The following is a 217,734-nucleotide window of genomic DNA, read 5'->3' as shown; positions in this document are numbered from 1 at the left end:
TGTAGAAGGTGCCCTGGCTAATACCATAGCGCCTGCACACGTCAGCAGTCCGCTCGCCTGCTTCCTGTTCCTTGATCATCTGGATGATCTGTTCGTCGGTGAATCTCGTCTTCATTTGTCCGTCCTTAAGTTGGGCGGACTCTACACAAAACTGGAGGAGATTCAGGGGCTCAGGTCACACCTATTAGACTGAGAGCGGTACTGCGATGTGCTTGTAGTGACATTTTCCTCTTCGACATGAACTCCCAAATTGTCAACTTTAACCCATTTCTCTCGTGTTTCAGTTTGAGTATTACTCGACCAGTTCTGGTACTCAATGTCGAAGCGTTGCCAACGGCCAAACTGATCCTTTACGCGAAGAAAGAATACACCGTCTTCCACAGGCATTTACTCGATCCACAGTTCTTCGCGTAGCTTTGGGATGTCTACATCGAGCCAACCTGGATTGGATCGCGTCGTCCTAACGACAATCACAGCAAACTCATCACCGAATTTTCCTTGAAAGCTACCGGGAGAGTCTTTTTGCGGAACGGTTCCCAATGCAACATTTTCAAAGAAGATCTCCGCTTCGGTCAGCGCAACGCCCTCGATGTAGAGAGCCACGCTAACTTCCTCGTCAAGACGGCGAGATAAATCAGATAGCTTAGGTATAAATGCCGCTTTTGGATTGCCAAGAGCATCCCATATGAAATCACGGAATCTGAGCGAGGCCAAGCGCCGCGATTGGTCGTACAAGGCGGTAGCTAGCTATTGGAACGGGAGGTAGGCTCAGCAAGCTCTCATCTACGCTGGCAAGATCGACTGTGGAGACAGCGTCTGGGCAGTCATTGGGTGTATTGTAGCAAGTTTCTGAGGCTTCTAGTATTATCGCTATATTGCCATCGACGGCTTCTGAGCAGCCTCATCTGACTGGTCCAAGTTGATTGTTAGTGCATCATCGGCCTGTGATCCATCGAGATGATGGTTTCGGGCGCTGGTGGGCGATAGCCCAGAGCACTGTGGGGGCGTTTAGTGTGGTAGTGTTTCCTCCACCAATCAAAAATCTACATTTTTGATTGGTTTCGGAATCTCACAGGCTTGCTAATCTCAAAAATAAACACTTCTTGAGATTTTTTCTTTTTTTATAACGATGTAACTTCTAAAATCTACAATTCAGAAGTTTGTTCCCTTCAGAACGGAATCTCGTCGTCGTCGATTCCGCCGGATGCAGGGGCAGGGGCGCTGGACGGACCGCCATAGGGATCGCCATAGCCACCGCCTGCCTGACCGCCGCCATAACCGCCCGCTTGGCCGCCACCATAACCGCCGCCGCCACCGCCTTCACCGCGGCTGTCCAGCAGAGTCAGTTCACCACGGTAGGGGCGCAGAACGACCTCGGTCGAATACCGGTCCTGACCCGATTGGTCCTGCCATTTGCGGGTTTCAAGCTGACCTTCGATGTAAACTTTGCTGCCCTTGCGGAGGTATTGTTCAGCAATCCGCGCCAATGGCTCTGAGAAAATCGCCACCGAGTGCCATTCCGTGCGCTCACGACGTTCACCGGTGTTACGATCTTTCCAGGTCTCGGATGTAGCGATGCGCAGATTGCAAACCTTGCCGCCGTTCTGGAACGACCGGACCTCGGGATCGCGGCCGAGATTTCCGACCAGAATGACCTTGTTGACTGAACCTGCCATGTAGTTCCCCGTTCTTGTCTAACTCGAGTACGCGCGAATCTGGCGCGTTGTATCTATGCGACCCTATACGGCCTGTGTCATGGTTAAAACACAGTTGATGTGTGCAACAGTCGGCAAGAAATCCCCCAGCCTCTGTTTACCAAGCTTTCATTATTGCCTGAAATATCTATACTGGATTGGTTCGAGGACGAGCGGGATTGGCATTAATGCGTTTTCTAATTGGTTGTTTTTCTGCTCTGAGCCTTGCGCTGGTTTCGGTCCCGGCTGCGGCTGACACACTGTCCACCAAAAGCCGCAAGGACATTTTCCTTAAGCAATCAAAGATTCTGGATTCACGTGCTGCGACCCAATATCGCGACTCCGAGCGTCTGAAGCCAAAGACCGCTCAGCCGAAGTTCAGCAAGCGGTATAACGGTAAGTATCGCGGTCAATATCTGACGCTGGCCCGGCAAGCCGCACGAAAGCACAGTGTCCCGGAGGAGCTGTTCCTGCGCTTGGTTCAACAGGAAAGTGGATGGAACCCCCACGCGGTTTCTCACAAGGGAGCATTGGGTCTGGCTCAGCTTATGCCGGGGACTGCGCGCCTATTGGGTGTGAATCCCCACGATCCCAAACAGAACCTTGAAGGCGGGGCGCGGTACTTGTCCTGGCAGTACCGCAAGTTCAAATCCTGGCGTCTGGCGCTGGCAGCCTATAACGCAGGACCGAAGGCCGTGGAAAAACACGGCGGCGTGCCGCCATACAAGGAAACCCAGAACTATGTGAAAGTGATCTGGGGCGGCTAACCGGCTTTCTGTTTTTCAGACGAACCAAACCGCGCTGGGATCTGCATTCTAGACGTCACCACCAATACGATCAAAGCAAGAACCATCGGTGCGCAGGCCGCAAGAATTGCGGTCTGAAAGCTGGCGAATTGGGCGATCACCCCAACCGACGGACCAGCAACCAACGCTCCGATGAACAAGCTGTTGACGTACAACGCATTGGCCCGCGCCATACGCCCATTCGCCAGGTTCTGAACAAAGGTCAGACTGACTCCGGCAAAAAGACCGTAATAAGTGCCTTCAAGTGCGGCGCCGACGATCATTCCAGCCAAGCCCGAGACCTGTGACAGCACAAGAAACGCGCTTAGCCCCAATCCACCAGACAGGATCAATCCGGTCAAAGGTGAAATGAAACGTAACAGAACCGGTGTCGTCAGAATGATTACGATTTCGGCGGCTGTCTTGATCGTAAATGACAGCCCCGGCGCAAAACCTGGCAGGCCGGCCTCACGAACGTAAAACAGGGGCAGGGCACTGCTGCAAAGCACATGCGCGGTTGAGAATAGCAAGCAGGCCGTAACCGCCAGCCACAGAATTCTGTTTGTATCTGATTCATCTTCGCCAGGTTTTGTAGCCACTTCAGACCTTGCGTCCGCGGGCATGGCTGTCCGCCACAATACTGCCCAGACCGATGCAGCGGCCAATGCCGCAACAAAGACCCGGTCAGGCCCCCATTGTCCGGCCACAAAAAACGCGAGCGCCGGGCCCATCATCCAACCGAGCGACGTCATCGCCCGCAGCCAGGCGTTAAAGGAAGGAATATCAAACCCATACCGTTCGGCGCTGATGCGGCCAAAGCTGTACATGGTGGACAGGGAACTGCTGCTGAGGCTGAATCCCAGCACGCATACCGTTATCAGTGTCCCATAAGACGGCCAGAGCAGAACGGATACGAGTGCGATGACATAACCCGCGATGGACAGACCAACCAACGGCGCAAACCGATGTCCGTTGTCCAGTCGCGCGGCGAAGCTCCGGTTGAACCCGACTGTCAGCAATATCCCCAAGGCGCTATATATGCTGATTTGCCAAGGCGGGTGGCCCAGTTCCTGCACGATGTAGAATGGGATAAACGGGGCGGTCATGCTTGCGCAGAACGTGCCAGAAAGGTGCAGACCCAGAATGGCCCGCGCACGACTGTCGCCGAGAGATGTCATCGAATACTCGCCCTTGAAATCAACGCCGTAAGAAACGGCCTTCCAGCGCTATCCGATGTGTTCTACAGAAATATGACACGGCGCCGACTTTGTGCCAACGCCGTGGAATTGTCTCGCGCGGTTATTCCGCCGCGATTTTGATGACAGGCTCCATTCGGGCCAGAATGTCGTCGGCGAGGTGGCATTTCACCTGATGTCCATCTGCCAGATGCTTGACCGGTGGCACGTCCTTCTCGCACAACCCGCCCGGCACCTCGGATTTCCAGCGGCACCGAGTCTGGAACGGGCAGCCCGGTGGCGGGCTCATGGCTGATGGGATATCGCCTTCCAGAACGATGTGTTGCTTTTCGACTGATGTATCCGCAATGGGCACAGCGCTTAGCAGAGCCTCGGTGTACGGATGATAGGGCGGCGAAAAGACTTGATCCGTTGTGCCCAGTTCGACCACATGCCCCAGATACATCACCATAACGCGATCGCTGAGGTATCGCACGATGGACAGATCGTGACTGATGAACAGAAGGGTCGTCTTATGTTCGCGCTGGATCTCCATCAGCAGGTCGGTCACAGCGGCCTGAACGGACACGTCCAACGCCGAGACCGGCTCGTCCGCGACAACGATCCGGGCATCACCGGCAAAGGCCCGGGCAATACCGACACGCTGTTTCTGGCCGCCCGATAGCTGCCGCGGCATCCGGTCGGCAAAGGCGCGGGGCAGTTTCACCAGATCCAACAGCTCCAGCATTCGTTTCTTGCGCTCAGCCTCGGAATTGCCAACGCCGAAGATTTCCAGTGCACGGATGATTTGACGACCAACGGTCATCGATGGGTTCAGCGTGTCGAATGGGTTCTGGAACACCATCTGAACTTCACCCACCGTCTTGGCGTCACGTTCTTCGATGGGCACGTCCTCGATATTGCGGTTGTCCAGCAGGATTTGCCCATCTGTGGCCGTCTCAAGCCCCATCAAAACCTTGGCAAAAGTGGACTTGCCGCATCCGGATTCACCCACGATGGCAAGCGTTTCGGATTCGTGCGCCTCAAAGCTGAGGGTTTCGTTGGCTTTCACAACCTTCTTCTCACCGCCACCGAACAGAGCGTTGGCAGCAACCTCATAATACTTCTTGAGGTTGTCCATCTTCAGAACCGTGCGGCCAATCTCGCCCTTTTCTTTCTGCTCGCCCACCGTGATCGGGGCATTCCAGTCGATTTCCTTGAATTTCAGGCAGCGGGTGTGATGGCGGTCGTTGCCCGGCACGGCCTCCATAAGGATGTTCTGCGCGTCGCATCGACCCTCTTCGAAATAGTCGCAGCGCGGGCCAAAGTTACAGCCTGGCGGACGCTCGTGCGGCAGCGGGAAGTTACCCGGAATTGCCACCAGCGGGCGCGCGTTCTTGTCCGCCCCGGGCAGGGGGATCGAGCGGAACAGCGCCTGCGTATAGGGGTGCTGCATCTCGTCGAATACATCGTGGATTGAACCGCGCTCTACAGCTTCGCCCGAATACATCACGCAAAGCCGGTCGCAGGTTTCCAGAACCAGACCCAGGTTGTGGCTGATGAACAGCATCGAGGTGCCGTATTTCTTGCCCAAATCCTTGACCAGTTCGACGACGGCGGCTTCAACGGTCACGTCCAGGGCGGTGGTGGGCTCATCCAGTATCAGCAACGACGGCTTGGACATCAGCGCCATCGCAATCACGATCCTCTGTTGCTGACCGCCCGACAACTGGTGCGGAAAGGAATTCAGCATCCGCTCGGGGTCGGGCAGACGCACATCCGTCACCACTTCCAACGCGCGGGCATAAGCTTCTTCCTTGCCCACGCCCTCGTGGATCATCGGCACTTCCATCAATTGCCGCCCGATTTTCATCGCCGGGTTCAAGCTGGCCATCGGCTCCTGATAGATCATTGCGATCTCGTTGCCGCGAATGTCGCGCAACTCGTCGGTACTCATCTCACTCAGATCGCGGCCTTTGAACTTAATCGTACCGCCAACAACCCGCCCGTTCTTACCAAGGTCCTGCATGACCCCAAGCGCGACGGTGGATTTGCCGCATCCGGATTCGCCAACCAGCCCCACAGCTTCACCGGGTTGCACGCTGACCGAGAAATCCATCACGGCGGGAATTTCCCGCAGGCGGGTGAAGAATGAAATCGACAGCTTGTCGATCTCCAGAATTGGCCCGTCATAATCCGCCAGTTTGTTCATTTGTGTTCTCCTCGCGAGAGTCAGGGGATCCCCTTCATCTGGCTAAAAATACCTCGGGGGTCCGGGGGCAGAGCCCCCGGCCTTGATCACATCAGTCCTTGAGACTTTCCTCACGAAGACCATCCGCCAGCAGGTTCAGACCCAGAACCAGTGACAACAGCGCCAGCGCAGGCGGCAGGGCAGGGTGCAGATAGATCGACAACAGCTTGCGCCCTTCGTTGATCGTTGAACCCCAATCCGGGCTTTCGGGTGGCAGACCCAGTCCAAAGAAACCCAGAGTTCCCAGCAGGATGGTGGTGTAGCCGATGCGCAGACAGAAATCGACGATCAGCGGCCCACGTGCGTTGGGCAGGATTTCCCACAACATGATGTACCACGGGCCCTCGCCACGGGTCTGCGCCGCCGCCACGTAGTCGCGCGTCTTGATGTCCATCGCAAGGCCCCGCACGATGCGGAACACGGTGGGCGAGTTCACAAAGACGACCGACACGAACACAACCAGAATGCCGCCCGGGATATCGAACAGATCCAGATAAGTTGGCAGACCCCAGATACGGTAATCATCTGTGTTGATGATGTAACCGCCGGTCGAAATCAGCGACAGGTACAGCCACAGCGCGATGCCCAGAACGCCGATCAATAGCGGCGTGCGGAATTTCGGGCGGGTGTAGTAGCGCGAGTTCAGCAAGACGCCGATGAACAGGATCGGGAACACGAACAACACGGCCGCCATATAGTTCGGCACGCCCGTTGCCACGATCTCTGGCGTGACCAGCAGGTAGAACAGCAGGATAACCGGGAAAGCCAGGATCAGATTGGCAAGGAACGACAGGAACGTGTCCAGACGCCCGCCGTAGTACCCTGCGGGCAGACCCAAAGTGATCCCGACCATGAACGCGAACATCGTCGCCAGCGGAGCGATCTGAACAACGATCCAAGCGCCCTTGACCATGCGGCTAAAGACGTCTCGGGCAAGGTTGTCGCCACCCAGCAGGTACCAGGCATACTCGCCTTCTTCCGGGCTTGGCAGAGGCGTTCCAGGCACCTTGTTCTTCATGCCCGACACTTGCACCAGCGGGTCGTGTGTTACGATCAGATCCAGTGCGCCAAAGATACCGGTGAAAACCCAGAACATGACCAGGCCAAAGCCGATCATGCCGATGGGGCTGTCAAACAGTTTGCCATAAAGACCAAGGCGCCGTTTGAAGGCGATCGACATCGCAAACAGGATGATCAGCGACAGCCACACAGGCAGAAACTGCTGCGAGATCGCACCGATAATCCCGGCACCGGTACCCATGAAAATACCAAGCAGAATGTAGGCAAGCGAAAGCGCGACACAGGCGAAAAAGCTGTATCTCAGGGCCGATTGAGTCAGTCCGCGCAGACCACTGCCCGAGCTGATGGTGCCGTCGGCATTCACGGTCATCGGTGCCTCCGGCAGAATGATGCTGCCGATAATCCAGATGACGATCGATACAATCAGCGCTGCCAATGCGATCAGAAGGATGGGGTTCAGAAAGGCGATAGAGCCGGTCCAGCTAAGAGGTTCCATGATCTATCCTCCCTTACGAAATACGGATGCGCGGGTTGAGGTAGACATAGCCGATATCGGATATCAGCTGCGTCACCAGCACCACAAAGACCGACACGACCGAAATCGCCAGCAGCAGCTGGATGTCGTTGTTGCCCGCCGCCTGAACCAGTGCCCAGCCGAAGCCCTTGTAGTTGAACAGGGTCTCAACGATCACCACGCCGTTCAACAGCCACGGGAACTGCAGCATGATGACGGTGAAGGGCGCGATCAGCGCGTTGCGCAGCGCGTGTTTCAGAACGATGTTGCCGAAGGACACACCCTTTAGCCTTGCGGTTCGGATGTACTGCGCGGTCATCACCTCGGTCATCGAGGCCCGGGTCATCCGAGCGATATAGCCCATGCCGTAAAGCGCGATGGTCAGAACCGGTAGGAAGAAGTTCTCGAATGTCGGGTTGTCCATCGCCTGCGTCGCGGTACCCTTGAACCACTTCAGACCCACGGTAGACGATGTGAAGATCGCTATGAAAATCACGCCTGACACATATTCCGGTGTCGCCGTAGTGATGATCGAGAATGTGGACAGGGACCGGTCCAGTGCAGACCCTTCGCGCATTCCGGCCAGCACGCCGACCAACAGCGCGGATGGCACCATCAGGACCAGAACCCAGAACATCAGATAGCCGGTATTGCCGAGGCGCTTGCTAACAATACTGCCGACTTCATCCTTGAAAACGGTTGAGTATCCCCAGTCGCCTTGAAGAACGCCACAGAATCTTGGGGTTGTTTCTTCGGTTGACCCCGGTCGTGTGCAGGTGCCTACGAAAGTGCCGTCTTCCAGCGTTTTGGTAAAGCCCGGCATGACTCCCAGCCACTGGCCGTATTTGACCAGCGTGGGTTGCAGGTAACCGCGGTTTTCAAGCCAGGTCTCGACCTGTTCGTCGGACATCCGCTGGTTGCCTTGCGTTTTCGCAAGCTTTTCCAGGTTCGGGTAAAGGTTGGTCAGAAAAAAGACCACGAAAGTCAGGCACAATGCCGTCAGCAGCATGACGCCGAACCGTCGAAGGATGAATAGTCCCATGATGGCCCCTGTTGTTCGGGTGTTCCGCAGATCATTGGACCATTTGCTGGCCTCGGACATCCGACCCCGTGTCGGCCTGTCTGCGGCTGGAAAGGGGCGCCCCGATCAGGCGCCCCCGTTTTATCGTCCGGCAGGTTTTAGGCTGCCCAGCCCCACTTGTAGTGGTGGTGCTCGAAGGAGACATGCATGTCGGTGCCGACAAGACCGTCCTTCATGTGGCGATACAGCGAACGCCAATAGGGCTGAATGGTCACGCCTTCTTCCTGGATCATCGCTTCGCCCTTGGCGACCACTTCACGGCGCTTGTCCGCATCCGCGATGGCCAGAGCTTCGGTCAGCAGGGCATCGAACTCGGCGTTCGCCCAGCCGAACTCGTTCCAGGCTTCGCCAGAACGATAGGCCAGCGCCCAGATCTGAACACCCAGTGGGCGGTGGTTCCAGTTGGTCGAGCTGTAGGGATACTTCGCCCAGTCGTTCCAGAAGGTGTTGCCCGGCAGAACGGTCCGCTTGACCTTGATGCCCGCGTCGCGCAGCTGCGCCGCAACCGCGTCGGTGGTGTTCCGGCGCCAGTCGTCGTCGATCGAAATCAGCTCGTGCTCGAAATCGATCATTCCGGCTTCTTCCATCAGTGCGCGAGCACCATCAGGATCGACCTTCTGCGGCGGCAGTTCGAAGTAATCCGGGTGGATCGGTCCAACGTGGTGGTTTTCCGCAGGCGCACCGCGACCGCCGTAACCCAGCTCCAGACAGATCGAGTTATCGACCGCCATCTGCAGCGCCTGACGGACGCGCTTGTCTTCGTACGGTTTCTTGCCGTCGATCTCGGCCAGCTGGTTTGGGCGGACGACGATGGTGTTCATCGTTACAACTTCGGACTTGATGTATCCGAGGCTGTCCATCACGTCGATGAATTCACCAACCGATTCATACAGCATGTCGACTTCGTCGGATTCCAGTGCCGCCAGCCATGCGGACGGGTCGGTGCCGTAGTCGATGTATTCGATGCTGTCCAAGGCCGGGCGGCCAAAGATGGCTTCACCCCACCAGGTGTGGTCCTCGTTGCGCACCAGAACGCCTTTGACGCCGACTTCGAGTTCGCTCATCAGATACGGGCCGGTGCCCACATTATTCAGCAGATCGGTTTCGCTGAACGAGCTGTGAACGATGGCCGCAGGATAATCCGCCATGCCCGCGATCAGCGAGATGTCAGAGGCGGGCAGGTTTAGTTTGACGGTGTTGGCGTCGACAACCTCGATACCACCTTCAATCGCCTGGCCGGACTCGGGATCAACCAGGGTTGCAAAACGACCCGCCATCGAGTTGGTTTCCGAGCTCTTGTCGCACCAGCGCGCGATGTTGCGTGCTACGTCATCGGCGGTGAAGTCATCACCGTTGTTCCATTTGACGCCCGGGCGAATTTTCAGAGTGTACTCGGTCGCGTCGTCGTTGACTTCCCAACCTTCCAGCAGCATCCCGCGGAACGTACCGTCCGAGTTGTACTCGACCAGATACTCAAGAGTACCACGGCTGTAGTTGCCGATCTGCGACCAGTCATAGGTGCGCGGATCTTTCAGGGCGCGAACTTCCATCTGGACACGCAGAGTACCGCCTTCTTTCTTGGCGTCTTCACCGGCCGCATGCACCGGCGCGGTCAGGCCGATCATGCCGTAGGCCGCTGCTGCGGTGACGCCAAGCCCGGTGGTGCGGGTCAGAAATTCGCGTCGGTTCATTTTACCGTCCCGATATTCCTGAGCATGCATTTCAGCCGCCCAGTGAATCGGTGCTCCGGTCGTTGTCTGGTTTTTCATTAACGTTACTCCCTGTGATACGGTAATTTTTTGGATGTAGCTTTGAACCGCTCAGGCCGGCATGCTCCGGGTGGCAGGTTCATGGTTTTTCTTATTTCGGATTCTGAACATCCCCATACCTGACATTCGGCACCAGAATTCGGGTTAGGTCAATGTTCGAAATCGTCATTCGGGGTACAAAAACGACATTGGTGGGCAGAGTTTACCGCGCTCAGCTCCGCCAATCTTAGGGAAACCCCTTTGTTCTACCTTTAGAGCAAAGCGGATTCGCCGCGTTGTTCCTGCGCGTTCGACTGTTATTTTTCCGCCTTAGTTTTTTGAGGTATCATTTTGATAAATCAATCCGATTCCAGGATTTCATACGCGCGCGGAACCAGGTGCGCTGCCGCTTTGCGAATTGCCGCGTTGAAATCGTTGCCCGATCGCGGGCCTCTTCCAGCGTCATTTCGCCATCAAGATAGGCCATAAGTTCGGGTACTCCGATGGCTTTGAATGCGGGCAGGGACGGATCGTACAGCTCTCGCATGCTTTCCACCTCCTGCAACGCACCGGTATCCAGCATCTGATCAAAGCGGCGCGTTATCCGTTCCAGAAGCCATTGTTTGTCCACGTCAAATACGGTGGGCACCGTGTTCTTCACATCCAGAATTGGCGGCGGAGTTTCCTCTTGCCAGTCGCTGAGACTACGACCCGAGGCCTGTTGCACTTCCCATGCGCGCTGAACCCGCGCGCGGTTTTGGGTGTCGATCCGGGCCAGCGTTCGGGCATCGACCCCTTCGATCAGGGTTTGCAGTGTCAGCGTGTCGGCCTCAGCCCGGATTTCCGGAGGCGTCGCGGGTATGTCGGCCATCCCTTCGGTCAGCGCGGAAAAATAGAGGCCCGTGCCGCCGACGATGATCGGGCGCGTACCACTCTGCAGTAGCGGTTTCACCTCGCGCAGCCAGTGGCCGGTGGAATAGGTCTGGTCATAGGCGATATGGCCGTACAGCAGATGCGGCGCGCGTGCTTCCTCTTCGGCTGACGGCCGGGCAGAAATCACGCGCCAGCAATCGTAGACCTGGCTTGCATCAGCATTCACGATCACCCCTCCAAACTGCTCGGCGATCAGCAGGGCCAGGGCCGACTTACCCGACGCAGTGGGCCCGGCAATCAGCACGGGTTTTTCGTCAGGAATTGGGGGCAGGCGGTCCAAAATCTGCGTTTCTGCGGGATCGGTCATTAAGGGCCGCCTCATTCCTTACCAACCGCATTGAACCTGCGGAGGTTTTGCTTCATTTTGCGCCGGAAAATAAACCCGTGCCAGCCCGGAGCGCAACATGACCCTTTCCCCGACCACCGATATCATCGAGAACACGAAGACAAAATACGATCGCGTGATGCTGAAAATTTCGGGCGAGGCGCTTATGGGCGATCAGGGGTTCGGCCTGCATCCGCCAACAGTTCAGCGTATCGCGCAAGAGGTCAAATCGGTGCACGATCTGGGCGTCGAGATCTGCATGGTGATCGGGGGCGGGAACATCTTCCGCGGCCTAAGCGGTTCGGCGCAGGGGATGGAGCGGACGACGGCCGACTACATGGGCATGTTGGCCACGGTGATGAACGCACTGGGGATGCAGTCCGCACTGGAAGAGATCGGCGTGTTCACCCGGGTTATCTCGGCCATCCGTATGGACGAAGTGTGTGAGCCCTATATCCGCCGCCGCGCTGTGCGCCACCTGGAAAAGAAACGGGTCTGCATCTTTGCTGCCGGTACCGGCAACCCGTATTTCACCACCGACACTGCCGCGACGTTGCGCGCCAACGAAATGGCCTGTCAGGCGATCTTCATGGGCAAGAACGGCGTGGACGGGGTCTATGACAAAGATCCCAAAGAGCACGCGGATGCGGTCCGCTATGACACGGTCACTTATGACGATGTGCTGGCCAAACGGCTGCGGGTCATGGATGCTTCGGCCATTGCGCTGGCGCGCGACAACAACCTGCCCCTGATCGTCTTCGGACTGGATGAGCCCGGCGGTTTCCGCGGAATTCTGGCGGGCGAGGGGACCTATACCAAGGTACAAGGCTAACGCCTGTCTCTTGATCCTGAAAAAGGCCGGGCCAAGCTGCCCGGCCTTTTTTCTTATGTGCCTTCAAAGAAGCCAACAGAGTTGCCATCTGGGTCTGTCGCATAAAAGAACCGACCGGCCGGAATTTGGATTGGCTCGGACACGACTTTCCCGCCTGCATCTTCGACCCGTTTCATGACGTCCTCCAACGCGCCTTCAGCGGCCAGATGCAATGTCGGTCCCTGTCCCTTCTCGGCGGGCTTGCCGGGGTGAAGATGCAAGGCAACGCCGGTTGCAGGATCGGTGGGATTGAATACAGCCATGGGGTTGGGCGCATCTTGCGCCAATTCCAGTGTCGCACCGGTTACTGTTGAGTAAAAGGCGATGGCCTGTTCCATATCCCGCACAGGCAATTCTCCCCACACAAGAAAATCCTTGGGTTTGTAGTTCATGTTGGTTCCTCACGGTCGTTTGTATGTGGGTACAGTGCCAAAACCTGATGACAGAATCCGGCATCAGCGGCAAAGCTTGACCGGGCTGCAATCGTCAGGTTATCTGAGCCGGTCGCAGGAGCAGGAGGATAACTGTACCTGTGGCTGCCGCCGGACCAAGGACTTGTGACTGGACTGCGGCTTGGCTGGAAGACCTGCCATGTTTTCGGAGCGGTCCGGGATCATGAGCGGACCGACAATCAAGACGTGGACAACGACCAAGGAGTGAGGCGGGATGACATCCCTTGATATTGATTTTGTTCGGGCGCAGTTCCCGGCATTTTCCGAGCCCAGCCTGCAGGGGCAAGCATTCTTCGAGAATGCAGGCGGGTCATACACTTGCAAGCCGGTGCTTGACCGCCTGACGCGGTATTACACACGGCGCAAGGTTCAGCCATATAGCCCCTACGATGCAAGCCGTCTGGCCGGTGAAGAAATGGACGAAGCCCGCGCCCGTATGGCTGCCATTCTGGGGGTCGACACCGACGAACTGAGTTTTGGGCCTTCAACCACGCAAAACACTTATGTTCTGGCACAGGCTTTTCGCCAATGGATGAAGCCGGGTGAGGCGATTATTGTCACCAATCAGGATCACGAGGCGAACTCCGGTCCGTGGCGGCGTCTGGCCGATGAAGGAATTGAAATCCGCGAGTGGCAGATTGATCCGGAGACGGGATCGCTCAATCCGATGGATCTGGAGAACATGCTGGACGAAAGCGTGCGTCTGGTGTGCTTTCCCCATTGCTCTAACGTGATCGGAGAGATCAACCCGGTCACCGAAATCACCGCGATCGCCCATGCCGCCGGGGCGTTCGTATGTGTGGACGGCGTATCTTACGCACCGCACGGGTTCCCGAATGTGGGCGATCTTGGGCCGGATATCTACCTGTTCTCGGCCTACAAGACATATGGTCCGCATCAGGGCTGCATGGTGATCCGCCGTACGTTAGGTGAAATGCTGCCGAACCAGGCGCACTACTTCAACGGGGACGTTTTGTATAAGCGGTTCACCCCGGCCGGACCCGACCACGCCCAGATCGCAGCTAGCGCCGGCATGGCGGATTATGTCGACCTGCTGAGCGATCATCACAACGGGCCCGAGGCCGGAGCTACCGAACGCGGCACCTTCGTGCACGACTTGATGCGCGCGCAGGAGGTCGCTCTGCTGCAGCCGGTTTTGGATGCCGTAAAAGATCGCAATGCTGTGCGCCTTATCGGGACGTCCGATGCCAACCGCCGCGCGCCCACGGTAGCATTGGCGCTGAACCGCAACGCCGAAGCCGTTGCCGCCGATCTTGTCGGGCATGGCATCATGGCAGGTGGCGGCGATTTCTATGCCGTGCGCCCACTACAGGCAATGGGGGTCGATCTGGATCAGGGTGTTCTGCGGGTCAGTTTCACGCACTATACCTCTCAACAGGAAATTGATCAGCTATTGAATGCACTTGACGACGTTTTGTGATCCAGTTTCCGCTCTCCTTCGTAACCGAAGAAAACACCAGGGCGGACATGGAAAACGAGCGGTCACCGATCATTATGTGGTTCCGACGGGATTTGCGCCTGTCGGACCACCCGGCGCTATCTGCAGCTATTGAGACAGGTCGACCTGTCATTCCAGTATTTTTTCTGGATGAAACGGTAGAGGCGCTTGGGGCAGCTCCGAAATGGCGGCTGGGACTGGGCCTTGAAACCTTCGCCTGTTCGCTTGAGAAGGTTGGCAGCCGCCTGATCCTAAGGCGCGGGGATGCGCTGGCTGTTCTGCAAGAGCTGATTATCCAATCCGGGGCAAAACACGTTTTCTGGTCGCGCGCCTATGACCCTGACGCGATTGTGCGGGATACTAAGATTAAAACAGCACTGACCGAGCAAGGCGTTTCGGCCAAGTCTTTTGCTGGACACCTTTTGTTCGAACCTTGGTCTGTGGCGACAAAGTCGGCCCAACCTTTCCGCGTTTTCACACCGATGTGGAGGGCTGTGCAAAACCGGGACGTTCCCGCACCAACAATCGCACCAACCCATGTGCAACCGCCCGCACAATGGCCTGCGTCAGACGACCTGGTAGACTGGCATTTGGGCACGCAGATGAAACGTGGCGCATTGGTCGTCGCGCGTTATGTTCGCCCCGGTGAGCCGGCTGCGTTTGAGGCCCTGCACCAGTTCTTGGATCGCATCACCCCATATGCGGACAACCGGGATCGTCTGGATTTGGACGGAACTTCTAACCTGTCAGAATATCTGTCTCTGGGTGAAATCGGACCGCGCAGCGTTTGGCATGCGGTTCAGCGGGCGGGGATGACCGGCGTTCGCGGAGTTGAACCCTATTTGCGCCAACTGGTCTGGCGTGAGTTCGCCTATCACCTTTTGTTTCACAATCCTCGTCTGTTAAGCAGAAACTGGAAGCCGGAATGGGACACGTTTCCGTGGAATACGGATGCCAATCTTCCCGAGGTGACGGCATGGCGGCAGGCCAGAACCGGTGTGCTTGCGGTCGATGCCGGATTGCGCCAGATGTATGTGACCGGACGGATGCACAACAGGGCGCGGATGGTCGTGGCGAGTTACCTGACCAAGCATCTGATGACCCACTGGAAAATCGGGATGGATTGGTTCGCGGATTGTCTGACGGACTGGGACCCGGCGGCAAATGCTATGGGATGGCAATGGGTTGCAGGGTCCGGACCTGACGCATCGCCATTCTTTCGCATCTTCAATCCACAGACACAGCGAAAAAAGTTTGACCCGCAATCGGACTATGTCAGGCAGTGGATTGCCGAAGGTCAGCCCGATCCTCCGGCGACGGCACTGGCCTATTTCGATGCGGTTCCGAGATCATGGAACCTTAGCCCAACCGATCCGTACCCGCAGCCGGTCGTCGAAATGGCCACCGGTCGGCAGCGCGCTTTGGCGGCCTATGAAGGCCGAAAACCCCGGTAACGAATTGAAAACTTGCCAGAAACACAAACTCGGCCTAGCTTTATTGCGAGGCCGCACAGGGGAGAGCGGATGATTTTAACGACGACGGACGGGCAGACCGAGCTGCCCAGATACTTTGCACAAGTCTTCAAGATGCTGAACCGGATGGAGACCGGGCGGCTGGATATTGCGTTACCGGACGGTCGGGTGTTTCGATCAGAGGGCGCGAAACCGGGACCTGTTGCTCGCGTTGAAATTCATAACCCGGATGTCTTCTCGCGACTGATCCGGGAGGGCGAGCTGGGCTTTTCGGATGCTTATTTGGAAGGCGACTGGAGCACACCCGACCTGCGATCCTTCATGGATCTTGTGCACTTGGGCAGTGAAACCGTTTATGACGACTTTACCGGCAAGGTTCTGGTCCAGATGTATGAAAGGCTGCGGTTCTGGCTACACAACAACAACCGGACCCAAGCCAGAAAGAACATCTCGTACCACTATGATCTGGGGAATGAATTCTATGGATTGTGGCTGGACGACACGATGACCTACTCCAGCGCTCTGTTTGAGACGGGGCAGGAAAGTCTGGAAAAGGCGCAGACTGCAAAATACGCAAGTCTTGTTGACGAAATGGGTGCAAAACCAGGCGATCACATCCTGGAAATCGGCTGCGGTTGGGGTGGCTTTGCCGAATATGCTGCAAAAGAGCGTGGCCTTCGGGTCACAGGTTTGACGATCAGTCAGGAGCAGTTGAAGTTTGCCAGACAACGCATGGAAAAGGCTGGGCTTTCTGATATGGTTGAGCTCAAGTTGCAAGACTATCGGGATGAGCGCGGGTTATATGATGGTATTGCATCAATCGAGATGTTCGAAGCCGTTGGCCAGAAATATTGGCCAGTGTACTTCGAAACCGTACGCGAACGCCTAAAGCCCGGCGCAAAAGCGACTCTGCAGATCATCACTGTCGCGGATCACAGATGGGATGTGTACCGTAATGGTATTGATTTCATTCAGAAATATATCTTTCCGGGCGGGATGCTTCCGGCCCCGTCTATTCTAAAAGAACAGGTGGCAAGTGCCGGCCTGAAAGTCGTGAAATCCAAGGAATTCGGCAAAAGCTATGATCTGACACTGCGTCGCTGGTATGAAACCTTCAACGACAAGTGGGACGAAATTTCGGAAATGGGCTTTGATGAGCGTTTCCGCCGCATGTGGAATTATTATTTGACCGCCTGCGGCGCAGCCTTTGACACCGGTAATTGCGATGTGACACAGATCACTATAGCGAAACCGAGTTAAGGAACGGACCCACCTAATGCCCAGTGCCGCACGTTTAATTGCTGCTGTATGTCTTTTGATCGTGGCATTTCTGGTTTCGGGCATGGTCATCGAGAACGGAGAAGAGGGTAAGGCCTACGGGTCATTCACCTATGTCAACATGATCCTTGGCCTGGTCTGCGGGTGGTGGATCATGGGTAAGCGTGCCGGGCGGGGCTGGACCGCCGCAGTCAACAACGGGCTTACAGGCATCGCGGCGCTGGTGTTCTGGGGCCTGTTTGTTCAGGGCGTCTATGAGATGTTCCGACTGGCCATGCGGCATCGGTTTGACGGCCCGTTCGAGGCGCTTATCGCCATTTTTCAGATCGGGATCGAATACGGACAACAATTGCTGGCGCCCGAGATTCTGTGGACGTTGGCAATCGGTGCTCTGATTGCGGGCCTTGCCACCGAGGAAGCCAGCCGCCGCTGGCGTTGATTCAGTAAATCAAGAAAACGAAAGTCTCCAACTGTGTCCGATCTGTTTTTCTACGGCACGCTCCGGCATATGCCATTGCTCAAGCTTGTTCTGGGGCGCGCCTCGTCCCAGCTTGACATATCCCAGGCATCTTTGAGCGACCACGCGGTCTATGGCGTGCAGGACCAGGTGTTTCCGATGATCTTGCGAGAAGATGGCGGAGTCGCACGGGGGCTTTTGGTCAAGGGGTTAAGCGACGAAGACCGTAAGCGGTTGATTTATTACGAAGGCGGCTTTGATTACGACCTCAGCCCCCAGAGCGTGGATTTGCCCGATGGATCAAAGGCCCAAGCCAGCGTGTTTTACCCAGAACCGGGTCTTTGGACCCCGGATCAGCCGTGGTCTTTGCAGGAATGGGCGGACGAGTGGGGAGAGCTGACCGTTCTCGCTGCGCAAGAGGTCATGGCGTATTACGGCAGGGTCGATGCCGATAGGATTGAGCGCAGCTTTCCGTCGATCCGAACGCGCGCTTGGGCCAAGTTGGATGCGCGCAAGCGATCTACTGGTGATCCAAGGGATATAGCCAAAGATGTCATCGTCCACAGCCATACGCACGCCTATATTGACTACTTTGGAATGGAAGAGATCGCACTGCAGCATCGTCAGCACGATGGGTCGATGGGGAAAACCCTGAACCGAAGCGGCTTGATGCAAGGCAGCGCCGTGATTGTTCTGCCATACGACCCGCTGCGGGACACTGTGCTTTTGGTCGAGCAGTTCAGAGCGCCGATCTTTCTGGCCGACGATCCCGAACCCTGGATGTGGGAACCGGTCGCCGGAATGATCGACCCCGGAGAAACGCCGGAACAGGCTGCGCTGAGAGAGGCTGAGGAAGAAGCCCAGATCACATTGGATCGGCTGGAGAATGCCGGTGGAGCCTACTCCTCCAGCGGGTCGTCGACCGAGTATGTGTATCTCTTTGTCGGTTTGGCCGATCTGACCAAAACCATCGAAGATGGCGGGCTAGCGACCGAGGGTGAGGATATTCGAACGCAAATTCTGCCCTACCAGGACTTCATGGACCGGGTGGACAGTCACGGCTTCAAGGATTTGCCGCTTTTGGCGCTGGCCCATTGGCTTGCGCGCCATCGCGACCGTCTGCGTGGATGACTTTCGCCGCTTGTGGTTGCCGCACGGCAAAGGTAAATCTGCGTTGATCCGTAATGAAATGAGGGCGCCATGCGCATAGCACGAGACCTTGCCGACGCAGTCGGAAAAACCCCGCTGATCCGTCTGCGTCGCATCAGCGAAGAGACCGGGTGCGAGATTCTCGGCAAGGCCGAATTCATGAACCCCGGCCAATCGGTCAAGGATCGTGCAGCATTGTACATCATTCGCGATGCGATTGCGCGCGGCGACCTGAAGCCGGGCGGCACCATTGTCGAAGGTACAGCAGGAAACACGGGCATCGGTCTGGCGCTTGTCGGCGCGTCGATGGGGTTCAAGACTGTCATCGTCATTCCGGAAACGCAGTCTGAAGAGAAAAAGGACATGCTGCGGCTGGCTGGCGCTCAACTGGTTCAGGTTCCGGCCGCGCCTTATCGCAACCCCAACAACTTTGTGCATTATTCGCGCCGTCTGGCCGAGGAGCTTGCACAGACCGAGCCCAATGGCGCGATCTGGGCGAACCAGTTCGACAACGTTGCCAACCGCCAGGCGCATGTTGAAACGACCGGCCCCGAAATCTGGGAGCAGACCAATGGGAAGGTCGACGGCTTTGTCTGTGCCGTAGGTTCGGGTGGAACGCTGGCCGGTGTGGCCGATGCGTTGCAGCCCAAAGGCGTCAAGATTGGATTGGTCGATCCGATGGGGGCGGGGCTGTACTCGTACTACACCACCGGCGAGATCGCGATGGAGGGTGGCTCGATCGCGGAAGGTATTGGTCAGGTTCGCATCACCAAAAATCTGGAAGGCTTCAAACCGGATTTCGCCTACCAGATGACTGACAACGAGGCGCTTCCTTACATCTTCGACCTGCTGCGCGAAGAAGGTCTGGTCATGGGCGGTTCGACCGCAATCAACATGGCGGGCGCGGTGCGTCTGGCCAAGGATCTGGGGCCGGGCCACACCATTGTGACCATCCTGTGCGACTACGGCACCCGCTATCAGTCCAAGTTGTTCAACCCCGATTTCCTGCGCGAAAAAGAGCTGCCGGTTCCCGATTGGATGACCGAGTCCCCGCGTAGCATTCCCGGCGTGTTCGAGGACGTATGATGCTGCGGCAGGTTCGCCTGTTCGTAACTCTGATCGCAGTATGTTTCGCCATACTGGGCGGCCCCGTGGCCGCTCAGCTTACCGATCGACAAAGCGAATATTATCAGGGATGGGTCAAAACGGCGGACCGGGCCGAGATGGTTATCGAGGCCAATCGGGCCTCGAACGCGTCGCTGGAGAACTTACGGTCTGAAATCAACGATTACAGGGATGACTTCAATAAAGCGCGCGGCCTGAACACCGAGCGTATCCAGACGCTGGAAAACCAGCTCAAGGCGCTTGGACCCGAACCGGAAGGCGACGCGACCGAGCCCGAGGATATTGCGACTCTTCGCGAACACCTGGATGAGCAGCTCAACAGTCTGCGCGTGCCGAGAATCATATCGGAAGAAGCATTCAGCCGCGCCAATGGTCTGATCTTCGAAATCGACCAATTGCTCCGGGATCGCCAGACAAAAGAGCTGTTAGAGCGTGGGCCATCCCCATTGAACCCGATCCATTGGGCCCCGGCCTGGGTGGATGTGAACGACGCAGCGCGAGCTCTGTTCAACGAGGCGCGGCGAAATCTGAAAACCGACGTGGTGCACGAGCGGTTGCGCGACCGTGGTTTGGGCATTTTGTTCCTGGTCGTCGTCGCCGGCATTTTGCTGTTTTACGGTAAGCGTTGGTCGGAAGCCGCCGGAGAATACTTGCGCCGTTTGGGCGGGCAGGGAAGCGGTGTCTGGGCGTTCCTGACCTCGCTGCTTCGTATTCTGCTGCCATGGCTTGGCGTATGGCTGATTGTCGAGGCCATTGTTCTGACAGGTGTTCTGGGGCTGCGTGGTACGCTGCTCATGGAAAACGTTCCGTACTGGGCTGCGATTGCCCTCTATTACGACTGGATTGGTCGGCAGGTTTATGTGCTGCAAGAGGCGCAGGGATTCCAAAAGCTGTCCCGGCAAAAAGTCACGGAACTGCGTGTCTATCTCGACATGCTGGCGGCTTTCCTGATCCTGCACGAACTGGTGAACCTGTTCGAGCAGATCGAGAATATCTCGGATGCAACGCGGGCCGTCGTCGCCTTTCCGGTCATTATCGCCACCGCGTTGCTTTTGCTGCGTGTTCGCCGGGTCAGAAGTGTGGACATCCCGGTTGACACGGATGAACCATCCGCACCGGCGCGCGCCGCCGGGTTCAGTCAACTGGTCGAGTTCATTCGCCGGGCGCTATTCTTCCTTGGTATCGCCAGCCCGATTCTGGCGGTTCTTGGCTATACGAACGCAGCCGAAGCCATCGTTTTCCCGGCCGTAAGGTCGCTGGTCCTGATAGCAGCGCTGGTGATTGTCCAACGCTTCCTGACATCCGTTTACGGATGGCTGAGCGGGCAGGGCGACAAGGCAAAAGACTCGCTGTTTTCGGTGCTCATCGGTTTTGCCATGGCCATTCTGGCCATGCCGATCCTCGCCCTGTACTGGGGGGCGAGGGAAACCGATCTGCAAGAGGTCTGGTCGCGCCTGCTACAGGGCTTTGACATCGGCGGCGTGACCATTTCGCCTAGCAATTTCTTCACTTTCCTTGCCATTTTCGCTGTCGGTTACGGCCTGACGCGGATGTTGCAAAGCGGATTGCGAAACTCGCTGCTGCCGAAGACCAGTATCGATCCGGGCGGGCAGAACGCGATTGTGGCAGGCACCGGGTATGTCGGTGTTTTCATCGCTGCTTTGGTGGCAATCACGATTGCCGGTTTCAACTTGTCCTCTCTGGCGATCGTCGCCGGTGCCTTGTCGGTTGGTATCGGCTTTGGTCTGCAGACTATCGTGTCGAATTTCGTGTCCGGTATTATCCTCTTGGTCGAACGACCGATCTCGAAAGGCGACTGGATCGATGTCAACGGGATGATGGGCTACGTCCGTGATATCTCGGTCCGATCCACTCGGATCGAGACGTTTGATCGGACGGATGTGATCGTTCCCAATTCAGACCTGATCAGCGGTGTTGTCACCAACTACACGCGCGGCAATACGATTGGGCGTGTGATAGTCCCGGTGGGCGTCGCCTATGGCACCGACACCCGGCTGGTCGAAAAAATCCTAGGTGAAATAGCCAATGCACACCCGATGGTTTTGGCGAATCCGGCACCTAGTGTCGTGTTCCAAGGCTTTGGCGCAGATTCGCTGGACTTTGAAATCCGCGCCATCCTGCGTGACGTGAATTGGGTTCTGTCAGTGAAGTCCGACATGAACCACGAGATCAACCGCCGCTTTGTCGAAGAAGGGATCGAGATCCCGTTTGCGCAGCGCGATGTTTGGTTACGCAATCCCGAGACGTTGCAATCGAGCAAAACCCAACCCGACAAGGACATCAACAAAACGCCGTCTGCGAATCCATCATCAGAGCCGGTCGAGATGACTGAGGCTGATTTGGCTGATGGTGACGGAGACGAGGTTTGACCGCGTTTGCAAGGCTTTTGATTGCGGGTGAATTTTCACTCTAATCGGGCCTTGCAAATCCCTCGGCGATAGTCCAAATATCGCCGGCACGGAGAGGTGGCCGAGTGGTCGAAGGCGCACGCCTGGAAAGTGTGTAGGCGGGAAACCGTCTCCAGGGTTCGAATCCCTGTCTCTCCGCCACCCACACCAGATCTATCAAGATTTCTGCCTGCAGGTTTTGGCAGCAGGGCTGGTGCGCGAAGGGTCTTGAAGTGAACGGGCTACTCCCGCGACTTGGACCAGCGCAGAAGAATATTGGCCACGATCGGGGCGCCAATAATCACCAGTACGATCCGCGTCAGATGGTGGGTGATAACGAACCCCAGATCGGCACCTGACACGATGGCCAGCACCGTCATTTCAGCCTGACCGCCCGGTGCGAATGCCAGAAAAGCTTCGACCGGCCGCCCAAACCCAAGGGTGGTGACCACCGCTGTAAACCCAGCGGCCAGTACGGCCAAAACAACGACATAGGCTACGCCCGCCGCGACTACGCGCCTGAGTTCCGGCCACGTAACACCAACAAACTTGACGCCGATTTCGCATCCGATGAAGAACTGCGCCAACAGGATCGCTTCGCGCGGAGGGCGGGTATGAATAAAATCTCCGAGCGACAGCGCGGCCGTCAGGATCATCGGCCCGAGAATTGAGGCGCCAAAAAGCCCGATCTTTTCTCCGCCTTTCCACCCGACAATGGCAGCGACCACCATCAGCAGCAGCTCATGCGGGGGCAGGGCAGACGCAGGTTCGCCAACCGGGTTGGTCAATTCGGCGTCGTAGAACACCGTCAGGAACAGGGGTGCCAGAGTCACGATGATCAGAACACGCGTTCCATGGATCAGGGAAAGCGTTCGCGGATTGGCCCCGGCCTCGGTGCCAAAGATGATCATGTCCTGTAATCCGCCTGGCATGGCCGCATAAAAAGCCGTCTTGTCGTCAAACCCCCAGACTTTGCGAAAGAACGGCACGCCAACCAATGCAATCAGAATGATGAAGAAGGGGATCAGCATAATTGACGCCGCCATTTTGGGCAGCTCGGCAAAAAGACTTGGCGTGATCGAAGCGCCGACAGCGACCCCCAGAATGGTTCTGGCCGCGATTGAGATTTGTCCAAATCCCTGTAACGGCGCATGGGAAAGTGCCGCGATGAGACACGCAGACATCGGGCCGAACAGAAACGGCAGAGGCAGACTCAACGCCCAGAAAATGGCGGTTCCCAAAATGGCCATCGCGAATGTCAGCGACTTCCGCCTCAGGGCGGTTTGAATCGGGCTTTGGGATGACAAAGTCGGTTTCCATTTTCGTTGACTCGTTTGTGTATCCAAATGTATACAACGGGAAGAGATTTGCAATATAGAGAACGATGAAAACTCAGGATGAGACGACGCAGCCCGGTCCACAGGGTAATTCCGCCTACCACCGTTTGCTGGATGAGGTCCGCGAAGGCACTTTGATGCCGGGTGACAGGTTGCGGGAAATCGAACTTTCCGAACGGCTTGGCGTCAGCCGAACGCCAGTGCGCGAGGCGATCCGACAACTTGAGGCCGACGGGCTGGTCACCCATATTCCCAGGCTGGGCGCGACGGTGCGCAGCCTTGGCTATGCCGAAGTCATGGAGCTTTATGAGATGCGCGCAGTGCTTGAGGGCACTGCGGCAAGGCTGGCGGCGCGCGCGGCATCCGACGTCGAACTGGATGAGCTGAACGCGCTGAACGATCGTCTGGCCGAAGCGGGCACAGGCCCCGAGGCCGCGCGGATGAACCGGGTGTTTCACGCCACGCTGTTGGACGCGGCCAAGAACCGTTTTCTTTCCAAGTCCATACTGTCACTGCAAAAGGCGCTATTGATACTGGGGCCGTCTCAATTGTTGGACAACGACCGTGCTGAAGCAGCCGTGGGCGAACATCGCAACGTTATGGAAGCCCTGAAATCCCGGGACGGTGCTGCTGCAGAACTGGCTATGCGCGCCCATATTCACGCAGCCCAGCGTATGCGTATTCGCGCGTTGCAGGAACGTGACCGGGGTATTGACGAGACCTGATCAAAAGCACGGACTTTGCATTCCTATGTGGGTCCGCCAGCTTGAATTCGCTTACTCTGGCCATTCTGATAATTGGTTTGGCACTTCGGCCGTAAATTGCTGCAGACATAGGAGCACATGCGCCTATTGGATTGGTCCTGAGTTCATTTTTCGCCTCGGCAGGTTGTTTCCCGAACTGAAAAAAGTAAATAAGGTCTACCAATTTGAAGCACAACGCCGTTTCCGGGATAAGTGACTAACCACATGCAGCATATCGATATGATCGACCTCAGCGATTTCCAACCTTTGCGCGCAAGCCGCAACTACCGGATTTTCCAGCATCCGCTGATCGATTGTGCGTTGTTGAAAGTCAGGGTGGATGAGCCGGTCCGCCATCACGCCATTCCGCGCCTTGCAGAAAGGCGATACGGGAATTTACGCCAGTGGAACCGCGAGGCGAATGAGTATCTGGCCGCGCTGAGCCGCAACTGTCCCGAAATTGAGCGGCTGGCGCGTTTCATGGGGTTCTGCGCGACCTCGCTGGGTCCCGCCCTGGTCGTGGAAAAGCTGACCGGTCCGGATGGAGAATTGGCCCCGACCCTCGAATCCGAGCGGGCAGCGGCGCGCAACGATCCGGAAAAGAGCCGGCAGCTGCGCGATGAATTCCTGGAACTGATGGACGACCTTGAACGCGGGCGGATTATTGTCGGAGACCTGAGCTTTGAGAATATTGTCCGCGCGGAAGAGCGAAACGGCAAGCTTGTCGTCATAGACGGTGTTGGCGAAAGGGTTTTGATACCTCTAACCCTGATTTCCGATTGGGCTTTCCGTCAGTCGATCCAGCGCCGCCGGGCGCGAATGTCCGCTGGTTTCGCTTCGGGTTGAGGCGCACAACCCGCTAGGTTCAGCCGGTAGCCCTGAGGGGATTGGTGCTTTGGACTTCACGGCCAACTTCGCGGATCAACGCCATTGCGGCGGGGTTTCGGCGTTTGACATGCATGCGCGCGACATATGCGATGGTCGGAGGGTCGGGGAAGACTCCGTCGATCACCTCCATGTCCGGTGTGACGTGCAACCCGTTCAGCAATGCGACCCCCAAGCCGGACCGCACCGCGGATTGGATGCCAGCGGCGCTGGGGCATTCCAGAACGTTGTCGAACCTGTGCCCCTGTAAGCCAAAACCCCACATCCGATAGAAGCATTGGCTGTCGAAGGACAGGAATGGAACGGGCGCTGACAGATCCATCTGAAAATCCGGCGATTTGACCCAATGCAGCGTGTCCTCGAACAAGACCAGATCATCCGGCAGAACGTCGCGAAGAAAGATCTGCATCACAGCCACATCAAGTTCACCCGCCTTCAGCCACTCTTGCACATTCAGGCTTTGGCTGGTGCGCGTACGGACCTGAACGTCCGGATGCAACCGGGTGAAACGCCCCAAAATGCGAGCGATACCGCTTGTAGTGGTGTCCTCGGTCATACCCAAGCGTATGGCTCCGGCCAAGGGTTTTTTGCCGAGTCCGGAAAGCGCCTCATCGTGCAGTTCGCATATCCGGCGGGCGTAGTCGCACAGGCGCAGGCCCGCATCAGTAAACAACGGGGCGCCCGCTCGGCGTGCCAGCAGATCGCAGTCCAAAGCTTGTTCCAACCGCCTGATTTTGTGACTCACCGCCGATTGTGACAGCGCAAGATGTTCGGCAGCGCGGGTCACTCCGCCATGGGTTGCGATGGCCAAAAGGGCGCGCAACGCATCAATTTCCAATCGCTCGGCCATACATTCCTCCATGACAAAAATAGATCACAACATGTCAATCATTCATTTGTGTCACATCATAACGCCGGGCTACTGACTGGAAAAGACAAAACTGCGGAGCTTTGACATGGAACACCTCGTTAACGACCACGCCCTGATAAACGGCACGCGTATTGCCCATGGAACCCACGGTGACGGAGATCCCGTCGTTCTGATCCATGGTACGCCGTCGTCGTCCATCATCTGGCGTAACGTTGTGCCTGAACTGACGGCAGCGGGTTACAAGGTCCATGTTTTCGACTTGTTGGGCTACGGCCTATCCGAACGGCCCTGGGACCCGGAGGTCGATACGTCGGTGACGGGGCAGGTTCCGGTCCTTGAGGGGATGCTGGACCTGTGGGGGGTGGATGATCTGCACGTGATCGCTCATGACATCGGCGGTGGTGTGGCGCAGCGTTTCGCGCTTCAATCGCCGCAGCGTTTGCGGTCCCTGACCATGATCGATGTCGTCAGTTTTGACAGCTGGCCGTCCGAACGGACGCACCAGCAGATGCAGGCGGGACTTGAGTCGCTGATCAAAGCTCCGGACGCCGATCACCGAGCACATTTTCGGGACTGGCTGTATTCGACGGTTCAGAACAAGCAGCGGCTGGCGGATACGTCTTTAGAAACATACCTCGATTTCATCAGTGGCCCGATTGGGCAGGGCAGCCTGTTTCAGCATCAGGTTCGGCATTACGTCCCGGATCACACTAATGATGTTGCCCCGCGCTATGGCGAGCTTGGCGCGCTGCCGGTTCAAGTGATCTGGGGCGCTGACGATGCGTGGCAAGTGGTGGACTGGGCGCACAAGCTGCACGCGGCGATCCCCGGATCGGAACTGCACGTGCTGGAAGACTGCGGTCACTTCGCGATGGAGGACCAACCAGAGCTGATCTCAGCGTTGCTGGTCGATTTTCTAAAGCGAAAGGGCGAAGTATGACCTACCGGATTGAAACCCCGAACCGACGCGGCCTGACGACCGTGTTCGAGATTACCGGGTCGGTTTTAGCTATGGCCTATGCTTTGCTGATCGCCTCGAACATTGGGGCCGAGTTGTTGGGCTTTACCTTACTGCTGCTTTCCTCGGGGCTGTTCGCGGCTTGGGCGGTGATTGATCGCCGCTGGACGTTCCTCTTGCTGCAGGGGTTCTACGCGACCTCGGCGGTCATTGGGTTAGTCCGTTGGGCGTGAACTTCGCGTAGGGCTGGCGCGGAATTCCTGCTAGGACAGCCCTATGCGCAAGGAAAACAGAATCGAAATCGTCTTTTTGTTGTTTGACGGATTTCCCATGGCCTGCCTGACTTCGGTGATCGAACCCTTGCGGGCGGCCAATGAGATCGCGGGGCAGGAAGCCTTCTGCTGGTCATTGGTCTCCGAGCACGGGCAAAAGGTTCGATCCAGCGCCGGTGTCCGGTTCGAGGCCGAACGACCTCTTGCCGAATGCAGAAACGCGGACATTCTGTTCCTGCTCAGCAGCCCGACTTCGGGCTTCGATAAACCAAATGTCGGCAACGGTGCTTTGCGCAACCTGGGGCGGCACGGCACTGTATTGGGCGGGATCAGCGGCGGCGTATTTCCGTTGGTTCGCTCCGGGTTGATGAATGGCCACCCTGTTTCGGTGCATTGGTGTTACGAGGCTGCATTCCTTGCCGAATTCCCCGAGATCGATGCCCGCAGCGAGGTGATCGTCAAAGCGGCCACCCGATACACTGCGGCCGGCGCTGCCGCTGGCTTTGATCTGGCCCTGCATCTGATCGAAGAGCGTCTGGGCGGCGATATTGCCCACGAAGTCGCGTGCTGGTTCCAGCATCCGATGATGCGTGGGGCAGGGGTTCGTCAGCAAGTACCCGCCGCAACTATGCCTGACACAGGTGACAGCCTTCCACCGCTGGTCGCGCGTTGTGTCGAGCTGTTTGGCGGGCATATGAGCGAGCCGATCTCGATTGCGGATGTTGCGCTGCAGATCGGGGTGACGCCGCGACAGGTCGAGCGGGCGTTCAAACAGGCGACAGGTCAAAGCCCCAGCCACTACTACCGTGCCATGCGCATGAAGGCGGCGCGGCAGATGGTGGTTTATACCAAGGACCCGATCGCAGAGATTGCGGCTGCGATCGGTTATGGTTCCGTTGCACCTTTGGTGACGCATTACCGCTCGGCCTTTGGGTTGAGCCCCAGCGAAGATCGCCGTCGAATCAACCGTTTCCGGGTCGAAGATAATGCGCCGCTGCCGTCAGTCTGAGTGTTGACCTAAAGCGCCGACCGCATGGCCGTGATGATCGCATGATGCAGCGAACCGGCCGAGGATCGGGGGCCGTAGATGCTGAACAACTCAGGTGATCGGCAAAGAACAAAGCAGCCGATGTGGTGAATCGCACACCTTGATGCGCTGCCCGAGTCGATCTTGCGCAGATCAAGCATGCACATCAGTTCCAGCACGGCCGGAATGTGTTCACCCTTCAGATCAAACCGGGTCCACCCGTCCGTTTGCTCGGTCACGGATGCGGTGCCGCCCACAGCGGCCTTCACCTGATCCGCGATGTCTTCGTGCGTACCGAACGGTGCTTCGATCATCCATTGGTCTGGGCTTGCCCAAAAGGCTTTCACTGTTTCACCGGCAAGCTGACCAACATCCGGCGCAGGCGCTCCGATCAGATTGGACAAGGCCTTTCGGGCTGCGGCTTCCTGTCCCAGACGGGCCGCGACTGAGGCGATGGCGACGCCCGGATATTCCGTACAAGTGACACCGCCAACAGCGTCGACGCGTGGTTCAGCTCCGCTCAATGCGGTTATTGCAACTAGATCATGCACGCAGACGCTCTCCTTCAGGGTCAACGAAATGGGCCGATACGATTTCGACGTCGACAGTCAGATTGGTAAGGGGGGAGACAAGGCGCATCTTCTCGCCCATCCGGTCAGAGCCGTTCTTCAAAAGCCCCAGCCCGATATTGCTGTTCAGAATGGGCGAATAGACTGCCGAGGTGACATATCCCTGATCATGCGCGGCATCGACCGGTCCGTCGGTGTTCATCAGGTGGCCACCGGCAGTGATCTTCTCCTCCGGCGATACGGGTTTGATGCCGACCAGTTTCAGAACGTCCGGTTCGTTCAAAGCCTCCCGTTCGGACAGGGTCGAGCCGATGCTGTCTTTCTTTTTGGACACCATCTTACCCATGCCAAGGTTCAACGCCGTTGTGGTGCCATTCAGTTCACTGCCGGCCGCGTGCCCCTTTTCGATCCGCATGACGCCCAGCGCTTCGGTGCCATAGGGGGTAACGTCGAACTCTTCACCCTGGGCCATCAAATGCCGCATCATGGCGTCGCCATAGCGTGAGGGCACAGCGATTTCGAATGCCAGTTCGCCAGAGAACGAGATCCGGAACAACCGTGCGCGCAATCCACCGCAGACAGTGACGTTGCCGCAGGCCATGAACGGGAACGTCTCGTTCGAAATATCGAACTCTGGGTCCACGATCTTTTGCAGCAACTTGCGCGAGTTGGGACCCGCGACAGCGTATTGTGCCCAGGCCTCAGTGGTCGAAATCAGCTGAACGTCCATGTCCGGGAACAGACATTGGCGCACGAATTCCATGTGGCGATAGACACTTACGGCATTCGCCGTGGTAGTCGTGACGACAAAATGATCCTCTGCCAGACGCGCGGCGGTACCATCATCCATCACCATGCCGTCTTCACGCAGCATCAGCCCGTAGCGGGTTTTGCCCACGGCCAATTTTGCAAAACCGTTGGCATAGACCCGGTTCAGAAATGCTGCCGCATCCGTGCCCTGAACGTCGATTTTGCCCAGCGTCGTACAGTCGCAAACACCGACTGACGCTCGGGTCTGGCGTACCTCGCGATCAACGGACTCGCGCCAATGCGTTTCGCCGGGCAGGGGGAACCACTGCGCGCGCAACCAATTGCCGACCTCGACAAACACAGCTCCACGTTCCTTGGCCCAATAATGCGAAGGCGTCAAACGGGTCGGGTGGAACTCTTGTCCTTTCATTCGGCCAGCAAAGGTGGCGATCGGGACGGGCGTGTAGGGCGGGCGGAAAATGGTGGTCCCGGTTTCGGGGATCGACTTTCCGGCTACCTCGGCCATGATCGCCAGAGCTGAGATGTTCGAGGTTTTGCCCTGATCGGTCGCCATGCCCAACGTGGTATAGCGTTTCAAGTGTTCAACCGACCGGAACCCTTCCTGATAGCTGAGCTTGACGTCCTTGACAGTCACGTCGTTCTGCTGATCCAGCCACGCGCGCTTGCAGCCTTCGACATACCAGAATGGTTTTTGCGAGACAGGGGCGTCTTCGGCTGCGGGCAGTTCGGGCAGAGCGTTGGTCAGCTCCAGCGCTTCGGCAGCGCTGTTTGCACCGGACTGCAATGCACCATGGGTAGACATCACCCCATTTGCAGCACCCGCGACAGACAGACCCACCGGCAGATTTGAACCCGGCACAAATGCGTCCAGATCCTCATTCCAAACCGGTCGTCCACGTTGATGGCAGGTCAGGTGAACATTCGGGTTCCAGCCTCCCGAAACACCCAGTGCGCCGCAGTCCAGCGTTCGGGTCGAGCCGTCCGGCAGGGCGACTTCGACAAAGGTCAACCCAAGACGCCCCTTAGTATCAATGACTTGCGCTCCGCTCAGGACCTCGTAGTCATAGTTGGTCGGGGCATCCTCACGCACATCGATAACGGCGCTGATGTGAACACCCTTGGCATGCAGATCAGCGGCCGTGCGGTGACCGTCGTCGTTGTTGGTAAAGATCGCCACACGCTGAGAGGCCGTAACTGCAAACCGGTTTGCATAGGTCCGCAGCGCGCTAGCCATAATGATGCCTGGGCGGTCGTTGTTCTCGAACGCAATGGGCCGTTCGGTCGCGCCAGCGCAGAGCAACGCCTTCTTTGTATAAATGCGCCACAGGATCTGACGGGGTTTGCCAACGGGCAGGGTGGCCAGGTGGTCTCCGGTCCGTTCAACTGCGCCATAGATGCCGTGATCGAAGGCACCAATGACGGTCGTTCTGGTCATCAGACGAACGTTAGGCATGGCCGACAATTCTGCGACGGCCTGTGCGGCCCAGTCGCTGGCGTTTTGATCGCCTACCGAGAATGTCTCGCTGTTCAGGCGTCCACCGAGTTTGAAATCTTCGTCTGCCAGAATGACATCTGCACCAGCACGCCCGGCCGTTAGGGCTGCCATCAACCCCGATGGGCCGGCACCGATGATCAGCAGGTCGCAATGGCGGAACCCCTTGTCATACTCGTCGGGATCAGCCTCCATCGACAGAGAGCCGAGGCCCGCGGCGCGGCGGATGATCGGCTCGTAAACCTTTTCCCAAAAGGCAGCGGGCCACATGAAGGTCTTGTAGTAGAACCCGGCGGACAGGAAATTTGAGAACAGATCGTTCACGGCCAACGCATCGAATTTCAGGCTGGGCCAACGATTCTGCGAATTCGCTTCCAGCCCGTCGAACATCTCAATCGTCGTAGCGCGGGTGTTGGGCTCTTTACGGGCACCGGTGCGCAGTTCCACAATGCCATTGGGCTCTTCGGAGCCCGCAGTCAACAGCCCACGCGGGCGGTGGTATTTGAACGAGCGTCCGATCAGCCGCACGTCATTGGCCAGCAGGGCGGAAGCAAGTGTATCGCCGGGATGCGCGGTGTAGCTGCGGTTATCGAACCGGAAGTTCACAGTGGTATTGCGGTCGATCTGGCCGCCGCTCAGTCGGTTGTTTTGCGTCATTTGGATCGCCCCCGCGCGCGGGCCACATCGCGGGCCAGTTCTACCTTGAAAATCTCGTGTGTGGTGGTGTCACGGGTTACGACCAGCCAGGACCGGTCGCCCGCCTCGTGAAACCACAATTCCTGATGCTTGCCTGCGGGATTGTCGCGCAGATAGCCGTATTCATAGAACGCGTCAGCCGCGTTTTCGTCCTGCCAGTCCGGGCGGTCGATCAGCGACGCATCACCCAGATAGGTGAACTCCGAGGCGTCGCGCGGACCCAGAAGGGGATGGTTGATAATCATTCTCGTGCTCCCCTCAGTGCAAGTTGGGCTGATTGCCCACGCCTTTTTCGTCGATCATGCGGCCCGTGCGGAACCGGTCGAGACGGTAGGCGGTCGCGGTAGGATGCGGTTCATCTTTCGCCAGCAGGTGGGCGAAGCAATGGCCTGATGCCGGGGTCGCTTTGAACCCGCCATAGCACCAACCGCCGTTGAAATAGAGACCCTCGACCGAGGTGCGGTCGATGATGGGCGAGCCGTCCATCGACATGTCCATGACGCCGCCCCACATGCGCAACAGGCGTGCGCGGCCGATCATCGGCATCAGGGCAACGCCACCTTCGCAGACGTCTTCAACCACGGGCAGGTTGCCGCGTTGCGCGTAGGTGTTGTAGCCGTCGATATCGCCCCCAAAGACAAGACCGCCTTTGTCGGATTGGCTGACATAGAAATGGCCGGCGCCAAAGGTGATGACGCTGGGCAGGACGGGTTTCAAACCCTCGGATACAAACGCCTGCAGAACGTGGCTTTCAATGGGCAGGCGCATCCCCGCCATGCCCATCACCCGGCCAGAGTTGCCCGCAACTGCACAGCCTACTTTGTTCGCACCTATAAAGCCTTTCGACGTCTCAACGCCCAGACATTTGCCGTTTTCGATGCGCAGGCCAGTGACTTCGCAATTCTGGATGATGTCGACGCCGTGGCTGTCTGCCGAACGGGCGAACCCCCATGCGACAGCGTCATGGCGCGCAGTACCCGCGCGTCGCTGCACCAGCCCGCCTTTGATCGGGAAACGCGCGTCGTCAAAATTCAAATAGGGGTGTTCCTTACGAACCTGATCGGCATCCAGCAACTCGGCATCCGCCCCGTTCAGGATCATCGCGTTGCCGCGTCGGGTGTAGGCATCGCGCTGCCCGTCCGTGTGGAACAGATTGATGATCCCACGCTGACTCATCATGGCGTTGTAGTTCAGGTCTTGCTCCAACCCTTCCCACAGCTTCATTGAGAATTCGTAGAACGGCTCATTCCCGTCCAGCATGTAGTTCGAGCGAACGATCGTAGTGTTCCGCCCGACATTGCCTCCGCCGATCCAGCCTTTCTCGACAACAGCGACGTTGCGCTGGCCGTAGACCTTGGACAGGTAGTGGGCAGTCGCAAGCCCATGGCCACCGCCGCCAATGACGATGATGTCGTAATGGGCCTTGGGTTCAGGGTCGCGCCAGACCGGTTTCCACCCTTTGTGGCCGGTAAGCGCCTCTTTGATGACTCGAAAGCCGGAATATCGCATGAATCGGACCTTTTTCGCCAGAATTCACTATTTTGGTGCGGTGCGATATCCTCAGATGCGACATCGGTATGTCTGAATCAGACCCTTTCTGGCGCTGTTTCAGGGATCAATTGCAAAAACCATGAAACGAATGCATCAGTCTCGGGCGTCGCGCCTTGCGTGGCAAGAAAATACCCCTCGGTGGCGGGTGCGGATGCATCGGTCATGCGCTCAACCTGACCTGCATTGAGGGCGTTTTGCGCGACCAAAGAATTCACAAGTGCAACCCCGTTGCCGGTCGAGGCCAATTGCAGGGCCAAGCCATAGGAATCGACAAAATACGCCGGTGCGTGGATAGAATGGCCCGTGGCCTCGGACCAAGAGGTCCAGTTGTCTGATGTCCCTACGGCTTCGATTAGGGGCAGATCCCTGAACTCTCCACTCAGACCCGGCGCCGTAACTGCAATAAGGTGGTTGGGCTTCAACGGAAGCGCGTCCCGCCCGACCTGTTTTTTCGATCCGAACCGGATTTCAACGTCCGCCCGAAGCGCAGAATACTCATCCGGCCAGATTGTACTGACGAATCGCACTGACGTGTCTGGGTGTTGTTCATGGAATATAGGCAGCGCCGGAGAGATCACCCATTCAATAACACTGATTGAGGCCGCCACAGTGACGTGCCGCGCGCGCTCTTCGGTCAGATAAGGCGAGGCGGCGCTTTGTAGCATCTTAAGCGCGGCTTCGACCTGAGGCAGCAGTTTGCGACCCTCATCCGTCAGCGACAGGCCGCGCGGATGCCGGTGGAACAACACAACACCAAGTCGCGATTCCAGCGATCTGATCTGCTGACTGACAGCGGATTGGGTCAACCCGATTTCATCCGCCGCAGCGGTTGAGCTGAGCCTCCGTGCCGCAGCTTCGAAGGATCGGAACCATGTCAGTGGCGGCAGGGTTTTGGGCATCTGAAAGTTACCTAGTAGTGTTGTTAATACCTAAGACCCAACTTCTTTCGTTTGTCAAAGAGCAGGCCGGTAAAAGATATTTCCCAAACTCAAGATTGGGGGACACCGTGCAGCCGGAAATTCGAAAAGTCGTGACATTCGATGAGGAAGTGTTTGTCGAAGGGTATCGCAAAGCGGACCGTCCGTGGCGTATGTTCGCCGTGGCGGCGGTTGTCGCCAATCCTTGGGCAGGCCGGTACGTCGAGGACCTGCGCCCGGAAATCCTGGCTTATGGCCCGATCCTTGGCCAAGAGCTGACCAACCGGATGATCGCGCTTGCCGGAGACGGCGAGGCAATCGAAGCCTATGGAAAAGCCGCGGTTGTGGGTTTGGACGGAGAGGTCGAACATGCCTCGGGCCTGATCCACACCCTGCATTTCGGGAACATCTTCCGGCAAGCGGTTGGTGCCAAATCTTACCTGTCCTTCACAAACACCCGGGGTGCAGCGAACGCACCGATCATGGTTCCGCTGATGGACAAGAATGACGCGGGCCGCCGGTCACATTATCTGACGCTGCAGTTTGCCATTCCCGATGCTCCGCGCGCGGACGAGATTGTCGTGGTTTTGGGGGGCGCGACCTCGGGCCGCCCGCATCACCGTATCGGAGACCGTTATCAGGATTTGAAGGATCTGGGCCATGACGTGGACAACCCGGCCTCGGTCTGACATCGGCGATCTGGCCGCAATTGAGGCGGGCCAGGGTCCGCTTGTGGTGCTACTCCACGGAGTTGGATTGCGGGCTGAAGCCTGGGGCGCGCAGATCGATGCACTCAGCTCGGCCGGGTATCGAGTCTTATGCCTCGACATGCCCGGGCACGGGGAATCTCCGTTTCGCGACCCCATCGGGTTGGAAGGTTATGCGCGTCCAGTCAGCGAGTTATTGACCGAACCGGTCGTTCTGGTCGGCCACTCCATGGGCGCACTGATTGCATTGAATATCGCAGCGTCCGGCCATGAACATGTGAGAGGTGTGGCGGCGCTGAACGCTGTCTACCGACGTTCGCCGGAATCCAGACAGGCTGTGTTGTCACGCGCTGCTGCGTTGGATGACACGGGGACGAATGACCCGACTGCGACGTTGCAGCGTTGGTTCGGTGGCAAACCGTCACAAGAAAGTGCCGCCTGTTCGCGTTGGCTTAAGGAGGCCAATCCGGCCGGGTATAAGGCGGCTTACACCGTTTTCGCAGAAAGCGATGGGCTGGCAGATTCGCAATTGGCGCAAATTGAGTGTCCTGCTCTGTTTGTGACCGGCGAGGAAGAGCCAAACTCGACGCCCCGGATGTCGCGTGACATGGCCCGCTTGGCGCCGAAAGGGCAGGCAGAGGTCATCGCAGACGCGGCGCACATGATGCCCATGACGCATCCGTTCGAGGTCAATTCCAGTTTGCTGAGGTTTGTTCGGAGGTGCCTGCCGTGACAGAAATCGACACCCGCGCCCTGCGCGACGCGTTCGGCAATTTCATGACTGGTGTAACTGTTGTTACGACCCGTGATAAATCCGGGGCGCCGGTTGGATTTACCGCCAACTCATTCTCGTCCGTGTCCCTCGATCCACCCTTGTTGCTTGTGTGCCCCGGCAAATTTTTGTCGAGCCACGACATATTTGCCGATTGTACGCATTTCGCCGTGAACATCCTGGCCGACGGACAGCAAGACGTGTCGAACACTTTCGCGGGTTTCAAAGGCGATCGTTTCGCGAAGGCGGCGCATAGCGAGGGCCATCACAGGTTGCCTCTGATCGATGGCGCATTGGCCCAGTTCTGCTGCGAAACGCATCAGGCAATCCCAGCCGGAGATCACACGGTCCTGATCGGCAAGGTCAATGCGTTCACTCACGCTAGGGGCGACGGTCTTGGTTACGTGAACGGATCCTATTTCAGCCTTGGCCTCGAACGTGAGATGGACGCCAAGGTGCCCACAGTCTGCGGGGCGATTGTCGAGGCCAACGGCAAGGTGCTGCTGGAACGAAACGACCGAGCACTGCGACCGGTACAGATCGCCGGTGTCGAACCCGGTGGGCAGCGCAACAGGCTGGCTGAGGGTTTGTCCGGACGCGGCATCAACGCGCAGATCGAACAGGTCTATTCTTCGTTCAACGATACCGAAACGAACCTGCACTACACGTTCTTTCTGGCCTCTTCTGATCGGAACACTCCGACAGATGGTGCCGAATGGGTGAGTGTCAGCGACCTGCCTGATCTGACCTACACCACCCAGGGAATCCACCACATGATGACCCGCTTTGCCGTTGAAGCCCGCGAAGGCGATTTCGGGCTTTATCTGGGCGACGCAGAGCGCGGCGAAATTCACAGTTTTCGGTAAAGGAGCCATTTGATGGAGTTTTCACTGTTTGCCCATGTGGAACGTCTGACGCCGGACCAGCCGCACGACGTTCTGTATGATGAGTTCGTCAGCCTGGTGAAAATGGCAGACGACGGAGGAATGCGCGCGGTCTGGACGGGCGAGCATCATGGGATGGAGTTCACCATCGCGCCGAACCCGTTCCTGTCGCTGGTCGATCTTTCGCATCACACACGCAACGTGCGGTTGGGGACGGGGACGGTTATCGCTCCGTTTTGGCACCCCATCAAACTTGCGGGCGAGGCAGCCGCAGCGGATCAAATGACGAAGGGGCGCATTGAGCTGGGCGTGGCGCGTGGCGCTTATTCCTTTGAGTATGAACGCCTGATGCCGGGGATGGATGCCTGGGAAGCAGGGCAGAGAATGCGTGAATCAACACCCTTGTTGCCTCAGATCTGGCAGGGTGATTGCACCCATGAGGGCGAGTATTATGCCTTCCCGGCCGCGACTTCGGCCCCGAAACCCTATCAGGATGGCGGTCCGCCGATCTGGATCGCCGCGCGTGACCCCAATAGCCATGAGTTCGGGGTCCATAATGGGTTCAATATCCAGGTCACGCCGCTGTGGCAGGGCATGGAAGAGATCGAAACCCTTGTGGGCCGGTTCAATGATGCGTGCGACAGCTTCTCGGGACCCCGCCCCAAGATCATGCTGCTGCATCACACCTATGTTGGAAAAGACGATGAGGACGTGGCACAGGGCGTGCAGGACCTGCGCCGGTACTACAACTATTTCGGCGCGTGGTTCCTGAACAAGCGACCGATCCAGCAGGGTTTGATCGAACCGATTTCTGAGGCCGAATTGGACGCGAACCCGATGTATACCAACGAGAAACTGGCGCATGATTTGACCGTCGGAACCGCTCAGCAGGTGATCGACCGGATCAAACGATACGAGGATCTGGGCTATGATGAGTTCTCGTTCTGGGTCGACAGTGGCATGACCAACGAACGCAAGCGCGCCTCGCTGGCGCGGTTCATCGACGACGTCATGCCGGCATTTCAGTGAGGACCATCATGGGAAACCTACCGCATTTTCAGCTTTTCATCGATGGTGTGTGGACCGAAGGATCAGACGCGCAGATCATGACGTCCGAAAACCCGGCGACAGGTCAGGGATGGGCCACATTCGCCTGCGCTGCACCCGGGGATGTCGTTCGGGCTATCGCAGCCGCAAAACGCGTTCTGGACGATCCCGAATGGCGGGATATGACGCAGACCCAGCGAGGAAAACTGCTTTACCGGCTCGCGGATCTGGTGGCTGAGAATGCCGCTCGTCTGGGTGAGTTGGAGACGACTGACAGCGGTAAACTGTTGGCGGAAACGGCAGCGCAAACCGGCTATGTTGCCGATTACTACCGCTATTATGCCGGGCTTGCGGACAAGGTCGAAGGGACAGTTTTACCTATCGACAAAACTGACATGCATGTCTTTACCACACGCGAACCGATTGGCGTTGTCGCTGCGATTGTGCCGTGGAACGCCCAGATGTTCCTGACTGCGACCAAGTTGGGACCGGCATTGGCAGCTGGATGCTCGGTGGTGTTAAAGGCATCAGAAGTCGCGCCAGCGCCGATGCTGGAATTTGCAAAGCTGATCGAACAGGCCGGGTTCCCGCCCGGCGTTGTGTCGGTCATCACCGGGGACGCAGAAAACTGCGCCATCCCGCTGACCCGGCATCCGGATGTCGACCGTATCGCCTTTACCGGAGGGCCGGAAACTGCGCGTCACGTGGTGCGTAACTCGGCCGAGAATTTCGCCGTCACGTCGCTGGAGCTTGGGGGCAAGTCGCCGATCCTCGTGTTCGAAGATGCCGATTTGGACGGCGCGGCCAATGGCTTGATTGCTGGAAACTTTGGCGCGTCAGGCCAAAGTTGCGTGGCAGGTACGCGCGGGTTGGTGCATCGGTCTATCCTGAAGCCGCTTATTGAACGGATCGCAGAAAAGGCTGGTAACATCCGATTGGGCGATCCTCTGCACCCAGAAACCCATGTCGGCCCGCTGTGCACGGCGGCGCAGGTCCGCAAGATCGAGGACACTCTGAGCAAGGCGCAGGCGCAGGGTGCTGTGATCCACTTTGGCGGAGAAACCGCAGATCGCCCGGGCAACTACATGACGCCAACCTTGGTCGAATGTACGTCGCCAGAGACCGAAACGCTGAAAATTGAAATGTTCGGGCCGGTGATGTCGTTACTGCCGTTCGATACCGAAGAAGAGGCCATCGCTCTGGCCAACAGTACGCCTTACGGGCTGGGGTCCGGAGTTTTCACTCAAAACCTTGCGCGGGCGCATCGTGTGTCCAAGCGGATCAGGGCCGGGATCTGCTGGGTGAACACCTATCGCGCGATCTCTCCGATCGCGCCGTTTGGCGGGTTCAATCAGTCCGGATATGGTCGCGAGGCCGGGGTTGAGGCGATACTGGATTACACCAGAACCAAGACGACCTGGATCAGCACGGCGCAAGAGCCGATGGCGAACCCTTTCGTAATGCGCTAGAGATTCGCAAAAGCAGGGCTTTAGGCCGGGAAGGGAGGCGCTTATGAAACTTGCAAAACCAAACTTCCCGCCGCCGCAAGACGCGTCGGAACGCAAGGCGATCACACCGGTTATCTGTTATCCGCCAGACACACTGAGGCAGCCTGATCTGGGCGCTTTGCAAAAACTTCGCGAGGGCGCGACCAAGACCGCGGAAGTCACCGCGGCGCCCCGCGACGCGGCGTGTATCGAGGTTCCGGCTGGTGCTTTTGTCCGAGTGGTTTCGGTGGATGGACCGCAGGTCGGTGACCTGAACATGTGGAACAAACACGACCTGACTGAGCGGTTCTACTCCGGCAAAACCCGCGCTCTGCATGGCACACACCTGTCAACCGGTGATCGGATGTGGTCGAGTTTCCCCAACATGCGGCCCATGGCAACCATCGTTGCAGATACGTTGGACTGGTATGGATTTGACGCCTACGGCGGCTCGGTCCATGACGTGATCGGGACGCGGTGTGATCCGTATACGGGTCGTCTGCTCTCAGGTGACGACTATCACTACTGCTGTCACTCAAACCTGACGCGCGCATTGGCAAGTCACTGCAACTTGCCGCTGCACGAGGCGGAAATGCTGGTGCATGATGTGCTGAACGTGTTCATGTGCACAGGGTTCACGCGTGACACCGGCCAGTATTTCATGAAGGCCAGCCCGGTTCGGCCCGGCGATTACCTTGAGTTCTACGCTGAGATTGACCTGATTGTCGGGCTGTCGGCGTGCCCCGGCGGGGATTGTTCGTCTGAGCACTCCTCGGACGTAGCGGCCTGCTATCCGCTGTTGATGGAGGTCTATGACCCCGGCGAAGACGCACACGCCGCTCATGTGCAGCCGGATCGGTCAAAATACGACCGCTCGCACGGGACCGCTTAACCCATCAGGCGGCGTCCCAACCGGTTCAGCATTCGGCAGCACAGGTCCAACTGTTCGATCTCCAAAAACTCGTCCGCCTTGTGCGCCTGTGCGATAGATCCCGGTCCGCACACGATCGCGTGCACGCCCAGTTTCTGGAAAAGCCCGGCTTCGGTCGCAAAGGCGACGACACCGGTTCCATTCGCGCCCGTCAGTTCTGCAACCAGATCGCGGGCCGCGTTTTCCTCCATGGGTTCAAGGCCTTCGACCTCGGCGACGGCTTTTTGCGTGATGCTTGACTCGCTGTGAACCGCCTGCATCGCGGGCAGCAGAGAATGCTCGACGTAGTCGGCGAGCGTACTTTTGACGAGGTCCGCATCGCTGGCCTGCACGGGGCGCATCTCCCACGCGACCTCTGCCTTGCTGGCGATGACATTGTGCGCAACGCCGCCTGAGATTTGTCCGATATTGACTGTTGTCCAGGGCGGCTCGAACCGGCCGTCGGTTGGTGCTCGCGACTTGAGGATATGGCGCAGTTCCAACAGCTTTCCGATATAGCGCGCGGCATATTCCGCAGCATTCACGCCGTCATCCGGGGCCGAGCTGTGCCCCTCCAATCCCGTGAACCGAGTCGTGTATTCAAAGCAGCCCTTGTGACCCTCGATCACCCGCATCTCGGTGGGTTCGCCAATAATGGCGATGTCCGGGACAATGCCACGCTCGGACAGATCATTGACGAGGGTTTGCGCGCCAAGACAGCCGACCTCTTCGTCATACGTAAAGGCAAAGTGCAGCGGTTGGGTCAGCTTGCTGGCATCCAGGGTTTCGCCAAAGGCCAGTGCGGCCGCAATGAACCCCTTCATGTCGCAAGTGCCGCGGCCGTAGAGCTTGCCATCACGCTCGGTCACCTGAAAGGGATCAGAGGTCCAGTCCTGATCGGCCACCGGAACCACATCCGTATGGCCGGACAAAAGGATGCCGCCCGGCATGTCCGGTCCTAACGTGGCAAACACATTGGCCTTTTTGCCAGTTTCGTCACGGGTTTCGATACAGCGCGCACCCAGCGCTTCCAGCCGTTGGGTCAGATAACCGATCATGTCCAGATTCGAGTCCGCAGACACCGTTTCAAAGGCGATCAGGTCGGCGAGGATTTCTTTGGATTTTTGTACACTCATGGCTTAACGAACAGCTTTCTGGGACGGCTACAGAAACACCCGGCAGGCCCGGTTTCAGTGATCAGGATCGACTCGGTGATTTCAAGGCCCCAATCATCCATCCAGAGGCCGGGCATGAAGTGGAATGTCATGCCGGGCTCCAAAACAGTCTCATCCTCGGGGCGTAGGGATATCGTGCGTTCACCCCAGTCCGGCGGATAACTGAGGCCGACCGGATACCCACACCGCGCGCCGCGTTCAATCCCGGCCCGCTCCAGAGGGGCAGCCAGCGCCAATGCAATGTCGCGCGCCTGATTACCGGCGCGGGCTGCATCCAGCCCGGCCTCCAGCCCTTCGACCAAAGCCGCTTCGGCCCGAAGCAGATGATCGGGCGGATCACCCAGAAACACGGACCGGCAGAACGGTGCGTGATATCGGCGATAGCAGCCGGATAGCTCGAAAAACGTGCACTCACCCGATTTGAACGGCGCGCCATCCCATGTCAGGTGTGGGGCGGCAGCGTCGGCACCGGACGGGAGCAGAGGAACGATGGCTGCGTAATCGCCCCAAGCGTCATCAACGCCTGTTATGGCATCGTGGTAGATTTGTGCGACGAGATCATTCTTGCGCATGCCCGGCTCTATGCGGTCCAGAACACCGTCAATGACATGTTCCGAAATCCGGGCGGCCTTTCGCATCAGCGCAATTTCTTCGTCAGATTTTACCGCGCGTTGCCAATTCACCAACGCGTTTGCATCGATCAACTTCGCCTCGGGGAGTTCTGCCATCAGCGTCAGGTGCGCCTTGGCCGAATAGTAGTAATTGTCCAGTTCAACCCCGATGCGCCCTTTTTGCAGGCCAATATCTGCAATCAGCGCGGCAAGGTCCTGCATGGGGTGGCGAACGGTCGATTGCACGTACTCGTCCGCATAGCCACGGATTCGATCATCCGCCATCCATACCGTTCTACGCGCCCCGTTGGCATCCTGATTTCTACCCCACCAGATCGGGTCGGCGTCGTGCAGAATCAGAACCCCTTGGTGCACATAGAATGACCAGCCTTCATAACCGGTCAGCCACGCCATGTTCGACGGATCCTCGACAAACACCGCGTCCAGTCCCGCGGCAGACATGGCGGCACGCGTCTTGGCCAATCTGTGGTCGTACTCGGCACGGCTGAAAGCCGGATCAGGGTGGGGCATTTTGAGCTCCTGTCTGGGGCGAGTTTTGTTGACAGAACTTGACGAATGCGATCACGTCAATGGGCATCACAGGGAAGACACCAAATTGAAAATCTCATCCAACCCCTACCGCGGCGGTCCAAAGCTGATCGATGGCGCACCGTTTCCTTCGACCGATGTGGCGCGTGCCTCGGACTTGATGACGCGCTGTTTGCCGTCTGGCGAAACCCCTTTGGTTCGGGTCGACGGATTGGCCGAGGTCGCAGACCTGTGGATCAAGGATGAACGTAGCCGGATGAATATGGGGTCGTTCAAGGCGCTGGGGGCGGCCTATGTCATTGCCCGTCACGCCGCAGATCTGGCCGAGGCACCAGATATCGCCACATTGTCTGGCCGCACATATGTAACGGCCAGTGCGGGAAATCATGGCCTAAGCGTCGCGGCGGGTGCCAAGAAGTTCGGCGCGAAAGCTGTTGTCTACATTGCGGAAACCGTGCCCGAGAGTTTTGCAGATCGCCTGCGGGCTCAAGGTGCTGAGGTTGTGCGAAGCGGCGCAGACTACGCCGCCAGTATGGATGCAGCCAGCGAGGCCGCGCAGCATAACGGATGGACTTTGCTGTCAGACAGCTCATGGGACGGATACTATGAGTTGCCGTACACGCTGATGGAGGGCTATTTGAAGATGGCCGCCGAAGCTGCCGAGCAATGTCCTCAAACACCGACACATGTCATGCTGCAGGCCGGTGTCGGCGGTATGGCCGGGGCGGTGGCTGCTTATGCGCGCAAGGTTTGGGACGATGAGCCTCAGATCATCGTGGTTGAACCTGATGCAGCACCTGCGCTGCAGGCGAGTATCGACGCAGGCGCTTGTATATTCGCGGATGGCCCGGACAGCATCATGGGGCGTCTGGACTGCAAGGAACCTTCTCTGATTGCATTGAACGGTTTGGCCCGTGATGCGGACAGTTTCCTGACACTGAGCGATGACGAAGTTTCGCGCGCGCTTCCCGCAATGGCGAATGCGGGCATTACCACAACGGCGTCCGGAGGGGCTGGGGTCGCTGCCGTCATGAACGCCGATGTGCGCGCCGCTTTGGGAATTGGCCCGGACGCGCGGGTCTTGTGCATCCTCTCCGAGGTCGCTGAATGAGGGGGTTCGACGCGTCAGAATTCGCCACGCGGACGGAACGCGCGCAGAGTATGATGCGCGACGCCCAGCTTTCGGCGCTGTTACTGACGACGGAACCCGAAATCCGATATTTCACGGGTTACCTGACCCGTTTTTGGGAAAGTCCGACACGCCCTTGGTTCCTGATCGTTCCCGCCAGCGGCAAGCCAATCGCCGTAATCCCGTCGATCGGGGCCGCGCTTATGGCGGATACCTGGATAGACGACATCCGTACCTGGGCCGCTCCGGATTTGACTGATGATGGCGTTAGCCTTTTGGCCGATGCCCTGCGCGAAGTTGCCCCAACGGACGGCAGAATCGGTTTGCCCGACGGACATGAAACACACGTCCGTATGCCATTGGCAGATTTCCGTCGACTGCAGGAGGCAGTGGATAAGCGCGATCTGTGTGGCGATGAGGGAATCGTCCGGGCGCTGCGCATGGTCAAATCGCCCGCCGAAATCTCCAAAATCGAAACGGCCTGTGCCATTGCCGGACGCGCATTTCAACGCGTTCCCGAAATAGCTGGTGAGGGCGATGGGCTGGATGCAGTTTTCCGTCGGTTCCAGATGTTGTGTCTTGAGGAAGGCGCGGATTGGGTACCGTACCTTGCTGGCGGCGCGGAGCAGGGAGGTTACACTGACGTGATTTCTCCGGCAGCTGATACGCTGCTGCAGCAAGGCGACGTTCTGATGCTGGACACCGGTCTGGTCTGGGATGGGTATTTCAGCGATTACGACCGCAACTGGTCGATCGGCCCGGCCAGTTCGCAGGTTCGGAGTGCATACTCAGCGCTGATTGAGGCTTCGGATGCCGCATTTGACATCGCCCGTCCAGGTGCGACTGCCGCCGATCTGTTTCATGCTATGAACTCGGTCCTTTCGCGCCACGATGCCGATACCGGGGCGGGGCGTTTGGGGCATGGACTGGGTATGTCGCTGACGGAGTGGCCTTCTCTGATTCCGACCGACCACACGGTGCTGGAACCCGGAATGGTTCTGACCCTCGAGCCGGGGATCGCCGTTGGCGGGAAAATTCTCGTTCACGAAGAAAACATTGTCATAACCGAGGAGGCGCCCCGCTTTATAAGCCCTCGCGCGGAACTGGAGTTGCCCGAGATATGACGCGCTTACCCTATTCAATCGACGCAGACGACCCGGCGGCATCACCGATGGGGTTGATCGTTTTGCAGACCGACGAAACGCTGGAACCCGAGTTCGCCGCGTATTTTTCGGACCGGACCTGCCCGATTTACGTGTCCAGAATTCCCAGCGGAAAAGAAGTGACGACCAACACTTTGGCGGATATGGAAAAGGCACTGCCGGCTGCGGCGGAATTGCTGCCCAAGACCAGGCCTTACAGGGTCGTGGGATATGGCTGCACCTCGGCCAGCTCTGTCATCGGGTCAGAGCAGGTCGAAAGAATGGTGCAAAAGACCTGCGATGCGGCGATTGTCACAAACCCTTTGCGGGCTGCGTCTGCCTGTGCCCACGACCTCGGTGTCGGAAAGTTCGCTCTGTTGTCTCCTTACATCGAAGAAGTGAACGATCCCTTACGAGATGCCTTTGCGGGAAACGGCATTTCGATGGATGTTTTTGGTACATTCGGCGAGGCCGAAGAGGCTATGGTTGCCCGAATTTCCCGGCAGGCCGTGATCGATGCGGCAATGAAACTTGGTCAGGAAAAATCGGTTGAGGCTGTTTTCATAAGCTGCACAAATTTAAGAACTTTTGATGTTCTGGGTGAGGTCCAGGACCGGTTGCAAAAACCGGTTTTGTCCAGCAATCAAAGCCTTGCGTGGCACATGCGCAAGTTGAACTGTGACTGAGATTTACGCACGGTGAACCTCAATCGTTACACGAGTGACATATTTTGGTTGCGTGCTGCGCCCCGCATGTCCTTAAATGGGGCGGACAGGTCTTTGAGATCCGGATGAACCGGGCAGGCAAGGACCGCACAGGGGAGACAATTCGGTAAATGTCAAATGACGCAGCGTTCGTCGAGTTTCAGCATGTCCAAAAATCATATGATGGTGAGATCCTCGTTGTAAAAGACCTCAACCTTTCCATGCCAAAGGGTGAGTTTCTTACAATGCTTGGGCCCTCGGGGTCGGGTAAAACGACTTGCCTGATGATGCTGGCAGGATTTGAAACAGCCACTCATGGCGAGATCATGTTGGACGGGCGTCCAATCAACAACATCCCTCCGCATAAGCGCGGCATTGGCATGGTTTTTCAGAACTACGCCTTGTTCCCACACATGACTGTGGCCGAGAACCTGTCCTTTCCTTTGGAAGTGCGGAAAATCGGCAAGGACGAGCGGGAAGAAAAAGTCAGGCGCGCGCTGGACATGGTTCAGATGGGGGCCTTTGGCAGTCGCCGACCGGCGCAGTTGTCGGGCGGTCAGCAACAGCGGATCGCGCTGGCCCGCGCGCTTGTTTTCGAACCCGAGCTGGTTCTGATGGACGAACCTCTGGGCGCGCTCGACAAGCAACTGCGCGAACATATGCAGTTTGAAATCACGCGTCTGGCGCACAATCTGGGCATCACGACCGTATACGTGACGCACGACCAGACCGAAGCACTGACGATGTCGGATCGGGTGGCGGTGTTCGATGACGGGCGCATTCAACAACTCGCGCCGCCGGATCTGTTGTATGAAGAGCCAGAAAACAGCTTTGTCGCGCAGTTTATTGGTGAAAACAATACGTTGGAAGGCGTTGTTAAATCGATTGACGGAGACACCTGTGTTGTGGCGCTGGACGACGGATCTGAAATTGACGCCAAACCGGTGAATGTGCACGCGGCTGGTGAGCGGACCAAAGTGTCGATCCGACCCGAGCGGGTTGAGTTCAACAAGGACCGCCTGCACGCGGACGCGCATACATTGAAGGCAACGGTGAAAGAGTTCATCTACATGGGTGATGTTTTCCGTTTCCGTCTGTCGGTCGCGGGCAATGACGACTTCATCATCAAGACCCGAAACGCTCCGGACGCTGTCAGGCTGTCACCGGGGCAGGAAGTCGAAATCGGCTGGCTTGCGCAGGACTGTCGCGCGCTGGACGCCTGAGACCGAGAAACTTCCCGCGCAGTCCGCCCGGGCGCGCGGGACAATCAGATGATCGGGTTGCCCCGTGATCCGGTTATCAAAGCAAAAACTAACGGGTAAAACAGGGAGTTAACAATGAAAGTTACCAAAACCACTCTATTGGCGAGTGCGATTGCCGCGATCGCCGGTGGCGCAATGGCCGAAGAGATGACCATCGTCTCCTGGGGCGGCGCGTACTCCAAATCACAGCTGAAGGCGTATCACGAGCCCTATACGGAAAAAACGGGCGTCACCATTCTGAATGACGACTCCTCACCAGAAGGCGTTGCCAAGCTGCGTGCCATGAACGAAGCGGACAATGTCACCTGGGACGTTGTCGATCTTGAGGCGGCGGACAATATTCGCGCCTGCGACGAAGGTTTGATCATCGAGATCGATCCCGAAGAGCATCTGGCCGCGGCGCCGGACGGCACGTCGGCAACCGAGGATTTCGGTAATCAGCTGGTCTCGCCATGCTATATTCCGCTGATCGTCTTTTCGACGACCTTCGGCTATCGGACCGACTTGGTGCCCGATGGTGTTGAACCGCCCACCGGCGCTTGTGATGTCTTCGATCTGGAAAAGTACCCAGGTAAGCGCGCACTGAACAAGCGCCCGATCGCCAACATGGAGTGGGCGCTGTTGTGCGATGGCGTTCCATACGAAGAGGTCTACGACACACTTGAAACGGAAGAAGGTGTAAAGCGTGCCTTTGCCAAGCTGGATACCATCAAAGACGAGACGATCTGGTGGTCTGCGGCGGCTGAGCCTGTACAGTTGCTGGCGGACGGCGAGATTTTCATGGGCTCTTCTTATAACGGACGTCTGTTCTCGATGATTGCCGAGCAAAACCAGCCGGTTGGAATGGCCTGGGATTGGCAGATGTTCGACCTGGACGGATTTGCGATCCCTGCGGGGCTGAGCCCGGAACGTGAAGCACGGGCTCTGGACTACATCCGTTTTGCCTCTGACACGCAGCGACTGGCGGATCAGGCGGCTTACATCTCGTATGGTCCGGCGCGCGCATCTTCGGCTCCGCTGGTAGGAAAACATGCCGAACTGGGTATTGATATGGCACCGCACATGCCGACCGATCCCAACAATGCGGAAAACACATTTGTGAACAACTACGAATGGTGGGCCGACTACCGCGACGATCTGGATGCACAGTTCCAGGCGTGGTTGTCGCAGTAAGTGTCTGCTGATCTGAAACGTTTACTGGGGGCGGTTCGCCGCCCCCAAACCCAAGAAAACCCAAGGGGCACCGATGACTGACGCAAGTCAAAAAGCTGGACCGATGCTGGCCGCCGATGGAACTCCGCTCAAGCAATCGCTATCGCGTTCGTTGCGGCGACAAAAGCTGCGTGCCCTGCTGCTGATTGCCCCCCTTCTTTTGTTCGTTCTCTTCTCGTTCATAATACCCATTGCGTCCATGCTGTTTCGGTCTGTCGAAAACGGGATTGTCGAGAACACGCTGCCCCTGACGGTTGAGGCGCTGAGCAATTGGGATGAAACAACCGGCGAATTGCCGGATGAGGAAGTTTATGACGCTTTCGTTCGCGACATGATCGTCGCAGTGAATGAAAAACGGCACACCCGGCTCGGGTCCCGGCTGAACTATGAAGAACCCGGCATTTCATCCTTGTTCCGTAAAACAGGTCGTAAAATCCGGAAATGGGATCCCGAAGCGGATGCCCCGTTCAAGGACAAACTCATCGACGCGGAAGACGATTGGGCAGATGTTGAAAATTGGCGCGTTATCAAGACCCACGCGCGGAACATTACTCCGGGCTATTTTCTAGCTGCGGTGGACCTGAGACTGACCCCGGACGGGGTTGCGGCGCAGCCCGAGGACAAGCAAATCCTCGTCAAACTGTTCGGCCGGACTCTGTTCATGTCGCTGGTCATTACCGGGGCCTGTATCCTGCTGGCATATCCTATCTCGTACCTGTTGGCGAACTTGCCGATGCGCGTGTCAAACCTGTTGATGATCCTTGTGCTACTGCCGTTCTGGACTTCGCTTTTGGTTCGGACTTCGGCATGGAAAGTGATGCTGCAGCAGCAGGGTGTTATAAACGAAACGCTGGTCTGGCTGGGACTTGTTGCAGATGACGCCCGGCTTGTGATCATCAACAACCAGATCGGCACGATCATTGCGATGACGCATATCCTGCTGCCGTTCATGATCCTGCCAATGTATTCGGTAATGCAGACGATCCCGCCGTCCTACACACGCGCTGCCAAATCCATGGGGGCCACGAACTGGACAACCTTCTGGCGGATCTACTTCCCGCAATCGATACCGGGCATCGGCGCGGGGTCGATCCTCGTGTTCATTCTGGCCATCGGTTACTATATCACGCCCGAGATCGTAGGCGGCACCAAGGGTGTCTTCATCTCGAACCGGATTGCCTACCACATCTCGTCTTCGCTGAACTGGGGATTGGCTGCGGCACTGGGGACGATCCTGCTGGCGGTCGTTCTGCTTCTCTACTGGTGCTACGACAAGATTGTAGGCATCGATAACGTCAAGCTGGGATAAAAACATGGCTGCACTTACACCTATATCCCGCAAACCGTTGTCGGTCGTCCTGCCAACTGTCGCCATCGCCGGAGGCTTTGTCGGTATGTTCGTCGGTGCCGGGCAGGGCAATGTCCTGCTGGGCATTCTGATTGGCGCTGCTTTGATGGCAGGGTTGGCCTGGCTATACATCACCATTCTGGACAACGAGCGTATCGCGCGCTGGATCACGATCCTGGGCATTGGCGCAATCGGCTTTTTCTTTGCCGGAATGACGGGGCTGATCGTCGGGCTATTGGTGGGGTGGTTCTTTGCGTTCTTCATCTTCTGGCTTTACGAAGGCCGGTATCGTCAAAAGCTGTTGCCCTACATGACCGGCGGTCAGGTGCTTTGGCACTATACGTTCCGGGTGATTTGCGGTGCGATATTCGTGTTCCTGATCACACCGATCCTTGTGGTTCTGCCGCTGTCCTTCAACGCGCAAGACTTCTTCACCTTTACGCCCGAGATGTTGCGGCTGGACCCCGAGGGGTACTCGCTGAAGCATTATCGCGATTTCTTCACCAACAACGAATGGCAACGCAGCTTCAAGAATTCGCTGATCATCGCGCCGATTGCGACCGTCATCTCGGTAACGCTGGGCACTTTGGCTGCGATCGGGCTCAGCCAGTCGCACGTTCCGGGGCGTCGGGCCATAATGGGTATCTTGATCTCGCCAATGATCGTACCCCTGATTATCTCAGCCACCGGAATGTTCTTCTTTTACAGCGATATCGGGCGTTTTCTTGAAGGCACGCTGGGCATGGATAAGAACTTTGTCGGCTACATCAAAGTCATCCTCGCGCACGCCGTACTTGGTATCCCATTCGTGATCATTACCGTGACGGCTACTCTGGTCGGGTTCGATCAATCGCTGACGCGGGCTGCCGCGAATATGGGGGCCGGGCCGGTCAGGACGTTCTTCAAAATCCAGATGCCGCTGATCTTGCCCGGTGTGATATCAGGCGGGTTGTTCGCCTTTATCACGTCCTTTGACGAGGTTGTCGTTGTGTTGTTCGTTGGCTCGGCCAGCCAGAAGACGCTGCCCTGGCAGATGTTCACCGGCTTGCGTGAGCAGATCAGCCCGACAATTCTGGCGGTTGCGACTATCCTTGTGGTGATCTCGATTGCCTTGTTGACCACGGTCGAACTATTACGTCGTCGGTCTGAACGGCTGCGGGGTCTCAGCCCGGCTTGACGCGACTCGAAAGCTGATTTAGCGATTTCACCATGCACCTCGGTCACGATGGCGTCGTGACGCAAAGCGGGGTGCATGGCTCTCGGTTCCCGAGGCCGCTTGTCCTGAACGCCGGGGCTTGTGGCCGGGCGATGCCAGTCCGGCATTGAGGAGAGACCACATGACTGATTTGCAAAATCGCCCCGAGTTCTTCACCTGCCACAATGGCGACAAGGCTCCGTTGCCTTTCAGCAAGGCGGAATACGCCCGTCGTCTGACCAGCCTTCGTGCGACCATGGCGGCGCGCGACATCCCGGCGGTGCTGCTGACGTCGATGCACAACATCGCGTATTACTCGGGCTTTCTGTATTGCTCGTTCGGCCGTCCTTACGGCTGCGTCGTGACGCAGGATGCGTGCACTACCGTGTCAGCGAATATCGACGCGGGCCAGCCATGGCGGCGCTCGGTCGAGGAAAACGTGATCTATACGGACTGGAAGCGGAACAATTACTGGCGCGCGGTGGCGAGCTTGATTGGTTCGACCAAGCGGGTCGGTATCGAAGGCGACCACATGACATTGGCCATGCGTGACACCGCGCTGGACATGCTGGGTGGGCCGGAGCTATTGGATATCGCGCCCGATACGATGGCTGCACGTATGGTTAAGTCTGCGGAAGAGATCGAACTGATCAAGGGCGGCGCGCGAACGGCGGATGTAGGGGGCGCGGCCATTCACGCAGCCATCCGCGAAGGTGCGACCGAGATCGAGATCGCCATGGCCGGACGCGACGCAATGGAAGCCGAAATCGCGCGCGCCTATCCCGACGCCGAGTATCGCGACACATGGGTCTGGTTCCAGTCCGGTCTGAACACCGATGGGGCTCATAATCCCGTCACCAAACGGGTGCTGGAGAAGGGCGATATCCTGTCGCTGAACACCTTCCCGATGATCTCGGGCTATTATACGGCTCTGGAACGCACTTTGTTTCTGGGTGAGCCTGACGCCGAAGGCCTCCGCATCTGGAAGGCCAACGTTGCCGCACATGAACTGGGGCTGAGCCTGATCAAACCCGGTGCGACCTGTTCCGGCATCTGTGAGGAAATCAACCGGTTCTTCGCTGATGAGGGCCTGCTGCAGTATCGTTCATTCGGATATGGCCATTCCTTCGGTATCCTCAGCCACTACTACGGGCGCGAAGCAGGACTGGAACTACGTGAAGACATCGATACGGTTCTGGAGCCCGGCATGGTTGTTTCCATAGAACCAATGCTGTGGATTCCGGAAGGCCAGAAAGGTGCGGGCGGCTATCGCGAGCATGACATCCTGGTCGTCGAGGAAGCCGGAGCCGAGAACATCACGGGTTTCCCCTACGGGCCCGAGCACAACACGATCAGCGCTTGATCGATTAGGCGAGAGGGGCAGTCGGCCCTTCTTGCCATTCTCACGGAAGATGACCGCGTCCACACCCATGGAGTGCAGGTCAATCGGGACACCCAACTCCGGGTAGGCTCTGGCGGATGCACATTGGCCAGTCGCGGGGTTGATTGTCTGCATCGCGGATGTGTATCTGGCACAACCGCTTGAAAGGAATAGCCGTGGGACGTCAGGAACTGCCACCAGAGACGGGTGCCTTTTTCATCAATCTGGATCGGGTTCCCGCGCGTCGGGCCTTTATGGAAACGCAGTTTGCCCATTCTGGACTGGCCGGGGCCACACGGTTCAGTGCGACAGACGCACAGCAACCCGAGGCGCTGGTTGGCAATGGCTATGTTCCGGGCACGGGCAGTCGCTGGGGATTGAAGCAAAGCGAAATCGCCTGCTTTGAAAGCCATCGCGCCGTTTGGCAGAACGCCGTAGATCGAAATCTGAAGGCGGTTGCTGTTTTCGAAGACGACGTTGAAATGTCCACTCAGGCGGGCTCGGCGATCTCGGCCTTGTTGGACGCAGGTGACGCGTACGACATGATCAAGCTTGACTACTCGCCCCGTTCCCTTCGATTTGGGCCCGAGCTGCAGCTTGCGGGCGTAAACGTCCGCCCCATGCTTGAGATGGCCCCCAGCGCGGCGGCTTACGTTCTTTCGCACGAAGCCTGCCGCAAACTTTTGACCTGGTCTGAGAAATACTCTGATCACTTGGACGATTTCGTTTCGATCCCCCGACCGGACTGGCGAATGTACCAGTGCTTTCCTGCGGTTGGGGTTCAAATGATCTGGTCGAAACAACAGGATCAGACGGTCGAGGCGGTGAAGATCAGCGAACGGTCGCAGGACCGAAAGATCAATAGCGGTCTGGACAAAGGACCGCTCTGGTTCCGCACTCGGCGTGAGTTACAGGCTGCGCGGCGCAAGTTGTATTGGCGGATGGGCGGCCAGGCGCGGTTGCTGGATCAAGGCGGGTACGTTGGTTTCATTCCCTGCGCCGATGACCTGAGCGTTTGAGTTCACCCTTTGCCAAATTCTAGCGCAGTTGCCGTGCAACAACCAATTGCCTCATAAGCGTTAACAAAACTGTCAATATGATATAACCTTGTGGCGTTAGTGGTGGGTAAAGCTTGGGTGTTGGTGTGGGTCAGACAATTTACGAAAGGTATGGCGGCTTCAAAACGATCAGTCGGATCGTGATGACTTTTTATGAGATGGCTTTGGATTCCGACCAGATCGGTGGCCATTTCGAAGACATAGACATGCCGCGCCTGATTGATCACCAGACGAAATTCGTTTCTTCGCTCGTCGGTGGACCTGCCTCCTTTAGTGACGACAGGATTGAGGCGGTGCATCGGCACCTGAATATCTCTCACGCTGATTTTGACGAGATGGCCGCGCTGTTCAGTGAGGCTCTGTCGATGCACGGGATGGAAGATGCGCACATAAAGATTGCCCTTGATGCTATTGAGTCAAAACGCGCAATCATAGTCGCGCGCAACGCGGCATGAGTATTCTGGCCATAAATGAACAACTGCTGCGCGCGATAGGTGTCGGTGTTGCAGTTGTGCGCGCCTCGGATTTGACGTTCGTTTTTCACAACGGCCCGTTTGCCGAGTGGTTCGGGGCGCCGAGCGACAGTCAAACCCTGTTGGACTATTTTCCCGATCTCGATCGAAAGGAACTTGATGACGTAAAGCAATCGGGCCTGCGTTATTCGGTCGAGTTGCAGGTCAAACCCAAGCGCCGGACACTGATTTTTGCAACCGCGGTATCTTTGGCAAACGGTCTGTCCGAGCAGGTTCTGGTCGTCGAGTTTCAGAACATCACTCGCATTCGCGAACTTGAAAGCATGATCGACAGCTATTCGACAATGGTCGAACGCAATACTCGCGAGTTAGAGCGTGAGAAAGAGCGGGTAGAACGACTGTTGCTAAACCTGATGCCGCGCGCTGTGTATGAAGAGTTCAAAACCTTTGGCGTCGTCACGCCGCAGCTTTTCGACCAGGTCTCAGTGGTGATGCTGGATTTTGTCGGCTTCACGGACTTTGCAGCCAAAACCGATCCGACGGTCACGCTCAGCGAGTTGAATGACATCTTCACGGCCTTCGACCGGATCGTTGAACAGTTCGGATGTGAGAGGATCAAGACAATCGGCGACGCTTACCTTGCGGTCTCTGGAATGCCCGATCCAACGCCGGATCATGCAACTGCGGTGGCACACTGTGCGGTTCGGTTCCTGCGTTACCTCGAACGGCGCAACGAAAGCCATCCACACAAATGGCAGGCAAGGGTCGGTTTGGGCATGGGGGCGGCTGTCGGTTCGGTCGTGGGCATTCAGAAATACGTCTATGACGTGTTCGGACCTGCGGTAAACATTGCCTCACGCCTGCAAGTCTTTGCAAATCCAATGAATATCGTCGCCCCGGAAGAGATGAAATACGCGCTGATCGATGAATTCCAAGTCTCTGATCTGGGACGCGTCGACATCAAGGGGATGGGTGAGATGGATTTGATAAACGTCACATCCGGCCTGAGCGCGCCTGTGTCGCGTCCTATGTTCTAGCGTGCGCTCAATCGTCTTGCGGCACCAGGCCAAGGCCCCGCAAATAGATTCCGATACCGCTTTCCAACAAATCTTCGGGTGAAAAAGGCGAACTGGCGCCTGTGTTGCGCGCATAAAGCTCAACAACCCCGTGGCTCATGGCCCAGATATGGGCACTGAACATCGAAGCAGGCGGGCGTTTGTCTGGCGGGATATGCTGTGAAAGGTCTGATGCGGCCTTTTCCAAGACGTTTTTAGCTCGGTTCGCGGCAAGTGCCAATTCAGGCGTGCGATTGACGGATATCCCGCTTTCGAACATCGCGATGTAGTGGCCGGGGTGTTTGCGGGCAAAAGCCAGATAAGCACGTCCGGTGGCCTCGAATGCTGCCAGAGCCGAAGGTTGGCCCTTGTCGTAAGCATATTGCATCAGGTCCGCGAACATTTCGAACCCTTGCCGTGCGGCCTCGGCGATCAGATCCTCGCGGCCCTGAAAATGCCTATAGACTGCGGCAGGCGTCACCCCGGCGGTTTTTGCGGCCTCGGACAGGGTAAAGCCGGTCGGACCCTTTTCTTCGATCAGCGACAGCGCGGCCTCGATCAGGGCTTGTTTGAGATTGCCGTGGTGATAGCCGCGTTTCGTCATCCCTGAGTCAGGAGCCTTTTTTGTTTAAGCCTTGGGGAACCAAGACATAATCCACGTGCCGGCATTCGTCCAATGCTCAGCAGCCATAAGGCGTGAATTTGTCATCATGAATCCCAAATTTCAGGGCCGCCGCAGATAAGGGGATCGTTCTTGCCGATCGCCTTCTTGTCCTTTTCGTCATAATCCAATGCATGCAGCACGGTACGAATGGCCGCCAGCCGGGCGCGTTTCTTGTCGTCAGAGCGGACGATGGTCCAGGGGCAATGTTCCGAATGGCTGCGAGTGAGGGTTTCCGAGATCGACTGCGTATACTCGTCCCACTTGCTGAGACCTGCAACGTCGATTGGGCTGAGTTTCCATTGCTTTAGCGGATCTGATTCACGTGCCAGAAACCGGTTGAGCTGTTCGGCGCGCCCAACGTTGAGCCAGAATTTGAACAGCTTGATCCCGTCGTTAACCAGACCGGTCTCCAGTGGCAGCACTTGCCGGAAAAACCGCTCACGTTCTTCGGGTTCGCAAAAACCAAAGACGTTCTCAACCACACCGCGATTGTACCAACTGCGGTCAAAGAACACGATTTCACCCGCCGCAGGAAGATGCGAGAGATAACGTTGAAAATACCATTGGCTGCGTTCGATATCCGAAGGCTTGCTTAGTGCGACGTTCCGGGCACCTCGAGGGTTAAGGTTTTCGCGAAACCGTTTGATCGTTCCGCCTTTTCCGGCTGCGTCGCGACCTTCGAAAATAATGGCGACGCGGTGGCCCGTTTCTTTGACCCAGGATTGCATCTTGACCAGTTCGATCTGCAGCAGTTCGATCTGCTGGTCATAGTCCTTACGCTTGATTTTTTCGTCGTAAGGGTATGTTGGGTTCAGAATGTCGTCTTTCTTGGCGTTTTCGATTGCGGTGCGCACGTCTTTGGGCGCGTCTTTGCGAAAATACTTTTCAATGGAGCCTTTTTCGGAACGGGCCATGAGTTACCTCGCCATAAAATCCATATCCTACTATGGATTAGCTGCAAGCCTAACGCAAACCCGCTCGTTGGGCGGCGCGGTCGATTGCCAGTGCAACCTCGGGGGCGGCTACAACCTGCGGCATGTGGCCGATACCCGGAAGTTCGATCAGTTCCGCGCCGGGTATTTGTTCAATCAGACGTTCAGAGTGCCAGTCCAAGCCCACGGTGGTATCCGCCGTTCCGTGAACGATTTCAGTGGGCATGGAAATCTCGCCATACCGCGGTTGCAGCGCGCGGACCTCGTCCAACAGGTTCGCCCGCTGTTTGGCATTGGCGTGCATCGAGGCGCGCCGCATGGTCAGACCCGGGCCGAAATGTGCGGCATATCCTTCAGGCGCGGTCTGCGGGGCAAAGACCCGGTCCAGCGCGCTTTCTACGTACCACTCCGGGACGAACGCTGTGATCAGGGGCAGGGCAAGGGCATTACCCGCAGTCGTGGATGCGATTTGGTTGAAGCCATCCAACGGCGTTTCCCAAGGGATGGCAGCTGGCGCGATCAGGACCAGAGCCGATATGTTGTCAGGGCGAGTAACGGCCCAGGCCAGCGACACTGAACCGCCATAGCTTTGACCTGCGACAATGGGTTTTTCGGCGCCGAGTTGCGCGGCAGCTTTTTGCAGGATTAATGCTTGCTCTTCAATCGTCTCGCCGTCGGGGTTGAAGCTGTCGCTATAGCCTAATCCGGGTCGGTCGAACGTGATTACGCGGAAGTTTTCCGCCAAAATCGGAGCCAGCGCGAATGTCATGTCGCGGGTGTTACCGCTGGACCCGTGGAGTAATACCACATCAGGGCCTTCCCCCATGACAACCGCATGCACCGCTATATCGTCGACCATTACGATCTGACCTTCAGGCGGAAAGCTGGCCTCGGCCTCGGCTTCGTTCTGTGCTGCCCGCCAGGCGGTCAGCAGAACGAGGCCCGACAAGACAAGGCCGAGAGCTATGAGAGCTTTAACGGCCAATGTCTTCCATATTGAACGGTGTGGACTGGTAAATCTCGTTGATCCAATTGCCGTAGAGCAAATGCGCGTGGCTGCGCCACCTGTTCTGTGGCGGTTGAGAGGGATCGTCTTCGGGGTAGTAATTGATCGGTACGTTTATCGGCGTTCCGTTCGAGACGTCACGGTCATATTCCTGCTTCAACGTATCGCTGTCATACTCGAAGTGGTTGAAGATATAGATCGCACGATGCGAGGGGTCCTCGACCAGACAAGGACCAACCTCATCGCTGCCCAACAGGGTCGTCAGACCGGGGGCGGTGTCGATCTCAGCCTGTTTCATTTCAGTCCATCGGCTGACCGGAATCACGCAATCGTCCGAAAACCCTCGCAGGAACGGAGATGCGGGGGAAAGGTTTTGATGACGAAAGCACCCAAATGCCTTGGCGTCCAGCATATGTTTCCGAACGCCATGGAAATGGTTGATCATCGCCATGCCACCCCAGCAGACGCCAAAGGTCGAATGGACGCTCGTTTGGGTCCACTCAAATACTTCGGTGATTTCGTCCCAATAGGTGACGTCATCGAATTCCAGATGCTCGATCGGCGCGCCGGTGATGATCAGGCCGTCAAATTTCTGATCCTTTATCTCCTGAAAGGGATGGTAGAACTCGGCCATATGATCTGCGGCGGTGTTCCGGGTCCGATGTTCGGTCATGCGGATCAGCGACAGATCAATCTGCAGCGGGGTCGCTCCGATCAATCGCGCGAACTGGTTCTCGGTCTGGATCTTCTTGGGCATCAGGTTAAGCAACCCGATCCGCAAGGGGCGGATGTCCTGACGCATCGCCTGATCCTCTGCCATGACCATGACGCCCTCGTTGGTGAGAACGTCGTATGCAGGTAGGTCGGAAGGAATCTTGATTGGCATCAGGTGCAAGCCTTTGGAGAAACAGTGTAAGAGCGGTAATTAAGCCCGGTTGGGCCGGGTCTCAAGGGTGCGTTCGATCAACTCATCGAAATCACCCGCGTCGCGGACCTTGTGCATGTCATCGGCGGTGACGGTGACACCCCAATTGTCGGCCATGGCCTGATAGCGCGGCTGACGGTGCGCCAGTGCCCGTGCATAGGTCCAGCGGATGAAGGCATCCGGGTCGACCTCCTGGGCCGCGCAGTCGTGCTGGGCGAGGTATTCATCCCAAACCCTGGTCAGAAACTCGGGCTGGTAGGACATCGGCTTGGGCGCCTTGTCGAAACGGCGGATCAGTTCCGCCGTGTGATCCTCGTCGCCCTTAATCCAGATCATAAGGGTCTGCCGGGACAGTTCTGACAGCACGTGATCGGCGGGGTCGTTTGGATCGACCCACTCACAAATTGACCCGCCGGTATCGCAAATAAAATGCGGATACTGGTACAGACGTTGTGCACGGTCGATGAAGTACTCAGTGTCGAGGAGGGCGTGGATTTCCGCGAGCCGGAACTGCTCCTGCCTGCGACGATATTCGGTCAGCTCCAGACCGCCCAATGCAGGGTCGCCCGGCTTGCCCAAATAGGTTGCAACCGGCGTCAGATTTTCGAAAGAGATATTCGATCCGATATAAATCGAATCCGACAGTAGCAGATCGCGAAGGAATGGGACCTTCATTGCCTGAGCCTTGGCGTTGTCGATGATGTATTCGCCCATATAGCGCGTTCCGATGCGGTAATCGATCGAGTAGTGAAACCAGTCCCCGGAATCGCGCAGTACGTTTGACACGTAGGTTTTCCCCAGCCCGGACATGCCGAAGAACAGCACCTTTTTTCGCGGTGCATCGCGCCAGTCTTTTGCTGAGCTGTAGATCATCGTCCGCTGTCCCTTTTTCTGACCTAGCTAAAACGGGTAGGGGGCGGCGTCAATCGCGTGTGCGGGACCGGTTCAGGATCAAAAGCCCAACTGCCAGTGTTGCAAAGCCAAAAAATGCCTGCGGTGGTAGGGCCTCGTCCCGCAATAGCGCGCCCAGAACGATGGCCACTGGCGGTATGACAAGCGTCACCAGCATCAGGTTCCCCGCGCCGGCCATCGCAAGGACACGGTAGTACAGCAGGTACGCTCCGGCCGTCGCGATCAGTGCGTAGTAGGCAATGGCCGTCCAGGTTATCACCGGCAGATTCAAAGTGGGGAGGCCGTCGGTGACGAGCGTCACTGGCAGTATCAACAGGGTTGAACCGGTCAGCATCCCGGCGGCCGCGACGATGGGCGACAGGCCGGACAGTTTGCTCCGCGCCCAGGCGCTGGCAAATGCGTAGGAAACGGTACCTGCGATTATCGCCAATTGCGCAGCGCTTTGAAGGTCGAACGTGGCAAAGTTCTGAAGACCAATTGCAATGGCAACGCCCAAAAAGCCCAGCCCGACACCTAATCCACGCGCAAGGGTCAAGCGCTCGTCCTTGAAGAACATCGCGGCGATCAGGACGCCAAACACGGCTGTCGCTGCATTCAGGATCGAGGTCAGGCCCGTCTCGATGTAAAGCTGCCCCCACGCCATGAGCGAAAATGGAATTGCATTGTTGAGCAGGCCCATAATCAGGAACGCACCCCAGATATGCGGACTTGTCGGAACCTCCAGTTTCCTGACCCAGACAACGATCCACAATGCCAGCATCGCCCAGAAGACACGGTGCAATACCGAGGTCATTACCGGGATCGTGTCCAGCGCGATTCGGATAGAGATGAATGAGGCGCCCCAGATCAATCCGAGGAGTAACAGTTCGGCCCAAGCTCTTGGAGACAGGTGTTTTTGTGGTTCCATGCCCCGTTCTCACATTACTCAAGCGATTGATCGACCCGAAACTTGCGCAAAGAAAAACCCCGCCGATTTGGCGGGGTTTCAATGTCATCACGCGTGTGCGGATCAGTTCAGCGAATATGTCAGCTGCAGACCCACGCTCCACGCCGAGTTACCTGAGAACTGGCCACCCGTGGTGGTGGTAGCATCGCCGATATCGGTGTACCGAATACCGCCCGAAATCTGCGCCTGTTCAAAGGTGTAGGTGCCACCCACGCCAAGGCTCCAGAACCCGTCGGTCGGGCCGAGGTTTGAAACCGGCTCATCCGAGGATGTTTCATAACCCGCTGAGATCGCGCCTGAAAATTCCTCGGTGAATTTGTAGCCCAAGCCAAGCGTGTAGGTGAACGTGTCGGTTGAATAGTCAACAAGGTTCTGTCTTGCGGCGGCGGTGTAAACCGGCGGGGCCAGAACAGTCTGCGGCCAGTCAACCCAGCGGATCGATCCGAACAGCAAAGTTTTAGGCGCTACACCGGTCTGGAAGTCCAAGTTTACCGACTGAGGTGTAACAACTTCGGTTTCGGTTTGTGCGGTCACAAGCGCGGCCGGAATGGGCGGCACGCGGTTGATGGATTCCGTCGAGTCGAAATCATGCGTGATTTTCGAGTTGTAGGTCAGAGCCACACGCGCTGCGATGTCGGGGCGTTCCCAAGCGACACCTACGACATAGCCGAAATCAATCTCAGAACCGGACTCGAATTCATAGCCTGCAACCACCGGGACAGCGACGTTCGCCTTGGCACGCTGTGCACGGATACCGCCGATAGCGCTGAAGCCGCCGTCGAACTTGTAGCGAAGCAAGGCTGTGATCGCATCAACATCCGCCTTGGCACGCAGGACGTCGGTCCGACCACCAGCGGGTGCCGTGGGGTTCCGCGACAACGGATAGTTCGACGGATATTCGACGTCAGCACCAAACGGTTCGTCATAGATTAGTGCGAAGTCCAGCTGATCAGTGAACGAATGCTTGTATGCCAGATGTGGGGTCCAGAAGCTTTTGGCGATGTTTCCGGAGTCGACACCGTTCTGCTGACCGCTCACGTCAGGGTTTGCGTACCCCAAACGGAACTGCACGACAGAACCTTCCTCAAACAAAATGTTGACGCCCTGGCCGCTGCGGTCCAGACCGCCCGCGTAAGCTCCTGTTGCGCCAACGCATACCGCGCACGCCTGTAATAGCGCTTTCTTCATTACTTCCTCCCTCTGATGCCTGAAGGTCAGTGCCTGAAAAAATGTGGTGCAGACTGACCTGCATTGTGGTGCTCGATACTTTCTTAAGGTTTACTTTATCGTCAACACGTGACCGTGCGTTACTTGTGTTGAGTGTCCCGCGAGAGTGTTGCCAAACTGTTACGATTCTCTGCCTGAACGTTCAGGAAGATGCCGGAAAAGATCACGGCCGCCCCCAATAAGGTCCAGTGATCCAGCGGTTCATGGTACAGAACCATACCGACCACTGCGATTGTCGGTAGGCGGGCAAAGTCGAAGGGCACCACGACGGTCGCCGGAGCAATCGCGAGCGCGTTGGTGATGCAATAATGCGCCAGAAGCCCGGCCAGGCCGACCAGCAACAGAAACGGCGCCGTACTTGCCGAGGGTAGGGTGATTTGCCCGTCGATCCCTGCCGCGACCAGTCCCAGACCGGCCTGCATGACCGTCAACCAGAACATGATGCATCCGATACTTGCAAAGCGGGTCAGGGACTTTGTCGATATCGTTGTCAAAGCGAAAAAAACGGCGGACAGCGCAGCTGTAAGCACACCGGGGCTCAGCGGTACTGCTCCTGGGCGGGCAACCAGCAAGATGCCCGCAAACCCAATGAGCGCTGACATGACACGAACTGTTGTCAGGCGTTCCTTCAACAGCAGCGGCGAAAGCAGGATCACCCAGATCGGTTGGGTGAATTCCAGCGCAAAAACCTGCGCCAGCGGGATGACACTGACTGCATAAAACCAGAGGTTCTGTCCGGTGAAATGCAGGACGTTCCGAATCCCGTGCAGGCTTAGGTGTTCGGTTGAGACCTGATGCCATTTCCGTGTTGTAGTCAGGACCATGGCGACCACGAAAATCCCCACGAGGCTGCGGTAGAACATGATTTCGAACGTGTCGTGCGTCACGCTCAGCTCGCGGCCAGCTACGGCCATGGATGAGAATGAGGCGATCGCCCCGGTCATCCAGAGCGCGGCCTTACCAATTTGTGGTTTGGCGGTGTCCATTCCTATACCTGTGAACTCCCCTCGATATCAGTTTGATAGATATAGAATTTTGGACGAGGTGAAATAATAAAAGCCGGGACAGTGCCCGGCTTTCTGATCATTCCCACTCGATGGTTCCCGGTGGTTTGGATGTGATGTCATAAGTACATCTGTTGATGCCTTTGACCTCGTTGATGATCCGCGTCGCCGTTTCGCCGAGGAATTCATGGCTGAACGGGTAATAGTCGGCGGTCATACCATCAACGGATGTGACCGCGCGCAAGGCGCAGGCGTAGTCATAGGTACGTCCGTCGCCCATGACGCCAACGGTGCGCACCGGCAGAATGGCTACGAAGGCCTGCCAGATATCGTCGTAGAGGCCGTGTTTGCGGATTTGGTCGATATAGACGGCATCTGCTTCGCGCAGGATGTCCAGTTTTTCGCGGGTGATCTCACCAGGGCAACGAATCGCAAGCCCGGGTCCGGGGAAGGGGTGACGGCCGATAAAGCTCTGCGGCAGGCCCAACTCGCGACCCAGCGCGCGGACCTCGTCCTTGAACAACTCGCGCAGCGGTTCGACGAGCTTCAGGCCCATCTTTTCAGGCAGACCGCCTACGTTGTGGTGCGATTTGATAGTAACCGAGGGGCCGCCCGAGAAGGACACCGATTCAATGACGTCCGGATACAGAGTGCCTTGGGCCAGGAACTCAGCGCCATCGATGGTGTCGGCGTGCTTCTGGAAAACGTCGATGAACAGCTTGCCGATGATCTTACGCTTGGTTTCAGGGTCGCTCTGACCTTCAAGCTCACCAAGGAACAGCTCGCTTTCATCCGCGTGAATCAGTTGGATGTTGTAGTTGTCGCGGAACATACCGACGACTTCCTCGGCCTCGTTTTTGCGCAGCAGGCCGTGGTCGACAAACACACAGGTCAGCTGATCGCCGATCGCCTCGTGGATCAGGATCGCCGCGACCGAGCTATCGACGCCGCCGGACAGACCGCAGATGACCTTTTTGTCGCCAACCTGCTCGCGAATCTTGCGGATCATCTCGTCGCGATAAGCGCCCATGGTCCAGTCGCCTTTGAACCCGGCCAGCTTGACGAAGTTCTCGTACAGCTTCGCACCTTTGGGGGTGTGATGCACTTCGGGGTGGAACTGGACCGCATAGAAGTGTCGCTTGCTGTCCGCGGTGATCGCGAAGGGCGCGTTGGGCGAGGTGCCGTAGACGTCAAAACCGGGCGCGATTTCACTGACGTGGTCGCCGTGGCTCATCCAGACCTGCTCGTCCCCATCTGTGAACCAGCCATCCAGAATGTCGAGCTTCTCCTTCGGAGTGACATAAGCACGCCCGAACTCAGCCGTCCCATGCCCGCTTTCAACTTTGCCACCCAGTTGGTGCATCATCACCTGCTGGCCATAACAGATGCCCAGGATCGGAACGCCATAGTCAAAAATCTCTTGCGGAGCACGTGGCGAACCTTCGCGCGTCACGCTGTCCGGACCACCCGAGAATATCACGGCTTTCGGTGCCATTTCACGCACGAAGTCCATCGTGACGTTCTGATAGGGGTGGATTTCGCAATAGACATTCAGTTCGCGCAGGCGGCGGGCAATAAGCTGCGTAACCTGGCTGCCGAAGTCGATGATCAGAAGGCGGTCATGGGATGTCTGGGTCATGGTTGGCTATTAGGTGCCAAGCCTTGCATGTGCAAGCGCAATGACGTCATTTGTGCAATTGTGCCTCAGGACTACGACGGAAAGGGTGCCAGATGTCCCGGATAATGTTTCGACGTGCACTCCCGACTGACACGGTCGCAGTTAAGACCTGTATTGCCGCGGCCTATGCGGATGCTTTGCGGGACATTCCAGATCTGCCCGACGTGACTGAAGGTGTCGGCGACGACATAGCTGCGCATCAGGCGTGGGTTGCAGAAGCGGGCGGGGAAATCGTCGGCTTTGTCGTTTTCGACCGTGTTGACGACGTGGTGATGATCTTCAATCTGGCGGTTTCTCCAAAAGCCCAAGGTTCAGGGCTGGCCCGAAAGCTGCTTGCTAAGGCAAAGCGGGCGGCCCGAGAGGCAGGTGTTTCCAAACTCAGACTGCGAACGCATCGGCTGATGCAGGGAACAATTTCCATGTATCTCCACTTGGGGTGGAGCCAGACAGAAGGGAAAGGCAACGGCATCGTCATGGAAAAGCAACTTGCCTGAACGGCTGAGCCACCTGACGGTTTTGGTTCATGCGGATGTCGCTTTTACCCCTATAGCGCCGTAAATCAGATGCTTTGCATCGGTAGTGTCCTGTAACAAACTGACCAAACCAACCAATTGACGGGATCTTCTCATGGCAGAGGCAAACACCCGGCGCAGGGCAAGAGGTGGCGGTGGCGCCGCCCGCCGGGCCGAACGCACCGCAGTTCGCATCGAAACTGCAAAATACATCGAACGGAACATTCCGAACTTCGAGGTTCTCAACGAAGAAGCGTTAGAAATCATCGAGACGAACGCGGAAACTATTCTGGCCGAAGTCGGCGTCAATTTTGTCGACAACCCCGATGCGCTAAAGCGCTGGAAAGATGCCGGTGCTGATGTTGACGGTGAGCGCGTCCGTATTCCGCGCGGGCTGGCCCGAGAGCTGATCAAAACAGCGCCCAGCGAGTTCACCCAGCATGCCCGCAATCCTGAGAAATCGGTTGTCATCGGTGGTCGCAATCTGGTTCTGGCCCCGGTCTATGGCCCTCCGTTCGTGCGGGATGCACATGGTGGTCGCCGTTATGCGACCATGGACGATTTCAACAAATTCGTGAAACTGGCCTACATGTCCAAGTGGCTGCACCACTCGGGCGGTACAGTGTGCGAACCGACCGACGTTCCGGTGAACAAGCGTCATCTGGACATGCTGATGGCGCATATGACCCTGTCGGATAAGCCGTTCATGGGTTCGGTCACCGATCCCAGCCGCGCGCAGGATTCGGTTGAGATGTGTGAGATCCTGTTCGGCAAAGAGTTCGTTCAGGAAAACACGGTCATGACCTCGCTGACCAACATCAATTCGCCGATGACCTTCGACGACGTGATGATGGGCTCGCTTGAGGTATATGCGGCGAATAATCAGGCCTGCATTATCTCGCCCTTTATCGTTGGCGGCGCGATGGCACCGGTTTCGGTTGCGGGTACGCTGACACAGGTTCTGGCCGAAGTTCTGGCCGGCGTGGCCTACAGTCAGATCATCCGTCCGGGTGCACCAGCTATCTTTGGTGCATTCGTGTCGTCGATTGACATGAACTCGGGCGCTCCGACCTTTGGTACGCCCGAGGCGTCAATGGTCACCTATGGCGCGGGCCAGCTGGCGCGGCGTCTGAACCTGCCGTTCCGTTCGGCCGGGTCTTTCTGCGGCTCGAAATTGCCTGACGCTCAGGCGGCCTACGAAACCGCGAACTCGCTGAACATGGGTCTGATGGCCGGTGTGAACTTCATGCTGCACTCATGCGGCTGGCTGGAAGGTGGTCTGGTAGCGGACTTTGAAAAGTTCGTCATGGATGCCGATCAACTGGGTGTGCTGCACGGTCTGGCCAAAGGTGTGGCCTATGATGAAAACGCGCAGGCCATGGACGCGATCCGCGAAGTTGGTCCGGGAGGTCACTATCTTGGTTGCGCCCATACGCAAGCCAACTTCAAAGACGCGTTCTGGAAATCCGAGGTTCTGGATTACAAGCCGTTCGAAACCTGGGAAGACGAAGGCGGTCGTGACACACGGCAGTTGGCCACAGCACGGGTCGAGCATCTGCTGGCCAACTATCAGCAGCCGCAACTCGACCCCGCGATCAACGCTGCTTTGAACGAGTACATTGAGAAAAAGAAAGCATCCATGCCGGATGCCTTCACCTGATCACTGATACTGCGAGGCGCGGCTGGCTTTGAACAGTTGCGCCTCGCCCAACAGCGCAATCAGCAGGTCCAGATGGCGGACCAGCGAATAGGCGGCGTCTTCGGCCAGCCTTTGTGCGTTAACCTCCCGCTCCATTTCCATCAAACGCACCAGCGCGGCCCCGGTACCGGGTAGTGATCCGTATCCCAGAATGCGTTGAAGGTGCCGGTCCCGATCATAGTCCTGCGCTCCGAATTTCGCGGCCCGGGCCAGCAGGCGTGGACGGCGGAGCGTTGCAATCATGGTCATCAGGTCCTGCATTTCGGTGTTCCCTTGGTTGAACAGAATTTATCTGTTTGTCACACAACCTAAGCGGGTGTTGCCTTGATCGGGCTCTCGCCGAACTCTGACTTCATGAGTGTTTATGATTTTGAATCAAATCTGGTGCTTGCCTCTTTTGGTTAACGAACGAGTAACGAAAGCGACTCTAGTTAGGATTGGTTAACAAATTCACCGGGGGCGATTGAGAACAGATTGTTTTGTCGACGAGGGCAAGAAACTATGCAAGATAACATGGCTTTCACCATTCCGGCTTGGGTACCTGAAGGGGCGCAGCGATACCTGGCTCATACCGAAACCGGTCAATCGATCCGCGACATCGCGCGATCTGCGGGATGCCATGCGTCAACCATTCTCCGACAAATTCGTCGTATCGAAACGCGCCGCGACGATCCTTTGGTGGATGCCGCGTTGCAATCGCTTGCGGAAACCCATTTCTCTGATGCGGATGATCGAGCGGGGGCCGAAACACTCGGTGCATCCCAAGAGGACGCGGCGGCGGCAAAAGACGAAGAATTCAATCGCGAGGCCCTGCGGATTTTGCGCAGACTGTGCGAAACGGGTGCGGTCCTTGCCGTGGCTGAAGAGATGGACAAAGCCGTGGTCGTCCGGGACTCTGGTGACAGCGGTGCAACCAGAACAGCCGTTGTCGACTGCAAAATTGCCCAGGCTCTGGCACTGAAGGATTGGATTTCTTGCGACAATCCGGGGCGTATCTCGCGCTATCGGATTTCGTCATCGGGTCGCGCTGCGCTGAGCCAGTTGATTGCCGAGGCGGAGAATAAGGCGCGGGCAAGAAACGAATTTGGCATGGCCGATGCGCAAACGCCATTTCATTCGCAAATGAGGCAAAGCCAACCTGCCTCCTCAAACCGCCCCAAACGCATTCGATACAGCGCCGCCGAAAGCCCTCTGATCGCGTTGGCGCGCAGGCGGGACCGCGATGGAAAGCCGTTTCTCGATGAAACTCTGGTCAGTGCCGGTGAACGGCTGCGCGAAGACTTTGAACTGGCGCAGATCGGCCCGCAAGTGGCGCAAAACTGGGATCACTTTCTGACCGCGGGGGGGCGTGGAACCTTTGGAAGTGGTTCTCATATTGGACAAGGCTCATCAGATGCACGTGATCGTGTCGAACGGGCGCTGTCGGACCTTGGTCCGGGTCTTAGCGACGTTGCTCTGCGCTGCTGCTGTTATCTGGAGGGGCTGGAACTTGCCGAAAAACGGATGGGCTGGTCTGCAAGGTCCGGGAAAATCGTTCTCCGCATCGCTTTGCAACGACTCAAGCGCCATTACGGGGATCAGACCGAGAAAACGCGGCTCATCGGATAAACATCCAGCTATAATTCAAGGTTGAGGTTTTTGATTGAAGTGATAGGCATTGCCTATGAATTTTACCCTCAGACAACTTCAATACTTCAGCGCGGTGGCAGATCAGCGCAATTTTGGCCGTGCGGCGCAGGTCTGCCATGTTTCACAACCCGCTTTGTCGGTTCAGATCAAGGCGCTGGAGGAAACTTTGGGCAGGCCGCTGTTCGAACGTCAGGCCCGCGACATTCTACTAACGCCGCTGGGACGGGACGTTCTGGACTATGCGCGTCAGGTGTTGGGGGCGGCAGACAGGCTGGACCAATTCGCGAAGGATCACTCAGGCGGGCACAGGTCGTTGTCGATCGGAATAATTCCAACGATCGCCCCCTATCTGTTGTCCGGCGTCCTGGCAGGACTGCGGACGGCCGATGTATCACTGCGGGTTCAGATTCGCGAAGCCAGAACCGAGCGGTTGCTGACGATGCTGCGTGCGGGTGAAATCGACGCGGGTGTTATGGCGCTGCCAGCGGGCGGGAACGAGTTGTTTGAACTACCTCTTTTTGAGGACCGCTTTCTTTTGGCTGGTAGTGCAGGGCGGATTCAAAATGTGTCGACCGACCCTGACGCTTTGCGACCGATGGATTTGCAGGCCGCGCAATTGATGCTGTTGGATGACGGGCATTGCCTGACGGATCAGGCGCTTGAGGTCTGCGGTCAGGACAGAAACAGCGGTCTGATAAATATGGGTGCGTCCTCGTTGGCGACTCTGTCTAGATTGGTTGCTGACGGGTTTGGCCTGACGTTGATGCCCGAAATTGCGGCGAGATCGGAAACCGAAGCTGTTCCGGGGCTTAAACTCATGCGTTTTGGAGCGCCGCAGCCCTCACGTACCGTCGGTTTGGTTCGCCGTATGTCGACCGGCCGGGAAGATTGGTTTGACAGTCTGGCAGACGTCATCCGGCGCGTTGGTGAGGGCATCGTCAGCGAAACGCGTCAAAAAAAAGGGCCCGCCAATGGCGAGCCCAAAATTTCTCAGCGACAAAAAACTTAGGCCAGTGCCGGCTCTTTCGCTTCGTCCAGATGCTTCATCAGGTTTTCAGGGGACGAAACGCCATATGGGTCCTCGGGGCAGTTGTCCATCAGGCCGGGCTCTTCGAACCATGCCTCGACCACGCCGTCGTTCACGATGGCCGCATAGCGCCACGAGCGCATGCCAAAGCCCAGATTGTCCTTGTCGACCAGCATGCCCATCTTTCGGGTGAACTCGCCCGAACCATCAGGGATGACCTTGACGTTTTTCAGACCCTGATCCTGCGCCCATTTGTTCATGACAAAGCTGTCGTTCACGGACATGCAGTAGATCTCGTCCACGCCTTTGGCGGTGAAATCAGTATAGCCGTTTTCAAAACCGGGCAGCTGGTAGGTCGAGCATGTGGGCGTGAATGCACCAGGCAGAGAGAACAGGATGACGCGCTTGCCTGCGAAGTAATCCGCAGTGGTCTTGTCTTCCCAGCGGAACGGGTTGGGTCCTTCGACAGCTTCGTCGCGGACGCGGGTGTGGAAGGTAACGGAAGGCAGTTTTGCGCCAGTTTTCATCTACAGGCTCCTGTGATTCACATTAGATTTGAGGGAGATTTAAAACAGTTCTAAACTGTCTTCAATGTCGGAAATGCCGCAATTGCAATATGTTCTCAAGTGACAGAGATTTAACCAATAAACCGACTAAAACTGTTAAGAGTAAGGCGAAATTCTGCGAACGCAAAGCGGGGTTGCATGGCGGGTATACCCGGGTGGCATAGTACACGCGGGCATACTATGTTAGGGCAAAGCAAATTGACCCAAAGTCAGGAAAGCCAGCCGTGCGTGATCTGAAGATCCCCGAACAACGTCATCCCGAAAAAGCGCATCGTCCGGATAACTCCCAGCCGAAAAAGCCGAAGTGGATTCGCGTAAAGGCGCCTGGGGGCAAGGGCTATGCCGATACGCACAAGATCATGCGCGAGAACAACCTGGTCACGGTTTGCGAAGAGGCCGGATGCCCGAACGTTGGCGAGTGCTGGAGCCAGGGCCACGCCACCATGATGATCATGGGAGAAATCTGTACACGCGGCTGTACCTTCTGCAACATCGCTACGGGCCGCCCAGACGATCTGGATGTTTTTGAACCGGGCCGTGTGGCGCACGCGGTCGAAAAGCTGGGTCTGAACCACGTGGTGATCACGTCGGTTGACCGCGATGACCTGAAAGACGGTGGTGCCGATCATTTCGCGCAGACGATCCGGGCCGTGCGACACCGGTCTCCCAAAACCACGATCGAAATTTTGACGCCTGACTTTCTGAAATGTGATCCTTCGGTGCTTGAGACCGTTGTCGAGGCCAAGCCGGACGTCTTCAACCACAATCTGGAAACGGTTCCGGGCCTTTACTTGGAGGTTCGTCCAGGTGCCCGTTACTTCCACTCGCTGCGGTTGTTGCAGCGGGTCAAGGAAATGGACCCTTCGATTTTCACAAAATCGGGAATCATGGTTGGTCTGGGCGAGAATGAACAAGAGGTTCGGCAGGTCATGGACGACATGCGCGCAGCCGATATCGATTTTCTGACCATTGGTCAGTATCTGCAGCCCACGCCGAAACACCACGGTGTGGACCGGTTCGTGACACCGGAAGAGTTTGCCTCGTATGAAAAAGCTGCGTTCGGCAAAGGCTTCTTGATGGTGTCCGCGACGCCGCTCACCCGGTCGTCTTACCACGCGGGCGACGACTTTGCCCGTTTGCGCGAAGCGCGTCAGAAAAAACTGGAGCAGGGGTGACACCTGAAACGCTTGCGCGGCTGACGCGCCTGCGCCACGACCTGCATCAATACCCAGAAATCTCAGGGCAGGAGCGTGAGACCGCTGCCCGCATAGCCGAGTTGTTGCGCGGCCACGGTGCCGATCAGGTCCTAACCGGATTGGGCGGTCACGGCGTCGCGGCTGTTTTTGACAGCGGGCAGGCCGGGCCGACGGTAGGTGTACGTTGCGAATTGGATGGGTTGCCGATTCAGGAACTCAGCACCCGGCCTTATGTGTCGAAAATTTCGGGCAAGGGGCATCTTTGCGGCCATGACGGTCACATGACGATGGTGCTTGGCGTAGCCGAAGAACTGGCGTGTCAGCGCCCCGCCAAAGGCCGGGTGGTACTAATCTTTCAACCGGCTGAAGAAACCGGGCAGGGTGCCATGGCCTTTCGTGCGGACCCTCAATTCGCGCAAATCGCACCGGACTGCGTGTTCTCGCTGCACAATCTGCCGGGTTTGGCGCTGGGGGAGGTCGAGCTGTGCCAAGGCCCCGCCAATTGTGCGTCTCGCGGGATGAAGGTTGTTCTGACAGGTAAGACATCCCACGCGGCGGCGCCGCAGGATGGGGTGTCTCCGGCCGTGGCGTTATCGGAACTGATACCGATGCTGGCTGGGTCGGGCACTGGTGGCGCGCTGGATTCTGATTTTGCGCTGACTACTATAACGCATGCCAGTTTAGGCGAGCCGACGTTTGGTGTTGCTCCGGGCCGCGCCGAGCTTTGGGTGACGCTGCGCACTGTTTCTGATGTGCGGATGAAAAGCCTGATGGCCGAGGCCGAAACCTTGGTGAGGCAAGCCGCGTCCGCCGACGGTCTGAGTGTCGAAATCACTTACGACGATGTCTTCGAAGCCTGCGTCAATCATAGTGAGGCGGTTGCCACAATCGAAACGGCCTGTGCCGAGCATGGTGTACCCTGCAAGGTAACGGACTCGCCGCAAAAATTCTCAGAGGATTTCGGGCAATTCGGCAAGGGTGCGAATACGGCGATGTTCTGGCTGGGCGCCGGCATTGATCATCCGCAGTTGCATAACCCCGACTATGACTTCCCGGACGCGCTGATACCCATTGGAACCGGGATTTTTCTGTCTGCGATTCAGCGGGTTCTGAGCGACTCTACGGCCTGAACCGGGTCCATTCCCCTTTGGCCCATCCCGGCCACCATCCCATATACTCGATTCCGCCAATCAAAAGGCACAGGATGATAATGCCGAACACCATCTTGACCCGCTTCTCGGACGTCGGGTTGCGAGCCCATTGGGACATGCGCAGCAGGTGGCGGGGGTTCATTTGATCCTCGGTCAGTCTTCGACAAACCGGACTTTGCCGATAAATGGCAGGTTCCGGTTGCGCTGAGCATAGTCGATCCCGTAACCCACGACAAACTCGTCCGGGATTTCAAAACCGATCCAGTCCGAGCGGAAATCGACCTCGCGCCGGCTGGGCTTGTCCAGCAAGGCAATGGATTTCAGGCGGCTTGGCTTACGGCTGCGCAGCAGCTTGGTGACGTGGTTCAGCGTGTGGCCGGTGTCAACGATATCTTCGACGACCAGCACATCGCGTCCTTCAATTGCACCTCGCAAGTCCTTTAGAATGCGAACTTCGCGGCTGCTTTCCATCGAATCGCCATAGGAAGACGCCTCAAGGAAATCCACCTCGATCGGCAGATCGAGTTCGCGTACCAGATCAGCGATGAAGACAAAACTGCCGCGCAGCAGGCCGACCACGACCAACTTATCGGTGTTTCCGAATTCTGCGGTAATTTCGCGACATAATTCCTCGATCCGTGCGGCGATGGCCTTGGCCGAGATCATCGTATCTATCACATATGCGCGGTCGCTCATCGCTGCCCCCTTGATCTTTGGCGCGCAACATACGACATGACGCGCCATTGTCACCTTAAAAACCGGACGCCATGCCTACTCATTCGGAAACACGTCACCTTCCTTACACTGCACAGCAGATGTATGAGCTGGTCGCCGATGTGGCCAAATATCCCGAGTTTCTGCCCTGGTGTGCAGCCGCCCGAATTCGCCGCACATATGCGGCGGGCGAGGCGCAGGTTCTTGAGGCCGATCTGGTGATCTCGTTCAAGGTATTCCGCGAACGTTTCGGCAGCCGGGTGACTCTGTTTGCCGACCAGAAACGGATCGACACGGAATATCTGGACGGCCCGTTCAAATACATGAAATCCGACTGGCAGTTCGAAGATGCGGACGACGGTGGGTGCAACATCTCGTTTCATGTGGATTTCGAGTTCAAGAATGCCATCCTGCAGGGCATCATCGGAGTGGTCTTCAACGAGGCCATGCACCGGATCGTGCAGGCATTCGAATCCCGCGCGGCGGATTTGTACAGCTAAGTCTTTACCCTGTCTTATCGGGCGTTAGACTGCGCCCATGACCGATTTCACTGCATCACTCGCGGCCTTCGCGGCCGGACCAATCACGACGACTCTGCAGACGCGGGTCGTCACTTCGCTTTCTGTTCTGGACTGGATTGCCGTTGGGCGGGCTGGCGTTGATGAGCCGGTATCGCGAACCCTGCGCGAATTGGTGCTGGGCGAGGGCGGTGCTGAACAAGCCAACCTGTTCGGAGGAGGTGCGGCACCTTTGCGTGGCGCGGCGCTGGTGAATGGAACCGTGTCTCATGCTCTGGATTATGACGACACGCATTTCGCGCATATCGGCCACCCGTCGGTTGCCGTTCTTCCGGCCGCACTTGCTGCCAGTGAATGGGACGATCGTATTCTGGTCGACTTTCTTGAGGCCGCGCTAGTCGGCATGGAAACGTCTATCCGTATCGGCCTCTGGTTGGGGCGCGATCACTATCAGGCGGGGTTTCATCAGACGGCCACCGCAGGGGCATTTGGTGCGGCGGTTGCTGCGGGACGAATTTTGGGCTTCGATGCGAGCAGGATGCACAAGGTTCTGGGGCTGACGGCAACCCGCGCAGCCGGGCTCAAGGCCCAGTTCGGGACGATGGGTAAACCTTATAACGCCGGGTTGGCGTCCTCGGCAGGTGTCGAAGCAGCGTTGTTGATCGCAGCCGGGTTTGATCCGAATGCAGTGGCGCTTGAAGGGCCCTATGGGTTCGGTGCGACCCATAAGGGTCAGTCAGACGTTGTCGCGTCGCTGGAAGGTTTGGGCGAAGAGTGGTTCTTCGAGAGTGTCAGCCACAAATTCCACGCATGTTGCCATGGGCTGCACGCGGCGCTGGAGGCTGCACGAGATCTGGATATCGCCGAGCCGGAAGTTGCCGAGATCAAGATCAAGACCCACCCAAGATGGATGACCGTCTGCAATCAGATGTCACCAACAACCGGATTGGGCGCCAAGTTTTCCTACCGGACAGTCATTGCGATGCAGGCGCTGGGGTATGACACGGCCTTGCCCGATAGCTACTCGGAAAAGACTTGCGCCGACCCGCGTCTGATTTCTTTGCGGGATCGTGTCACGGTGGAAGCCGATGACACGTTGTCCGAAACGCAAGCGCATCTGACACTTCTGCGCCGCGATGGCGCAAAGCGTGAAGTAACGCACGATCTGCTGGCTCCGATGACGCTCTCCGACCGTGAAGACCGGGTGCGGGGCAAGGCGAACAAGCTGATCCGGGCAGAGGATGCGGACGCGATCTGGTCGATGCTGCGCACCGGCGGCCGCGCCCGCGATTTGGCTGCGTTACTGGCGGGTTAGACAACGCGCCAGTGTAGGGGGAAACCCGGATCGAAAACGGTCACTGGCCCGTCGCCGGACTCGATCTTTTCCGGATACACGACCGGATCGCCTTTGGTCAGGGTGATCGTGCCTTCGTTCACCGGCAAACGATAGAATGCCGGACCATTCAGTGAAACAAACCCTTCCAGCTTGTCCAAAGCACCCTCGCGGTCGAACATCTCGGCCACCAGCGACATCGTGTTGGTCGCCGTAAAGCACCCGGCACAGCCACAGGCCATTTCTTTGTTCGCGTCGGTATGCGGGGCACTGTCGGTACCCAGAAAGAAACGCGCATCACCCGAGGTCGCAGCGGCCAGCAGAGCCAAACGGTGCTCTTCGCGCTTGGCGACGGGCAGGCAGTAGTAGTGCGGTTTGATGCCACCCACGAGGATGTGGTTGCGGTTGATGATCAGGTGGTGCGCTGTGATCGTCGCGCCCAGATCGGTTTCATTGGCCTTGACGTAATCCACACCGTTGGCGGTCGTGATATGCTCCATCACTACACGCAACCCCGGGGTCGCCTTACGGATCGGGTCCAGAACCCGGTCGATGAACACAGCCTCTCGGTCGAAAATGTCGATCTCGGCGTCAGTCACTTCTCCATGCACGCACATGGGCAGACCGATCTCGGCCATCTTTTCCAGTACCGGACGGACTTTGTCGAAATCGCGAACACCCGAGGCCGAGTTTGTCGTCGCACCCGCCGGGTACAGCTTGACCGCTTTGACCAGTCCGCTCGCATGTGCTGCAGCCATGTCTTCGGGGTCAGTATCCTCCGTCAGATATAGCGTCATCAGCGGTTCGAACGTCATGCCTTCGGGCAGCGCGGCCAAGATGCGGTCGCGATAGGCCGCGGCCTGATCGCCGCGCACGACGGGCGGAACGAGGTTCGGCATGATGATCGCGCGAGCAAAGTGGCGCGCGGTTTCGGGCAGGACGGCTTGCAACATGGCGCCATCGCGCAGGTGCAGATGCCAGTCGTCGGGGCGGCGGATCGTGAGGGTATCGGTCATGGCCCTCCGCTAGCACAGTGGGCTCGGCGGTGAAAGGCCTTCAAACTGGTCGCAGCCCTTGTCAACTTGTCCGATCGTCGGAAGTCCCGGAAAGACCACGGTCTTGACGCGCGCGGGCGGCCATGACCTGTTGTGGCAAGGGAGAGATAAGAACATGACACAAGCAGATTCCATCGACGCAGTCCAATCCATGCTGGGTGAGCAGGGTTACGTCTGCGGGCGCGCGCTGGCCACTGTGGTGTTCTTGTCGCTGAAACTGGGCCGGCCCCTGTTTCTGGAGGGTGAGGCCGGAGTGGGCAAGACCGAGATCGCCAAGGCTCTCGCTGCCGGCCTGAACCGGCGCTTGATCCGGTTGCAGTGCTATGAGGGTCTCGACGCGTCGTCGGCCGTTTACGAATGGAACTTTCCGGCCCAGATGGTTGCAATCCGGACGGCCGAGGCCTCGGGTGGGACGGATCGTGGTGCGCTGCAATCTGAACTGTTTTCCGACGAATACCTGATCGAACGCCCGCTGCTGCAGGCGATGCGTCCGGACGAATATGGTGCTCCGGTGCTGTTGATTGACGAGCTTGACCGCACAGATGAACCGTTTGAAGCGTTCCTGCTTGAGGCGCTCAGCGATTTTCAGGTAACGATCCCCGAATTGGGAACCGTCAAAGCGCCGGAACCACCCATTGTGATCGTCACTTCGAACCGAACGCGTGAGGTGCACGATGCCTTGAAACGGCGTTGCCTCTATCATTGGGTCGACTACCCCGATTTCGACCGTGAGATCGAAATCCTTCACGCCCGCGCGCCCGACGCCGCCGAAGCGCTCAGCCGCGAGGTTGTGGCCTTTGTTCAGCACTTGCGCACCGAGGATCTGTTCAAAAAACCCGGCGTGGCCGAAACCATAGACTGGGCCAAATGCCTGCTGGCGCTGGATGTAATCAACCTCAGCCCCGAGGTGATCGGAGACACTCTGGGTGCGATCCTGAAATACCAGGACGACATCCAGAAACTGCAGGGGTCCGAGGCGAAACGGATACTGGATCAGGCCAAAGCGTCTCTGGAACCGGTCTGATGCGTGATGAACCCCTAACGATTCATATCGTTGGTTGGCCGGGTTCGGGAAAACGGACAATCGGATTGGCGCTGGCCGATATGCTTGGTGGGCGCTTGATCGACAACCATCTGATGCTGAATCCGGCTAGTGCGTTGTTTGATAGATCGGATCCAAGACATGCTGTGCTTCGTCGCACCGTGAGAAGTTCGATCTACGACGCAGCAATGACGTTGGCAGCGAATGTGCCGCTGATCTTTACCGATGCACTGGAAGAGAGCCCTGCGGACCACAAGCTGATTGCCCCGACCTTGGACTTTGCGCGCCGGCGTGGCGGACGATTCCAGTCATTTGTGCTTCAGTTAAGCGAGAAAGAAAACCTGCAGCGTCTGTGTGATCCCGAACGGCGCGGTCGGAGCAAGCTGATGGATCCTGATATCTTGAAAAAGTACCGACGTGATCTCTCCTTGCTCCGCCTTGATGGTCAGATTGAAATACCGGTCGACTCGCTCAGCCCAAAAGAAGCGGCGGACGCTATTGTCGAGGCTTTGAAGAAGGGAGCAAAACGTGGCTGAACAACTCCCGATCGAGATCCCGGACAATCCCAAGCTTGCGCAGAACATTACTCATTTTGCGCGAGCCTTGCGGAAGGCCGGGTTGCCCATCGGGACCGGGCGGGTTGTCGATGCCATCCGCGCCGTTCAGGCTGCGGGGTTCACAGAAAAACGGGATTTCTATTGGACCCTGCACGCCTGTTTCGTGAACCGACCGGAGCATCGCACGGTGTTCGCGCAGGTCTTTCGTCTGTACTGGCGCGACCCCCGATATCTGGAACACATGATGTCCATGATGCTGCCGGCCATTCGTGGGGTGCAGGAAGAACGTAAGGCAGATGCTGCTGAAAAACGCGCAGCCGAGGCGTTGCTGGACGGGATCGAACGCGATCTGCCTGAGGTGGCCGAGCAGGAGGAAGAGACCGAACTGGAGATTGACGCGTCGCAGACTGCGTCTTCCGAAGAACGCCTGCGCAGCCTCGATTTTGAACAAATGAGCACGGCCGAGATCGCGCAGGCCAAGCGCATGCTTTCACGGCTTACGCTGCCGGTCCAACCCATTGAATCCCGGCGCGGCCAGGCAAGTCATCTGGGTCATCGTATCGACCGGGCGCGGACTCTGCGTGCAGCGATTCGTCAGGGCGGTGAGCTGCGCGACATCGCCAGACTCAAACCCAAACCCCGATGGCCCAATCTTGTTGTGCTCTGCGATATCTCAGGGTCGATGAGCCAGTACAGCCGAATTGTCCTGCATTTTCTACACACAGTTTCGAACGCCAAAGGGGCAGGTTGGGCCAAGGTCCACGCGTTTACCTTTGGGACCCGCCTCACCAATATCACCCGCCATTTGCAGCAACGTGATGTGGACGCTGCTTTGGCCGCCGCCGGGGCCGAGGCGCAGGATTGGGAGGGCGGGACGCGGATCGGCGAATGCCTGCACGCGTTCAACCGCGACTGGTCGCGCCGTGTCATGGGGCAGGGTGCGGTGGTTTTGTTGATCTCGGATGGGCTGGATCGCGGAGACCCCGAGGCGCTGGGGAAAGAGATGGAGCGGCTGCATCTTTCCGCGCGCCGCCTGATCTGGCTGAACCCGCTGCTGCGTTGGGATGGGTTTGCGCCGAAGGCTCAGGGCGTCGCCGCGATGCTACCCCATGTGGACAGTTTCCGCGCGGGGCATTCGATCGCGTCGCTTGAGGATCTGGCCAATGTCATCTCGAAACCCGATGACGTGGGAGAGAAAGCGCGGCTGATGACCGCGCTTTCGGGCTGAGCATCAGCCCAGTTGTTCTTCGTTGCACTTACGCGCCATTTCCATGGCCTTGTAGGTGCCGGTCAGATCAACGGTGAAGGCGAACTCTTTCTCAGGGAACACGACCATGACCTTTTGCTTGGCGATGTCATCCGCGAATTGCGGGTCGTCGGACAGAACATAGCCACCGGAGTAGCCCTTGGTGATGTTGCCCTTCATGCCGGTCGCTTCGCCGACATAGATGTTGTCGCCCAGCAGGATCGCCACGGCTTCCTTCTCACCGCGCTTGATGTCGGTTTCCGCTTTGGTGAAAACGCCGACATAACCAACGCCACGGTCTTCGGTCAGGCCCATCTGAACCACATTTTCCGCGTCATCAACGGCTTCGATCAGGCAGGTTTTCTTGTCCTGATCTGCGAATACTTTCCAGCCTTCAACTTCGCCATAGCGAAGGAACGTGTCGGCGGACGCAACAGTGGAAGTGAGCAGGCCAATTGCCAATCCGAGTGTAATAATGCGTTTCAACTCTCTGTCTCCGTTGTGAAAAATTTATATGCGCATACTGGAATGCAGCAGCCACGCGTGTAGGCTAGAATCTGGAACATGTGCAATCAATGATTTGCGCTGCGGCGGCATTTCTGGGCTTGTATACGCCGATACCGGATCAAAACGCGTTGGCTTGGCGCAGTCAGCCCGTTTATTCGTCTTAAGGCTTACTTTTCATTGCGCCAAACCTGCCTATGTTGGATCAGAACACGCCGGGAGGGTGCAATGGACAGATTCGATAACAGCCCTGAGACGGCTTTGAACTGGCACAATGAGGGCAAACCAACCGCACTCGCCACGGTCGTTGAGACTTGGGGTAGCGCACCACGACGTGTGGGCGCACAACTGGTTATCGCCGGAGACGGGCGGATCGAAGGGTCGGTTTCTGGGGGCTGCGTGGAAGGTGCGGTTATTGTCGAAGCGCTTGAGGCTATAGACGAGGGTGAGGCTCGCCTGCTGGAATTCGGTGTCAGCGACGAGGATGCTTTCGCCGTGGGTCTGGCCTGCGGTGGTACGATCCGTGTGCTTGTCGAACCCGTTGGGTCAGTTCTGCCGGAACCCATGCTGCGTGATCTGGTCGAAGCCCGCGCTCGGCGGGAGCCCGTCGCCTATGAAGTGAACATTGAGACGGGTCACAGGGCCTTACGCCGTAATGCGTATCGTGATCGACTGCGCATGGACCGGTCCGGATTTGAAGAAGACGGTCAGACCTTTGTTGCAGTCCATAACCCTCCGCTGCGGCTGATGGTTGTTGGTGCCGTGCATATCGCACAGGCGCTGGTGCCGATGGCGCGAATAGCCGGATATGATCCTGCCATTATAGATCCACGCGACGCTTTTGCCTCCAACGCCCGTTTCCCGGGTGAGACGATCCTGACTGACTGGCCGGACGAAGCCGTCGCTAAGCTGGGCATGGATTCACGAACGGCCGTCGTTCTGCTGACACACGATCCCAAGCTGGATGACCCGGCCCTGGAATCTGCGCTCAAGGCCGGGGTGTTTTACATCGGTGCGCTCGGGTCCACGCGAACGCATGCCAAGCGCGTGGCACGTATGAAGGATGCCGGTTTTTCGGATGAGCAGATATCGCAGATTCACGGGCCAATAGGATTGGATATTGGTGCGGCCGACCCATCTGAGATCGCGGTGGCCATACTGGCTCAGATGACAGCGGTTCTGCGAGGCAAGGCGTGAAGTTCGGCCCCGTACCCGTTGCAGATGTCACCGGCGCAATCCTGGCTCATTCCGTAAAGGTTTTGGATGCCAAGCTGCGCAAGGGCCTTGTTCTGACCGCTGAGCATCGCGATCAGCTAGCTGCCGCAGGGTATGATAAGGTTACGGTTGCACGATTGCAGCCCGGGGATTGCCACGAAGACGAGGCGGCCGAAATGCTGGCGGCCGCGCTGGCACCTGACCCTCAAGCTGCCGGTTTGCGGGTGACGCGACCGTTTACCGGCCGTGTGAACCTCTTGGCGGACGGGCCCGGCGTGGTCGAGCTGAATGTGGAAGCGTTACGGGAATTCAACCGCGTCAATCCAATGATCACAGTCGCAACAGTGCCGCAATATCAGCAGATGGGTGCGGGCGGAATGGTTGCCACAATCAAGGTGATTTCCTACGCGGTTCCAAGGGAAGATGTCCTGACTGCAACCAACCTTGCCCGAGCGTCCGTAAGTCTGGTGCGTCCCGTCCACAAGACCGCAGGTCTGATCGTCACGGATATTCCGGGTGGTCCGCCGAACGAAAAAGGTATCGCCGCAATACGTGGTCGGGTCGAGGCGTTGGGGATGGACCTGTGCGATGTGCGAATCGTTCCACATAAACCGGAACCACTTTCGCAGGCGGTCTCGGACACGGACGGGGACGTTGTGATGATCCTGACAGGCTCTGCGACGTCAGATGTGTTCGATGTCGCGCCCGAGGCCGTGCGGGCGGCTGGAGGGCAAGTGGACAGGTTCGGTATGCCTGTGGATCCCGGCAACTTGCTTTTTCTAGGCTCGCATGATTCTCGCCCGGTGATCGGCTTGCCGGGATGCGCTCGTTCGCCGGCGTTGAACGGGGCGGATTGGGTCCTGTCGCGCGTTGCCTGCGGGATCGAGACGACCGGTGCCGACATTGCCGAAATGGGGGTTGGCGGTCTGCTCAAGGAAATCCCGACGCGGCCACAACCAAGATCCGGGCGCAAAGGCTGACACAGCGGTCATTTGGTTTCTTGCCTAGGCGCGTTGGATCTTAAAGGCGACCCCTACGAACGTCGGACATGGGCGCCAGATATTTTTGTTCTCAAACAAAATTTCCCGTGTTTAACTCAACTTCAGCGATAAGAGCCAAAATAGGGGAGGATCTTATGACTAAGGTCTCTATGACCGTGAACGGTAAAACCGTGAGCGGTGAAGCGGAAGGCCGGACGCTATTGTCCGGTTTCTTGCGCGACCATCTCAATTTAACTGGAACCCATGTTGGATGCGATACTGCGCAATGTGGCGCATGCGTGGTGCATGTAAACGGTGAGGCAGTGAAATCGTGCAACATGCTGGCTCTTGAGGCGGACGGTGCCGACGTCGGCACCATCGAAGGCCAAGCCAACGCGGATGGCTCGCTGAACGTGATCCAGCAGGCGTTTCAGGATCATCACGGATTGCAATGCGGTTTCTGCACGCCCGGCATGGTGATGAGCGCTGCCGCTCTGTTGAAAGAGAACCCACGCCCGACCGAGGGTGAGATCCGGAAGTATCTCGAAGGCAACCTGTGCCGCTGCACCGGCTACCACAATATCGTCAAGGCGATCATGGCCGCTTCGGGTCAGGACGTGGGCAGCATCGCTGCCGAATGATGCCGCTGCGGGCGTTTGAGGAGACGCCCGTGGGATGACAAAGGGTGCACACGCATCCGTTTATGGGAGGAGAACAAGCAATGCCCAAAGACAGTGGCATCGGAGCCAGTTCCAAGCGGCGCGAAGACGTACGCTTTCTGACCGGAGCGGGCAATTACACCGACGACATCAACGTACATGGCCAGGCCTATGTGCATTTTCTGCGGTCCGACATCGCGCATGGTCGGATCAAATCCGTGGACCCTTCGGCGGCCGAAGGCATGCCGGGTGTGGTCAAGGTTTTCACCGGTAAGGATTTCGAAGGCGTGGGCGGGATGCCCTGCGGCTGGGAGGTGACCGACAAGCACGGCGCTCCGATGCAAGAGCCGCCGCACCCCATTCTGGCACAAGGCAAAGTGCGCCATGTAGGCGATCCGATCGCAGCCGTTGTGGCCGACAGTCTTGAGCAGGCCCGCGATGCGGCCGAGGCCATCGAGGTGGATATCGAGGAACTGCCCTCAGTGATCGACATGAAGGCCGCAGCGCAAGAGGGCGCGACGCTGGTCCATGACGATCTGAAGAACAACATCTGCTACGACTGGCAGCTGGGCGAGACCGACGACGCCAAGGTCGATGAGGTCTTCGCCAACGCGGCGCATGTGACGACGCTGGATTTGGTGAACAACCGTCTGGTCGCCAACCCGATGGAGCCACGTGTGGCGGTGGGTGAGTACAAGCGCGGCACGGATGAGTACACACTCTTTACGACGTCGCAGAACCCGCACGTGATCCGCTTGCTGATGTGCGCCTTCGTTCTGGGCCTGCCCGAGCACAAGGTGCGCGTGGTGGCCCCGGACGTGGGCGGCGGTTTTGGTACCAAGATCTTCCACTATGCCGAAGAGGCGTTCTGCACCTTCGCTGCCAAGGCCTGCAACCGTCCAGTCAAGTGGACCTCCAGCCGGTCCGAGGCGTTCATGTCGGATGCCCATGGCCGCGACCATGTCAGCAAGATTGAACTGGCGCTGGACGCGGACAACAACTTTATCGGCCTGCGCACCAACACCTATGCCAACTTGGGAGCTTATCTGTCGACCTTCTCCAGCTCGGTTCCGACCTGGCTGCACGGTACCTTGATGGCAGGTAACTACAAGACACCGGTCATTCAGGTGAATGTGAAGGCGATGTTCACCAACACGGTACCGGTGGATGCCTATCGTGGCGCTGGCCGTCCCGAAGCGACTTATCAGCTGGAACGTGTTGTCGATAAAGCAGCACGAGAGTTGGGCGTCGATCCGATTGCCCTGCGCCGTCAGAACTTTGTCACCCAGTTCCCCTATGACACGCCGGTCGCGCTGACCTATGACACCGGGGATTACAACGGGACGATGGACAAGCTTGAGGCCGCTGCCGATCTGGCAGGCTTTGCTGCACGCCGTGCCGCGAGTGAAGCCAAAGGCAAGCTGCGCGGTCTTGGCGTCAATTGCTATATTGAGGCCTGCGGGATCGCGCCCTCGAACATCGTCGGCATGCTGGGGGCCCGCGCGGGCCTATATGATGCCGCGACCGTTCGGGTGAATGCCACCGGTTCGATCAGTGTCATGGTTGGTGCGCACAGCCACGGGCAGGGGCATGAAACCGCCTTCCCGCAGGTTGTGGCCGACATGATCGGCATTGATGAGTCGATGGTCGAGATCGTGCATGGTGACACGTCCAAGATTCCGTTTGGCATGGGCACCTACGGCTCGCGTTCGCTTGCGGTCTGTGGCTCGGCCATGGTCAAGGCGACCGAGAAGGTGATCGAGAAGGCCAAGCGGATCGCGGCCCACCTGCTGGAGGCCTCCGAGGCGGATATCGAGCTCAAGGATGGTCAGTTCAGCGTCGCAGGCACCGACAAATCGGTGGCTTGGGGCGATGTGACCCTGACTGCCTATGTGCCGCACAACTATCCGTTGGAGGTTGAACCCGGGCTGGAGGAGACTGCGTTCTATGACCCGGCCAACTTCACTTTCCCGGCTGGTGCCTACGCCTGTGAGGTCGAGGTTGACCCCGAGACCGGTCAGGTCACCATCGAGGCCTTCACCGCCGCCGATGATTTTGGCAACATCGTCAATCCGATGATCGTGGATGGTCAGGTCCATGGCGGTATCGGTCAGGGCATCGGTCAGGCGCTGCTTGAGAACTGTGCCTATGACGAGAATGGCCAGTTGCTGAGCGCATCCTTCATGGATTACGCGATGCCGCGTGCGGACGATGTCCCGTTCTACGGCGTCGACCATTCCAGCCAGACACCCTGTACCCACAACCCTCTGGGTGTGAAGGGCTGTGGCGAGGCTGGTGCGATCGGCTCACCTCCGGCAGTGGTCAATGCGGTGTTGGATGCGCTGAACTCGGGTGGCAAGGCGGTCGATCACATCGACATGCCCGTGAGCCCGTCTCGCGTCTGGGCAGCGATGAACGGTTGAATTGTGGGAGAGGCTGGGGGCTCTGCCCCCAGACCCCCGGAGTATTTCCAAAAAGATGAAGGGCAGGAGAGTGCCTTTCGGAAAGGAAAAGCGAAATGTACAATTTCGAGTTTGAGAAGCCCTCGACCATCGCGGATGCGGTTGCCGCACTGGGAGGCGAGGATGCGCAGGCGTTGGGGGGCGGTCAGACATTGATCCCGACGCTGAAGCAGAGGCTGGCAGCACCGTTGACGCTGGTGTCGCTTGGGGGAATCCCCGAGATGCGAGGTGTTTGCATCGAGGATGATGGTTCGGTGTCAATTGGTGGCGCAACGACACATGCAGCTGTGGCCGCAGAGGCAGTCAGCAGCTATCCGGCACTGGCGGCGCTGGCTGGTCAGATCGGCGACCCGGCAGTGCGCAATCGCGGCACCATTGGTGGGTCGATCGCCAACAACGATCCGGCGGCCTGCTACCCGGCGGGCGCGTTGGGATCGGGCGCAACGATCATCACCAACACCCGCCAGATCGCAGCGGATGACTTCTTTGAAGGCATGTTCTCGACCGCTTTGGATGAAGGCGAGATCATCACCTCGGTGCGCTTCCCGGTGCCGCAGGCGGCCAGCTATCAGAAGTTCCTGCAACCGGCCTCGCGCTTTGCGTTGGTCGGCGTCTACCTGGCGAGGTTTGCCGATGGTGTTCGCGTCGCCGTAACCGGCGCCAGTGAAGACGGCGTGTTCCGTTGGTCCGAGGCCGAAGAGGCCCTGAACAAGGAGTTCCGTCCGGACGCGCTGACCGGTCTGCACATCAACTCTGCGAACATGATTGCTGATCTGCACGGTAGCAAAGACTACCGCGCTCATTTGGTCAGTGTCATGACCAAGCGGGCTATTCAGGCCTGCATGTAAGCTGGAAACGAAAAACGAAGCCCCGGAACAACCGCCGGGGCTTTTTTATTTGCGCCTTATTCTGGGCGGCTTTGATGGCTGCCAGTAAGCGCCAGTGTCCTCCCGAGCCTTCTGGTAATTGTCCACGCGATCGCGTGCGGCGTCCCCGCCGGCGTTGAACAGGTGGCCCAACAGACATTCCAGTACGCCCATGGCTCCGGCGTAGCTTGAAAAGTGGTGCAGAGAGCGGGTGCTGACGGGAAACACCACATCTGGTTCGATCCCGGGTGCTATAACCTCACTGTCCGCGATAAGGATGATCGGCAATTTCCTTCGCCGCGCCATACGCATGGACTGAATGGTGTCGGCCGAGTAGGGGCGGACCGTAATCACAATCAGGCAATCGTCTTGATCGGCGTCCAACAAGTCATCTGTCGCGGCCCCCATGTGGCGCGGAACCAGCTGAATTCCCGGATGCGCCATACGGCCGGCATAAGAAAAATAGTAGGACAGAGCATAGCTTGCACGGGTTGCGGTGACAAAGCACCTGTTTGAGGAGGTTATGATTTCAACGGCTTGCCTGACCTTTTCGGGTTTCATCAACCGTAAAGACCGCATGACGACGTTCTGTTCGTTCTGGGCGAATTTGGCCTGTGCATGGTCTAATGCGTCGCCGCCTTGCATATCGGCCAACCAACTCTGACCCAGATGCTCTTCTTTGTCGGTGACCAGAGCGTCGCGAAACGGAACGCGTAAAGCATCGAATCCATCATACCCCATATGGTGTGCCAATCGCACCAATACGTTCGAGCTGACACCGATTTTCGCTGCGGTATCGCGGATCGGGTCCAGACCAAAATCTCCGGGGTGGTCGAGTATGTATTTCGCGGCAGCCTGCAGCGCTGGTGGCATTTGGTCTATTGTCTGCCGGAGGTGATCGGCCAGTTGGGTCAACGTATCTGTCATCGGTAGAAGAAAAACATATGTTATACAGAATGCAAATTGAAAACGCGCACAGGATCATTAGCTGGGGTACAAGTTGCAAAGGTTGCTCTGATGTCTGAAACTCAAACCCCGCCCAAACCCTATATTCTGGTAGCGCCGAATGGTGCGCGCCGAGGGCACGCGGATCACGCAAAACTGCCTGTTTCGCTGCAGGAAATCGTGGACACGGCTCAAAGTTGCTTTGAGGCTGGCGCCCACGGCATCCACCTGCATGTTCGTGATCAGCAAGGTCAGCACACACTTGATGCAGGACGATACCTTGAGACGATAGCGGAACTGCGCCGCGTTGTGCCTGATATGGACATTCAGATCACGACCGAAGCGGCGGGTATCTTTGACGTTCCCGCGCAATTGGCCTGTTTGCAGCAGGTGCAACCGCAATGGGCTTCGATTTCGGTACGAGAGGTTGCGCGGGCACCTGAACTTGCCGCAAAGGTCTACGATTTGTGCGCCGAGCAGGGAACCCGCGTTCAACACATTCTTTATGACGCTGAGGACGCTGGTCTTTTGGCTCAATGGGAATCCAGCGGGACTGTCCAGGGTGGGCAAACGGATCGATTGCTGGTTCTGGGGAGGTATACGTCAGGGCAGGAATCCAAATCGGAGGACCTTGATCAGTTTCCGCAGGACTCATCCCGATGGATGATCTGCGCGTTCGGAAAGCAGGAACACGCCTGTCTGCAACTTGCCGCCGCACGTGGCGGAGACCTGCGGGTCGGGTTTGAAAACAGTATGATTGACAGCAATGGGAATATTTGGGCGAACAACGCGGCGTCGGTTTCGGCGCTTGTCGCAGCTTTGAAGGGGGCAATCGCATGAGCCACGTTTTTCCACGTCACACCAAATCGGAACTGCCAGTCGCAGTAGGCGGAGACGCGTGTTATCTGATTGACGCACAAGGACAGCGTTATCTGGACTGCGGTGATGCCGCGGTGTCTTGCCTGGGGCACTCGAACCCGGCTGTGATAAAGGCCGTTCAGGATCAGGTCGAGAAGATCGCCTTTGCACACACCGGCTTTATGACATCCGAGCCGGCCGAAGCTTTGGCCGACCTGTTGATTGAACATGCACCGGGAGATCTTGACCGAGTCTATTTTGTTTCGGGCGGGTCCGAGGCGACCGAGGCGGCCATGAAGCTGGCGCGGCAATACTATTTGGAGATCGGGCAACCAGAGCGGCGCCGGGTGATTGCGCGGCGGCAGAGCTATCACGGGAATACTCTCGGAGCCTTGTCCGCAGGGGGCAACGAATGGCGCCGTGCCCAGTTCGCCCCGATGCTGATCGAGATGACGCATATCGCGCCGTGTTTCGAGTATGCCGAAAAGCCAGATGGCGAGGGCAGTTTTGAATACGGTCAGCGTGTGGCCAATGAACTTGAGGCAGAGATTCTTCGTTTGGGCCCCGAAACGGTAATGGCCTTCATGGCGGAACCGGTTGTCGGGGCAACGCTTGGCGCTGTTCCGGCGGTCGAAGGTTACTTCACGCGGATTCGTGAGATCTGCGACCAGCATGGGGTCTTGCTGATCCTTGATGAAGTCATGTGTGGTATGGGCCGGACGGGGCATCTGTTTGCGTGCGATCATGATGGTGTCGCGCCAGATATCCTGTGTATCGCCAAGGGGTTGGGCGCCGGATATCAACCAATTGGTGCGATGATGTGCACCGGCAAAATTTACGACGCAATCCGGAATGGCTCTGGCTTTTTCCAGCACGGGCACACCTATATCGGTCACCCGGTCGCCACTGCTGCGGCGTTAGCTGTCGTAAAGGAGCTGACCTCGCGCGACCTGCCTGCGCGCGCTGGGGTGATGGGCGAGAAACTGCACGCGGCTCTGCAAGCCGAGTTTGGCCAGCACCCGAATGTCGGAGATATCCGCGGCAGGGGCCTGTTCCGCGGATTGGAATTGGTGTCTGATTGCGAGTCAAAAACGCCGTTTGATCCAGCGCACGGTATTGCGGGCAAGATCAAGAAGGCCGCTTTAGCCGAAGGTCTGATCTGCTATCCCATGTCCGGCACGCGGGATGGACGGCTTGGGGACCACATCCTGCTGGCCCCGCCATTCATCATTGAAGACACGCACATTGACGAACTCGTCAGTAAATTGAGCCGGGCAATCTCAACGTCGATTCCGGCGTGACAACGTTGACGACGCTGCTCAGGGGGCCGGAATGTCCATGGCCCCCTGATACAGCGCGGTGAAGGCCATGATCGGATGTTCGGACTGGGACGAGCACGCATCATCCACAACCAGCGCGCCAGCTCCGATAGCGCCGGTTTCCAGCCCGCGCTGGACCGAGTCCACGATTGGTCCGTCCTCGGCAAATGTGGTGGTTCGGTGCTGGTGAATGATCTCACGCTCAACGGCGTTCGGTTCAGAATCAGGCAGCCACCAGTCGACTTCGATTTTGGTCCGGTTCACGATTAACGGTTTCCAGCGGTAAGTGTTCACGATGCCGCCGGGATAAACCTGTAACGCGAACAGTGGGAAAAACCACCAGGTCAGAAACTTGTCAGTGCGCGCCTCGGGATCGGCAACATAGCTGTAGGATTTCTGAGAATCCGGACGGGCAGGGCTTGCGTGTCGAATGCCGTAGTCAAACCCTCGGGTGCGGTATTGATCCGGATCGACCACACCTGCGGTCAGCGTTTTGTGTACGACAGCGCAGTGATAGCATTCATTGAAGTTTTCGGCGACCACCTTCCAATTCGCCTGGGCCAGCCGATCGGTCCGGTCTGCGCGTCTGTAGTGGGGCAGGTTGGGCGCATATTCCGAGATTTCGGGCAGGGCGCTCTCTGCCAAACTGGCCAGCGGTTGGGCCGCGTCATCAAGGTTCACCAGAATGAGCCCGAAGAACAGTTCTACCCGAACCGAACGCAGTTTGTATTTCTCTTTCTCAAAACCGGGAAACGAGGCAGCGTTTGGTGCTGCCCTCAACTGACCGGTCGTGTCATAGGTCCATGCATGGTACGGGCAGGTCATCTTTTTGGTACAGCCGCTGCCTTGCAGCAATTCATGCCCGCGATGCACGCAAACGTTGTAGAAAGCGCGGATTTCACCGTCCTGACCTCGAATTACGATAACGGAAATCCCATCGATTTCTTCGACGACATAGTCCCCGAAATTGGCGATGTCGGTTGAATGGCCGATCAGGTGCCAACTACGGCGAAATATGCGGGTGCGCTCTTGCGAGAACACCGTGTCGTCGCAATAACTTTGGGACGGAAGCGATTGATACACGCCGCCTGAAAATGACATCTCGCCCATCGCCGTCTCCGTGGTTCGTTTCCGTAAAGTGTCGGATCGTCCGGGCGATGAGTCTTTTCCCTTTGCGCCAGAGAGAAGTCGAAATCAGGGGGCCGGATTCCGACATGGTGTCGGAATCCGGCTGCGTGTTTTCACGCTCTGCGGTCGGAAAACGGAGAAGGCAAGAACGAAAAAACCCTGCCAGAGCGTATCTGACAGGGTTCGAAATCAGGTATTCGCAGGGCTTATTTCTGCGGCAGCGGGCCGATCATCATGATCATCTGACGGCCTTCCATCTTCGGCATGTTTTCAACCTTGCCAATTTCTTTGGTGTCTGCGGCAACGCGTTCCAGTAGCTCGCGCCCCAGGTTCTGGTGCGCCATTTCACGACCACGGAAACGCAGGGTCACTTTGACCTTGTCACCGTTTTCAAGAAACTTGAACACGTTCCGCATTTTTACGTCATAGTCATGAGTGTCGGTGTTGGGCCGGAATTTGACCTCTTTAACCTCGATGACTTTTTGTTTCTTACGGGCTTCGCTTTCACGCTTCTGCTGCTCGTATTTGAACTTACCGAAGTCCATGATCTTGCAGACCGGCGGGTTCGCATTGGGCGAAATCTCAACCAGATCAAGTCCGGCGTCTGCGGCCATCTGCATGGCTTTGGCGGGATGAACCACCCCGACATTTTCACCTTCGGCGCCAATCAGGCGAATTTCGGGGGCACGGATCTTGTCATTTACGCGCGGGCCGGTGTCTCTCTGCGGCGGCGCGTTGTGAGGTCTGCGGGCTATGGGTTCATTCCTTTGATGATTGCAGAATTTCGAGCCCGAAATTTAGACCGGCCTGCACGCCGTTTCAAGCGGCATAAGTGCAGGCCGGTCGGAAAAATCCGGGTTTTGTCAGGGGTTTTTCGATGCTCCGGGGCAAATTACCCCGGAACCGGCGTGTTGGATTAACCAACAAAGGCTTTTTCGATGACAAATTCCTTAGGTTCGGAGTTTGCGCCTTCGCGCAGACCGAACTCTTCCAGAATCTCTTTGATGTCGAGGTTGAAGGCCAACGAACCACAGACCATCGCCCGGTCGGTGTCCGGTTTGATGCCACCTTCGATGCCCAGATCGGCAAACACGGTGCCGTCTTTCAGCAGTTCGGTGATACGGCCCATCTTGGGGCTCTCTTCCCGCGTTGTGGTCGGGTAGTAGCGGATCTTGTCGGCAAAGCCTTCGCCCATCAGTTCGGCCAGCATTTCGTCCTGGCGGATGTTTTCGATCAGCTGACGGCCATATTCCAGCTCACCAACCTCGCGGCAGGTATGGGTGATGATGACCTCATCATAATCCTCATATGTCTGCGGCTCGCGCAGCAGCGATGCGAATGGGGCAAAACCGGTGCCAGTGGCAAAGAACCACAGGCGCTTGCCGGGCAACAGAGCGTCGTGCACCAGCGTACCAACGGGCTTGGGACGCAGAATGATCTGATCGCCCGGCTTGATGTGCTGCAGCTTCGACGTCAGTGGGCCGTCCTGCACTTTGATCGAGTAGAACTCCAGCTCTTCGTCCCACGAGGGTGACGCAATCGAATAGGCGCGCAACAGCGGCTTGCCGTTGTCGCCCAGCAGGCCGATCATCACAAATTCTCCCGAGCGGAACCGCAGGGACGCAGGGCGCGAGACCTTGAAGGAAAACAGGCTGTCGGTCCAGTGTTTGACGTCTGTTACGGTCTGGGCGTCCGGAAGGACGGGGGCCTTTACGGCGGTTGCTTCGGTCACGGGCTTCATCTCTGTCATCGTTTCACTGTCGGCGGGGTAAACCGACATCTCCGTTTAATCTTTGATCCAAGTCAGGAAAAGGGGCTTAATGCCCCTTTCTTTTCACAAGCTGGCGATTGGCGGATTCAGCCGCGCAGGCGGGCCTGATAATTGTGGTTCTGCCAGTCTGAGCGGGCAAGCCACTGATCCTCGGGCTGGCGCGCTGCCAGCGCGTTGTCGATTTCGACCTCGTCGAACCCGCTGCGTCGCGCCATTGCGTACTGATCGGCCAGAACATGGCCTTTGGCGCGCAGACGACCGGTGTAGCCTTTCAGGCGCAGAACACGCGCAATGGTGAAACCACGCCCATCGGCCGAGGACGGGAAGTCCACACGCACCATTTGGGCGCTGCCCATCCGGCTATACAGTTCATCCGGATCTGTGTCCGATGCCACATCCAGCGCGACAACGTCGTTCGCTGCGTCCTCGAGCGTGACAAAACCATCAGTCCAGTCATCCGGGGCAAAGCCCCCATCCGTTACGATTACGTTCATGTTTTCTCTCCGGAGCGGACCATCTTGCCGTCAACAAAATGGATGCCGCATTCTTCTTTGTTCTGATCACGCCAGCGTCCGGCGCGGGGGTCTTCGCCTTCTTTGACCGGCGAGGTGCAGGGCGCACAACCGATCGACGGGAATCCTTTGGCCACCAGCGGGTGCCGGGGCAGGTTGTTTTCGTCCATATAGGCGCGCACGTCTTCGGGCGCCCAGTGCGCCAGCGGATTGACCTTGATCCGGCCTGTGCCGTCCTCGACTTCGAAGAACTCAAGGGCGGCACGCGTGCCCGACTGGAAGCGTTTGCGACCGGTAATCCAACCGTCATAACCCGCCAGAGCCTTTTGCAGCGGGAAGGTTTTGCGCAGGTTGCAGCACGCATCCGTGTCACCCAGGCGCAGTGCCCCATAGGGGTCGTCGCGTTCCACATCCTCATCATCGGCGCGGATGATGTGGATGTTTTTCAGACCCAAACGCTCACTCACCTCCTGCTGATACTCCAGCGTTTCGGTGAACAGCATCTGAGTGTCCACGAACAGCACCGGCGTCATCTTGTCGACAACGGCTGCCATGTGCAGCAACACCACCGATTCCGCACCAAAGCTTGAGACCAGAGCAAGCTCTTCGATCTCTTTTACCGCGCCATGCATTACGTCATGGGCGCTGTGGTGGCGGAATTGGGCGTTCAGCGCGTTGACCTGTTCGGTCAGTTCAGCGCGATCCTTGCCCAGTTCCGTCTGGATCAGGTCAAGCGGCATTGGCCTGCGCCTCGGGGTAAAGCGCCGCTTTGAACGGAGCCATGCCTACGCGGCGATAGGTTTCCAAGAACGTCTCTTCGGTGCTGATGCGCTGTTCCAGATAGGTTTCGACGATACGTTCGACGGCGGGCACGATCTCATCATAGGCAAAGCCCGGACCCGTCCGGTCACCAACAGCTGCGGTTTCTGTTGCGTCGCCACCCAGAGTGATCTGGTAGTTCTCGACGCCCGCACGATCCAGACCCAGGATGCCGATGTGACCGACGTGGTGGTGACCACATGCATTGATGCAGCCCGAGATCTTGATCTTCAGGTGGCCGATGTCATGCTCGAGCTTCAGGTCGTCGAACTTGGTCGCGATTTCCTGGGCAACCGGGATCGAGCGAGCCGTCGCCAGCGCGCAGTAGTCCATGCCGGGGCATGCGATGATGTCGCTGATCAAGCCGATATTGGCGGTGGCCAGTTCGTGCTCTTTCAGCTTCGCATGGATCGCGGGCAGGTCCGATTTGTGGACATGCGGCAGGATCACGTTCTGCTCATGGCTGATGCGCAGCTCGTCATAGGCGAACTCTTCGGCCAGATCGGCCATCACGCGCATCTGCTCGGCGGTCGCATCGCCCGGCGTCTGGCCGTGCTTTTTGATCGAGATGGTGACAATAGCGTGGTCCGCGTTCTTGTGCGGTGCGATGTTGGTGTCGACCCACGAGCGGAAGACCGGATCATTGGTGTAGGCGCTCTCGAACGAGGCAACCGAGGCTTCGCGGAACACCGGCGGGGCAAAGTGGCCCTTGATCTCTTCCAGCAGATTCATGTCCGCGCCCTTGAACTGCGGGCGGACCTTCAGGAAGCGCTCGTTCACTTTTGCGCGGATAGCGTCGATGCCATGCTCATGCACAGTGATCTTGATGCGCGCCTTGTACTTGTTGTCGCGGCGACCGATCTGGTTCCACACGGAAACGGTGGCTTCGAGGTAAGCCAGAAGATCGTCAAAGGCGACGAATTCTGACAGTTCTTTGCCGATCATCGGGGTGCGGCCCAAACCGCCACCAACGATAACGCGGGCACCCAGGACGCCGTCACGCTCGACCAGTTGCAGGCCGATGTCATGCGCCTTGATCACGGCGCGGTCGTTTTCCGAGCCGGTGATGGCGATCTTGAACTTACGCGGCATGAACTGGAATTCCGGGTGGTCGGTCGACCATTGGCGCAGCAGCTCGGCATAGGGGCGCGGGTCGGCGATTTCATCTGCGGCGGCACCGGCGAAGTGGTCGGCGGTCACGTTACGGATGGTGTTGCCCGAGGTCTGGATGGCGTGCATGCCAACCTCGGCCAGCGCGTCCAGCATGTCCGGTACGTCGTTTAGTTTCGGCCAGTTGTACTGGATGTTCTGGCGCGTGGTGAAATGGCCATAGCCCTTGTCCCACTTCTCGGCCAGCAATGCCAGTTGGCGCATCTGCGCGCTGTTCAGCGTGCCGTAAGGGATGGCCACGCGCAGCATGTAGGCGTGCAACTGCAGGTACAGGCCGTTCATCAGACGCAGGGGTTTGAATTCATCCTCGGTCAGCGAGCCGTCGATGCGGCGCTCGACCTGCGCGCGGAACTGCGCGTTACGTTCTGCCAAAAATGCTGTGTCGAACTCGGAGTAGCGATACATGTTTAGCTGTCCTTAGTTGCAGCCCCGAACCTTGGGGCCTTGAGAAGGGGAGAGAGAAGGGCCAGAGGTCAGGCCCGGGGCTGCGGGGAAGTTTCCTGTTTGCCGTGGGCATAGTTGGACGGACCAGTGCGGCGGAAGTCTTCCCGGAAATGGGCGGGCTCGGGGCCGTTTTCGCCGGCGACGGCATCGGCCAGATAGGCACCAACAATCTTGCTGGCCTGACGTGTGGCATCCAGCAGACGCATCTGCGCGTGGGCTTCGTCGGTGATCAACTCGGCCTCGGACAGTTCGCGCGACCAGCGATCGTCTTCGGTCAGATAGATAACGTCACCTTCCAACAGGTCGTTGGCGGTCACCACTTTGGGGGTAAAAGCGCGGGCCATCAGGCGTGCTCCTTCTTGAATTCGGTCAGGGCCGCGGCCGCCTGGCGCGGGGCGAGGCCATAAAATGTCAGGGTGGGGCCGTTCATATCGGCGGCTTTCAGATCGGTGGGCAGTTGGTCCAGTGTGGTGGACAGAATGCGTTGATCGGGGCGCGTGGCGTTTTCGATCAGTGTCACCGGCGTTTGGCGGTCGGCGCCGTGCATGATCAGGCGGCCCTGAATGAAGCGAGCCGATTTCTTGCCCATGTAGATCGCCGCAACCGAACCGGAACGCGCCAGCGCTGCCCAGTCGTGATCTGCAAAACCCTTCATGTCGTGGCCTGTCAGGAACCGCACCGACGAATTGCGGCCACGGCGCGTCAGGCTTTGACCAATCCCGGCTACGGCGGCCGATGCTGCGGTGATGCCCGGAACGATCCGCCACGAGATACCTGCCGCCGCGACGGCCTCAATCTCTTCGTCGAGGCGGCCAAACACAGTCGGGTCCCCGGATTTCAGACGCACCACGCGCTGACCTTTCTGGGCATACTCTACCAGCAGGGCGTCGATGTCTTCTTGCTTCCACGAGGGACCGAACCCGACCTTACCGACATCGACCAGTTCAGCGGTCTTACCGGCCAGGGCCAGCACTTCAGCGCTGATCAGGCGGTCATGCAGCACAACGTCCGCACGCTCGAAGGCATTCAGCGCCTTGAGCGTCAGCAATTCCGGATCGCCGGGACCCGCGCCGACAAAGTCGACATGTCCTGTGCCATCGTATGATTGCGTAAGCTGCATTTCGTGTCTCGAGTGTGGTTTGACTTGAGTTGCAATATAGGAAATATTCCCGCTGTTGCGCCATATGGGCGGGTAAATAAGAACAAACGTTTCGTAGGGGTTGCCGATCGGGACGCTGGTTTCGAAACGAAAGGAAAATTGGAATGTCGGTGCGGATTGACGATACGGATCGGAAAATTCTGATCGAGCTGCAGCGGGACGCAAGCCAATCACTGGACGAAATAGCCGCCCGCGTCGGCAGTTCCAAGACCCCGGTCTGGAATCGGATACGCAAGCTCAAAGGGGCCGGGGTGATAGGTCAGCAGACCGTTTTACTGGACGCCGAAGCCCTGGGATTTGAGGCGACGTTTTTCGTCCTCATCCGCACCTCAGAGCACGAAGCCGACTGGCAGCATAAGTTTCTCAAGGCGCTTCGCGACAGGCCCGAAGTGCAAGAAGCGCACCGATTGGCCGGTGACATCGACTATATCCTCAAGGTGCGGGTCAAGAACGCGCGTGCCTATGACGAATTCTATCAGGCACTGATTTCAGAGGTGCGTGTGCACAACGTGACCGCCTTGCTGTCGATGGAAGAGATCAAGTCGACGACTATGCTCCCATTGAACGCGCTGATCGACAACTGAGATCAGACCTGAACCATCAATTTGGTCAGCCCGTGGAAATGATAGGTGTTCGAGTATTCCGGCTCGGCACTCAGGCGCAGATTGGGACGGCGTTCAAACAACGCGGACAGCGCGATGCGCATTTCCATACGGGCCAGCGGTGCCCCGACGCAAAAATGCAGTCCTGCGCCGAAACTGGTGTTTGTAGTGATCGGGCGGGTAGGATCAAACTTGTTCGGGTTGCTCCAGACCGCAGGGTCTCGGTTCGCAGCGCCTAGAAGCAGCGCGACCTCATCGCCGCGTTTGAACCTGTGCCCGAAAACTTCGATGTCCTCGTAGGCAAATCGGGTGAACATGTGCAGCGGTGGGTCATAGCGCAAAATCTCTTCCACCGTGCTGTCGATCATGTCCGTCGCAAAGGCCTGAGGCCCGATACCCAATTGCAGAACGGTCTTTACGCCATTTCCTAATGAATGCACCGTCGCCTCATGCCCGGCATTCAAAAGCAGAATGCACGTGGCCACCAATTCTTCGCGCGAGAGTTTCTCTCCATCTTCCTCGGCCACAATCAGTCGGGTGATCAGATCGTCCTGCGGGTCGCTGCGGCGCTGTTCGATGTATCCGATCAGAAAGTCGGTGAATTCCTGTGATGAAGCGGCGGCCGCAGTCTCGGTCCCGGGCGTTCGACTGGCCTGATACATCGCGACCATGTCGTGCGACCAGCGCAGCAGGCTGGGGGCCATTTCCTCTGGCACACCCAGAAGACGGCATATCGCAATGACCGGAACTTGTGTGCAAAACGCGGGCAGCAGATCAAAAGACCCATCAGGAAATTCGTCTATCAGAGAGTGGCTTAGATCGTGAAGCGAAGGTTCAAGCGCCGCGATTGCGCGCGACGTGAAAGCCCGCATAACCAATGCGCGCAGGCGGGTGTGCCTGGGTGGCTCGGCCTCCAGAAGTGAATGCGCCTCGACAGCCAACCACGGCGCAAGATGAGCCGGACCGGGTGTGTGCATTTCCGCCGGAACTTCTCGCCCGAACCGGCGGTCCTTTAGCAGGGCCGAAACCGCGCGGTGCGATACAGCCGCGACTTTCCCGTAGTCGTCCCAATAGACAAGGTCGCCGTGTTCTCGGGCCTGATCGTAGAACGGGTAGGGGTTCTGAACGAAATCCGGGTCGACCGGAGATTGAAATACCGTCTTCATGCGGCGCAGACTTGCCATGCGGCGCGCCGAATGCAAGACCCTATGTCATGCACAGGGTTTGGGTCATTCTGGGATTTCTGTTTGCGGTCGGTCTGTTGTCGGCTGGCGTCTGGTCCTATGGCTATCGGCAGGCGTTGTCGCAGCTCAGCGAAAAGGCCGAAGCCGATCTTGAGTTGGCGGCCGACCGACTAAGCACTCAGATGCAGGTGTATCAGGAACTGGCGGTTCTGATGGCTACCCATCCTGCCCTGCGCACCCTTGAGACGGCTGCGCAGCAACAGGCGGCCCGGTCGATACTGCTGGATGTGGCAGACAAGACCTCGGCCGTGAACATGATGTATCTGGATCGAGAGGGGCGGGTTCTGGCCTCGGCGCAACCTGTAGCGCAGCCAACCATGGCCGACCATCCGGCTTTCAGGCGCGCCTTGCAGGGCGCGATGGGCAGCGCGCATGGGGTTGTGGAAAACAGTGGAGATCGCACGTACTCCTACGCGGCGCCGGCCTTTGGCCCCGCCGGCCAGGTCGAAGGCGTGCTGATCGTTGTTGCCGATGTGCAGGACGTGGAGCAGACCTGGCGCGGCAGTACCGAAGCGGTTTTCTTTATCGATGGGGAAGGCATCGTCTTTATCTCGAATCGATCGGATCTGCTGTTCTGGCGCCGGGATGATGGGCAACTCGGCCTGACACCTCCGGATGGCGGCGCGGTCGAGTTTGGGTCGGTTCTGGTTGGCCCGCACGAGGTTTGGAAGCTGAACTGGGGGCGTTACCTGCCCAGCCGTGCATTGCATCTGATGCTGGAATTGCCCGTGATCGACATGACGGCCGAGGTTCTGGTGGACGTGGCGCCCGCGCGGCGTTTGGCAGGGTTGCAGGCGGCCACTGTCGCAGCGATCTGTCTGGCCTTCGGTGCGCTGCTCTTTCTGGCGACCGAACGCAGACGCACATTGGCTGAGGCCAACACGATTTTGGAAAGCCGCGTGGCTCAAAGAACCCAGGCGCTGACTGCGGCAAACGTGGCTTTGCGCCGCGAGGTGCGGGAACGTGAAGACGCCGAAGCTGCGCTAAAACACGCGCAGGAAGAGTTGATTCAGGCTGGCAAGCTGAGCGCGTTGGGCCAAATGTCGGCCGGTATCAGTCATGAACTGAACCAGCCATTGATGGCGATCCAGCAGTTCGCGGACAACGGTGCTGCTTTTCTGTCCCGCGGGCGGGAAGAAAAGGCTTCGGAAAACCTGACGCGGATCTCGGCTATGGCGGCCCGGATGGCGCGCATCATCAAGAACCTGCGCGCATTTGCCCGAAACGAAAGTGAGCCGATGGGCAAGGTCAATCTGGTGCAGGTGATCGACACGGCGGTGGAATTGTCCGAAGCTCGATTGCGTACCGAAGGCGTTGCCATGGATTGGGTGCCTCCGGAAAATCCGGTTTTTGCATGGGGTGGCGAAGTGCGCCTGGTTCAGGTGTTCGTCAACCTGATCAACAACGCAGCCGACGCCATGAGCGGACAGGATGATCGCCTTGTCCGCATCAGAATCGAAAGCGGCAACAAGCTGGCCGTGACCGTGCGCGATATCGGGCCGGGCATCGAAAACTCGGAAAAGCTGTTCGAGCCGTTTTATTCGACCAAAGCCGTCGGATCCTCCGAAGGTATGGGGCTCGGGCTGTCGATCTCGTATGGTCTGGTGCAAAGCTTCGGAGGCAACATCCGGGGCACCAATCTGGAGACCGGGGCACAGTTTACGGTCGAACTTGAGCCATTCACGGAGCATGAGGTCGCATGACGCGGAAAGTTCTACTGGTCGATGACGATGCCGCAGTCCGCGAAGCCCTGGCGCAGACGTTGGAATTGGCGGATTACGATCCCGTCACGGCAGGCTCGTTCGTGGCGGCGAAGGACCATATCCGTACAGATTTTCCCGGCGTCATTGTATCGGACATCCGTATGCCCGGCCGGGATGGCTTTCATCTGTTGAATTACGCGCGAGAAATCGATCCTGAACTTCCCGTCATCTTATTGACTGGCGAGGGCGACATCCCGATGGCCGTCCAGGCCATGGGGCAGGGTGCGTTCGACTTTTTGGAAAAACCATGCGCTGCTGCCGATCTGCTACCCGTTTTGCAGAGCGCGTTGGACGCGCGCGCGCAGGTGATCGAGCAGCGCGCTTTGAAATCGGAACTTGAGCGTGGCGATCCTGCGGCGCGGCTATTGTTCGGCTTGTCCGCCCAAGCCGAAGCGCTGCGTGAACGCGTGCGCTCCGTTTCGCCGACTGGCGCTGAGGTTCTGGTCACCGGACCGCCGGGCAGCGGGATATCGAAAGTGGCCGAAGTGGTGCACCTGATGTCACCTGTCGGGCAGGGCCCATTCGTCAAGCGCCCGGCGTCAGGGCTGACACCCGAGGGGCTGGCACGTGTGTGCGAAGATGCGGCTGGCGGGTCCCTGTTTCTGGACGAGGTTTCGGCCATGCCGGAGGCTACGCAATACGCTGCATTGGAAATGGTGGAGCAGGGGACCGGTGCCCGAATCGTTGCAGGCACAACTGCTGATCTTGCCGTGCTGTCAGAGCAAGGCAGGTTCAATGCGGACCTGTTCTACCGGTTGGATGTCATGCGCGTACGTATCCCTTCTCTGGCCGAACGGCCCGAGGATATTCCGGTGATCTTCCGCCACTATGTCGCACAGGCGGCCGAGCAGGCCGGCATCGCCGAGCCCGAGATTACCTCGGAACATCTTGCCTCGCTGATGGCCAGTGATTGGCCGGGCAATGCCAGATCGCTGATGTCGGCGGCGATGCGGTTCGTGCTGGGAATGCCGGAAGAAGTTGCACAGGCTGCGGATCTGGGTCTGAGCGAACAGATGGCGCGGGTCGAACGGTCTTTGCTGATAGCGGCGCTTGGGCGGCATAACGGCAAAGCCTCGGATGCCGCAAAGGCGCTGAAGCTGCCGCGCAAGACCTTTTACGACAAACTGGCACGTTATCAGATTCGTCCCGAGGACTATCGTCGCTAGGGGAGCTCCCGCCGCCTTTGGCCGCATTATCACGCGTTTAAAGGCGTTGGGCCGGGCAGCCCGCTGCTGCGGGCTGCAATCGCGGTAGGAGAATCACCACTCGCTTTATGCTGCATGATTCGGTGTCTGTGCGGAAGATCGCACATCCGTGGTGAAAGTTGTGCGGATTTTCGCACGGGTGGAATTGGCATAGACCTTTGGAGATGCAAGATGGCTTGTAAGGCACCGTTAATAAATGATAAATTCATTAACTTCCAAATCAACAACAAAAAGTTGAGCGGTGCCCCTTGATTCGCTTCACTGCGCGACATGTGGCGTCGATGCGGCGTCAACTGAAGGTTTCATGGAAGTCTGGGAGGAAAAGACAAATGAAATTCCTGACAACTGCAGCCACCGCGCTGGCGCTGAGTGTTTCTGCCACCGCCGCCATGGCCGCCTGTGATGACGGCGAAATCGTCGTCAAGTTTGCGCATGTGACGAACACCGACAAACACCCAAAAGGCATCGCGGCATCTCTGCTGGAACAGCGCGTCAATGACGAGATGAACGGCGTGATGTGCATGGAGGTTTATCCGAACTCCACGCTCTATAACGATGACAAAGTGCTTGAGGCGATGCTGCAGGGCGACGTGCAACTGGCCGCGCCTTCGCTGTCGAAGTTCGAGAAATTCACCAAGCAGTTCCGTCTGTTCGACCTGCCGTTCATGTTCAAGAACATCGACGCCGTGGATGCGTTCCAAGCCTCGGCCGATGGTCAGGCGATGAAGGACAGCATGCAGCGCCGTGGCCTGCAGGGGCTGGCGTTCTGGCACAATGGCATGAAACAGATGTCGGCCAACAAACCGCTAGAGGCCCCGACGGATGCCGAGGGCCTGAAGTTCCGTGTTCAATCCTCGGACGTTCTGGTTGCCCAGATGGAAGCCATCGGCGGCAGCCCGCAGAAAATGGCGTTCTCGGAAGTGTACGGCGCGCTGCAGCAGGGCGTTGTGGACGGGCAGGAGAACACCTGGTCGAACATCTACGGCAAGAAGTTCTTCGAGGTTCAGGACGGCATCACCGAGACCAACCACGGCATCATCGACTATCTGGTTGTGACGTCGGTTGACTGGCTGGACAGCCTTGACCCTGAAGTGCGTGATCAATTCCTAACCATTCTGGGCGAAGTGACCGAGACCCGGAACAAGGAAGCCTTTGCAGTGAACGAAGCGGCCAAAGCCTCGATCACCAATGCGGGCGGTATTATCCGCGAACTGAACCCAGAGCAGCGTCAGGCTTGGGTCGATGCGATGAAGCCGGTTTGGGACAAGTTCGCTGACGACGTGGGTCAGGACAAGATCGACGCCGCTCAGGCGATCAACGCCGGGTTCTGATCCCGGATCAGGCAGCGCGTCCGGGAACTGGGGAGTAATCGACGCGCAGGCCGGGCGGGCCGGGACAAGGCCCGCCACACTTACTCTCATCACCAATAATGTGGGGACAGAAAAATGTCTGGTTCGAAACCCGGCCAAGGCGGGCTGGTCGACCATATCGAAGAAACCATGATTGCGTTGCTGTTGGGCCTGATGACGGTCGTGACCTTTGCCAACGTGATCGCGCGGTTTGTATTTAATTCAAACATCCTGTGGGCTCTAGAACTGACAGTGTTCACCTTTGGTTGGCTGGTTCTTCTGGGCGCGTCATACGCGGTCAAGAAACACGCGCATCTGGGTGTGGATGCGATCCTGAACATGCTGGCACCGGCACCGCGCCGTATTCTGGCGTTGATAGCGGTGGCGTGCTGTCTGGTGTTCTCGCTGCTTTTGTTGAAAGGGTCATATGACTACTGGGCGGTTTTTGCTGACCTGCCACCGACCTCTGGCCGCTGGTTCCCCACTGGTTTTGACACCGGCGCGCGGAGTCAAAGCTTCTATGAAGTCGATGACATTCCAATGGTCGCGCCGCTGCGTTTCCTGGAGGACCTGATCAACTATGGCGAGGGCTACGAGAAGTTGCCCAAAGTTGTGCCGTATCTGGTTTTGCCGGTTTCCATGTTGTTGCTTGTAATCCGCTTTTCGCAGGTTGCGGTGCAAATTTGGCGTGGTGAGACCGACCGGCTTGTCGCCAGCCACGAAGTCGAGGACGAGATCGAAGAAGTCCGGGCTCAGCAAGGAGAGCATGACTGATGGACGTAATTCTTCTTTTCTCGATGGTCATTGGCCTGCTGCTGATCGGTGTGCCGATCGCGGTGGCACTGGGCCTCAGCTCGACCCTGTTCCTGCTGATCTATTCCGACAGTTCGCTGGCATCGGTTGCAGGCACCCTGTTCGAAGCATTCGAAGGTCACTTTACGCTGCTGGCTATTCCGTTCTTCATCCTCGCGTCGTCCTTCATGACGACCGGCGGTGTTGCGCGGCGGATCATCCGGTTCTCGATTGCCTGTGTGGGGCATTTGCCCGGTGGTCTGGCAATTGCCGGTGTCTTTGCCTGTATGCTGTTCGCCGCACTTTCCGGTTCGTCTCCGGCCACTGTGGTCGCCATTGGTTCGATCGTGATCGCCGGGATGCGGCAGGTTGGGTATTCCAAGGAATTCGCCGCTGGTGTGATCTGTAACGCCGGTACGCTGGGCATCCTGATCCCACCGTCGATTGTGATGGTTGTTTATGCTGCGGCCGTTGAGGTCTCGGTTGGCCGGATGTTCCTTGCGGGTGTCATTCCGGGCCTGATGGCGGGTCTGATGCTGATGGTCACCATCTATGTCATGGCCAAGGTCAAGAACCTGCCGAAAGGGGATTGGAAAGGCTGGGGTGAGATCTTTACCTCGGCGCGTGAGGCCGGTTGGGGCCTGTTCCTGATCGTCATCATTCTGGGTGGCATTTATGGCGGGATTTTCACCCCGACCGAAGCCGCTGCGGTGGCTGCCGTCTACGCCTTTTTCATCGCCAGCTTTGTCTACAAGGACATGGGGCCGCTCAGTACCGAAGAGGGGACACCGAATCTGCCGCTGCTGAAAAAGCCTTACGCGCTGGTGACTGCGTTCTTTCACCCCGATACCAAGCACACGCTGTTCGAGGCTGGCAAACTGACGGTGACCCTGCTGTTCGTCATCGCCAACGCGCTGATCCTCAAGCACGTGCTGACAGATGAGCAGGTGCCTCAGCACATCGCCAGCGCTATGCTGTCGGCGGGATTGGGACCGGTGACTTTCCTGATCGTGGTCAACGTGATCCTGCTGATCGGCGGCCAGTTCATGGAGCCATCGGGCCTGCTGGTCATCGTTGCACCACTGGTGTTCCCGATTGCGATCGAGCTGGGTATCGACCCGATCCATCTGGGTATCATCATGGTGGTGAACATGGAGATCGGGATGATCACGCCTCCGGTGGGTCTGAACCTGTTCGTGACCTCGGGCGTGGCCGGAATGCCAATGATGAGCGTTGTGAAAGCGGCGCTGCCGTTTCTGGCAGTACTCTTCGTCTTCCTGATCATGGTCACATATATCCCGTGGATATCGACCTTCCTGCCGAACACGTTCATGGGGCCTGAGATTATTACGAACTAGCGGTTTATCCGAAAGAGCTGGGGGGCCGGGTCTGTCGTCAGACCCGGCCCTTTTTTACGTGCTGTATCGTTCCAGATAATCGGCTACCCATTCGATCCCGCCATGGGCGCGACGGCGGCGCGTGCCCCAATACCCGATGCTGTCATCAATCAGCTCTGCCGGGTTTGGGCGGCCATTGAAAATGACAATCTTCGGTCGACCCGGCCGCCTTTTGTACCGTTTGAAGATCAGGCCGAATGGCCAATAATACACCAGATGAATAATACCGATGCACCAGTTTTTGGGATAGCATTTGCGGTCTTTCGCAAGGGCAGAGATATAGTTCTGATCATTTTCGTATCTCGGCAAATCGGTCGCGCTGTCAAAGTCATCGCACAGGTGGAACTGTTCCGCTGGTACGAAGCCGACCACAGACGAATTGCCCCGGGTGACTTTGTTCATGATCCGGGGGATTTGATCCCAGATAGCAGCAGGTATCAGACGCCAGATCAGACCGCGGAACTTGGGCATCAGATACAAGCCACCTTTTTCCATCACGATCGCAAGCAACGGGTCCAGATTGCCGGTGACGACCAGATCCAGATCAAGGAACAAGGCCGCGTCATAGCCACCAACTATTTGCCTGTCGAACATCAGAACCTTGGGCCATTTGCCGTGAATCCATTGATCTCTTTCAAGTTGTGGAAACCTAAGAGGGTGGGTTTTGATCCCAGCCGCCAGACCCTCGGGATTGTCGGTAATGCATATGAAATCATGATCCAGAGACAGGTGGTCTTTAACCGCGCAATACAGCGTATTGACGTAGTCAGCGCCGAATGCATCCCCCCATTTCATGCAAATGATACATGATCTTGGCGCTTTCAGTTCGGCGTCGTCCATTCTTGTTCCCTGCCTGTGTGAGTGTGGCGTGAAGGAAGAATAGAGCGCGAACGCATCAGTTTCGTGTCACCGGATGAGTTGCGGCATTCACAGTTTCTTCACATCGACAGGGCGATCGTCGTTTACTGGTCCGGGTGTCCCCTAGGAGTTCGGTTGAAAGTCTGCCCTCTTGAACCCCGGTTCAGAGGTTTTATCTTGAGCACAGAGGACGACCTCGCCGATTTGGCTGATCATTCGGGACGACCCGAAAAGATACGAGGTGTCCAAATGCCATGGATATTGTTGTTGTTTGCCGGTCTGTTGGAGATCGTCTGGGCGGTTGCCATGAAGCAGTCCGCCGGTTTCACGCGCCTGTGGCCCACGGCTCTGATGGGCGTGTCGATGGTCGGCTCATTCGGGTTGTTGGCGCTGGCGATGCGCGATCTGCCGTTGGGGACGGCCTACACCATCTGGACCGGGATCGGCGCGGTGGGCGCATTCATGGTCGGCGTGATGTTTCTGGGCGAGGCGCTGACCGCACCCCGCCTAATTGCAGCGGCCCTGATTGTGGCAGGGCTTGTGACGATGAAGCTGGCCTGACTTCAGGCTTTTTGCAGGGCGTCGATAATGCCTGAAAAGTCCTGAGCTTTCAGGCTGGCGCCGCCCACCAGCGCTCCGTCCACGTTGGAGACTGCGAAAATGTCGGCCGCGTTGCTGGGTTTGACCGAGCCACCGTAAAGCAAGCGGACCGAGCGGCCGACACCCTCGCCGAACCGCCGTTCGAGCCGGGCACGGATAAAATCGTGAACCTCGCCGATCTCATTCAACGTAGGGACTTTTCCGGTGCCAATGGCCCAAATGGGTTCATACGCGACGATCAGGTTCTCACCGGTCGATTGATCCGGGATTGAGCCGGACATCTGACCGCCGATAATGTCCAGCGTGTTGGCCGCCTCGCGCTGTTCCAGGCTTTCACCGACGCAAATGATCGTCTTCAGCCCGGCATCCATCGCAGTTCGCGCCTTGGCGCGTACGTCCTCGTTTTGCTCGCCGTGGTCCTCGCGCCGTTCGGAATGGCCAAGGATGACGCTGCTGGCCCCGGCATCGACCAACATTTCCGCACTGATGTCACCGGTATGGGCACCAGACTCAGCGGCGTGGCAGTTCTGACCGCCAACGGTGATCTCTGTTCCTTTTACGGCGTCCGCAGCGCGATGCAGCAGAGTCGCCGGAGGGCAAATCAGTACATCTACCGTTGCAGCGGGGTAGGAACGGGCCAGCGCCTGAAGCTCGGTCAAGGTTGCCGAAGTTCCGTTCATTTTCCAGTTTCCAGCTGCCAGCTTGCGCCGCATAACGCATACCCCCAAAATAAGTCGTTGTTTCCTCACCGGATAGCACCACAAGTCCAGCGTGACAATTCCGGTTGCAAACGGCCACCCACAACGGCAAGTTCCACGCCAGATTGGAGGGCAGCATGATCGACGATCTGGACCTGAAAAAACTGGACAACCAGGACAAAGCCGAGCTGAGAAAACTGCTGCATGCTGTCGGCGAGGTCGGGTTTTTGACGGTGTCGAACACCGGTCTGACCGGCGATCAGGTGCGCCATGTGATTGCCGCCTACCACGATTTCTTTCACCTGCCAGTAGCCGAGAAACAAATCGTCGACATGGCCGCGACGGGTTCGAACCGGGGGTGGGGGGCACCACAATCCGAACAGGTGGACCCGGCGGCCAATCCGGATTTCAAAGAGGTGTTCGATTGCGGTTTTGAGCTGCCCGAGAACAATGCCTATGCGGATAAGGGCCTAAGTGTTTATGCGCCAAACCTGTGGCCGAAAAACCCGCAGGGTTTTCAAAGTACGATCCGGGAATACTACAGTGATGCCTGTGCGGTGGCGATGCGCGTGCTTCGCGCTATTGCAGTCACTCTGGGACGCGACGAAACCAGTTTTGATCGCGCCTTTGACACGCCAATGGCGCTGTTGCGTGGCAACTTCTATCCGCAGCGCCCCACATGGGCCGGCGATCGGGACTTTGGGATCGGAGCGCACACGGATTACGGCTGCCTGACCTTGCTGGCGACTGATGGTTCGTCAGGGTTAGAGGTCCGCATGCCGGACAATAGCTGGCAACCGGTTTCAGCAGATCCCGGCACCTTCATCATCAATTTCGGAGAGATGCTGGAATTTTGGACCTCGGGTCAGGTCAAAGCCACTCAGCACCGGGTGATCGGAGGCGCGCAGGAACGAATCTCGGTGCCGTTGTTTTTTAATCCATCCTACGACACCAATGTCGCCCCGCCGCAGTCAGGTAAAACGATCAGCGCGGGTCAGCACCTGACGCGACGCTACAACGAGACTTACGTGCATCTGCAGGCGACTTAGTTTTGCGAGGAAAGCGCGTCGTCGAACTTGATGGATTCGCCACAGCCGCAGGCGTCCACGACGTTCGGGTTCCGGAACTTGAACCCGGATTCCAGCAGCGAGACTTCATAGTCGATTTCGGTGCCGAACAGGAACATCTGCGCCATCGGGGCGATCATGACCTTGGCGCCGCTCTGCTCGACGACTTCGTCGTTCGCGTCAGGCTCGTCCACATAGTCCATGGTGTATTCCATGCCGGCGCAGCCGCCCTTTTTGACGCCGATACGCAGGCCGGCATGACCGCCCGACGCCATCAGGCGTGCGATCTGTTCGGCCGCTTTGGGCGTTATTGTCACGGCTTGTTTGCCGGGAATGCCAAACATGGGGTTCTCCGTTGCGCTGCGTTACCGCCAATTTAGGGCCGAGAGGCGGCGGGCTCAAGACATAGCAGACCTGCTGACCTAACTTTTACCGACGGTTACAAGGCCAATCGACCTGAATGCCAAAGTAAACTTGCGCCGTTAACAAAGTTCGCCTTAGCCTGACCATAGTATCATGAAATTTGAGCACAAGGTGAATGAATATGGCAGAGATCGGACATTTCCCCAAAAGAACCTATTTGATTCAGTCGGTTGGCGCGTTGTTGCTAAGCGTGGGTTCCGTGTCTGCTGCTGCAGATGCTGAACGCCATCCAGTGAATTGCTCGACTGCCGAAGGTGACTTGCGCGCCATTGCAGCTGAAAAGAAGCATGCGGAAGACCAGCAGGCAGAGAGTATCTTTGCGATCACACCAGCCGGTGCCTTACTAGGGTTGGCCACGGGAACCGAGAAGAAACGGCTAAGCATGCTGAATGGCGATTATGTCAAAGAGCTTGACCAACGTGCTGCCGAGATCAAATCGACCTGCGGCGTAGAATAGTCCGCACAACGCCTTAGATGCGAAATGGCCGCCCCGTCGGGAGGCGGCCATTTCAATTTGAAATTCAGGGCTTTAACTTTGAAGCCCGAACCAAAACCTACATGAAGCCGAGCTCGAGGCGTGCTTCGTCTGACATCATTTCCATGCCCCAGGGGGGCTCCCATGTCAGTTCGACATCAACCTCTTTGACGCCTGCGACCGGTTCAATCGCTTCGACAATCCACCCGGGCATATCACCGGCGACCGGGCATCCGGGCGCGGTTAGGGTCATGATCACCTTCACCGCGTTTTCTTTGTCGATGTCGATGGTGTAGATCAGGCCCAAATCGTAGATGTTCACTGGGATTTCCGGGTCAAACACAGTGCGACAAGCTTCTACCACTGCTTCGTACAGGGGATGCTCAATGGTTGAGGGCGCAATCAGTGGTGTGCCTTCAAACTGTTCACTTGGATGAGTCATTCATGCCTCGGGGCTGTTACCTGAGAAATTATATAGGGAAAGCCTGCGGCAGCGTCCAGTGGGGCCTTGTGACCCATGGGCGCTGCGATGTTGGTGTCAGTCGTTGATATCGTGTCTGAAGATTTTTACCTGGCCGTGGGGCAGGGCGAACATGCGCCGCAAAACCAACCAGGAAACCAGCGACAAGACAGCAAAGATCAACAGTAGCACGGGCAAGTTGGGAGCAATGCCGGGGATAACAAGCAGAAGGCCCGTTATCGCAGCGCCAACCGCAAATCCCAGAAAGATAAACCCCGGCAGGATGATCTCAAGAATGCCCAGGGCCAGTGCCCCGGCCAGCCAGAGCCACCATGTCAGCCAGAAAGGGTCGGCCATTATCTTCCTCCTTTCAGCATCTTGAAGGCGTCACCAAAGGCCTCAAGCGCATTTGCGGGAACCACGATGGTTTGCGTTCCGGTGCCGTTACCCAGCGCATTCAGGGCTTCGACCTGTTTCAATGCTACCTGATACTGCGCGGCCTCGATACCGTTGTCCTGAATGGCCTTGGCGACGACGCCGGTCGCGTAAGCCTCGGCTTCGGCCTGAATACGGCGGGCTTTTGCAGTCTGCTCAGCGGCGTAAAGTTCGGCGTCCGCCTGCAGCTCGACCGAACGCTTTTGCCCTTCGGCCTCGGTCACCTGTGCCCGGCGGGCGCGTTCAGCGTTCAACTGCTGCAACATCGCGTCGCGTGTGGCCTGATCTAGATTCACGTCCAGAATCTCGGCGCGCGTCACTTCGATGCCCCAGTCGTCAACAGCGGTTTCGACGCTTTCCTGAATGCGGGTGATCAGTTGTGCGCGATTGGACTGAACCTCATCAAGGTCCATTTTACCGATCTCGGCACGTACGATCCCTGCGACCGTGGTCGCAATTGCGCCATCAACGTCACGAATACGATAAACCGTCTTTTCCGGCTCCAGAATCCGATAAAAAACTGAGGTGTCGATCTGCACCAGAACGTTATCCTTGGTGATTGCGTCCTGGGTTGCGTTTGGCAGCTGACGTTCCAGAATGGATATCTTGTGACGTGCAACATCTAGAAAGGGAACGATAAAATTGATTCCCGGCCCAAGCACCGAATGCAGGCGCCCAAACCGTTCAACCACGTATTTCTCGGACTGCGGCACGATCTTAATGCCCTTGAAAATTACAGTGATAATCAGAACCGCGGCGAGCAGGTAAATGATGTTTGACGTTAGCAATCCAATGATCTGGTCTTCGGTCATATCTGTCCTCTGTCTTATTGTGTACTATGGTATACACTTGGGGATTGTCTCGCCCAATTTCAACTCTGGTATGGCGGGAATGCCGGTAGATGCAAATCGCAGATATCAGGGATGTTGCGCGGAAAATTCTGAATGTGGCCGCTTTGCATCCTGTCGTGATTGCGCTATCGGGCGGGGATGAAACTGATTATCGACACAGACCCGGGTATCGACGATGCGATGGCCATTGCCTATGCCGCTGCAGCCCCGGAAATCGAGCTGATCGGCCTGACCACCGTGTTCGGCAACACGCATGTGGATCAATCCAGTCGCAACGCGCGTTTTTTGTTGCATAAGCTGGGATTGGACGCACCTGTGGCCGAAGGTGCGCCATATCCGAGGGGTGCCGATGCACATGCGCCGTCCAAGCATGTGCATGGCCCTGAAGGGTTCGGAGACATCACCGAGATTCCGCAAGTTGGGTCAAATCACACTAGGACCGCGGCGGAATTTCTTGTTGATCAAGCGCGCGCGCATAAAGGCGAACTGGTGGTATGCGCGGTTGGACCTCTGACCAACATTGCCGATGCCATGAAGCTTGATCCCGAGTTTGCGCGTAATATCAAACGCTTGGTGATCATGGGTGGGGCCGTGTATTGCCCCGGAAATATCACCGAGCATGCCGAAGCCAATATCTATCATGATGTACAGGCCGCAGATGCGGTGTTTGCGTCGCCGGCGGATACCGTTTTGGTTGGTTTGGATGTCACGTTGAAGACCTTGTACGAAACCGCCGATTTCGAGGCTTTGGCGAAACGTTCTGCGGGGATGGGCGCATTTTTGCGCGATATATCAAAGTTCTACCTGAAGTTCTATAAGGATATCGGCGGGCTGGAAGGGTGTGGTCTGCACGACTCGACGGCGGTGATCGCCTGCACGCATGCGCCGATGTTCGATATGGTCGAAACCGGGCTTCGGGTTGCGGTTGATGGTCCTGAAATTGGGGCGACCCGACCCGATCCGGCCAGACCGAAAGTACGGGTTTGCCGGGACGTGGACGGTGAAGGGGTCGTAAGCCTTTTCACAGACCGCGTTGCGTCATTGCCCTGACGGCTTGAAAATACCGGAAAGATCGGGCAATTGCTGCCCGGTTCCGCGATCCCCTCGAGGCATACACATGACAGACCGCTTCTCCTTCGATTTGAAAGCAACCGACGGCAAGGCCCGCACCGGAGTAATCAACACTCCGCGCGGCGAAGTGCGCACGCCCGCATTCATGCCTGTCGGCACGGCCGCGACGGTCAAAGCTATGATGCCGGAAAGCGTGCGCGCGACCGGGGCTGACATTCTGTTGGGCAACACCTATCACCTGATGCTGCGTCCAACCGCCGAGCGGATCGACCGGCTGGGCGGTTTGCACAAGTTCATGAATTGGGAGCGTCCGATCCTGACGGACTCGGGCGGATTTCAGGTCATGTCTCTGGCCGGGTTGCGGAAACTGACGGAAAAGGGCGTCACATTCAAATCTCATATCGACGGTTCGGCGCATGAACTGACACCTGAGCGGTCGATGGAGATTCAGCGCCTTTTGGGGTCCGATATCGTCATGTGCTTCGACGAATGCCCGGCCTTGCCAGCCGACCGGGACCGCATCGCGGAGTCGATGCGCTTGTCGATGCGATGGGCTGAACGTTCGCGGGACGCCTTCGGGGATCGTCCCGGTCATGCGTTGTTCGGTATTCAGCAGGGTGGGTTGGAGCAAGACTTCCGAGAGGAGTCTGCCGAAGCGCTGAAAGAGATCGGGTTCGAAGGCTATGCCGTCGGCGGGCTTGCCGTCGGTGAAGGGCAGGAAGCGATGTTTGATGTTCTGGACTTTGCGCCGGACATGCTGCCGGTGGACAAGCCACGCTATCTGATGGGCGTCGGTAAGCCTGACGATATTGTCGGGGCTGTTGCCCGCGGCATCGACATGATGGATTGCGTTCTGCCATCCAGATCCGGCCGAACCGGACAGGTCTTCACGCGCCACGGTGTGGTGAACATCAAAAACGCCCGCCATGCTGATGATCCGCGCCCATTGGACGAGGCGTGCAGCTGTCCTGCATGTTCAAACTATTCCCGCGCTTATCTGCATCACGTATTCCGCTCGAACGAGATGATTTCGGGCATGCTGCTGACCTGGCATAACCTCCATTACTTCCAGGAAATCATGCGGGGTATGCGCGACGCCATATCTGCTGGAACCTTCGATGCATGGCAGGCCGAGTTCCATGCGCAACGTGCGCAAGGCGATATTGACAGACTATAGCTGTAAGAGTCTGCGACCTGAACTGGACGACGCTGATTGAGAAAGAAAATGCGCGCAAAGAATTCAGTCAATGCACCTCTTCTTCAATCAGGGCAAATTGGAAATATGGCAGTCGCCGTATGTGTTGACGCTTCTCTGTTTTGGCAAGCCGCATTTTTCCTTAGCTGCGCTGCCTGAAGCGACGATAATCGCGATTTGGATTACTACTTTTATTCGCCGGACGAGGTTGACCAGAAAATCCTGGATGTGATGCCGCCGAACGTCTCGGCGGTTCATTATGAAAGGGAGATAATGCCGAGAGATAAATTCAAATCTCACGAGTTTTTTCCTCAGCGACTTTACTACGTTTGAAGGCGTTGGAAGAACTGGCACAAAAATATCCTAATGTAGCTTATTGCGATGTGGATGTTTTTTTGCGTTGGGGCCGGTTTTCTGACCTTTTGCAGGTTGATTGGGCTGGGCGGCCTCTGGCTGCTGTCCGCGACGCGAACTATTGGGCAAGCAACAAGAATTTTCTTCGCAGGACATTCATTTTTTAAAAAGATCAAAAGGAAAGGTACTTCAATGCTGGCGTACTAGTCGTCCGCAGCGAAACCTTTTTGGAGCAATGTGTGGCCGAAAAGGCAGTCGACTTTCTTCTCGACAAAGGGCAAGGCGTGCCACTCGCGGACCAGACAGCTCTGAATGTTGTGAAGTCCGGCAACTGGGCTGAAATTTCGCCAAGTTGGAATTGGCAATTTCACCGAGGTGACGGTTTCCTGGCATCATCCTTAAATCCGCGTATCGTTCATTTTACTGACCAAAGAAAACCTTGGAACAGTGCGATACTGCTTTTTGACGAATATTATCCTCGTTCTATGGAAGAATTTCTGAATTCAGTTGGACTTCAAGAAGAAGCAGACCGGCTTGGGCAACAAGTTTGGGGCGAGAGTTTGAATCCAAAAACGCTTCGTAAGCGGGTTCGTCAGGCGCGTCGTACTGTTGAGCGCTATGCGGGGATCGAGGAGTTTTTGCAGCGCCAAGATTTTGCGATGGGTTGGTAAAAATGGGTTTAGATTCTAAACCCAAAAAAATCACTGCGGATGCGACCAAATTGAGTCCACTTTAAAGTGGAGGGGATAAGTATATGAAGAATCTAACTGGTCTTGCTGACAAATATGGCTCGGACAAGGGTTTGGTCAGCTTGGCTCATGGCTACACGCACTAATACAACCTGTTGTTCTTTCCTCTGCGCGATCAAAATGTCCGTATCCTGGAAATGGGCCTACAGATCGGCGGACCGGAAAAGGGAAAAGTGCGGATCGAGAGACGGCTCTTCCTTCGGTTTCCATGTGGCTGGAGTAGTTCCCCAAGGGTCATGTAACAGGGTTGGACGTTTCCGATTTCTCGTGGTTCGAAGACGCGCGGTTTGATTTCGTTCAATGCGATATGGACAAGCGCGAGAACATCCAAGAGGCCGCCGCAAAACTGGAGCCTGGTTTCGACATTATTCTGGATGACGCCTCTCATGCTTCGCATCACCAGCAGTTTGGTCTGTTGGAAATGTGGCCTTTGCTCAAGCCGGGCGGGATGTACATCATCGAAGATCTGCATTGGCAGCCGCGCACCTACGAGCCAAAGGTCTTTACCAAAACCGGTGATCTTTTTCAGCTTTTTCAGCACCGCCGTACGTTCGAGCATTCGGATGCCGAGATGGAGCGTGACCTGAACGAATTGGTCCCTGAAATCGGGTTTGCATATGTCTTTCCCAACGGGTTTCGCAAACGTGGCGCGCAAAAAGTGCTTGTTCTGCAAAAGGAATACTGAGAGGGCGACATACGCTTTGACCTGATGTGATGATTGTTTGTGCACCGCGGGCATGACTGCTTGAAAACCGGAACAATCTGCACCACTTTGTAACTCTAATGGAGCCTTCCGAAGCTGCCGCAAAGCGGGGCGAGTTGAAGGCTTGCCAAAACAATAAGGATAGAGCATGCAAGAGCCCCTGAACTCCTCATACCCAGTGCTGCCGCTGCGCGATATCGTGGTTTTCCCGCATATGATCGTGCCGCTGTTCGTCGGTCGGGAAAAATCCGTCCGTGCGCTGGAAGAAGTGATGCAGGACGACAAGCAGATTCTGTTGTCCAGTCAGATCGACCCGAGTGACGATGACCCCACCATTGATGGCATCTATCGGTCGGGCGTGCTGGCCAATGTATTGCAATTGCTGAAACTGCCGGACGGCACCGTGAAGGTGCTGGTCGAAGGCCAGGCCCGAGTGCAGATTACGGAATTCCTTGAAAACGAAGAATTCTTTGAGGCCCGCGCCGAGTATTTGACTGAAATTCCGGGTGACGTAACCACAACCGAAGCACTGCAGCGCACGGTTGCGGATGAGTTCGAGCGTTACGCGAAAGTGCGTAAGAACATTCCCGAAGAAGCGCTGACCGCCGTTGGCGAAACTGCCGAACCCGCCAAACTGGCCGACCTCGTGTCGGGTCACTTGGGTATCGAGGTTGAGCAAAAACAGGAACTACTGGAAACCCTTTCCGTCAGCGAACGGCTTGAGAAAGTCTATGGCCTGATGCAGGGCGAAATGTCGGTTCTGCAGGTCGAGAAAAAGATCAAGACCCGCGTCAAAACCCAGATGGAGAAGACGCAGCGCGAGTACTATCTGAATGAGCAAATGAAGGCCATTCAGAAGGAGCTTGGCGATGGTGAGGACGGCAGCAACGAAGTCGCCGAGCTGGAAGCCAAGATCGAAGAGACCAAGCTTTCGAAGGAAGCGCGTGAAAAGGCCGAAGGCGAGCTGAAAAAGCTGCGCAACATGAGCCCGATGTCGGCTGAGGCCACCGTCGTACGCAACTATCTCGATTGGATTCTGGCCTTGCCGTGGGGTACCAAATCCCGCGTCAAAAAGGATCTGGGTCGCGCGCAGGAAATTCTGGACGACGATCACTATGGTCTTGAAAAGGTCAAGGAACGGATCGTTGAATATCTGGCGGTGCAGCAGCGTTCGAAAAAGCTGAAAGGCCCGATCCTGTGCCTTGTTGGCCCTCCGGGTGTTGGTAAGACGAGCTTGGGTAAATCGGTTGCTAAAGCCACGGGGCGCGAGTTCATTCGCATCTCGCTGGGTGGCGTGCGCGATGAATCCGAGATTCGCGGCCACCGTCGGACCTATATCGGTTCGATGCCCGGTAAAATCATCCAGGCGCTGAAAAAGGCGAAAACCACGAACCCGCTCATCCTGCTCGACGAGATCGACAAGATGGGTCAGGACTTCCGTGGCGATCCGGCTTCGGCGATGCTTGAGGTGTTGGATCCCGAACAAAACAACACGTTCATGGACCACTACCTTGAGGTCGAATATGACCTGTCCAACGTGATGTTCCTGACCACGTCGAACAGCTACAACATGCCTGGGCCTCTGCTGGACCGGATGGAGATCATCCCTCTGGCCGGTTACACCGAAGAGGAAAAGAGCGAGATCGCCAAGCAGCATCTGATCAGCAAGCAGGTCAAGAACCATGGTCTGAAGGGCAAAGAATTCGAGCTGACCGATGAGGCGCTGCAAAAGATGATCCGCACCTACACCCGTGAGGCGGGCGTGCGGAATCTTGAACGTGAAATCGCCAAAGTGGCTCGGAAATCGCTGACCAAGATCATCAAGAAAGAGGCGGATTCCGTTACGGTGACGCCGGACAATCTCGATGATTTCCTGGGTGTCCCGAAGTTCCGTTATGGTCTGGCCGAACAGGACGATCAGGTCGGTGTTGTTACCGGCCTGGCGTGGACCTCCGTTGGTGGTGACCTGCTGCATATCGAGGCGCTGAAACTGCCGGGTAAAGGTCGGATGAAGACCACTGGTAAGCTGGGCGATGTGATGAAGGAATCCATCGACGCGGCGTCGTCTTATGTGCGTTCAATTTCGCCTCAGATCGGGGTGAAGCCGCCCAAGTTCGACTCGCTGGACATCCACGTCCACGTGCCGGATGGCGCAACGCCCAAGGACGGCCCAAGTGCTGGTCTGGCGATGGTGACTTCGATCGTGTCCGTGCTGACCGGAATTCCGGTGCGCAAGGATATCGCCATGACGGGTGAGGTATCGCTGCGGGGTAATGCAATGCCGATTGGTGGCTTGAAAGAGAAACTGCTGGCGGCCCTGCGTGGTGGCATCAAGACGGTTCTGATCCCGGAAGAGAACGAAAAGGATCTGGCCGAGATCCCGGATAACGTGAAGGAAGGCCTGAAGATCATTCCGGTCAAGCACGTGTCTGAAGTTCTTAAAGAAGCGCTGGTGCGTGAGCCTGAAGCCATCGAGTGGGATGAAGCTGCCGAAGAGGCCGCTGCGGCCGCTGCCAAGGCTGCTGAAAGCTCAGGCCCTGCGGCCACGACGCACTGATCCGTACAACCAAACAAAAGGCGGGGATCTCCCCGCCTTTTTTTGTTTTCAGAACCCTATGACGGGCTTTTTCGGGTCCAGAACCTCTTCCTCTTCGATGTACGTGCGAAACTTCTTTGGAGACAGGGCTGAACGGACCGCTAGGCCGAAAATGACCGCTGAAAATAGAACGCACAGAACTATGTCCCATCCGAACGGGATTTGCTTTTGTGCACCTTCTCCGAACTGACCCAGAAACGAGATCAAACCGATCCCGATGAAAAAGGGGACCAGCCACAAGGCCTCGGTCACGTCCATTTCGTCCAATCGGCCGTGGAACCGGGCCAGCAGAAGAACAAACCCAACGATCAGAGCAATGCCGAGCCGCCAGACGGTGTCCCATCCGCTCCAGTAGACGATGAGCGTCGCGACAGCGAAGGCTGTGATGGCTACGACTTTGACGAAAGGGATGCGGATTGATCTTGGATGGTCTGGCATCAGCTGGCGCAGGCACACAACGGCGATTGGTCCGACGGCAAACGACAATACGATGGCCGCGCCGTTCAGCGCGATGACAGTGGTGAACGGAACGGTGAGCAGGAATAAAATCCCGATCAGAAAGTTCAGAGACAGAGCCCACAAAGGAACGCCGAACGAGGACAGCATCTGCAGGCGTTTTGGCAGGAACCCGTTTTGTGACAGCGCCAATGCAATTCGCGCATTGGAACCGGTGGACACCAAGCCGTTTCCGAACGGTCCAATGACCGAACCGACGTTCAGAATACTCAGGAACCAGACGATTCCCACCGACATGATGACCCCGTCCAACGGGCCCTGGCCGCCGAAATTCAGGCTTGCCCAGCCGCTTTTTAGCATCGCCGGGTCAAGTGCTCCGATAAATGCAATCTGCAGACCGATATAGATGGCTGCGCAGAGAATAATGGACAGGACCAGCGCCGCCGGAATCGCGATCTTCGGATTTTTAACCTCACCGGCCATGTCGACGACGTGGCGAAAGCCAATGAAAGAAAAGATCACACCGCCGGTCGAAACAGCGGCCATAATGCCTTGCAGCCCGTAGGGTGCGAAGCCACCGGGACTTGAGAAATTTGCGGTGTCAAATCGACTCGCGATCAACAGTCCGGAAAGTACTATAGGGATGGCGATCTTGGCCCAGGTCAGTGTGGCGTTGACTCGCGTGAAGAACTTTACGCCCAAGGCGTTGATGACAACGAACAACAGCATGAAGAACAGGGCAACAGTGATCCCAGCGCCGGTCAGGTCGCCCGTGTCAGCCGCGTGTAGCCATGGCGCGTAGGGCGCGAGGTATTTCAGCATGGCTTCGACTTCGATCGGGGCGGTTGTGTTGTACCCAATCCAGGCGGTCCATCCCATTGCCATTGAAACGATATTGCCATGCGAAAACTGCGGGACGCGCGCGATTCCTCCGGGGATGGGCAGCATGGCGGATATCTCGGCAAATGTAATGGCAAGGATGAACATGGCCGTCGCGCCGATGATCCACGAGAGGATCGCCGCTGGCCCTGCATGCTGAACGGCCAAAAGGGGACCGAATAACCAACCAGACCCGATGATTCCGCCGACCGAAATGAATGTCAGGCCGACAAGGCCAATATCCCGCTTCAATTTGGCCATATGATACCCCGCCCACCAGCGCCGGTGTGATCACACGGCATATGCAGGAACGATACGCAGTTGAAATGCAAGCTGGCAAGCCCAGCAGTTTCAAACCGTTAGGGGCCGTTGATTCTCAAAAGAGGAATGGTGGGTGATAAGAGATTTGAAAATATGACTTCTGTCGCGAAGCCCTTTATTTATTGACTTTAAGGTGTTTCGGCTTGCGTTGAGGTCTAAAAGTGTCCCACATGAGGGAGCATAGTGTCCCACATGGAGGCTGTTTGATGCCCAAGAAGAACGCCATTCCTTACCTCAAAGTCTCAGCTAAAACGGGGCTTTGCAAGTACATCCGGCGGGTGCCAGAAGACCTGCAGCAGGCGGTGGGCAGAAAGGTCTGGGAAAAGCGGCTTGGGTCCGACTATACCGAGGCCGTTCGTAAGTGCATTAAGCTTACAGACGAGCATGACAAGCTGATTGAAGCTCTATCAGACCCGGAAGCCGCAAACGCGCAAATCAAGCGGAATGAAGAGGAAGCATTTGCTAAGGCGCTGGACTTGAGGCTAGCCCTTGCGTCGGGTCCTGCTCCAAATTTCAGTGATCCCGAGATGATATCGAAGGAGCGCTGGCGCAACGCGGAAACGGTTATGCAGTCAGCGGCGAAAGAGAGTCCCCCGCGTGAGCGGGAGATGCTGGCAGGCTTTATGGCGTATGCCTTCGATGATCATAGCTATATCGAAGCTCAGCCTATCGAGGATCCGGTGGCATTGACTTTGGTGCGCCACATGCGCCCCCAACGCCCAACCGATACTACTGGCGCAATGATGTTCGATGCGCTCAAGGGCATGGTCGCCGCTCGGCTGCGTCAGCTTCAAAGGCTGGCACCGAGCAATTCTGAAAACACCCTTATGAAACTATTGGAGCGCTACAAGGGGTTGGAATCCTTGTCCGACAACACAGAGCGCGCATATCGGAACGGGATTCAGAGGTTCATTGATCGGGAAGGGGACTTAGATGCCCGCGACATTACCTCTAGAATGCTCAAAGATCACCGGGACCACCTTATTGCGTCTGGCCTTGAGCCAACGTCGATACGGACTCTCTTCGCCGGGATCGGTTCGGTCCTTTCCTATGCGCAAGATGAAGAAGTGATAGACGCCAATCCCGCTCTTGGCCTTAAGTTCCCGCGCGATAAGAAGTCGATAGAAGATCGTAAGCAGATACCGTTTAAGCCTGATGATGTGGCGAAAATCTGGGCAGCAGCGCAGAAACGTTTTGCACCCGATGGCAAGTCCCGGTTGAGCAAGGATCGCCGTCGAGCATACCTAATGTGTGTCAAAACATTGATCTTGACGGGTATGCGTCCCCATGAATTCTTCCGATTGCGGGATGGGGATGTTTCCGATGTAAACAAGATTGACGCCTATCAGGATGAATGGCGGGGGATCGGTATAAACATTTGCTTTAGCAAGAGTGGCAATCGCCTAATCCCGCTGCCAGATGGGCTTTCAGACCTTCCAGCGTTCATAAATGAGGGCGGGTTGGCCTGTGTTCGTGACGCGGAGGGTAAACTGATCAAAGATGTTGTGAAGAATTTCTCGGAGAAGCAGTTTGACCCGATCCTAACGGAACTGAAACTTAAGCGTCCCCGTGTGTCCCTGTATTCGACACGCGGCACGTTCAATATGGCAATGAAGCGTCAGGGCGTCTCCAAAGGAATACGGCAGCAGATCATTGGGCATAAGCCGGATGGGAAGATGATGCGTCACTACACAGACCCGGAAACTATGGATTCAATGGCTGACGCCATGAATATAGTGTCGTTCTGGTAGAAGCGTTAGTGGGGTAGGGTGCCCGCGTTAGCGGGATACCTCTAGTGCTGCCGTTGAATGCGTTGGTCCAACTCGTTAAATTGGGCTTCGTTTGCCATCACGTACTGAAGATCAAATACGTTGTGCTTAGCGGTCATCATTTCATCTTGTGAAGGTTTGTCGTTAGACACAGTTTGCGATTGGTCTCGCGCGTAGTCGAATAGGCTGTTTACATAAGCTTGAAGCCGCACAACTTCATAAAGCGAACCTGTGTCGTTAAGGGGAGACTCATTGTCCTGAAAACGCACTCTTTGAACTTGGTACCATGATACCAGCTCAAAAGTCCTTGCTGCTGCATCGTCATCAATGTGTTCAATAACCTGCTTTAGTGTTTGAATGGACTCTGATTGCGGTCCTTCTGGTCTGTCGTCAATTTGCCCTGTAAGAAACTTTCCAACCCGCTGCGCGTATTCGGTGACTTCGGCCAGCGCATCCGGCATTCTCGCTCGCGCTGCTAAGTTCTTACGTTTTAATTGGTTTCTATGCCGTTTTCTTTCGCTGCTGGCTTGCCAGAGCATGACGGCAATCGTCAGGAGTGCAGCGACAAGCGCGGTTAATGCCCCGATCAGGGTCTGCCAGTCTTTTGCTAATAAGTAAATTTCACACCAAGAGTAGTTCATAATTGCCTTGTGTTCAGGGGGGTGGACTTCAGAAGGACGCGGGCAGTCGAGGCGCTTGTTTCAAAGTTCTCGGTTGTGTTCCAGTGACTAATGGGGGCTCTCATTCCGAGAGTTTGATCGTGTGGTGATTATGCCAAAAGGTCCGCGTTAGCCTTGAGCTAGGAACTCCATAAATCAACATAAAAAACAATTGACTAAGGATTGAGGTTAATCTAAATGATCCATACGTTCAAGAACAAAAGGAAAACAAAAGTGAACGAATTCGAGCATAATGGACGTCCATCCATCAAGCAGCAGGCTGAAATTCTAAAGCTGATTAGTCTGGCGGTTACCTTCACCACGCTGACTTCTGGTTTTATTGCGTACTCTCTAAAGTGGTGGGGCACGAATTCTGCCGTTGGCAGTGCCGCGTTGTCGCCAGTCTTGGTGTTTCTATCTGTTTGGTCGATTAAAATCGCGTTTCTTGCCGTGAAGGGGGAGGCACCTTTTTTGACTGCTTTTACCGCAAAGCTAATAGCTACCGGCGTTGTAGTTCTCGGAGTTGCTAGTTTGGCGGGGGCACTCTTGGGTTATGTCACGGCGTAGTTCTCGAACCTGTTGAAAACAAGGTTATCCCCATTTTGATAAGTAGTCTAAGGGCCCGCTAACGCGGGCCTTTTCTTTTGCCGAAGTCCGAATCATTGACCCGTTTTTGTCGATTTCTTGACTCGACACCCGCGATATGAGAGAAAAAGTCAATCCATAGATTTAACTTTCCCGAAAATGAAGGTAAGAAATGCCGATTACGGTATCACAGAAAGACTATGCGCGGGCGGTTGGTTGCTGTGCGGATACTGTATGCCGCCGCCTGCGTTCCGTTCCCTACGCGGGCGGCGCGCGGAGCCGCCGCTACTATGTTGCCGCAGTGCTACCGACGCTTACCGCGCGTGAGCGCGGCAATGGAGCTATCCAGCGTCTGTTCGATATCGCCACCTCGGATGGCACCTTGTTCGTTGGCGACGAGGTTATCCCTGTATGTCGTGCGTTTGAGGACTGGCTTGATACTGAACAGAAAGAGCGGCTGACTGAATGCCGGGTCAACTTCACTGCCGCACTATTTGAAGCCACGTCCAGCAGCGAAATCTGGCAGTTCGTGGACGCACTTCATCTAAAGCTCTGCCTTCACCCCAGTATCTGTCGTTTTGTCGTTACTGGGGACGATACTGAACTTCCTGACATTGATGCGTCGTTCGCGTTTGCGTTCAGCCTTTGCAATGCCCGTCACTTCGAAAATCTAACCAACAAGGAGGCCGCATAACTTGAGCGACCAGTATGAAAATTTCCGCAACCTCGTTGCATCCGGTGGGGACTTGACCCGCGCCCGTTGGGAAGCAGTGTCAGACAAGATTATCGGCGATGCGGAGCGTCACTTTGGGGTGCAGCTCTCGCGCGAAGATATTGTAGCGATGCCTAGCGCACGCATTGCGACGTTGACGGATGAGCCGCTTAGCCCGCTTTACATGGATGAAATTCAGCAGCTTGAAGGCGTGAAGGAACAGGTTCGTCAAAAGGAGCTGCGCGAAGCGCTGGAGCAGGGCGACGAAGATTCCCATGCAGAGTTGTCGCGCCTTACGCCTGAAAAGCGCCTGACCCGTGCCCGTGAACTCGGGATGATCGACAAGCGTCAGCAGTCCGCTCCGACTAGTGTCGCCGACGAAGCAACGCTGTTGCGCCGTCTAATGACGCTGAATCCTGCTGAGCGTATCGCAAAGGCGCGGGCGTGGGGGCTAATGTGATGAATGAACTTGAGAACGCGCTCCGCGAAGCGAATGAGCCGCTGGAAAAGCTGTTCGTGAAGGTCGGTGCCAACTACTATTGCCACCTGACGGGCGAAACGATTTCCGCTGCTGCATATTGCAGTCTCAGGCAGCGCCTGACCCTGTCGCTGTCGGCTGAAGAGCAAATCCGGCTGCGCCGACGCAACAAGCTACACGCTATCGCAGCAGCCGCAGACGCTAGCGCTGGCGCGCGATGAGCCTCTTTGAACTAAACGTATTGGGAAGCGAATACCCCCAAGCGGATAAGGCGGCAAAAGCGCGAATTAGGAACCGACAGGACCGTTGGAAACGCGCATTTGAAATGAGGGCTGAATGGCCTCCTGAGCGTTTCGCAGAGGAGGAGGTGCGTCTTGAAAAAGAGATCGAAAACTGGCCTTACCGCAAAGCAGCGTGAAGCTCGGGACCGATATTTGCGGCGCTGCCAGCTATGGCACGCCGAACGCCTAAGCTTCCCTGACGATGAAGCATTTTTTGCCGCATGGCCTGAAATAGCTGCCCGAGTGGCAGAGACGTTAGCGCGCGAATACCCGAGCCTGCGCGCTAATGCCAGCCCCAGCAATGGTTGCCACATTGCTGGGGCGCACTAACACTCCAACAAGAAAGAAAAGAAATGAGTATCGAGCTAACCCCCGTCGAGAAGTCGCGTCTGTATTTGGCGCAGGTAGATGCTTTGAAGATCAGCGATGACCCGCAGACCATTCGCCATAGAATGCTTGAACGCCGAGCATGGCTGTCTACGCATCTCGATCCGCAGGACTATGCTGACGCGCTCCTTCTGGCTGAGGCCATCGATACCAAGCTGGTCGAAATGGGGCACGGGCGTAGTTTTGCACTGTCTCTGCGCGAGGTGCGAGACGCGGCGGAGACCGACCTTACGGAATGCGTCTGGGCACTGGAATTGTTGGGCGCTTACGAGGTCCGCCCCGGCGTTTACGGCAACACTGATTCGCTTCCGGTTGTCGAAATCGGCAACCTCGGGAACTGGCGAACGCTAGTCTAACTGACCGCTGATCTGGGAAACTTCACTTGAAGTAGATGGATCAGCCAAAATGCTGCGACTTGAAGTCAAACTTCAATGTGAAAAGTTCACTACAAGTAGTTAAAATACTGATATTGCTAAATAATTTGATCTGAAACCGTCGCTCTGCTAATCAGTCTGGTGTCGGCGGATCAGCTCCGCACGACCTCAATCAGAAGGAGATTATGGGTGTACGAAATTGAGCAGAAATTGGTGCAGGTGACGGATGCAATTCGGGCGGCTGGGCTGCGCCCGCTGACGCGGGGCAACGCAGAAGATTTGGCGCGGTTGGACGACGAACTCACGAACCTGTTGGAACAAGCAGCGGACGTGTCAACGGCACAGTGAAACGGTTGTGGCGCGCGTTAGCGCGCTCTGCCCAACAACAAAATAGGAGACGAGCATGAGCAGGCCTGAGGCCAATATGGAAGAAGACAACCCGTTTGCATTGGCGGGTGCAGATATCCCCGACCCGGATGCCGTAGATGATTGTGACGGTGGTAATGTTGTTAGGATGCCTGTGAAGACGGGTCCGCACGACCGTCTTCCCGCCAAGCGTTTTTTCGGCAGTCCACCCCTAAAGAGTTTGTATCACACCGAACGGGCTGAGGCCGCGCGTCAGCGCGCAAGGAATGAAGTGCCGGACGAATTTGCGGAAGCCAGTCAAACGCTGTTCGACGCCGGGTTGAAGCGATCCAATCCCGACTATGCGGATGTAGCAGACCACAATGCAATGACGCTTGCTTATGCGCTTCGCTACCAGATGTGTGGGCTGCACGTAGTCGATAGCCATGCAATTGACCCGGCTACCGGGGAAGGAACGGGTAAGCAGGCAGGAACGACCACGGCGAAGACCCCGCGCGGGGCGGCGTGGCAGGATCGCGCAAGCAATAATCGTGAAGAAATTGTCGAGTTCTGGACGGGCGACGGTGAATATCCGCCGAACAAGGAGGGGGAGGTTTTCCCCTATGCGCGGGTAAACGCTCCGAGAAATGTATCGATCACCTTCCCGGAGGGGTGTGGCCTCTTTGTGCTCGACATTGACGGCGAAGAGGGCAAGGCCGCTCTGGCTGCGCTTGAGGCTGAACACGGCGTTTTGCCCCGCACCGCGAAGAGTGTCAGCGGTTCCGGTGGCTGGCATTTCATCTTCAAGGGTAGGCCTGCGATTTACAATACGGCGTCAGCGATTGCTACCGGCGTTGATATTCGCGGAGAGGGCGGGCAGATCATCGCCGCGCCGTCAGTTCACAAGAGCGGCAATTTCTACCAGTGGGAAGTGACGCCGTGGGATTGCATCGCAGACGCACCGGAATGGCTCGAAAAACTGGCGTTCAATGCGACCAAGTCACGTCAGGATAAACCGAAGCGGGAGTCTTCCAATAAGTCTAAGTCTGGGCGGCGCTCTGGGGCTGACAAGACTCGCGTCAGCGAGACTGTTGGGTTTGACAATATCCTCTCTGAAATTGGCGACCATGAAGGTGGTGGCGGATTTGACTCGCCTATCTACCGCGCAGCCTGTTCGTGGTTCGCCACTCATGGGCCTGATGTGGATTCTTCCGAGTTGTTTGACGCCCTGCGTGATCGGATCGAGAGCGCATATCGCGATCCTGAACGCGACCGTTCCAAGTATGACACCGATGAATACCTTGATCGGCGGATTGAGCAGGCAAGTGAGTTCATCAGCAATCAAGAAATTGCTGACGCGAGGGGACAGGGACAGGGTGAGTTTGCTGATCCTTCATGCATCGTAACTGCCAATCCGCTGGATAGCCTCTATGATGAACGGCTGGTGGATAACCTTGGGTACTTGCGCCGCCCGGAAGACGCACCCAACCTCTACAAGGAAATGGGTGTTGCGCCATCTAAGCCGGGACCGGAAGCCGCAGATCGCGCCTACGCTCGCATGGTTGGCGTCGTACGCAGGCAGATCACGGAGTCGATGCGCAAGCGTTTCTCGTACGTTGTGACGCCCGATGGAGCAAAGGCTGCGATCCGTACGGCGAAGGGCGCACCGCCTGTATTCTATAGTGAAGCGGCCCTTGATCGACTTTTTCGCAATCGCGAAGTCAATTATGTCAACGAAGAGGGCAAGCTTAAGAAACTGCAGCCTCACGTTCTTTTTGTCTATGACCGCGAGCGGGATACGTTCGATGGAACGTGCTTCGAACCGACCGCGTCAGCCGCCCCGGCTCATAAGTTCAATATCTGGACGGGGTTTGCTGTTGAACCTGTAAAGGGCGATTGGTCACTGCTCAGGAACCATGTTCGCGATGTGCTGTGCGAAGGTGACGACGATCTGTTTCACTGGTTTATGACTTGGATCGCATCGCCGTTTGCCCGTCCTGGCGTCAAGGTGCCTTCATCGGTAGCAATCCGGGGTGAGCAGGGTACAGGTAAGAGTAAGCTATTTGATTGGCTGCGTGACGGAATGGGGTGCGCTGCTCTTAAGGTTTCTCAGGGGAAGCACCTGACCGGGAGTTTTAACGCGCACCTAGACGGCAAGTTGCTTCTGGTGTGTGAAGAGGCATTCTGGGCTGGCGACAGGGCCGCAGCGGGCGTGATCAAGGACTTGATTACTGCTGACGAACTTACCGTTGAAGCCAAGTTCGAGGATGCTGTGACCCGTCCAAACCGGCTTGCGGTTGCATTCATCTCCAACAATGACTGGATTATTCCGACGGATGGCAAGGACGCTCGACGGTTTCTTGTTCTCGAAGCCAGCAACGCTCACAAGGAAGACGCCGCGTATTTTAAGGCTATCGACAAGCAAATGCGCGAAGGCGGGCTTGAGGCAATGGTCTATGATTTGGTGAACTGGGACCCCGCAAAGATTGGCGGGTGGGACGTATTGCGTAGACCGCCGAAGACCGATGGCCTGCGTCAGCAGGCGCGCATGGGGCTCAATGGTCCAATGGCTGAACTGATCGGCATTATCGAAGAAGGCATTTTGTCTGGAAAGACCGCAGATGGCGATGCGTTCTACTATGACCTGAGCGATGACAAACCCACGCGTGTCGCACGGTCTCACGTCAACGCGGTTTTGGGCATTAAGAAGGGGCGCGGAAACGAGACGGTAGCAGGTCGCGCGGCGCTGGAAGAACTGATTGGTGATGAGGCCAATCACCGGAACAAGGACGTGATCCACTATCGCGGTGAAATGTCGGACGGGTCGCGAGTGGCGAAGCAGACCGACTCGCGAGTCCTCTATGTCGAGTTCCCGCCGCTAGACGAACTTAGGGTGGAACTGGCTGAATTTGGTGAAGACCGCTAACGCGGTCTGACCCTATTGCGGGCGGTTAACGGGGTCACAAATGGTACACCTCAAACTACTGCAATAAAAGGAAAAATCTTCTTCTGACCCCTTTACCCTATTTGCCCTATTTCCCCGAAGTTAGGCGAATTGAGACAGCGGCGGGTGAGGTTGATGATGATTCCTCTTCACCAATCTCTTTTAAATGAGGTCAAATGGGGTAATTGGGTCGAAATACCAAAAATCACAGTAAATCAACAGCTTGAACTGACCCAATTTGGTCAGTTCAATAGTATTAATTGGGGGTCAACCCGCCGCGATGCTCGAAGCCGCGTTAGCGGCCTCTTACTATCACTCGTAGTTTGAGATACGTTTGAACGCCAATTCGAAGCGGTCTAGCGTCCCCGTTACCGCCGCACTCCGACCATCAAGAAGCTGTGGGTTTTGGAGCAAGAACAACGCAGGATCATAGTGGCTAAACATTGGGATGCTATCGGGCAGCGTTCTAAAGTAAGCTTCTGCCTTCTTCACCATTCGATTGGTATTTGTATCCGCATCATTCAGTTTCTTGACAGTAAGCTTGTCCTTTCCTTCAAGGCTGTATGTTGCGTTCACAAGTTCGACAAAGAACTCAGGTGTGAAGAAATCCTCAATATCGGCTTCGTCTTGATCCGCGATTTCGGTCGCTAGGATTACTCGTTCTTCTTCCAGCAGTTCCGCTTTGTGCAGGTTTTCTAGTTTGCGTTTTTGGCCCCGATCAAAATCTGTCAGAATGACCATATTCAGCCCATTCCCATGAAACAGGCGGACAAACGGCAAAACCTTGTCAATCCCGCCAGCAGGGCAAACTGCCCATTTGGGATGTAAGTGAGTACGTTCCGCCACCTTCAACTTACTTGACACGGCTTGAAGATACAGAATGTCACTTGGACCTTCGACAAGTAGAGTATCAGGCTTGATGACAAGCCCTTGTGTGACCTCGTATCCCATCGCGCCCAATAACGGGAAGTTCGTCTGCGGGTCTGTTGTCATAACGTCGGAACGGACCTTAGTACCTTCGGACACTTTTCGCCCGCGTTGATCCTCTGACACCACGTCTTCGACAGTGCGAACGCAGGCAAGGTTATCGGCAGGGACCATGAAGGGGGAGTGCGTGGAATAGATAACTTGGTGTTTAGGTTCCAATTGCTCTTCAAAGTATCGAAGTAGGTCCTTTTGAGCCGTGCCGTGGAGCGTCAAGCCGGGTTCATCTAGCAAGATGATTACGTTTCCCTGCTGTTTCTTGATCTGAGCGAACTTTACCAAAAACGAAAAGAACCAAACGAAGCCAGCGGACCTTTCAGAAAAGGGAACACTGACTCGATGGATGCTGTTTCTAACTCTCGCACGTGCAATCGGACCAGAATTGAATGGTGGTTCGTCTTCCGACAGGCCCATGTCCAATTCGACTTCGATGCTTAGCTGATCATTTTGAGTCCAGTAGTCAAAGATTTGATCCGTTATTCGATTGGCGGCCCCTTCGCACTTGGCATTCAGTTCCTCGAAACGCGTTGCGGAATGCAGCTCTTCCAAAGTCGTTCCCGCATATTCAAGGAAGTCCAAGAACACTTGGTCACCTTCTTCCACATTGTCCTGCTGCTGATCTTGCTTCAACTTGTTGATAGCAAGTGCGCCAGCCATCCGATCATAGTGAGAGAAATACAAAAACCTTGGTGTCAGAGGATTCAGAATATCAATTGCCTTCAAAATGGCTGAATTGTCGCGATACTTTTGAATGGCCTGAAGCATTTCGCTCTGAGCTTCGGTCGGTTCCTCTAGCTCTTCGAGAAGACCAGCCGCTTGAACAGTAGTTGCAGCATCTGAAATCGGTGCAGCTTCGTCTTTAGATAAGTCGAACCGACCAATCAGTCGTTGTAGAACTGCTTTCTGGTCTATGGGAACTACCCAATTCGAACCGTCTTGCTCATAACCTTTGCTGATTTGAACAGTGCTGCCAGTAAGCGCGCCTTCGCCAAGCTCATCGCACACAGCCTTCTTGTCTGAATCTTCAAGTTCCCAGCTTGTTTCAATTACAACAGCATTCCCACTAGGATGGCGTTCGTCATATTCCGCTAGGAAGCGGCGCGGGTATGACTCAGTTTTTCCATACTGCTTGTAGTTTCTATCGACGGAACGAAGCCCCTCCAAAGCCTTAAGAAACGCGGTTTTCCCGGCCTCATTCTTTCCGACTAAGCAAGTCGTATCTCCGATTTCGACGGGGTTGGAATCTAGTACGCTGCGAAAATTCTTTACGTGTGCGGTGACAAGTTTCATCGTAATGCTCGACTCTTCTTAAAGGCGATTTCATCCGCAGCATATGGTATTCGACCGCTACGCGCCATCACTATATAGCGTTGTTTGAATGGTTGAATCGACACTCCAGCCGCCTTCGACAGGCCATTCTGCAACCAATGGGTTCGGCTTGATTGATAGAGTGTTAATAAGCGCGAAAGCTTCTATAAGCTATTGAAAAGACTCGCGAATCATGCCCTAGGCACGATATAAAAAGCTCAACCAACGTGGACGATTTTTATGAGGCCCGACTTGAGCAAGAAATACGTGGTTTATCGACGAGTGAGTACAGCTCAGCAGGGCAAATCCGGGCTGGGTCTGGAAGCTCAGGATCGGGACATCACCCTGTTTCTAGACAACTACTCAGACGTACCGTTTGAGATTTTAGGCACCTTCACAGACGTTCACAGCGGCAAATTTGCTGACCGTCCAGAGCTAGAAAAAGCGCTGGAAATGGCCCGGAAACACAGGGCGGAACTGCTTGTCAGCAAGCTGGACCGGCTCAGTCGCGATGTGGAATTCATCGCGAAAACCCTTAAAGATAAGGACCTTACGCTGCGCGTTGCGTCTATGCCTTCTGCTGACAAGTTCCAGCTTCATATCTATGCGGCGTTGGCAGAACAAGAACGTGACTTCATCAGCCTTCGCACTAAGCAGGCGTTGGCCGCAGCGAAGGAAAGAGGCGTCAAATTGGGTGGTATGCGGGATGCCACCATGAAGCGCAACGAAGCGGCGAAACAGGCGGCTGACGCCGCCGCTCAGCGTGTTGCATCCATCATCATTCCCATGCGGAAAGCCAATGCTTCACTACAGGCTATCGCCGATGCCCTGAACGCTGCCAACGTCCCGACACCACGTGCCCGCAAGTGGGCTGCAATGAGTGTTAGCAACGCCCTGAAACGGCTTGATGCAGCCTGATCCAATTAACATGACATAGCGACGCGTCCGGGTCGGTACAGGCCGCGTTAGCGGCTTGAAAATCAACGCTTTTCCTTTGACTCTTGTGAGCGAATCGAGGTAAAATAAGTTAGTAAAAACAATGGGATGGGACCCACGACGGGAGATGCCCATCCGAAGGAAGGCGCGCCAGTCGCTAACTGCATAGCCAGTGTAAACCTCCGAAAAATAGTTGTTAATTACTCCGGGTTACCATCAGTTCTCATTTGCCCCGTTTCGGTTGCATTTTGAACTTCACGGTTATCATTTAGCGCTCTGGATGTTGCACGAATAGGGGACCCAACGGCAACCGGAACCCCTTTGTTTGATTCACAAACCGGCCTCAATAAATTCTCAAAAATCTCAAATTTAGTTCACATGTTAAGATGACCCGCTCGGCGGCGGGTTTTTCGGGCATCTGTGATATACTGAACTTGCTTAGCGGGGGTCTTACCCCCCGGCATTTTTGCCGTCCCCTTGGCGGGTGTTTCGGGCGTATGGGGCCGCGAAACACCCGCCTGCTTTTTCCCATACAAAAAGGATGCAACGCCAATAATGGCTGAAACTCACGAACTCCGTCTCAAGATCAATGCAGGTGCAGCCAAGAGCGGCGCACGCGAATTCACCGCCGCCGTGAACGCAGTCAAGCAAGCGGTTCGCGATCTCGACCGCGATGCCAGCGGGGCATTTACGAAGCTCAAGAACGCTTCCCCCAAGGTCGATGTTTCCGGCCTCAAGGCCGCGACCCGCGAGGCAAACAACACGGCAAAGGCGACCAATACCGCAGAGCGCGCCGCCGAACGCATGGCTGAACAGATGAAGCGCACCGCCTTGTCTTCTGCGGCGTCGCTGCGTGTCAGTCAAAATGAAACTCAGCGGTTGACGGAACGCTTTGCGGCTTTGGGCGAAACGGACTCAATCGACCGGTTGAACCGGGAATTGATGCAGCTAAAGACCAATCTGACCGCCAGTCAGTCAGCCTTGGATGTTCGTACCGCACGCAGCAGCTTCGCAGACACCTCGGCAGAGTTGAAGCGGCTTGCGAATGATCTGGAAGCAGAGGCGCGGGCGCATCGGCAAGCCGCTGACGCGGCCCACTCCCATTCAGAACGTCTCGAAAATCTGGCTCAGAAGTACGACCCGATCCGTGCGAACTCGATGCGCTACGCCGCCAGCCTTCAGGAAATTGAGACGCTAGAAAAGGCGGGAGTCCTGTCTTCCGCGACCGCCGCGCAGGCGCGAGAACGGGCTTCGCAGGCATTGTTGTCCGCGTCAGCGGCGAATACTGCCTTCGCGGATTCATCCCGCCATGCAGGCCTAGCAGCGCAGCAGATGGGCTATCAGATCAATGACGTTTTCACGATGGCTGCGCTTGGTGCCAGCCCGATGCAGGTAGTTGCGTCTCAGCTCTTTCAGGTCACGCAGGCCATGGAAATGGCAGGCGGCAAGGCGCAGGCCCTGAACTCGGTCCGCACGGCGCTGCTCAGCCTGCTGAATCCTACGACTCTCGTGGTCGCAGGCATTCTGGGCGTGACTGCTGCCGCCGTGTCTTGGGGCGCGTCAGCGATACAGGCTGCGGAAGAAACCAAGTCTTTCGAAGACCGTCTAAACGACCTCTCGGCGGCGGTAACGGCGTATAAGCAACACGCCGACATTGCATCCCAGACCACCAGCGAACTAACCGCCAAGTTTGGCGCATTCGGCGCGCAGGCCGGGACCGCTAGTGCCGCTCTTGCTACTATTGGGCGACTGGATGCTATCCGCTCCGCCGACTCCGCAGTATCCGCCCTGACTGAGCGCTTTGGTGGGTTGTCCCGCACGTCGCTCGTCTCTACCCGTGGCGGCATCATCAAGGAAATCGACGATACGTTCTACAATCTGCGTGACACGCTGGCGTTGACCGATGTGCAGGCGGCAACTGTGGTCAAGTCGCTCGAGGGTCTCGCAACCGCAGACACCATGCAGGCCAAGGTGGACGCCGCCAACGCGCTCAACGCGTCCTTCGTGCAGGTCTTTGGATCGGTCGAAGCGATCCCCGATGAATTGTTGAATGTCCAGCGGGAGGCGCTTCTGGTGGCCTTGGAAGTCGCCGAAATCGGGAAGGAAATCGACAAGGCGGCTGATAAGATTTCCCGGATGCATGAAGGGTATGCTCGGTCTCGGTTGGAAGCTGAGAAGGCCATGCAGACGGCACAGGAAATGCTTACTGGCCTGCGTCAGCAGGCCGAGATGAACCGGCTGATTGCCACCTATGGCCGTGACTCTGTTCAGGTGGCAGAGGCTCGCATTCGAGCTGAACGCGCTGCATTCGCCGAAACCACTAAGGCGCTGAATGTCTCCGAGTCTATGAAGACTGAACTCATGGATGCTTGGGAAGCCGCCAATGGCGTGGCATCGTCCAACATGACGGGAACGATTTCAAGCGCGTCGCGGGCTGCGGCTGATTTGGCTCGAAACCTCGGAATCGCTCTTGAGACCGCTGTATCGCTAGGCAACGCTCAATCTTCCAAGCAGTACGGCGGGCGCGGTCAGGACCCGCGCATGTTCGGCGATGGCGGGCGGCTGTCCGGTTCGAATTATCAGGCGGACCAGAACTACACTTCCGTAAACGATCTGATTGACCAGCTTACCAAGTCCAGCGGCGGGGGGCGCAGTTCGGCCCTGTCCGAAGAGCAGCGGGCAATCGAAAATTTGAACAAGAGTTTGAAGGATCGGCTGACGAGTTTGCAGGCTGAGAAGATGGAACTTGAACTGGTGGCGTCGGGACAGTTCCAGACCGTCGAAGCCGCTCGACTGATGGCTGAAGCGCAGGCCGTCATGGGGTCTTCAGTGGACCAGACCACTGAAGCACTCATCCGCCAGATCGACGCCGCGCAGAAGTCAGCAATCGAAATGGAGAGCGCTGCTAACGCCGGTGCTGCCGGATGGCTCAATGCGGTGCCCAGCTACAAGGAAGCTGGCGACAAGATTCAGGCCGACGTTTTGGACAGCCTCAGCAATGAAATCGCGAACTTCGCCAAGACGGGCAAGTTCAACTTCGAAAGCCTTGCTGATTCAATTCTGTCCACGATGACTCGGCTTGCGGCGGAACTTGCGGTGAAGGAAATCTTCAGTGGTCTGCTCGGGGGCGGTGGTGGGGCTGGTGGGTTCTTCGGCACGCTCATTAGTTCCTTCTTCGCCGCAGAAGGTGGCCTGACTAGCAGTCCGGTGTCAGTGAATGCCGGTCCCGCCGTTTCGCCGACCGTATTTCGGCACGCGCCGCAATATGCGGAGGGCACCGCAAACACGTCTGGCATCCCTGCGATCCTGCACCCCAACGAAGCCGTTATTCCGCTGTCCAAGGGGCGAAAGATTCCGGTCGAAATGCCGAACGGCGGGGCAGGTGGCGGGTCTCCGACCGTCCAGAATTTCACGTGGCACGTTCAGGCTACGGATGCAGACAGCTTCCGTCGCAGTCAGAAGCAGATTGCAGCAGATGCCGCTCGTGCAGGACGAATGGCGTCCGCACAGAACGACTAATCAAGGAATTCCAATGTCAACTTACGTACCGCAGACCGCACCGCCGCATCCGCTCGGATTGCACCGCCCCAAGTTTGAAGAAATCCGCAAGCAGCGCGGGTTGGACGAAAGGGGCTTTCCGGTAAAGCGCGAACCTGAGTCGAAAGAGGAGGACGAGTAGGGCGAATCTGGCACCCGCTGACGCGGGAAACCGTCCAATCTGTGCGTGCTGAATGTGGTTAAAGTGTCCCACAAGGAGCGCCCTAGTGTCCCACATGAAAGATTAGCTTAATTGCTAAAATGTTTAAAATCAATTAGTTGCAAGGTTGATTGAGTGGTGGGTGATAAGAGATTTGAACTCCTGACATCTTCGATGTGAACGAAGCGCTCTACCACTGAGCTAATCACCCGTAGACGGTGCTGTTACAGTGAATTGGGTTGCTTGGCAATACGGCCCGCCGTGAAATCCATCCCGGCCTTAAAAAAGCGGGTTTTCTGACTGTGACGGCAGGCGGCTATTTCGGAAAAAATCATGTTCTTCAAAAAAACTTCAAAACGCCGCTTGACGATGTCCGGGCGTAGCCATAATACACCCCAACGTTCAGCAACGAACGGACAGCGGGCGGTTGTAGCTCAGTTGGTTAGAGTACCGGCCTGTCACGCCGGGGGTCGCGGGTTCGAGCCCCGTCAACCGCGCCACTGCTGTCAGCCTGGATCCGGGCTAAGGGATCACGAAAATAGATGCGCGGTTGTAGCTCAGTTGGTTAGAGTACCGGCCTGTCACGCCGGGGGTCGCGGGTTCGAGCCCCGTCAACCGCGCCATTTTCTCCAAAGTCAGCATTATCTTAGTAGCTCTTTTCGCGCCCCGGCGCGCAAATTACGTTGCGACTTTGTCGAATAGGCGAACAAATGACAGTTCTTGCTTTGTTCTAATATTTTTGTTGGAGACTCAGCGTTGTTCACCTATTTCTAAGACACTTGTGTGTTGGGGGCCAAAATGGCTGAGCTGAAGAATATCGAAGTGCGCGGCGCGCGCGAACATAACCTCAAAGGGATCGACGTCGACATCCCGCGCGATCAGCTTGTGGTGATCACCGGGCTATCAGGGTCCGGCAAGTCTTCTTTGGCGTTCGATACGATCTACGCCGAGGGCCAGCGCCGCTACGTGGAAAGCCTGTCGGCCTATGCGCGCCAGTTTCTGGACATGATGGAGAAGCCGGATGTGGACCACATCAGCGGCCTGTCCCCGGCCATTTCGATTGAACAGAAAACCACGTCCAAGAACCCACGTTCGACCGTTGGAACGGTCACCGAGATTTATGACTACCTTCGCCTGTTGTTTGCCCGCGCCGGAACGCCGTACAGTCCGGCCACCGGCCTTCCGATCGAGGCTCAGCAGGTTCAGGACATGGTCGACCGCATCATGACGATGGAGGAGGGGACGCGCGGCTACCTGCTTGCTCCAATCGTGCGGGACCGCAAGGGTGAGTACAAAAAGGAATTTCTGGAACTGCGCAAGCAGGGCTTTCAGCGTGTGAAAGTCGATGGCGAGTTCTACGAACTGGACGAACCACCCGCGCTCGACAAGAAGTTCCGTCATGACATCGATGTTGTCGTGGATCGGCTTGTCGTACGCGAGGGTATGGAAACGCGGCTGGCGGACAGCCTTCGTACAGCGCTGGACCTGGCTGATGGCATTGCCATTCTGGAAACTGCGCCGCGCGAGGGTGATCCGGAACGGATCACATTCAGCGAAAACTTTGCATGCCCGGTCAGTGGCTTCACGATTCCCGAGATCGAACCGCGTTTGTTCTCGTTCAACGCGCCGTTCGGAGCGTGTCCGGCCTGCGACGGTCTTGGCGTCGAGCTGTTTTTTGACGAGCGGCTTGTGGTGCCGGATCAGACACTGAAGCTGTATGACGGGGCGTTGGCACCCTGGCGCAAGGGAAAGTCGCCGTACTTCCTGCAAACCATTGAAGCGATTGCGCGCCATTACGAATTCGACAAGAACACGCCCTGGAAAGACCTGCCGCCGAAGGTACAGCAGGTTTTCCTGCGCGGGTCGGGCGACGAGGAAATCCAGTTCCGCTATGACGAAGGCGGGCGGGTCTATCAGGTCACGCGCAGCTTTGAGGGCGTGATTCCGAACATGGAGCGCCGCTATCGCGAAACCGACAGTGCGTGGATCCGGGAGGAGTTCGAGCGGTATCAGAACAACCGGCCATGCGGGACGTGCGAGGGTTATCGCCTGCGCCCTGAGGCTCTGGCAGTCAAGATCGCGGGCCTGCATGTTGGTCAGGTGGTTCAGATGTCCATCCGCGAGGCTTTGGCCTGGATCGACGACGCTCCTAACCACCTGAGCGTTCAGAAGAACGAAATCGCCCGTGCCATTCTCAAGGAAATTCGTGAACGCCTTGGGTTCCTGAATAATGTGGGTTTGGAATACCTTACGTTGTCAAGATCAAGTGGAACCCTTTCGGGCGGTGAAAGCCAGCGTATCCGTCTGGCCAGCCAGATCGGGTCGGGTCTGACCGGGGTGCTGTACGTTCTGGACGAGCCGTCGATCGGCCTCCACCAGCGGGATAACGATCGTCTGCTTGGGACGCTGAAGAACCTGCGCGATCAGGGCAACACGGTGATTGTCGTAGAACACGACGAAGAGGCGATCCGCGAAGCCGATTACGTGTTTGATATTGGCCCGGGCGCTGGTGTGCATGGCGGCCAGGTGGTCAGCAAAGGTACGCCTGATCAGATTGCTGCAGATGCGGCCTCGATGACTGGTCAGTATCTGGCGGGCACCCGCGAAATCTCGGTCCCGGCGGACCGGCGCAAAGGCAACAAAAAGAAGGTCACGGTCGTCAAAGCGACCGGGAACAACCTGAAAAACGTGACTGCCGAGTTCCCGCTAGGGAAGTTTGTCTGCGTTACAGGGGTTTCCGGTGGTGGGAAGTCTACCCTGACGATTGAGACCCTTTTCAAGACTGCTTCGATGCGGCTGAACGGTGCGCGTCAGACGCCAGCGCCCTGTGAAACCATCAAGGGGCTGGAGCATCTAGACAAGGTCATTGACATCGACCAGCGCCCGATTGGGCGGACTCCGCGTTCGAACCCAGCGACTTACACCGGGGCCTTCACCCCGATCCGGGACTGGTTCGCCGGTCTGCCCGAGGCCAAGGCGCGGGGCTACAAACCCGGACGGTTCAGCTTTAACGTCAAGGGTGGCCGATGCGAAGCGTGCCAGGGTGACGGTGTCATCAAGATCGAGATGCATTTCCTACCGGATGTCTATGTGACCTGCGAAACCTGTAAAGGCGCGCGCTACAATCGCGAGACCCTTGAGATCAAGTTCAAGGGTAAGTCCATCGCAGATGTCCTTGATATGACTGTGGAAGATGCGCAGGAGTTCTTCAAAGCGGTACCTTCGATCCGGGACAAGATGGATGCGCTGGCGCGTGTTGGTCTTGGCTATATAAAAGTTGGCCAGCAGGCTACGACGCTGTCCGGAGGCGAAGCGCAGCGGGTGAAACTGTCCAAGGAGCTGTCCAAACGATCAACCGGGCGAACTCTGTACATTCTGGACGAACCTACGACCGGTCTTCATTTCGAGGACGTCCGTAAGCTGTTGGAAGTTTTGCATGAACTGGTTGATCAGGGGAACACGGTCGTCGTGATCGAACACAATCTGGATGTCGTCAAAACCGCCGACCACATCATCGATATCGGCCCGGAAGGGGGCGATGGTGGTGGCCAGATCGTGGCAACTGGAACGCCCGAGGATGTGGCGGAGGTCGAACGCAGCCACACCGGTCGGTATCTGAAACAAATGTTGGATGGTGCCCGCGTCGCTGCAGAGTAGGGGCTGGTGATCAGCCCCTATTCCGAAGAACCGTCAAGAGTGGCTCACCCACGGCCGCGTTTTTCAAACCTTGGGAGCATCGCCGAAAAGTCCTTGCCCAGGCCGTTTTCGGATTCGACAAATTGCTCATACAGCGCGGTTGCGGCTTTGCCCATTGGCGTGTCCGCGTCTGAGCTTTCTGCAGCTTGCTGACTCAGGCGCAGATCCTTAAGCATCAACTCAGCGGCAAAGCCGGGCTGATAGTCGTTGTCCGCGGGGCTTGCGGGGCCAACTCCAGGGGCAGGGCAATAGGCGTTCATGGTCCAGCTATAGCCCGAAGATGTGCTGACCACGTCGAACATCTTTTGCCGGTCCAGTCCTAGCTTGTCGGCCAGAGCAAAGGCTTCGCAGGTCGCGATCATGGTAACGCCGAGGATCATGTTGTTGCAGATCTTGGCGGCCTGACCGGCCCCGGAATCACCGCAATGAACGGCTTTTTGTCCCATGATGTCGAAGAGCGGGACGGCTTTCTCAAAAGCGGCGTCACTGCCACCGGCCATGAAGGTCAGCGAACCTGCTGCCGCGCCACCGATGCCTCCCGACACCGGGGCGTCGACGGCCAGAACATCGGCGTCTTTGGCCTGTTCCGCGACAGCCCGGGCGCTGTCAACATCGACGGTTGAGCAATCAACCCAAACTGCACCTGAGGTCATAGCGGGAACGATCTCATCTGCCACCGCTCGCAGGATTTGGCCGTTCGGCAGCATGGTGACGACGATGTCAGCCCCCGTTGCGGCCTCGGCGCCAGAGCCAGCCATCGAGACACCGGGAACACTGACATCTGCCATGTCAAAGCCCACGACATTGTGCCCGGCCTTTGCAAGGTTGGCCGCCATCGGATTACCCATGTTTCCAAGGCCGATAAACCCGATTTTCATTCTCTATTCCTCCTCGAATGTCAGCGCATCCGCGCCTAGGGGCTGCAGCATTTTCGATACGTCCACTGACGGTACGGCTTGATCCTTATGGCGCCAGATTGGATTGCGATCCTTATCGATGATCTGCGCCCGGATGCCTTCCAGAAAATCGCCGTGCTCCATAGCGCGGTAAGTAAACCGGTATTCCAGTTCCAACGCCTTGCGTATCGTCAGGTTGGGTGACCGAAGACGATGCAGCATTTCTACGGTACACGCCATCGACAACGGTGAGTTGCGGACCATGAGTTTGAGGCTATCGGCGGACGCTTCATTATCCGAATGACGCAAGTTGTTCAGGATATCGCCCAACGCTTCGCCATCAAAAACCTCGTCAATTCCGGCTTGCAAGCCGGGCAGCTCACCCTCCGGCGGAGCCTCGGCATGCCTTTCAAGCACTCTGGCGTCGCCGGATGCTTCAAGCATTTCGATCAGGTCCGACCATTGCGCGATCGGGATGAAATGGTCTGCGAAACCGGCGAAGATGGCGTCGGCCGGCCCCATACGGTGGCCCGTCGTGCCCAGATACTCGCCCAAACGTCCGGGAGCCAACGCCAGCATCAGGGTACTTCCGACATCCGGCACTAATCCGATGGAGCATTCGGGAAGGGCGATTTTCGAAGTTTCCCCAACAATGCGGTGGCTGCCGTGACAACCGACACCGACGCCGCCGCCCATCGTGAAACCCTGAAGAAAGCTGACGACCGGCTTGGGGTATTCGAAGATCAACGCATTCAAACGGTATTCATCACGCCAGAACTTTCGACCGTATTCAAAATCGCCCTTGGTTCCGGTCTCATAGAGTTCGGCAATGTCGCCGCCCGCGCAAAAGGCTTTGTCACCTTCGGCATCGAATATGATCAGATCGACCGCGTCATCCTCGCGCCAATTCCGCAGGGCGGTGTCGATGGCCAGGCACATGTCACAGCTCAGGGCATTCAATGCCTTTGGTCTGGTCAATGTGATGCGACCGGCACGACCTGTGGTGCGAATATAGATGTCTGACATAAAGCCCTCAGCGCTGAGCGAGCATCTGGCGCGCGACGATGACCCGCATGATCTCGTTTGTGCCTTCCAATATCTGATGTACGCGCAGATCGCGTACAAGCTTTTCGATCCCGTAATCGGCCAGATAGCCATAGCCGCCGTGCAGTTGCAGGCACTGATCAACCACTTTCGACCCGGTCTCGGTCACGAATTTCTTGGCCATTGCACAGAACTTGGTGGCATCCGGCGCGCCCTGATCCAGTTTCCATGCGGCCTGACGCAGAAATGTTCGGGCGGCCTGCAGTTCGATCTCCATATCCGCCAGGCGGAACTGAAGGGCCTGGAACTGGTCGATGGACTGCCCAAAAGCCTTGCGTTCGGACATGTATTGCAACGTCATATTCAGCCCGATTTGCGCGGCGCCCAGTGAACAGGACGCGATGTTCAACCGCCCACCATCCAGCCCCATCATCGCGTATTTAAACCCGTCACCTTCGACGCCGACAAGGTTGTCGGATGGGATCTTGCAGTCGTCGAACTGCACTTGAGCTGTAGGCTGGCTTTTCCATCCCATCTTCTGTTCCAGCGCGCCAAAGCTGAGGCCCGGAGTGCCGTCCTCGACATAGACAGTCGAAATGCCTTTGGGTCCGTCCTGCCCGGTACGCACCATGCAGACATAGGCATCAGAGTAACCGCCGCCCGAGATAAACGCCTTGGTGCCGTTCAAGGTGTAGCCTTCATTGGTACGCTCGGCGCGGGTTTTCAGCGCTGCTGCGTCCGAACCCGAACCCGGTTCGGTGAGGCAATAGCTGAGCACCGTGTTCAGGCTCAGCACATCGGGCATGATGCGTGATTTCAGCTCGTCACTGGCAAAGCTGTCGAGCATCTTGGCGCACATGTTGTGGATGGACAGAAAGGCCGCAACCGATGGGCAGGCCATCGAAAGAGCCTCGAAAACAAGAGTGGCGTCCAGACGTGTCAGTCCCGAACCGCCGCTGTCTTCTGACACATAAAGGCCACCGAAACCCAACTCGCCAATACGAGGCCACAGGTCTTTGGGAATGGTGCCGTCGGCTTCCCACTGCCGGGCATAGGGGGCAATGTTCTCCTGCCCGAAATCGTAGGCCATGTCGAAGATTGCATTTTGTTCTTCGGTGGTTGCGAAATCCATGGCTTGCCTCCCACGCTGCCCGATGAATTGAACGAGTGTTTATTTCTCAATCCTTACAGAAATTTTGCACGACCAGCAATCACCGGCACGGCAAGGCACGGGAAAATTCGCAAACATCGTCTGCTGCGTTCAGAGGTCCTGATGGAACTCTTCGATCAGATGCTGAACGACGGCTCTTCCTGGATCATCGCCTTTTGCAGCGGCCTCGGCGTGAATCCGGCGCTGGCGGGTGGCTGAGGTCCCGTTCTGGGCGATTTGCACAAGTTTCGCCAGTTCAGGCATGGTGCCCAGTGCCTCGGCGTCTTCGGCGAGCAGTCCCATCAATTCGCCCATTAGGTCAGGCATGGGTTTGATCGAACGCTCGCCAAAGTCGATCATGCCTTCGCCAACGCCGTAACGCTGCGCGCGCCAGCGGTTTTCGCCGATCAGGAAGCGATCATATTGCCGCCATCTGAGGTTGCGATCTTTCAGACGACACAGCATACGCGTCAGCGCTTGCACCATCGCGGCCAGCGAGAGGGTATGCTCCAGCCGAGGCTGCACGTCCATGATCCGGGTTTCCAGCGTCGGAAACCGATGCGACGGTCGTAAATCCCACCAGATTTTAGTTGTGTCCTCGATCACACCCAATTCGACCAGAACGCCTGTGGTGCGTTCATATTCTGACCAGCTTGAAAAGACCGGTGGCAGCCCTGTGCGCGGCAGGTTGTCGAAAACGGTTAACCGGTACGACGACAGCCCGGTATCCTCGCCGTTCCAATACGGCGATGAGGTCGAAAGAGCCAGCAGATGCGGAAGGAAGTAAGACAACTGTGGCATCAGGTCGGCGCGCAAGGCCGAGTCGGCAACGCCCACGTGAACATGCATGCCGCAAATCAGCATGCGCCGCGCGACGCCGCCCAAAGCGTGCTGCAACGCGTCATAGCGGTCTTTGCGAGTGTGGTGTTGTTTCTTCCAATCGGCAAACGGGTGGCAGGATACGGCGATCGGAGCAAGATTGTGCTCGGCAGCACGTTTCGAGACGCAAGACCGAAGGCGCTTCAAATCCTCGCGTGCGGAACTGATAGTGACATGTGGCCGGGTGCCGACCTCGATCTGGCACTGCAGGAATTCCGGGCTGACCTGTCCTTCGAAATCAGCCTGGCAAGCTTCCATCAGGGCTGCGGGCGCTTCGGCGAGTTCAAGGCTGTCGCGATCGACCAGCAAATACTCTTCCTCGATGCCCAGCGTAAATTCCTGCTGCATTTCGGCCCTCGCAATTCTGTTCGGACCAGTGAATACGGAATTTGCCTTTTTGCCAAGTGTTTGGCCGTAGGGTTCTTGCGAAGCCCCCGCCTGCGAAGGTAAGGAACGGTCCAGATTGTGACCAAACCCCGGAGCCCGTCGTGAAACCCAGGAAATTCCCCCGGCTGAATGCCGCGCTCGACCGGTTTGGTGTGAAACTTATCGATAAAGTGATCGAAAACGACGAACGTGCCCGCCTGGAAGCTTTTGAACGGGCAGGGGGACTGACCCGTCCCGCCTACGCCCTGTCACCGGGCATGGAAGCGTTCGATATCAGTCAACTGACTGCTGAGTTCCAAGAGCATTCTGGTGCCCTCAAGGCGCTGAAGGATCCGGAGCGGAACAAGACTGGGTATCGCATCAACAACGGCTACTACGATAGCCCTGACGCCGATGCGCTGTACCTGATGATCCGCCGGTTCAAGCCCAAGCGCGTGATCGAAGTCGGTTGCGGCAACTCGACCTGCGTAACCCGTCAGGCGATCATTGATGGCGGTCTGGACACTCAGGTCACTGCGATCGACCCCTATCCCCGGGCGGATATCGCTCATGTGGTGGATCAGTTCGAACAAAAACGTCTGGAAGACGTCGACCCGGCGCTGTTCGAACAGCTTGAGGCGGGCGATGTGCTGTTTATCGACTCCAGCCACGTTGTCCGTATGAGCAACGACGTCGCACACCTGTTTTGCCGGATCATTCCCGCGCTCAAACCAGGTGTGGTCATTCATGTGCACGATGTTTTTCTACCCTATGAGTATCCCAAGCGGTTCTTCTATGATTGCCCGGGTTGGGGCGAGCAGTACATGCTGCACGCATTGCTTCAATCTGGCGCATATTCAATGCTTTGGCCCGGTTACTACCTGCAGCAGGATCGCCCGGACGCAGTAGAAGCCTTGCCGTTTTTGAAAGAAGGTCGCGCCCAGAGTATCTGGGTCCAGATCAAAGAAAACTGATCTCATAGTGATCCGGTGCGGCAAAACGCCCGTACCCCTTTCCATAACAAGCTGGAGAGGAGATGACAGCCATGTTTCGCCGCACGTTTATGGGCGCCGCCGCCGCACTTGCACTGACCCTGCCTGTAAAGGCACAGGCTGCGGATATTGTGGACACCGCAGTATCAGCCGGTTCCTTCAACACCCTTGTCGCCGCCGTTCAGGCCGCCGGTCTGGTCGATACGCTGAAAAGTGACGGACCATTCACCGTGTTCGCTCCGACGGACGAGGCTTTTGCTGCACTGCCCGAAGGTACGGTAGAAACTCTGCTGCTGCCCGAGAACAAAGACCAGTTGGTCGAAATACTGACCTACCACGTCGTACCTGCCAAGGTCATGTCGGGCGACATCGCCGGAAAGCGCGCCAAGGTTCTGACCGTTCAAGGCGATCGCCTTAGCGTGAACGCGAAGAACGGTGTCAAAGTAAACGACGCCGAAGTTATTCAGGCCGACATTGAAACCAGCAATGGCGTGATCCATGTCGTCGACGCTGTGATCTTGCCTGAGTAAGCCTGATCACCAAACAAAAAGCCCCGGTCCTTGAGGCCGGGGCTTTGTCGTCAGACCAATCTGACCTGAGTTCCGATTTGAACCAGAGGATAGAGTTCCTCGACATGTTGATTGTAAAGGCCGATGCAGCCGGAAGAACTTTGACGTCCGATTTTCCTCGTGTCATGCGTTCCGTGCACCAGATAAGCCGGCCAGCTCAGATACATTGCGCGGGTGCCCAGCGGGTTACCAGGTTCCCCGCCCTCCATTCGAACGGGCAGTAGCGGGTCACGCTCGCGCATCGAAGCAGTAGGCGTCCAGCTTGGGTTTTCAGTTTTGCGAACAATTTTGGTGTAACCGCGCTTGGTCAGTTCTTCGCTCATTGGAACCGAGCTGGGGTAAAGCTTGTATGTGCCATCCGGACCCCAGTAATGCACGGCGCGGCTGGTGATATCAGCCAACAGGCAGCCGACGCCTAACTGATCAAAGTGGTCCTGCCAGTTTTGTTGCGAGAACGAGGACACATTGCGGCGCACCGGCAGCTGCGTGCTGATTGCTTCTTCGGTTTCGGGGAACGCATCAGTGCTTTGAGCGCGCAGAAGCGTTGGTGCGGCGATTGTGGAGGCAACACCCAACAGGGCGGCGCGACGTGTAATGCGGGAACTGGACAACTAAGCCTCCTGAAAGACTGCTCGGGGTTTTCAGGCAATTTAGTGGCTGCTTACCCGCAGGGCCAGATGCACCGTTTAAATTTTCCGTGAGAGTTGCGATGCACATGCGGTTTTTTGCTTGTCCCGACGGTGGTCAGTCGGATGTCCGGACACGTTTTTCCTGTTTGCGGGACACGGCTTGGGGTATTTTCCGGGTCATGTCTGCTTCAACTGCAGAGGACAGGCCCACAGCAATTCGGAGACTGCACGATATGGCCAAGAAATCGGAAACCTTGGAAATTCGCGTATCTTATGAGTTGAAAACCAAATTGGCTGATCTGAGCGAGCAGCGCGGATCGTCGATGAGCGAACTCGTGCGCGGTGTGATCGACCGGGAACTGGCGGGGCCTTCACCTGATACTGTTGGAGAAGATGACATGCCTTTACGCTCATTAAGCCGTTTTGCCCCCAAGACATTATATGTGTTGCCGGTCCTTCTGTTGGCGGGCCTCTACTGGGGGACTGCGCAAACACCTGCACAGGCCACTCCGAACGCGCGGATCTTTTTTACCGAGCTTGATCAGGACGGAGACGGAGTGATTACTCAATCCGAACTCCACCAGTTCCTGACAGAAGAGGATGTTCTGTTTGTGCCCGAGGACTGTGATGGCACCGCGGAGCCTTGCACGGCCGAAGACATTGCAGCGGATGAGATCAGCCGGGCGGACTCCAACGCTGACGGCAAAGTTGAGTATTCCGAGTTCGAGATATTCTATCTAGCCGAGCGTGCCGTGGAATTTCTGGAATATGACGCCGACGAAAACGGCGTTGTTTCTCCGGATGAGTTCGTAGCTGTCGAGGTGCGGGATATCGTTGAGTTTCCCGATCCTGAAGTGGATGGACCTCTGTCCGCTGAGTGCCTGACGATGGTTGAAAATGAAAAGATCGACGGCATCGCCAAAGCCTGCATGCCCGCGCATGAGTTGCGGATGCTGATGGCTGAACTCGATGCGGATTTTGATGGCAAGATCACTCTGCGTGAATTCCTCCAGAACTGAAGACGCGCCGGGAAATGTGAAAGGCCGCCCGATTGGGCGGCCTTTGGTAATTCTATGAACCGGTGATTAATCCATCGCTTTGAAGTTGAATTCGCCACCTTCCTTGATGCCCGACGGCCAACGCGACGTGACTGTCTTGGTGTGGGTGTAGAACTTGAAGCTGTCCGGGCCGTGCTGGTTCAGGTCGCCGAACATGGATTTCTTCCAGCCACCAAAGGTGTGATAGGCCAGCGGAACCGGGATCGGAACGTTGATGCCGACCATGCCGATATTCACACGGCTGGCAAAGTCACGCGCGGTGTCACCATCACGGGTGAAGATCGCGGTGCCGTTACCGTACTCATGATCCATCGCCAGTTTCAGGGCTTCTTCGTACGAACCCGCACGCACGGTCGACAGAACCGGGCCAAAGATTTCCTGCTTGTAGATGTCCATCTCGGGCGTCACATGGTCGAACAGGTGAGGGCCGACAAAGAAACCGTCCTCATAGCCCTGCAAGCTGAAATCGCGGTTGTCGACAACCAGTTTCGCGCCTTGCTCCACGCCCGAGTTGATCAGGCCGAGAATACGTTCTTTGGCAGCACCGGTAACAACCGGGCCCATGTCGACATCATCGCCGGCGGTGTAGGGGCCGACCTTCAGCTTTTCGACACGCGGGATCAGCTTTTCGATCAGCGCGTCTGCGGTTTCCTCGCCAACGGGAACAGCAACCGAAATGGCCATGCAGCGTTCGCCAGCAGCGCCAAACCCGGCACCGACCAGAGCGTCAGCGGCCTGATCGAGATCTGCGTCAGGCATCACGATCATATGGTTCTTGGCGCCGCCAAAGCACTGCGCACGTTTGCCGTTCGCCGTTGCGCGGGAGTAGATGTACTGCGCGATCGGGGTTGAGCCTACGAAGCTAACGCCCTGAATGATCTCGCTGTCGAGGATGGTATCTACGGCCTCTTTGTCGCCGTTCACCACCTGGAAGACGCCCTTGGGCAGACCGGCCTCAATGAACAGTTCAGCCAGCATCAGCGGAACCGACGGATCGCGCTCGGACGGTTTCAGAACCACGGCGTTGCCGCAGGCCAGCGCCGGACCAACGTGCCACAGAGGCATCATTGCGGGGAAGTTGAACGGCATGATTGAGCCGACAACGCCCAGAGGCTGGCGCATTGAATACATGTCGATACCGGGACCCGCGCTGTCGGTGAACTCACCCTTCAGCATCTGGGGCGCGGCGATGCAGTATTCGATCACTTCCAGGCCACGCTGTAGGTCGCCTTTGGCGTCAGGGATGGTCTTGCCGTGCTCGCGGCTCAGCGCTTCGGCCAGTTTGTCCATGTCACGGTTCATCAGACCGACCATGGCCATCATGACGCGCGCGCGTTTCTGAGGGTTGGTAGCACCCCATGCTGGCTGCGCGGCTGCGGCGCTTTCGATTGCGGCGGTCGTTTCCGCAACATTTGCCATCGGGCACTTGTACTGAACCTCGCCGGTGGCGGGGTTGAAGACGTCGTCAAATCGTCCTGAGGTTCCGGCGACATTCTCGCCGTTGATGAAATGGGAAAGCTCGGTCATTGCAGATCTCCTCCGATGCGTTTGGGCGCACAATAGGCTTGCATAAATTGGTTGAACAGAGGCAATGTCTCAAAGATGTTTTGCAAAAATGCAAAGGGTGGTGTGTGACACCGAATTGGGACGATATGCGGGTCTTTCTGGCCGTTGCACGCGAGGAAAGCCTGTCCGCCGCCGGGCGACAGCTGAAAATCGATCCGGCCACCGTAGGGCGCCGGATCGCTCGGCTTGAGGCGTCATTGGACGCTCCGCTGTTCACCAAATCTCAGCAAGGCTATCTTTTGACCACGGCAGGCGAGCGGCTGATGGAACACGGGCTGAAAGCTGAAGAAGCCATGCGCGCGGCGGCCGGAGCGATGGCGGGAACCTCGAAAACCCTTAGCGGGCAGATTCGGATCGGTGCCCCGGACGGCTCGGCAAATTACCTTCTGCCACAGGTTTGCGCGAAAATCAGCGAGGCGAACCCGGACCTGGATATTCAGATCCTGGCTCTGCCGCGCGTGATCAACCTGTCACGGCGCGAGGCAGACATGGCGGTAACTGTCAGCGCGCCAACGGCCGCGAGCCTTCTGGTTCAGAAAATCTCTGACTACAAACTGCACCTCGTTGCGACGCGCGAATATCTTGCCGCTTGGCCCGAGATCCGGGCGATCGAAGACCTCAGAGGCCACCGGATGATTGGTTACATTCCGGATATGATCTTCGATCGAGAGCTGGATTATCTTGTCGATATCGGTGTTGACCGTGTCGCGCTTGCATCGAACTCGGTCTCGGTGCAGCTGCGGCAGGTTACACTGGGCACGGGGATCTGCGTGGCGCACGACTTTACCCTGCCATTCCATCCGAACCTGCAGAAAATACTGACGGATCAGGTGAGTTTGACCCGTAGTTTCCATCTGGTGCGTCACCAGGGCGATCAGCGCAATGAAAGGCTGAACCGGTTCGCGCAGGCCCTTTCGCAAGGTATTCGCGAAGAGGTTGAGCATCTTGAGGCACAAGTGTCACCTTGACAGGTTTGCGCATTCCGGCAACGCTTTGGAAAACAGGACATTATTCCGGAGGTTACGCATATGCTCGTTCAGGCCATTCTGAAATCCAAGGCCACCGGGGGTGTCGTCACTGTTTTGCCATCGGTCACAGTGTCCGAAGCTGCGAAAATCCTGTCGGAAAAGCGGATCGGTACGGTGGTCGTGTCCGAGGACGGCGGCGAAACGGCTACGGGCATCCTGTCGGAACGCGACATTGTACGGGAATTGGCGGCAAGCGGGAGCGGTTGCCTCACGCAGCCGGTCAGTGCGTATATGACCCGAAATCTTGTGACGGCCACGCAGCAGGATACTGTTCAGGATATCATGAGCCGTATGACCGAAGGGCGCTTTCGCCACATGCCCGTGGTCGAAGACAATAAACTGGTTGGGATTGTGACACTTGGTGACGTGGTGAAGGCGCAATTAACTGAACTGGCAATGGAAAAGGATGCGTTGCAGGGCATGATCATGGGGCATTGATGCTCTTGGTGCCGAACGCAGCCTCTTGCACCTGCGGCGAAGTTATGTTTGCTTGCGCAGAAATATTATTGCGCAGGAGGCCGCAATGAGGGTTGGATTATACCCCGGCACTTTTGACCCGATCACCCTGGGTCACATCGATATCATCCGGCGCGCCTCAGCTCTGGTGGATAAGCTGGTCATCGGAGTCGCCATTAACCGCGACAAAGGCCCTCTGTTTTCGTTGGAAGAGCGCGTCGCCATGATCGAGGCTGAGTGTGCCCATCTGACTGAGCAAACTGGGACCGAGATTGTCGCGCATCCCTTTGAAAACCTGCTAATCGATTGCGCCCGGGACGTGGGCGCTCAGATCATCGTCCGTGGTCTGCGGGCGGTTGCGGATTTCGAGTATGAATTCCAGATGGTTGGTATGAACCGGGCGCTGGACGATTCGATTGAGACCGTATTCCTTATGGCTGAGGCGCGGCATCAGGCGATTGCATCAAAGCTGGTCAAGGAAATCGCCCGGTTGGACGGGGACGTTTCGAAATTCGTCACGCCCCGCGTCAAGGCTGCTTTGCAAGATCGGTTAGGCTAGGGCGCCCATCGCTGCGGCCGTATCCAGCATCCGGTTCGAGAATCCCCATTCGTTGTCATACCAGGCCAGCACGCGAACCAGCGTGCCATCGGTAACTTTGGTTTCGGGCAGCGACACGGTCGAGCTGTGGGAGTCGTGATTGAAGTCGATCGAAATCAGCGGGCGCTTCTCGGCCGCCAGGACGCCGGGGATTTTGGCTGCGGCGTCAACAAACAGCGCGTTCACTTCCTCTTCGGTTGTCGGGCGAGAGACTTCGGCGACCAGGTCAACCACGGACACGTTCGGCGTAGGCACCCGAATGGCTTGGCCGGTCAATTTGCCAGCCAATTGAGGAAGAACAAGACCGACGGCCGAGGCGGCGCCAGTCGTGGTCGGTATCATCGACAGGGCGGCAGCGCGCGACAGGTAAGGGTCTTTTCCGGCCGTGTCGTGGACCGGTTGGCTGGCGGTGTAAGCATGTACGGTGGTCATGTTTCCGTGCACGATGCCAAGACCTGCGTCCAGTGCGGCGGCGACCGGGGCCAGGCAGTTGGTCGTGCACGAGGCGTTGGAGACGACGACATCTTCAGCCGTCAGTTCCTGATCGTTGACGCCGAAGACGATGGTTTTGACCGCGCCATCGCCGCGGGCAGGGGCCGAGATCAGTACTTTTTTCGATCCGTTTTCGAAATGGCGCGACGCGGCTTCGCGGGTACGGAACACGCCGGTGCATTCCAGTACGACGTCGATATCGGACCAGTCCAGCTTTTCGGGTTCCCGCTCGCTGGTCAGGCGAATTGGGCCGGCACCGACATCCAGGCCAGCATCTGACAGCGTTACAGATTTGCCGTAGCGGCCATGTACGCTGTCGAATTCAAATAGATGCGCGTTCATTTCGGGCTTGGCGAGGTCGTTGATCGCAACAATTTCGACATCCGTGCGCCCGGTTTCCATAACCGCACGCAGAATCCCGCGTCCGATCCGACCAAATCCGTTTATTGCCAGCTTGAGTGTCATGTCCTGCTCCGTCCGAAATGCGGCTGTAATAAGTTAGCGCTAACAAAGCCAGATAGACAGAAATGTCAAGCAAAACCTCTGTCAGCGCCAGAAAGCGAGCCAGTCCAAAAACGCGTAGAGCTTCTTGCCGAGGAACACGAATTGATCGGTGCCGAAAAGGGCATAGCTGACAATGATCAAGCCCAGAATCAGCAGGGCAAGCCAGATGGCGATTTGATTGGTCATAAGAGCCCCGGACGAAAACGCCCGCCCAGATAACCTGAGCGGGCGAATAGGTTCAAGATTTCAAAAGCGTCTTAGTTAAGGCGGCCCATGGCGACCGCGACGTCGGCCATACGGACCGAGAACGCCCATTCGTTGTCATACCACGCCAGCACGCGGACCATGCGGTCACCAACGACGCGGGTCTGATCCGGTGCGAAGATCGAGCTTTCTTCGGTGTGGTTGAAATCGGTCGAGACCAGCGGGGCGGGCTCATAACCCAGAACGCGCTGCATCGACCCCTGCGAGGCCTCCCGCACGATGGCGTTCACTTCTTCAGTTGTCACATCGCGCGCGGCGCGGAATGTCAGATCCACGGCCGAAACGTTCGGCGTAGGCACGCGGATGGCCGAGCCATCCAGACGGCCCTTCAGGTTGGGCAGGACCTCTCCCAGAGCTTTTGCAGCGCCGGTGGAGGTCGGGATCATCGACATGGCTGCCGCGCGTGCGCGGTACAGATCGCTGTGGCGGCGGTCCAGAGTCGGCTGATCTCCGGTATAGGCGTGGATCGTGGTCATGATGCCGTGCTCGATGCCGATACCTTCGTCGAGTACCTTGGCAAGCGGAGCAAGGCAGTTCGTGGTGCACGAGCCGTTCGAGACCATTTTGTCTTCGGCAACGAGGCTGTTGTGGTTCACGCCATAAACGATGGTCTTGTCGACGTTTTTACCGGGCGCCGACAGCAGAACTTTTTGCGCGCCGCGCTCCAGATGCGTGTTGGCTTTCAGGCCATCATTGAACTTGCCTGTGCATTCCAGAACGACGTCACAGCCGTCCCAGTCCAGTTCGTTCATGTCGTAGGTCGAGAACATCTCCATCGGGCCGCGGCCCAGATCCATGGTGTTGCCGTTGATGGCAACGTCGCGCGGAAAGCGGCCGTGGACGCTGTCGTATTTCAGCAGATGCGCCGTGGTTTCCAGCGGGCCGGTTGCGTTGACCTTGATCACTTCGATGTCGTTACGGGCGGATGCCGCGATATGCGACAACGTGCAGCGGCCAATGCGGCCAAAACCATTGATACCGACCTTGATGGTCATATGACGTCTCCAAATGCGCTTGCTTTGCAGGCCATATAGCCGCGATTTCTGAATCTCAAAAGACCAAAAGCAGCATATTTTTAAGGTGTTAGCGCAAACCTCACGCGATTGCGCTAACGCTTGCGCTAGCTCAGAGATCGGGTAGGGTCCTGTTGCGGCAGGTGAAAAGAAAGGAAGCACCATGAGCGGTCTATTGGCCCTATTGGATGACGTTGCGGGCATTGCAAAGGTTGCGGCGTCTTCCGTGGATGATGTGGTCGCAGCTGCGGGCAAAGCGGGGGCAAAGACCGCAGGCGTGATCATCGACGATGCGGCTGTGACCCCGAAATACGTTCAGGGATTCGCGCCTGCACGGGAACTTCCGATCATCTGGCGCATCGCGCGCGGGTCCATTTTCAACAAGATTATCCTGTTGCTTCCGGTTGCCCTGCTGCTGGCGAACTTCGCGCCATGGCTGATAACGCCACTATTGATGATAGGCGGATCTTACCTGTGTTTTGAGGGCGCCGAAAAGATTTTTCATGTCCTTTTCCCGCATGGCAGCCATGCCATCGAGGAAGATATGGCGATACGCGATCCCGGTCATCTGGAAGAGCAAAAGGTCAAGGGCGCGATCAAGACCGACTTTATCCTGTCCGCTGAAATCATGACAATCGCACTGGCTGCGATCGAAGCGCCAAACCTGTGGATGCAAGCCGCGACCCTTGCGGTTGTCGGGATAGGGGTGACGGTTGCGGTTTACGGATCGGTGGCCCTGATCGTGAAAATGGATGATGTCGGGTTGTACCTGGCCCAGAACGCGCCGACGCCGGTTGGACGAGGGCTGGGTCGAGGACTTGTCAAGGCGATGCCGGGCGTAATGAAGACCCTGTCAATCGTTGGGACCGCTGCGATGCTTTGGGTCGGAGGATCGATCATCATCCACGGGATGGAGGTGCTGGGATTCGGCTGGCTGGGCCATCACATTCATGACTGGGCCTATGCCATTGGCCATTCAGTGTCAGAACAATGGACCGGAGTCGTTGAATGGGTGTCCAAGGCCACAATGGACGGCGTGTTTGGGTTGGCCTGGGGGATGGTGCTGATTCCGTTGGCGACAAAGGTTATTTCTCCGCTGATTAAGTCTGTATCGGGCAAAGCAACTGACCACTGACGTCAGGTCACGGATGTTCCGTGCGCGCCTGTTTTCTATGGTCGGCGTGACCAGAAGGAATATGAAAGCCATGTCCGAACTTACGCTGTCCCAGACGCTTGATTCAATTGACCGTGTCGATGGCGACCTGAATTATCCATTGCCGCCAAACTGGATGCAGGGTCGGACGGGCTTTGGCGGGTTTACCGCCGCGCTTTTGCTGCACGCGGCCCGCGCGCAGCAGCCAGATTTGCCGCCGCTGCGGTCCGCCATGATCAACTTTACGGCCCCGGTGACCGAGGGCCCAAGTGTCAGTGCTGAGGTTCTAAGGCGGGGCCGCAATGTCACAACGCTATTGTCACGCGCGCGGGTGGGGGGAACTACAGGGGCCGTCGGGACGTTTACCTTTGGTGCGCCGCAGCAGAGCAAAATTGCGGTTGAATGCCCTGCGAAAACCGCGCCAGCGCCGGAAGATACGCCAAGCTACCTGCCGCAGGGTCTGACCAAAGCACCGATCCCGTTTCTTGATAACTTTGAACTGCAGTTGATCGAAGGTCAGCTGCCCTTCGCCGGTTCGGACAAGGGCTACAACCGTGTCTGGGCTCGGCATCGGGATCCAAAGATGTGGAACAGGCTTGAGGGCTTAATCGCTCTGGCCGATGTATTGCCGCCTATGGTTTTCCCTCTGTTGAAGGCGCCGACAATCAATTCATCGATGAACTGGATGATAAATCTGCTGTCCGAGTCCGTTCAGACCCGTGACGGATGGTGGTTGATGGAAAACCAGCTGACAGCGGGCCGCGATGGCTACAGCTCGCAGGTGATGCGTATCTGGAACACGGACGGTGAACTTGTGATCGACGGAATGCAATCGGTGATCATTTTCGGCTGAAACCGCTGCATCCGACGAAAAAGCCCCGGTTAGGACCGGGGCTTTTGTTATTGATGTCGTGTGTGATTTGCGGGTTTAGCCCAGCAGGTCCTTAACTTTGGCAACGGTCGCTTCGGCGGTGATGCCGAAGTGCTTGTACAGCTCTCCTGCCGGAGCAGACGCACCAAAGCTGGACATACCGATGAAGCCTGCTTTTGCCTCACGACCGCGTTCGCCCAGCAGCCAGCGGTCCCAACCTCCGGCGCGGACGGCGGCCTCGATGCCGACACGCACGGCACCAGCAGGCAGAACACGCTTGCGATAGGCTTCGTCCTGTTCTGCGAACAGCTCCATACAAGGCATGGAGACAACACGGGTGCCGATGCCTTCGGCTTCGAGCATCGCCTTGGCTTCCATCGCCAGCGAAACCTCAGAGCCGGTGGCGATCAGGATGGCCTGACGCTTGCTTTCAGCTTCGGCCAGAACGTAGGCGCCTTGGGCCGTCAGGTTTTTGGTTTTGTGCTGAGTCCGAACGGTCGGAACACCCTGACGGGTCAGCGACAGAACCGAGGGGCTGTCCTTGAAGGTCAGCGCCAGTTCCCAGGCCTCGGCCGTCTCAACGGAATCTGCGGGGCGGAACACATAGGTGTTCGGCGTCGCGCGCGAGATCGCCAGATGTTCCACCGGCTGGTGGGTCGGACCGTCTTCGCCCAGACCGATCGAGTCGTGGGTCATCACGAACACGCTGGGAACCTTCATCAGCGCGGCCAGACGCATGGACGGGCGGGCGTAGTCTGTAAAGGCCATGAACGTACCGCCGTAAGGGCGGATACCGCCATGCAATGCCATGCCGTTCATCGCGGCGGCCATACCATGTTCACGGATTCCGTAATGGATATAACGGCCCTTGCGGTTTTCCGGCAGGAACACGCCCATATCAGCCGATTTGGTGTTGTTCGATCCGGTCAGGTCCGCCGAACCGCCCACGGTTTCGGTCATGATCGGGTTCACGACGTTCAGAACCTTCTCGGACGACGCCCGCGTAGCAAGCTTGGGTTGATCTTCCGAAATCTGCTTTTTGAACGCGCGGATCGCACCGGCCAGCTTTTTTGGGGCTTCGAATGCGTAAGCGCGGTTGAACTCGGCCTGCTTGCGCTCGGACAGCTGTGCGAAACGCTCATCCCACGCGGCACGTTCGGCGGCACCACGGGTACCGATGGCCTCCCATGCGGATTTGATGTTGGCAGGGATTTCGAACGCATCATGAGGCCAGCCATAACCTTCTTTCGCGGCTTTCAGTTGATCCTGATCGGTCAGCGCGCCGTGACCCTTGGAGGTATCCTGTGCGGCGTGACCAAGCGCGATGTGGCTGTCGCAGGCGATCATGGTCGGTTTGTTCGACGCTTTCGCCTGTACGATTGCTGCGTCGATGGCTTTGGGGTCATGGCCATCGATTTCGATCACATGCCAGCCCGAAGCCGCAAAACGGCGCACTTGGTCGGTGCGATCAGAAATGTCTACGGTGCCGTCGATGGTGATTTTGTTGTTGTCCCAGAAGACGATCAGCTTGCTCAGCTCATGGCGGCCGGCCAGAGTGATGGCCTCCTGGCTGACGCCTTCCATCAGGCAACCGTCGCCCGCGATCACATAGGTATAGTGATCCACGACCTTTTTGCCGTAATGCGCGCGTTGGATTTCCTCGGCCATGGCAAAGCCCACAGCGTTCGAGATGCCCTGGCCCAGCGGGCCGGTTGTGGTCTCGATCCCGTTGACCAGGAAGTTTTCGGGATGGCCGGCAGTCTTCGCACCCAACTGACGGAAGTTCTTGATCTCTTCCAGTGTCACATCCGCATGTCCAGTCAGATACAACAGCGAGTAGACGAGCATCGAGCCGTGGCCGGCAGACAGGATAAAGCGGTCGCGGTCGGGCCAGTTCGGGGCCGAAGCGTCGAATTTCAGGTGCTTTTCGAACAGTACGGTCGCGACATCGGCCATGCCCATCGGCATGCCGGAATGGCCGGAATTGGCGGCCGCAACGGCGTCAAGGGTAAGGGTGCGGATAGCCGCAGCTTTGTCCCAGTGTTCAGGATTGGCATTGCGCAGCGCAGTCAGGTCCACGGGCGTTGTTCCTTTGGATTACAGGCAGATGAGGCGCTCAATACCATCCGCCCCCCAAAGTGCAAGCAGAACCGGGGGTTGCGTTGCGTTTGTGGTTCAAGAATGCTTTCCAAGTGGTTGAAAGCAAACAGTGGGTATTTTCCGTCCCATTCGGTTAGACTAGGCCAAGACGTGGGCTGTGTTGATTCGGACGGCCCGCGAAAAAGTGAACCTTGGTAAAGAGGTGGCAGGGGCATGAGCCAGATCGAAGAATTACAGCGCCGTATCGTTGCCGCGATGGAGAGGATCGGAACCGGAGTCGACGCCTTGGGCGACACGGCACCCGCTGGTGGCGGTGAAGACACCGCACTTCGCGCGGCTCTGGATGATGAGCGTGTTGCCAACGCACAGCTCGAAGAACGGTTGATATCTCTTAAGGAACGGCACGAGCAAGAGGTCGACGCGATGCGCGCCGACATGGAAAGCCTCAAAACAGCGCCTGTAGAAGACCCGGAAAACGGGGCGTTGCGGCAGCAATTGTCCGAGGCTACCGCGAAACTTGCGGCCGTCGAAGCAGCCAGGTCAGAGTTGGCCGAGGCCAAAGCCGCCTTGGAAAACCAGGGCGAACTTGCTGTTTTAAAATCGGAAAACGAAGAACTAAAAGCTGTCGCAAGCAAGGCGCAGGCGCTTGAGACTGAGAATGCGCAATTGCGCTCGGAACTGGCCGACAGCGAACGTGTGGCCGATCTGAATGCCGAGCTTGAGATGTTGCGCGCCGAACGCGCCAGCCATGGTGCCGCGATGTCGCGGTTGGACGATGACCTGCAACGTATGCGCAAGGCAAACGAGCAGCTGCGCAAATCTGTCGACGAATTGCGAGCCGCCAGCGAAAACGGCTTGCCGGATGCCGAGCTGTTGAACCGCGCCACGGTGGCCGAGCTTGAGGCGACGAAGGCCGCGCAGGCGACGGATGCCGCCGAAGCTCAGGCCGTGCTGGCCCGTCTGGAGCCGTTGCTGTCGAAGGCAAAGCTGGCTGAGGGAGAGGTAGAGTAATGCCCGAATTGACCATTAATATCGGTGGGCGCGGCTTTGATGTCTCGTGCCAGGAAGGCGAAGAGCAGTTTCTGACAACTGCCGCGAAGATGCTGGATGATGAGGCGCAGGTCTTGTCTGATCAGATAGGCCGGATGCCGGAATCGCGGATGTTGTTGATGGCAGGGCTTATGCTGGCCGACAAAACCGCCGCAACAGATGACAGGCTCAAGGTGGCCGAAGCCAAGCTGGCAGAGGTTGAGGCAGAGCTGCAAAGCCTGCGCAACAGGCCGGAACCAGAACCCGAGCGGATTGAAGTTGCCGTTGTCCCACCGTCCGTGACCGATACGTTGGCCGAACTGGCCGCACGTGCCGAGGCGTTGGCGACGGTGATCGAGGAGAAATCTACAAAATGAATGCGTTGAAAACGGGCGCCATTGCCGGACTGATCACTCTGCAGGGCGGCTTGGCGTGGGCCGAAATGGACATCCTGCCGGTCACATTCACTTGCGAAAATGGCGTTCCTTTGCAGGTTGCGTATTTCAACGCCCCTGACGGGTCCGGTGCAGCGGCCATGATGGTGGACAACCAGCTGGTTGCCCTGCAACAGGTGCCAAGCGGGTCCGGCATCCGTTATGAATCCCAAGGGACCGCCGGGTCTTACATCTTACGTTCCAAAGGATGGGACGCCACGGTCAGCTTTCTGGCGACCGGAGGGGCCGCCAGTGAGCAGGTTGTTCTGGAAAACTGTACCAGTCGCTGATCAGGCGTTTGCTTCGCGGATCTTGTCAGCGGCTTCTTTGCTGTACTCAACGCCGTTTTCGTCAAACAACGTGTCCAACTCACCCGACAGGGTCATCTCGGTGATGATGTCACAACCACCGACGAACTCACCCTTTACGTAAAGCTGCGGCACTGTCGGCCAATCGGAGTAGTCCTTGATGCCCTGGCGGACTTCTTCGTCAGCGAGAACATTCACGTCGGCATAGTTTACACCCATATAGTTCAACACACCGGCGACGCGGGACGAGAACCCACATTGCGGCATCTCTTTGGTGCCTTTCATATACAGCACCACATCGTTGGCTTTGACGGTTTCGTCGATCTGAGTTTTAACGTCGCTCATCTTGCTTGTCCTCTTCACCCGCATCCGCGGTGGTCGTTTCCTTCTGTGACGGGGTGGAGGTCCATCCGTCTTCCTCCAGCCGCCTGTGTTCGGCTTGCGCCAGGGCCAGCGGATCCAGCCCGTATCTTTCTATGCCACCAACCTTGCTTATTTTGTCCGGGTCCGGACGCATGTCGGCAAGGATACGTTTTCTGTTCCGTTTCACATAGGCTTCGATCAGAGCAGCGGCAACTATCAATGTTGCGATTACACCTATCCAGAATAGTAAACCGCTCATTTTGGGTCACTCAACCTCGGCGTCGTTCGTATTCGCGCCGCCTCATTTTCGTTGTGATGCGCCAAAACCCGGGGCCGAATTTTAGCAGCTTTGGCAAATCACAAAACAAGGTGGCTATGAAGTTTCCAATATCAAAGATCAGAAAGATTAGACGCAGCAGAACCCATCCGATCGGCTCATCCACTACTCCGGAGCTTTCGTCGTCAAGGCCAGCGCGTGCAGATCACCATCCGGGCCGTCCATCTTGCCCTTCAACGCGGCGTAGACAGCGCGCTGTTGCTGGACCCGGTTTTTCCCCCGAAAGCTCTCGTCCACGACCATGGCGGACATATGTACGCCGTCATGCCCGCCGACCTGAATTTCCGCATCCGGAAAGGCTTCGCGCAGCAGGTGTTCGATTTCGTGGGCGCTCATCGGCATGTAGGTAACTCCTGAAGGTCTTTATCAAGATGTAGAGCGCCCGGGCTGGGCGCGCAAGGGTGTGATCGCAGCCCAGAAACGACAAAACCTGCGCCGTAACAGGCACAGGTCTCGTGTTTGAGAGCTACCTCAATGCTTAGGCGACGGCCTCAGCAAAGCTGGTGCGGAATGTGGCTGCCAGATCCTCAAGCGAGGCTTCGGAGCTTCCGACCCGAACACTGTCGCCGGTGAAGCGGCCGACTGAAACAAGGGGAACGCCAGCCTGACCGGCAGCGATCATCAGGGCCTCGGCCTGATCAAAATTACAGGCGACCAGATAGCGGGCCTGATCCTCGCCGAACAGGAACTCTGTCGAGGCTTCATCGAGGTGAACACCGACGCCTGCGGATTCCGCCAGTTCGAACGCTGCCAGCGCAAGGCCACCATCACCCAAATCGGTGCAGGCCTTGATCATCTCACGGTTGGCAAGGATGAAGTCGCCATTGCGTTTTTCGGCGTCCAGATCCACATGCGGTGCATCACCGTCTTCGCGGTTGAACACCTCTGCCAGAAGGGCAGACTGGCCCAGATGCCCATTGGTCTCGCCGATTACCAATGCAACGTGGCCTTCGCGGACCTCATTGCCGATGATTTCGTCTGTGTGCGTCAGCAGACCAACGGCACCAATGGTCGGTGTGGGCAGTATCGCCTGACCGTCGGTCTCGTTGTACAGCGACACGTTGCCCGACACGATCGGCATATCCAGTGCGGCGACAGCCTCGCCAATGCCCTGAATTGCGCCGACAAACTGACCCATGATCTCAGGCTTTTCAGGGTTCCCGAAGTTCAGGTTGTCGGTGGTAGCCAGCGGCTTGGCGCCGACGGCGGTCAGGTTGCGATAAGCCTCGGCCACTGCCTGCTTACCGCCCTCAACAGGGTTTGCGCGGACATAGCGCGGTGTCACGTCGCTGGTGAAGGCCAGCGCCTTGTCGGTGCCGTGCACGCGCACCATACCGGCGCCAAGACCGGGTGTGCGGGCGGTGTCGGCCATGACCATGGTGTCATATTGCTCATAGACCCACTGCTTGCCTGCATAGTTGGGCGAGGCGAGTAGGGCGCGCAGGCCGTCAATCGGGTCGATCTGCGGGACCTCGGCCAGTTCTTCGGCCTCGGGCGTCGCGACCCATGGGCGGTCGTATTCGGGGGCGGTCGACGACAGTTTCGACAGAACCAGATCCGCTTTGACCTCGCCATTGTGGACGATCAGGAACCGGTCCTCGGCAATAGTTTCGCCGACGATGGCGAAATCCAGATCCCATTTCTCGAACACAGCGCGGGCTTCGGCCTCAAGCTCAGGCTTGAGAACCATGAGCATGCGTTCCTGAGATTCGGACAGCATCATCTCGTAGGCGGTCATGTCCTCTTCGCGTTGCGGAACATTCTCCAGGTCCAGACGCACGCCCAGACCGCCTTTGTCGCCCATCTCAACGGCGGAACAGGTCAGGCCAGCCGCGCCCATATCCTGGATCGAGATTACAGCGCCGGTCTGCATCAACTCCAGCGTGGCTTCCATAAGGCGCTTCTCGGTGAAGGGGTCGCCAACCTGAACGGTGGGTCGTTTTTCTTCGATGGTGTCATCGAACTCGGCCGAAGCCATGGTCGCGCCACCAACACCGTCACGACCGGTTTTCGCGCCCAAGTAGACGACGGGCATGCCGACACCCGAGGCTGCAGAATAGAAAATCTTGTCGCTGTCGGCCAAACCTGCGGCGAATGCGTTTACAAGGCAGTTGCCGTTATAGGCTGGGTGGAACCGTACCTCGCCGCCGACGCAAGGCACACCGAAACAGTTGCCGTAGCCGCCGATGCCTTCGACCACACCGTTGACCAATTGCCGGGTCTTGTGGTGGCCAGGTTCACCGAAGGACAGCGCGTTCATGGAAGCGATAGGACGCGCACCCATGGTGAAAACGTCGCGTAGGATGCCGCCGACGCCGGTCGCCGCGCCCTGATAGGGTTCGATGTATGACGGGTGGTTGTGGCTTTCCATTTTGAAAACCACGGCCTGACCATCTCCGATATCAACAACACCGGCGTTCTCGCCTGGTCCGCAGATGACCTGAGGGCCGGAAGTGGGTAGAGTGCGCAGCCATTTCTTAGAAGACTTGTAGGAACAGTGCTCGTTCCACATGGCCGAGAAGATGCCGAGTTCAGTGAATGTCGGCTCGCGCCCGATGATCTCGAGGATCATATCGTATTCGTCGGGCTTAAGCCCGTGTGCGGCAATCAGATCCGGTGTGATGGCGGGCTCTTGCATCGTCTGTCCTTGTCCAGGGTGGCCGAGATTGCGGGCCTTTTACGGCAAGGTCGCGCCGGTGGGAAGGGTCAAGAGGGCGCAGGGAGATCAGAACCTCTGACCGACGTAAATATACAAGTTGTTTTCCTGTTCGTCGTTGCGGCTGACATCGACCGAGAAATCCAGCGGGAACTTCTTCGACACCCGATAGCGCGCACCGAGGCCATAGGCGGAGTGAGTACCCTCATCACCAAGGTCGCCAAAGCTTGATCCGACCAGACCGGTGCCCGCAAAGGCTACCATGCCGATACGTTTCGTCAGACGCTGGCGGGCTTCGATCTGGAGCGACGTGGAATAGAAATCAAGGAATTGGGTCGCCGAGAATCCCCGGAACGCGTCCACCGTGCCCAGACCGCACTGTTCGAAGAACGGAGTTCCGGATGACGATCCGCAGACGGATAGCCGCGCCGCTACGACCGTTTTTTCTGTTGGGTTCAGATAATGCGTGTAATTCGAGTACGCCTTTGAATAATCGTCAAGCAATCCCTTCAGAGAATAGCCATTAAACGCTTCGATATGCAGGTCGAACCCTGTGGTCGGGTAGATCGTATCGTCGCGCGTGTCCCAATCGGCCACAAGGCCGACATTGCCGTATGTTGTTTCGAGAAACTGATCGAATGGCGGAGGAATGGGCGGAAGGCCGGGAAACTCTGGCGAGATCATCGTGTCGAAGTAGCGAAGCGATAGTCCAAAGGACAGGTCAGGTGTTACGCCATAGGACACGCTTAACCTTGCAAGGTCGCCGTCCTGTTGGATTGGCAGAACGCCGACGTCTGTAAACAGGTCGTACCGGACGTCTGCCCGGGCGTACAGGCTTTTGATAATCCACTTGTTGCCACCGAAGGCAAGGTTGATGGACGCGCCGCCGGCGGTGCTTCCGTTGTCCGATTTCAACCCGGCAATCCCAATGACCGAAGGATCGGATTCTGGGTCAATCGTGAACAGGTAACCGGCCCCCAGAATGAGACCGGATCCGATGGTGGGATTCGAAAAGGGAATTGGGGCCACAATGACAGAGCCGCTCCGGAACCCGATATTGTTGTCGTCGGTTGTCCCGCCTAGGCCACCTGTCTGCACATCGACGACACCGCTTGGCTCTTGTGCATCAGCGTTGCACGGGTAAAGCCCAAGCGACGCCAAAAGGGCTGTCCGGATTGCCGGGCGAAGCATATCGGCCTCTTCAATGGTCACTCCAAAACCGAAGCGAGCGACCCGATTGGGGCCGCTCGCTTAAGGAAGTTACTTCTTTACTTCCTGTTGTTGCTGCGCTTGCTGCGCAACGGCATCTCCTGCCGCTGCACCTATTGCAGCTTTCTGTTCTTCACTCACGTGCTCTGCATCATCCAGCCCGGGGATGGCGACACGTACTTCGCGGCGGGCAAAGTCGATGCCGTTTTCCTTGAAGGCGGCCTTGACGCGGTTGAAGATTTCCTTGCGCAGTGTGAACTGCTTGCCCGGCTTGGCCATGAACTTGCCGCGGATGATCATGCCGACATCGTCGAAGTCGAACACACCCTGAGATTTGAAGGGCTGCAGGAAGCCGTCTTTGTGGGTTTCGTCGGCCATCATCTCGGCACCAATCTTCTTGAAGATCTTCTTCACCTTGTTGGGATCGGTGTCGAAAGGCACGGTGAACTTCAGCTTCATGATGACCCAGTCGCGGCTGTAGTTGGTCAGTTTCTGGATTTCACCATAAGGAATGGTGTGAACCGGACCCCGGTGGTGACGCAGCTGCATGGAGCGGATCGAGATTTTCTCGACCGTGCCGGTGGTGCCGCCGACATCCACGTATTCGCCAACGCGGAACGCGTCGTCGATCAGGAAGAAAATACCGCCAACGATATCCGAGACCAGCTTCTGAGCACCAAAACCGATGGCCAGACCAAGAATACCGGCACCAGCCAGCAGCGGCGTGATGTCGAGGCCCAGTGCGCCCAAACCCAAAAGGATAAAGATGACGGCAATCGCGACCTGAGCTGTGACGCGCAACAGTGGCAAGACTGTCGCCAGACGAGATCCGCCAGACCCGCCGCCTTCTCCGGCTTCTTCATCCGGGCTTTGCTCGGCAGCTGTCTGTTCTTTCGCCAGACGACGGTTGATCCAGAGCGACACGACCTCGTTCAGGATATAGCCGACTGCGATGATGATGAAGAACTGGATAAGCTGACTGCCGGATTCTTCACGGCCGCCGGCAATTTCCCTCAGATCAAGGTCCCAGGCTCTGGCAACCATCAGGATGACCAGAATACCCGCCAAAACCCTGCCAATGCGGATATAGCTGCGTTTGGTCGATTTGTACGCTTGCTCAGCCACGGGGCCTTCGCCAAGCATCGGCGGCTGCAGATGGCGAACCAATCCGCGTATCAGTGTGTCCAGCGCAGGCGCGATCAGCAGCCAGAACATGGTTTTGAAATGAGCGCCCTGAACCAGCATGTGCAAGTAAATCGGGTTGCGTTGCGCAACAAGGAATTCGACCAGCAACCAGGTAACCGCCGATACGCCGATGGCGAAATAGGGATAATAGTGGGCGATTTCTTCGTCGAATTTGGTGTGATCGGGGTCTGTGCCCAGCATCATCTGCGAAAGTCCCTCACGGGCTTTCCAGGCGATTACGCCAATATAGATGTGGGTCGCTGCGTTCAGCCAGAAGCCGATGCGCGTTTCGCCGGGGGTAATTCCGTTCAGCTCGTTGAAATGAATAATGAACAGCGTGAAGCCGATCAGGATCAGAAGACCGATCAGATTTCGGTGCAGGTATTTCGCCCAATGATCGTCAATATTCACCAACCGATAGTGAGGTTTGTTCGGAGCCAGAACGAACCGCGATGCGGCTGCGCCCAATCGAGGAATCCAGATCAGATAGAAAACGAAGGGCGCAGCATAGATGAGCTGTTCTGGCGTCAGAAGACCGCGTCCGAGCGCCCGGATGACGACGTAAAACACGACCAACCCAGCGATTTCGCGACAGAAGCGGCGGAACAGGTACCTGACCGCGCCCCACAGATCATTTTCGTCCGCGGCCTCAACCCCGCTAAGCCAATTGCGCGTGAGGAATCCGAACAGTTTTTCTGCGATGAAACCCGCAACCAGAACACTCAGGATCAAACCCAGGAGCGTAAGCGCGCCGACTGAGCCAAATGTGCCGACAAAGTTATCGACCGCTTTGACCTGTGCTGTGAAAAGGTTCGGTACGGTGACCGCGACGTGGGTCCACGACGCCACCATTTCAGCCCAAATTTCGTTGAGTTCCGTGATCGGATCCTCACGATCCGCTGCCTCGGCGGCGTGTTTTTCCGCGACGGCATCTAAACGCTCCAGCAGGATTGCACGGACCTGGTCGTCGGACATGCGCGCGACCAGATCATCGACTTGCTCGGGAGTCAGATCCTCGGGAATACTGACAGGGGCAGGCGCACTGCTGGTGCTGGTTACCTGCGCAAGCACGGGCCCTGATAGCAGAACAGCGGAAATCAACGCCAAAAAAAGGCGAATGGGGTGAAACATCGAATCTGTCCTCGACCTTTAGTCTTGATCATTTTTTCGCGATCATAGGCTTAAGTGTCGGATTTTCCCAGATGTTTCGCCCGCTGAGCCGATAAATCCGCGCAGTAGGCAAAAAAAAGGCCGAGCACTAAGCTCGGCCGTAGTCCAACAGGGAGGTATGAAGATGATGAGCGTTTCAGCATCACCGCCTTCGAATGTCGATTTAGGTGGCGGTTTGTGAACTATCAAGGGTTTTAAGACTGATCGCAGATCATTCCCGCTATGCTATTTGCGCATAGCTATAGTTTTCCCATCTGCTTCAACTGCTTGCGCTGAGCAATGATCTCGTCCTGAACAAAGTCCCTGAACGCCGCGACCCGTTTTGAATGGCGTAATTCCTCGGGGTAGGCGAGGTAGACGGGGACATCCGCCGTTTCGATATCCGACAGGATCGGAACCAGATGCGGAAAGTCTTGCGTCACGTAATCCGGCAACACTCCGATACCCAGATTGTGCAGCACGCCTTGCAAAACGCCAAAGTAGTTGTTGACCGTCAACAAAGAGGTGGGATTGAAGGTCATCAGGTGCCGGACCATCATCGCGCTGGCACCCACCTGCGGAGCGGATGGAGTCTGACAGATCAACCTGTGTTTTGAAATTTCTTCGGGCGTGGCGGGAGTGCCGTGTTCTTCAATGTATCCCTGCGTTGCGTATAGCTGCATCTGCACGGTCATCAGGCGTTTGCGCACAAGATCGGCCTGGCTGGGCTCTTTCATGCGGATGGCGACGTCAGCCTCACGCATGGGCAGGTCCAGAACACGTTCCTCCAGCATCAGGTCGATGTTGAGGTCGGGGTATTGCTCGTACAGTTTCGGCAAGCGCGGGGCGAGCCAGAGGGTGCCAAAGCCAAAGGTCGTTGTGACGCGCAGAACACCAAATACTTCCTCTTCGCTGTCCCGAATGCGCGCTGCAGCGGCGTCCAGCCGTTTGGACATGGCCGAGGTGGCATCGAACAGAAGCTCCCCCTGTTCCGTAAGAATCAATCCGCGTGCATGCCGGTGGAACAAGGTAGAATCGAGCGATTCTTCAAGCGCTCGTATCTGTCGGCTGACAGCCGATTGAGACAGGTTTAGCTTGTCTCCCGCATGTGTCAGGCTGCCTGCGTCGGCAACCGCGTGAAATATCCTTAGCTTGTCCCAATCCATCGCCGCAACTTTCGTGATCCTTTCGAAGACCTATATGAAATAGGTAACAAGTTCTACAATCAAGCTGTTGAAACGTTACGATAACAGCGCGGTAAGCGCTATACAGGTCAGCTTATTTGACCTAAAATGTGAAATAATGAAGCACACTGATCTGACGAGGGGAGGCGTCTGATGAGTCAGCCACAGATATCGCTAAACGACCGGTTTGATCTGGAAAAGAACCCCGTTCTTCTGAACGGGACGCAGGCGCTGGTGCGTTTGATGCTGATGCAAAAGGCCCGCGACAGACAAGCGGGACTGAACACTGCGGGGCTGGTCACCGGTTACCGCGGCTCACCACTTGGTGCCGTAGATCAGCAGATGATGCGCGCCCAAAAACAACTGGCCGAAAGCGATGTCACCTTTCAGTTCGGCTTGAACGAAGACCTCGCCGCAACGGCGCTTTGGGGCAGCCAGCAGGCAGGACTGCGCGGGGACGGAAAGTTCGATGGCGTATTCGGTTTGTGGTACGGCAAAGGCCCGGGCGTTGACCGTTCCGGCGACGTGATGCGCCACGCGAATATGGCGGGCACGGCCAAGCATGGCGGCGTCTTGATGGCTATGGGTGACGATCATACGGGCGAAAGCTCGACCGTATTGCATCAGTCCGAATGGTCCTTGGTCGATATGTACATGCCCGTGGTAAGCCCCGCAGGTGTTCAGGAGGTATTGGACTACGGCATCTACGGCTTCGCACTCAGCCGGTTTGCCGGGGTCTGGGTCGGTCTGAAGACGATGAAGGACACGATTGAGGTCACATCAGTCGTGGATGGTCGCCCTGACCGTATGAATCTGGTGATGCCAGAATTCGATATGCCCGAAGGCGGGCTGAACATTCGGTTGGTCGACACGCCGCACCTGCAAGAGGCGCGGGTGATTGATTACAAACGCTTTGCAGCCGAGACGTTCTCGCGCGCCAACAAGATGGACCAGCGCGTTTGGGGCAAGCCCGGTGCCAAGATCGGGTTCGTGGCAGCGGGAAAGAACTGGCTGGATCTGGTCCACGCCATGTCTTTGTTGAATATCGACGAGGCCGAGGCTGAGCGTCTGGGCATTACCACCTACAAGATCGGACAGACGTTCCCACTGGACATGGCGGGGTTTCGCGACTGGGCCGAGGGGTTGGACCTGATTGTAATCATTGAGGAAAAGCGCAAACTAATCGAGGTTCAGGTCAAAGAGACCATCTTTGACGATCGGCGCGGTCGCCGTGTTTATGGATGGTACAAAGGCGGTGCAGGAGCGTTGCACCGCGAAGAGTTGTTCCCGACACGGGGTGCGCTTGACCCAATCATGATCGCCGAAAAACTGGGCGGTATCCTGATCGAAGAAGGGCGCGATACCGACGGTGTCCGCGCCGGGATGGCCAAGCTGTCCGAGGCCCGCCGGGCTGACAATGCCGAAGAAATCGCAACACGGTTGCCCTACTTCTGCTCGGGGTGTCCCCATAACAGCTCGACTAAACTACCCGAAGGCAGCCGTGCATACGCGGGAATTGGCTGTCACTACATGGTGCAGTGGATGGACCGCGAGACCACCGGGTCCACTCAAATGGGCGGTGAGGGAGCAAATTGGATCGGCGAAGCGCCGTTTTCAACGACCAATCACGTGTTCCAGAACATTGGCGACGGTACGTATAACCATTCGGGCGTTCAAGCGATCCGGGCGGCTTTGTCTGCGGGGACCAACGTCACTTACAAGATCCTGTTTAACGACGCAGTGGCGATGACCGGCGGGCAGGGCAACGATGGCGACTTGACTGCGGAGCGGATCGTGGCTGAGGTCAGGGCCATGGGCGTTCAGCACGTGGCTTTAGTTTATGACGAAAAGGAAGACTTGAACTTCAAGGCCTTGCCAATGGGTGTGGAGACTTTTGAGCGCGCTGAGCTTATGAACGTACAGAAGAAGTTCCGCGAGATCGAGGGCGTCTCGGTCATCGTTTACGTGCAGACCTGCGCGGCGGAAAAGCGTCGTCGCCGCAAGCGCGGTGCGTTCCCGGATCCGGACAAACGGGTATTTATCAACTCGGACATTTGCGAAGGCTGCGGGGATTGCGGTGTTCAGTCGAACTGTGTCTCGATTGTGCCGAAGGAGACGGAACTGGGACGAAAGCGCGCGATCGACCAATCGAGCTGCAACAAGGATTTCTCTTGTCTGAATGGGTTTTGCCCGTCGTTCGTGACGTTGGAAGGTGCCAAAATTCGGAAAGAGGCAACCACCGAGATTGATTTGCCGGACCTGCCGATGCCAACGCTGCCGACGATCACGGGCACGCATAACGTGGTAATCACCGGCATAGGCGGAACCGGAGTTGTGACCCTGGGCGCTGTCTTGGCGCAGGCCGCTCAGATCGACGGCAAAGGTGCCGGGATGATGGAGATGGCAGGGCTGGCTCAAAAGGGCGGTGCGGTTCACATCCACTGTCGTTTGGCGAACAAACCCGAAGACATCAGCGCCATTCGCGTCGCGACCGGAGAAGCGCATGCGCTGATCGGTGGTGATCTTGTCGTGTCGGCCGGGGCGAAGACCCTTGGCCTAACCCGCACCGGTCAGACCGGCGCGGTCGTAAACAGCCATGAAACGGTGACAGGTGATTTCACGCGGGACACCAACTTCCAAATTCCCGGCGATCGCCTGGAACTGGCTCTGCAAGCGAGGTTGAAAGAGGATCTGTCTCTGTTTGATGCCACAGATCTTGCGCGCGCCGTGATGGGCGACTCGATCTACTCAAACATGATGGTCTTTGGCGCGGCGTGGCAACGCGGCCTGCTTCCGATCAGCCATGAGGCCGTAGTTAAGGCGATTGAGCTGAACGGAACCGCCGTTGAGCGCAATAAGCGCGCGTTTGACATTGGCCGCTGGGCGGTTCTGCATCCCAGTGATGTCAGTGATATCTTGAACCCTAAAGTGGCCGCACTGCCCAAGACACTGGATCAACTGATCAACTTCCGTGCGCAGCATCTGACGGATTATCAAAGTGCCCGGTTGGCGAAACGGTACCGCAAGCTTGTCGACAGCTTTGAAGATTCCTCAATCCGCGAAACCGTGGCCAAGGGGTATCACAAATTGCTGTCCTACAAGGACGAGTACGAAGTTGCGCGTCTGTTGCTGAGCAGCCGTGACAAGGCCGAGGCTGAGTTTGACGGCGATTTCAAGATGACCTTCCACCTCGCGCCGCCGATTCTGGGCGGCAAAGGTGCCGATGGTCGTCCGCGCAAACGCACATTTGGCGAATGGATGTTGGGCCCGCTGAAACTTCTGTCGAGATTGAAAGGTCTGCGCGGAACACCTCTGGACATCTTTGGATACAGCGCAGAACGACGGATGGAACGGGCTCTGATCCGGCAATATGAACGTGATCTCAAGGAGATAACACCTTTGATTGCACCTGAAACTCGCGATGCAGTTGTCGCATTGGCCAGTTTGCCGTTGGAAATCAGGGGATTTGGCCCGGTTTTGCGCGAAAACGAGGCTAAGGCCGCAAAAAAGCGAGAGGAATTGCTGGAAATCATCCGTAAAGGCGGACCGGAAATGCGGGCTGCGGCGGAATAATTCGTCACAACGCTGTCACGATAACTAGGCAAAATTGTTACGTACACTTATCTAGCAGTAGCCAACAGCCGGAGTCTTCAATGCCCTCGCGCCGCCATGTCGCTCGTGACATCTCTTATGCTCATTCCGCCGAAACCAAGAGCGGACGCATGGTCATAAAGCTGATGGAGAACACAACGGGTCGGATGCGCCTGATCAAGCGCGCGGACGGGTACGAGAAAGAGGTCGCTAACGGCCGCGATTTCTGGTCGGTTATGGTGGATCGCTATGGTTTGTCACTGGATGTCGTTAGCGGGTCGCTGTCGAACATCCCGCGAACCGGCCCTCTGATTCTGATCGCGAACCACCCGTACGGAATTCTGGACGGGTTGATGATGGGTCACATGCTGTCGGAAACGCGCTGCGATTTTCGTATTCTGGCGCACCGGGTGTTTCGCAAGGCCGAGGACATCAACCGCATCATCCTGCCGATCTCGTTTGACGAGACGAAGGAAGCGATGAAGCTGAACCTAGAGACGCGCAAGACGGCGCTGAACTATCTGGATGAGGGCGGTGCCATCGGGATTTTCCCGGGTGGCACAGTCAGCACTGGGCTGAAGCCGTTTTCGCATCCGATGGACCCGGGTTGGCGCGGTTTCACAGCTCGTATGGTGGCCAAGTCGGATGCCACGGTCGTGCCCGTCTTCTTTGATGGCCACACGTCGCGCCTGTTCCAGATCGCCAGCCATATGCACAACACTTTGCGCATGGGGCTTTTGATCAAAGAGTTCAAAAAGCGGGTCGATACGCCGGTGAAAGTCGTGATCGGCGAACCGATCGGGCGCGACGTATTGGACCCGTTGGGCAAGGATACGCGCAAGATGATGGATTTCCTGCGCAAAGCCACGTATGAGCTGTCCCCAAAGCCGTTGAAGTCCTATGACTACGGCTATGAATTTGAGGAACGGCATCGCGCCTGAAGGGGCAAATGGCAGTAGGCATCTTTGATTCTGGATTGGGCGGTCTGACCGTCCTGAACGCCGCGCAGAAACGTCTGCCGGACGTGGATTTTCTGTACTTTGCGGACAGCGCACACGCGCCTTACGGGGTGCGGGACGCCGAGAACATCTATGACCTGACGCGTAAGGCAGTGAACGACCTTTGGAACCGGGGCTGTGATCTGGTGATTCTGGCCTGCAACACGGCCAGCGCGGCCGCTCTGCGGCGTATGCAGGAAGAAGGTGTGCCTGAAGGCAAGCGTGTTCTCGGTGTATTCGTGCCATTGATCGAGGCGCTGACCGAACGGCAATGGGGCGACAACAGCCCGCCGCGCGAGGTTGCGGTCAAGCACGTGGCCCTTTTCGCCACGCCGGCGACGGTTTCCAGCAGGGCGTTCCAGCGTGAACTCGCATTCCGGGCTATTGGCGTGGATGTTGAAGCGCAGGCCTGCGGTGGTGTGGTTGATGCCATCGAAGATGGTGACATGATTCTGGCCGAGGCGTTGGTGCGTTCCCATGTGGACGCGCTGAAACGCAAGATGCCGGAACCGCAGGCGGCCATTCTTGGCTGTACGCATTACCCGCTGATGGCCGAAACCTTCCAAAAGGCGCTTGGCCCGGATGTTCAGGTGTTCAGCCAGGGCGATCTGGTGGCCGAAAGTCTTGCCGATTACCTGCAGCGGCACCCGAATATGCAGGGCAACGGGCTAGGGGGCTTTCTGACCACAGGAAAGCCGGATTTCGTCAGCGACCGCGCGACCCAGTTTCTCCGACGACAAATCTCGTTCGAAGCGGCCTGACTTAGGTCAAGGACCGTGCCTATCTGATTCCGTAAATCAACGACCGTCACATCGGCGGTCGTACTCTGTGACACACTGAAGCAAGAGGTCTGACATGACCCACAAAATCGCAATTCTGGGCGCATCCGGTTACACCGGCGCCGAACTGGTGCGGCTGATCGCCGAGCACCCGAACATGGACATTGTCGCGCTGTCGGCCGAGCGTAAAGCAGGCCAATCCATGGCACAGGTCTTTCCGCATCTGCGCCATATGGACCTGCCGGACCTGTGCAAAATCTCCGAGATCGATTTCTCGCAGATCGATCTGTGTTTTTGTGCCCTGCCGCACAAGACCAGTCAGGAGGTCATTCGGGACCTTCCCAAGACGCTGAAGATCATTGATCTATCTGCTGACTTTCGTCTGCGCGACCCGGAAGAATACGAGAAATGGTACGGCAACCCGCATGCCGCACTGGAGCAGCAGGAAGAGGCCGTCTATGGCCTGACCGAGTTCTACCGTGACGAAATCCGGACTGCCCGGCTTGTCGCCGGAACGGGCTGCAACGCGGCGACTGGGCAGTACGTGCTGCGCCCATTGATTTCGGCTGGTGTCATTGACCTGGACGACATCGTGTTGGACCTGAAATGCGCAGTATCCGGAGCAGGGCGGTCACTAAAGGAAAACCTGCTACACGCGGAACTCAGCGAGGGTTACAACGCCTATGCGATCGGCGGAACCCATAGGCATCTGGGAGAATTCGATCAGGAATTTTCGGCACTGGCCGGGCGGACCGTTCACGTGCAATTCACGCCGCACCTGATCCCCGCCAATCGGGGTATCCTCGCGACAACTTACGTCAAGGGCGATCCGGCAAGCGTGTATGAAACGTTGGCCAAGGCCTATGAAAACGAACCTTTTATCCAGATGCTGCCGTTCGGCGAAGCGCCCTCGACCCATCATGTGCGGGGGTCGAACTTCTGTCATATTGGCGTCGTAGGCGACCGGATCGAAGGTCGCGCCATCGTGATCGGCGCGCTGGATAACCTGACAAAAGGTAGCAGCGGGCAAGCCTTGCAGAACGCCAACCTGATGTTAGGTGAAGATGAAACCCAGGGGCTGATGATGGCCCCTCTATTCCCGTGAGGACGGTATGAAAACGCTCAAGAAACGTCGTCGAATTCAGGTCATTGTGCTGGCAGCGGTCGCTCTGGCGTTGTCCACGACGTTGATTGGGTACGCGATGCGGGATGGCATCAACTTTTTCCGCTCGCCCAGCCAGGTGATCGCTGAGCCGCCCAAACCGACCGAGGTGTTCCGAATTGGCGGGCTTGTCGAAGAGGGCTCGATCATTCGGGGTCAAGGTGAAACTGTGCATTTTGTTGTAACCGATGGCGGTGAAAGCGTGCCTGTCGCATTTACCGGTGTATTGCCGGACCTGTTCTCAGAAAGTCAGGGCATGGTCGGCACCGGTTCTTACGTGAATGGTGTCTTTGAAGCCACTGAAATTCTTGCGAAACACGATGAAACCTATATGCCGAAAGAGGTGGTGGACGCCCTGAAAGAGCAAGGCGTTTACCAAGAGGCCGACGAAGGCTGAGCTAGTAATAAATCCGACATCGAAACAGGGCGTTGCGTGCAAAAGGCATGTAGCGCCCTTTTCGATTCCCCGAAATTAGGAATTTTGCCTGAGCCTTTGCACACCACATGCGGAGGGTGCGATGCAAACGGTTCGGCAAATTGCGACTGAAATCGTGGGGCGCGAAGGCGGGTTTGTTGATGACCCGGACGATCCGGGCGGCGCGACCAAGTACGGCGTGACCGTTCACACGATGCGGCGACTGGGTTTGGATCTGTCAAGTGACGGTTCAATTGATCAGACGGACGTGCGACATCTAAGCAAAACCCAGGCAGTCGATATCTTTGTGCGCCACTACTTTGAGCTTCCGCGCCTGGGATTGCTGCCCTCGACGATCCAGCCGTCGGTTTTCGACATGTATGTCAATGCCGGTGCTCAGGCCGTCCGTATTCTGCAGCTGCTTTTACGGGAAATGGGTTGCGACGTGGCTGTTGATGGGGTGGTCGGCCCTCAGACGGCTCAAGCGTGTGAACGCGCTGCGAGGCCGGACCCGGTTACGTTTCGGGACGCCTATGGGATCGCGCGGCGCAATTACTATTTTCGCCTCGCGGATCGCAGGCCGTCTTCCCGGAAGTATGCGCGCAGTAGGGCAGGCGGGAAAGGTGGCTGGATACGGCGGGCCGAGGAATTCGTGTCGCCGTCCTATCATCTCAGCGAAGCGGAGTTCAAAAGGAGGGTTTCGGGGTGGGATTGATCTCGGGTGTGCTGGCGTTCTTGTTTGGTGGTGACAGGAATGTCATCCGTGAAACCGCTGAAATGTTTCGAGAAAATTCCGAAAATGGGGCCGAGCGGAATCTGATGGTGCGCCAGCAGGCGGTCAGCCAATTCGGGGCCGAATTTCAGGGAGCGGCAAAAAGCGCGTTCGACCGGTTTATCGACGGTCTCAATCGTCTGCCCCGGCCTGCAATGGCGCTTGGAACGCTTGGGCTTTTTGTTGCGGCAATGGTGGATCCGATTTGGTTTTCGGCCCGGATGCAGGGAATCGCTTTGGTGCCAGAGCCATTGTGGTGGCTGCTGGGCGTGATCGTGTCTTTCTATTTCGGCGCCCGGCATCAAGCCAAAGTACAGGAATTGCAGAGGGAAATTTCGTCAACGATGGCCCGTACCCCGCAAGTTCTCAGAAATTTGCAGGCATTGGAGGCGATGCGGGCTAAACCATTCGGCTCTGCCAGCCCAGGTTTGGACGTGGAATTGGCCGAAGACGCCACGCAGCCTGACGCGAATCCGGCGCTGGAGGATTGGCGGCGCAGAAGATCAGGCTGACCCGCGACACTATGCTCGCCGATTAGGGGCGAAAGTGATTGGTGCTTACCCGGCAACAGGATTATATCCGGGGCCATGATTACAGAACTTGGCCACTTTGCCCTGATCCTCGCCTTTCTTGTCGCCATTGTGCAGTCAATCGTGCCTTTGATCGGCGCAGCTAAACGATGGACCGGGTGGATGACGTTTGCGGAGCCTGCCGCAATCGTTCAGTTCCTCTTGGTCTCGTTCTCATTTGGCGCACTGGTCTGGGCCTTCATTACGTCGGACTTTTCTCTACGGATAGTTGTTGAGAACAGCCATTCAGCAAAACCAATGCTCTACAAGATCAGCGGAACATGGGGGAATCACGAAGGCTCGATGCTGTTGTGGGTCCTGATCGTGTCATTGTTCGGCGCGATGGCTGCGTTCTTTGGTGGGGGCCTGCCGCCGACCCTAAAAGCCCGCGTGCTGGCCGTTCAGTCGGCGATTGCGGTAGCCTTCTTCGCGTTCATCCTGTTCACGTCGAACCCGTTTGACCGGCTTATCGTGGCGCCGTTCGATGGGCGTGACCTCAACCCTCTGCTGCAGGACCCGGGTTTGGCCTTCCACCCACCGTTCCTGTATCTGGGTTATGTGGGCCTTAGCATGGCCTTCAGTTTCGCCGTGGCAGCCCTGATCGAAGGGCGCGTTGATGCGGCTTGGGGTCGATGGGTGCGTCCTTGGACACTGGCGGCGTGGGTCTTTCTGACCATCGGTATCGCTCTGGGATCGTGGTGGGCTTATTACGAGCTTGGTTGGGGTGGCTTCTGGTTCTGGGATCCGGTCGAGAACGCCTCGTTCATGCCATGGCTTCTGGCCGCTGCTTTGCTGCATTCTGCCATTGTGGTCGAGAAGCGCGAAGCATTGAAAAGCTGGACAATCCTTCTGGCGATCATCGCATTTGGCTTTTCGCTGATCGGAACCTTCATCGTCCGTTCAGGGCTGCTGACTTCGGTTCACGCCTTTGCCAATGACCCGGAGCGCGGCGTATTCATCCTGTTCATTCTGGTGATCTTCATTGGAGGCGCGCTGACCTTGTTTGCGGCCCGTGCGCAAGCGATGGAGGCGAAAGGCGTGTTCAGCATGGTCAGTCGCGAAAGTGCGTTGGTGCTGAACAACATCCTGCTGGCCGTCAGTTGTTTTGTCGTGTTCTTCGGCACACTTTGGCCGATGGTGGCTGAAATGGCGTTCGACCGAAAACTCTCGGTCGGTGCACCATTTTTCAACGCAGCCTTCACGCCCTTTATGGTGGCGCTGGGTATCGTGTTGCCGGTCGGGTCCATGCTGCCGTGGAAACGGGGTAAGCTGGGTAAGACGGCGTATTCACTGCGCTATGTGTTCGCTCTGGCTGTTGCTTTGGCCCTGTTGGTCTGGGTTATGCAGACGGGCCGCAGCGCGTTGGGTCCGGTTGGCCTGTTCCTTGGGGCATGGATCACCTTTGGCGCCGCGGTGGATTTGTGGAGCAGGACGGGCCGCAAGGGCAACTTGCAGCGCTTGTTCCGTCTGCCCGGAGCTGATTGGGGCAAGGCCGTTGCTCATACCGGCCTTGGCGTAACCATCTTTGCGATCGCCGGCCTGACTGCGTGGGAAGTCGAAGACATTCGGGTTGCGCAAAAAGGGCAGCCATTCGACGTGGGTGAGTTTACACTGACGCTGGAAGGCGTCCGCGAAGTTGAGGGACCGAACTATTTCTCGACGATGGCCGATGTGCGGGTCGAAAAGAACGGTCGCCCGATGAAAACGCTGCATCCAGAGAAACGCAACTACCCGGTTGCCCGGATGCCCACGACAGAGGCCGCGATCGACTATCGCTTTTTCGGTGATCTCTACGTCGTGATTGGTGACCAGCAGGCTGACGGCGGTTGGGTCATGCGGACCTACATCAAGCCGCTTGCAAACTGGATCTGGGGCGGGTGTATCTTAATGGCTCTGGGAGGGTTCCTGAGCTTGTCTGACCGCAGGTTCCGGGTCGCGGCAGGCGCACGCAAGGCGCCGACTGGCGGAGTACCGGCGGAATGAAGCGTCTGATCCTGATATTCGCATTGATCGCATCGCCGCTGTTTGCGGTGCAACCGGATGAAGTTCTGGATGATCCGGTTCTGGAACAGCGCGCGCGCGATTTGAGCACGGGGCTGCGCTGTCTCGTCTGCCGGAACGAGAGTATCGACGAAAGCAACGCCGAACTTGCCCGCGACCTACGTTTGCTGCTGCGTGAGCGTTTGGTCGCCGGTGATACAGATCAAGAGGCCATTGCCTATATCGTGGACCGCTATGGCGAGTACGTGCTTTTGAAACCCACCACTACAGGTTCAAATCTGATGCTATGGCTGGCTGGTCCGATCATGCTGCTGATCGCCGCAGCAATGGGCTGGAACTTCTTGCGCAAACGGTCTCAGGCCGTTGGAAAAGAAGCCAAAGACGGACTGAGCGAGGACGAAAAAGAGCGTCTGCGCCAGATTCTTGACGACTGACCTACCGTCCGTCTTTCCCTTCGCCTTTAATTGAGTCAGGGTTCCCCATGTCGTGAGCATGGGGAGAGGACTGCATGGACTATGAGGCTATAATGCTGGATACCACTGACAATTTGGCAGTGGTAACTCTGAACCGGCCCGACAAGATGAACGCATTGACGGCACAAATGCGCGCCGAGGTCACTCATGCGATGACGCACGCGGCCCGCCATGTCCGTGCAATCGTTTTGACCGGAGCAGGAAATGCGTTTTGCTCGGGACAGGATCTGGGGGATTCTTCCAGCACCGGCAAGATCGATCTGGAACGGACCCTGCGCGACGAATACGATCCGATGCTTGAAGCGATCTATAATTGCCCGGTTCCAACCATCGCCGCCGTAAACGGACCGGCTGCTGGGGCAGGGGCGAATATCGCGCTCAGCGCGGATGTGGTGATCGCCACCGAAAGTGCGTATTTCCTGCAGGCATTCTCACGCATTGGCCTGCTGCCTGACGCTGGCGGAACTTGGTTTTTGCCGCGACAGATGGGTTTTGCCAAAGCAATGGGCGCGGCGTTGTTTGCCGAAAAGATCAGCGCCCGGCAAGCCGACGAATGGGGTATGATCTGGGAAGCCGTTGCGGACGATGAGTTCGACGCACACTGGCGTAAGAGGGCTGATTATCTGGCCAATGGCCCAACAACCGCTTTCGGCGCTATTAAGCAAGCGATCCGAGGGACTTACGACAATACGTTACCGCAACAACTAGCGATCGAGGCGCATCTGCAGGGCGATTGCGGTCGGTCACGCGACTTTGCCGAAGGTGTGGTGGCCTTCATGGAAAAACGCCCCGCGAAATTCGAGGGGCGCTGAGAGATTTAAGCGCGGCGGCGGCGTCGTGCGCGCCGCTCAGGCACTGCCGCGTCATCTTCGGTGCCATCCGAGGCGGACGAGAACGGACCCAGAGCATCTGTGATCTGATCCAATGTCGGCCGTGTCCCGCGGCTGGTCGTGTCCAATGCCTCGCGCATTTTGCGCAGGTGATCCGGCATGGTGCCGCAACAGCCGCCGATGATTGTGGCACCGGCATCCCGCGCCATGGCCGCATACTGGCCCATCAGTTCGGGCGTGCCGTCATAGTGGATGTGGCCATCCACGTATTTTGGAATCCCGGCATTGCCCTTCGAAATCACCGGACGTTCCGTTCCCTGCGCCGCAAAGCCCAACACCGTGCGCAGAATGTCCGAAGCGCCGGTTCCGCAGTTCGCACCAAAGGCAATGGGCGGGTTGGGCAGGGTTTCGACCAGTTGCGCCAGGTCCGCTGAGGTAACCCCCATCATGGTGCGTCCGGCGGTGTCAAAGCTCATGGTGCCACACCAGGGCATACCGGCCAGTGCAAAGGCCTCAGCCGCTGCCTTGAATTCCTCGGGTGCGCTGATCGTTTCTACCCACAGAACGTCTACGCCACCATCCTTGAGTGCTTCGGCTTGCTCATGGAACATTTCGACAGCACCGGCATGGGACAGGCTGCCAACCGGCTCCATGATCTCGCCCGTTGGGCCAACGGAACCTGCAACAACCACGGTGCGTCCTGCCTTGTCGGCCACTTCGCGGCCGAGTTCAGCCCCGATCCGGTTCAGTTCTCCAACACGATTTTGAGCGTCATGCAGTTTCAGGCGCGCCGATGTCCCACCAAAGGTGTTTGTCAGAAACAGGTCGCTGCCTGCGTCAACTGAACCTTGGTAAAGCGCCCGGATCTTGTCCGGGGCATCGACGTTCCAAAGCTCAGGAGCGTCGCCAGATTGCAAACCCATGTTGAACAGATTCGTGCCCGTGGCGCCGTCGGCCAGCAAAGCATCTTTTGATTCCAGAAGTTTATTGAGCGCGTTTGTCATGGGGCATTCCCAAAAGGCCGGTTTTGGCCGTTAAAAATATAGACGCCCCGTGTCTCACGACCGGGGCATCAAATCAAATTCATAAAACTCATGAAGATCATGAGTAGAGTAACTTACCTTACTCGGTTTCGGTCATTACTTGCGCTTTGGCTTCGGGCAGTAGTTCAGCCAGTTTGGCGCGGACTTCGTCGTCGGAAGACAACGAACCCAGATCACCCGAGACTTTGCGCACGACATCCTCGTGCCCGGCTTCTTCAAAATCGGCGATTACCACGGTTTTGGCGTATGCTTCTGCTTCATCGCCGGATTTGCCCAGCTTTTCAGCGGCCCAAAGGCCCAGCAATTTGTTGCAGCGGGCTTCGACTTTGAACCGCATTTCTTCGTCATGGGCGAATTTGGCCTCAAAAGCTTGTTCGCGTTCGTCAAAAGTGGTCATTGGTTGGGGACCTCATGGATTACATCTTCTTTACTGATGATATGACTATAGGTGCGCTCCGGTGCAAGGGATTTGCGCTGCGTCAAAGCCTCTCGGCCCACTGAACTTGCGGGAAAGGGGGGCTTAGACTATGAGGGCGCCAACGCGAAGGGACTCATTCCCTCGCCCCGGACTGGAAAGGTCGCACATGGCGCGTCGCAAGAAAATCTACGAAGGTAAGGCCAAGATTCTGTACGAAGGCCCGGAACCGGGAACCATCGTGCAGTACTTCAAGGATGATGCCACCGCATTCAATGCGGAGAAAAAGGATGTCATCGACGGCAAAGGGGTCCTGAACAACCGCCTGAGCGAGTTCTTCATGACCGGCCTCAACCAGATTGGCGTGCCCACCCATTTCATTCGCCGCCTGAACATGCGTGAGCAATTGGTGCGCAACTGCGAGATCATTCCTCTTGAGGTGATCGTTCGCAACTATGCGGCCGGGTCGATCTCCAAGCGTCTTGGGATTGCCGAAGGCACGCAGCTGCCGCGTCCGATTGTCGAATATTGCTACAAAGACGATGCGTTGGGTGATCCGTTGGTGACCGAGGAACATATCGCCGCCTTCGGCTGGGCCAGCCAGCAGGACATGGACGATATCCTCAGCCTGGCACTGCGGGTGAATGATTTCATGAGCGGCATGATGCTGGCCGTCGGTATTCGTCTGGTCGATTTCAAGATCGAAATTGGCCGTGTGTTCGACGGTGACTTTCAGCGTTTGATTATCGCCGACGAGATCAGCCCCGACAGCTGCCGTCTGTGGGATATCGAAACTGGTCAGAAGCTGGACAAGGACGTATTCCGTCGGGATCTGGGCAACCTGACCGACGCCTATTCCGAGGTCGCGCGCCGTCTGGGCGTTTTGCCCAAAAGCAACGTGACCAAACCGACGCTGATCAACTGATCACCCTCCGGGTCCATAAATTTGCAAAAGCGCTGCCGGTGTATCCGCAGCGCTTTTTCTTTGCGCTGCGAAATTGACAGCCCATCCAAATGTCTCACATTGTCGGGTTAGATAATCGGACGGTGACCAAAGCAATGGCTGAATTATTCGACCAGGCGGTTTTTCTTAAGTTTCTCGCGGCGTTGCTGGCGATCTTCAATCCCTTGTACGGAATCCCGATTTTCCTCAGCATGACCGACGGTTACTCGGCACCCGAGCGCCGCAGGGTGGCGTTTATCGTGACCGGTACAGTGATCATCGTTGGATTGATTTCCGTTGTGATCGGAGAAGAAATTCTGGCTGTGTTTGGTATAGACATACCCTCATTCCGTATTGCCGGAGGGCTAATCATCTTTGGCATCGGGATGTCGATGCTGAACGCATCGGACCGGCCCAAAGGGGATCAAATGGCTGCGGAAGAAGGGCATAAGAAGAAAGAGAATATAGCCGTGGTCCCGCTTGCCATCCCCTTGACCATTGGACCCGGCACCATTGCGATCACTATCGTGTATGCCCATACACTTTCCGATGGCGCCGAAGTGGTGACCCTTGGCAGCGCAATCGTGATTGCCTGTCTGATCGTCGGTGTGGGTTTGTTGTTTGCTGATCCAATTGCACGTCTCTTGGGGATGACGATGATCAACGTCATCACGCGCGTCATGGCTCTGATACTTGTGGCGGTTGCGATTGAGATGGTTTTGACCGGAGTGTTCAACTCGATTGATACGCATTATCCGGGGCTGATTTCGGGCGGAAGCGGGTAACCCGGCCCCATGCGGTCATGTGTCCGTTTCAAGAAGGCTTGTCCAACGCCACCAAGCACGCTATCCCCCGCGCAACGGAACGGGCCTGAAAGCAGGGCCCTCAGTTGGAGTTGCGAGAATGAAAGCACGTGTGCATGTGATGCTCAAGAACGGGGTTCTGGACCCGCAGGGTGAGGCAGTGCGTCACGCATTGGGTGCCATGGGCTTTGATCAGGTCGAAGGTGTGCGTCAGGGCAAGGTGATTGATCTTGAACTGGCCGAGGGCGCGACCGAGGCGGACATCACCGAGATGTGCGAAAAACTGTTGGCCAATACGGTCATCGAACGCTACGAAATCGAACTGGTCTGAACCCAACTCCGGAGGGCCCGCCATGCGCGCAGCTGTCATCGTATTCCCAGGCTCAAACTGTGACCGGGATCTTGCCGTCGCTTTCGAACAGGCAGGTTTTGAGGTCGATATGGTCTGGCACAAGGACGCCGCGCTGCCCGAGGGCGTGGATATCGTGGGCGTTCCGGGTGGTTTTTCCTACGGAGACTACCTGCGTTGCGGTGCCATCGCCGCGCAATCTCCGATTTGTAAGGCCGTGGTCGATCACACCGAACGCGGCGGCTATGCCGTCGGTATCTGCAACGGTTTTCAGATTCTGACCGAAACCGGTATCTTGCCGGGTGCTCTGCTGCGCAATGCCGGTCTGAAATACATCTGCCGCACGGTCGGCCTGAAAGTGGAAACCAGCGATAGCGCGTTCACCGAAGGCTATAACGCGGGCGATGTCATCGGTATCCCGATCGCGCATCACGACGGCAACTATTTTGCCGACGACGCCACACTGGCCAAACTGCAGGATCAGGACCGGATTGCATTCACCTATACCGAGAATCCGAATGGCTCGGTCGGCGATATCGCCGGTATCCTGTCCGAAAACCGCCGGGTGCTGGGAATGATGCCGCACCCCGAACGTGCGGCTGATGAAGGTCACGGCGGAACCGACGGGACGGCATTGTTCCGCGCATTGTCGGGCGTCCTCGCACCGGCGTGACTTGAGCTTACGACCCAGCCCGCGTAAATTTCCGGGATGAGTTCCGAAGTTCGCTCAGTCTGGTCCTTTCTGACAAAACCATTTCGCGGCGCGCCATTGGGTTGGCGGCTGCGTGTGGCGGTATTGTTCCTGTTGATCGCAACGGTCACAACTGTCTATGTCACTAACCGGCTGTTGACAGACCGTTTTACCGAATCCACTCGCAACCGGGCCGAAGTACGCCTGACGCTGTATTCCGGGAACCTGCTGAGCGAATTGCGCAGAAACGCGATTGTTCCCCAGCTTTTGGCGCGCGACCCCACATTGATTTCGGCGCTGCAATCCAGCGACTATTCGCTGTCCAGTCTACGGCTGATCTCCTTTGTCGAAGAGATCGGCGCGGCGTCCCTGATGTTGTTGGACAGCGATGGTCTTACCAGGGCGGCTACGGACAGAAACCGATTAGGCGAAGGGCACCGAAGTTCCCCGTATTTTATTGATGCCGTCCGATCGAACTCAACGATCTTTACGGTCATCGAAAAGGAATCCGGCGGCTACAGTTTCGTCTATTCGCGACGCATAGAAGCCAATGCCGAGATTCTAGGCGTCATCGTTGTCGAGGTTGACCTGCAGAAGTTCGAACGGGCCTGGGCCGGAATTTCCGATGCGGTGATGGTCACGGACAGCACGGGCACAATCATCCTTTCGACCGAACCGCAGTGGCGCGGGCTCGAGGAAAACGCTGCGCTGCGTCGCCAGCCGCCACAAGGGGCCATTCAGCGCGCCATTCGCGCCACGACCGACTGGACCGCACTGCCGCCAGACGGCTATCTGCAAGGCGAGGCGGTCATGCGTATGGAAACGCGCATCCCGTTTAGGGGTTGGAAAATGACCTCGTTCACCACTTACGCGTCGATTCGCGAGAAGGTGAACAGCGTCCTCGCGCTCGAGATCATGGGCTTTGCGATTCTTCTGGCGCTGGCCTTCTACGCGCTGAGCCGCCGGGCCACGTTCCGAATGGCCCTGTTTCAGCGCGAGTCGGCAGAGCTTCGCGCATTGAACACAAGGCTAAAGCGGGAAATCGCTGAGCGGGAACGGGTTGAAAAGACACTGGAAGTTGCCGAGCAGACGCTTGCCCAAAGCTCAAAATTGGCGGCGTTGGGTGAGATGTCAGCGGCGGTCAGTCATGAGCTCAATCAACCTCTGGCTGCAATGAAAACCTATCTGGCCGGGGCGCGTCTGTTGTTGCGCCGAAACCGGGCAGAAGAGGCGCTGGCCAGCTTCGGTCGGATCGACGGTCTGATCGAGCGGATGGGGGCGATTACCCGCCAGCTCAAATCTTATGCGCGGAAGGGCGCGGATACGTTTTCCCCTGTAAATCTTGGCGAAGCGCTGGCCACGTCCCTGTCCATGATGGAGCCGCAGTTGCGCCAGCGGCATGTCAAGATCACCCAGATCCTGCCGGATGAACCGGTCCTGGTCATGGGCGACCAGATGCGGATCGAACAGGTTATGGTCAACCTCTTGCGTAATGCGCTGGACGCCACCAAATCTGTATCAGAGCCGGACGTTGAGATTATCCTGGCCGCAGGCGATATGGCGGTGCTTACCGTGCGCGATAACGGGTACGGGATTGAAAACATCGAAAACCTGTTCGAACCGTTCTATACTACCAAACAGCCCGGTGACGGAGTTGGTCTGGGGCTTGCCATCTCATCGGGGATCGTGAACGACCATGGCGGACGGCTGACAGCACGCAACAGCCCGCAAGGCGGGGCGGTGTTTGAAATGCAGTTGCCGAGACTTGGAAGCGACGGCCTTGAGGCCGCGGAATAACGAGGAATGATTATGGCACAGGCCATGAAGATAGCCATTGTGGATGACGAACAGGACATGCGCCAGTCGATCAGCCAATGGCTGGCGTTGTCAGGCTATGACACCGAAACCTTTGCCAGCGCAGAGGACGCCCTGAAAGTGTTGGGTCCGGATTATCCGGGCATCGTGATTTCTGATATCAAAATGCCGGGCATGGACGGCATTCAGTTGCTGAAAAAGCTGATGGGGGCGGACAGCACGCTGCCCGTCATCATGATTACGGGCCACGGGGATGTCCCCATGGCGGTCGAGGCGATGCGTGTAGGCGCGTTCGATTTCCTCGAAAAACCGTTCAATCCCGACCGGATGTCAGAATTGGCCAAACGCGCCAGCAACGCGCGCCGGCTGACTTTAGACAACCGCGCGCTTCGGCGTGAATTGTCCGGCGGCACGCAGATCATGAACAAGCTGATCGGCGCCAGCCCGGTGATGGAACGCCTGCGTGAGGATATTTTGGATCTGGGGCAGGCGGATGGTCATGTGCTGATCGATGGCGAAACCGGCACAGGTAAGACGTTGGTTGCGCACGCCCTGCACGCGGTAGGCAGCCGGGCGGGCAAGAAATTTGTTCTGGTCTCCTGCGCCGCGCTCGAGGAAGAAGCGCTGTCGAAACGCCTGTTTGGCCCGATGATGCCGGAAGATGCGCAACTGCCTGCGATCGAAGAGGCGCGCGGTGGTACTCTTGTGCTTGAGGACGTCGAGGCGCTGAGCGACACTCTGCAGGCCCGGTTGCTGAGCGTGATGAATGATCAGGGGACCCCGGCCGAAACGCGGATCATCGCGATTTCCAACCTGCAGGAGGCTGGCAAGACCAGCGAAGACGTTCTGCGCCCCGATTTGTTCTACCGTCTGGCCGCGCTGCGGATCACGATGCCCCCTCTGCGCCAGCGCGGTGAGGATATCCTGACGCTGTTCACCCGGCTGAGTGAACAATTCTCTGAGGAATACGGCTGCGACGCCCCTCAGGTGAGTGCTCAGGAAGCGGCTCAGCTGTTGCAGGCACCGTGGCCTGGGAACGTGCGCCAACTGATCAATATCGCCGAACGTGCCGTCCTTCAGTCACGCCGCGGATCAGGGACGATTGCGTCGCTGCTGATGTCTGATCACGAGGAAATGCAACCTGTCATGACAACCGAGGGTAAGCCACTCAAAGAATATGTCGAGGCGTTCGAACGGATGCTGATCGACAATACCATGCGGCGCCATAAAGGCTCGATTGCCTCAGTGATGGACGAATTGTGCCTGCCACGCCGGACATTGAACGAGAAGATGGCGAAGTACGGGCTGCAGCGCTCAGACTACCTGTAAAAGCTGAGAGGGGGCCAGCCCCCTCTTGAGCCTTTGGCTCAATTCACCCCCGAGGTATTTCTGGCCAGATGAAGTGATCCCGGGGCCTTGTGTCGATCTTCTCGCAGTTTGCCCATTGTGTTTTCCACAGGACTGCTTTTATTGTGTCTGAACGGGCAGGGCTTCTTTGCGCCCAAAAGTCCCGAATCTTTGAGTTTCGCTGCTCTGCCGCTGATGGTGATCAATCCCGCATGGCAAAGCAGGCCGATTGTGCCCCGAACGGGGCGGTAGAACGCCTGAGCCCGCAAGAGCGGGCGAAAGGAATAAGTGGGCAGGCGGAGGCATTGACCGCGCCTGTCGGAGAAGAACCGCGATGACGCGCGCGCAACGACTGAGTATACGGGCAGGGGGCCACAGCGCCAGACCCTGCCGCGCGCCGTCCGATATCGCCCTGACAAGACACCACCCCAAAAGCGCCTGTCCCCCCGGACGGGTAAGGACAACGCGTTTGGCGCGGTGCACCAAGGACACATGGCTAAGAAAATGCTTATCGATGCCACCCACACCGAGGAGACTCGGGTTGTGGTGGTTGACGGAAACAAGGTCGAGGAGTTCGATTTTGAATCCGAAAACAAACGTCAGCTTGCTGGCAATATCTATCTAGCAAAGGTAACGCGGGTCGAACCGTCCCTGCAGGCGGCCTTTGTGGATTATGGCGGGAACCGTCACGGGTTCCTGGCTTTTTCGGAGATTCATCCGGATTACTATCAGATCCCGGTCGCCGACCGCGAAGCGCTGATGGAAGAAGAGCGCGCTTATGCCGAGGCGATGAAGGCGCGCGATGAAGCTGATGAGGCGAAACCGAAAAAACGCCGGTCTCGCTCGCGGACCAAGGCTGCTGATGTAAAGTCTGACGATGCTGTGGAATCGATCGAGGTTTCTTCGGAACCCACCGGCATGGAAACCATAGATCTGGATGAAAGCGAAGAAGGTGCTGACGTTGCAGTGCCGGAAGGCACATCTCCGGCAGATCATGTTGCTGAAACCCCGGTTGAAGAACCTGTCGATGAAGGGGAAACCACGGAGCCGCAGGTTGAGGCTGAAGCGGTTGTAGACGCCGAAGCTGAGGCCGGCGCAGAGGATGCAATCGCGACGTCTGAGGTGGAAGCCGAGGCTTCCGAAAATACTGATGAAACCCCGGCGGAAACCGCTGAGGAAGAGCAGGACGTCGAAGCAGAACCGGCACCTGAAAGTGCAGCGGACGAATCCGAAGATACGGTAAGCGAAGTTGAGGCTCCGGCAGAAGAGGGTGAAGCCGCTGAAGAGGCATCGTCCGAGGATGACGAAAAGTCCGAGGTTGAGGCCCGGGCTGATGCGACGTCCAAGGACGACTCGATTGAATCCGTCGCAGACGAAGATGACAGCGAAGACATTCGTCCTGTTCGCAAGCCGCGTCCGCGCCGGTACAAGATTCAGGAGGTCATCAAGGTTCGCCAGGTTCTGCTGGTACAGGTCGTCAAGGAAGAGCGCGGCAACAAGGGTGCCGCCCTGACAACGTACCTGTCACTGGCGGGTCGGTACTGCGTACTGATGCCGAATACCGCGCGCGGTGGCGGAATCAGCCGCAAGATCACCAACGCACCTGACCGTAAAAAGCTCAAGGAAATCGCGGCAGAGATCGACGTACCTACAGGTGCTGGCCTGATTATCCGCACAGCGGGTGCCAAGCGCACAAAATCCGAGATCAAGCGCGACTACGAGTATCTGCAACGCATGTGGGAGCAGATCCGCGAACTGACGCTGAAATCCATAGCGCCCGCGAAGATTTATGAAGAGGGCGACCTGATCAAACGGTCGATCCGTGATTTGTATAATCGCGAAATCGATGAGGTTCTGGTTGAGGGCGAGGGCGGATATCGCATTGCCAAAGACTTCATGAAGATGATCATGCCGTCGCACGCCAAGAACGTGAAAAGGTATGAGGACGCGCTGCCGCTATTTGCACGCTATCAGGTCGAAAGCTATCTGGCGGGAATGTTCAATCCGACCGTTCAGCTGAAATCCGGTGGCTACATCGTGATTGGCGTGACCGAAGCGCTGGTCGCAATCGATGTGAACTCGGGGCGGGCGACCAAAGAGGGTTCGATTGAAGAAACCGCGCTCAAGACCAACCTTGAAGCCGCCGAAGAAGTTGCCCGCCAGCTGCGCCTGCGCGACCTGGCCGGTCTGATAGTCATCGACTTTATCGATATGGACGAGCGCAAGAACAACTCGGCCGTCGAAAAGCGGCTGAAGGAAAAGCTGAAAACCGACCGCGCGCGCATTCAGGTCGGCCGGATTTCGGGCTTTGGCCTGCTGGAGATGAGCCGTCAGCGTCTGCGCCCCGGTATGCTGGAGGCAACTACGCAGCCTTGTCCGGCCTGCCACGGTACCGGTCTGATCCGCTCGGATGACAACATGGCGCTGACCATTCTGCGCCAGATCGAAGAGGAAGGAACGCGGCGCCGGTCACGCGAAGTGCTGGTGCGCTGCCCGGTCAGCATCGCCAACTTCCTGATGAACCAGAAACGCGAACATATCGCCCAGATCGAGGCACGTTACGGTCTCTCCGTGCGTGTCGAAGGCGACGTGCATCTGGTCAGCCCCGATTTCTCGATGGAGAAGTTCAAGACCGCCAGCCGGTTTGTCCCCGAAGCCAGCGCTCCGGTGGTCTCAGTCGATGCGTCTTTGATGGATCTTGTCGACGCCAACGAAGAAGAGCAGGTCGAGGAAGAATCCGTTCAGGCCGAAGAAGAAACCAAGCCCAAGCGCAAGCGTCGTCGCCGTCGTCGGAAGAAGAGCAACGGCTCTGGCGATACCCCTGAGGTGAATGCCGAAGAGGGTGAGGCTGTTGCAGCCGAGGCATCGGAAGAGGCTAAGACCGTAACGACGGAAGAGGCTGAACCTGAGGGTGACGCTGTCGAAACCGCTGAAGAGGAAAAAGCCGCCAAGCCCAAACGCCGCCGTGCGCCGCGTCGCAAGAAGAAAGACGCGGAACCCGTTGAGTCAGAGGGAGAAACCCCCGCTGAGGCCACTCCGGAAGAAGCTGCGACTGATGAGGCGACCGTAGCGGTTGAGGAAACCGTGGTAGTGGAAGTGGCGGCCGAGCCTGTCGACGTCGCTGTGACCGAGGAAGCCCCCTTGGAGGTGGTTGATGAAACCGCTGCAGAGGTGGAGCAGGTCGAAGCCACGGCTGAACTGCCTGAACCTGAAGCAGATAATACCGCCGAGGCTGAGCCCGCGCAGGAAGAACAGCCCGAGCCCGTGGCTGCAGTGTCCGCAGACGAATCGCAAGAGCCTGCGGAAATCGCTGCTGAGGAAGTTTCCGAGCCGGTTCTCGAGGTTGTCGCCGAAGAACCGGAACAACCTGCAAAGCCTAAACGGCGTGGCTGGTGGTCGTTAGGTCAGTAAAAAGAAAAGGCGGGCCAAGTGCCCGCCTTTTTCTTTTGGATCTATATCAGTCGGATTTTTGGATCAGATAGATTTGATGCCCGTCTGCGTCTTCCTGGGACAACAATTGGTGTCCGCTTTCAGAACAGAAATGTGGTACATCAATGATAGCGGCCGGGTCATCCGCCAGCACTCGTAGAACGGCCCCGGCAGGCATGGATTTCAGGCGCTTGCGCGCTTTGAGGACGGGCAGAGGGCACAGCAGACCCAACGCATCAAGTGTTTCTGACGGATTTGACATAAGGTTCAGATATTTCCACTTTGATGCGGTGTCCAGCGTGCAACCACGAGGATGTGACCGAATGGCCCCGTGACGTTGCCGGCCACATGACATATGTGCTGAGACATGTTCGGAATTGAAATCATAGACGCAGGCCTGCTGCCTGCCATGTTGGTCGCCATGCTAGGCGGGCTCATCAGCTTTCTGTCGCCTTGTGTTCTGCCCATCGTTCCGCCGTATCTGGCGTATATGAGCGGTGTGACGATCAATGAGATGCAGGATCAGGCCCAAGCGCGGCGCAAGGCAACACTGGCTGCGCTGTTCTTTGTTCTGGGTCTTTCTACGGTGTTTCTGCTGCTGGGCTTCACCGCATCGGCATTCGGGGCCTTTGTTCTGCAGAATCAGGTTCTGTTTGCGAAGATTTCCGGCGCGGTGGTGATCGTCTTTGGTCTGCACTTCCTGAACGTCATCCGAATTCCCTTTCTTGATCGCGAAGCGCGGATCGAAACCGGTGACTCCGGCGGATCTGTGTTTGGGGCCTATATTCTGGGCCTCGCTTTCGCATTTGGTTGGACCCCGTGTATCGGACCCCAATTGGGAGCCATCCTGTCGTTGGCAGCGTCCGAGGCATCGGTGGCGCGCGGAACGCTGCTGCTGGGTGTTTACGCGGCGGGCCTGGGCATTCCGTTCCTTCTGGCTGCGATGTTCCTGAACCGATCGATGACAGTGATGAACCGGATCAAACCTTATATGGGCACGATCGAAAAAGTGATGGGCGGCCTGCTTTTGTTCGTCGGCATCATGTTGATCACGGGCCTGTTCACCGAGTTCAGCTGGTGGCTGCTGGAAACATTCCCGGCGCTTGCGAATTTCGGATGATCTACTGATCTGACTTACCTTGACGCTCAGGCTGCGTTAACCTGAGCCGCAGAAGGTAAGGCCATGAGCAGTCAGAATAATCAACCACGGGTGCGGAAACGCCGGGTGTTCTATATTCCCGGCTATGATCCGATTCACCCTCGGCGCTATCGTGAGCTTTATAGAACCGAAAGCAGTGTTCAGGCCGATGTTTCCGGTTATCAAATCGCAGTTTCGGCAAAGTCCGGCGATGGTCCTTACGGCTGGCACGTCCGATCGCATCAGGACGGAGTGGACATTCTGGCCGATGTCGAAGTCCTCGTCTGGTCCGATATCGTCCGCGAGAGCATGTCAAACTCGATCCCCGCGACCTATCTGCAACTGCTTCGAACCGCGTGGATTTACATCTCTACTGGTACTCTGTGGCGGCTGATGCGATTGCGAAAAGGGCCAGTAATCGCAGCGCTGTACCCGGTTGGCATGTTATTGGCCCAGCTTATGCTGGCGATAGGGCTGGCATGGATTGTGACATTGCTTTTTCTTCCGGTTCTCGGGTGGCTCGCGGTAATCCCTGCCGTCGCGTTGGCATATGGGCTGATGCGCTGGTTTCGGAAGATCGATAACCGGTTGTTCGCCTACTATCTGATGCACGACTACGCCTATTCCGCTGAACTGCGGGGGGCGATGTCACAGGAGCTGCGCCAACGCCTGAAAACGTTCAGCGCGCTGATCCGGGATGCATTGCACTCTGATGTCGACGAGGTTCTGGTCGTTGGGCACAGTTCAGGTGCCCATCTGGGCGTCAGCGTATTGGCCGACCTAATCCGAGAGAACGAACCGAATGCCAATGGCCCGCAATTCTCGTTTCTCACGTTGGGGCAGGTTGTTCCCATGGTTTCCTTTCTGCCCGAGGCACAAGAACTACGCGCGGATCTGCAATTCCTTTCCACGCAGAATTGCCTGACATGGGTGGACGTGTCGGCCCCCGGCGATGGGTGTGCCTTTGCTTTGTGTGATCCGGTTGCGGTCAGCGGTGTTGCGACCGATGAAAAAAAGTGGCCTCTGATTCTTTCAGCCGCTTTTACTCAAACCCTGTCACCAGAGCGTTGGCAAAGCTTACGCTGGCGCTTTTTTCGGCTGCATTTCCAGTACCTTTGCGCGTTTGATAACCCCGGTGGTTACGACTATTTCCGCATCACGGCGGGTCCTCAGACCCTTGGGCAACGGTTTCAGGACAGGGCACCGTCCAAATCGCGGGTGGAAAAACCCGTTTCCAAGTATCAATCGGTGAGGGCATGACGCCCCCCAAGCCCAGGCCGCGCCCGGACAAAGTATCGCTTTGGCGATATACGAAGCTGTTTCGCAAAGACATCCTATCCGCCCAGCCGCAACGCCTGTACCGTGCGTGGATGGCCGAGTTCCGTACGCCGTTCTTTCGGTCGTACCTGATAAATCAACCGGAACTCATTGAAACAGTTTTAAAAAAACGCCCTGATGACTTCCCGAAGTCCAATCGTATCAGTGAGGGGTTGCGCCCTTTACTAGGAAACTCGGTGTTCCTGACGAATGGCGAGACCTGGAAGCGGCAGCGCAGGATCATTGACCCCGCTTTTGAGGGCGGTCGGCTGAAGGATACGTTCTCGGCTATGCATGCAGCCGGTCAAGCTGCAGTGGATCGTTTGCGCCCGCAGGTCGGAGAGGTTCTGGAGTGCGAAGAGGTGACCAGTCATATCGCGGCTGATGTCATCTTCCGAACCCTATTCTCGGTTCCAATCGAGCATGAGATTGCCGCGAAGGTTTTTGATAAGTTTCGCAGTTACCAGCGTGAACAACCAATATTGAACGTGGCGGCGTTCGTTCCGTTGCCCAGGTGGGTGCCACGGCTTCATTCTCGGAAAACACGGAAGAATGCAAAAGAGATCAGACGGTTGATCGAACGGCTTACAGCCGATCGTTCGGACCTGATTGCCAAAGGTCAGGCACCCAATGATCTTGCAACCAAAATCATGACAACGCGGGACCCCGAAACCGGGCGAGGGTTTGACACCCGGGAAATGGTCGATCAGGTGGCGATCTTCTTCCTCGCCGGGCACGAAACCAGCGCATCTGCTTTGGCCTGGACGCTCTACCTGATGGCGTTGTACCCGGAATGGCAAGAGAGGCTGGCGGACGAAGCGTCCGCGCTGAACGCCCCAAGTTTTGCCAAGATGTCGCAACTCAAACTCAGCAGAGATGTGTTTCGCGAAGCCCTTCGCCTTTACCCGCCTGTCCCTATGATGGTGCGCGAGGCCACATGCCCCGAGCGATTTCGTGACAGGGATATCCCGGAAGGTTCCCAAGTGGTGATCAGCCCCTGGCATTTGCACCGACAAGAGCGGATTTGGGACAAGCCGGACGAGTTTGACCCGACGCGCTGGAGCACCGAAAACGGTAAGTCCTGTCAGCGCAATGCCTATATCCCGTTCTCAGCCGGGCCGCGCGTATGCACGGGGGCTGGTTTTGCGATGATCGAAGGCCCACTGCTTTTATCGATGCTGCTGCGAAACTTCCGGTTTGAGCTAGTCGAGGGCCGAACGCCAGTTCCGGTTGCCCACCTCACAGTCCGTTCTAAAGACGGAATTTGGTTGCGCGTGGTTGAGCGCTAACAAACTACCATCGCTTTACGCCTTGCTGTATGCGATTGGAAAATGCGGAATCATATTAACGGGAAAGTCTTATGTCCTTAGCAGAACAGCGCGCGCAAATGTCCAACGGTGCAGGTTTTATCGCCGCACTGGATCAAAGTGGTGGCTCGACGCCCAAAGCGCTGGCGCTTTATGGGGTGGAAGCATCGGAATACAACTCGGACGAAGAAATGTTCGGTGAAATTCAGAAGATGCGCGCACGGATCATTCTGGCGGATGACTTCACCAAGGACAAAGTGATCGGCGCGATCCTGTTTGAACGAACTCTGGGCGAGCAGATTGATGGCCGTAAGGTCGCCGATTATCTTTGGTCGGTCAAAGGCATCGTGCCTTTCCTTAAAATCGACAAAGGTTTGGAAGTCGAAGCGAATGGCGTTCAGATGATGAAGCCGATCCCGGGTCTGGCCGAAACACTTGCCAAGGCCGAAGGCGTTTTCGGCACCAAAGAACGTTCGGTTATTCACGAAGCAAACGCCGAAGGCATTGCAGCGGTTGTCGCACAGCAGTTCGATGTCGCGCGTGAAGTTGTCGCGGCCGGCATGGTTCCGATTGTTGAGCCCGAAGTGAACATCAACTCGGCCACCAAAATCGAAGCCGAAGACATCCTGAAGGCTGAAATCCTGAAAAACCTCGACCAGCTGGACGATGGGCAGGACATCATGCTCAAACTGACCATTCCAAGCCAGGCCAACCTTTATGATGAACTGGCCGATCACCCGCGTGTTCTGCGTGTTGTCGCCCTGTCGGGTGGCTATTCGACCGAGCAAGCATGTGATCTGCTGGATCAGAACGGCAAGATGATCGCGTCTTTCTCGCGCGCGTTGACCGAAGGGCTGTCGAAACAACAATCCGATGCTGAATTCAATTCGGCTCTGGGCGGCAATATCGACAAGATCTTCCGCGCATCAGTCTAAGCGCTATACGGGTTTGATGAAATCGCGGCGCAATTGCGCCGCTTTTTCACGCATCACACAGTCCTCGGCGTGATCGTTCACCAGACCCATTGCCTGCATGAAGGCAAAAACGGTGGTCGGTCCAACAAATTTCCATCCCCGCTTTTTCAGGTCTTTTGACATGGCCACGGATTCCGGCGATGTCGATGCGGTCTGAGGATCGGGTGGCGTATCCGCTTCGTACTTCCAAACATATGCAGCCAGAGATCCCTCGGTTGCGATCAACTCTTGCGCGCGTCGCGCGTTGTTGATGACGGCTTCGATCTTTCCACGGTGTCGGACGATACCCGCGTCGTGCAACAAGCGCTGGGTATCGGCATTATCAAACGCAGCGACCGCGTTGATATCAAAGCCTTTGAATGCTTTGCGAAAGTTCTCGCGTTTGGACAGAATAGTTCGCCAACTGAGGCCAGACTGAAAGCTCTCGAGGCATAATTTCTCAAACAGACGTTGATCGTCGCCAACCGGATAGCCCCATTCCTGATCGTGGTAATCAAAGAACTCAGGTGCGGCCTGACACCATGCGCAGCGCGGTTTTCCATCCGGGCCTTCAACCGTTTTCGTCACCACGATGTACTCCTTTTGTTCCCGATTACTTTATGCGGTTTCGTAGCGGAAGAGCAAGCCTGATTTCTCAGGAGCGATACCAATTTAGAATGAAAACCCGTATGGCAGACGCAAGCCCGACTTCTGGATCGCGGGTAACATCAATTTCAGCCGCCAAAGCGTTGATTGGTTGATCTTTTTCTTTAGCGATCGCGCGGAATGCCTGCCAAAATTCATCCTCAAGCGATACGGATGTTCGATGGCCTTTTAGGGTCAGGGAACGTTTGACCGGGCGACCACTCATTTGTCTAGCTTACGGCCATCAAGGTCTTGATCCAGTTTCCGCCGCTGCTTTTTTGCCAGGTCTTTTTCAGCCTTGGTTCGGCCAAACGCAACGGCGTTCTGGTCCGCGCGGGCCTTGTTTTCGGCCCGGGCTTTTTCTTTTCGGTATTTGTTCAGATTGACCGGAGTCGTCATTGCGCGAGCCTCACCTTTGTCAGACTATCGAACAATTCCGCGCGGCTGTCATCTGAAAGGCAGTCGACGCGCACGTCCTCCGAAAACTCAGCCTGTGACGAAGGCGAAACGGGAAGTTGAGCCGACAGCGCTTCTAGGATTTGTCCACCAAGTTCCAAAAGGGCTGGGCGCACTTCCGTCGTAAGATCGGCAAAGTTTTCTGGAACGGGCGTTTGATCCTGTGTCCACCGCTCGATCCAACAGGATTGGATGTCTTTCGCGGCGTCAATTTGCGCCTTAAAGAACAGTTGTGCCGTATCTGGGTCAACGCCAGCCAAGGCAGCCTGTTCCAGCGTTTTTTGAATCACGACTTTCTCGCGCTCAAGGTCTTCGACCGGGCGGTCGTTGGCGTGTTTGAACGCTGCAACGTCTTGCATCCATTCCAGTCTCGAGTCGATCAGATCGAACAATTCCGCCTGTGCGGGTGTTGCTGTGCCCGCGATCAGCAGGCACAGACAGACGGGTTTACCCCAAGCGATCATTTAGGCCCGATCATGTGCTCAGGCCGGACAACTGCGTCGAACGTCTCTTCATCGACAAAGCCCAGCGCGATCGCCTCTTCCTTGAGGGTCGTGCCGTTCTTGTGCGCCGTTTTGGCGACAGTGGTGGCGTTGTCATAACCGATTGTCGGCGCCAGCGCCGTGACCAGCATCAGAGACTCTTTCATCAGCTTGTCGATCCGAGGCTCATTGGCCTTGATTCCTAATAGCATACGCTCGGTAAAGCTGTCGGTAGCGTCGCCCAGCAGCTGAATAGACTGCAGCAGGTTATACGACATCATCGGGTTGTAGACGTTCAGCTGGAAATGGCCCTGCGAACCGGCGAACTTGATCGCGGCGTCATTGCCGATCACATGCGCAGCCACCTGAGTCAGCGCTTCGGCCTGCGTCGGGTTCACTTTGCCCGGCATGATCGATGATCCTGGCTCATTTTCCGGCAGGATCAATTCACCCAGACCCGAGCGCGGGCCCGAGCCAAGGAACCGGATGTCGTTCGCAATCTTGTAGCAAGAGCCCGCAACAGTCGCCAGCGCACCCGATAGGAATACCATGGCATCGTGGGCGGCAAGAGCTTCGAACTTGTTAGGGGCAGTGACGAAGGGCAGGCCGGTGATTTCGGCCATGTTCTTGGCAACAGCCTCGTCCCAGCCGTCATGCGTGTTCAGGCCGGTGCCGACAGCGGTTCCGCCTTGCGCCAGCTCATAGATGCCGGGCATCGCGGCTTCGACCCTGGTGATTCCCTGACGGATCTGGTGCGCATAGCCACCGAATTCCTGCTCCAGCGTCAGCGGTGTCGCGTCTTGTGTGTGCGTACGGCCGATTTTGATGATCCCTGCAAATTCCTTTGCTTTTGCCTCTAAGGCCGATGCGAACTTCTCGAGGCCCGGAAGCAGGACGTCACGAACGCTCATCGCAGTCGCGATGTGCATTGCGGTTGGGAAAGTGTCGTTAGAGGACTGCCCCATATTGCAGTGATCGTTTGGGTGCACCGGTTCTTTCGAACCGATCACGCCGCCCAGAATCTCGATGGCGCGGTTTGCGATGACCTCGTTTGAGTTCATGTTTGACTGTGTGCCCGAACCGGTTTGCCACACGACCAAAGGGAAATTGTCGTCGAACTTTCCCTCGATGACTTCACCGGCAGCCTGAATGATGGCATCGGCGATTTTTGCGTCCAGTTTTCCGGTGGCCTTGTTTTCCATCGCACAGGCCTTTTTGATCACGCCCAGCGCACGCACGATGGCAACGGGTTGCTTTTCCCAGCCGATCGGAAAGTTCATGATCGAACGTTGGGTCTGTGCCCCCCAATACTTGTCGGCGGGAACTTCCAACGGGCCAAAGCTGTCGGATTCGGTGCGGGTCTGAGACATCGGTCACTCCGTCTGGTATGCAGTCGTATGCCGTTTACCCGTGACGACGCCATCGCGCAATCGGCCAGTTGCGCGCACCATAAACTCAAGGCTGCCAAAGGTATAGGCGCGGGGGTGCGTCATTTTTCTTGGTTGCGCTGCCATTAGGACCATTGTGCGTGCCCGCCGCTCAGCTAGAATGCAAAAACCACAGTGATGGAGGTTAAAGTGCTCCTATTTTTCCGGTTTCATCCGCTGAAACTACTCGCGTTTTCATTGGGCGCGTTGTTTTGGGTCGCTTTTGCCAACCTTCAGGCCCATGCGGGGGACATCAAACCCTTTGTCGGCGATTATGTCGGGTCTGCAAATGTCGTCGACGATGACGGCCGCGAAACGCCGCGAGACATGAGCGTGTCCATCCACGAAATATCGGACGGTTTCAACGTCAGTTGGAAGACAACGACTTACAAGGAGGACGGCCGCGTCAAAGAGCAGTCCTTCTCAATCGACTTCAAGCAATCGGACCGGTCCGACGTCTATTCTGCGGCGATGAGGCGAAACGTTTTCGGGCATGAGGTTCCGCTGGACCCGATGCAGGGGGAGCCATTCGTCTGGGGTCGGATCGAAGGTAAGACGTTGACGGTCTTTTCCTTGTTTATCGATGAAAGCGGTGGTTACGAGCTGCAACAATTTGACCGCACGCTGGCGGATGGGGGGCTGAACCTATCATTTTCAAGGTTCCGCAACGGGATAAAATCCCGATCCGTGGAAACGTTCCTCGAAAAACAATAAACCCCGCGCGAGGCGGGGCTTGCTGGCCGGAACTTACTTTCTGAAACTGTCCAGCGAGACGACGTCGGCGTCCTGCTGGACTGTCGGTTCCTCAACTTCGATCGTTTCCTCAACGATGTGCGTTGCGACCTCTTCTTCTTCATCCGGGCTTTCAAAGCGCAGCCCGAATTCGACGGAAGGATCGACAAAGGTCTTGATCGAGGAGTAAGGGATATACAGCGGCTCGGGCGCGTCACCGAAATTCAGCGTGATCGCAAAGCCGTCGTCGCCAACCTCAAGGTTTTCGAACCAGTGCTGCATGACGATTGTCATTTCTTCGGGGTAGCGCTCGCGCAGCCAATCAGCCAGTTCGACCCCGTCTTGCCGGGTGTCGAAGGTGATGAAGAAATGATGCGCCCCAGGCAAACCGTTTTCGGAAACGCTGGTCAGAACCTTTTGGATGAGACCGCGCATCGCGGTGTGCATCAGGGTTCCATAGTCGATGTCCTGCGACATGTGTCATCCTCAAAAGTGGTTATCCCAAGCATAGGGGATTCCTTCGGAAACGAAAGACCGGGAGTGGCCGGATTGTTTAAAGAAAATGAAACCCGACTCCGGCCGCGGCCATTATGGCCAAGGTCACTCCCATGCCGAATTTTAGTTTAAATATCAACACCCCTGCGATCAGAGTTAAAAGCAGAGCAGGCAGGTTCAACGCAGCCAGATCTGGCCAAGGAAGCGTGACTGTGCCCCATGTTTTTTCGGGAATGTCCGCAAAAAGAACGTTCAAAGCGAACCACACGGAAAGGTTGAGAATCACGCCAACGACTGCTGCAGTGATCCCGTGCAAGGCTGCGGACAGCCTGGGGCGGGCTGCCAATTGGTCCAGATAGGGGGCGGCGAGAAAGATCCAAAGGAAACACGGCACGAAGGTCGCCCACAGCGCAACGGCGCCTGCGGCAAGGGCCAGGGAAAACCCACCAGAGATCTGGCCCGTCAGCATGGCGACGAACTGAGTCACCAAGATTAAGGGTCCCGGCGTGGTTTCAGCCAATCCCAAGGCGTCAATCATCTGATCCGTTGACACCCACTGATATTTGTCCACGACGGTCTGGGTCATATAGGCCAGAACGGCATAGGCCCCTCCGAATGTGACAACGGCAAGACGGGCGAAGAACCATCCGAGGTCGCTAAGCAGTTTTTGGCCCGTTACGCTCAGCAAGACCAGCGGACCCAGCCACAGCGTCAGCCAAATGGCACAGGTGCGAAATGGTCGCACAGCGCTAGGGGCAGGGGGCGCTTCTGCAGACCGCGTTTCGCCCTTGAAGCTGACGTAACCCCAAATGGCGGCAGCGAGAATGATTAATGGGAAAGGCAGGTTGAACGCAAAGATCGCGACAAAGCCAAGCCCGGCGATGGCGCGATGCTCGATATCCGTCAAGGCTTTGCGGGACAGGTTTTTTAGTGCCTGAAGCACAATGATGATGACGGTAGCTTTGACCCCAAGAAAACCGGCCTGTACCAGTGGTAAGTCACCAAAAGCCGCGTACAACCCGACCAGCAGAGCAATGATCAGCGCGCCGGGCAGAACAAAGAGACCGCCGGCGATTAGCCCTCCGATCACGCCGCGCAAACGCCAACCAGCATAGGTGGCCAGTTGCATCGCCTCGGGGCCGGGCAGCAACATGCAAAGTGAAAGCGCTCGCAGATAGCTCTGTTCGTCCAGCCACGGCCGCTTTTCCACCAGTTCTTGATGCATCAGGGAGATCTGCGCCGCGGGTCCCCCAAAGGACAAAAGGCCGATGTGCCCAAAGACCCTGACCAGATCCGAAATCGTTGGTGTCATGATTTGCGATCCGCCGGCCAGTCGTGGCGTTCCTCGAACCCGTCGCGCGCCCACCGATACAGCGCGTCATACAGATGCAATCCCGCAGCGAGGTTTTCATGATCATCGCGATATTGCCGGGACAAACCGACAGACACCGCAAGTAACCCGGCAGCCTCTGGCGCAAGGTCATGCCGGTTTGTATCCGCGGCCCGAACCACCGTTGCAAGCCGATCCAGCGCGGGAGAGTGGAGCGCAAACTCATCCAGCATGGTGTCAAAGGTGCACCGGTCTTGCCGGTGGCTGAAATGGGTGTTTTCCATGTCAAAAGGTGTCGCGCCGAACATCTCGGCGGCCGCTTCGACTTCAGCCGGTGCAACGAACAGAAATCTGGCATTCGGATCCACAAACCGCCGGATGAGCCAGGGGCAGGCGATGCGGTCGATCTTGGGGCGATGCCGTGTCACCCACAGCGAACCTTCAGGTCCTACCATTGACAAGGCCGACGCGGGCACACGCGGTGCTCCGGCCATCTCGCGCCAGGCGATCATCCCGCCCTCAAGATATTCGGCTTGAATGCCGTCCCCTCGAAGCCACGAGACAACCGCTTGGCTCAGCTTTTTGCCTTTTTGGCAAATCACGATGACCGGGCGGTCGGCGATCAGTTTCTCAAGCCCCTCAGCGTCTTGCGCCGGGTGGCGAATGGAACCGGGGATCAGGTAGGGGTCAGCCTCAAAATCGGCATCCATGCAAATATCGATCAGCATGGGGGCCTGAGGCGTTCCGATCAGCCGTAACAATTGCTTGGGGGTGATAGAGTTTGGCGCGGGCACAGCATGTCTCCTGGTTTTGTCGGATACATGCGAAACTTGGGCTGACGCCTCACGGGGTGTTCGCAATCTTACCCCATGGCCCTAGCTACCGCGTAAGCGCCAAAAGGGTCAAGATTGCTTCGGTCGGGTTCAGGCCCAATCCAGCCTTTGGCCGGTCATGCAAACCGGAAGAGTGTCCTCAGGAAACTGCCCCAATTGTTCGAATAGTGAGATGAAATCGAACTGGTTGTATGCCTCGACCATGCGCCCGTCTTTGATCCGCCCAATGACACTTCCTGTGGCCTGCAGCGGGGCACCATTGTCCGCACGTGTTGTCCGCAGGTGAATGATGGCGGAAACCCAGTCTCCGTTTTCGATAATTTTCGGCATGTCGACCTGTATGTCCCCCAGAATGTGGCGAAACGCCATGACGAGATCGCGGAAGTCATCGGCACCGACCTGCATTTCCGGGATTAGCCCCTCGGCAGTGGTTTCCGGGGCAAAATACTGGTCAATCGCGTCGGTATTCCCGTTTTCCCAAACTTCGGAATACCATTCTCTGAGTAAATCTGCGTGAGACATCCCAGCTCTCCTTCTTCTGTTGGGATCAGCATGGAATGAAAGAGTGAAAAATCTCTGAACATGTACACGCTCAGCGGAAAACCACAGACATTAGGCGGAAAATGCAGGTTTCTGTTGCCAGGTACCTGCGAACCCCGCCTTACGCGGCTAGGCGCAAGGGCTTAAGTTTCGGTCTTGTTACTGCTTACGCAGCAACTGCAACCGGAGCACGATTGTCGTTTGCAATTGTACTATTTTCGCCGGTAACGGTGGCAGACAGCCGAGACAAAGCTAACCCCTTTAGACGTTCGTCGATCCTATTTCGGCCCCCCGATTCTGAAAGAGTTCCTCAAACGAAGGATACCTCCAGAAGGTATATGGTGGAGCCGCCGGGTACCGCCCCCGGGTCCGATCCGCTTATTACGAGCGCGTTTATGTCCATAGTCCCGAAGGACATTACCTATATAGGTGAGCTGAACTCCGGATGCAAACCGGGAATTCACTTGGGTGTCCAAAACAAAAACAGGGGGTTAGGCGGTCTTGTTGATGTTGGCCAGAATCAGCCAAAGCGCCAAGGCCAGCTCGATTCCACCAAAAGTCACAGCTTTGACCACGGGCGGGTTGTCCAGAATGACGGACACGAACCGTCCCAACGCCGCGCCTGCGTAGACGACACCCAGCATGGCATAGGCCATCGGATTGTTCAGCCACAGTACGGCGAATCCGGTGACGACAAACAATCCGCCGACCGAGGCACGCATCTCGCTCAACCCCATATTACTTTCGGTTGGGGTTAAATCCAACGCTCCCAAGGTAAAACTGGGTGCCAAAAACCCGAACAGGCCAAACCCAACGGTCAGGAGAGCGGCAATCACGTTCAATGCGGTTGTCATCCCATTCTCCTCACGCAGGTTTTCGTCGCTGCTGCGCAACGTCCTGCGCCAGCTGTCTTGTATAGTTCTCAAGCTCAACGAGCGTCGCGTCCACTTTGGTCGAGTCGCGATTTTCCAGCGCGTCGGCAACCTGATTGTGCAGCGCAATGATTGCCTCGCGCGACCGCGCCGTGAAGGTGATCATGTTCATCAAAGGCTGCATGGCCTCGACCGCTCCGGCCAATTGATAGGACAACACGGGATTGCCGGCACCGTCGACGAGGGCACGGTGAAAGGCAACGTCCGAGGCGCAGAAGGCCTCATCCGTGAGGCCCGGTTGTGATTGCCGGTGGACCTCGGCTCGCATTGTGGCCAGTTGATCCGCCGTCCTGCGCTCAGCCGATAAGGGGGCGCAGGCGCGCTCCAGTGCAAAGCGGGCTTCGCAGGCCGTGTCAAAGCTGACCGCATTCATCGACAACAGCAGGGTCGAGGTTGTGATTTGTTGGGAATATGCGCCTTCAAAGCTCAGCCGGTTCACGAAAGCGCCCCCGCTTGCACCGCGCTGAGTGCGGATAAGTGACTGAGCTGCCAGTCTTTTCAGCGCCTCACGCACGGTTGGGCGCGATACTTGAAACTGTTCAGACAGCTCCGCCTCGGACGGCAATCGTTCGTCGACGATCAACTCACCCGAGATAATAGCATCGCGAATGGCCTGAGCAATCTGGGCAGACAGATCAGCAGGCTTCTTGGGGTCAATTTTCATATTCCGGGGACCGTTGGTGAATTTTTATTTGTCTGACATTTAAAAGTCTGACATTTGAAAAGCAAGGACTGAGTCGGGAGGAACGCGTGAGTCGCACAGTTCTACGCAACGCATTTTGGCTGGGGTTTTACGTCCTGATCCTGTGGGCATGGTGGATGATGTTCACCATGAGCGGCGACATGGACCTGGACTGGATCGGCCGCCCCGGTCCGATGGGGCAGGCAATGGCGGCGATGGATCCGCGCATGGACATGTATATGCCCATGGCAGAGTTTGGCCCCTTGTTTTCGATGTGGGCCATTATGATGGCCGCCATGATGCTGCCAACGCTTGTTCCGACCTTGCGCAGCTATGATGACCTGATCCGCAGCGCCAATGGCTCGCGCGCGGGTTGGTTGGGGGTTCTTGGCGGGTATCTCATCGTATGGGTCGGCTTTGCGGCTTTGATTGCAGGCGTGCAACTGGCTTTGTTGTTTGGCGGCGCGGTGGACATGTTGGGCATCTCGAAATCCGGCTGGCTTGCCGGGGGGCTGATGATGGCTGTTGGCGCGTTTCAGTTCACCCGCGCGAAAGAAGTCTGCCATGGCGTCTGCCATGCGCCCATGACCTATTTTCTGGGGCATTGGAAAACCGGGTTCACCGGAGGTATGCGCATGGGTCTGGGACTGGGCGCATTCTGCGTGGGCTGCTGCTGGGGCTTCATGGCGCTTGGTTTTGTGGGCGGAGTGATGAGCCTGCTGTGGATGGGTCTTGCGACCTTTTTCATGGTTTTGGAAAAACTTCCCCAGATCGGGCATGCTGTGACCCGACCGATGGGATTTGCATTGATTGCGGGCGGTCTCGTTCTGCTCGTCTATCCAATAAGCTACGGAGGATAAGCCTATGGCTAAGAACAGAAAACCCGAGGCCGACAGGCTGCCGATCAGCCAGCGCATTGATAGTCGTATGCCAAATCCCAAGCGGCGCGAGATGAGCCCGACGGATTGGGCAATCAAAGGCGAACTGATCCTGAACTGTTCTTGCGACGTGTTCTGCCCCTGCGTTGTCTCGTTGGGTGCGCATCCTCCGACTGAAGGTCACTGCCACGCGTGGATGGGTGTCATAATTGATGAGGGCCATTACGAGGGCGAGGATTTGTCCGGTCTGAACGTTGGGTTGCTCGTCGATATTCCGGGCCGCATGGGCGAGGGCCAGTGGAACGTGGCCGCCTATGTTGATGAGCGGGCCAGCGGCAAGGCGTATAACGGTCTGCTGCAGATTTTCAGCGGACAGGCAGGCGGCACCACGGGTCTGTTCACCATGCTGGTCAGTGAGATCATAGGGGCCGAGCGTGCTCCGGTGCAGATCCAACGCGACGGCAACAAGCGCCGCATCGCGATCGGCCGCAAAATTCAGGGTGAGATCGAGATGCTGGGCGGCAAAGATCCGGAACACCCGGTCATGGTGTCGAACTCGAAGTATTGGATGGGGCCAGACATCATCGTTGCGCGCGGGACGAAGTCCAAGGTGCGTGATTACGGGCGTGTTTGGGACTTTGGTGGAAAATCCGCTGAAATCTGCCCAATCGACTGGCGCGGGCCAAAGTGATGATCAGCGCCGCCTACGCTCAGGAGATGGCCCGATATAATCACTGGCAGAACAGCCAGTTGAAGGGGTTTCTTGCAGCCCTGCCAAGTCAGGAACTGACCCGAGAACGCGGAGCATTCTTCGGGTCGATTCTTGGTACGGCAAATCATCTGCTTTGGGGCGACTGGATATGGATGTCACGTTTCGACAAAGGCCAGGGGCCGGGTGGCGGTATCCCGGAAAGCCCGACCTTGTGCGCGGATCTGGCCGAATGGTTGCCGCTGCGCGATCAGATCGATGAACGGATTTTCAACTGGGTTACTACTCTGAAAGACGGGGATCTGACCGGCCCGTTTACATGGTATTCTGCCGCCAAAGAAGCGGATGTCACAAAACCCTATGCACAGTGCGTCATCCATTTCTTCAATCACCAAACACATCACCGGGGTCAGTTGCACCAAATGCTGACCGAAACAGGTTCAACCGCCCCGGTGAGCGATCTGGTTTTTCTGCCTGAGGAGGCCTAAGTGGTTCAGATTTCGCTGTCACGTCGCCTGCGCCGAACGCCTTTTTCTGACGGTGTCGAAGCGGCTGGTGTCAAGGGATATACGGTTTACAACCGCATGTTATTGCCGACTGTTTTCGAATCCGTCGAAGCGGATTACCGGCATTTGAAAACCCATGTGCAGGTTTGGGATGTCTCATGCGAACGACAGGTCGAACTGCGCGGGCCGGACGCTGCGCGGCTGATGCAGATGCTGACGCCGAGGGACCTTCGGGGCATGCTTCCTGGTCAGTGCTTTTATGTGCCCATCGTCAACGAAACAGGCGGCATGCTGAACGATCCTGTGGCCGTAAAGCTCTCGGAGGACCGGTGGTGGATCTCGATCGCCGACAGCGACCTTCTGCTTTGGGTCAAAGGGATCGCCAACGGCTATCGGCTGGATGTGCTGGTGGATGAGCCCGATGTGTCCCCTCTGGCAGTTCAGGGACCTAAAGCAGACGAGTTGATGGCTCGGGTTTTTGGCGACCGAGTCCGTGATATCCGGTTCTTCAGGTTCGACAAGTTCGCGTTCGAAGGGCGTGAACTGGCGGTTGCCAGGTCGGGCTATTCCAAACAGGGCGGGTTCGAAATCTACGTTGAAGGGTCGGACATAGGCATGCCTTTGTGGAACGCCTTGTTTGCAGCAGGAGAAGACCTGCAGGTCCGCGCGGGCTGTCCGAACCTGATCGAGCGGATCGAGGGCGGGTTGCTGTCCTATGGTAACGACATGACCGACGACAACACCCCGCATGAATGCGGTTTGGGCAAGTTCTGCAATACGCACACGGCGATCGGCTGTATTGGGCGGGATGCGCTTTTGCGGGTCGCAAAGGAGGGACCGGTGCAGCAGATCCGTCCAATAGCAATTGATGGAGACTCTGTACCTCCATGCGATCGCCCCTGGCCGGTGGTCGCGGGCGGCAAACAGGTCGGGCAGGTGACTTCGGCAGTTTGGTCGCCCGATTTCCAGACAAATGTCTCAATCGGGATGGTCAAGCTCAGCCACTGGGACCCGGGAACACAAATCGAAGTTGAAACACCAGACGGAATGCGCAGCGCAACGGTTCAGGAAAAATTCTGGATTTGAACTGTGGGAATTCACATCAGCAACAGTTGATGGGCGATTGAAAATGAAAGGAAAGCTGGAATGTTCAGTGCATTGGTGATGGATAAGGACGAAGAAAGCGGTCTGGCGAGCGCTTCGGTCAAACAACTTTCCGAAGGGGACTTGCCCAACGGTGAAGTCACGGTTGCGGTTGAGTATTCGACTGTGAACTACAAGGATGGTCTGTGCATGTCACCAAAGGGCGGTGGTCTGGTGCGGAACTACCCGCATGTTCCCGGTGTCGACTATAGTGGAACCGTCGAGGCGTCCTCGGACGAACGCTACAAGCCCGGCGACAAGGTGGTGCTGACCGGTTGGCGTGTTGGCGAGGCGCATTGGGGCGGATACTCGCAAAAGGCCAGCGCTTTGGCCGATTGGCTGGTCCCTTTGCCCGAAGGTCTGGACACGCGACAGGCCATGGCAGTGGGCACCGCTGGTTTCACTGCGATGCTGGCGGTCATGGCGCTTGAGGATCAGGGCATGCAGAAGGACCATGGGCCGGTTTTGGTCACAGGCGCCGCCGGTGGCGTTGGGTCGGTTGCGACGGCCATTCTGGCCAATCTGGGCTATGAAGTGGCTGCAGTGACCGGTCGACCAGAGGCGGGCGAATACCTTAAATCATTGGGTGCGACGACCATTGTTCCGCGCGAAGACCTCAATGAAACCGTAAAACGTCCGCTGGAAAGTGAAACTTGGGCGGGATGTGTTGACGCGGTTGGCGGCGAGATGCTGGCGCGCGTACTGGGGCAAATGAAATACGGTGCTTCGGTCGCCGCGGTCGGTCTGGCCGGAGGGGCAGGGCTGCCCGCAAGCGTCATCCCCTTCCTGTTGCGCGGCGTGAACTTGCTGGGCATCGACAGCGTGATGCAGCCATATGACAACCGGGTCCGTGCGTGGCAGCGCGTGGCGACTGATCTGCCGATGGATAAGCTTGAGGCGATGGTCCATCCCGCGACCCTGGGTGATCTGCCACAATTGGGGGCAGATATTCTCAAGGGACAGGTGAAAGGCCGCGTGGTCGTCGACGTAAACGCCTGATTCCCGAGTAAATGAGTTGATCCGGCCGATCTTAATGTCGGTCGGTTCAATTGCCCCTGAAAGAACCCGAAATTGTCAGAAACACCTCTGGCCATTGGCGCAATTCCACATCATCATTGCTATACATCCCAATTGCGATGGACTATGAGCCAAGCAAACAGCACCTGAAGACGGGGAGTGAGCAGCATGTCTGACGATTTTGAACTGGACACCGACGATCTGAAGCGCCGTATGGAAGGCGCGATGGGCAACCTGAGAACCGAGTTTGCGTCCTTGCGGACGGGCCGCGCATCGGCATCGATGCTGGAACCGATCATGGTTGATGCCTATGGATCGATGACTCCGATCAATCAGGTCGGAACCGTCAATGTTCCGGAACCCCGCATGGTGACGGTGAATGTCTGGGACAAGGGTTTGGTCGGCAAGGTTGAAAAAGCGATCCGCGAAAGCGGTCTGGGCATCAACCCGCAGCTGAACGGCACCATCATCATGCTGCCGATTCCCGAGTTGAACGAAGAACGCCGCCGGGAACTGGGTAAAGTTGCAGGACAATATGCCGAGCACGCCCGCGTTTCTATCCGCAACGTCCGTCGTGACGGTATGGATCAGATCAAGAAGGCCAAAGCCGACGGAATGTCGGAGGACGATCAGAAGTTCTGGGAGAGCGAAGTTCAGGATCTGACCGACGAGATGATCAAAAACGTGGATGCCGCGCTTGAGACCAAGCAGGCAGAGATCATGCAGGTCTGAGCCCGGAATATGCCCGACACCGCTCATACTTCGACCGTGACCGGACCTCGCCACGTTGCCATCATCATGGATGGCAATGGTCGATGGGCACAGGCGCGAAACCGGCCGAGGCTTTTTGGACACCAGGCCGGTGCCCGGCGGGTGCGCGACGTGGTCGAAGCCTGCCCAGCGTTGGGTATCAAGTATCTGACTGTATTCGCCTTCTCGACCGAGAACTGGAAACGAACCCAGGTCGAGGTCGCCGGGCTGATGAGCCTGTTTCGTCGTTATATCATCAAAGAGGCGCGCAACCTGACCAAAGCCGGCGTCCGGGTTCGCTTTATCGGCGATAGGGTTCGGCTGGACTCGAAACTGACCGATCTGATGGACATGCTTGAAGATGCGACGAAAGACAACGACCTCGTCCATCTGACCATCGCCATTAATTACGGCGGGCGGGACGAGGTCGCGCGGGCGACCAAACGTCTGGCGCGCGACGTGTTCGAGGGCCGCCTGCGTCCCGAAGACGTGGGTGAGGAAACCCTGCCCAAATATCTGGATACGCATGTTCTTCCCGACCCGGATCTTGTGATCCGGACAAGCGGCGAGGCGCGCATTTCCAACTTTCTTTTGTGGCAGTCGGCTTATTCGGAATACGAATTCATCGACACGCTCTGGCCCGACTTTACCGCCGCCGAGCTTGAGCGGCTGTGCCGTAACTTTGGAACCCGTGACAGACGCTTTGGGGCGGTCCCGGCATGAGCGAAGGCCGATGGTCTGACCTGAGCGCACGTGTCCTGTCGGCCGCGGTACTGGTTTGCATAGGTTCAGTCGAGGTGTGGCTGGGTGGCCTGTGGTTTGAATCCTTTATAGCAGTCGCCTGCGGTCTGATGACCTGGGAACTGGTTCGGATGATCGATCCCGAACGAAACGGCGTTGCAATCCAATTGGGGATTTTGACCGGCGTCGCGGTTATTCTGAGCTATCATCTGCCACCGCTGTACAAGTTGCCGTTCCTGCTGGCTCCGGCATTGGTTGGGGCGGGGCAGATCAGTAAGTCAAAGGGGACTTACGCGCTGTTTGCCATCTGGATTGCGGCTGCAGGTCTGGGTTTCATTTCAATCCGCGAGAACATGGGATTCGGCTGGATGGTCTGGCTGATATCGGTGGTCGTAGCCACCGATGTCGCCGGCTACTTTGTTGGCAAAACCTTCGGTGGCCCTAAGTTCTGGCCAAAGGTCAGCCCAAAGAAGACATGGTCCGGCACAGCCGGAGGATGGATTGCAGCAGCCATTGTTGGAGCCATTTTTGCCGCTCATGCCGGGTTCGGGGTATTGTTCGTGCTGATCTCAGTACTTGCGTCCATGGCCAGCCAGCTTGGTGACATTGTCGAAAGCGCGACCAAACGAAAGTTCGGGGTCAAGGACAGTTCGAACCTGATACCGGGCCATGGCGGCTTTCTGGATCGCTTTGACGGCATGATGGGCGCGGCCCTGTTCATTTTGATAGCCGGGATTCTCTATTCCCCCGGAGCCATGTGATGCGCAAAATCTCAATTTTCGGCGCGACCGGATCAATCGGGCAGAACACAATTGATCTGATCGACCGCGATGCGGCAGCTTATGATGTGGTGGCGCTGACAGGCGGGGCCAACATCGAAAAACTGGCCCATGACGCCGTGCGCCTACAGGCGGAAGTGGCCGTAACGGCCTATGAGGACCGGCTGGATGATCTGCGCGCAGCCTTGGCCGGTTCCGGAGTCGAAGCCGCAGCGGGTCAAACCGCACTGACCGAAGCTGCGGCGCGGCCAGCCGATTGGGTCATGTCCGCCATCGTTGGCGCAGCTGGCCTTGAGCCAGGTCTGGAGGCGTTGAAACAAGGTTCGACGCTGGCTTTGGCCAACAAGGAAACTCTTGTTTGCGCGGGCGCATTGGTTTTGGAAACAGCTAAAGCCAATGGCGCGCGGCTGCTACCGGTCGACAGTGAGCATTCGGCCGTGTTTCAGGCGCTTGTCGGTGAAGATATGAACGCGGTTGAGCGAATAATCATCACCGCAAGCGGCGGTGCCTTCCGGGACTGGCCGCTTTGCGATCTGGCACGGGCTACCGTGGAACAAGCCTCAAGCCATCCGAACTGGAATATGGGGCAGCGGATAACCATCGACAGCGCATCTATGTTCAACAAGGCGCTGGAATTGATTGAAACTAAAGAGTTCTTTGGCGTTGCTCCGGATCAGATCGAGGTTCTGGTGCACCCGGAATCCATCGTCCACGCCATGGTCGGCTTCGCGGACGGTGGGGTCATGGCACATATGGGCGCCCCGGATATGCGGCACGCTATCGGCTATGCGCTTCATTGGCCGGACCGTCGCGGCCTGCCGGTTGACCGTTTGAATCTGGCAAAACTGGGCCAGTTGAGGTTCAATGAACCGGATGAGGCCCGCTATCCGGCCCTGCGCCTTGCCAGAAATGTGATGAAGCGGGGCGGTCTGTCTGGCGCCGTTTTCAACGCAGCAAAAGAACGGGCGCTGGATCGGTTTATCGCCCGCGAAATCGGATTTCTTCAGATGGCCGACATTGTCGAGTCCGTTCTGGACAGGTTTGAGGCCGCGGACGGCCTTATTGACGCCCCTTTGACCCTTGATAACGTGCTGCAAACGGACCATCTGGCACGTACGTGGGTTGATGATGCTGTCATCCAACGAGCAGGATAGAATTTTGGACGTACTTTCTCTGATCCCTCAGTTTGGCAATTTGCTGTACACGATCATTGCCTTTGTCATCGCGCTTTCGGTGATCGTTGCGGTGCATGAATACGGTCATTACATCGTTGGGCGCTGGTCGGGCATTCATGCCGAGGTGTTTTCGATCGGGTTCGGACCTGTTCTCTGGAGTCGTGTGGACAAGCGCGGCACACGCTGGCAGATCGCGGCGTTACCCTTTGGTGGTTATGTGAAATTCCTTGGTGACGCGAACGCCGCATCGGGAAAAGACGAAACCGCCATGAGCGAGATTTCAGAACAAAACCCTGAAGAGTTACGCCGCACCATGCATGGGGCACCTTTGTGGGCGCGCGCAGCTACAGTTGCTGCGGGGCCGGTGTTCAATTTCGCGATGTCCATTGTGGTTTTTGGTCTGATCTTCCTGACCCAAGGCGTCACCAAAGAACCTTTGACGGTCGGCACATTGCATCCTTTGCCGGGCACCGTGCAGGAGCTGCAGGAAGGGGACGAGATCGTCGCTATCGAAGGTATCCCGGTTCCGGATTTCGATCAGGACGGTGCCTGGAGTGATTTCACCGACGCTTTGCCGGTTGAGCCGGTTCTGGATTACACAGTCATTCGGGACGATCTGACGGTAGATGTATCCGCCCCATGGTTGTTTCCGCCGCTGATTCAGCAGGTCGCCCCGCGAAGTGCTGCGATGGATATCGACCTGAAACAGGGTGACGTCATCACAGCCGTGAACGGTGATCCCATCTTTGCCTTCGATCAGTTGAAAGACCACGTTGAAGGATCAGACGGGAAAGTTCTGCTGGTGGATGTGTGGCGCGACGGTGCTGAACTGGAGTTTGCGCTGGCACCGCGTCGCACAGATGAACCGCAACCGGATGGCGGCTTTGTCACGCATTGGCGCATCGGAATCGTTGGCGGCATGATGCTGGAACCTGCGACCGAACCGGCCGGCATTCTGGAGTCGTTGTCCGGCGGTGCGCGACAAACCATGCGTATCATCGAGGGCTCTCTGTCCGGGATCTGGCACATGGTTACGGGCGCAATCAGCACGTGCAACATGTCCGGACCGATTGGAATCGCCGAAACCTCGGGAGCCATGGCCAGTCAGGGCGCGCAAAACTTCATCTTCTTTATCGCTGTATTGTCTACGGCCGTAGGTCTGCTGAACCTCTTTCCGATCCCGGCACTGGACGGAGGGCATCTGGTTTTCTACGCCTATGAAGCTGTCGCAGGCAAACCGCCCAGCGATGGTGTGCTGAAGGTGTTGATGGGGGTAGGGGTGTCGTTGATTCTGGGCTTGATGATCTTTTCGGTCTCAAACGACTTGTTCTGCTGATTGTGGCTAAGCAAGCGTACAAAAGCCGTAATTTCGCCCCAATCCGTGCGTAAGTTTCCGCACTGTGAATTCTTGTGTCAGAGGCTCAAATGACAAAGGCGCTGCGGAAATCTTACCAAAGCTTCAGCTTCCTGTTCATGCTGAACTGGGACACTCTGCTGTTTTTCGGTGCAACCGCGTTGGCCATGGGCGGTTGGGCCTATGTGATCAACATGTGATTCTTGCTCCCTTTCTGAAAAGGACATGCAGCGGCCCACTGGGCCGCTTTGTATTTTGGTCTTTTGACAAGGGTAATTAATCTCGCTACTCAACAATAAAGTCCTGAAATTCTGGGTAGAGAAAAAAATGACAGATAGGCGAGGCGCGGGCACATCCTGCGGGGGGCAGAAGCCAACAAACAAGATTTTGTGGCAGACGCTACGTATTTTTTCCTTTGTTTTTATAGCTGGATTTGCGTCTCTGCCGGGGGTAGCACACGCGCAAAGCTACACCTTCAATTCGTTCGATGTTGAGGGGAACCGGCGGATTGAAAGGTCGACAGTTATAGCCCGAACAGGGATTCAACCGGGGCAGACAGTGACTGCCGGGGAATTGAATGACGCCTATCAGCGTTTGCTTGACAGTGGTGTTTTTGAAACAGTCGAGTTGACACCACGTGGCAGTACTCTTGTGATCGAAGTCGCTGAGTACCCGACGATCAACCAGATCAGCATCGAAGGCAATCGCCGGGTGAAGGATGATGTCCTGCTGGAGGCCATCAACTCTCAGCCTCGCCGGGTTTTCACGCCCCAGGTTGCCGAAGCCGACGCAGATCAGATTGCGGAAATCTACTCGGCACAGGGCCGTGTATCGGCGACGGTCATTCCCCGCATTATCCGCCGCAGCGATAACCGCGTCGATCTTGTGTTTGAGATTGCCGAAGGCACCACTATCGAAGTTGAACGCGTAAGCTTCGTTGGCAACCGGGCGTTCTCGGATCGTCGCCTGCGGCGCGTGCTTGAGACTAAGCAGGCGAACATCCTGCGCACATTCCTGCGCGGCGACACGTTCATCGCGGATCGGATCGAATTCGACAAACAGGTCATTCGGGACTTTTACCTGTCCCGTGGCTACGTGGATTTCCGCGTCAACAGCGCGAATGTGGAATTCACACGCGAGCGCGATGCGTTCTTCCTTGTGATGAACATCACCGAAGGTCAGAAGTTCTCGTTCGGCAAAATCTCGACCGTCAGCGAAATTCCGGGGGTCGATCCGGCCCCGTATCAGGCGGCTCTGAAGATCAAACCGGGAGTAACTTACTCTCCGTCGCTGATCGAAAACTCGATTGCACGTCAGGAACGACTAGGCCTGAGACAGGGTGTAGACTTTCTGCGGGTTGAACCTCGGGTTACGCGCAATCCGCGCGATCTGACGCTGGATGTACAGTTCGTTCTGACACGTGGTCCTCGGATTTTTGTTGAGCGCATCGACATCGAAGGCAACACGACGACTCTGGACCGCGTGATCCGGCGCCAGTTCGACACTGTCGAAGGCGACCCGTTCAACCCACGTGAGATTCGTCAAAGTGCCGAGCGCATCCGCGCCCTTGGGTTCTTTGCGGTGGCAGACGTTGAGCCGCGCGAAGGTTCGACCCCCAGCCAGGTGATTGTCGACGTGGACGTCGAAGAACAGCCGACCGGTTCGCTGAGCCTGGGTGGTAGCTACTCGGTTTCCGACGGTTTCGGGATTGCGATCGGTCTGAACGAATCGAACTTCCTGGGCCGTGGCCAAAACCTCGGTGTTACGCTGTCGACCGCACAAGACTCGGAGCAATACACTCTGAACTTCACCGAACCGTATCTGCTGGGCCGCCGGTTGCAATTTGACCTGGGGCTGGGGCTTGCCTCGACCAACTCAAGCTTTGCCAGCTACGACACGCAGCGGGTCTTCTTCAATCCTCAGCTGAGCTATGCGATTGGCGAGCTGTCGTCTCTCCGGTTGCGGTACGGCTGGGACCGTAGCGAGATGACGCAGCAGGACAATGAAACCAATGGTGCGGTCATTGCGTCCGAGATCGAACAGGGCAAACGTACTACCAGCTCGCTGGGTGTGTCCTACGTCTATGACAGCCGTCGCGGTGGTCTGAACCCGAATGCAGGTGTTCTATTTGAAGTTGGTGTTGATGCAGCCGGGCTTGGCGGCGATAACGAATACTACAAAACCACTGCCCGTGGTATCGCACAGACCCGCGTTCTGAGCGAAGAAGTCGTCCTGCGCGCGTCGCTGGAACTGGGCGCGCTGCATTGGAGAGGCGACGATTTCAGCCGAACCATCGACCGCTTTGTTCTCGGGCCGAACACGTTCCGGGGCTTCGAGCCCGCAGGTCTGGGTCCGCGCGACCTGTCCAACGGTCAGGACGATGCGATTGGTGGTAACTACTACTGGGTTGCACGTCTGGAATCAGACTTCCCTCTGGGCTTGCCAGAAGAGCTAGGCCTGCGCGGCGGCGTGTTCTATGACTTCGGTAACCTGTACAACATCAACAACGTGAACACTGCCGGTGCTGATATTGTTGGTGCCGACGGCTCCATCCGTCACGTCATCGGTCTTTCGGTTCTGTGGACCACACCTTTTGGTCCGCTGCGCTTCAACTTCTCGCAAGCTCTGAAGAAAGAGGACTTCGACAAGGAGCAGAATTTTGACCTGACCATTCAGGCACGGTTCTGATCCCCAGATGTTGAATTCGATATACTCAAGAGTGCAGGGCCCATTGCGGGCCCTGTGCGTTTTTTTGGCGGTGGCCTGCGTGGGCCCCGCTCAGGCCCAGCAGTTGGGTGTGCCGCAATCCAGCGTCCTGACGTTGTCCAGCGAACGGTTGTTTGCCGAGTCCGAATTTGGTCAGCGCGTTATGCAAGAGATTGAGGCCGAAGGCGTTCTGCTGGCCGAGGAAAACGAACGGATCGTTGCCGAGCTGAGTCGGGAAGAAAAAGATTTGACGGAAAAACGCACCGAGATGCAGCCGGATGAATTCCGGCCGCTTGCCGAAGCGTTTGACAGGAAGGTTCAGTCTCATCGCGATGGGCAGCGGGCGAAGCTGGACGCGCTGTCCCGCCAAAGCGAGGAAGCCCGACAGACATTTTATGAGCTGGTACAACCGGTTCTGATTGATCTGTTGCGCGAATCCGGTGCCTCGGTGGTCATTGAACGCTCTAGCGTGTTTCTCAGCTCTGACCGGACCGATGTGACCGACGCGGCAATCGCACGGATCAATGAATTGATTGGCGACGGAAGCCAGCTAGAAAACAGGGGCGACGAATAGGGTCGCTTGCCCTTGGGGCGTGGTGTTGCTAACCACGCGTCAAAGAGAAATCCATAACGGGACGACTGCAAGATGAGCACGGAAACCAAAAGCGCAGACATTCAGCTGATCCAGCGGATATTGCCGCACCGCTATCCGTTTCTGCTGGTTGACAAGGTGGTGGACATCTCGGGCTATCAATCGGCGGTCGGCATCAAGAATGTCACCATGAACGAGCCGCATTTCCAGGGGCATTTCCCGGGTACTCCGATCATGCCGGGTGTGACTATCGTTGAGGCAATGGCCCAGACCGCGGGCGTGATGCTGGGCGTTGGAATGGATGTAATCGACAGCGAACTGCTGATCTATTTCATGAACATCGACAAATGTAAGTTCCGCCGCAAGGTGATCCCGGGTGATGTGCTTGAAATGCATGTCGAGACCGTCCGTGGCAAAAAAGGTGGAAAGATCTTCAAATTCAGCGGTCGCGCCACAGTAGAAGGTGAAGTCGCGGCCGAGGCCGAATTCTCGGCCTATGTCGATTGGGACATGGAAAAAACGACATGAGCGGTATCCACCCAAGCGCAATTATCGAAGACGGTGCGCAGATTGGTGAGGACTGCATCATCGGCCCGTTTTGCTATGTGGGCAGCCAGGTAAAGCTAGATGACCGCGTCGAGTTAAAATCGCATGTCGTGGTTACGGGTGACACCGCTGTTGGTGAAGACACCGTAATTTTCAACTTTTCGGTCATCGGGGAAATCCCGCAGGACCTGAAGTTCGGCGGTGAAAACACCCGGCTTGAAATCGGTAAACGCAATCGAATTCGGGAACACGTCACGGTGAACACCGGAACCGATGGTGGCGGTGGCGTCACCCGGATCGGTGATGATTGCCTGCTGATGGCAGGTGTTCATGTCGCGCATGACGTCCAGATCGGCAATCGGGTGATTATGGTAAATCATGCCGGTGCGGCAGGACACTGCATCATCGAAGATGACGTGATCGTGGGCGGCATCTCAGGTCTACACCAATGGGTACGTGTCGGACGCGGCGCGATCATCGGCGCTCTGACGATGGTTCCGAATGACGTGATCCCCTATGGTCTGGTGCAGGCCCCGCGCGGTGAGCTTGATGGTCTGAACCTTGTTGGACTTAAGCGGCGTGGTGTATCTCGAGAGGATATCGCAGCCTTACGCGCCGCCTTCCGCGAACTTTCGACCGGCGATGGAACCTTCATGGAACGGGCACATCGGGTCGGAGTGGATAACGAAAGCGAATACGTTCAGCGGATCGTGGATTTCGTAACCGGACATTCGGACCGATCCTTCTTGACACCGGGGAAGTAGACCCATGCTGGCGCTGATTGCGGGAACGGGCGTATTGCCGGGCGAAGTCGTAGGGCAGTTGGCCGAGCGTCCAGTGATCTGCGCCATGGAAGGGTTCAGCCCGGATACTCTGACGCCGGATGTCGAGTTTCCACTGGAACAGCTAGGCAGCTTCATCGCTGACATCAAGGCGCGGGGCGTTACTGAGATCTGCATGGCAGGGGCCGTTGGGCGTCCGCCTATTGATCCTAGGCGGATCGACGCGGCAACGATGCCGCTGGTGCCGATCCTGCAACAAGCGATCATGTCCGGAGACGATGCTGCGCTGCGGGCCGTAATTAACATATTTGAAGAAGCTGGTTTTAAAGTGCGGGCGGCGCACGAAATCGCACCGAACCTGCTGCCGCAACTTGGGTGCTTGACGCAATCGCAACCGTCCGAGGCTGATCTGGCCGATGCGGATCGCGGATCCGCAATCGTGCGTGCAATGGGGGCCGCAGATGTGGGGCAGGCTTGCGTCGTGTGCAAACGACAGGCTCTGGTTATCGAAGGGATATTCGGCACCGCGTGGATGTTGCAGTCCCTGACGCAAAGACCGGATGCGGGCGGCGGCGTGTTGTTCAAGGCACCAAAGCCGGATCAGGATCGCCGTGCTGATCTACCCGCCATCGGGCCGGACACCGTGTCTGGAGCCGTAGCGGCCGGACTGTCCGGGATTGTGATCGAAAAGGGCGGCGTTCTTGTTCTTGAGAAAGACCGCGTCATCGCCGAATGCGACCGGCTCGGGTTGTTCCTGTACGTCCGCGAGCGGACGAACTGATGCGCGTTTTCATTGTCGCCGGTGAACCCTCGGGGGATCGGCTTGGCGGCGCATTGATGGAAGGGCTACGAACCCTTGTGCCGGATGTCGAATTCGACGGTGTCGGCGGCCCGTTGATGCAGGCGCAGGGCTTGGAAAGCCGTTTCCCCATGTCCGAGCTTTCGGTCATGGGTCTGGTCGAGGTCCTGCCCAAGTTCTTTCATCTCAAACGCCGGATTGCCGAGACGGCACAGGCTGTTCTGGATACCCAGCCTGACGTTCTGATCACCATCGACAGCCCCGATTTTTCGTTGCGCGTCGCCAAGCTGGTGAAGGCGCAAAGCGATATTCGAACCGTTCACTATGTTGCCCCCAGTGTCTGGGCCTGGCGTCCGGGTCGTGCGGACAAAATGGCAAAGGTCATCGACCACGTTCTGGCCCTGCTGCCATTTGAGCCACCCTACATGGAACGTGCGGGGATGGAGTGCGACTTTGTCGGTCATCCGGTCGTCAGCGAACCGGTGGCGTCAGACGAGGACATTCAGAAGTTTCGGGAAGCCCACGATCTTGGGCAAGCTCCAATCCTGCTGGCCTTGCCAGGATCGCGTCGGGGCGAGGTGGATCGTCTGGCGCCCGTGTTCGGTGAATCGTTAAGCCTGTATCTGAAAGAGCACCCCGAAACCCGCGTTGTCGTACCGGCTGTCGCCCATATTGTCGAAGCAGTTACCGAGCATGTCCAAAACTGGCCCGGTTCGCCGGTCGTGGTGGACCCTCGCCAATTGCCTTCGGACGAGGCTCAGTCACAGAAAAGGGCAGCGTTTGCTGCGGCTGAACTGGCACTGGCGGCGTCCGGAACAGTCTCGTTGGAACTGGCTGCGCAGGCAACGCCAATGGTGATCGCCTATAATCTAAACTGGCTGACCACGCTGATCGCAAAGCGCATGGTGGACCTGGACACGGTGACCCTTGTCAACTTGGTCTCAGAGACCCGCGCAGTTCCCGAGTGCTTGCTGGACGATTGCGAACCGGGCAAGGTTGCCGCGGCTTTGGCGGCCGTGTCCGCCGAACCTGAGGCGCAGCACAAGGCCATGGATCTGACGATGGATCGGTTGGGGCGGGGCGGAGAAGCACCGGGCCTGCGCGCAGCCCGTGCCGTACTAAAAAGACTGCCCGAACGCCATGATTGAACACATCCTGTTCGGACTCTCGGCCGCGATCGTGACCGTCTCGACCAATCTCGACAATCTGGTTGTTATGTTCGGATTGATCATGGTGATGGAAACACGCCGTGTGGTGATTGGGTTTGCTGTTGCTCAGACTATTGTGCTTTCGCTGGCACTGGTGATTGCCAGCGGCCTGGACCAAAGCGGATTTCTGAACTGGGTTGGCTACCTCGGGATTATTCCCTTGTGTCTGGGGCTTTATGGGATCTGGCAACAAATCAGGGGCACTGACAGCCGCAAGATGCCCGATACGGGGGCCATCACTTCGGTCGTTGCTCTGTTTCTGAGCCTTTCGATTGATACGATGGTAGCAATGACACCTTTATTTGCGGATTCCACCCCGGCGTTCCGGATGACGGCGTTGATCGGGGCGGCCTGCGCGCTTGCTGGTTTGATCAGTGTTGCAAGCTGGGGTGCGCCGCGAGCGCAGGTGCTGGGACCACGCTTCGCAAGGCTCGATCGGATCGCGCCTTACATCATGGTCTCCGTCGGACTGTATATTCTGGTCAACAGCCCGACAGACGTTTTGTGATCTGAAGGCTAGGGCCTCAGTAGCCGCGCCATATCCAGCCGCCACCAAAGATGCGGGAGCCTTCGTTGGCATAGAACACGCAGGCCTGACCCGGTGAGATGCCTTCCTCGGGCGTCAGCAATTCCACCTCGGCCGTGGTTTCAGACAAAGGACGAACAATCGCCTCGCGCGGGGGACGGGTCGAACGAACCTTGACCGACAAATGCCATTCTTTCTGCGAGGTGAAGGGCTCATCTCCCAGCCAGTTGATCTCACGCACGGGTACGGTCCGCGTCGCCAGCAATTCCTTGGGGCCAACCACGACCTGCTTTTTATCCACGTCGAGCTTCACAACATACAAGGGCTCGCTCAGCCCACCGATGCCCAGACCGCGGCGTTGGCCTATGGTGTAGTGAATGACGCCGTTGTGCTGGGCCAGTACCCGACCGTCGGAATGGACAATTTCACCCGGTTCGGCAGCGCCGGGGCGGAGTTTTTCGATCACGCTGGCGTAGTTGCCGTTCGGGACAAAGCAGATGTCCTGGCTATCAGGCTTATCCGCAACCGACAGACCATATTGCGCCGCCATCTCACGGGTTGCATCCTTGGAGGGCAGGTGGCCCAGCGGGAAGCGCAGATAGTCCAACTGCTCGGGCGTTGTCGAGAACAGGAAATAGGACTGATCCCGGTTCGCATCCTCGGCGCTGTGCAGTTCCGGGCCATTGGCGCCCATCTTGCGCTGAATGTAATGGCCGGTGGCCATGCAGTCGGCCTCTAGGTCCTGAGCCGTTTCCAGCAGGTCCTTGAATTTTACGCGTTCATTACAGCGAATACAGGGCACCGGAGTCGCGCCGGCCAGATAGCTGTCCGCAAATTCGTCGATCACGGCGTCTTTGAAGATATTTTCGTAATCCAGCACATAGTGCGGAAAGCCACGCTCTTCAGCAACACGGCGTGCGTCGTGGATGTCGATCCCTGCGCAGCAGGCACCTTTCTTGGCCAAGGCGGCACCGTGGTCATAAAGCTGCAGCGTCACGCCAACGACGTCATAGCCCTGATCGGCCAGATAGGCGGCGACAACGGAACTGTCCACGCCGCCGGACATGGCAACAACCACCCGCGTTTCCGACGGGGGTTTGGCAAAGCCAAGCGAGTTCAGCGGTGTCTCGGTATCGAGGGCCATGACGATTCCAGTCCGGGTTAAGAAAGACCGGCAGAATATAGGAAAATTCTACACACTCTCAAGGGGCGGTTTCACTCAGCATTAAGTAGGCTGTTGTCAGCTTTGTCGCAGCAGAAAAAGGGTCGAGAGATGTATTTGCACAAAGTCGAAGGGCCAAGGTCCGTAACCCTGCCGGATGGAACGGTTTTATCGCGTGCTGACCTGCCACCTGCCGAGACAAGCAGATGGGTCGCCTCGCGCAAGGCCATCGTGGTGCGTGGCGTTGTTTATGGGCTGATTTCCCTGTCGGACGCCAAAAAGCGCTATGGGCTGAGTGATGAAGAGTTCAATTCCTGGGTTTCCGCGGTCGCAGAACACGGAATGGACGCTTTGAAGGTCACGGCCTTAAAAAAATATCGACAACCTAAAGGAGAAAGTGAATAAATGATTCAACGGTAACATCAAGTTAACCATTTTTGATCAGGTTCAATTTCAATTGGTAATTGACCCGAATTGGAGCAGTAAATGCGTATACTTCTTGTCGAGGATGATCCCACCACGTCCAAAAGCATCGAACTGATGCTGACGCACGCCAACCTCAACGTCTACGCGACGGATCTTGGCGAGGAAGGCATCGATCTAGCGAAACTGTACGATTATGACCTGATCCTCCTGGACCTGAACCTGCCGGACATGAACGGGCATGAAGTGCTGCGCCAGTTGCGTATTGCACGGGTCGAGACACCGATCCTGATCTTGTCGGGCGCGGATGATACCGAAAGCAAGATC

The 217,734-nt window shown here is 57.1% G+C and carries 212 protein-coding genes, 4 tRNA genes, 1 other RNA gene and 2 pseudogenes (1 of these 219 only partly in view); 131 read left to right on the top strand and 88 right to left on the bottom strand.

Translation table 11 applies throughout. The annotated features are described in order from the left end of the window. The 4 genes and pseudogenes from MHN28_RS02755 to ssb all read right to left on the bottom strand — a co-directional run. On the bottom strand, positions 1 to 115 hold a 115-nt coding region (locus MHN28_RS02755), incomplete at its 3' end, for a transposase (protein WP_239335702.1). Positions 116 to 387: 272 nt separating this feature from the next. After that, a complete protein-coding gene (locus MHN28_RS02750; RefSeq protein ID WP_239335679.1) occupies positions 388 to 603 on the bottom strand; it encodes a hypothetical protein in 216 nt (71 codons plus the stop codon). Positions 604 to 926: 323 nt separating this feature from the next. Further along, positions 927 to 1,043, bottom strand: a pseudogene (locus tag MHN28_RS02745) (integrase core domain-containing protein); the annotation flags it as partial. 126 nt (positions 1,044 to 1,169) lie between these two features. Beyond that, a complete protein-coding gene (ssb, locus tag MHN28_RS02740) occupies positions 1,170 to 1,676 on the bottom strand; it encodes a single-stranded DNA-binding protein (RefSeq protein ID WP_239335674.1) in 507 nt (168 codons plus the stop codon). Between the two features lie 206 nt (positions 1,677 to 1,882). Here ssb and MHN28_RS02735 point away from each other — a divergent pair, with 206 nt between their 5' ends. Then, a complete protein-coding gene (locus MHN28_RS02735; protein ID WP_239335672.1) occupies positions 1,883 to 2,461 on the top strand; it encodes a lytic transglycosylase domain-containing protein in 579 nt (192 codons plus the stop codon). Here MHN28_RS02735 and MHN28_RS02730 read toward each other — a convergent pair. The 6 genes from MHN28_RS02730 to miaA form a co-directional block, all read right to left on the bottom strand. Then, positions 2,458 to 3,657 (bottom strand): MFS transporter, encoded by a 1,200-nt coding sequence (locus MHN28_RS02730; protein ID WP_239335670.1) that lies wholly within the window; start codon positions 3,655 to 3,657, stop codon positions 2,458 to 2,460. The genes MHN28_RS02735 and MHN28_RS02730 overlap by 4 nt on opposite strands. 121 nt (positions 3,658 to 3,778) lie before the next feature. Beyond that, positions 3,779 to 5,866 (bottom strand): ABC transporter ATP-binding protein, encoded by a 2,088-nt coding sequence (locus MHN28_RS02725; RefSeq protein ID WP_239335669.1) that lies wholly within the window; start codon positions 5,864 to 5,866, stop codon positions 3,779 to 3,781. 91 nt (positions 5,867 to 5,957) lie between these two features. Next, a complete protein-coding gene (locus MHN28_RS02720) occupies positions 5,958 to 7,421 on the bottom strand; it encodes an ABC transporter permease (RefSeq protein ID WP_239335666.1) in 1,464 nt (487 codons plus the stop codon). Between the two features lie 13 nt (positions 7,422 to 7,434). Next, complete coding sequence (locus MHN28_RS02715; RefSeq protein WP_239335664.1) at positions 7,435 to 8,481, bottom strand: ABC transporter permease; 1,047 nt, start codon at positions 8,479 to 8,481, stop codon at positions 7,435 to 7,437. A gap of 137 nt (positions 8,482 to 8,618) precedes the next feature. Then, positions 8,619 to 10,289: an ABC transporter substrate-binding protein gene (locus MHN28_RS02710; RefSeq protein WP_239335662.1), complete on the bottom strand. Its 1,671-nt coding sequence runs from the start codon at positions 10,287 to 10,289 to the stop codon at positions 8,619 to 8,621. Positions 10,290 to 10,614: 325 nt separating this feature from the next. After that, positions 10,615 to 11,508, bottom strand: coding sequence for a tRNA (adenosine(37)-N6)-dimethylallyltransferase MiaA (gene miaA, locus MHN28_RS02705; RefSeq protein ID WP_239335660.1), 894 nt, complete (start codon positions 11,506 to 11,508; stop codon positions 10,615 to 10,617). 97 nt (positions 11,509 to 11,605) lie between these two features. Here miaA and pyrH point away from each other — a divergent pair, with 97 nt between their 5' ends. Next, positions 11,606 to 12,358: a UMP kinase gene (gene pyrH, locus MHN28_RS02700; protein ID WP_239335648.1), complete on the top strand. Its 753-nt coding sequence runs from the start codon at positions 11,606 to 11,608 to the stop codon at positions 12,356 to 12,358. Positions 12,359 to 12,411: 53 nt separating this feature from the next. Here the strand turns inward: pyrH and MHN28_RS02695 are convergent, their stop codons facing one another. Further along, positions 12,412 to 12,789 carry a VOC family protein gene (locus MHN28_RS02695; protein WP_239335646.1) on the bottom strand — a complete coding sequence of 126 codons (378 nt, stop codon included), beginning with the start codon at positions 12,787 to 12,789 and terminating at the stop codon, positions 12,412 to 12,414. A 274-nt stretch (positions 12,790 to 13,063) separates the two neighbouring features. On the opposite strand from MHN28_RS02695, the gene MHN28_RS02690 reads away from it, so the two are divergent. From MHN28_RS02690 to MHN28_RS02655, 8 genes are all read left to right on the top strand, one after another. Continuing rightward, on the top strand, positions 13,064 to 14,290 hold the full coding sequence (locus MHN28_RS02690; protein ID WP_239335644.1) for an aminotransferase class V-fold PLP-dependent enzyme: 1,227 nt from the start codon (positions 13,064 to 13,066) through the stop codon (positions 14,288 to 14,290). A 47-nt stretch (positions 14,291 to 14,337) separates the two neighbouring features. Further along, a complete protein-coding gene (locus MHN28_RS02685) occupies positions 14,338 to 15,762 on the top strand; it encodes a deoxyribodipyrimidine photo-lyase (protein WP_239335701.1) in 1,425 nt (474 codons plus the stop codon). A 69-nt stretch (positions 15,763 to 15,831) separates the two neighbouring features. Next, positions 15,832 to 17,040 carry a cyclopropane-fatty-acyl-phospholipid synthase family protein gene (locus MHN28_RS02680; protein WP_239335642.1) on the top strand — a complete coding sequence of 403 codons (1,209 nt, stop codon included), beginning with the start codon at positions 15,832 to 15,834 and terminating at the stop codon, positions 17,038 to 17,040. Between the two features lie 16 nt (positions 17,041 to 17,056). After that, positions 17,057 to 17,497 (top strand): TrgA family protein, encoded by a 441-nt coding sequence (locus tag MHN28_RS02675; RefSeq protein ID WP_239335640.1) that lies wholly within the window; start codon positions 17,057 to 17,059, stop codon positions 17,495 to 17,497. A 33-nt stretch (positions 17,498 to 17,530) separates the two neighbouring features. After that, complete coding sequence (locus MHN28_RS02670) at positions 17,531 to 18,646, top strand: NUDIX domain-containing protein (RefSeq protein ID WP_239335638.1); 1,116 nt, start codon at positions 17,531 to 17,533, stop codon at positions 18,644 to 18,646. A gap of 69 nt (positions 18,647 to 18,715) precedes the next feature. Beyond that, positions 18,716 to 19,750 carry a cysteine synthase A gene (locus MHN28_RS02665; RefSeq protein ID WP_239335636.1) on the top strand — a complete coding sequence of 345 codons (1,035 nt, stop codon included), beginning with the start codon at positions 18,716 to 18,718 and terminating at the stop codon, positions 19,748 to 19,750. Beyond that, the gene (locus MHN28_RS02660) at positions 19,750 to 22,179 is read left to right on the top strand and encodes a DUF3772 domain-containing protein (protein ID WP_239335634.1); all 2,430 of its coding nucleotides are present in this window, start codon (positions 19,750 to 19,752) and stop codon (positions 22,177 to 22,179) included. The genes MHN28_RS02665 and MHN28_RS02660 overlap by 1 nt, the downstream gene beginning before the upstream one ends. Before the next feature lie 90 nt (positions 22,180 to 22,269). After that, positions 22,270 to 22,359 (top strand) — tRNA-Ser (locus MHN28_RS02655). An 80-nt stretch (positions 22,360 to 22,439) separates the two neighbouring features. Here MHN28_RS02655 and MHN28_RS02650 read toward each other — a convergent pair. Further along, a complete protein-coding gene (locus tag MHN28_RS02650) occupies positions 22,440 to 23,447 on the bottom strand; it encodes an AbrB family transcriptional regulator (RefSeq protein WP_239335632.1) in 1,008 nt (335 codons plus the stop codon). 134 nt (positions 23,448 to 23,581) lie between these two features. On the opposite strand from MHN28_RS02650, the gene MHN28_RS02645 reads away from it, so the two are divergent. Continuing rightward, the gene (locus MHN28_RS02645; RefSeq protein ID WP_239335630.1) at positions 23,582 to 24,259 is read left to right on the top strand and encodes a GntR family transcriptional regulator; all 678 of its coding nucleotides are present in this window, start codon (positions 23,582 to 23,584) and stop codon (positions 24,257 to 24,259) included. A 243-nt stretch (positions 24,260 to 24,502) separates the two neighbouring features. Next, positions 24,503 to 25,123 (top strand): YrbL family protein, encoded by a 621-nt coding sequence (locus MHN28_RS02640; protein ID WP_239335628.1) that lies wholly within the window; start codon positions 24,503 to 24,505, stop codon positions 25,121 to 25,123. A 19-nt stretch (positions 25,124 to 25,142) separates the two neighbouring features. Here MHN28_RS02640 and MHN28_RS02635 read toward each other — a convergent pair whose 3' ends face one another. Next, entirely contained in the window at positions 25,143 to 26,012 is an 870-nt protein-coding gene (locus MHN28_RS02635) for a LysR family transcriptional regulator (RefSeq protein ID WP_239335626.1), read from the bottom strand. A gap of 106 nt (positions 26,013 to 26,118) precedes the next feature. On the opposite strand from MHN28_RS02635, the gene MHN28_RS02630 reads away from it, so the two are divergent. Genes MHN28_RS02630 through MHN28_RS02620 form a run of 3 tightly spaced genes read left to right on the top strand, consistent with a single transcriptional unit; the run spans position 26,119 to position 28,272 of the window. Further along, complete coding sequence (locus tag MHN28_RS02630; RefSeq protein WP_239335624.1) at positions 26,119 to 26,973, top strand: alpha/beta fold hydrolase; 855 nt, start codon at positions 26,119 to 26,121, stop codon at positions 26,971 to 26,973. Beyond that, complete coding sequence (locus MHN28_RS02625) at positions 26,970 to 27,224, top strand: hypothetical protein (protein ID WP_239335622.1); 255 nt, start codon at positions 26,970 to 26,972, stop codon at positions 27,222 to 27,224. Before MHN28_RS02630 ends, MHN28_RS02625 begins: the two co-directional genes overlap by 4 nt. Positions 27,225 to 27,267: 43 nt before the next feature. After that, positions 27,268 to 28,272, top strand: coding sequence for a GlxA family transcriptional regulator (locus MHN28_RS02620; RefSeq protein WP_239335620.1), 1,005 nt, complete (start codon positions 27,268 to 27,270; stop codon positions 28,270 to 28,272). 8 nt (positions 28,273 to 28,280) lie between these two features. Here the strand turns inward: MHN28_RS02620 and MHN28_RS02615 are convergent, their stop codons facing one another. The 5 genes from MHN28_RS02615 to MHN28_RS02595 all read right to left on the bottom strand — a co-directional run bounded on the left by MHN28_RS02615 (position 28,281) and on the right by MHN28_RS02595 (position 34,268). Beyond that, complete coding sequence (locus MHN28_RS02615) at positions 28,281 to 28,841, bottom strand: sarcosine oxidase subunit gamma (RefSeq protein ID WP_239335618.1); 561 nt, start codon at positions 28,839 to 28,841, stop codon at positions 28,281 to 28,283. Beyond that, positions 28,834 to 31,779 (bottom strand): sarcosine oxidase subunit alpha family protein, encoded by a 2,946-nt coding sequence (locus tag MHN28_RS02610; protein ID WP_239335616.1) that lies wholly within the window; start codon positions 31,777 to 31,779, stop codon positions 28,834 to 28,836. Before MHN28_RS02610 ends, MHN28_RS02615 begins: the two co-directional genes overlap by 8 nt. Next, positions 31,776 to 32,063 (bottom strand): sarcosine oxidase subunit delta, encoded by a 288-nt coding sequence (locus MHN28_RS02605; protein WP_239335614.1) that lies wholly within the window; start codon positions 32,061 to 32,063, stop codon positions 31,776 to 31,778. Before MHN28_RS02605 ends, MHN28_RS02610 begins: the two co-directional genes overlap by 4 nt. A gap of 13 nt (positions 32,064 to 32,076) precedes the next feature. Then, positions 32,077 to 33,327 carry a sarcosine oxidase subunit beta family protein gene (locus MHN28_RS02600; protein WP_239335612.1) on the bottom strand — a complete coding sequence of 417 codons (1,251 nt, stop codon included), beginning with the start codon at positions 33,325 to 33,327 and terminating at the stop codon, positions 32,077 to 32,079. Positions 33,328 to 33,404: 77 nt separating this feature from the next. Continuing rightward, positions 33,405 to 34,268: a LysR family transcriptional regulator gene (locus MHN28_RS02595; RefSeq protein WP_239335610.1), complete on the bottom strand. Its 864-nt coding sequence runs from the start codon at positions 34,266 to 34,268 to the stop codon at positions 33,405 to 33,407. Positions 34,269 to 34,375: 107 nt separating this feature from the next. On the opposite strand from MHN28_RS02595, the gene MHN28_RS02590 reads away from it, so the two are divergent. The 6 genes from MHN28_RS02590 to MHN28_RS02565 are packed head-to-tail and all read left to right on the top strand — an operon-like array spanning position 34,376 to position 40,075. After that, complete coding sequence (locus MHN28_RS02590; protein ID WP_239335608.1) at positions 34,376 to 34,975, top strand: amino acid synthesis family protein; 600 nt, start codon at positions 34,376 to 34,378, stop codon at positions 34,973 to 34,975. Further along, complete coding sequence (locus tag MHN28_RS02585; RefSeq protein WP_239335606.1) at positions 34,947 to 35,726, top strand: alpha/beta fold hydrolase; 780 nt, start codon at positions 34,947 to 34,949, stop codon at positions 35,724 to 35,726. The genes MHN28_RS02590 and MHN28_RS02585 overlap by 29 nt, the downstream gene beginning before the upstream one ends. Further along, positions 35,723 to 36,631: a flavin reductase family protein gene (locus MHN28_RS02580; RefSeq protein ID WP_239335604.1), complete on the top strand. Its 909-nt coding sequence runs from the start codon at positions 35,723 to 35,725 to the stop codon at positions 36,629 to 36,631. Before MHN28_RS02585 ends, MHN28_RS02580 begins: the two co-directional genes overlap by 4 nt. Before the next feature lie 12 nt (positions 36,632 to 36,643). After that, entirely contained in the window at positions 36,644 to 37,678 is a 1,035-nt protein-coding gene (locus MHN28_RS02575; protein ID WP_239335602.1) for an LLM class flavin-dependent oxidoreductase, read from the top strand. A gap of 8 nt (positions 37,679 to 37,686) precedes the next feature. After that, positions 37,687 to 39,165: an aldehyde dehydrogenase gene (locus MHN28_RS02570; protein ID WP_239335600.1), complete on the top strand. Its 1,479-nt coding sequence runs from the start codon at positions 37,687 to 37,689 to the stop codon at positions 39,163 to 39,165. Positions 39,166 to 39,208: 43 nt separating this feature from the next. Continuing rightward, positions 39,209 to 40,075, top strand: a complete 867-nt coding sequence (locus MHN28_RS02565) for a DUF1989 domain-containing protein (protein ID WP_239335598.1) — start codon at positions 39,209 to 39,211, stop codon at positions 40,073 to 40,075. On the opposite strand, the gene argE is transcribed toward MHN28_RS02565, so the two are convergent. After that, complete coding sequence (argE, locus tag MHN28_RS02560) at positions 40,072 to 41,229, bottom strand: acetylornithine deacetylase (RefSeq protein ID WP_239335596.1); 1,158 nt, start codon at positions 41,227 to 41,229, stop codon at positions 40,072 to 40,074. The genes MHN28_RS02565 and argE overlap by 4 nt on opposite strands. Then, positions 41,226 to 42,410 carry an ectoine hydrolase DoeA gene (gene doeA / locus MHN28_RS02555; RefSeq protein ID WP_239335594.1) on the bottom strand — a complete coding sequence of 395 codons (1,185 nt, stop codon included), beginning with the start codon at positions 42,408 to 42,410 and terminating at the stop codon, positions 41,226 to 41,228. The genes argE and doeA overlap by 4 nt, the downstream gene beginning before the upstream one ends. Before the next feature lie 85 nt (positions 42,411 to 42,495). On the opposite strand from doeA, the gene MHN28_RS02550 reads away from it, so the two are divergent. The 11 genes from MHN28_RS02550 to MHN28_RS02500 all read left to right on the top strand — a co-directional run bounded on the left by MHN28_RS02550 (position 42,496) and on the right by MHN28_RS02500 (position 54,369). Further along, complete coding sequence (locus MHN28_RS02550) at positions 42,496 to 43,539, top strand: pyridoxal-phosphate dependent enzyme (RefSeq protein ID WP_239335700.1); 1,044 nt, start codon at positions 42,496 to 42,498, stop codon at positions 43,537 to 43,539. Further along, positions 43,536 to 44,681: a Xaa-Pro peptidase family protein gene (locus MHN28_RS02545; RefSeq protein ID WP_239335592.1), complete on the top strand. Its 1,146-nt coding sequence runs from the start codon at positions 43,536 to 43,538 to the stop codon at positions 44,679 to 44,681. Before MHN28_RS02550 ends, MHN28_RS02545 begins: the two co-directional genes overlap by 4 nt. Beyond that, entirely contained in the window at positions 44,678 to 45,385 is a 708-nt protein-coding gene (locus tag MHN28_RS02540) for an Asp/Glu racemase (RefSeq protein ID WP_239335584.1), read from the top strand. The genes MHN28_RS02545 and MHN28_RS02540 overlap by 4 nt, the downstream gene beginning before the upstream one ends. 149 nt (positions 45,386 to 45,534) lie before the next feature. Then, positions 45,535 to 46,626 carry an ABC transporter ATP-binding protein gene (locus tag MHN28_RS02535; RefSeq protein ID WP_239335582.1) on the top strand — a complete coding sequence of 364 codons (1,092 nt, stop codon included), beginning with the start codon at positions 45,535 to 45,537 and terminating at the stop codon, positions 46,624 to 46,626. A 114-nt stretch (positions 46,627 to 46,740) separates the two neighbouring features. Further along, a complete protein-coding gene (locus tag MHN28_RS02530; RefSeq protein WP_239335580.1) occupies positions 46,741 to 47,838 on the top strand; it encodes an ABC transporter substrate-binding protein in 1,098 nt (365 codons plus the stop codon). Between the two features lie 73 nt (positions 47,839 to 47,911). After that, entirely contained in the window at positions 47,912 to 49,186 is a 1,275-nt protein-coding gene (locus MHN28_RS02525; RefSeq protein WP_239335578.1) for an ABC transporter permease, read from the top strand. A 4-nt stretch (positions 49,187 to 49,190) separates the two neighbouring features. Continuing rightward, the gene (locus tag MHN28_RS02520) at positions 49,191 to 50,402 is read left to right on the top strand and encodes an ABC transporter permease (RefSeq protein WP_239335576.1); all 1,212 of its coding nucleotides are present in this window, start codon (positions 49,191 to 49,193) and stop codon (positions 50,400 to 50,402) included. A gap of 160 nt (positions 50,403 to 50,562) precedes the next feature. Continuing rightward, the gene (locus MHN28_RS02515; protein ID WP_239335574.1) at positions 50,563 to 51,783 is read left to right on the top strand and encodes an aminopeptidase P family protein; all 1,221 of its coding nucleotides are present in this window, start codon (positions 50,563 to 50,565) and stop codon (positions 51,781 to 51,783) included. A gap of 194 nt (positions 51,784 to 51,977) precedes the next feature. Continuing rightward, entirely contained in the window at positions 51,978 to 52,820 is an 843-nt protein-coding gene (locus tag MHN28_RS02510) for a glycosyltransferase family 25 protein (RefSeq protein WP_239335572.1), read from the top strand. A gap of 125 nt (positions 52,821 to 52,945) precedes the next feature. Continuing rightward, the gene (locus MHN28_RS02505) at positions 52,946 to 53,314 is read left to right on the top strand and encodes a group 1 truncated hemoglobin (protein ID WP_239335571.1); all 369 of its coding nucleotides are present in this window, start codon (positions 52,946 to 52,948) and stop codon (positions 53,312 to 53,314) included. Beyond that, complete coding sequence (locus tag MHN28_RS02500; RefSeq protein ID WP_239335570.1) at positions 53,311 to 54,369, top strand: adenylate/guanylate cyclase domain-containing protein; 1,059 nt, start codon at positions 53,311 to 53,313, stop codon at positions 54,367 to 54,369. Before MHN28_RS02505 ends, MHN28_RS02500 begins: the two co-directional genes overlap by 4 nt. 7 nt (positions 54,370 to 54,376) lie before the next feature. Here the strand turns inward: MHN28_RS02500 and MHN28_RS02495 are convergent, their stop codons facing one another. The 9 genes from MHN28_RS02495 to guaA form a co-directional block, all read right to left on the bottom strand. After that, positions 54,377 to 54,991: a TetR/AcrR family transcriptional regulator gene (locus MHN28_RS02495; protein WP_239335569.1), complete on the bottom strand. Its 615-nt coding sequence runs from the start codon at positions 54,989 to 54,991 to the stop codon at positions 54,377 to 54,379. Between the two features lie 104 nt (positions 54,992 to 55,095). Beyond that, positions 55,096 to 55,965, bottom strand: coding sequence for a polyphosphate kinase 2 (gene ppk2 / locus MHN28_RS02490; protein ID WP_239335568.1), 870 nt, complete (start codon positions 55,963 to 55,965; stop codon positions 55,096 to 55,098). Between the two features lie 49 nt (positions 55,966 to 56,014). After that, on the bottom strand, positions 56,015 to 56,968 hold the full coding sequence (locus MHN28_RS02485; protein ID WP_239335567.1) for an alpha/beta fold hydrolase: 954 nt from the start codon (positions 56,966 to 56,968) through the stop codon (positions 56,015 to 56,017). Then, positions 56,958 to 57,875, bottom strand: a complete 918-nt coding sequence (metA, locus tag MHN28_RS02480) for a homoserine O-succinyltransferase (RefSeq protein ID WP_239335566.1) — start codon at positions 57,873 to 57,875, stop codon at positions 56,958 to 56,960. The genes MHN28_RS02485 and metA overlap by 11 nt, the downstream gene beginning before the upstream one ends. Positions 57,876 to 57,914: 39 nt before the next feature. Beyond that, on the bottom strand, positions 57,915 to 58,787 hold the full coding sequence (locus MHN28_RS02475) for an ATPase (RefSeq protein ID WP_239335565.1): 873 nt from the start codon (positions 58,785 to 58,787) through the stop codon (positions 57,915 to 57,917). Positions 58,788 to 58,836: 49 nt separating this feature from the next. After that, positions 58,837 to 59,733, bottom strand: coding sequence for a DMT family transporter (locus tag MHN28_RS02470; RefSeq protein WP_239335564.1), 897 nt, complete (start codon positions 59,731 to 59,733; stop codon positions 58,837 to 58,839). 102 nt (positions 59,734 to 59,835) lie between these two features. Next, the gene (locus MHN28_RS02465) at positions 59,836 to 60,960 is read right to left on the bottom strand and encodes an OmpP1/FadL family transporter (RefSeq protein ID WP_239335563.1); all 1,125 of its coding nucleotides are present in this window, start codon (positions 60,958 to 60,960) and stop codon (positions 59,836 to 59,838) included. Between the two features lie 119 nt (positions 60,961 to 61,079). Continuing rightward, positions 61,080 to 61,985 carry a DMT family transporter gene (locus tag MHN28_RS02460; protein WP_239335562.1) on the bottom strand — a complete coding sequence of 302 codons (906 nt, stop codon included), beginning with the start codon at positions 61,983 to 61,985 and terminating at the stop codon, positions 61,080 to 61,082. A 97-nt stretch (positions 61,986 to 62,082) separates the two neighbouring features. Further along, on the bottom strand, positions 62,083 to 63,642 hold the full coding sequence (gene guaA, locus MHN28_RS02455; RefSeq protein WP_239335560.1) for a glutamine-hydrolyzing GMP synthase: 1,560 nt from the start codon (positions 63,640 to 63,642) through the stop codon (positions 62,083 to 62,085). 92 nt (positions 63,643 to 63,734) lie between these two features. Between guaA and MHN28_RS02450 the strand changes: the two genes are divergently transcribed. Then, entirely contained in the window at positions 63,735 to 64,175 is a 441-nt protein-coding gene (locus MHN28_RS02450) for a GNAT family N-acetyltransferase (protein WP_239335558.1), read from the top strand. A 133-nt stretch (positions 64,176 to 64,308) separates the two neighbouring features. Next, positions 64,309 to 65,853 (top strand): trimethylamine methyltransferase family protein, encoded by a 1,545-nt coding sequence (locus MHN28_RS02445; protein WP_239335557.1) that lies wholly within the window; start codon positions 64,309 to 64,311, stop codon positions 65,851 to 65,853. Here the strand turns inward: MHN28_RS02445 and MHN28_RS02440 are convergent, their stop codons facing one another. Further along, positions 65,854 to 66,153 carry a DUF6477 family protein gene (locus tag MHN28_RS02440; protein WP_239335555.1) on the bottom strand — a complete coding sequence of 100 codons (300 nt, stop codon included), beginning with the start codon at positions 66,151 to 66,153 and terminating at the stop codon, positions 65,854 to 65,856. Positions 66,154 to 66,393: 240 nt separating this feature from the next. Between MHN28_RS02440 and MHN28_RS02435 the strand changes: the two genes are divergently transcribed. Both MHN28_RS02435 and MHN28_RS02430 read left to right on the top strand, forming a co-directional pair. Next, positions 66,394 to 67,500: a DUF6456 domain-containing protein gene (locus MHN28_RS02435; protein WP_239335553.1), complete on the top strand. Its 1,107-nt coding sequence runs from the start codon at positions 66,394 to 66,396 to the stop codon at positions 67,498 to 67,500. 55 nt (positions 67,501 to 67,555) lie between these two features. Continuing rightward, positions 67,556 to 68,530 carry a hydrogen peroxide-inducible genes activator gene (locus tag MHN28_RS02430; RefSeq protein ID WP_239335552.1) on the top strand — a complete coding sequence of 325 codons (975 nt, stop codon included), beginning with the start codon at positions 67,556 to 67,558 and terminating at the stop codon, positions 68,528 to 68,530. Here MHN28_RS02430 and MHN28_RS02425 read toward each other — a convergent pair. After that, entirely contained in the window at positions 68,527 to 69,075 is a 549-nt protein-coding gene (locus tag MHN28_RS02425; protein WP_239335551.1) for a peroxiredoxin, read from the bottom strand. The two genes, MHN28_RS02430 and MHN28_RS02425, sit on opposite strands and share 4 nt — an antisense overlap. 263 nt (positions 69,076 to 69,338) lie before the next feature. On the opposite strand from MHN28_RS02425, the gene lipA reads away from it, so the two are divergent. After that, on the top strand, positions 69,339 to 70,289 hold the full coding sequence (lipA, locus tag MHN28_RS02420; RefSeq protein ID WP_239335550.1) for a lipoyl synthase: 951 nt from the start codon (positions 69,339 to 69,341) through the stop codon (positions 70,287 to 70,289). Next, on the top strand, positions 70,286 to 71,440 hold the full coding sequence (locus MHN28_RS02415) for an amidohydrolase (protein ID WP_239335549.1): 1,155 nt from the start codon (positions 70,286 to 70,288) through the stop codon (positions 71,438 to 71,440). Before lipA ends, MHN28_RS02415 begins: the two co-directional genes overlap by 4 nt. Here the strand turns inward: MHN28_RS02415 and MHN28_RS02410 are convergent. Both MHN28_RS02410 and hpt read right to left on the bottom strand, forming a co-directional pair. Continuing rightward, positions 71,430 to 71,603 carry a hypothetical protein gene (locus tag MHN28_RS02410; protein ID WP_239335548.1) on the bottom strand — a complete coding sequence of 58 codons (174 nt, stop codon included), beginning with the start codon at positions 71,601 to 71,603 and terminating at the stop codon, positions 71,430 to 71,432. The two genes, MHN28_RS02415 and MHN28_RS02410, sit on opposite strands and share 11 nt — an antisense overlap. A gap of 11 nt (positions 71,604 to 71,614) precedes the next feature. After that, positions 71,615 to 72,157, bottom strand: coding sequence for a hypoxanthine phosphoribosyltransferase (gene hpt / locus MHN28_RS02405; protein ID WP_239335547.1), 543 nt, complete (start codon positions 72,155 to 72,157; stop codon positions 71,615 to 71,617). Positions 72,158 to 72,228: 71 nt separating this feature from the next. Between hpt and MHN28_RS02400 the strand changes: the two genes are divergently transcribed. Further along, a complete protein-coding gene (locus MHN28_RS02400) occupies positions 72,229 to 72,675 on the top strand; it encodes a type II toxin-antitoxin system RatA family toxin (protein WP_239335546.1) in 447 nt (148 codons plus the stop codon). Positions 72,676 to 72,712: 37 nt separating this feature from the next. After that, positions 72,713 to 74,008 (top strand): MmgE/PrpD family protein, encoded by a 1,296-nt coding sequence (locus MHN28_RS02395; protein WP_239335545.1) that lies wholly within the window; start codon positions 72,713 to 72,715, stop codon positions 74,006 to 74,008. Here MHN28_RS02395 and pyrC read toward each other — a convergent pair. Next, positions 74,005 to 75,042 carry a dihydroorotase gene (pyrC, locus tag MHN28_RS02390; protein ID WP_239335544.1) on the bottom strand — a complete coding sequence of 346 codons (1,038 nt, stop codon included), beginning with the start codon at positions 75,040 to 75,042 and terminating at the stop codon, positions 74,005 to 74,007. The two genes, MHN28_RS02395 and pyrC, sit on opposite strands and share 4 nt — an antisense overlap. Positions 75,043 to 75,196: 154 nt before the next feature. Here pyrC and MHN28_RS02385 point away from each other — a divergent pair, with 154 nt between their 5' ends. Genes MHN28_RS02385 through MHN28_RS02375 form a run of 3 tightly spaced genes read left to right on the top strand, consistent with a single transcriptional unit; the run spans position 75,197 to position 77,908 of the window. After that, entirely contained in the window at positions 75,197 to 76,105 is a 909-nt protein-coding gene (locus MHN28_RS02385) for a MoxR family ATPase (protein WP_239335542.1), read from the top strand. Then, positions 76,105 to 76,659, top strand: a complete 555-nt coding sequence (locus tag MHN28_RS02380; protein WP_239335540.1) for a hypothetical protein — start codon at positions 76,105 to 76,107, stop codon at positions 76,657 to 76,659. Before MHN28_RS02385 ends, MHN28_RS02380 begins: the two co-directional genes overlap by 1 nt. After that, complete coding sequence (locus MHN28_RS02375) at positions 76,652 to 77,908, top strand: VWA domain-containing protein (RefSeq protein WP_239335538.1); 1,257 nt, start codon at positions 76,652 to 76,654, stop codon at positions 77,906 to 77,908. The genes MHN28_RS02380 and MHN28_RS02375 overlap by 8 nt, the downstream gene beginning before the upstream one ends. A 3-nt stretch (positions 77,909 to 77,911) precedes the next feature. Here MHN28_RS02375 and MHN28_RS02370 read toward each other — a convergent pair whose 3' ends face one another. Then, positions 77,912 to 78,412: a hypothetical protein gene (locus tag MHN28_RS02370; RefSeq protein WP_239335536.1), complete on the bottom strand. Its 501-nt coding sequence runs from the start codon at positions 78,410 to 78,412 to the stop codon at positions 77,912 to 77,914. A gap of 246 nt (positions 78,413 to 78,658) precedes the next feature. Here MHN28_RS02370 and MHN28_RS02365 point away from each other — a divergent pair, with 246 nt between their 5' ends. The 5 genes from MHN28_RS02365 to MHN28_RS02345 all read left to right on the top strand — a co-directional run bounded on the left by MHN28_RS02365 (position 78,659) and on the right by MHN28_RS02345 (position 84,594). Then, the gene (locus MHN28_RS02365; protein WP_239335534.1) at positions 78,659 to 79,627 is read left to right on the top strand and encodes an XdhC family protein; all 969 of its coding nucleotides are present in this window, start codon (positions 78,659 to 78,661) and stop codon (positions 79,625 to 79,627) included. Beyond that, positions 79,624 to 80,625, top strand: coding sequence for a molybdopterin-binding protein (locus MHN28_RS02360; RefSeq protein WP_239335532.1), 1,002 nt, complete (start codon positions 79,624 to 79,626; stop codon positions 80,623 to 80,625). The genes MHN28_RS02365 and MHN28_RS02360 overlap by 4 nt, the downstream gene beginning before the upstream one ends. Positions 80,626 to 80,780: 155 nt before the next feature. Next, positions 80,781 to 81,266: a (2Fe-2S)-binding protein gene (locus tag MHN28_RS02355; RefSeq protein ID WP_239335530.1), complete on the top strand. Its 486-nt coding sequence runs from the start codon at positions 80,781 to 80,783 to the stop codon at positions 81,264 to 81,266. 80 nt (positions 81,267 to 81,346) lie between these two features. Then, positions 81,347 to 83,707 (top strand): xanthine dehydrogenase family protein molybdopterin-binding subunit, encoded by a 2,361-nt coding sequence (locus MHN28_RS02350; protein ID WP_239335528.1) that lies wholly within the window; start codon positions 81,347 to 81,349, stop codon positions 83,705 to 83,707. A gap of 95 nt (positions 83,708 to 83,802) precedes the next feature. Next, the gene (locus MHN28_RS02345; protein ID WP_239335526.1) at positions 83,803 to 84,594 is read left to right on the top strand and encodes a xanthine dehydrogenase family protein subunit M; all 792 of its coding nucleotides are present in this window, start codon (positions 83,803 to 83,805) and stop codon (positions 84,592 to 84,594) included. A gap of 45 nt (positions 84,595 to 84,639) precedes the next feature. Here the strand turns inward: MHN28_RS02345 and MHN28_RS02340 are convergent, their stop codons facing one another. Next, positions 84,640 to 85,539, bottom strand: a complete 900-nt coding sequence (locus tag MHN28_RS02340) for a MurR/RpiR family transcriptional regulator (RefSeq protein WP_239335524.1) — start codon at positions 85,537 to 85,539, stop codon at positions 84,640 to 84,642. A 90-nt stretch (positions 85,540 to 85,629) separates the two neighbouring features. Between MHN28_RS02340 and MHN28_RS02335 the strand changes: the two genes are divergently transcribed. After that, entirely contained in the window at positions 85,630 to 86,397 is a 768-nt protein-coding gene (locus tag MHN28_RS02335) for a 3-keto-5-aminohexanoate cleavage protein (RefSeq protein ID WP_239335522.1), read from the top strand. Further along, positions 86,394 to 87,716 carry an aspartate aminotransferase family protein gene (locus tag MHN28_RS02330; RefSeq protein ID WP_239335520.1) on the top strand — a complete coding sequence of 441 codons (1,323 nt, stop codon included), beginning with the start codon at positions 86,394 to 86,396 and terminating at the stop codon, positions 87,714 to 87,716. The genes MHN28_RS02335 and MHN28_RS02330 overlap by 4 nt, the downstream gene beginning before the upstream one ends. A gap of 18 nt (positions 87,717 to 87,734) precedes the next feature. Here MHN28_RS02330 and MHN28_RS02325 read toward each other — a convergent pair whose 3' ends face one another. From MHN28_RS02325 to cobA, 8 genes are all read right to left on the bottom strand, one after another. Then, positions 87,735 to 88,844 (bottom strand): aromatic ring-hydroxylating dioxygenase subunit alpha, encoded by a 1,110-nt coding sequence (locus tag MHN28_RS02325; RefSeq protein WP_239335506.1) that lies wholly within the window; start codon positions 88,842 to 88,844, stop codon positions 87,735 to 87,737. 224 nt (positions 88,845 to 89,068) lie between these two features. After that, the gene (infC, locus tag MHN28_RS02320) at positions 89,069 to 89,617 is read right to left on the bottom strand and encodes a translation initiation factor IF-3 (protein ID WP_170413373.1); all 549 of its coding nucleotides are present in this window, start codon (positions 89,615 to 89,617) and stop codon (positions 89,069 to 89,071) included. Positions 89,618 to 89,778: 161 nt separating this feature from the next. Then, on the bottom strand, positions 89,779 to 90,612 hold the full coding sequence (locus MHN28_RS02315) for a ferredoxin--NADP reductase (RefSeq protein ID WP_239335698.1): 834 nt from the start codon (positions 90,610 to 90,612) through the stop codon (positions 89,779 to 89,781). 107 nt (positions 90,613 to 90,719) lie between these two features. After that, on the bottom strand, positions 90,720 to 91,127 hold the full coding sequence (locus MHN28_RS02310; RefSeq protein WP_239335504.1) for a DUF934 domain-containing protein: 408 nt from the start codon (positions 91,125 to 91,127) through the stop codon (positions 90,720 to 90,722). Continuing rightward, positions 91,124 to 91,885, bottom strand: coding sequence for a phosphoadenylyl-sulfate reductase (locus MHN28_RS02305; protein ID WP_239335502.1), 762 nt, complete (start codon positions 91,883 to 91,885; stop codon positions 91,124 to 91,126). Before MHN28_RS02305 ends, MHN28_RS02310 begins: the two co-directional genes overlap by 4 nt. Then, positions 91,875 to 93,539, bottom strand: a complete 1,665-nt coding sequence (locus MHN28_RS02300; RefSeq protein ID WP_239335500.1) for a nitrite/sulfite reductase — start codon at positions 93,537 to 93,539, stop codon at positions 91,875 to 91,877. The genes MHN28_RS02305 and MHN28_RS02300 overlap by 11 nt, the downstream gene beginning before the upstream one ends. Before the next feature lie 68 nt (positions 93,540 to 93,607). Further along, a complete protein-coding gene (locus MHN28_RS02295) occupies positions 93,608 to 93,922 on the bottom strand; it encodes a DUF2849 domain-containing protein (RefSeq protein WP_239335498.1) in 315 nt (104 codons plus the stop codon). Then, positions 93,922 to 94,698 (bottom strand): uroporphyrinogen-III C-methyltransferase, encoded by a 777-nt coding sequence (gene cobA / locus MHN28_RS02290; protein WP_370645638.1) that lies wholly within the window; start codon positions 94,696 to 94,698, stop codon positions 93,922 to 93,924. The genes MHN28_RS02295 and cobA overlap by 1 nt, the downstream gene beginning before the upstream one ends. Before the next feature lie 143 nt (positions 94,699 to 94,841). Between cobA and MHN28_RS02285 the strand changes: the two genes are divergently transcribed. After that, positions 94,842 to 95,321: an Lrp/AsnC family transcriptional regulator gene (locus MHN28_RS02285; protein ID WP_239335496.1), complete on the top strand. Its 480-nt coding sequence runs from the start codon at positions 94,842 to 94,844 to the stop codon at positions 95,319 to 95,321. Between the two features lie 2 nt (positions 95,322 to 95,323). On the opposite strand, the gene MHN28_RS02280 is transcribed toward MHN28_RS02285, so the two are convergent. Next, a complete protein-coding gene (locus MHN28_RS02280) occupies positions 95,324 to 96,505 on the bottom strand; it encodes a cytochrome P450 (RefSeq protein ID WP_239335697.1) in 1,182 nt (393 codons plus the stop codon). A gap of 47 nt (positions 96,506 to 96,552) precedes the next feature. On the opposite strand from MHN28_RS02280, the gene MHN28_RS02275 reads away from it, so the two are divergent. The 5 genes from MHN28_RS02275 (at position 96,553) to MHN28_RS02255 (ending at position 103,050) form a co-directional block, all read left to right on the top strand. Continuing rightward, a complete protein-coding gene (locus MHN28_RS02275) occupies positions 96,553 to 98,286 on the top strand; it encodes an ATP-binding protein (protein WP_239335494.1) in 1,734 nt (577 codons plus the stop codon). Further along, positions 98,283 to 99,512: a sigma-54 dependent transcriptional regulator gene (locus tag MHN28_RS02270; protein ID WP_239335492.1), complete on the top strand. Its 1,230-nt coding sequence runs from the start codon at positions 98,283 to 98,285 to the stop codon at positions 99,510 to 99,512. Before MHN28_RS02275 ends, MHN28_RS02270 begins: the two co-directional genes overlap by 4 nt. Positions 99,513 to 99,880: 368 nt before the next feature. After that, complete coding sequence (locus tag MHN28_RS02265; protein ID WP_239335490.1) at positions 99,881 to 100,882, top strand: DctP family TRAP transporter solute-binding subunit; 1,002 nt, start codon at positions 99,881 to 99,883, stop codon at positions 100,880 to 100,882. A 114-nt stretch (positions 100,883 to 100,996) separates the two neighbouring features. Beyond that, positions 100,997 to 101,674: a TRAP transporter small permease gene (locus MHN28_RS02260; protein WP_239335488.1), complete on the top strand. Its 678-nt coding sequence runs from the start codon at positions 100,997 to 100,999 to the stop codon at positions 101,672 to 101,674. Continuing rightward, a complete protein-coding gene (locus MHN28_RS02255) occupies positions 101,674 to 103,050 on the top strand; it encodes a TRAP transporter large permease (protein WP_239335486.1) in 1,377 nt (458 codons plus the stop codon). Before MHN28_RS02260 ends, MHN28_RS02255 begins: the two co-directional genes overlap by 1 nt. Positions 103,051 to 103,104: 54 nt before the next feature. Here MHN28_RS02255 and MHN28_RS02250 read toward each other — a convergent pair whose 3' ends face one another. Beyond that, positions 103,105 to 103,929, bottom strand: a complete 825-nt coding sequence (locus MHN28_RS02250) for a hypothetical protein (protein ID WP_239335484.1) — start codon at positions 103,927 to 103,929, stop codon at positions 103,105 to 103,107. 267 nt (positions 103,930 to 104,196) lie between these two features. On the opposite strand from MHN28_RS02250, the gene MHN28_RS02245 reads away from it, so the two are divergent. Beyond that, a complete protein-coding gene (locus tag MHN28_RS02245; RefSeq protein ID WP_239335482.1) occupies positions 104,197 to 104,508 on the top strand; it encodes a multidrug efflux SMR transporter in 312 nt (103 codons plus the stop codon). 2 nt (positions 104,509 to 104,510) lie between these two features. Here the strand turns inward: MHN28_RS02245 and tpiA are convergent, their stop codons facing one another. Continuing rightward, complete coding sequence (gene tpiA, locus MHN28_RS02240; protein WP_239335480.1) at positions 104,511 to 105,260, bottom strand: triose-phosphate isomerase; 750 nt, start codon at positions 105,258 to 105,260, stop codon at positions 104,511 to 104,513. Between the two features lie 122 nt (positions 105,261 to 105,382). Between tpiA and MHN28_RS02235 the strand changes: the two genes are divergently transcribed. Beyond that, positions 105,383 to 106,294 carry an isopenicillin N synthase family oxygenase gene (locus MHN28_RS02235; protein WP_239335478.1) on the top strand — a complete coding sequence of 304 codons (912 nt, stop codon included), beginning with the start codon at positions 105,383 to 105,385 and terminating at the stop codon, positions 106,292 to 106,294. Here the strand turns inward: MHN28_RS02235 and MHN28_RS02230 are convergent. Beyond that, the gene (locus tag MHN28_RS02230; protein WP_239335476.1) at positions 106,291 to 106,656 is read right to left on the bottom strand and encodes an iron-sulfur cluster assembly accessory protein; all 366 of its coding nucleotides are present in this window, start codon (positions 106,654 to 106,656) and stop codon (positions 106,291 to 106,293) included. The genes MHN28_RS02235 and MHN28_RS02230 overlap by 4 nt on opposite strands. Positions 106,657 to 106,856: 200 nt before the next feature. Between MHN28_RS02230 and MHN28_RS02225 the strand changes: the two genes are divergently transcribed. Continuing rightward, positions 106,857 to 107,192, top strand: coding sequence for a hypothetical protein (locus MHN28_RS02225; protein WP_239335474.1), 336 nt, complete (start codon positions 106,857 to 106,859; stop codon positions 107,190 to 107,192). A 97-nt stretch (positions 107,193 to 107,289) separates the two neighbouring features. Here MHN28_RS02225 and MHN28_RS02220 read toward each other — a convergent pair whose 3' ends face one another. From MHN28_RS02220 to MHN28_RS02210, 3 genes are all read right to left on the bottom strand, one after another. After that, on the bottom strand, positions 107,290 to 107,652 hold the full coding sequence (locus MHN28_RS02220) for an SUF system Fe-S cluster assembly protein (RefSeq protein ID WP_239335472.1): 363 nt from the start codon (positions 107,650 to 107,652) through the stop codon (positions 107,290 to 107,292). Between the two features lie 96 nt (positions 107,653 to 107,748). Next, on the bottom strand, positions 107,749 to 108,027 hold the full coding sequence (locus MHN28_RS02215; protein WP_239335470.1) for an NfeD family protein: 279 nt from the start codon (positions 108,025 to 108,027) through the stop codon (positions 107,749 to 107,751). Then, positions 108,027 to 108,917 (bottom strand): SPFH domain-containing protein, encoded by an 891-nt coding sequence (locus MHN28_RS02210; RefSeq protein WP_239335468.1) that lies wholly within the window; start codon positions 108,915 to 108,917, stop codon positions 108,027 to 108,029. The genes MHN28_RS02215 and MHN28_RS02210 overlap by 1 nt, the downstream gene beginning before the upstream one ends. 177 nt (positions 108,918 to 109,094) lie before the next feature. Between MHN28_RS02210 and MHN28_RS02205 the strand changes: the two genes are divergently transcribed. The 5 genes and pseudogenes from MHN28_RS02205 (at position 109,095) to lon (ending at position 115,585) form a co-directional block, all read left to right on the top strand. Continuing rightward, positions 109,095 to 110,006 carry a nucleoside hydrolase gene (locus tag MHN28_RS02205; RefSeq protein ID WP_239335466.1) on the top strand — a complete coding sequence of 304 codons (912 nt, stop codon included), beginning with the start codon at positions 109,095 to 109,097 and terminating at the stop codon, positions 110,004 to 110,006. 67 nt (positions 110,007 to 110,073) lie between these two features. After that, a complete protein-coding gene (gene tgt, locus MHN28_RS02200) occupies positions 110,074 to 111,204 on the top strand; it encodes a tRNA guanosine(34) transglycosylase Tgt (RefSeq protein WP_239335464.1) in 1,131 nt (376 codons plus the stop codon). A gap of 305 nt (positions 111,205 to 111,509) precedes the next feature. Then, positions 111,510 to 112,247, top strand: a pseudogene (locus tag MHN28_RS02195) (glycosyltransferase family 8 protein). A 325-nt stretch (positions 112,248 to 112,572) separates the two neighbouring features. Further along, positions 112,573 to 113,010 carry a class I SAM-dependent methyltransferase gene (locus MHN28_RS02190; protein WP_239335462.1) on the top strand — a complete coding sequence of 146 codons (438 nt, stop codon included), beginning with the start codon at positions 112,573 to 112,575 and terminating at the stop codon, positions 113,008 to 113,010. Positions 113,011 to 113,176: 166 nt separating this feature from the next. After that, positions 113,177 to 115,585: an endopeptidase La gene (lon, locus tag MHN28_RS02185; protein ID WP_239335461.1), complete on the top strand. Its 2,409-nt coding sequence runs from the start codon at positions 113,177 to 113,179 to the stop codon at positions 115,583 to 115,585. 48 nt (positions 115,586 to 115,633) lie between these two features. Here lon and MHN28_RS02180 read toward each other — a convergent pair whose 3' ends face one another. Next, a complete protein-coding gene (locus tag MHN28_RS02180) occupies positions 115,634 to 117,220 on the bottom strand; it encodes an APC family permease (protein WP_239335460.1) in 1,587 nt (528 codons plus the stop codon). Between the two features lie 266 nt (positions 117,221 to 117,486). On the opposite strand from MHN28_RS02180, the gene MHN28_RS02175 reads away from it, so the two are divergent. Further along, a complete protein-coding gene (locus tag MHN28_RS02175) occupies positions 117,487 to 119,031 on the top strand; it encodes a phage integrase SAM-like domain-containing protein (protein WP_239335459.1) in 1,545 nt (514 codons plus the stop codon). Positions 119,032 to 119,072: 41 nt separating this feature from the next. Here the strand turns inward: MHN28_RS02175 and MHN28_RS02170 are convergent, their stop codons facing one another. Continuing rightward, positions 119,073 to 119,690, bottom strand: a complete 618-nt coding sequence (locus MHN28_RS02170; RefSeq protein WP_239335449.1) for a hypothetical protein — start codon at positions 119,688 to 119,690, stop codon at positions 119,073 to 119,075. 216 nt (positions 119,691 to 119,906) lie between these two features. Here MHN28_RS02170 and MHN28_RS02165 point away from each other — a divergent pair, with 216 nt between their 5' ends. From MHN28_RS02165 to MHN28_RS02135, 7 genes are all read left to right on the top strand, one after another. Continuing rightward, a complete protein-coding gene (locus MHN28_RS02165; RefSeq protein WP_239335447.1) occupies positions 119,907 to 120,275 on the top strand; it encodes a hypothetical protein in 369 nt (122 codons plus the stop codon). Between the two features lie 190 nt (positions 120,276 to 120,465). Next, on the top strand, positions 120,466 to 120,987 hold the full coding sequence (locus tag MHN28_RS02160) for a hypothetical protein (protein ID WP_239335445.1): 522 nt from the start codon (positions 120,466 to 120,468) through the stop codon (positions 120,985 to 120,987). 1 nt (position 120,988) lies between these two features. After that, positions 120,989 to 121,465 carry a hypothetical protein gene (locus MHN28_RS02155; RefSeq protein WP_239335443.1) on the top strand — a complete coding sequence of 159 codons (477 nt, stop codon included), beginning with the start codon at positions 120,989 to 120,991 and terminating at the stop codon, positions 121,463 to 121,465. Beyond that, on the top strand, positions 121,465 to 121,704 hold the full coding sequence (locus tag MHN28_RS02150) for a hypothetical protein (RefSeq protein ID WP_239335441.1): 240 nt from the start codon (positions 121,465 to 121,467) through the stop codon (positions 121,702 to 121,704). Before MHN28_RS02155 ends, MHN28_RS02150 begins: the two co-directional genes overlap by 1 nt. A gap of 413 nt (positions 121,705 to 122,117) precedes the next feature. Then, positions 122,118 to 122,507, top strand: coding sequence for a hypothetical protein (locus MHN28_RS02145; protein ID WP_239335439.1), 390 nt, complete (start codon positions 122,118 to 122,120; stop codon positions 122,505 to 122,507). Between the two features lie 207 nt (positions 122,508 to 122,714). Further along, a complete protein-coding gene (locus MHN28_RS02140) occupies positions 122,715 to 122,873 on the top strand; it encodes a hypothetical protein (RefSeq protein ID WP_239335438.1) in 159 nt (52 codons plus the stop codon). A gap of 55 nt (positions 122,874 to 122,928) precedes the next feature. Continuing rightward, positions 122,929 to 125,796, top strand: coding sequence for a bifunctional DNA primase/polymerase (locus tag MHN28_RS02135; RefSeq protein ID WP_239335436.1), 2,868 nt, complete (start codon positions 122,929 to 122,931; stop codon positions 125,794 to 125,796). A 330-nt stretch (positions 125,797 to 126,126) separates the two neighbouring features. Here MHN28_RS02135 and MHN28_RS02130 read toward each other — a convergent pair whose 3' ends face one another. Further along, the gene (locus MHN28_RS02130) at positions 126,127 to 128,088 is read right to left on the bottom strand and encodes an ATP-dependent endonuclease (protein WP_239335434.1); all 1,962 of its coding nucleotides are present in this window, start codon (positions 128,086 to 128,088) and stop codon (positions 126,127 to 126,129) included. Between the two features lie 270 nt (positions 128,089 to 128,358). Here MHN28_RS02130 and MHN28_RS02125 point away from each other — a divergent pair, with 270 nt between their 5' ends. From MHN28_RS02125 to MHN28_RS02115, 3 genes are all read left to right on the top strand, one after another. Continuing rightward, positions 128,359 to 129,024, top strand: a complete 666-nt coding sequence (locus tag MHN28_RS02125; RefSeq protein ID WP_239335432.1) for a recombinase family protein — start codon at positions 128,359 to 128,361, stop codon at positions 129,022 to 129,024. Positions 129,025 to 129,597: 573 nt separating this feature from the next. After that, a complete protein-coding gene (locus tag MHN28_RS02120; protein ID WP_239335430.1) occupies positions 129,598 to 132,561 on the top strand; it encodes a phage tail length tape measure family protein in 2,964 nt (987 codons plus the stop codon). A 13-nt stretch (positions 132,562 to 132,574) separates the two neighbouring features. Continuing rightward, positions 132,575 to 132,721, top strand: coding sequence for a hypothetical protein (locus MHN28_RS02115; protein ID WP_239335428.1), 147 nt, complete (start codon positions 132,575 to 132,577; stop codon positions 132,719 to 132,721). Between the two features lie 154 nt (positions 132,722 to 132,875). Here the strand turns inward: MHN28_RS02115 and MHN28_RS02110 are convergent. Next, positions 132,876 to 132,950, bottom strand: a tRNA-Val gene (locus tag MHN28_RS02110). A gap of 212 nt (positions 132,951 to 133,162) precedes the next feature. Here MHN28_RS02110 and MHN28_RS02105 point away from each other — a divergent pair. From MHN28_RS02105 to uvrA, 3 genes are all read left to right on the top strand, one after another. Next, positions 133,163 to 133,239, top strand: a tRNA-Asp gene (locus MHN28_RS02105). A gap of 46 nt (positions 133,240 to 133,285) precedes the next feature. Then, positions 133,286 to 133,362 (top strand) — tRNA-Asp (locus tag MHN28_RS02100). 175 nt (positions 133,363 to 133,537) lie between these two features. Beyond that, positions 133,538 to 136,396: an excinuclease ABC subunit UvrA gene (gene uvrA, locus MHN28_RS02095; protein WP_239335426.1), complete on the top strand. Its 2,859-nt coding sequence runs from the start codon at positions 133,538 to 133,540 to the stop codon at positions 136,394 to 136,396. A gap of 44 nt (positions 136,397 to 136,440) precedes the next feature. On the opposite strand, the gene mmsB is transcribed toward uvrA, so the two are convergent. From mmsB to MHN28_RS02075, 4 genes are all read right to left on the bottom strand, one after another. Continuing rightward, entirely contained in the window at positions 136,441 to 137,313 is an 873-nt protein-coding gene (gene mmsB, locus MHN28_RS02090) for a 3-hydroxyisobutyrate dehydrogenase (RefSeq protein WP_239335424.1), read from the bottom strand. Positions 137,314 to 137,316: 3 nt separating this feature from the next. Beyond that, entirely contained in the window at positions 137,317 to 138,357 is a 1,041-nt protein-coding gene (locus tag MHN28_RS02085) for an enoyl-CoA hydratase/isomerase family protein (protein WP_239335421.1), read from the bottom strand. 7 nt (positions 138,358 to 138,364) lie between these two features. Beyond that, positions 138,365 to 139,507, bottom strand: coding sequence for an acyl-CoA dehydrogenase family protein (locus MHN28_RS02080; protein ID WP_239335419.1), 1,143 nt, complete (start codon positions 139,505 to 139,507; stop codon positions 138,365 to 138,367). 129 nt (positions 139,508 to 139,636) lie between these two features. Continuing rightward, entirely contained in the window at positions 139,637 to 140,752 is a 1,116-nt protein-coding gene (locus MHN28_RS02075) for a carboxylate-amine ligase (protein WP_239335417.1), read from the bottom strand. A 140-nt stretch (positions 140,753 to 140,892) separates the two neighbouring features. On the opposite strand from MHN28_RS02075, the gene MHN28_RS02070 reads away from it, so the two are divergent. Continuing rightward, positions 140,893 to 141,744, top strand: coding sequence for a class I SAM-dependent methyltransferase (locus tag MHN28_RS02070; protein WP_239335415.1), 852 nt, complete (start codon positions 140,893 to 140,895; stop codon positions 141,742 to 141,744). A 71-nt stretch (positions 141,745 to 141,815) separates the two neighbouring features. Then, positions 141,816 to 142,292, top strand: a complete 477-nt coding sequence (locus MHN28_RS02065; protein ID WP_239335696.1) for a fasciclin domain-containing protein — start codon at positions 141,816 to 141,818, stop codon at positions 142,290 to 142,292. Positions 142,293 to 142,342: 50 nt separating this feature from the next. Here the strand turns inward: MHN28_RS02065 and MHN28_RS02060 are convergent, their stop codons facing one another. Beyond that, on the bottom strand, positions 142,343 to 142,942 hold the full coding sequence (locus MHN28_RS02060) for a L,D-transpeptidase (protein ID WP_239335413.1): 600 nt from the start codon (positions 142,940 to 142,942) through the stop codon (positions 142,343 to 142,345). Between the two features lie 251 nt (positions 142,943 to 143,193). Here MHN28_RS02060 and MHN28_RS02055 point away from each other — a divergent pair, with 251 nt between their 5' ends. Then, positions 143,194 to 143,979, top strand: coding sequence for an EF-hand domain-containing protein (locus tag MHN28_RS02055; protein ID WP_239335412.1), 786 nt, complete (start codon positions 143,194 to 143,196; stop codon positions 143,977 to 143,979). 66 nt (positions 143,980 to 144,045) lie between these two features. Here MHN28_RS02055 and MHN28_RS02050 read toward each other — a convergent pair whose 3' ends face one another. Continuing rightward, positions 144,046 to 145,545, bottom strand: coding sequence for a CoA-acylating methylmalonate-semialdehyde dehydrogenase (locus tag MHN28_RS02050; protein ID WP_239335411.1), 1,500 nt, complete (start codon positions 145,543 to 145,545; stop codon positions 144,046 to 144,048). A gap of 104 nt (positions 145,546 to 145,649) precedes the next feature. Here MHN28_RS02050 and MHN28_RS02045 point away from each other — a divergent pair, with 104 nt between their 5' ends. The 3 genes from MHN28_RS02045 to coaD all read left to right on the top strand — a co-directional run bounded on the left by MHN28_RS02045 (position 145,650) and on the right by coaD (position 147,627). Then, positions 145,650 to 146,552: a LysR family transcriptional regulator gene (locus MHN28_RS02045; protein ID WP_239335410.1), complete on the top strand. Its 903-nt coding sequence runs from the start codon at positions 145,650 to 145,652 to the stop codon at positions 146,550 to 146,552. A gap of 60 nt (positions 146,553 to 146,612) precedes the next feature. Beyond that, the gene (locus tag MHN28_RS02040) at positions 146,613 to 147,050 is read left to right on the top strand and encodes a CBS domain-containing protein (protein WP_239335409.1); all 438 of its coding nucleotides are present in this window, start codon (positions 146,613 to 146,615) and stop codon (positions 147,048 to 147,050) included. A gap of 85 nt (positions 147,051 to 147,135) precedes the next feature. Then, entirely contained in the window at positions 147,136 to 147,627 is a 492-nt protein-coding gene (gene coaD / locus MHN28_RS02035) for a pantetheine-phosphate adenylyltransferase (RefSeq protein ID WP_239335408.1), read from the top strand. Here coaD and gap (MHN28_RS02030) read toward each other — a convergent pair. The 3 genes from gap (MHN28_RS02030) to gap (MHN28_RS02020) form a co-directional block, all read right to left on the bottom strand. After that, a complete protein-coding gene (gene gap / locus MHN28_RS02030) occupies positions 147,619 to 148,623 on the bottom strand; it encodes a type I glyceraldehyde-3-phosphate dehydrogenase (RefSeq protein WP_239335407.1) in 1,005 nt (334 codons plus the stop codon). The genes coaD and gap (MHN28_RS02030) overlap by 9 nt on opposite strands. Before the next feature lie 81 nt (positions 148,624 to 148,704). After that, complete coding sequence (locus MHN28_RS02025) at positions 148,705 to 148,848, bottom strand: hypothetical protein (RefSeq protein ID WP_239335406.1); 144 nt, start codon at positions 148,846 to 148,848, stop codon at positions 148,705 to 148,707. Between the two features lie 71 nt (positions 148,849 to 148,919). Next, positions 148,920 to 149,921: a type I glyceraldehyde-3-phosphate dehydrogenase gene (gene gap, locus MHN28_RS02020; protein WP_239335405.1), complete on the bottom strand. Its 1,002-nt coding sequence runs from the start codon at positions 149,919 to 149,921 to the stop codon at positions 148,920 to 148,922. Positions 149,922 to 150,102: 181 nt separating this feature from the next. On the opposite strand from gap (MHN28_RS02020), the gene MHN28_RS02015 reads away from it, so the two are divergent. Beyond that, a complete protein-coding gene (locus MHN28_RS02015) occupies positions 150,103 to 151,074 on the top strand; it encodes a DUF808 domain-containing protein (RefSeq protein WP_239335404.1) in 972 nt (323 codons plus the stop codon). 70 nt (positions 151,075 to 151,144) lie between these two features. Next, positions 151,145 to 151,945, top strand: a complete 801-nt coding sequence (locus tag MHN28_RS02010; protein ID WP_239335402.1) for a thioesterase family protein — start codon at positions 151,145 to 151,147, stop codon at positions 151,943 to 151,945. 75 nt (positions 151,946 to 152,020) lie between these two features. On the opposite strand, the gene tkt is transcribed toward MHN28_RS02010, so the two are convergent. Further along, the gene (gene tkt / locus MHN28_RS02005; protein WP_239335400.1) at positions 152,021 to 154,042 is read right to left on the bottom strand and encodes a transketolase; all 2,022 of its coding nucleotides are present in this window, start codon (positions 154,040 to 154,042) and stop codon (positions 152,021 to 152,023) included. A gap of 234 nt (positions 154,043 to 154,276) precedes the next feature. Between tkt and MHN28_RS02000 the strand changes: the two genes are divergently transcribed. Genes MHN28_RS02000 through MHN28_RS01990 form a run of 3 tightly spaced genes read left to right on the top strand, consistent with a single transcriptional unit; the run spans position 154,277 to position 155,816 of the window. Beyond that, entirely contained in the window at positions 154,277 to 155,074 is a 798-nt protein-coding gene (locus MHN28_RS02000; protein WP_239335398.1) for a hypothetical protein, read from the top strand. Further along, on the top strand, positions 155,074 to 155,469 hold the full coding sequence (locus MHN28_RS01995; protein ID WP_239335396.1) for a cell division protein ZapA: 396 nt from the start codon (positions 155,074 to 155,076) through the stop codon (positions 155,467 to 155,469). Before MHN28_RS02000 ends, MHN28_RS01995 begins: the two co-directional genes overlap by 1 nt. Next, a complete protein-coding gene (locus tag MHN28_RS01990; RefSeq protein ID WP_239335394.1) occupies positions 155,466 to 155,816 on the top strand; it encodes an MliC family protein in 351 nt (116 codons plus the stop codon). Before MHN28_RS01995 ends, MHN28_RS01990 begins: the two co-directional genes overlap by 4 nt. On the opposite strand, the gene grxD is transcribed toward MHN28_RS01990, so the two are convergent. From grxD to MHN28_RS01955, 7 genes are all read right to left on the bottom strand, one after another. Further along, positions 155,817 to 156,179 carry a Grx4 family monothiol glutaredoxin gene (grxD, locus tag MHN28_RS01985; protein WP_239335392.1) on the bottom strand — a complete coding sequence of 121 codons (363 nt, stop codon included), beginning with the start codon at positions 156,177 to 156,179 and terminating at the stop codon, positions 155,817 to 155,819. Further along, a complete protein-coding gene (locus MHN28_RS01980) occupies positions 156,166 to 156,456 on the bottom strand; it encodes a hypothetical protein (RefSeq protein WP_239335390.1) in 291 nt (96 codons plus the stop codon). Before MHN28_RS01980 ends, grxD begins: the two co-directional genes overlap by 14 nt. Before the next feature lie 183 nt (positions 156,457 to 156,639). Beyond that, positions 156,640 to 156,876 carry a BolA/IbaG family iron-sulfur metabolism protein gene (locus tag MHN28_RS01975; RefSeq protein ID WP_170324811.1) on the bottom strand — a complete coding sequence of 79 codons (237 nt, stop codon included), beginning with the start codon at positions 156,874 to 156,876 and terminating at the stop codon, positions 156,640 to 156,642. A 136-nt stretch (positions 156,877 to 157,012) separates the two neighbouring features. Then, positions 157,013 to 159,172, bottom strand: coding sequence for a phosphoribosylformylglycinamidine synthase subunit PurL (gene purL / locus MHN28_RS01970; RefSeq protein ID WP_239335388.1), 2,160 nt, complete (start codon positions 159,170 to 159,172; stop codon positions 157,013 to 157,015). A gap of 87 nt (positions 159,173 to 159,259) precedes the next feature. Then, positions 159,260 to 160,381, bottom strand: coding sequence for a hypothetical protein (locus tag MHN28_RS01965; protein ID WP_239335386.1), 1,122 nt, complete (start codon positions 160,379 to 160,381; stop codon positions 159,260 to 159,262). A gap of 69 nt (positions 160,382 to 160,450) precedes the next feature. Then, positions 160,451 to 162,715, bottom strand: coding sequence for a mechanosensitive ion channel family protein (locus MHN28_RS01960; RefSeq protein ID WP_239335384.1), 2,265 nt, complete (start codon positions 162,713 to 162,715; stop codon positions 160,451 to 160,453). A 278-nt stretch (positions 162,716 to 162,993) separates the two neighbouring features. Continuing rightward, on the bottom strand, positions 162,994 to 163,899 hold the full coding sequence (locus MHN28_RS01955) for a LysR family transcriptional regulator (RefSeq protein ID WP_239335382.1): 906 nt from the start codon (positions 163,897 to 163,899) through the stop codon (positions 162,994 to 162,996). Positions 163,900 to 164,070: 171 nt separating this feature from the next. Here MHN28_RS01955 and MHN28_RS01950 point away from each other — a divergent pair, with 171 nt between their 5' ends. From MHN28_RS01950 to MHN28_RS01905, 10 genes are all read left to right on the top strand, one after another. After that, entirely contained in the window at positions 164,071 to 167,490 is a 3,420-nt protein-coding gene (locus MHN28_RS01950) for an indolepyruvate ferredoxin oxidoreductase family protein (protein ID WP_239335380.1), read from the top strand. Between the two features lie 80 nt (positions 167,491 to 167,570). Then, on the top strand, positions 167,571 to 168,449 hold the full coding sequence (locus MHN28_RS01945) for a lysophospholipid acyltransferase family protein (protein WP_239335378.1): 879 nt from the start codon (positions 167,571 to 167,573) through the stop codon (positions 168,447 to 168,449). A gap of 8 nt (positions 168,450 to 168,457) precedes the next feature. Then, positions 168,458 to 169,267 (top strand): glutamate racemase, encoded by an 810-nt coding sequence (murI, locus tag MHN28_RS01940; protein WP_239335376.1) that lies wholly within the window; start codon positions 168,458 to 168,460, stop codon positions 169,265 to 169,267. A gap of 94 nt (positions 169,268 to 169,361) precedes the next feature. After that, complete coding sequence (argC, locus tag MHN28_RS01935) at positions 169,362 to 170,390, top strand: N-acetyl-gamma-glutamyl-phosphate reductase (protein ID WP_239335374.1); 1,029 nt, start codon at positions 169,362 to 169,364, stop codon at positions 170,388 to 170,390. A 7-nt stretch (positions 170,391 to 170,397) separates the two neighbouring features. Further along, entirely contained in the window at positions 170,398 to 170,844 is a 447-nt protein-coding gene (gene ccmE / locus MHN28_RS01930) for a cytochrome c maturation protein CcmE (RefSeq protein WP_239335372.1), read from the top strand. A 121-nt stretch (positions 170,845 to 170,965) separates the two neighbouring features. Further along, positions 170,966 to 171,577 carry a holin-associated N-acetylmuramidase gene (locus MHN28_RS01925; RefSeq protein WP_239335370.1) on the top strand — a complete coding sequence of 204 codons (612 nt, stop codon included), beginning with the start codon at positions 170,966 to 170,968 and terminating at the stop codon, positions 171,575 to 171,577. Then, on the top strand, positions 171,568 to 172,146 hold the full coding sequence (locus MHN28_RS01920) for a holin family protein (RefSeq protein ID WP_239335368.1): 579 nt from the start codon (positions 171,568 to 171,570) through the stop codon (positions 172,144 to 172,146). Before MHN28_RS01925 ends, MHN28_RS01920 begins: the two co-directional genes overlap by 10 nt. Positions 172,147 to 172,221: 75 nt before the next feature. Then, a complete protein-coding gene (locus tag MHN28_RS01915; RefSeq protein ID WP_239335367.1) occupies positions 172,222 to 174,186 on the top strand; it encodes a heme lyase CcmF/NrfE family subunit in 1,965 nt (654 codons plus the stop codon). Then, on the top strand, positions 174,183 to 174,638 hold the full coding sequence (locus tag MHN28_RS01910) for a cytochrome c-type biogenesis protein (RefSeq protein ID WP_239335366.1): 456 nt from the start codon (positions 174,183 to 174,185) through the stop codon (positions 174,636 to 174,638). The genes MHN28_RS01915 and MHN28_RS01910 overlap by 4 nt, the downstream gene beginning before the upstream one ends. Positions 174,639 to 174,712: 74 nt before the next feature. Then, positions 174,713 to 175,489: an enoyl-CoA hydratase-related protein gene (locus MHN28_RS01905; protein ID WP_239335365.1), complete on the top strand. Its 777-nt coding sequence runs from the start codon at positions 174,713 to 174,715 to the stop codon at positions 175,487 to 175,489. Between the two features lie 5 nt (positions 175,490 to 175,494). Here MHN28_RS01905 and bmt read toward each other — a convergent pair whose 3' ends face one another. Together bmt and MHN28_RS01895 are read right to left on the bottom strand one after the other, a co-directional pair. Beyond that, a complete protein-coding gene (bmt, locus tag MHN28_RS01900; RefSeq protein ID WP_239335364.1) occupies positions 175,495 to 176,511 on the bottom strand; it encodes a betaine--homocysteine S-methyltransferase in 1,017 nt (338 codons plus the stop codon). Positions 176,512 to 176,629: 118 nt separating this feature from the next. Next, positions 176,630 to 176,947 carry a DUF1476 domain-containing protein gene (locus MHN28_RS01895; RefSeq protein ID WP_239335363.1) on the bottom strand — a complete coding sequence of 106 codons (318 nt, stop codon included), beginning with the start codon at positions 176,945 to 176,947 and terminating at the stop codon, positions 176,630 to 176,632. A 187-nt stretch (positions 176,948 to 177,134) separates the two neighbouring features. Between MHN28_RS01895 and purC the strand changes: the two genes are divergently transcribed. From purC to MHN28_RS01860, 7 genes are all read left to right on the top strand, one after another. Continuing rightward, positions 177,135 to 177,890 carry a phosphoribosylaminoimidazolesuccinocarboxamide synthase gene (gene purC / locus MHN28_RS01890; protein ID WP_239335362.1) on the top strand — a complete coding sequence of 252 codons (756 nt, stop codon included), beginning with the start codon at positions 177,135 to 177,137 and terminating at the stop codon, positions 177,888 to 177,890. A gap of 134 nt (positions 177,891 to 178,024) precedes the next feature. Further along, positions 178,025 to 178,693 (top strand): MarC family protein, encoded by a 669-nt coding sequence (locus tag MHN28_RS01885; protein ID WP_239335361.1) that lies wholly within the window; start codon positions 178,025 to 178,027, stop codon positions 178,691 to 178,693. 118 nt (positions 178,694 to 178,811) lie between these two features. After that, positions 178,812 to 179,042, top strand: coding sequence for a phosphoribosylformylglycinamidine synthase subunit PurS (purS, locus tag MHN28_RS01880; protein WP_109311572.1), 231 nt, complete (start codon positions 178,812 to 178,814; stop codon positions 179,040 to 179,042). 22 nt (positions 179,043 to 179,064) lie between these two features. Then, positions 179,065 to 179,733 carry a phosphoribosylformylglycinamidine synthase subunit PurQ gene (gene purQ, locus MHN28_RS01875; RefSeq protein ID WP_239335360.1) on the top strand — a complete coding sequence of 223 codons (669 nt, stop codon included), beginning with the start codon at positions 179,065 to 179,067 and terminating at the stop codon, positions 179,731 to 179,733. Positions 179,734 to 179,769: 36 nt separating this feature from the next. Beyond that, positions 179,770 to 181,548 (top strand): ATP-binding protein, encoded by a 1,779-nt coding sequence (locus MHN28_RS01870; RefSeq protein ID WP_239335359.1) that lies wholly within the window; start codon positions 179,770 to 179,772, stop codon positions 181,546 to 181,548. Positions 181,549 to 181,560: 12 nt separating this feature from the next. Further along, positions 181,561 to 182,895: a sigma-54 dependent transcriptional regulator gene (locus tag MHN28_RS01865; protein ID WP_239335358.1), complete on the top strand. Its 1,335-nt coding sequence runs from the start codon at positions 181,561 to 181,563 to the stop codon at positions 182,893 to 182,895. Between the two features lie 510 nt (positions 182,896 to 183,405). Next, complete coding sequence (locus tag MHN28_RS01860; protein ID WP_239335357.1) at positions 183,406 to 186,324, top strand: ribonuclease E/G; 2,919 nt, start codon at positions 183,406 to 183,408, stop codon at positions 186,322 to 186,324. 46 nt (positions 186,325 to 186,370) lie between these two features. Here MHN28_RS01860 and MHN28_RS01855 read toward each other — a convergent pair whose 3' ends face one another. Continuing rightward, positions 186,371 to 186,604, bottom strand: a complete 234-nt coding sequence (locus tag MHN28_RS01855) for a sulfurtransferase TusA family protein (RefSeq protein WP_239335356.1) — start codon at positions 186,602 to 186,604, stop codon at positions 186,371 to 186,373. Positions 186,605 to 186,709: 105 nt separating this feature from the next. Between MHN28_RS01855 and MHN28_RS01850 the strand changes: the two genes are divergently transcribed. From MHN28_RS01850 to MHN28_RS01835, 4 genes are all read left to right on the top strand, one after another. Further along, on the top strand, positions 186,710 to 187,462 hold the full coding sequence (locus MHN28_RS01850; protein WP_239335355.1) for a cytochrome c biogenesis CcdA family protein: 753 nt from the start codon (positions 186,710 to 186,712) through the stop codon (positions 187,460 to 187,462). Positions 187,463 to 187,525: 63 nt separating this feature from the next. Next, positions 187,526 to 188,740: a hypothetical protein gene (locus tag MHN28_RS01845; RefSeq protein WP_239335354.1), complete on the top strand. Its 1,215-nt coding sequence runs from the start codon at positions 187,526 to 187,528 to the stop codon at positions 188,738 to 188,740. Next, positions 188,737 to 190,086 carry a cytochrome P450 gene (locus MHN28_RS01840; RefSeq protein ID WP_239335353.1) on the top strand — a complete coding sequence of 450 codons (1,350 nt, stop codon included), beginning with the start codon at positions 188,737 to 188,739 and terminating at the stop codon, positions 190,084 to 190,086. The genes MHN28_RS01845 and MHN28_RS01840 overlap by 4 nt, the downstream gene beginning before the upstream one ends. A 71-nt stretch (positions 190,087 to 190,157) precedes the next feature. Further along, positions 190,158 to 191,039, top strand: a complete 882-nt coding sequence (locus tag MHN28_RS01835) for a fructose bisphosphate aldolase (protein ID WP_239335352.1) — start codon at positions 190,158 to 190,160, stop codon at positions 191,037 to 191,039. A gap of 3 nt (positions 191,040 to 191,042) precedes the next feature. On the opposite strand, the gene MHN28_RS01830 is transcribed toward MHN28_RS01835, so the two are convergent. From MHN28_RS01830 to fumC, 5 genes are all read right to left on the bottom strand, one after another. Beyond that, positions 191,043 to 191,645: a DNA-3-methyladenine glycosylase I gene (locus tag MHN28_RS01830; RefSeq protein ID WP_239335695.1), complete on the bottom strand. Its 603-nt coding sequence runs from the start codon at positions 191,643 to 191,645 to the stop codon at positions 191,043 to 191,045. 67 nt (positions 191,646 to 191,712) lie between these two features. Next, positions 191,713 to 191,928, bottom strand: a complete 216-nt coding sequence (locus tag MHN28_RS01825; RefSeq protein ID WP_239335351.1) for a ribbon-helix-helix domain-containing protein — start codon at positions 191,926 to 191,928, stop codon at positions 191,713 to 191,715. Beyond that, positions 191,925 to 192,101, bottom strand: coding sequence for a DUF4169 family protein (locus MHN28_RS01820; RefSeq protein ID WP_239335347.1), 177 nt, complete (start codon positions 192,099 to 192,101; stop codon positions 191,925 to 191,927). The genes MHN28_RS01825 and MHN28_RS01820 overlap by 4 nt, the downstream gene beginning before the upstream one ends. Beyond that, the gene (gene aroQ, locus MHN28_RS01815) at positions 192,098 to 192,622 is read right to left on the bottom strand and encodes a gamma subclass chorismate mutase AroQ (RefSeq protein ID WP_239335346.1); all 525 of its coding nucleotides are present in this window, start codon (positions 192,620 to 192,622) and stop codon (positions 192,098 to 192,100) included. The genes MHN28_RS01820 and aroQ overlap by 4 nt, the downstream gene beginning before the upstream one ends. After that, complete coding sequence (gene fumC / locus MHN28_RS01810) at positions 192,619 to 194,010, bottom strand: class II fumarate hydratase (protein WP_239335345.1); 1,392 nt, start codon at positions 194,008 to 194,010, stop codon at positions 192,619 to 192,621. The genes aroQ and fumC overlap by 4 nt, the downstream gene beginning before the upstream one ends. A 207-nt stretch (positions 194,011 to 194,217) precedes the next feature. Between fumC and MHN28_RS01805 the strand changes: the two genes are divergently transcribed. Continuing rightward, positions 194,218 to 194,781 (top strand): hypothetical protein, encoded by a 564-nt coding sequence (locus MHN28_RS01805; RefSeq protein WP_239335343.1) that lies wholly within the window; start codon positions 194,218 to 194,220, stop codon positions 194,779 to 194,781. Positions 194,782 to 194,814: 33 nt separating this feature from the next. On the opposite strand, the gene MHN28_RS01800 is transcribed toward MHN28_RS01805, so the two are convergent. The 7 genes from MHN28_RS01800 to MHN28_RS01770 all read right to left on the bottom strand — a co-directional run bounded on the left by MHN28_RS01800 (position 194,815) and on the right by MHN28_RS01770 (position 199,593). Then, on the bottom strand, positions 194,815 to 195,276 hold the full coding sequence (locus tag MHN28_RS01800; protein WP_239335341.1) for an SspB family protein: 462 nt from the start codon (positions 195,274 to 195,276) through the stop codon (positions 194,815 to 194,817). Between the two features lie 76 nt (positions 195,277 to 195,352). After that, positions 195,353 to 196,606, bottom strand: a complete 1,254-nt coding sequence (gene chrA, locus MHN28_RS01795; protein ID WP_239335339.1) for a chromate efflux transporter — start codon at positions 196,604 to 196,606, stop codon at positions 195,353 to 195,355. Next, complete coding sequence (locus MHN28_RS01790) at positions 196,603 to 197,418, bottom strand: chromate resistance protein ChrB domain-containing protein (protein WP_239335337.1); 816 nt, start codon at positions 197,416 to 197,418, stop codon at positions 196,603 to 196,605. The genes chrA and MHN28_RS01790 overlap by 4 nt, the downstream gene beginning before the upstream one ends. 129 nt (positions 197,419 to 197,547) lie before the next feature. Further along, positions 197,548 to 197,979 carry an ester cyclase gene (locus tag MHN28_RS01785; protein WP_239335335.1) on the bottom strand — a complete coding sequence of 144 codons (432 nt, stop codon included), beginning with the start codon at positions 197,977 to 197,979 and terminating at the stop codon, positions 197,548 to 197,550. A 100-nt stretch (positions 197,980 to 198,079) separates the two neighbouring features. After that, positions 198,080 to 198,452, bottom strand: a transfer-messenger RNA (tmRNA) gene (gene ssrA, locus MHN28_RS01780). Between the two features lie 36 nt (positions 198,453 to 198,488). After that, positions 198,489 to 198,851, bottom strand: coding sequence for a DUF4345 family protein (locus tag MHN28_RS01775; protein WP_239335333.1), 363 nt, complete (start codon positions 198,849 to 198,851; stop codon positions 198,489 to 198,491). 10 nt (positions 198,852 to 198,861) lie between these two features. Further along, positions 198,862 to 199,593 carry a FadR/GntR family transcriptional regulator gene (locus MHN28_RS01770; protein ID WP_239335331.1) on the bottom strand — a complete coding sequence of 244 codons (732 nt, stop codon included), beginning with the start codon at positions 199,591 to 199,593 and terminating at the stop codon, positions 198,862 to 198,864. An 86-nt stretch (positions 199,594 to 199,679) separates the two neighbouring features. Here MHN28_RS01770 and MHN28_RS01765 point away from each other — a divergent pair, with 86 nt between their 5' ends. The 18 genes from MHN28_RS01765 to MHN28_RS01685 all read left to right on the top strand — a co-directional run bounded on the left by MHN28_RS01765 (position 199,680) and on the right by MHN28_RS01685 (position 215,804). Next, entirely contained in the window at positions 199,680 to 200,471 is a 792-nt protein-coding gene (locus MHN28_RS01765; protein ID WP_239335329.1) for a DUF2182 domain-containing protein, read from the top strand. A 4-nt stretch (positions 200,472 to 200,475) separates the two neighbouring features. Beyond that, a complete protein-coding gene (locus MHN28_RS01760; RefSeq protein WP_239335327.1) occupies positions 200,476 to 201,180 on the top strand; it encodes a DUF1326 domain-containing protein in 705 nt (234 codons plus the stop codon). Next, positions 201,180 to 201,686, top strand: a complete 507-nt coding sequence (locus tag MHN28_RS01755; protein WP_239335325.1) for a DinB family protein — start codon at positions 201,180 to 201,182, stop codon at positions 201,684 to 201,686. The genes MHN28_RS01760 and MHN28_RS01755 overlap by 1 nt, the downstream gene beginning before the upstream one ends. Next, a complete protein-coding gene (locus MHN28_RS01750) occupies positions 201,687 to 202,790 on the top strand; it encodes a dimethylsulfoniopropionate demethylase (RefSeq protein ID WP_239335323.1) in 1,104 nt (367 codons plus the stop codon). A gap of 60 nt (positions 202,791 to 202,850) precedes the next feature. Beyond that, positions 202,851 to 203,846, top strand: coding sequence for an acryloyl-CoA reductase (gene acuI, locus MHN28_RS01745; protein ID WP_239335321.1), 996 nt, complete (start codon positions 202,851 to 202,853; stop codon positions 203,844 to 203,846). A 186-nt stretch (positions 203,847 to 204,032) separates the two neighbouring features. After that, positions 204,033 to 204,596 carry a ribosome recycling factor gene (gene frr, locus MHN28_RS01740; protein ID WP_239335320.1) on the top strand — a complete coding sequence of 188 codons (564 nt, stop codon included), beginning with the start codon at positions 204,033 to 204,035 and terminating at the stop codon, positions 204,594 to 204,596. A 9-nt stretch (positions 204,597 to 204,605) separates the two neighbouring features. Continuing rightward, positions 204,606 to 205,337, top strand: coding sequence for a polyprenyl diphosphate synthase (uppS, locus tag MHN28_RS01735; protein ID WP_239335319.1), 732 nt, complete (start codon positions 204,606 to 204,608; stop codon positions 205,335 to 205,337). Next, on the top strand, positions 205,334 to 206,116 hold the full coding sequence (locus tag MHN28_RS01730; protein ID WP_239335318.1) for a phosphatidate cytidylyltransferase: 783 nt from the start codon (positions 205,334 to 205,336) through the stop codon (positions 206,114 to 206,116). Before uppS ends, MHN28_RS01730 begins: the two co-directional genes overlap by 4 nt. After that, positions 206,116 to 207,288 carry a 1-deoxy-D-xylulose-5-phosphate reductoisomerase gene (gene dxr, locus MHN28_RS01725; protein ID WP_239335317.1) on the top strand — a complete coding sequence of 391 codons (1,173 nt, stop codon included), beginning with the start codon at positions 206,116 to 206,118 and terminating at the stop codon, positions 207,286 to 207,288. The genes MHN28_RS01730 and dxr overlap by 1 nt, the downstream gene beginning before the upstream one ends. Before the next feature lie 4 nt (positions 207,289 to 207,292). Next, a complete protein-coding gene (rseP, locus tag MHN28_RS01720) occupies positions 207,293 to 208,645 on the top strand; it encodes an RIP metalloprotease RseP (RefSeq protein ID WP_239335316.1) in 1,353 nt (450 codons plus the stop codon). 89 nt (positions 208,646 to 208,734) lie between these two features. Beyond that, positions 208,735 to 208,863, top strand: coding sequence for a hypothetical protein (locus MHN28_RS24780; RefSeq protein ID WP_255731868.1), 129 nt, complete (start codon positions 208,735 to 208,737; stop codon positions 208,861 to 208,863). Positions 208,864 to 208,990: 127 nt separating this feature from the next. After that, positions 208,991 to 211,351 (top strand): outer membrane protein assembly factor BamA, encoded by a 2,361-nt coding sequence (bamA, locus tag MHN28_RS01715; protein ID WP_239335313.1) that lies wholly within the window; start codon positions 208,991 to 208,993, stop codon positions 211,349 to 211,351. A 79-nt stretch (positions 211,352 to 211,430) separates the two neighbouring features. After that, positions 211,431 to 211,943, top strand: a complete 513-nt coding sequence (locus MHN28_RS01710; protein ID WP_370645637.1) for an OmpH family outer membrane protein — start codon at positions 211,431 to 211,433, stop codon at positions 211,941 to 211,943. 72 nt (positions 211,944 to 212,015) lie between these two features. Then, the gene (gene fabZ, locus MHN28_RS01705; RefSeq protein WP_239335309.1) at positions 212,016 to 212,489 is read left to right on the top strand and encodes a 3-hydroxyacyl-ACP dehydratase FabZ; all 474 of its coding nucleotides are present in this window, start codon (positions 212,016 to 212,018) and stop codon (positions 212,487 to 212,489) included. Beyond that, positions 212,486 to 213,271 (top strand): acyl-ACP--UDP-N-acetylglucosamine O-acyltransferase, encoded by a 786-nt coding sequence (gene lpxA / locus MHN28_RS01700; RefSeq protein ID WP_239335307.1) that lies wholly within the window; start codon positions 212,486 to 212,488, stop codon positions 213,269 to 213,271. The genes fabZ and lpxA overlap by 4 nt, the downstream gene beginning before the upstream one ends. A 4-nt stretch (positions 213,272 to 213,275) precedes the next feature. Beyond that, the gene (locus MHN28_RS01695; protein WP_239335305.1) at positions 213,276 to 214,070 is read left to right on the top strand and encodes an LpxI family protein; all 795 of its coding nucleotides are present in this window, start codon (positions 213,276 to 213,278) and stop codon (positions 214,068 to 214,070) included. Then, positions 214,070 to 215,236 carry a lipid-A-disaccharide synthase gene (gene lpxB / locus MHN28_RS01690; protein ID WP_239335303.1) on the top strand — a complete coding sequence of 389 codons (1,167 nt, stop codon included), beginning with the start codon at positions 214,070 to 214,072 and terminating at the stop codon, positions 215,234 to 215,236. The genes MHN28_RS01695 and lpxB overlap by 1 nt, the downstream gene beginning before the upstream one ends. Then, positions 215,229 to 215,804 carry a hypothetical protein gene (locus MHN28_RS01685; protein WP_239335301.1) on the top strand — a complete coding sequence of 192 codons (576 nt, stop codon included), beginning with the start codon at positions 215,229 to 215,231 and terminating at the stop codon, positions 215,802 to 215,804. Before lpxB ends, MHN28_RS01685 begins: the two co-directional genes overlap by 8 nt. 16 nt (positions 215,805 to 215,820) lie before the next feature. Here the strand turns inward: MHN28_RS01685 and mnmA are convergent, their stop codons facing one another. Then, on the bottom strand, positions 215,821 to 216,966 hold the full coding sequence (mnmA, locus tag MHN28_RS01680; RefSeq protein WP_239335296.1) for a tRNA 2-thiouridine(34) synthase MnmA: 1,146 nt from the start codon (positions 216,964 to 216,966) through the stop codon (positions 215,821 to 215,823). A 129-nt stretch (positions 216,967 to 217,095) separates the two neighbouring features. Here mnmA and MHN28_RS01675 point away from each other — a divergent pair, with 129 nt between their 5' ends. Both MHN28_RS01675 and ctrA read left to right on the top strand, forming a co-directional pair. Continuing rightward, positions 217,096 to 217,389, top strand: coding sequence for a DUF1153 domain-containing protein (locus MHN28_RS01675; protein WP_239335294.1), 294 nt, complete (start codon positions 217,096 to 217,098; stop codon positions 217,387 to 217,389). Positions 217,390 to 217,470: 81 nt separating this feature from the next. Continuing rightward, positions 217,471 to 217,734 carry the 5' portion of a response regulator transcription factor CtrA gene (gene ctrA, locus MHN28_RS01670; protein WP_239335292.1) on the top strand. Its footprint extends 453 nt past the window's final position, so the window shows 264 of its 717 coding nt (coding positions 1–264); its start codon is at positions 217,471 to 217,473; the stop codon falls past the right edge of the window.

The organism is Ruegeria sp. Ofav3-42, assembly GCF_022347725.1.
Taxonomy (GTDB): Bacteria; Pseudomonadota; Alphaproteobacteria; order Rhodobacterales; family Rhodobacteraceae; genus Ruegeria.
This window is presented reverse-complemented; position numbering and strand designations above follow the sequence as displayed.

Excerpts from the sequence above, each read along its gene's own strand:
- ssb (WP_239335674.1), bottom strand. The coding sequence starts at position 1,676 with ATGGCAGGTTCAGTCAACAAGGTCATTCTGGTCGGAAATCTCGGCCGC.
- MHN28_RS02735 (WP_239335672.1), top strand. The coding sequence starts at position 1,883 with ATGCGTTTTCTAATTGGTTGTTTTTCTGCTCTGAGCCTTGCGCTGGTT.
- MHN28_RS02730 (WP_239335670.1), bottom strand. The coding sequence starts at position 3,657 with ATGACATCTCTCGGCGACAGTCGTGCGCGGGCCATTCTGGGTCTGCAC.
- MHN28_RS02725 (WP_239335669.1), bottom strand. The coding sequence starts at position 5,866 with ATGAACAAACTGGCGGATTATGACGGGCCAATTCTGGAGATCGACAAG.
- MHN28_RS02720 (WP_239335666.1), bottom strand. The coding sequence starts at position 7,421 with ATGGAACCTCTTAGCTGGACCGGCTCTATCGCCTTTCTGAACCCCATC.
- MHN28_RS02715 (WP_239335664.1), bottom strand. The coding sequence starts at position 8,481 with ATGGGACTATTCATCCTTCGACGGTTCGGCGTCATGCTGCTGACGGCA.
- MHN28_RS02710 (WP_239335662.1), bottom strand. The coding sequence starts at position 10,289 with ATGAAAAACCAGACAACGACCGGAGCACCGATTCACTGGGCGGCTGAA.
- miaA (WP_239335660.1), bottom strand. The coding sequence starts at position 11,508 with ATGACCGATCCCGCAGAAACGCAGATTTTGGACCGCCTGCCCCCAATT.
- pyrH (WP_239335648.1), top strand. The coding sequence starts at position 11,606 with ATGACCCTTTCCCCGACCACCGATATCATCGAGAACACGAAGACAAAA.
- MHN28_RS02695 (WP_239335646.1), bottom strand. The coding sequence starts at position 12,789 with ATGAACTACAAACCCAAGGATTTTCTTGTGTGGGGAGAATTGCCTGTG.
- MHN28_RS02690 (WP_239335644.1), top strand. The coding sequence starts at position 13,064 with ATGACATCCCTTGATATTGATTTTGTTCGGGCGCAGTTCCCGGCATTT.
- MHN28_RS02685 (WP_239335701.1), top strand. The coding sequence starts at position 14,338 with ATGGAAAACGAGCGGTCACCGATCATTATGTGGTTCCGACGGGATTTG.
- MHN28_RS02680 (WP_239335642.1), top strand. The coding sequence starts at position 15,832 with ATGATTTTAACGACGACGGACGGGCAGACCGAGCTGCCCAGATACTTT.
- MHN28_RS02675 (WP_239335640.1), top strand. The coding sequence starts at position 17,057 with ATGCCCAGTGCCGCACGTTTAATTGCTGCTGTATGTCTTTTGATCGTG.
- MHN28_RS02665 (WP_239335636.1), top strand. The coding sequence starts at position 18,716 with ATGCGCATAGCACGAGACCTTGCCGACGCAGTCGGAAAAACCCCGCTG.
- MHN28_RS02660 (WP_239335634.1), top strand. The coding sequence starts at position 19,750 with ATGCTGCGGCAGGTTCGCCTGTTCGTAACTCTGATCGCAGTATGTTTC.
- MHN28_RS02650 (WP_239335632.1), bottom strand. The coding sequence starts at position 23,447 with ATGGCCATTTTGGGAACCGCCATTTTCTGGGCGTTGAGTCTGCCTCTG.
- MHN28_RS02645 (WP_239335630.1), top strand. The coding sequence starts at position 23,582 with ATGAAAACTCAGGATGAGACGACGCAGCCCGGTCCACAGGGTAATTCC.
- MHN28_RS02640 (WP_239335628.1), top strand. The coding sequence starts at position 24,503 with ATGCAGCATATCGATATGATCGACCTCAGCGATTTCCAACCTTTGCGC.
- MHN28_RS02635 (WP_239335626.1), bottom strand. The coding sequence starts at position 26,012 with ATGGCCGAGCGATTGGAAATTGATGCGTTGCGCGCCCTTTTGGCCATC.
- MHN28_RS02630 (WP_239335624.1), top strand. The coding sequence starts at position 26,119 with ATGGAACACCTCGTTAACGACCACGCCCTGATAAACGGCACGCGTATT.
- MHN28_RS02625 (WP_239335622.1), top strand. The coding sequence starts at position 26,970 with ATGACCTACCGGATTGAAACCCCGAACCGACGCGGCCTGACGACCGTG.
- MHN28_RS02620 (WP_239335620.1), top strand. The coding sequence starts at position 27,268 with ATGCGCAAGGAAAACAGAATCGAAATCGTCTTTTTGTTGTTTGACGGA.
- MHN28_RS02610 (WP_239335616.1), bottom strand. The coding sequence starts at position 31,779 with ATGACGCAAAACAACCGACTGAGCGGCGGCCAGATCGACCGCAATACC.
- MHN28_RS02605 (WP_239335614.1), bottom strand. The coding sequence starts at position 32,063 with ATGATTATCAACCATCCCCTTCTGGGTCCGCGCGACGCCTCGGAGTTC.
- MHN28_RS02600 (WP_239335612.1), bottom strand. The coding sequence starts at position 33,327 with ATGCGATATTCCGGCTTTCGAGTCATCAAAGAGGCGCTTACCGGCCAC.
- MHN28_RS02595 (WP_239335610.1), bottom strand. The coding sequence starts at position 34,268 with ATGCCCAAAACCCTGCCGCCACTGACATGGTTCCGATCCTTCGAAGCT.
- MHN28_RS02585 (WP_239335606.1), top strand. The coding sequence starts at position 34,947 with ATGACGTGGACAACCCGGCCTCGGTCTGACATCGGCGATCTGGCCGCA.
- MHN28_RS02575 (WP_239335602.1), top strand. The coding sequence starts at position 36,644 with ATGGAGTTTTCACTGTTTGCCCATGTGGAACGTCTGACGCCGGACCAG.
- MHN28_RS02570 (WP_239335600.1), top strand. The coding sequence starts at position 37,687 with ATGGGAAACCTACCGCATTTTCAGCTTTTCATCGATGGTGTGTGGACC.
- MHN28_RS02565 (WP_239335598.1), top strand. The coding sequence starts at position 39,209 with ATGAAACTTGCAAAACCAAACTTCCCGCCGCCGCAAGACGCGTCGGAA.
- argE (WP_239335596.1), bottom strand. The coding sequence starts at position 41,229 with ATGAGTGTACAAAAATCCAAAGAAATCCTCGCCGACCTGATCGCCTTT.
- doeA (WP_239335594.1), bottom strand. The coding sequence starts at position 42,410 with ATGCCCCACCCTGATCCGGCTTTCAGCCGTGCCGAGTACGACCACAGA.
- MHN28_RS02545 (WP_239335592.1), top strand. The coding sequence starts at position 43,536 with ATGAGGGGGTTCGACGCGTCAGAATTCGCCACGCGGACGGAACGCGCG.
- MHN28_RS02540 (WP_239335584.1), top strand. The coding sequence starts at position 44,678 with ATGACGCGCTTACCCTATTCAATCGACGCAGACGACCCGGCGGCATCA.
- MHN28_RS02535 (WP_239335582.1), top strand. The coding sequence starts at position 45,535 with ATGTCAAATGACGCAGCGTTCGTCGAGTTTCAGCATGTCCAAAAATCA.
- MHN28_RS02530 (WP_239335580.1), top strand. The coding sequence starts at position 46,741 with ATGAAAGTTACCAAAACCACTCTATTGGCGAGTGCGATTGCCGCGATC.
- MHN28_RS02525 (WP_239335578.1), top strand. The coding sequence starts at position 47,912 with ATGACTGACGCAAGTCAAAAAGCTGGACCGATGCTGGCCGCCGATGGA.
- MHN28_RS02520 (WP_239335576.1), top strand. The coding sequence starts at position 49,191 with ATGGCTGCACTTACACCTATATCCCGCAAACCGTTGTCGGTCGTCCTG.
- MHN28_RS02515 (WP_239335574.1), top strand. The coding sequence starts at position 50,563 with ATGACTGATTTGCAAAATCGCCCCGAGTTCTTCACCTGCCACAATGGC.
- MHN28_RS02500 (WP_239335570.1), top strand. The coding sequence starts at position 53,311 with ATGAGTATTCTGGCCATAAATGAACAACTGCTGCGCGCGATAGGTGTC.
- MHN28_RS02495 (WP_239335569.1), bottom strand. The coding sequence starts at position 54,991 with ATGACGAAACGCGGCTATCACCACGGCAATCTCAAACAAGCCCTGATC.
- ppk2 (WP_239335568.1), bottom strand. The coding sequence starts at position 55,965 with ATGGCCCGTTCCGAAAAAGGCTCCATTGAAAAGTATTTTCGCAAAGAC.
- metA (WP_239335566.1), bottom strand. The coding sequence starts at position 57,875 with ATGCCAATCAAGATTCCTTCCGACCTACCTGCATACGACGTTCTCACC.
- MHN28_RS02475 (WP_239335565.1), bottom strand. The coding sequence starts at position 58,787 with ATGATCTACAGCTCAGCAAAAGACTGGCGCGATGCACCGCGAAAAAAG.
- MHN28_RS02470 (WP_239335564.1), bottom strand. The coding sequence starts at position 59,733 with ATGGAACCACAAAAACACCTGTCTCCAAGAGCTTGGGCCGAACTGTTA.
- MHN28_RS02465 (WP_239335563.1), bottom strand. The coding sequence starts at position 60,960 with ATGAAGAAAGCGCTATTACAGGCGTGCGCGGTATGCGTTGGCGCAACA.
- MHN28_RS02460 (WP_239335562.1), bottom strand. The coding sequence starts at position 61,985 with ATGGACACCGCCAAACCACAAATTGGTAAGGCCGCGCTCTGGATGACC.
- guaA (WP_239335560.1), bottom strand. The coding sequence starts at position 63,642 with ATGACCCAGACATCCCATGACCGCCTTCTGATCATCGACTTCGGCAGC.
- MHN28_RS02450 (WP_239335558.1), top strand. The coding sequence starts at position 63,735 with ATGTCCCGGATAATGTTTCGACGTGCACTCCCGACTGACACGGTCGCA.
- MHN28_RS02445 (WP_239335557.1), top strand. The coding sequence starts at position 64,309 with ATGGCAGAGGCAAACACCCGGCGCAGGGCAAGAGGTGGCGGTGGCGCC.
- MHN28_RS02440 (WP_239335555.1), bottom strand. The coding sequence starts at position 66,153 with ATGCAGGACCTGATGACCATGATTGCAACGCTCCGCCGTCCACGCCTG.
- MHN28_RS02435 (WP_239335553.1), top strand. The coding sequence starts at position 66,394 with ATGCAAGATAACATGGCTTTCACCATTCCGGCTTGGGTACCTGAAGGG.
- MHN28_RS02430 (WP_239335552.1), top strand. The coding sequence starts at position 67,556 with ATGAATTTTACCCTCAGACAACTTCAATACTTCAGCGCGGTGGCAGAT.
- MHN28_RS02425 (WP_239335551.1), bottom strand. The coding sequence starts at position 69,075 with ATGAAAACTGGCGCAAAACTGCCTTCCGTTACCTTCCACACCCGCGTC.
- MHN28_RS02410 (WP_239335548.1), bottom strand. The coding sequence starts at position 71,603 with ATGAACCCCCGCCACCTGCTGCGCATGTCCCAATGGGCTCGCAACCCG.
- hpt (WP_239335547.1), bottom strand. The coding sequence starts at position 72,157 with ATGAGCGACCGCGCATATGTGATAGATACGATGATCTCGGCCAAGGCC.
- MHN28_RS02400 (WP_239335546.1), top strand. The coding sequence starts at position 72,229 with ATGCCTACTCATTCGGAAACACGTCACCTTCCTTACACTGCACAGCAG.
- MHN28_RS02395 (WP_239335545.1), top strand. The coding sequence starts at position 72,713 with ATGACCGATTTCACTGCATCACTCGCGGCCTTCGCGGCCGGACCAATC.
- pyrC (WP_239335544.1), bottom strand. The coding sequence starts at position 75,042 with ATGACCGATACCCTCACGATCCGCCGCCCCGACGACTGGCATCTGCAC.
- MHN28_RS02385 (WP_239335542.1), top strand. The coding sequence starts at position 75,197 with ATGACACAAGCAGATTCCATCGACGCAGTCCAATCCATGCTGGGTGAG.
- MHN28_RS02380 (WP_239335540.1), top strand. The coding sequence starts at position 76,105 with ATGCGTGATGAACCCCTAACGATTCATATCGTTGGTTGGCCGGGTTCG.
- MHN28_RS02365 (WP_239335534.1), top strand. The coding sequence starts at position 78,659 with ATGGACAGATTCGATAACAGCCCTGAGACGGCTTTGAACTGGCACAAT.
- MHN28_RS02355 (WP_239335530.1), top strand. The coding sequence starts at position 80,781 with ATGACTAAGGTCTCTATGACCGTGAACGGTAAAACCGTGAGCGGTGAA.
- MHN28_RS02350 (WP_239335528.1), top strand. The coding sequence starts at position 81,347 with ATGCCCAAAGACAGTGGCATCGGAGCCAGTTCCAAGCGGCGCGAAGAC.
- MHN28_RS02345 (WP_239335526.1), top strand. The coding sequence starts at position 83,803 with ATGTACAATTTCGAGTTTGAGAAGCCCTCGACCATCGCGGATGCGGTT.
- MHN28_RS02340 (WP_239335524.1), bottom strand. The coding sequence starts at position 85,539 with ATGACAGATACGTTGACCCAACTGGCCGATCACCTCCGGCAGACAATA.
- MHN28_RS02335 (WP_239335522.1), top strand. The coding sequence starts at position 85,630 with ATGTCTGAAACTCAAACCCCGCCCAAACCCTATATTCTGGTAGCGCCG.
- MHN28_RS02330 (WP_239335520.1), top strand. The coding sequence starts at position 86,394 with ATGAGCCACGTTTTTCCACGTCACACCAAATCGGAACTGCCAGTCGCA.
- MHN28_RS02325 (WP_239335506.1), bottom strand. The coding sequence starts at position 88,844 with ATGGGCGAGATGTCATTTTCAGGCGGCGTGTATCAATCGCTTCCGTCC.
- MHN28_RS02315 (WP_239335698.1), bottom strand. The coding sequence starts at position 90,612 with ATGACAGAGATGAAGCCCGTGACCGAAGCAACCGCCGTAAAGGCCCCC.
- MHN28_RS02310 (WP_239335504.1), bottom strand. The coding sequence starts at position 91,127 with ATGAACGTAATCGTAACGGATGGGGGCTTTGCCCCGGATGACTGGACT.
- MHN28_RS02305 (WP_239335502.1), bottom strand. The coding sequence starts at position 91,885 with ATGCCGCTTGACCTGATCCAGACGGAACTGGGCAAGGATCGCGCTGAA.
- MHN28_RS02300 (WP_239335500.1), bottom strand. The coding sequence starts at position 93,539 with ATGTATCGCTACTCCGAGTTCGACACAGCATTTTTGGCAGAACGTAAC.
- MHN28_RS02295 (WP_239335498.1), bottom strand. The coding sequence starts at position 93,922 with ATGGCCCGCGCTTTTACCCCCAAAGTGGTGACCGCCAACGACCTGTTG.
- cobA (WP_370645638.1), bottom strand. The coding sequence starts at position 94,698 with ATGCAGCTTACGCAATCATACGATGGCACAGGACATGTCGACTTTGTC.
- MHN28_RS02285 (WP_239335496.1), top strand. The coding sequence starts at position 94,842 with ATGTCGGTGCGGATTGACGATACGGATCGGAAAATTCTGATCGAGCTG.
- MHN28_RS02280 (WP_239335697.1), bottom strand. The coding sequence starts at position 96,505 with ATGAAGACGGTATTTCAATCTCCGGTCGACCCGGATTTCGTTCAGAAC.
- MHN28_RS02275 (WP_239335494.1), top strand. The coding sequence starts at position 96,553 with ATGCACAGGGTTTGGGTCATTCTGGGATTTCTGTTTGCGGTCGGTCTG.
- MHN28_RS02270 (WP_239335492.1), top strand. The coding sequence starts at position 98,283 with ATGACGCGGAAAGTTCTACTGGTCGATGACGATGCCGCAGTCCGCGAA.
- MHN28_RS02265 (WP_239335490.1), top strand. The coding sequence starts at position 99,881 with ATGAAATTCCTGACAACTGCAGCCACCGCGCTGGCGCTGAGTGTTTCT.
- MHN28_RS02260 (WP_239335488.1), top strand. The coding sequence starts at position 100,997 with ATGTCTGGTTCGAAACCCGGCCAAGGCGGGCTGGTCGACCATATCGAA.
- MHN28_RS02255 (WP_239335486.1), top strand. The coding sequence starts at position 101,674 with ATGGACGTAATTCTTCTTTTCTCGATGGTCATTGGCCTGCTGCTGATC.
- MHN28_RS02250 (WP_239335484.1), bottom strand. The coding sequence starts at position 103,929 with ATGGACGACGCCGAACTGAAAGCGCCAAGATCATGTATCATTTGCATG.
- MHN28_RS02245 (WP_239335482.1), top strand. The coding sequence starts at position 104,197 with ATGCCATGGATATTGTTGTTGTTTGCCGGTCTGTTGGAGATCGTCTGG.
- tpiA (WP_239335480.1), bottom strand. The coding sequence starts at position 105,260 with ATGCGGCGCAAGCTGGCAGCTGGAAACTGGAAAATGAACGGAACTTCG.
- MHN28_RS02235 (WP_239335478.1), top strand. The coding sequence starts at position 105,383 with ATGATCGACGATCTGGACCTGAAAAAACTGGACAACCAGGACAAAGCC.
- MHN28_RS02230 (WP_239335476.1), bottom strand. The coding sequence starts at position 106,656 with ATGTTTGGCATTCCCGGCAAACAAGCCGTGACAATAACGCCCAAAGCG.
- MHN28_RS02225 (WP_239335474.1), top strand. The coding sequence starts at position 106,857 with ATGGCAGAGATCGGACATTTCCCCAAAAGAACCTATTTGATTCAGTCG.
- MHN28_RS02220 (WP_239335472.1), bottom strand. The coding sequence starts at position 107,652 with ATGACTCATCCAAGTGAACAGTTTGAAGGCACACCACTGATTGCGCCC.
- MHN28_RS02215 (WP_239335470.1), bottom strand. The coding sequence starts at position 108,027 with ATGGCCGACCCTTTCTGGCTGACATGGTGGCTCTGGCTGGCCGGGGCA.
- MHN28_RS02210 (WP_239335468.1), bottom strand. The coding sequence starts at position 108,917 with ATGACCGAAGACCAGATCATTGGATTGCTAACGTCAAACATCATTTAC.
- MHN28_RS02205 (WP_239335466.1), top strand. The coding sequence starts at position 109,095 with ATGAAACTGATTATCGACACAGACCCGGGTATCGACGATGCGATGGCC.
- tgt (WP_239335464.1), top strand. The coding sequence starts at position 110,074 with ATGACAGACCGCTTCTCCTTCGATTTGAAAGCAACCGACGGCAAGGCC.
- lon (WP_239335461.1), top strand. The coding sequence starts at position 113,177 with ATGCAAGAGCCCCTGAACTCCTCATACCCAGTGCTGCCGCTGCGCGAT.
- MHN28_RS02180 (WP_239335460.1), bottom strand. The coding sequence starts at position 117,220 with ATGGCCAAATTGAAGCGGGATATTGGCCTTGTCGGCCTGACATTCATT.
- MHN28_RS02175 (WP_239335459.1), top strand. The coding sequence starts at position 117,487 with ATGCCCAAGAAGAACGCCATTCCTTACCTCAAAGTCTCAGCTAAAACG.
- MHN28_RS02170 (WP_239335449.1), bottom strand. The coding sequence starts at position 119,690 with ATGAACTACTCTTGGTGTGAAATTTACTTATTAGCAAAAGACTGGCAG.
- MHN28_RS02165 (WP_239335447.1), top strand. The coding sequence starts at position 119,907 with ATGATCCATACGTTCAAGAACAAAAGGAAAACAAAAGTGAACGAATTC.
- MHN28_RS02160 (WP_239335445.1), top strand. The coding sequence starts at position 120,466 with ATGCCGATTACGGTATCACAGAAAGACTATGCGCGGGCGGTTGGTTGC.
- MHN28_RS02150 (WP_239335441.1), top strand. The coding sequence starts at position 121,465 with ATGAATGAACTTGAGAACGCGCTCCGCGAAGCGAATGAGCCGCTGGAA.
- MHN28_RS02145 (WP_239335439.1), top strand. The coding sequence starts at position 122,118 with ATGAGTATCGAGCTAACCCCCGTCGAGAAGTCGCGTCTGTATTTGGCG.
- MHN28_RS02135 (WP_239335436.1), top strand. The coding sequence starts at position 122,929 with ATGAGCAGGCCTGAGGCCAATATGGAAGAAGACAACCCGTTTGCATTG.
- MHN28_RS02130 (WP_239335434.1), bottom strand. The coding sequence starts at position 128,088 with ATGAAACTTGTCACCGCACACGTAAAGAATTTTCGCAGCGTACTAGAT.
- MHN28_RS02120 (WP_239335430.1), top strand. The coding sequence starts at position 129,598 with ATGGCTGAAACTCACGAACTCCGTCTCAAGATCAATGCAGGTGCAGCC.
- MHN28_RS02115 (WP_239335428.1), top strand. The coding sequence starts at position 132,575 with ATGTCAACTTACGTACCGCAGACCGCACCGCCGCATCCGCTCGGATTG.
- uvrA (WP_239335426.1), top strand. The coding sequence starts at position 133,538 with ATGGCTGAGCTGAAGAATATCGAAGTGCGCGGCGCGCGCGAACATAAC.
- mmsB (WP_239335424.1), bottom strand. The coding sequence starts at position 137,313 with ATGAAAATCGGGTTTATCGGCCTTGGAAACATGGGTAATCCGATGGCG.
- MHN28_RS02085 (WP_239335421.1), bottom strand. The coding sequence starts at position 138,357 with ATGTCAGACATCTATATTCGCACCACAGGTCGTGCCGGTCGCATCACA.
- MHN28_RS02080 (WP_239335419.1), bottom strand. The coding sequence starts at position 139,507 with ATGGATTTCGCAACCACCGAAGAACAAAATGCAATCTTCGACATGGCC.
- MHN28_RS02075 (WP_239335417.1), bottom strand. The coding sequence starts at position 140,752 with ATGCAGCAGGAATTTACGCTGGGCATCGAGGAAGAGTATTTGCTGGTC.
- MHN28_RS02065 (WP_239335696.1), top strand. The coding sequence starts at position 141,816 with ATGTTTCGCCGCACGTTTATGGGCGCCGCCGCCGCACTTGCACTGACC.
- MHN28_RS02055 (WP_239335412.1), top strand. The coding sequence starts at position 143,194 with ATGGCCAAGAAATCGGAAACCTTGGAAATTCGCGTATCTTATGAGTTG.
- MHN28_RS02050 (WP_239335411.1), bottom strand. The coding sequence starts at position 145,545 with ATGACCGAGCTTTCCCATTTCATCAACGGCGAGAATGTCGCCGGAACC.
- MHN28_RS02040 (WP_239335409.1), top strand. The coding sequence starts at position 146,613 with ATGCTCGTTCAGGCCATTCTGAAATCCAAGGCCACCGGGGGTGTCGTC.
- coaD (WP_239335408.1), top strand. The coding sequence starts at position 147,136 with ATGAGGGTTGGATTATACCCCGGCACTTTTGACCCGATCACCCTGGGT.
- gap (WP_239335407.1), bottom strand. The coding sequence starts at position 148,623 with ATGACACTCAAGCTGGCAATAAACGGATTTGGTCGGATCGGACGCGGG.
- MHN28_RS02025 (WP_239335406.1), bottom strand. The coding sequence starts at position 148,848 with ATGACCAATCAAATCGCCATCTGGCTTGCCCTGCTGATTCTGGGCTTG.
- gap (WP_239335405.1), bottom strand. The coding sequence starts at position 149,921 with ATGACCATCAAGGTCGGTATCAATGGTTTTGGCCGCATTGGCCGCTGC.
- MHN28_RS02015 (WP_239335404.1), top strand. The coding sequence starts at position 150,103 with ATGAGCGGTCTATTGGCCCTATTGGATGACGTTGCGGGCATTGCAAAG.
- MHN28_RS02010 (WP_239335402.1), top strand. The coding sequence starts at position 151,145 with ATGTCCGAACTTACGCTGTCCCAGACGCTTGATTCAATTGACCGTGTC.
- MHN28_RS02000 (WP_239335398.1), top strand. The coding sequence starts at position 154,277 with ATGAGCCAGATCGAAGAATTACAGCGCCGTATCGTTGCCGCGATGGAG.
- MHN28_RS01995 (WP_239335396.1), top strand. The coding sequence starts at position 155,074 with ATGCCCGAATTGACCATTAATATCGGTGGGCGCGGCTTTGATGTCTCG.
- MHN28_RS01990 (WP_239335394.1), top strand. The coding sequence starts at position 155,466 with ATGAATGCGTTGAAAACGGGCGCCATTGCCGGACTGATCACTCTGCAG.
- grxD (WP_239335392.1), bottom strand. The coding sequence starts at position 156,179 with ATGAGCGACGTTAAAACTCAGATCGACGAAACCGTCAAAGCCAACGAT.
- MHN28_RS01980 (WP_239335390.1), bottom strand. The coding sequence starts at position 156,456 with ATGAGCGGTTTACTATTCTGGATAGGTGTAATCGCAACATTGATAGTT.
- MHN28_RS01975 (WP_170324811.1), bottom strand. The coding sequence starts at position 156,876 with ATGCCGATGAGCGCCCACGAAATCGAACACCTGCTGCGCGAAGCCTTT.
- purL (WP_239335388.1), bottom strand. The coding sequence starts at position 159,172 with ATGCAAGAGCCCGCCATCACACCGGATCTGATTGCCGCACACGGGCTT.
- MHN28_RS01965 (WP_239335386.1), bottom strand. The coding sequence starts at position 160,381 with ATGCTTCGCCCGGCAATCCGGACAGCCCTTTTGGCGTCGCTTGGGCTT.
- MHN28_RS01960 (WP_239335384.1), bottom strand. The coding sequence starts at position 162,715 with ATGTTTCACCCCATTCGCCTTTTTTTGGCGTTGATTTCCGCTGTTCTG.
- MHN28_RS01955 (WP_239335382.1), bottom strand. The coding sequence starts at position 163,899 with ATGGATTGGGACAAGCTAAGGATATTTCACGCGGTTGCCGACGCAGGC.
- MHN28_RS01950 (WP_239335380.1), top strand. The coding sequence starts at position 164,071 with ATGAGTCAGCCACAGATATCGCTAAACGACCGGTTTGATCTGGAAAAG.
- MHN28_RS01945 (WP_239335378.1), top strand. The coding sequence starts at position 167,571 with ATGCCCTCGCGCCGCCATGTCGCTCGTGACATCTCTTATGCTCATTCC.
- murI (WP_239335376.1), top strand. The coding sequence starts at position 168,458 with ATGGCAGTAGGCATCTTTGATTCTGGATTGGGCGGTCTGACCGTCCTG.
- argC (WP_239335374.1), top strand. The coding sequence starts at position 169,362 with ATGACCCACAAAATCGCAATTCTGGGCGCATCCGGTTACACCGGCGCC.
- ccmE (WP_239335372.1), top strand. The coding sequence starts at position 170,398 with ATGAAAACGCTCAAGAAACGTCGTCGAATTCAGGTCATTGTGCTGGCA.
- MHN28_RS01925 (WP_239335370.1), top strand. The coding sequence starts at position 170,966 with ATGCAAACGGTTCGGCAAATTGCGACTGAAATCGTGGGGCGCGAAGGC.
- MHN28_RS01915 (WP_239335367.1), top strand. The coding sequence starts at position 172,222 with ATGATTACAGAACTTGGCCACTTTGCCCTGATCCTCGCCTTTCTTGTC.
- MHN28_RS01910 (WP_239335366.1), top strand. The coding sequence starts at position 174,183 with ATGAAGCGTCTGATCCTGATATTCGCATTGATCGCATCGCCGCTGTTT.
- MHN28_RS01905 (WP_239335365.1), top strand. The coding sequence starts at position 174,713 with ATGGACTATGAGGCTATAATGCTGGATACCACTGACAATTTGGCAGTG.
- bmt (WP_239335364.1), bottom strand. The coding sequence starts at position 176,511 with ATGACAAACGCGCTCAATAAACTTCTGGAATCAAAAGATGCTTTGCTG.
- MHN28_RS01895 (WP_239335363.1), bottom strand. The coding sequence starts at position 176,947 with ATGACCACTTTTGACGAACGCGAACAAGCTTTTGAGGCCAAATTCGCC.
- purC (WP_239335362.1), top strand. The coding sequence starts at position 177,135 with ATGGCGCGTCGCAAGAAAATCTACGAAGGTAAGGCCAAGATTCTGTAC.
- MHN28_RS01885 (WP_239335361.1), top strand. The coding sequence starts at position 178,025 with ATGGCTGAATTATTCGACCAGGCGGTTTTTCTTAAGTTTCTCGCGGCG.
- purS (WP_109311572.1), top strand. The coding sequence starts at position 178,812 with ATGAAAGCACGTGTGCATGTGATGCTCAAGAACGGGGTTCTGGACCCG.
- purQ (WP_239335360.1), top strand. The coding sequence starts at position 179,065 with ATGCGCGCAGCTGTCATCGTATTCCCAGGCTCAAACTGTGACCGGGAT.
- MHN28_RS01870 (WP_239335359.1), top strand. The coding sequence starts at position 179,770 with ATGAGTTCCGAAGTTCGCTCAGTCTGGTCCTTTCTGACAAAACCATTT.
- MHN28_RS01865 (WP_239335358.1), top strand. The coding sequence starts at position 181,561 with ATGGCACAGGCCATGAAGATAGCCATTGTGGATGACGAACAGGACATG.
- MHN28_RS01860 (WP_239335357.1), top strand. The coding sequence starts at position 183,406 with ATGGCTAAGAAAATGCTTATCGATGCCACCCACACCGAGGAGACTCGG.
- MHN28_RS01855 (WP_239335356.1), bottom strand. The coding sequence starts at position 186,604 with ATGTCAAATCCGTCAGAAACACTTGATGCGTTGGGTCTGCTGTGCCCT.
- MHN28_RS01850 (WP_239335355.1), top strand. The coding sequence starts at position 186,710 with ATGTTCGGAATTGAAATCATAGACGCAGGCCTGCTGCCTGCCATGTTG.
- MHN28_RS01845 (WP_239335354.1), top strand. The coding sequence starts at position 187,526 with ATGAGCAGTCAGAATAATCAACCACGGGTGCGGAAACGCCGGGTGTTC.
- MHN28_RS01840 (WP_239335353.1), top strand. The coding sequence starts at position 188,737 with ATGACGCCCCCCAAGCCCAGGCCGCGCCCGGACAAAGTATCGCTTTGG.
- MHN28_RS01835 (WP_239335352.1), top strand. The coding sequence starts at position 190,158 with ATGTCCTTAGCAGAACAGCGCGCGCAAATGTCCAACGGTGCAGGTTTT.
- MHN28_RS01825 (WP_239335351.1), bottom strand. The coding sequence starts at position 191,928 with ATGAGTGGTCGCCCGGTCAAACGTTCCCTGACCCTAAAAGGCCATCGA.
- MHN28_RS01820 (WP_239335347.1), bottom strand. The coding sequence starts at position 192,101 with ATGACGACTCCGGTCAATCTGAACAAATACCGAAAAGAAAAAGCCCGG.
- aroQ (WP_239335346.1), bottom strand. The coding sequence starts at position 192,622 with ATGATCGCTTGGGGTAAACCCGTCTGTCTGTGCCTGCTGATCGCGGGC.
- fumC (WP_239335345.1), bottom strand. The coding sequence starts at position 194,010 with ATGTCTCAGACCCGCACCGAATCCGACAGCTTTGGCCCGTTGGAAGTT.
- MHN28_RS01800 (WP_239335341.1), bottom strand. The coding sequence starts at position 195,276 with ATGTCGCAGGACATCGACTATGGAACCCTGATGCACACCGCGATGCGC.
- chrA (WP_239335339.1), bottom strand. The coding sequence starts at position 196,606 with ATGACACCAACGATTTCGGATCTGGTCAGGGTCTTTGGGCACATCGGC.
- MHN28_RS01785 (WP_239335335.1), bottom strand. The coding sequence starts at position 197,979 with ATGTCTCACGCAGATTTACTCAGAGAATGGTATTCCGAAGTTTGGGAA.
- MHN28_RS01775 (WP_239335333.1), bottom strand. The coding sequence starts at position 198,851 with ATGACAACCGCATTGAACGTGATTGCCGCTCTCCTGACCGTTGGGTTT.
- MHN28_RS01770 (WP_239335331.1), bottom strand. The coding sequence starts at position 199,593 with ATGAAAATTGACCCCAAGAAGCCTGCTGATCTGTCTGCCCAGATTGCT.
- MHN28_RS01760 (WP_239335327.1), top strand. The coding sequence starts at position 200,476 with ATGGCTAAGAACAGAAAACCCGAGGCCGACAGGCTGCCGATCAGCCAG.
- MHN28_RS01755 (WP_239335325.1), top strand. The coding sequence starts at position 201,180 with ATGATCAGCGCCGCCTACGCTCAGGAGATGGCCCGATATAATCACTGG.
- acuI (WP_239335321.1), top strand. The coding sequence starts at position 202,851 with ATGTTCAGTGCATTGGTGATGGATAAGGACGAAGAAAGCGGTCTGGCG.
- frr (WP_239335320.1), top strand. The coding sequence starts at position 204,033 with ATGTCTGACGATTTTGAACTGGACACCGACGATCTGAAGCGCCGTATG.
- uppS (WP_239335319.1), top strand. The coding sequence starts at position 204,606 with ATGCCCGACACCGCTCATACTTCGACCGTGACCGGACCTCGCCACGTT.
- MHN28_RS01730 (WP_239335318.1), top strand. The coding sequence starts at position 205,334 with ATGAGCGAAGGCCGATGGTCTGACCTGAGCGCACGTGTCCTGTCGGCC.
- dxr (WP_239335317.1), top strand. The coding sequence starts at position 206,116 with ATGCGCAAAATCTCAATTTTCGGCGCGACCGGATCAATCGGGCAGAAC.
- MHN28_RS24780 (WP_255731868.1), top strand. The coding sequence starts at position 208,735 with ATGACAAAGGCGCTGCGGAAATCTTACCAAAGCTTCAGCTTCCTGTTC.
- bamA (WP_239335313.1), top strand. The coding sequence starts at position 208,991 with ATGACAGATAGGCGAGGCGCGGGCACATCCTGCGGGGGGCAGAAGCCA.
- fabZ (WP_239335309.1), top strand. The coding sequence starts at position 212,016 with ATGAGCACGGAAACCAAAAGCGCAGACATTCAGCTGATCCAGCGGATA.
- lpxA (WP_239335307.1), top strand. The coding sequence starts at position 212,486 with ATGAGCGGTATCCACCCAAGCGCAATTATCGAAGACGGTGCGCAGATT.
- MHN28_RS01695 (WP_239335305.1), top strand. The coding sequence starts at position 213,276 with ATGCTGGCGCTGATTGCGGGAACGGGCGTATTGCCGGGCGAAGTCGTA.
- lpxB (WP_239335303.1), top strand. The coding sequence starts at position 214,070 with ATGCGCGTTTTCATTGTCGCCGGTGAACCCTCGGGGGATCGGCTTGGC.
- MHN28_RS01685 (WP_239335301.1), top strand. The coding sequence starts at position 215,229 with ATGATTGAACACATCCTGTTCGGACTCTCGGCCGCGATCGTGACCGTC.
- mnmA (WP_239335296.1), bottom strand. The coding sequence starts at position 216,966 with ATGGCCCTCGATACCGAGACACCGCTGAACTCGCTTGGCTTTGCCAAA.
- MHN28_RS01675 (WP_239335294.1), top strand. The coding sequence starts at position 217,096 with ATGTATTTGCACAAAGTCGAAGGGCCAAGGTCCGTAACCCTGCCGGAT.